This window comes from Serratia sarumanii (assembly GCF_029962605.1).
GTDB classification, from domain to species: Bacteria; Pseudomonadota; Gammaproteobacteria; order Enterobacterales; family Enterobacteriaceae; genus Serratia; species Serratia sarumanii.
Window position 1 is genome coordinate 3,353,849 of the sequence record NZ_CP124750.1, and the last position, 226,654, is coordinate 3,580,502.

A 226,654-nucleotide genomic window follows, 5' to 3' on the forward strand; every position below is an offset into this window, starting at 1 on the left:
TGGCCGACGCGTTGGAAAAATCGCGCGAGGCGTTCATCGACGAGCTGCAGCGCTGCGAACAGCTGGGGCTGACGCTGCTGAACTTCCACCCCGGCAGCCACCTGCTGCAAATCGATGAAGACAAGTGCCTGGCGCGCATCGCCGAATCGATCAACATCGCGCTGGATAAAACCGCCGGCGTGACGGCCGTGATCGAAAACACCGCCGGCCAGGGCAGCAACCTGGGCTTCAAATTCGAGCACCTGGCGGCGATCATCGACGGCGTGGAAGACAAAAGCCGCGTCGGCGTTTGCATCGACACCTGTCACGCCTTCGCCGCCGGGTACGATCTGCGCACCGAAGAAGACTGCGAACACACCTTCAAACAGCTCGGCGACATCGTCGGCTTCAACTACCTGCGCGGCATGCACCTGAACGACGCCAAGAGCGAGTTCAACAGCCGCGTCGACCGCCACCACAGCCTGGGGGAAGGCAACATCGGCAAAACGGTGTTCAGCTACATCATGCGCGATCCGCGCTTCGACAATATCCCGCTGATTCTGGAAACGGTAAACCCGGATATCTGGGCGGAAGAGATCGCCTGGCTGAAAGCGCAGCAGTAATGCGGCGCCAAAACGACAAAACCGGAGCCTGAGCTCCGGTTTTTTTATGGCTGGACGCCGTTACGCCACGCTGGCCGCCGGCACTTCAGCACGTTTCAGCAGAGCGTAAGCCACGCCCGCCAGCAGCGTACCGGCGGCGATCGCCACCAGGTACAGCAACACCGGCGAAATCGCGCCCGGGATCAGCAGCACGAACAGCCCGCCGTGCGGTGCCATCAACTTGGCGCCGAACGCCATCGACAGCGCGCCGGTCAGCGCCCCGCCGGCAATGCAGCACGGCAGCACGCGCATCGGGTCGCGGGCGGCGAACGGAATCGCCCCTTCGGTGATGAAGCACAGCCCCAGCACCAGCGCTGCCTTGCCGCCTTCCTGTTCGGATTTCGGGAACTTGCGGCGCGCCAGCAGCGTCGCCAGCCCCATCGCCAGCGGCGGCACCATGCCCGCCGCCATGATCGCCGCCATCGGCGCATACACCGAGGAACTGAGCAGCGCCACGCCGAAGGCGTAGGCCGCTTTGTTCACCGGGCCGCCCATGTCGGTACACATCATGCCGCCGAGGATCGCCCCCAGCAGCACGGCGTTGGCGGTGCCCAACGATTGCAGCCAATGAGTCAGGCCTTCCATGATTTTCGCCACCGGCGTGCCGACCACGTAAATCATGATAAGACCGGTGATCAGACTGGCCACCAGCGGAATGATCAAGATGGGCTTCAGCGCTTCCATACTCTGCGGCAGGCGCAGCTTGCTGCTGATCGCCTTGGCGACGTAACCCGCCAGGAAACCGGCGATGATGCCGCCGAGGAACCCGGCGCCGGTGCTCACCGCCAGCATGCCGCCGATCAGGCCCGGCGTCAGGCCAGGGCGATCCGCGATGGAGAAGGCGATGAAACCGGCCAATACCGGCACCATCAGCGCAAAGGCGGAGCCGCCGCCGATCTGCATCAGCGCCGCCGCCAACGTGCCTTTGACTTCAAACGCCTTGATGCCGAACACGAACGACAGCGCGATGCACAGGCCGCCGGCCACCACCATCGGCAGCATGTAGGACACGCCGGTCAGCAGGTGGCGATACGGGCCGTTGCCCTCTTTCTTTTTACCCGCCGGCGCCGCGCTACCGCGCTGCTGCGGCTGGAACACCTCGGCCTCGGCCAGCGCCTTGTCCAGCTCCTGGGCGGTTTTCTTCAGCGCCAGGCCGGTGGAGGTGCGGTACATCGGCTTACCGGCGAATTTATCCAGGTCCACCTCGATATCCGCCGCGACGATCACCAGATCCGCCGCCGCCACCTCTTCCGGGGTGATGGCGTTGCCGGCGCCGACGGAGCCGCGCGTTTCCACCTTCACCCACCAGCCGCGTTTCTTCGCTTCGCTTTCAATGGCTTCGGCCGCCATAAAGGTATGCGCCACGCCGGTTGGGCAGGCGGTGATCGCCACGATGCGTTTTTGCCCACCGGCTTTCACCGGCGCCGCAGCCTGCGGCGCCTGATAGGTTTCAGCTTCGGCCTTGGCGCGCGCCAGAAAAGCGTCCGGCTCCCGCACCGCCTGTTCTACGTCGCCCACATACACCAATTTGCCGTTCAGCCCGGCGTCAGCCGGGGCCGACTGCCCCGCCACCGCCACCAGTTCGGCGTCCTGCAGCGACTCGACCAGCGTCAGGCCGGTTTTGGCCGCGGCGGCCTCCAGCATGCGTTTCGCCAGGTGGCCACGGGCCTGCCCCAGCGAACTGTCTACCATCAGCAGCGTTTTCATTCTGCCTCCTGCTATTGATTGAAAGGTTTCAGATCGACGCGCGCCATCATCGCGGCCAACTGGGGACGATCGGTCACGCCGACGTTGCTCTGGCTGACCGCCAGCGCCGCTACCGCCGTGGCCAGACGCAAGGTGTGTTCGCTGGATTCGCGCATCAGCAGGCCGTAAATCAGGCCGCCGACCATCGAATCACCGGCGCCCACGGTGCTGACCACCTCACAGGACGGCGGTTTGGCGATCCAGGCGCCGGAGGCGTTAACCCACAGCGCGCCTTCCGCGCCGAGGGAGATCACCACGTGGGCGATGCCCTGCTCACGCAGCGCATGCGCGGCCTCGACCACGTCCGCCAGCGCCGGCAGCGGGCGGCCGGCCCAGATCTCCAGCTCGCGGCGGTTCGGCTTCACCAGCCACGGCGAGGCCTTCAACCCTGCGACCAGCGCTTCGCGGCTGCTGTCGAAAATGATGCACGGGCATTTGGCGCGCAGCTGGGTCATCCAGTCGGTAAAGGCATCGGGATCGACGCCGGCCGGCAGGCTGCCGCTCACCGCCACCATGTCAAACTGGCCCAGCCAGCTCAGCGAGTCGCTGACGAAGCGATCCCAGTCCTGCGGCGTCACTTCAAAACCGGAGAAATTGAAATCAGTGACTTCGCCGTCTTTTTCCGTCAGCTTGACGTTGATGCGGGTGCGGCCCGGCACTACCTGGAAGCGGTTGGCGATCCCCAGATCGCTGAACAGCAGCTGGAAACCGTCCTGATTGTCTTTGCCCAGGAAGCCGCCGACGGTGACGTCGATGCCCAAATCCTTCAACACCTTGGCGACGTTGATGCCCTTACCGGCGGCGTGCAGGCCGGCGGTTTTTACCCGGTTGACTTCCCCGCGTTCGATCTGCGGGCAAAACCCCACCAGATCGTACGCCGGGTTCAGGGTGATCGTTGCTACTCTTCTGCTCATGCTGCGCCCTCGCCCAGTCCTTCATTAATCGCTTCGCCGATCGCCTTCAGCGCGGCTTCAGCATCTTCTCCATTGGCGGTAAAGCGCAGGTGATGCCCTTTTTTCACGCCCAGCGCCACCACCTTCATCAGGCTGCGCCCGTTGGCCGGCTTGCCGCTGCCGTCCAGGTTGGTGACGGTGATGTCACTGTTGAAACTTTTGATCACGTTGACCAGCGCCGTGCCCGGCCGTGCGTGCAGGCCGTGCTCGTTGCGGATCACGAACTCGGCGCTCAGTACGCTGCTCTCCTCGGCCACTTCGCTGGTCAGCAGCGCCAGCACCCCGGCGGCATCCGCCTTCAGCAGGCGTTCAGCTTTGTTGGCCAGCAGCAGATCGCTGAGGTAGTTGAGCACCGCCAGCGGCTGCGCGTCGGCGACCGACACCGTCAGCAGCAGCGCCACCGGCTCGCCGTCTTCCACGAAAGCCTGCGCCGGGCGGCTGACGGTGGCTGCGCTGGCCAGGTTGCCTTCAACGCTGTCGCTCAGCCAGATGCCCTGCCCCAGGTTCAGCGGCTTGCGGGTAATGGCATCGCTGACGAACTGCGCGTTGACCGCGCCGGCCTTTTGCAGCCGGCCGGCGTTCAGCGCCTGCAGCGTCATCAGGCTGTCGGCCGCGACGTCGAGCGCAATCAGCGAAACGTCGAACTGGAATTCGGCGCTCTGCTGCTCGCCCATCAGCAGGCCGCGCAGCTCTTCCGCGGAGGTGGTTTTCGCCAGCCGCTCCGCCACGCCGTCATCGCTCAGCACGTGAGTAAGCTGGCGCAGCAGCGCCAAATGCTCGTCGGAACGGGCGGCGATGCCGATCGCCACATAGGCGGTCTGGCCTTCGCCCCAGGCGATGCCCTGCGGGAACTGGAACACCTGCACGCCGGTTTTCAGCACCAGATCGCGGGTATCGGTGGTGCCGTGCGGAATGGCGATGCCGTTGCCCAGATAGGTGGACGTCTGCAGTTCGCGCTGCAGCATGCCGTCCACGTAACCGGCGCTGACGCAGCCGGCTTCGGTCAGGGCGGCGGCCACCTGGCGGATGGCCTCCTGCTTATCGGCGGCAGCGGCGCCCAGATGAATGTCTTGCGGTGACAACTGGAACATGATTCTCCTCTCCTGCTGAATTGAATCGTTTCAGCTTCATTGAGAAAAAGGAGCGTTACCCGCTCGCCACAAGCGGCCGGATAACGCTGAAACGTTTCAAGGAGTGTGTGAGCAGCGCAAGGCGAAAGCAAGCTTTCTCCCTTTTGCCATTGCAGATTTTTGAGCTTACGCACACTTTCGCCGGCGCATTGGTCAGCGCCGGGGCAAAATGACATACTGTGCTGAAACTTTGCTGACGGAGAAAAGCATGAACGTAGTGACCGGCGTCGGGGTGATCATCGTCAACCCGCAGGGCGAGATTTTGTTGGGCAAGCGCTGCGGTTCCCACGCGCCCTTTTGGTCGATCCCCGGTGGGCATCTGGAGGCCGGTGAAACCTTCGAGCAGTGCGCCCGGCGCGAAATCGCCGAAGAGACCGGGCTGCTCATCGATCCGCCGCGCTTCGTGGGCGTCAGCAACAATCTGCAAACCTGGCGCGCCGAAGGCAAACACACGGTGTCTGTTTGCCTGCAGGTGGATCACCCCGGCGGCAGCGCCGAGTTGAAAGAACCCGAAAAGTGCGCCGAGTGGCGCTGGTGCGCGCCCGACGCCCTGCCGGAGCCGCATTTCGAAGCCAGCCGCACCGCCATCCGGCTATGGCTGAGCGGCCAGCCCTATTTGCCCACGGCCTGAGCCATCGCGAACGCGTCCTGCGTTCGCTTCCCCTGCCGCTCGACCCCATCGCTATATACACCAGAATATAACGCTATTTTTTGCGATATATGCCCTTTTTTTGACTACGGATAACCCTATGGGGTTAACCCTCTTCTATATTACCCCTGCAATCGACGTGGCATTCTGACCTCCGGTCGGCGGCCTTTTGGCAAGATTTTATTTTAAATTCATAATTATAAGCGGGTTTACCATGAGCAAAAAACTGACTGGCTTTGAAAAAAAGCGCCGGTGGGGATGGCTATGGCTTTTGCTGCTGGGGATTATCCTCGGCGCGGCGCTGTTGGCCGGGACCGCCACCGTATTCCACAAAACCAGCGATACCGCCTTCTGCGTTTCCTGCCACACCATGCAACAGCCGCTGGCCGAATATCAGGGCAGCGTTCACTTCCAGAACACCAAGGGCATCCGCGCCGAGTGCGCCGACTGCCACGTGCCGCACCAGCCGATCGATTACCTGTGGACCAAAATCCGCGCGGTGAAAGACATTTACGGCGAAATGGTCGGCACCATCGATACGCCGGAAAAATACGAAGCGCACAAGCTGGCGATGGCGCAGTCGGTCTGGAAAACGCTGAAAGAGAACGACTCAGCCACCTGCCGCTCCTGCCACAGCTACGACGCCATGGACATCACCGCCCAGCGCCCCGAGGCGCGCCTGCAGCACCCGGTGGCGATCAAACAGGGCGAGACCTGCATCGATTGCCATAAGGGCGTGGCCCACATCCTGCCGGACATGAGCGGCGAAACCCAGGCCGGCGCCGCCGAGCTGGCGAAGGCCGCGGCGCTGACCGCACCGGACGCCACCCCCCTCTACACCATCGCCACTGAACCGTTCTTCCTCAGCGCGGACGACAGCCATAACGCCGGCAACCTGATGCCGTCCACCGAAGTGCAGGTGGTGAAGCAGGATGGCGACAAGGTGCTGGCCACCGTGAGCGGCTGGCAGCAGGACGGGGTCAGCGAAGTGTTCTACGCCGCGCAGGGCAAACGCATCCTCAGCGTGCTGCTGGGTGAAGACGCGCGCCAACAGCTGAAGACCGCCTCCACCCAGACCGATGCGGAAACCGGCCTGGTCTGGCATCAGGTTTCTCTGCAGGTGTGGCTGCCGCGTAAACAGTTGATTGACGATCAGCAAAAAATCTGGCGCTACGCCGCGGACATGATGTCGGCCAACTGCACCGGCTGCCACGGGCTGACCGCGCTCGATCGCTTCAACGCCAACCAATGGATTGGCGTCATCAAAGGCATGGCGCCGCGCACCTCGCTGACGCAGGAACAGCTGCGCGTGCTGACGCAATACGTACAAAAACACGCCAGCGACATGCCACCTGCCGCACCGGCCAAGCTTTAAGGGAGAAGCGCAATGAGCAACCAACAACCGTTAACCATGAGCCGCCGCCGCTTCCTGACCGGAGCCGCCGCTCTGGCCGCCGCCCCTCTGCTGGCGGGCTTATGGCCCAAAGCGGCGCTGGCGCAGGCCATCAGCGAAGCGCTGCCGCAGTTCATCGCCTTGCGTCAGGCGCAGAAAGGCATTCTGACCGGCGCCCACTGGGGCGCGTTCGAGGCCATCGTGCAAGACGGCAAGATGGTGGGCGTGCAGCCGGTGCAGGACGATCCGTATCCGAATGAGCTGATCGCCATGGCGCCTTATCAGGTGCACGCCGAGAACCGCATCAAATACCCGATGGTGCGTAAAAGCTGGCTGGAGGGCGGCCCCGGCAGCCGCACCGAGCTGCGCGGCCGCGACGAGTGGGTGCGCGTCAGCTGGGACAAAGCGACCGAGCTGGTGTGCAATGAAATCACTCGCCTGCAAAAAGATCACGGGCCGCAGTCGATCTACGCCGGTTCCTACGGCTGGAAAAGCGTCGGCATGCTGCACAACAGCCGCACGCTGCTGCAACGCCTGATGAACCTGACCGGCGGTTTCCTCGGCTACGCCGGCGACTACTCCACCGGCGCGGCGCAGGTGATCATGTCGCACGTGGTCGGTTCGATGGAGGTCTACGAACAGCAGACCGCCTGGCCGAACGTGATCGAGAACAGCGAGCTGGTGATCCTGTGGGGCTGCAACCCGATGGTCACGCTGAAAAACAGCTGGAACGTGCCGGATCACGTCGGCCAGACCGGCTTCGAGGCGCTGAAGAAGAAAGGCACCCGGGTGATCAGCATCGATCCGGTGCACAGCGACAGCGCCAAGTTCGTCAATGCGCAGTGGATCGCCCCGCGCCCTTATACCGACGGCGCCATGCTGATCGGCATCGCCCACACGCTGCTGACCGAGAAGCTGCATAACCCGGACTTCCTGAAAACCTACACCGTCGGCTTCGACAAGTTCCAGGCCTACCTGCTGGGCGAGAGCGACGGCGTGGCGAAAACCGCCGAATGGGCGGCCGACATCAGCGGCGTCGATGCCGACACGCTGCGCCAACTGGCGCGCGAGATGGCGAAACACCGCACCATGATCATGGGCGGCTGGGGCATTCAGCGCCAGCACCACGGCGAACAGCAGCACTGGCTGCTGGTGACGGTGGCGGCGATGCTCGGCCAGATCGGCCTGCCGGGCGGCGGCTTCGGCTTCAGCTACCACTATTCCTCCGGCGGCAGCCCGACCGCCAAAGGCGGCATCATCGCCGGCATCTCCGCCGGCAACGCGCCGAAGAACTCGCCGGCGCCGATCCCGGTGGCGCGCATCGCCGAATGCCTGAGCAACCCGGGCAAAACCATCGACTTCAACGGCGCCAAGGTCACCTACCCCGAGGTGAAAATGATATATGTGGCGGGCGGTAACACCTTCCACCAGCATCAGGACACCAATAACCTGGTCAAAGCCTGGCAGCGGCCGGACACCATCGTGGTCAACGAGCCTTACTGGACCGCCACCGCCAAGCATGCCGACATCGTGCTGCCGGCCACCACCAGCTACGAGCGCAACGATCTGGAAATGGGCGGCGACTATTCGCAGCTCTACGTGTTCCCGATGCATCAATGCGTGCCGCCGCAGCACGAGTCGCGCAGCGACTTCGACATCTTCTCGGCGATGGCGGCCAGGCTGGGCGTGCAGGAAGCCTTTACCGAGGGCAAGGATGAAACCCAGTGGCTGAAAGGCATGTACGACGACATGAAGAACCAGGCGCGCGCCGCCCGGGTGGCGCTGCCGCCGTTCGACATGTTCTGGCAATCCAACAACTACGTGCGCTTCCCGGTGCCGGAGGCCAACAAGCAGTGGGTGCGCTTTGCCGATTATCGCGACAACCCGCTGCTGAACCCGCTGGGCACGCCGTCGGGCAAGATCGAGATCTACTCCGACGCCATCGCCAAAATGCATTACGAGGATTGCCCCGGCATCCCGACCTGGATGCCGCCGCACGAGTGGTATCGCGGGCCGGAAGCGGCCAAGTATCCGCTGTCGCTCAATACCGCGCACCCGACCAACCGGCTGCACTCTCAGCTCGACAACACGCCGCTGCGCGAGAAATACGCGGTAGCGGATCGTGAAGCGATCCTGATCCACCCGCAGGACGCGCAGCCGCGCGGCATCAGCGGCGGCGATCTGGTGCGGGCGTTCAACGATCGCGGCCAGATCCTGGTGGGGGCGGTGGTCAGCGAAGACGTGCGACCGGGCGTGGTGCGCATCAGCGAAGGCGCCTGGTTCGATCCGGCCGATCCGGCGCAGCCCGGCTCGCTGTGCAAGAACGGCAACGTCAACTGCCTGACCTTCGACATCGGCTCTTCCAGCCTGGCGCAGGGCAACTGCGGGCAGATGGCGCAGCTGCAGATCGAGAAGTATCGGGGGCCGGTATTGAAAAATACCGCGCACGCGGTGCCGCAAGGCGCCTGATCCCGCGATAACCCGCGATAAACTGGGGCGCGTAACGCGCCCCTTTTTTCCTCGTCGCCGCGCGACATATCCGCTTACCCTTCGTCGCAAGGGAGCGGTTTGCGTTTCATTTCAACGGGCGTATGATGCGCGCGACCTCCCTTTTTCGACGAATTATCAACCGCCATGCCGACTTCATCCGCAGTAACGCGACGCGCGCCCGATCTCACTTCGCTGGCCTTTTTGGCGGTGGCGTTTCTGACCGGCATCGCCGGCGCGTTGCAAACCCCGACGCTGAGCCTGTTTCTGGAAACCGAGGTCAAGGTACGGCCGGCGCTGGTCGGGTTGTTCTTTACCGGCAGCGCGGTGATCGGCATTCTGGTCAGCCAGTTTCTCGCCGGCCGTTCGGATAAACAAGGCGACCGCAAATCACTGATCTTCCTCTGCTGCATGCTGGGTGCGCTGGGGTTCACGCTGTTCGCCTGGAGCCGCAACTATTACCTGCTGCTGCTCGTCGGCGTGCTGCTCACCAGCTTCGGCTCCACCGCCAATCCGCAGATGTTTGCGCTGGCGCGCGAGCATGCCGATCGCACCGGACGCGAGGCGGTGATGTTCACCTCCATCATGCGCGCCCAGGTTTCCCTTGCCTGGGTCATTGGCCCGCCGATCGCCTTCGCGCTGGCGCTGGGCTTCGGCTTTAAGGTCATGTATCTGGCGGGCGCGGTGGCCTTTGTGCTGTGCGGCCTGCTGGTGTGGAAGCGGCTGCCTTCGATGCCGAAAACCGCGGCGACGAACGCGCCCCTGGCCGCACCGCGGCAGCATCGCCGCGATTCGCTGCTGCTGTTCGTCGCCTGCACCCTGATGTGGACCGCCAACAGCATGTACCTGATCAACATGCCGCTGTATGTGGTGCACGAGCTGCGGCTGCCGGAGCGGCTGGCCGGGATATTGATGGGTGCCGCCGCCGGGCTGGAGATCCCAATCATGCTGCTCGCCGGCATGGTGGCGAAACGCTGCGGCAAGCGTTGTTTGATGCGCGGGGCGGTGGTCGCCGGCGTGCTGTTCTATTGCGGCCTGCTGTTTATCACCGGCAGTTGGCCGCTGATTGCCCTGCAGCTGCTGAATGCGGCGTTTATCGGCGTGCTGGCGGGCATCGGCATGCTCTACTTTCAGGATTTGATGCCCGGTCAGGCCGGCACGGCCACCACGCTGTTCACCAACACCATTCGGGTAGGCTGGGTCATCGCCGGCGCCATCGCCGGTGCGGTGGCGGAAATCTGGAATTACCATGCGGTGTTTTACGCCGCGCTGGCGATGGCGGCAGGCGCGACGCTGTGTCTGTGGACGTTGAGGGAAGCTTAAGGCGCAGTGTCCGCTTCCAGCCTGGCGAGATAAATCAGCGCCTGATCGCGGTGATCGTGGCACATGTCGCGGCTCGGCTGCAGGCTGCCGCACACCTTCGGCCGCAGCGGCGAATGAAACAGGCCACAGCGCAGCCGTTCATCCAGATGAATGCAGCGGGTATTGGCGGGCTTGCCGTTCGGCATGCCGGGGATCGGGCTGGATATTGACGGCGCGATACAGCAGGCGCCGCAGTCGCTGCGACAGTCCATCAGCGCTACTCCTGGTGGGCTGGGGAAAAGAAGCGCGACAATAGCAGCCGCGCGCGGCGGCCGCCAGCAGAATCCCTGCGTCCCGGCGATCTTTACACTCATCGCCCTGCGCCGGCCGGCGTCATCGTATGGCGAATAAACGCCCAACACACCTTGATTTAAAGACAAAAACGCGTGAAACGTGCAATTCCCCCGCTTTACATGCACCATACACCCATGTACCATTGAGCTAGTACAAAAGAACCTCTTCCATCAGGAGCACGCATGTCTACGGACACCATCCAGAAGCTGGCCCGCCCTTCCGTCCTCGGCGGCGCGATGATCATTGCCGGAACCGCCGTTGGCGCCGGCATGTTTTCCATTCCGATCGTCACTTCCGGTGTCTGGTTCAGCGGCTCCGTCGCGCTGCTGGTATATACCTGGGCCTGCATGTTACTTTCCGGCCTGATGATCCTCGAAGCCACGCTGCACTACCCGAGCGGCGCCAGCTTCAACACCATGGTCAAGGATCTGCTGGGCAAAGGCTGGAACGCCGTGAACGGCCTGTCGGTGGCGTTCGTGCTGTACATCCTGACCTATGCCTATATCTCCGCCGGCGGCTCGATCATCGCCCACACGCTGGAGGGCATCGTCGGCGTCGGCCAGACCACCGCCGGCCTGGTGTTCGCGCTGGTCGTGGCGTTTATCGTCTGGCTCTCCACCCGCGCGGTCGACCGCCTGAGCACCATTTTGATCGGCGGTATGGTGATCACCTTCGTGATGTCGGTGGGCGACATGTTCACCCACGTACAGCCCGCGGTGCTGTTCAACACCGGCGATGACCAGGCCAGCTATCTGCCTTACGCCCTGGCGGCGCTGCCTTACCTGCTGACCTCGTTCGGCTACCACGGCAACATTCCCGGGCTGGTGAAGTATTACCATAAGGACAGCGGCTCCGTGGTGCGCAGCCTGGTGTACGGCACCCTGCTGGCATTGGCTATCTACATCCTGTGGCAGTACGTGATCCAGGGCAATATCGCGCGCGACGCCTTTAAGCAAGTGATCGCCGAGGGCGGCAACATCGGCAGCCTGCTCAAGCAAATGGGCAACGTCTCCAGCAGCCAGACCGTCAGCCAACTGCTGAACGCCTTCTCCTATATGGCGCTGGCCAGCTCGTTCCTCGGCGTGTCGCTGGGCCTGTTCGACTACCTGGCAGACTTCTGCAAGTTCAAGGACGACGCCGTCGGACGCAGCAAGACCGCGCTGGTGACCTTTGTGCCGCCGACCCTGGCCGCGCTGCTGTTCCCGAACGGTTTCCTGTACGCCATCGGTTTCGCCGGGCTGGCGGCCACCGTCTGGGCGGTGATCGTGCCGGCGCTGATGGCGCGCGCCAGCCGCCGCCACCACCCGCAGGCCGGTTACCGTGCACCGGGCGGCAACGGCGTGATCCTGTTCGTTATCCTGTTCGGCCTGATCAACGCCGCCGCGCATATTCTTTCGCTGTTCGGCCTGCTGCCGGTCTTCCGCTAATCCCCGACGGGAGGGCGATCGCCCTCCCTTTCCCGCACTGTTTTTACGCCGGGCTATTGCCTGAAATCGGCGGCGCGAGTACCTTGTCGCAACTTCTCTAATACTCTTCATTGCGGATGAATTGAAATGGCAAGAGCTAACGAAATTAAGCGCGGCATGGCGATCAGCTACAACGGCAAGCTGCTGCTGGTAAAAGATATCGACGTGCAGAGCCCGAGCGCCCGCGGCGCCAGCACCCTGTACAAAATGCGCTTCTCCGACGTGCGCACCGGCCTGAAAGTGGAAGAACGCTTCAAGGGCGACGATATCCTGGACACCATTTCCCTGTCGCGCCGCAAGGTGAACTTCTCCTATATCGACGGCGAAGAATACGTGTTCATGGATGACGAAGACTACACCCCGTACATCTTCAAGAAAGACCAGATCGAAGACGAGCTGCTGTTCATTCCGGAAGGCGGCCTGCCGGGCATGCAGGTGCTGACGCTGGACGGCCAGGTGCTGGCGCTGGAGCTGCCGCAGACCGTGGATATGGAAATCGTCGAGACCGCGCCGGGCATCAAAGGCGCTTCCGCCAGCGCCCGCAACAAACCGGCCACCATGGCGACCGGCCTGGTGATCCACGTGCCGGAATACCTCAGCGCCGGCGACAAAATTCGCATTCATATCGCCGAACGCCGCTACATGAGCCGCGCCGACTAGTCGCGCCAGCGGGGCCGGAACGCGGCCCCGTTTCATTTTCCGCTACGGCAACTCCGGGAAAAAACGCCGCTTGAGCGCCAGCTCGACGCCGCGCAGCTCCGCCAGCCCTTTCAACCGCCCGATGGCCGAATAGCCCGGATTGGTTTTCTTTTTCAAGTCGTCCAGCATCTGATGCCCATGATCGGGGCGCATCGGGATCGGCCGCCGATCGCCCGCCCGCTGCCGACGCAACTCTTCGGTCAGGATCGCTTCGATCACCGCCACCATGTCCACATCGCCCTGCAGGTGCGCCCCTTCGTGGAAGCTTTTCGGGTTCTCCTCGCGGCAGGTGGCGCGCAGGTGGGTAAAGTGAATGCGATCGCCAAAGGTTTCAATCATCCGCACCAGATCGTTGTCGGCGCGCACGCCGTAGGAACCGGTGCATAGGGTGAAGCCGTTATAGATGCTGTCGACGGTCTGCTTCAGCCACTGCATGTCTTCAATCGTGGAGACGATGCGCGGCAGGCCGAGGATCGGCCGCGGCGGATCGTCGGGGTGCACCGCCAGCCGGATGCCGACCTCTTCCGCCACCGGCACGATGGCGCGCAGAAAGACCGCCATGTTCTCGCGCAGCCGCGCCTTGTCGATGCCATCGTACTCCGCCAACCGGCGGCGGAACTGTTCCAGCGTGTAGCCCTCTTCCGCCCCCGGCAGCCCGGCGATGATGTTGCCGGTCAGCCGGTTTTTTTCCTCCTCGCTCATGGCGGCGAAATAGGCCGCCGCCTGACTGCGCTCTTGCGGCGTATAATCGGCCTCGGCGCCGGCGCGCTGCAGGATATGCAGCTCGAACGCGGCGAAGGCGATCTGATCGAAGCGCAGCGCTTTGGAACCGTCCGGCAGCGGATAGGCCAGATCGGTGCGCGTCCAGTCGAGGATCGGCATGAAGTTGTAGCAGACGGTGTCGATGCCGCAGGCCGCCAGGTTGCGCAGCGACTGTTGATAATTGGCGATGTACCGCCGCCAGTCGCCGCTGTGGGTTTTGATCTCCTCATGCACCGGCACGCTCTCCACCACCGACCACATCAGCCCCTTTTCCGCCAACAGCGCCTGTCGCGCGCGGATCTCATCGATCGGCCAGACGTCGCCGTTCGCGATATGATGCAGCGCCGTCACCACCCCGGTCGCCCCGGCCTGACGCACGTCGTCCAAAGAGACCGGATCGTTCGGGCCATACCAACGCCATGTTTGTTCCATGTTTTGTCCTTATGCCTGTCTCGCACCGCGATGCTGTTATACCAGTTTAATTTAGATGTCAGCTACCTTTAACTTACTCTTTCGCCCTGCGCTGTCAAAACCGAACCCGTCATTGGTTGATCCACTTCACGATTCTGGCTTATTTTGGACTGACCAATTCCTTTAGCTGGCCGACATCCTTACACTGGTCGCAGTTTTTTATCGCCGGCGCCACCCTGCCGATGTGGCAGAAAACTGGTCTGCTAACTTGGCGCAACTGGCCCGCCAGCTGTCTTACATGCTTTGGAGATGAGATGAAAACGATCGCCAACACCCCATTGCCGGGCGCCGTCCGGCAGCCGGGCTATGACCGCCGGGCTCTGCGCAGCCGCATCGTGCACCTTGGCTTCGGCGCGTTCCACCGCGCGCATCAGGCGCTGCTGACCGATCGGGTGCTGAACGCCCACGGCGGCGACTGGGGCATCTGCGAGATCAGCCTGTCCGGCGGCGTGCCGCTGTTTGAGGCGCTGCGGCAACAGGATCATCTGTACAGCGTGCTGGAGAAAGGCGCGGACGGCCATCAGGCCATCGTGATCGGCGCGGTGCATGAGAGCCTGCACCGCAAGCTGGAGGGCATCGCCGCGGTGCTGGAGAAACTGGCCGAGCCGCAGGTGGCGATCGTCTCGATGACCATCACCGAAAAAGGCTACTGCATCGAGCCCGGCAGCGGGCGATTGGATCGGCAGCATCCGGGGATCGTCGCCGATCTGGCGTGGCCGCATCAGCCGCAGACCGTGCCCGGCATTTTGGTGGAGGCGCTGCGGCTGCGGCGCGAACGCGGCCTGCCCGCCTTCTCCCTGCTCTCCTGCGACAATATTCCGGAGAACGGCCACGTGCTGCGCCGGGCGGTGCTCGATCTGGCGCAGGCGCGGGATCCGTCGCTCGCCGATTGGATCGCCACCGCCGCCACCTTCCCCTGCACCATGGTGGATCGCATCGTGCCGGCCGCCACGCCGGCCACGCTGGATGAGATTGCCGCCGCGCTGGGCGGCGTGCGCGACGACTGCGCCATCGCCTGCGAGCCCTTTATTCAATGGGTGGTGGAAGACAACTTCGCCGCCGGACGCCCGGCGTGGGAGCTGGCCGGCGCCCAGCTGGTCAGCGATGTGCTGCCGTTTGAGCACATGAAACTGCGCATGCTGAACGGCAGCCACTCGTTCCTGGCTTACCTCGGCTACCTGGGTGGCTACCGCTATATCAACGAGTGCATGGCGGATGAACACTACCGTCGCGCCGCCCTGCGGTTGATGCTGGACGAACAGGCGCCCACCCTGAGCGTTACCGGCATCAGTCTGACCGACTACGCCGCACAGCTTATCGCGCGCTTCAGCAACCCGGCGCTGCAACACCTCACCTGGCAGATCGCCATGGACGGTTCGCAGAAGCTGCCGCAGCGCCTGCTGGACGCGGTGCGCTGGCATCTGCGGCACGGCGGCGACTATAGCGGGCTGGCGCTGGGCGTGGCGGGCTGGATGCGTTACGTCGGCGGCGTCGATGACGCCGGTCAGCCGATCGACATTCGCGATCCGCTGGCAGACGCGCTGCAACAGACTATTGCCGCTACGCCGGACGATCGGCGGCGCGTAACGGCGCTGCTGGCGCTGAAATCGGTGTTCGGCGAATCGCTGGCAACGCATGCGGCGTTTGCCGACGCGGTGACGCAAGCCTATTTGTCACTGCGCGATCGCGGTGCGCGTGAAACGGTGAAGGAGTGGGTGCTGCGGTGAGAAGCCTGCAGGGCCGAGAATAACCATGCCGGCGTAACGTTACGCCGGCATGGCGGAACGACTTAACGATAAACGACCGTCATAACAGCGAGTTTCTTCTGTTGGTCTACCCACTTCATTTCGGTTGTGCCTAGATTTAGCGGAAGTTCTTTGCGTGTAGTATCAAAACCTGACAACGCTTGCTGGGCCTGATAACGCTGGCCGTTGCGGTAACATTGCGTATTCGCCTTAGAATCTGCAATATTGACCGTGCAAGGACTTTCAACGATAGAACCGACGAAGCGAATTACCCCGCCGGCCACTCCTGCATGACTCACTGCCGTCCATGAAAACAACATTCCTACGATCAAAAATAACCGAAAGGTATTCATGGCAACCTCATTTTTAGTTAAGCCAATTTAACCATAGAGGATCTTGTTAGGAATAATCGCAAGGAAAGGGACGAGATTTGATCGTTAATCGCGTCATTAACAATGTAAAAACAAGCTACTAACAAAAGTTAACCGCATCTAATACAGGGTTTTATCTAAGAACTTTCTTGTTATGAACGGTGGATTTTGTCGGTTGAAAAGCGCATGGTGACGTGCAAAATTTGCGAGATAGAGCACAAATTAAATCGCGGCGGTTTCACCGATAAGGCTGCGTAACTCATTTATTAAGCAGGTTAATTTTTGCTCCAGGAATTATTAATGACCAAAACCAATTTGATTACCGGTTTCCTCGGCAGCGGTAAAACCACCACTATCCGCCATTTGCTGGCTCATAAGCCCGAACATGAGCGCTGGGCGGTATTGGTCAATGAATTCGGCGAGATCGGCATCGACGGCGCGCTGCTGGCAGACAGCGGCGCGGTGCTCAAAGAGATCCCCGGTGGCTGCATGTGCTGCGTCAACGGCCTGCCGATGCAGGTGGGCTTGAATATGCTGTTACAGCAGGCCAAACCGGATCGGCTGCTGATCGAGCCGACCGGGCTCGGGCATCCGAAACAAATTCTGTCGCTGCTGACCCAGGAGAGCTATGCCGGCTGGATTGATCTGCAGGCCACCCTGTGCCTGCTGGATGCCCGCCAGCTCAGCCAGCCCCGCTACCGCGACAACGAAAACTTCCGCGATCAGCTGGCCGCGGCCGACGTTATTTTGGCCAGCAAAAGCGATACCTATCAGCCGGAAGACAGGGGGGCGCTGGAGGCCTGGAGGGCGCAAGATCCGCTGCGGCGGCCCTGTTATGCCATCGCTCAAGGCGAAGCGGATGTCGCGCTGTTGTCACTTCCGCGCACGAATCGTACAGAATTGCCGGACGCGCAGCATCATCATGGTCAGGCGAAAACGCAGGGGCTGGCGGCGCTGCGGCTGCCGGAGCACGCCCGCTGGCGGCGAGCGTTGAACGAGGGGCAAGGCTTCACCAGCTGCGGCTGGATTTTTGACGGCGACACCCAATTCGACACCGTCGGCTTTATGGAATGGGTGCGACTCGCGCCGGTAGAACGCGCCAAAGGCGCGGTGCGCATCCCCGAAGGCACATTGCTGATCAATCGTCAGGGACAGGATCTCAACATCGAAACCCGCCCGGTCGCGCCGCTCGACAGCCGAATTGAGCTTATCCACAGCGAAAATGCCGATTGGAACGCCCTGCAATCCGCCTTGTTTAAGATTCGTTTAAGTTAGACCCCGTACCGTTGCCCCCCGGTTGCCGCAGGGCGGCCGGGTTTTATTTCGTTTTCATTTTGCCAACAGGTTATGTCATGACACGCCGCAATTTACCCCTCATTATCCTCTTCAACTTACTGGGCGTTGCGCTGTTCCTGTCCTGGTTCCTGCCGGCCAATCACGGCGGCTGGTTTACCCTGGACTCGGCGATCTTTTTCTTCTTTAACCGCCATCTGGCCACCGACCCGGCGTTTTTGCACCTGGTCGCCATCACCAACAACCGCGCGTTTGACGTGATTTCGCTGCTCGCCATGGGCCTGCTGTATTTGTACTTCTACCTGAAGCAGGACGCCGCCGGCCGCCGCCGCCTGGTGATCACCGGCGTGGTGATGCTGCTGACCGCCGTGGTGCTGAACCAGCTTGGCCACCTGCTGCCGGTGAAGCATCCGAGCCCCACCCTGACCTTCGACAATATCTATCGCGTCAGCGAGCTGACCGGCATCCCCACCAAGGACGCTTCCAGCGACAGCTTCCCCGGCGACCACGGCATGATGCTGATTATTTTTTCCTGCTTTATGCTGCGCTATTTCGGCCGCCGCGCCTTCGCCGTCGCCCTGCTGATTACGCTGCTCTTCTCATTGCCACGCGTGATGATTGGCGCCCACTGGTTTACCGATATTGCCGTCGGCTCGCTGTCAGTGGTGCTGGTTGGCGCCAGCTGGGTGCTGATGACGCCTTGCAGCGACTGGATCGTCGATCGGTTGAATCGCCTGTTGCCCGGCAAGCATCGCCCCGGCCAACCATAACTTGCGTCTATGACTCATGCCGGGAGGCGCTCGCCTTCCGGCCTTAATCCCTTCGCTGAGCGCAAAATATCGTCACCGCCCGTTAACGCTTTTGCAACCTGATTTCACGCCAGATTCATACATCGGACAATTGGCGTTTTTTATATGAAGATTTACATTATGTTACATCACAAATTCATATAAAAAAGACGGGAAAAAGGCTCGCAATCCCCTATTTGTTCCGGTAATCTCAGATGCGTTTGTGCCTGGTTTAAGTCGAATTAGTATGGAATCCGATAAAAATGTGCGTTCTCGCACGTTTTCAACGGTAACTGGTTGTCGATGCAACAGGTGCGGACTAGGCTCGTTTCGTTTGGCATTTTTCAGGTAGCGACTTTCGTCGTTAAGGACTTCAAGGGAAAACAACAACAATGGTCAAATCTCAACCGTTTCTGAGATATTTTTTGCGGGTAGTCCCTGCAATTGCCGCTGCGGTTATGCTCTCCGCATGCAGCTCGACTCACACTTCGAACTTGAATAACGCACAAACTGAGATGCGTGCAGTTAATGACAAAGACGGTCTTTTACTGCAAGCCTCTCAGGATGAATTCGAAGCGATGGTCCGCAACGTTGACGTCAAGTCAAAGATTATGGATCAGTACGCGGACTGGAAAGGCGTTCGCTACCGTTTAGGCGGTGACAGCAAGCGCGGCATCGATTGCTCGGCGTTTGTTCAACGCACCTTCCGCGAACAGTTCGGCATGGATTTACCGCGTTCTACCTATGAACAGGAAGATCTCGGCAAGAAAATCCAGCGCACCAAGCTGCGCGTCGGCGATTTGGTGCTGTTCCGCGCAGGTTCCACCGGGCGCCATGTCGGCATCTATTTAGGCAACGATCAGTTCGTTCACGCCTCCACCAGCAGTGGGGTCATGATTTCCAAGCTGACCGATAACTATTGGAATAAACGTTATCGAGAAGCGCGCCGGGTGTTGACCAACGGTTAACGGCGCAATGCCTTGAAGATCCTGAATACCAAACGAGCGATAAGCGCCGCCTACGGGCGGCGTTTTTTTTGGTTGTCTAACAGATATCATCAAGATTGCTCCCTGCCTTATCGCCATCTTTCTCCGCTTAACGCTGCCGCACGCCATTATTTTGATAAACTGTTGGCAGGAAATCGCGCCATCGAGGAAAAACTCGCCTATTATCGTCAGATGACGGCAACGGCGCCCCGGCGTTATTTAAAACGTTTCCGCTTAAAATAGGCACATTATATTTCTGTCGGCGACGCCACATATTTAAACAACGCCGCCGGTTGGTACGGGATAAAAAGGCAAAAATGAAAAAAAAGCCGTTGGCACAATCCATTAAATGGCTGCGCGACACCCCTGACGCCCTGTTGCAGAGGACTCGGTTATGGGCTTGAAAAGAGCTTTTGCCCGCAGCGTGTCTCACCGACAGCGCAGCCTGGCTAAAAGCGGCGTCGCCGCCCTGGTATTTTTTACGCTCTTCACCGCGGTCACGCTTTCTTTGATTAACCACCAGCGCACGCAATATCAACATAAGGTCGAAGCGCGCACGCAAAAGTTCACGCTGGGTTATATCTCGCACCTGAAGACGGTGATGCAGCAAATGATGCCGCTGCTGGCCAAGCCTTGCCTCTCAAGCCAGTCGGACATTACCTACCAGGCGGCCTTTACCAGCGGCGTGCGCACCTTCCTGTTGGTGAAAGACGGCTACGCCTATTGCTCTTCCGCCACCGGCGACATGATGTTGCCGATGAAAAATCTCTACCAGGATATCGACTGGAATCTGCCCCTGGATCTCAAGCTGCAGCAGGGCACGCCGATCGTGCCGAACAAACCGGCGGTTGCAGTTTGGCTGCGGCATCCCGACGAAAAGGCCACCGGCATCCTCGCTACGCTGGACATCGATCTGATGCCCTATCTGCTGTTCACCTCGCACGACGAACAGGCGCCGGGCATCGCCATCGTGATGGGCAACCGCGCGCTGACCACCTTCAGCCCGAACCTGATGCCGGTCGATCAGTTGCCGAAGGGCAAGGCGGATAAACTGACGCTGCCCAATCTGCCGCTGACCATCCTGTTCTACAACGAGAAACTGACCCCCAACGACATTCGCCTGACGCTGCTGGGCAGCCTGGTGCTGTCATTGATGATCGGCGTACTCTGCTATTACATGCTGCTGCTGCGGCAAAGCCCGGAACGCGCGCTGCTGCGCGGCATCAAGCGCAACGAGTTCTTTATCGAATACCAGCCGGTGTTCCATACCGACAGCAACAGCATCGGCGGGCTGGAAGCGCTGATCCGCTGGCAGCATCCGATCGAAGGCCGCATCCCGCCCGACGTCTTTATCCCCTACGCCGAAAGCAACGGGCTGATCGTGCCGCTCACCCGCCACCTGTTCAGGCTGATCGCCGAAGATGCGCCGCAGCTCGCCAAAGCGCTGCCGCGGGGAGGCAAGGTCGGGCTCAACATCTCCCCCGCCCACCTGAGCGCGCCGTCGTTCCACCAGGACGTGTATGAACTGTTGACGCAGCTGCCGGGCGATTACTTTACGCTGGTGTTTGAAATCACCGAGCGCGGCATGGTGGAAGAAGAGAGTGCGCTGGCGGAGTTTGACTGGCTGCACAAACAGGGCATCGAGATCGCGGTGGACGATTTTGGCACCGGGCACAGCGCGTTGATCTATCTTGAGCGCTTCACCATGGATTACCTGAAGATCGATCGTGGCTTCGTCAACACCATCGGCCAGGACACGGTCACCGCGCCGGTGCTGGATGCGGTGATCTCGTTGGCGAAAAAGCTGAAAATGCTGACGGTGGCCGAGGGCGTGGAAACCGCCGAGCAGATGCAGTTCCTGCAAGAACACGGCGTCAACTTCATGCAGGGCTACTACTTCAGCAAGCCGCTGAGCATCGACAATTTCGTCGCTTACTGCAATGCTCATCAGGTCTTTGATTATCAGGCAAATAAATAGTTAGTCTTTAAGCATCTTTACCCTGCGCCCGCCCGAAGAATGTTATGCTGGGCGCAGGTTGTACTTTATTCCACAGCAGGAGCTTACCGTCTGATGTCCGTGCGCATTTTCGCTGCTCTGGTGCTCTCGGCACTGAGTTTCGGTCTGCGGGCCGAAGCCCTCAACGAAAGCTACGCTTTCGCCCTTCTCGGTGAACCGAAATACGCCACCGACTTCAGCCATTTCGACTACGTCAACCCGGCGGCACCCAAAGGCGGCGACGTGCGGCTGGCGGCCATCGGCACCTACGACAACTTCAACCGCTTCGCTACCCGCGGCGTGCCCGGCGAACGTACGATGGAGCTGTACGATACGCTGTTCACCAACTCCGACGACGAACCCGGCAGCTATTATCCGCTGATTGCCGAATCGGCCCGTTTCCCGGCCGACATGCGCTGGATGGAGTTGGATATCAACGCCCGCGCCCGCTTCCAGGACGGCAGCCCGATCACCGCCGCCGATGTGGCCTTCACCTTCAATAAATTCATGACCGAAGGCGTACCGCAGTTTCGCTCCTATTACAAAGGCGTCACGGTCAAGGCCATTTCCCGGCTGACGGTGCGCATCGAGCTACCTAAAGCCAACCGTGAGCAAATCCTCAGCCTGCTCAGCCTGCGCGTATTGCCGGAAAGTTTCTGGAAAAACCATAAGCTCAACGAACCGCTCAGCACCCCGCCGCTCGCCAGCGGCCCGTATAAAATCGCCGATTACCGCCTCGGCCAGTACATCACCTACCAGCGAGTGCGCGACTACTGGGCCGCCAACCTGCCGGTGAACCGCGGCCGCTACAACTTCGACAGCATTCGCTACGATTATTACCTGGACGATAAAGTATCGCTGGAAGCCTTCAAGGCCGGCGCTTACGATTTCCGCATCGAGCCGTCACCCAAAAGCTGGGCCACCCAGTATCAGGGCGGCAACTTCGCGCGCAACTACATCATCAAGCAGGACGAGACCAACCAGGCGGCGCAGAATACCCGCTGGCTGGCGTTCAACCTGCAAAAACCGCTGTTCGCCGATCGTCGGGTACGGGAAGCGATCGGCCTGGCTTTCGACTTCAACTGGATGAACAAGGCGCTGTATTACAACGCCTATCAGCGCGCCGACAGCTATTTCCAAAACACCGCCTACGCCGCCCGCGGCTACCCGGACGCCGCCGAACTGGCCTTGCTGGCGCCGCTCAAAGGCCAGATACCGCCGGAGGTGTTTACCAGCATCTACCAGCCGCCCTCCTCCGACGGCAGCGGCAACGATCGGCAAAACCTGCTGAAGGCGACCCAATTGCTGAAAGAAGCCGGTTGGGTGGTCAAAAATCAAAAGCTGGTCAACGCCAAAACCGGCCAGCCGTTCACCTTCGAACTGATGCTGCTGAGCGGCAGCAACTTCCAGTACGTATTACCCTTCCGCCACAACCTGCAGCGGCTGGGCATCGAGATGCAAATTCGCGAAATTGACGCCTCGCAGTACACCCGTCGCATGCGTGAACGCGATTTCGACATGATGTCGACCGTATATATGGCGATGCCGTTCCCCAGCGCCGATCTGCAAATCCTGTGGGATTCGCAGTACATCGATTCCAGCTACAACACGGCCGGCGTTAAAGATCCGGCGGTCGACAGCCTGGTGAGGCAAATCGCCGCCCATCAGGGCGACGAAAAGGCCCTGTTGCCGCTCGGCCGCGCGCTGGATCGGGTGCTGACCTGGAACAACTACATGCTGCCGATGTGGTACTCCAACCACGATCGCTACGCCTATTGGGACAAGTTCTCCACGCCGTCGATCCGCCCGGCCTATGCGATCGGCTTCGATAACTGGTGGTACGACGTCAACAAGGCGGCGCGTTTACCGGCTCAACGGCAATAAGGAGTCGGAATGGCGGCCTATCTGATACGCAGACTGTTACTGGTGATCCCCACGCTGTGGGCGATCATCACCATCAACTTTTTTATCGTGCAAATTGCCCCCGGCGGCCCGGTCGATCAGGCCATCGCCGCCATTGAGCTGGGGCATGGCAGCGGTTTTGGCAGCGGCGGCGTCAGCGAAGGCCTGGGCCATGCCCGGGCAGGCATCGCGGCTGGCGACAGCCAATACCGCGGTTCGCGCGGTCTGGATCCGGAGGTGATCGCCGAGATCACCCAACGTTACGGCTTCGATAAACCGCTGCACGAGCGCTACTTCACCATGCTGTGGAACTATATGCGCTTCGACTTCGGCAACAGCCTGTTTCGCGGCGCTTCGGTGATGCAGCTGATCGGCCAGAGCCTGCCGGTCTCCATCACGCTGGGCCTTTGGAGCACGCTGATCATCTACCTGGTGTCGATCCCGCTCGGCATCCGCAAGGCCGTCCACAACGGCAGCGCGTTCGATACCTGGAGCAGCACGCTGATCATCATCGGCTACGCCATTCCGGCTTTCCTGTTCGCCATCCTGATGATTGTGCTGTTCGCCGGCGGCAGCTACCTGGACTGGTTCCCGCTGCGCGGCCTGGTCTCCAGCAACTTCGACACCCTCTCGTGGCCAGCGAAGATCGCCGACTACCTGTGGCACATCACGTTGCCGGTGTTGGCGACGGTGATCGGCGGCTTCGCCACCCTGACCATGCTGACCAAAAACTCGTTCCTCGACGAGATCCGCAAGCAGTACGTCACCACCGCCCGCGCCAAGGGGCTGGATGAGAAAAAGATCCTGTACCGCCACGTATTCCGCAACGCCATGCTGCTGGTGATCGCCGGTTTTCCGGCCACCTTTATCAGCATGTTCTTCACCGGCTCGCTGCTGATTGAGGTGATGTTCTCGCTCAACGGCCTGGGGCTGCTGGGCTACGACGCCACGCTGCAGCGCGACTACCCGGTGATGTTCGGCACGCTGTATATCTTCACCCTGATCGGCCTGCTGTTGAATATCCTCAGCGATATCACCTACACCCTGGTCGATCCGCGCATTGACTTCGAGGCCCGCCAATGAGCCGCCTTAGCCCGATCAACCAGGCGCGCTGGGCGCGCTTTCGCCGCAACCGCCGCGGCTACTGGTCGCTGTGGATCTTTTTGGTGCTGTTCACCCTGAGCCTGGCCGCCGATCTGATCGCCAATGACAAACCGCTGTTGGTGCGTTATGAAGGCCGGCTGTACCTGCCGTTTATGATTAGCTACAGCGAAACCGCCTTCGGCGGCGAACTGAATACCGAAGCCGACTATCAGGATCCGTTCGTGCAGCGGCAGATCGAACGGCACGGCTGGGCGGTATGGGCGCCGATCCGCTTCAGTTACGACACCATCAACTTCGCCACCGAAGTGCCCTTCCCCTCGCCGCCTTCGCGTCACAACCTGCTGGGCACCGACAGCAACGGCGGCGACGTGCTGGCCCGGGTGCTGTACGGTTTTCGCATCTCGATGCTGTTCGGCCTGGCGCTGACGCTGTTTTCCAGCCTGATCGGCGTGTGCGTCGGCGCGACGCAAGGGTATTACGGCGGGCGTTTCGATCTGTGGGGGCAACGCTTTATCGAAGTGTGGTCGGGCATGCCGACGCTGTTTCTGATCATTCTGCTGTCGAGCATCGTCCAGCCCAATTTCTGGTGGCTGCTCGGCATCACCATCCTGTTCGGCTGGATGAGCCTGGTGGGTGTGGTGCGCGCCGAATTCCTGCGCACCCGCAATTTTGACTACATCCGCGCCGCGCGCGCCATGGGCGTGCCGGATCGCGTTATCATGTCCCGCCATATGCTGCCCAACGCCATGGTGGCGACGCTGACCTTCCTGCCGTTTATCCTGTGCGGCTCGATCACCACCCTGACGTCGCTCGATTTCCTCGGTTTCGGTCTGCCGATCGGTTCGCCGTCGCTCGGTGAGTTGCTGCTGCAAGGCAAAAACAATCTGCAGGCGCCGTGGCTCGGCATCACCGCCTTCCTGGTCTTGGCGGTGCTGCTGTCGTTATTAATCTTTATCGGCGAAGCGGTGCGCGACGCCTTTGACCCCAGCAAGGCGCATTGATATGGCCACTCCTTTGCTCGCTATTCAGGATCTCAGCATCGCCTTCCGCCAGGGCGACACCGTCACGCCGGTGGTCAACGAACTCTCGCTGCAAATCGCGCCGGCGGAAACGCTGGCGCTGGTGGGGGAATCCGGCTCCGGCAAAAGCGTCACCGCCCTGTCGATACTGCGCCTGCTGCCCGCGCCGCCGGTGGTTTACCCTGCCGGCGACATTCTGTTCAACGGCGATTCGTTGCTGCATGCGCCGGAAGCGGCGCTGCGCAAGGTGCGCGGCAATCAGATCGCGATGATCTTTCAGGAACCGATGGTGTCGCTTAACCCGCTGCACACCATCGAGAAACAGCTGGCGGAAGTGCTGATGCTGCACCGCGGCCTGCGGCGCGATGCCGCGCGCGCGGAGATCGTCGAGTGCCTGGAGCGCGTCGGCATCCGCCAGGCCAAAAGCCGGCTGCAGGACTATCCGCATCAGCTGTCCGGCGGCGAACGCCAGCGGGTGATGATCGCCATGGCGGTGTTGACCCGACCGAAACTGCTGATCGCCGACGAACCCACCACCGCGCTCGACGTCACTATCCAGGCGCAGATCCTGACGCTGCTGCAAGAATTGAAACGAGAGATGGACATGGGGCTGCTGTTCATCACCCATAACCTGAATATCGTGCGCCGCCTGGCGGACAACGTGGCGGTGATGCGCCAGGGGCGCTGCGTGGAGCAAAACGCCCGCGCGCGGCTGTTCAGCCGGCCGCAGCATTCTTACACGCAGCAGCTGCTGGCCGCCGAAGACGTCGGTGAACCGCTGCCGTTGCCTGCCGCGGCCAACGGGCGCCCCGGCGACGAGCGGCCGCTGCTCAAGGTGGAGAACCTGCAGGTGCGCTTCCCCATTCGCCGCGGCCTGCTGCGCCGCACGGTGGATTATCACTATGCATTGAAATCATTGAGTTTCGAGCTGCGGGCCGGGGAAAGCGTGGGGCTGGTGGGGGAATCCGGCTCGGGCAAAAGCACCACCGGGCTGGCGCTGCTGCGCCTGTTGGCCTCGCAGGGCGCCATCTGGTTCGACGGCGAACCGCTGCATCCGCTCACAATGAAGCAGATGCTGCCCTACCGCAGCCGGATGCAAATCGTCTTCCAGGATCCCTATTCCGCCCTGAACCCGCGCCTGAACGTGCAGCAGATCATCGCCGAGGGGCTGGAAGTGCACCAGCGGCTTAGCGCCGAGCAGCGGGAACAGCGCGTGATCGAGGTGTTGCAGGAGGTCGGCCTGGATCCGCAGCTGCGCCACCGCTATCCCACCGAGTTTTCCGGCGGGCAGCGCCAGCGTATCGCCATCGCGCGCGCGCTGATCCTGCAGCCGCAGCTGCTGATCCTCGACGAGCCGACCTCTTCGCTGGATAAATCGGTGCAGGCGCAGATCCTGGCGCTGCTGAAATCGCTGCAGCAACGCCACCGGCTGGCTTATCTGTTCATCAGCCATGACCTGCAGGTGGTGCGTTCGCTATGCCACCAGGTCATCGTGCTGCGACAGGGAGAAGTGGTTGAACAGGGAGACTGTCGGGCGATTTTCGCGGCGCCCGCCGCCGACTATACCCGTCAACTGCTGCAGTTAGCGGATTAGCGGCGAATTCAGAAGGGGTACTGCGCGCTGAGCGGTTCGGCGATCGCGGCGCCGACGTTTTTCAGGCGGCACATGGTGGCGCTCTCGTCGCTGCGCTGCACGAACAGGCAAGGCTCTCCTTCCCATTCGACAATCGCGCAGTCGACCTGAATCTCCTGCAGCGACAGATTGAGCTGTTGCATTACCTGCCAGGCCTCGGCCCCTTCATGGCTGAGCAACTTCAGCCCAATCAGGTTGTTATCTTCGTCTATTCCGTTAAACGGAATCGGTTCGACCTTCACGCCGGTGAAACCGGATAGCCAACGATAACTTTGCGGCAAGCGATGCACTACCGAAAGTTGGATACTCTCCACATGAAATCCCTAGTTTGAAAAGGTGAAACACTTTTACCTGACAGGGTTACTAAGTTATAGCCGTTGACTCCCGACTCTGCCGCGCACAAATGTTATTTAAATGTAAATTTTGCCGCAAACCATTAACCTGACCCCGTGCTTGCCGATGCCGCGCCATTTTTTGGCGCGCCGTGCGGTGTTATTTCACGGCATTTTGCGACTCAGCTCGCATTTTTGCGTTATATGTAACCCTTTCCCGCAGCGATCTCAACTCTTTTTTCTTGCAATGCGACTACTTTTCCGTCGCCATATTTTTACATTGAAGAAACATTTCACCCGCCACGTTAGCGCAGCCTCTCCTGCTAATGCCTTGATTTACATCAATCCTAATACAAACCACTCGCGCGGCGCAGCCGACAGAACGCCGCGCCTCCCGGGGAATATCGGGCGGCACGATGGCGGAGTTTTTTAACAAAAAGCACACAGATGGGAAAATGACCGATTAATTAGCAGGCATATATTTAGCAACAAATTATTCATTGCCGGTTGCACCCTGAAATGGCAGGGCGCAACCCCATGACGCTGCGGGGCGAAACGCCCCGAGTCGGGAGAACGTCAGGCTGCGCGATCGCGCGGCCGGCTGGCGTAAACGTAGAACAGCACCGCCACGATGCTGCACAGCGCCATCGAGGTGACCATTGGCCAGGCGCTTTTGCCCGGCGCCATCGACAGCACCGCCCCCACCAGCGCGCCGATGCTGAAGCGCAACGTGCCGGCCAGGGAAGACGCGGTGCCCGCCATATGCGGAAAATCATCCAGGATCACCGCCATGGCGTTGGAGGAAATCATCGCGATGCACCCCAGGTAGACCGCTACGCCGATCACCAGCGCCCAGAAGCCCAGGCCGACGGCGCTTACCGCCAGCAGCCACAGCCCCATCGCCAGCTGCACCAGCAGCCCCAGCTTGAACATCTTGACCGCGCCGAACCGCCGCACGTTGCGGCTGTTGATCAGCGTCGTCAGGAACAGGAAGACGATGTTCAGCGCAAAATAGTAGCCGAAGTGCTGCGGCGAAACGTGGTTCAGTTCGATGTAGACGAACGGCCCGGCGCTGAGGAACGAGAACATGCCCGCAAACGAGAAGGCGCTGGCCAACATGTAGCTCAGCACCCGCTTGTGGCGGAACAGCGAACCGAAGTTGCCCAGCGTGGTGCGCAGGTGGAACCGCTGACGCCGCTCTTTCGGCAGCGTCTCCTTGATGAACAAGGCCACCAGCAGTGAACCGATCAGCGCCGCGGCACCCATGGTCCAGAAGATGGCGTGCCAGCTGAACCACAGCAGCAGCGCACCGCCGATCATTGGCGCCAGCAGCGGCGCGATGGTCATCACTAGAATGACGAACGACATCATGCGCGAGAACTCATCCTTGGTGAACATGTCGCGCATCAGGGCGTTAATCACCACGCTGGCGGCGGCGGCGGCCAGACCGTGCAGGAAACGCAGCCCGATCAGCTGATCGATAGACTGCGCCATGGCGCAGGCGCAGCCGGCGATGGCAAAGATCAGCGTTCCCCACAGGATCACCGGCTTGCGGCCGATGCTGTCCGACATCGGCCCATAGAACAGCTGCCCGAAGGCAAAGCCGAGCATATAGGCGCTGAGCGTCATCTGCACGCTGCCGGACTCGACGCCAAACTGGGCGGCGATCACCGGCATACTGGGCAGGTACATGTCGATCGCCAACGGCATCAACATGGACAACAGGCCCAGAATGAAAATCAAACCGAGATGAGAGGTTCGGTTCTGTTGCACGTTCCACGACTCCTTAATCGGCCGCAATCAATGATCGGTTATCAGTCCTGCAGGTGCGGCGCGCCCACGCTGGCGATCTCTTCTTCGGTCAGTGGGCGGTATTCGCCCGGCGCCAGATCGTCATCCAGCACGATGGCGCCGATGCGCTCACGGTGCAACTCGATCACCCGGTTGCCGACGGCGGCGAACATCCGCTTCACCTGGTGGTAGCGCCCTTCGCTGATGGTCAGGCGCACCACGCGCTCGTCGACCTGCTCCAACGTCGCCGGCCGCGTCAGATCTTTCTCGTTGTGCAGTTGCACCCCTTCGGCGAAACGCTGCGCGGTGTCTTCCGCCAACGGGTGCTCCAGCGTGACCAAATAGGTTTTCTCGCAGTGGTGGCGCGGCGACGTGACGCGGTGCGACCACTGGCCGTCGTCGGTCATCAGCACCAGCCCGGTGGTGTCGATATCCAACCGCCCGGCGGCGTGCAGCTTGTACGCGACCGGCTCATCGAGGAAATACAGCACCGTCGGATGATCGGGATCGTCGGTGGAGCAGACGTAGCCCTGCGGTTTGTTGAGCATGAAATAGCGCGGGCCGTTCTGCTGCTGCAGCGGATTGCCGTCGAACGCCACTTCTTGCTCCGGGGTCAGTTTGATCGCCCCGCTCTTCACCACCTCACCGTCAACGGTGACGCGTTTAGCCCGAAGTTCGCGCGCGACCAGCGCACGGCTGATGCCTAACTGCTGAGATAAAAACTTGTCCAATCGCATGGGATCTGCTTTGCCTGTCGTTGTTATGATCGCATTGATCGTATTGCCAAAATATGACGCCCGCCGTTGCACCGGGTGCAAATGGCAGGTTCAGGGGGGAAATCGCGTGGGGGAACAGCGATTGCTGTCACACGAGTATAGCGGCACAACGCGTTGCCCGACAGGGGTAATTTTCACGCTTCTCGCACCGCGCGCGCGCAGAAGGCATAATAATGGAAATTTTTCGGCCGCCCGGGCGTAAAATGTCACGCTTTCTGTGGGAACAGAGGTGACAAAACCGCTTCCCGGCGGCCCATTCCAACCTACGGCGTTCATTATGGCCTTTACCCTACGCCCCTACCAACTGGAAGCGGTCGAAGCCACCATCAATCATTTCCGGCGGCACCCCGAACCGGCGCTGATCGTGCTGCCGACCGGCGCCGGCAAAAGCCTGGTGATCGCCGAACTGGCGAAGCGCGCCCGCGGGCGGGTGCTGGTGCTGGCGCACGTCAAGGAACTGGTGGCGCAAAACCACGCCAAATACTGCGCCTACGGCCTGGAAGCGGACATCTTCGCCGCCGGCCTGCAACAAAAAGAGAGCGCCGGCAAGGTGGTGTTCGGCAGCGTGCAGTCGGTGGCGCGCAACCTGCCTCTGTTCGACGGCGCCTTCTCGCTGCTGATCGTCGATGAATGCCACCGCATCAGCGACGACGACGACAGCCAGTACCAGCAAATCATCCAGCATTTGCAGAAAACCAACCCGCAGCTGCGGCTGCTGGGGCTGACCGCCACGCCCTATCGCCTGGGCAAGGGCTGGATTTACCAGTATCACTACCACGGCTTCACCCGCGGCGACGGCGCCAGCCTGTTTCGCGACTGCATCTACGAGCTGCCGCTGCGCTACATGATTAAGAACGGCTTCCTGGTGCCGCCTGAGCGGCTGGACATGCCGATCGTGCAGTACGATTTCAGCCGGCTGGAGGCCAGAAGCAACGGCCTGTTCAGCGAAGCGGATCTGAACCGTGAGCTGAAGCGGCAAAACCGCGTCACGCCGCATATCATCAGCCAGATTGTAGAGTACGCCCAAGATCGTAAAGGGGTGATGATCTTCGCCGCCACCGTCGAGCACGCCCGCGAGATCCACGGCCTGCTGCCGAACGGCGAGGCCGCGCTGGTCAGCGCCGAAACGCCGCCCGCCGAGCGCGATGCGCTGATCGAGGCGTTCAAACAGCAGCAGCTGCGCTATCTGGTCAACGTAGCGGTATTGACCACCGGCTTCGACGCGCCGCACGTCGATCTGATCGCTATTCTGCGCCCGACCGAGTCCGTCAGCCTGTATCAGCAGATCGTCGGCCGCGGGCTGCGGCTGGCGCCCGGCAAGGAGGATTGCCTGATCCTCGACTACGCCGGCAACCCGCACGATCTGTTCACGCCGGAGGTCGGCGTCAGCAAGCCGCACGGCGACAGCCAGCCGGTGCAGGTGTTCTGCCCGGCCTGCGGCTTCGCCAACCTGTTCTGGGGCAAGTGCACCGAGAATGGCGACATCATCGAGCACTACGGCCGCCGCTGTCAGGGCTGGCTGGAAGACGACGACGGCCACCGCGAACAGTGCGATTACCGCTTCCGGTTCAAGAGCTGCCCGCACTGCGGCGCGGAGAACGACATCGCCGCGCGCCGCTGCCATCAGTGCCAGGAGGTGCTGGTCGATCCCGATGACATGCTGAAGGCGGCGCTGAAGCTGAAAGACGCGCTGGTGCTGCGCTGCGGCGGCATGGAATTGCAAAGCGGCCGCGACGACAAGGGCGAATGGCTGAAGGCCACCTATTACGACGAGGACGGCACCAGCACCAGCGAGCGTTTCCGCCTGCAGACGCCGGCGCAGCGCAAAGCGTTCGAAATGCTGTTCCTGCGCCCGCACCAGCGCGCGCCGGGCGTGCCGTTCGCCTGGCACACCGCCGCCGACGTGCTGGCGCAACAGCAGGCGCTGCGCCATCCGGATTTCGTGGTGGCGCGCAAACGCGGGCAGTTTTGGCAGGTGCGCGAGAAAGTGTTCGATTATCAAGGCCGTTTCCGCCGCGCCAATCAGTTGGCCTGAGCGAACGGCCCTCAATCTGGGCAGGTTTTCGTTGCCCTGCAGGCGGCTTTCCGTTAAAATGCCGCGCGCTTTACCTGGGCCTGCCCAGCGTTAAAGCGGAATTCCGAACTTGCTACTTGGGTCGCCTGTAGCAGGGTAAATTTTCTTTTAAGAGAAAAAACAATGTTCACTATCAATGCAGAAGTACGTAAAGACCAGGGTAAAGGTGCGAGCCGCCGCCTGCGTGCAGCAAACAAATTCCCAGCTATCGTTTACGGTGGCAAAGAAGCTGCAGTTTCCATCGAATTGGACCATGATTCTGTCAAGAACATGGAAGCTAAACCAGAATTCTACAGCGAAGCAGTAACTCTGGTTATCGACGGTAAAGAAACCAAAGTTAAGGTTCAGGCTGTACAGCGTCACCCGTTCAAGCCAAAACTGGCTCACATCGACTTCGTTCGCGTTTAATCGCTACGTTTTCGAACCTTTCGGGACGCCGAAATAAAGAACGCCGCAATTGCGGCGTTTTTTATTGTCTGCGATTCGGCGCGCTTACTTGCCGCTGCCGGTCCGGCGCTGCAGCTGATCGCGCAGATTCGGCGGCGTGCCTCTGATGGTCAGGGTGTCGGTGGCCGCATCCCAGAAAATGCGCTCGCCCAGCAGCATGGCGTCGAAGTTCAGGCTGATGCCGCCGCCGCTGCCGGCGAATTTGGTTAGTTGGCGCAGCGTGCCGCGATCCGCCGGGAAGCTTTCTTCCAGCTCATACCCTTGCTCGCTTGAGAACTGCATGAAGTCTTTCTCGCCGACCGGCGACAGCTCCTGCGACAGCGCCTGCAGCTCAATCTCTTCGCCCGCCTGCAGCTGTTCGTTGCAGTAGCTGTACACCTGCTGGCGCACTGACTGGCGCTCGTTCTTGTCCAGCTGCGCATCGGCGCAGTAGTCGTCCACCGCCTGCAGCAGCCCACGATTTTGCGCCTTGGCGTCCAACCCTTCGGATGCCGCCAGGAAATCCATGAAGAAGTCGGCGACCTTGCGGCCCACGCGCCCACGCAGGAAGGTCAGGTAGCGGGTCGATTCCGGGTTGGTTTCCCATTCGGTCAGATCGATGCGCGCGACGATATCGGCGTTGTTGATGTCCAGATAGTGCGTGGTGTTGATATCCAGCTCTTCGTTAACGCGCATGCTGTTACGGCTGTTCAGCACCGCGATCAGCAGATACTCCACCGCCAGATAACGGTATTGGCCAAACAGCACCACGCCGCCTTCGGCGAACGGATACTTCGCCAGTTCGTCGCGCAGGCGGCCAGTCGCCGCGCGGCTGAAGGCCAGAAAGTCCTTATCGTCCTTGCGGCAGGTGCGCAGCGCTTCCGCCAGCTCGCTGCCTTCGTTGAACAGGCCCAAGGCCTTGCTCTTGGCGCTATAGACGCGATGCAGTTCCGTCATCATTTCTTCCACCGCCGCGTTGGTGGGAAGCAAGGAATCGCGCAGCACCACGTCCAGCGTTTGCTCGTCGCGTTTCACCAACTGGTGCAGAGCGATCTGGTCGATATCCAGACTCATGGTAAATCCTCCTGTTCTTTAGGCGCGTATTCAAACACTGAAGGCCCCGCCCTGCAATACTAAAAACCGCGGCAAACCGGAAAGGCGCTGCAAGGGGCAGCCCCGGCGCGGGCGAACAATTTCCCGAATGACAGGAAATGATAAAAGAGCGGAAAATCACTGCCCTATACGGTAAGATAGGGCACTTTGCAGATTACTAAGCGCAATTTTATGCCACAATCATCCCGTTACAGTGACGAACACGTTGAACAACTGCTCTCAGAGCTGGTCAATGTTCTGGAAAAACACCATACCCCCACCGATCTTTCCCTGATGGTGCTGGGCAATATGGTCACTAATTTGATCAACACCAGCGTTGCCCCCGCGCAGCGGAAAACCCTGGCGAGATCGTTCGCGGAAGCCCTGCAGGCTTCTGTCCGTGAAGATAAAGCACATTAATATTGACTTATGGTGACAAACCGTCAGCGTTATCGTGAAAAAGTCTCCCAGATGATCAGCTGGGGGCACTGGTTCGCCTTATTCAACATTTTGCTCGCCCTTGGGCTGGGCAGCCGTTACCTGTTTGTCACCGACTGGCCCGCATCCCTGCTGGGCCGGGTTTATGCCTTTGTCAGCCTGCTGGGGCATTTCAGCTTTATCGTGTTCGCCGGCTATTTGCTGGTGATCTTCCCGCTCACCTTCGTGGTGATGTCGCAGCGGCTGCTGCGATTTATTTCCGCCGCGCTGGCCACCATCGGGCTCACGCTGTTGCTGGTCGACAGCGAAGTGTTCTCCCATTTCCACCTGCACCTCAATCCGGTGGTGTGGGATCTGGTGGTCAACCCGGACCAAAGCGAGCTTTCGCGCGACTGGCAACTGATGTTCATCTGCGTGCCGGCGATCTTCCTGGTGGAGATGCTGTTCGCCACCTGGAGCTGGCAGAAGCTGCGCAGCCTGAACCGCCGCCGCTTCGGCAAACCGCTGGCGGCGCTGTTTATCAGCGCCTTTTTCGCGTCGCACCTGATTTACATCTGGGCCGACGCCAACTTCTATCGCCCGATCACCATGCAGCGAGCCAACCTGCCGCTCTCGTACCCGATGACCGCGCGCAAGTTCCTCGAAAAACACGGCCTGCTCGACCAGCAAGAGTATGAGCGCCGCCTGATGCAACAGGGCAACCCGGAAGCGGTGGCGGTAGAGTATCCGCTCAGCGATCTCAGCTACGGCGATAAAGGCAGCGGCTATAACCTGCTGATGATCGTGGTGGACGGCATTCGCGCCAAAGACGTGGCGCAGGATATGCCGGCGCTGACGCGCTTCGCCCAGGAAAACGTGCGTTTCAGCGATCATTACAGTTCGGGCAACCATGCCGATACCGGGCTGTTCGGCCTGTTCTACGGCATTTCCCCGACCTATCTGGACAGCGTGCTCGCCGGCCGCAAGCCGTCGGCGCTGATCGCTGCGCTCGGCGATCGGGGCTACCAGCTGGGGCTGTTCTCCTCCGATGGCTTCAACGCCAGCCTGTACCGTCAGGCGCTGTTGACCGACTTCTCGCTGCCGACGCCGGCGCCGCAAAGCGACGCGCAAACCACGCAGCAATGGCAGCGTTGGCTGGCGGATCAGGGTAGCAAAGAGCCGTGGTTCTCCTATATCAGCTTCAGCGGCGCCGAGGCTGTCGAAGGCGACAAAACCCCGGCGCCGGCCGACTTTATTCGGCGCTATCGCACCGGCGCGCAAGACGTGGACGCCCAGATAGCCCAGGTGCTGGACACCCTGAAACAGCGTGGCCTGCTGGATAAAACCGTGGTGGTGATCACCGCCGAGCACGGCGTCGAGTTCAACGACAGCGGCAAAGGCCAATGGGGCGCCGGCACCGGCTTCAACCAGGCGCAGCTGCAGGTGCCGTTGGTGATCCACTGGCCGGGCACCCCGGCGCAGACCATCAGCAAGCTGACCGGCCATAACGACGTGATGCGCACCCTGATGCAACGATTGCTGCACGTGAAGACCGCGCCGAAAGACTATTCGCAGGGCGAAGATCTGTTCACCGCCCAGCGCCGCAACGACTGGATCGCTACCGGCGATGGCAATCAGCTGGTGATCATCACGCCGACGCAGACGCTGATGCTGGACAACAGCGGCAACTATCGCGTCTACGATCAGAACGGCGATGAAATAAAAGACGAGAAACCGCAGCTTGCTCTGCTGTTGCAGGTGCTGACCGATGTAAAACGCTTTATCGCCAACTAACTGCTTAAAACTAAAGCAATCAAGTGGCGAGGCGCTTGCATTAACATCGGGAATCGGTAGTATGATTTTTCATAGCGTCGGCATGTAGCGCAGCCTGGTAGCGCACCGTCATGGGGTGTCGGGGGTCGGAGGTTCGAATCCTCTCATGCCGACCAAATTTAAGAAAACCTGCTGTTACAGCAGGTTTTTTTTCGTCTGCATATTGAGAGGATTAGGCCGCACCGGTTTGGCCCATGCGCTAGCGGAGGCCCGGGCAAGGCCTCTCTCTCAGCGCGGCTGCAGGCAGTTTTCTTCTTTCCAGCCATACAGCCATTCCATTCCGCGATAAAATTCCGCCTGAGATTTGCCTTTCCATAACAGATTACGCACCTGGCGCTCAACGCCTGCGGCGTGATAAACACGGCCCATCTCACGGGTTGACCAGACGATGCGCGCCGTGCGTGGAATACGTACCGACTCGTACAGAGCAAGCGCTTTTGCCGCATCCCCTCCATGCTCTTCCAGCGCTTTACCCAGCGTTACCGCATCCTCCAGCGCCATGCAGGCTCCCTGCGCCATATACTGTGCCACCGGGTGTGCTGCATCTCCCACCAGCGTGATACGGTCGTTGCCCCATTTCTCCACCGGCTCACGATCGGCGGTTGACCAGCGGCGCCACGAGGTCGGCTTATCCAGCATTTGACGCGGACGCGGGTGAATACCGGAAAAATAGGAGAGCACCTCCTCTTTACTGCCGTCCTTCACCCCCCACTCCTCCTGCTGACGGCTATGGAACGTCACCACCAGGTTATATTGCTTCCCCCCGCGCAGCGGGTAGTGCACCAGATGGCAGTGCGGCCCCGCCCACAGCACCGGCGCGTTAATGCGTAAATCCTCCGGCATCTCATCGCAATCAATCACGGCGCGGTAAACCACATGTCCGGTCACCCGCGGCGCATCCTCCAGTAGGTACTGGCGCACAACCGATCTCACGCCGTCACAGCCGATCAGAATATCCGCCGTCCAGCGATTGCCCTGCTCATCAAATACCGTCACATCATCCGTCGTTTGGCTGATACTCACCACCTGCGTTGAGGTACGGTATTCCACATCCGGATGGGTTAATACCGCTTCCCAGACGGATGCGTGGATATCCACCCGATGGATAACCGCATAGGGACCGCCAAAGTGATCGCGAAATGCCTGCCCGGTCTCAATATGCACTACCTCCTGGGCGTTTACCGCGTCCATCAGGGTTATGTGATCGGTAAAGACGGCGCGCTCGCGTGCAACGTCGCCCACACCCAGGCTATCCAGCGCGGAAAAGGCGTTGGGTCCGAGCTGAATGCCCGCCCCAATCTCACCAATCTCGTGCGCCTTTTCCAGCAACATCACTTTAATCCCCTGGCGAGCCAACGAGAGCGCAGTCGCTGCACCGCCAATGCCTCCACCCACGATAATTGCGCGCATCACTTTAGCCATTGTTTTCCTCCTTTCGGGATCAGGCTGAGATTTTGTCTTGTTGGTTTTCTGGCGCCGCGGCGATGAATGCCGGGAGCCGAGTACAGGCGTCGTAAACCGCTTTACAGCGCGGGTACCCGCTCAGATCGCACCCCATCCGCAGGGCATTCGCCCACTGAGGGATCAGGCAGCAGTCCGCCAACGTCGGGGTATCACCAACGCAGAAGGGGCCTGGCGGCCTCTGGAGCAACAACTGTTCTACGGCGCTCAGTCCTTGGCGGATCCAGTGCGCATACCAGCGTTTTTTCTCTTCGTCACTCACCTTCAATTCTTCACTCAGGTAGCGTAAAACCCGCAGGTTATTTACCGGGTGAATATCGCAGGCGATGACATAGACGATTTCCAGTATCCGGCTGCGCGCCGGATCGGCCGTCGGTAACAACGGCAACTGAGGAAAATGGCGATCCAGCCAGTCGGTAATCGCCAGCGACTGGCTGAGAAACTCACCGTCGTCCGTGAGCAGCGTCGGCACCAGCCCGACCGGGTTCATTCGCCGATAAGCCAGCTCATTCTGTTGCCCAATGCGGATATTGACGCCCACCGTCTGGTAATGGATGCCTTTCAGCGCCAGCGCAATGCGCACGCGGTAGGACGCTGAGCTATTAAAGAAACTGTACAGCTTCATCATTCACCTCTGAATCAGCCTCAGATAATCTTCACGGCGATAGGGGTTAGCCCTTCTACATTGCCGGTAATCACATCGCCTTTCACCACCGCGCCCACCCCTTCCGGCGTTCCGGTAAAAATCAGATCGCCGGGCTGCAGCTCAAAAAAGCCGGACAGATAGCTGATGGTTTCATTCACCGACCAGATCAGATGACGGATGTCGCTGCGCTGGCGATCGCTGCCGTTGACCTGCAGCCAGATAGGTGCGCTACTCACGTCTGCGCTGTCGCCGGCTTTATGCAATGGCGCGATGGGCGCAGAAAGATCGAATGACTTGCCGATTTCCCATGGGCGCCCCATCTGACGCATGTCCATCTGCCGATCGCGGCGGGTCATGTCCAGGCCCGTAGCATATCCCCAGATGTATTCATGCGCCTTGTCCAGTGGAATATCACTCCCCCGTTTACCAATTGCCACCACCAGTTCGATTTCGTAGTGATAGTTGTCGGTTTGCGACGGATACGGCAACGCCAGCGTTTCGTCGGCCGCCACCGGCACCACCGCATCGGCAGGCTTGCAGAAGAAGAACGGTGGCTCACGATCCGGGTCAAAGCCCATTTCGCGGGCATGCGCGGCATAGTTGCGCCCGACGCAGTAAACACGGCGCACGGGAAACTGCTTATCACTCCCCACGACAGGAACAGTCACGGGGGCTTGCGGTGAAAATACGTATTGCGTCATTTTGTCTCTCCCAAATTAATAACGTGCTTCACGGAACAGTCCCAGGGCTTCCTGAACCGGTCGGTCCGAAAAACTGAATAACACGGTGTCTTCGTCCGCCTGAAACGACACATCGAACCAGGTCGGCGCCACAAAGATATCTTTTGCCAAAAAGTGAATGGTTTCGTTGCCGATGCTGACCTGGCCGCGCCCTTCCACCACGTGGTAAATGGTGCTGTCCGTGGTGCGCGCCTTCCGTGAGGAAAAGCCTTTCGGCAGCAGTTGCAGGAAGGCGCCCATCGAGGGCATGGGATAGCCGCCGGTCACCGGGTTGGCGTAGCGCATCTTGTAGCCATCCCACTCGTCGACTTCCCCCAAGCGGGTGAGGTCGTGCAGCGCTTCCCGACTGCGATCGTAGCGGTAGTTGAAAATAGGCGACGAGTTGCCTTTCTGATGGCGCAACGGCAGCATATTGGCCGCATAGCGAGGTAAATAATCCCCCTCCTGGCGCGTCACGGGCTGCTGTTCTTGCGGATAGTCCTCCGCGAAACCGCAACCCAGCAAGTTCACCAGCGGCAGATCCAGCCCATCCAGCCATACCACCGCCTCCTCGCCGGGATTACCGTGATCGTGCCAGCACCACTGCGGCGTCAAAATGAAGTCGCCTTCATGCATTTGCGTACGTTCACCGTCAACGGCGGTAAATGCCCCTTTCCCTTCGACGATAAAACGCAATGCCGACTGATTATGGCGATGGCTCGGCGCGACTTCACCCGGCATGATCAACTGCAATCCGGCATACAACGTCGGGGTGATGGAAGACTGTCCGCGCAGCATCGGGTTTTCCAGCACCAGCACGCGGCGAACCGCCTCTTTGGCGCCAATCAACTCGCCGCTGGCCAGAAGATGTGGGCGAATCTCCTGATAGTTCCAGTAAGCCGGAGCGCAGTTTGCATTCGGCGTTTGCGGCACCAAATGGTGCAGTGACTCCCACAATGGGGTCAGATTCTGCGCGGAAATATGCCGGTAGAACTGCTGACGGCTGGGGTTAACATCCTGATTGCGTTCAGGCATAGGGATTCTCCTTTTCATTCACGACGCTGCGCGAGGCAACGTATCAGGGGCTGGGGCCGGCTGGCGAACAACAGCCGTCAGCAGAATTAACATCACCGTACTGAACGCCGCCGGCACGGCAATAATGAAAAATAGCGTTTCGAATGAGAAATTCATCGCCATCATCACGCCGCCGGCAAGCGAGCCGACAATCGCGCCGCAGCGGCCAATGGCATTGGACCAGCTGACGCCGGTCGCCCGGCTTTGTGTCGGATAGAGCGTGGCGGTCAAGGCATTCAGCCCAACCTGCGAACCGCTGATGCCGATGCCGGTGCCGAAGATGGCCAGCGCCATCAGCCACAGGCCGTTCTCGCTCAGGCCAATCATGACGATACACACGGCGCCCAGGGCGTAGCTCGCCGCCAAAACCCGGAAGGGATTGTATTTGTCCATCAACACCCCCAGCCCCAGCGCCCCCAGCGTTCCGCCCATCTGGAAAGCGGCGGTCACCCAAGAGGCGTGCTGCAGATCTATACCGCGATGGTTAAGCAGCGTCGGCATCCAACTGGAGAGCAGGTAGATAATCAACAGGCTCATAAAAAAAACCACCCAGAGCATGAGAGTAATGCGCAGCTGGCGGCCTGCAAACAGCGGGCTGATGCTCCCTTTGGCCACCGCAGCGGCTTCGTTGAGGTAAAAATGAGTCTCTTCATCGCACTCTCGGGTGATGGCGCTGACCGTTTTGGCAATCACCTTGTGCGGCAGTTGGCGACGGACCTGCCAGCGAGGGGATTCCGGCAGGGCAAACAGCAGCACCACAAAGAGCATCAACGGCAAAACGCCACCGAGCACCAAAATGCCTTGCCACCCCATCACCGGCACCAGTTGGGCGCTGACGATCCCGCCCAGGGCCGAACCGAGCGTGAAACCGCAGAACATCAGCGTGACCAGCGCGCCACGGCGGCGAGCAGGCAGATATTCAGAGGTCATCGTGATGGTGTTCGGCATCGCGCCCCCCAACCCCAGGCCGGTGAGAAAACGCAAAACGACCAGCGTTGGCAGATCGGGGGAGAAGGCCGAAATCAGGCTCAGCGCACCAAACAGCGCCACGCAAAGTTCAATGACGCGCTTGCGGCCAAAGCGGTCAGAGAGCGGGCCGCAAAGCAATGCGCCCGCCGTCAACCCCAACAGCCCCGCGCCAAACAGCGGCGCCAGTTCGCCGGCGGTCAGTTGCCACTGGGTGCGGATGTCAGGTGCGATGAAACCAATGGCGGCGGTGTCAAAACCATCCAGCATCACCACTAAAAAGCAGCAGATGATAACGCGCCACTGCGTCTTACCGATGGGAGCAGCGTCGATCAGTGCTTGTAAATCACGCCGTTGAGTCATAGTGAGCGCCTCGGTGCAGGTAGGTAGATGTCTGTCTTGTTTTATATATGTTATGAATTTGTATTCTTAGCGATAAAATGTACAATGGCTTTTCAGACAGAGACATAACCTGAGAGTTATAACAAATGGCGAACTGGGCGCAGAAAATGAAACTGCACCATCTGCAAATGTTGGTGGCGTTAGGTGAACAGGGAAATCTGACCCACGTTGCCCGGATGATGAACATCTCCCAACCTGCTCTGTCAAAATGGTTATCGCAGCTCGAAGATGAGATTGGGATCACACTGTTTGAGCGGCATAGCAAAGGGCTGCGCCCTTCCGAAGGGGGGAAACTGCTGCTTCAGCATGCGCAGCGTTTGATCAATGACCTGGAACGTTCGCAGTCTGAAATCGCCCGCTTTAAACAAGGCGGGCTAGTGGGAAGCCTGAAAATCGGCTGCTCACCGGTCGCCACCGACTGCGTTTCACAGGCCGTATTGAGCCTACTGCAGGAAATGCCGACGCTTCATCTCAATATTGAGGAAAAAGTAATGACCCCGCTGCTGCACGATCTGATCGCGGGCGCGGTGGACGTCGTCGTGGGCCGCGTTGGCGGGCGGGCGCTGCAACTGCCGCTCAACTATCAAGTGCTCTACACCGAACCGGTGTGTTTTGTTGCCCGCCCTCACCACCCGCTGGCAAAATCCACCACCCTCACCTGGCACGATCTCACCCACTGGCGCTGGATTGTCTGGCCGACCGGCACCCCCATCCGCCTCAGCATTGATAATGCGCTGGCAGATAACGGCGTGATGCTGCCTGAAAACACGGTTGAATCGGCATCAATGAACGTCAGTACCAACCTACTGCAAAGCAGCGATATGATCTCCATTCTTTCTCTACGGCTGGCGCAGCATTATGCCAGTCAGGGGCAGTTGGCGATCCTGAATCTGCCGAAGATTGAGCAAAAAGGCAGTGTGGGCGTCTTCTGGCGCAACAGCGAGCCGCCTTTTGCCGCACTGAGCCGCTTTTTGCAGCTGCTTACGCAGGCTTAAAACCCCCGCGCCGTAAACCTGCTGTTACAGCAGGTTTTTTTTCGTCTGCCGTTTACGCGGAAAGTTTGACGATCGCCGCTGGAATCCCCTGGCGCACCGCCGCACCGGTCACCCAGTCCAGCCAGGTGTTCGGCACTTCGCGCGTCGGATCGGCAAACCCCAGATCGTTGAGGTTGATGCCGGCGGCAATGCGCTTATCCATCGCCAGCGGCTCGCCGTCCAGGTAGTGCTGGCTGGCGCCCATCTCCCGGTGGCCGTAGCCGTGTTCCACCGCGATCACGCCGGGCATCACCCCCGCCAGCAGACTGATCTGCGCCTCACGGCTGCCGCCCGGGGTGCTGATGCTCACCCAATCACCGTGTTGAATGCCGAAACGCGCCCCGTCCGCCGGGTTCAGCGCCACCAGGTTCACCGGCTTCACGTCGTGCAGGCGCCGGATCACCGCGGTGGAGCTGCTCATCACATTGGATTTGAAGGACATCAGCCGCAGCGGCCACTGCCGCTCAGGGTAGAGTTCTTCCACCGCGCGGCCGTCCGACAAACGCGCCGGGTAGCAGGTTGGGCAGCCGCTGAAACGCTCGCCGGTAATCGCATGCCGGTGCTTCGCCACTTCCGCATTCCAGATCTGCAGCGGCTTCTCCCAGCGGTTGCCCACGCTGCCGTCGCGGCGGCCGCTGTCATGACCGGCGAAGCGGCCGCCGCGGCTGTAGATAAACGCCACGCGGCCGATCTCATCGGCGCGCAGCGTCTGCGCAAGCTGCGGCAACAAGCGATCGACGCCGCTCAACGCCAGCTCTTCCTCCCTCACGGCCGGCACCGGCGCCTTGCCGGCAAACGCCACGTTGGCGGCGGCGCGCAGATAATAATCCTCGGCGCGGTTGAGCGGCAGCAGCCCGCCCCGGCCGTCGCCGATAGCGCGATCGCCGAACCCCGGCAGCGCCAGGCGTTTGGCGACGGCGATGCAAAACGCCTCCATGGAGATCGGCTGCCCTTGCGCCGTTTTCGCGGTCGCCGGCGTCACTATCGGCCAGCGCGCAGTGGTGGCCTTGCTGGCGACGCCGCCCCAGGGGGCGCTGAATCCCCAGCTCTCAAAGTTATGGGTGTCCGGGACGATATAGTCGGCCAATGCCGTCGTTTCGTTGATAAACGCATCGATGGCGATAAACAGCGGCAAACGCGCCGGATCTTTCAGCCGCTCTTCCGCCACACCGCGCAACCCGGCGATACCGTACAGGGGGTTGGTCATGTTCGAGATCCAGGCTTTCAGCCCGTACGGATATCCCGCCAGCGCCGACGTCAGCAGCTCGGTCAACTGCCCGGCGACGAACGGATACCAAGGCGCCCTGGCCGGCCAGGGCGAAACGCCCGCCGCCACTTTTTCGCGGTATTCGTCGGAGGTTTCATAGGCGGCCTTGCTGCGCGCGATATTCAACCCCTTCGGTTTTACCAGACCGGGAAACTCGACCAGGTTATAGCGCGGCCCCTCGGCGAAACCGTTGAATTTGCCGCCGCCGACGAACACCCCGCCCGTCAGGCTCAGGTTACCGATCAACACGTTGAGCATCATCACCGACCAGGTATTGTAAAACCCGTTCGCCGCCATCATCCCGCCATGGGCGATCACCGCCGCCTTGCGCCCGTGGGCGGTAAAGGCCTCGGCCAGCGCCGCGATGCGCGCCACCGGTACGCCGCATTCCCGGCTGTAGGCTTCCGGCGACAGCTTGTCGGCCGCCTCTTTCAGACACTGAAAGCCGCTCTTCACCGCCACCTGTGCGCCGTCGTGCAGCGTCACCGTGCGGGTTATCCACAGCTCGGCGCTGTCGCACGTCTCGGCCGCCACCAGTTCCCCCGCACCGTTGACCACCAGCGGCGACGCCGACTCCGCGCCGTTCAGATGGGCCAGCGTCAGATGCTGCCCCGCCAACGGGTGCTCGCTCTCGGCGATCACCAGATGCGTGGCGTTGGTCCAGCTCTTCTCGCCGGCGCGTTGCATGGCAGCCTCCGACGGGATGGCGAGATAACCGGCCTGATAACGCCGATTGTCGAGGATCCAACGGATCATCGCCATCGCCAGCGCCGAGTCGGTGCCCGGCAGTATCGGGATCCAATGGCCATGATCGTCCGCCAGCGTGGTGGTCAACGGCAGCGCCGGTGCCACTACCGCGTAGCGGAATTCGCTGCGCAATCTGGCGCTGGCCAACTGCCGGGCCTGACGCTTGAACGGGTTGCCGGACTGCGCCGGCGAGGTGCCCATAAACAGCGCGAATTCGACCTGTTCCCAGTCCGGTTTCACGTGCGGATTCTTGTCCAGATCGTTCATCAACGCGCCGGAACCGGCGCGGTAGGCCAGCCCGCAGTAAGCGCCGTGCGCGCCGAAATTTTTGCTGCCGAAGCTGTTCTGGGCGAAGCGCCGCAGGAAGCTGTCGCGCCCGTCATCACCGGCGTTGGTCACCAGCAGCTGGTTGGCTTTCGGCCCCAGCCCCGGCTGTCGGGCATCGATCGGCGTTTCCAGATCGCGGATCGCCCGCAGGCCGTCCACATGCCCCTCGCCGAACAGATCGCCGCCCTCCACCACTTCGGCGATCAACTGCTCGAAGCTGATGCGCTGCCACTTGCCCTCGCCGCGTTTGCCGACGCGTTTCATTGGCTCCAGCACGCGCAGCGGGCTGTAAAGCCCCTCCAGCAGCGTAGCGCCCCGCGCGCAGGCGGTGGAACGCGCGTCGAGGCCGCTCTCCCCGCCCAGCTGCGCCAACGCGTCCTGCAGCGGCAACGCAGAATCGAGGTGCCGCTCCTGAGACAACGGATGATACGGGTTACCGGCGATACGCAATACCCGATCGGTCTGCCTGTCCACCCGCACCCGCACGCCGCATTGCGTCCAGCAACCGAAGCACTGGGTCATCGAGATGGCCTGCTGCGGATTGCCTTGCCATTCCGGCACTGCCCGCCCTTCGGGCTGCAGAGAGTTGCCGTTGATGCGATCCAGAGTCACGCGCCCTGAGGTGCCGTGAATCAAGCCGTCGATCGCCCGTTTGGCGACCTCGCGATAGCTCAGGCCGAAAGCGGACAGCCCGCCGAAGGCCAGGCCCACTTTCAACCACTGACGCCGGGTGAGTTTAGCCATGTTGTTTTCTCCGCAGTAAAAACGCCTGTGCTTCACGCACCATGATCATTAACGCCAGCCACAGCCCGAAGGTGCCGACGATCGCCAGCAAGCCATCGGTACCAAGCGGCAGGCTATAGGGGGAATAAGACGCGTTGTATTTCGGGATGGTCTGCACCTCAATCAACAGCGTCCAGCGCATCAGCCAGCTCAGCCCCAGCGCGCAGGCCACCAGCAGCGGCGCGCCGCCGCGCGGCAAACGTCGATAGGCCGCCCAGGCGGCCCACGCCAGCGCCAGCCCCCACAGCGCGATCCAGCCGGCAGCATACTGGCGCGCCGTCGCCTGCGTCTGCAGCCAGTGGCGTACCGCCGCGCCGGATAGCGTATCGCCGCACACCCACAGCAGGATCGCCCCGCCGAGCGGCAGCAGCGTCAGCAGCATCCCGCGCGCCAGCGGCGCCTGCAGGCCGGGCCGTTTGCGCATCGCCAACAGCAACAGAGCCAAGAGCGCCTGCAGCGCGCTGAGGAACATCACGATCGGAAATGCGTAGCTGAACCAGATTGGGCGGGCGCGCACGACGGAAACCTCGCGCCCGGTGTACAACAGCAGGCCGATAGCCACCAGCGCGCAGGCGGGCGCGATCCCACGCAACAGCGCAACCGGTCTGCCCGTCAGCCGTGTAAATTCAATCGCGATAAACCACAGGCCGATCAGCAAGGTAAACAACGGCAAGAACAGCGCGCCCCACGGCATCCACGACCAGGGCGTCGGGTAGGCGTAAAAATGCCAGAAACGGGCGGTTTGATGCAGATCGGCGGTCAACGCCAGCGGCGCGGTGATGGCGCACGTCAGCCCGATAAACAGCGCCGCGCGCTCCAAATGTGCGGCGTTGTCTCCACCGCGCCAGCGCCACACGCAGGCCAGCAGCGCGGCGCAGGCGGCAATGCCGATAAAGAAGAAATATTGCACGGCCCACGGCAGCCAGCTCACCGCCTGCGGCTGGCTCAAAACCTCTGCGATCATCAGTTGGCGGCTCATCGTCCCTCTCCCCATAAGGCGACCTGCGCCCGCCCCGGCAGCGGCGTGACGAAGGCATCATCCAGCCCCAGATAAAACACGTGGGGCGCGGTTTGGTTCTCCGGCTTGAGGACTTTGATCTCGGCCTCGTGACGCCGCAGCAGCTTGCTCAGCGTGCTGTGCGGATCGCGCATATCGCCGATGATCCGCGCCCCGCCCACGCACGACTCCACGCATGCCGGCAGCAATCCCGCCTCCAGCCGGTGTACGCAGAAGGTGCATTTGTCCGCCGTTTGGGTGGCGTGATTGATAAAACGGGCATCGTACGGGCAGGCCTGCACGCAATAGGCGCAACCCACGCAGCGTTTGTTGTCGACCACCACGATCCCGTCCTCGCGCTGGAAGGTGGCCTGCACCGGGCACACCGGTACGCAGGGCGGGTTGTCGCAGTGGTTGCACAGCCTGGGCAGCAGCACGTTGGTCGCCACCGCTTCGCCTTCGAGACTGACCTGGTACTGGTTTACCGTGGTGCGGAACTCGCCGTGCGGCGTCTGGTTTTCAATGGCACAACTGACGGTACAGGCCTGGCACCCAACGCAGCGCCGCAGATCGATCAGCATCGCGTAGCGGCGGCTGGCATCCCCCTCGCGCCGCGTCGGCGCTAACGTCAGCCCGGCCTCCGCCACGGGGATCAGCGAAGCCCCCGCCGTCAACACGCCCAGCCGCTGCAAAAACTGCCGTTTACCGAAATCCATGCGCCTCTCCCACGCCCTGGGCATCACCCCGATCACGCTATTGATGCCCGTTAGATGAATAAACAATGTCGATGATTTACAGTGTAAAAATGACATTGGGCTCAGCTCTATTGTGGTTAACCACATACCGAACCCAACGTTGATCTAAAACAAGTGGCGGCAGGCAAATTGCCCATCAGGAGGGGCCGTGAGGGTCGTGTTATTACTGCTGTTCAGTCTCGGCTGGGGGATGGCGGCACAGGCGGGCGAGTGGTCGGTCGGCGTGCTGGCGATGCGCGGCGATGCGGCGACCGAGCGTGACTGGCAGCCGCTGATCGACAGGCTCAACGGCAGCGTCGGCGGAGAACGCTTCCGCCTGCGGCCGCTCGATCTGGCGCAGATGCGCGAAGCGGTCAATCGGGGCAGCGTGCAGTTCGTGGTCACTAATCCGGCGCAGTTTGTGCAGCTGAACAGCCACTATCATCTGCGCTGGCTGGCGTCGTTGCGCGCCGCCAACGGCGATCGGGCAACGGGCAACATCATCGGCAGCGTGATTCTGGTGCGGCGCGACAGCGGCATTACGACGCCGCAGGCGCTGATGGGCAAAACGGTGGGCGCCATCGATCCGCAGGCCTTCGGCGGCTATCTGACCGGCTATAAGGCGCTCAGCGACGCCGGCATACGGCCCGAGCGCGATTTTCACCTGCGCTTTACCGGTTTCCCTGCCGACGCCCTGCTCTATCTGTTGCGCGAGCGCGCCATTCAGGCCGCCATCGTCCCGGTCTGCCTGCTGGAGAAAATGGGCAAGGAAGGCCTGATCAACCCGGCGGATTTTCGCCCGCTGCTGCAACAGGCCACGTCGGCTCCCTGCGTCACCAGCACGCCGCTTTATCCCAACTGGTCGTTCGCCGCCCTGCCCGGCCTGGATAACTCACTGGTGGATGCGGTGGCGAGAGCCTTGCTGACCGCACCGCCCCAGTCTCCCTTCCTGTGGGGCGCACCGGCCTCGACCAGCGAGGTGGAAGCGCTGCTGCGCGCCGTCAATCAGCACCCGGAACAGCGGCGGCTATGGCTGGATATCAAGAGCTGGCTGATCCAGCATCAGACGGCCGTCGGCCTGTCGCTGGCGCTGCTGGCGCTGTTGATCGTCAACCATATCTGGATCGCGCTGCTGGTGCGCCGACGCGGGCGACAACTGCTCCACGCCGACGAGCAACTGCGGCGGCAGGAACGGGCGCTGGAAAACGCCAGGCAGCTGAACGTGCTGGGGGAGATGGCCTCCGGCTTCGCGCACGAGCTCAACCAGCCGCTGGCGGCCATTCGCCACTATGCGCAGGGGTGCCTGATCCAACTGCGCAACACGGACGCCGGGCATCCGCTGCTGGGGCCGCTGGAAAATATCGACCGGCAGGCGCAGCGCGGCGGCGAGACGATTCATAACCTGCGCCAGTGGGTGCAGCCCACCGCGGAGGCGATAGACCAAACGCGCTGGCGCCCCACCGCGGTAAGCGAAACCGCCGAGCGGGTGTGGACGCTGTTGCGCCTGACGCAGCGCTATCCCGACCTGACGTTGTTCAATAACGTGGCACCTTCGCTGACGCTAACCCTGCCGCCGGCGCTGCTGGAACAGTTGCTGGCGAACCTGCTGCTGAATGCGGCGCAGGCCGGGGCCAATGCCGTCTGGCTTTCCGCCGCCAAGAGCGAACGGGCGATGGAGTTGCATCTGCAGGACAACGCGGGCGGCATGACAACGGCCGGGCTGGAACAGGCTTTTCGCCCCTTCAACACCACCAAGGCCGGCGGCATGGGGCTGGGGTTAGCCATTTGCCGGCGCCTTGCCCGCTATGGCGGCGGCGAAATCCGCCTGGCTAACCGCCCGGCTCCCGACCGCCGCAACGGGCTGTGCGTAACGCTGCATTTCATATTGGATAACGAGGAAAACCATGTCGCTAATTTATCTGGTGGATGATGACGTCGCCGTCACCGACGCCTGCCATTTTTTGCTGACCAGCCTCGGCCACGGCGTGCAATGCTGGAATGACAGCGCCGATTTTCTGGCGCAGGCGGACCTATTTCAGACCGGGATCGTCTTGCTGGACATGCGGATGCCGAAGCTCGATGGTCACCAGGTTTACGGGGAGCTGCGCCGCCGCGGCAGCACGCTGGCGGTGGTGTTCCTGTCCGGCCATGGCGACGTGCCGATGGCGGTTGAGCAGATGAAGTACGGCGCGGTGGACTTCCTGCAAAAACCGATCGCCGCTGAACCGCTGATCGCCGCCCTCGAACGGGCGCAGCAGGTCTCCGCCGAGGCCTGGCAACGCCATGAAACTTGCGGCCGCTACCGCACGCTCACGCCGAAAGAACGCGACATTGCGCAGCTGGTGGTGCGGGGCATGATGAACAGGGAAATGGCTGAGCGGTTGAATATCGCCCTGCGCACCGTGGAGGTTCACCGGGCAAAAGTGATGGAGAAAATGCAGGCCGCCAGCCTGGCGGAATTGGTGATTCAGCTGCAGGATTTACCGCACGCCGCGCAAGAATGAACGCATCATGCAAAATTCCGCGCCCCCTCTTGCCAACCGGCCTTCCTCAGGCCAGAATACTGTACATTAAATCAGTGCTTACAGGTGAGTCATGTTTGTAGAATTGGTGTACGACAAACGCAACGTCGCTGGGTTACCCAACGCCGCCGAGATTATTCGCAACGAGCTGGAAAAACGCGTGCATGCACTGTTCCCGGAAGCTGACGTGCGCGTGAAGCCGATGCAGGCCAACGGCCTGAACTCCGACGCCAGCAAAAGCGATCGTGAGAAGCTGAACCGAATGTTGGAAGAGATGTTCGAAGAAGCGGATCAGTGGCTGGTCACGGATATTTGAACCCTATCTGATAGCCGGCTCGTCCACCGGCTATATTTCTGCCAGAATAAGCCACATCCCCCCCCCAATCCCTCAGTGATAAATGCCCTAGGTTCCAAGCTCCGCGCGGCTGATAAAACCCCGGCTATAGGTTAATACCTATACTGTTTGTTCCTGCGGAAGTGTAAAGCTCATAACAAAAAGCCCCAGCATCGCTGCTGGGGCCTCTGTCATGGTGCCGGCTACCGGAATCGAACTGGTGACCTACTGATTACAAGTCAGTTGCTCTACCTACTGAGCTAAGCCGGCTGAATTTGGCGGAAGGACAGAGATTCGAACTCTGGGAGCTGTTACACTCGACGGTTTTCAAGACCGTTGCCTTAAACCACTCGGCCATCCTTCCAATGGGCGCTGATATTAGCGATACCGTTATGAAATGTCTATCGTTTTGATGCAAAAAAATGGCATGGGCGGCGCAGTTGCCTAAACTTCAGGCCTTAAACGCTTAAAAAATGAAAAGCCCCGCGCAAGCGAGGCTTTTTTGGTCGGCCGAAACGCAATTATTTCGGCTGAGAATCGTAGTCTGAACAGGTTTGATAGCCCTTGTTCATGACATGGCCCGTGTCGTTGTAGCTGACAAAATAGGTTTGCACCTTGCCGTCGCGCGGCGCCACCGCATAAGTGTCGCAGGTGCCCTGCGCATGGATCAGCGTGGCGGACGTCGACGGCGGACCGGCGATAGCCCGCACCTGCTGCTTGGTCATCCCTACTTTGACATCGCTGACCACCGGCTCATTGACATAACTGGCTGCGCGATCATAGGTGGTGCAACCGGCAAGAATGGAAAATACCGCCGCGGTGCCGACGGCCAAAACCAACTTCTTCGTCATAGCTTGTCCTCTTGGAGTGCATTTGTTGTTCCCTAAGTCTAGAAGCGGGAAGGCTTTTCTACAAATTCCCCTTTGTCGATCGGTGCGCTTTTGCACTCAAGAGGCCATCGCCGGCGTGCCAGCAGATTCAAAAACCGAAATCGCTCAGCGCTGGAACATCGTCCGGGCGCCGGCCGAGCGGCCAATGAAAACGCCGATCCTGTTCGCGAATCGGCATGTCGTTGATGCAGGCATGGCGGTTGATCATCAGCCCCTCCTGATTGAACTCCCAGTTTTCATTGCCGAAGCTGCGATACCAGTTGCCGGAATCGTCGCGCCATTCATAGGCGAAACGCACCGCGATGCGCGCGCCGTCAAACGCCCACAGCTCCTTAATCAGCCGATACTCCAGTTCTTTCGCCCATTTGCGTTGCAAAAAGCCGACCACCGCCGCGCGCCCGTCGACAAACTCCGCGCGGTTACGCCAGTGGGTATCGAGGGAATACACCTGCGATACGCGTTCGGGATCGCGACTGTTCCAGGCATCCTCCGCCAGCCGCACCTTCTCGATGGCGGATTCGCGGGTAAAAGGCGGCAATGGGGGTTTAATGCTCATGTTCATCTCCTGAGTGAAGGCATGTAGACAACTCTGTCTACATCTTTACGCTAGCGCAAGTAGACAGAGTTGTCTACAATCACTCGAAAATAGCCCCGGAGAAAATGATGACCGCCGATCTCAACGCCTTGCCCGCCCGCCAGCGCATCCTGCTGACGGCGCACGATCTGTTTTATCAAGAAGGGATCCGCGCCACCGGTATCGATCGCATCATCAAGGAATCGGGCGTGACCAAAGTGACCTTCTACCGCCACTTTCCCAGCAAGAACGATTTGATTACGGCGTTTTTGACCTATCGCCATCAGCAGTGGCTCAGTTGGTTCAGCACATCACTGGCCCGCCATGTGGCGCAGACCGGCGGGTTGCTGCCGGCGCTGGTACCCTGCCTGGCGGAATGGTTCGACGATCCGCGCTTTCGCGGCTGCGCGTTTATCAATACTGCGGTGGAGATAGCCGATCTGCTGCCGGAAAGCCTGCACATCGCCGGCCGGCATAAGCGGCAGATGGCGGATGAACTGGCGCGCCACCTGCCCGCCGGGCCGCAGCAGGAACAGCGGGCGGCAATGCTGGCGATGCTGATCGACGGCGCCATCGTCAGAGTGCAGATAGAGCAGCAACCGCAGGCCGCGCTGCAGGTGCTGAATGCCGCGTTGGACATGTTGGCGCAAGGCGGGTTCGATCAGTAATTGGCCCAGATGCCCGGCGTCACCAGCTCCAGCAGGTGGGCGTCGGGATCGCGAAAATAAATGCTCTCCCCGCCGTGTTCCCAACGCATTCGCCCCTCAATCTCCACGCCGTTGGCCACCAGATGCCGTTCCCAGTGCGGCAGTTGCTCTTTCGCCACCGCCAGCCCGATATGCGCCGGCCCCACGCCATCGTGCGCGGGAATAAACCCGGTCGGATACTGCGCCCCGCGCAGCGAATCGCCCTCGATAAACAGCAACAGTACGCTCCGATCGCCGACGTTATAGGCGCGAAACCGTTCATTGGCGACCATTGCCGGCAGCTTCAGCACCTGCCGGTAAAAAGCGTCCGCGCGTTCAATGTCGCTGACGTACAGCACCGTTTCGATCACCTTATCGATCTTGAGTTCCATATCACCTCCGTTCTGTTTGCTGTACTCACAGCGTAGGCCGAGCGGAGGCGATCCGAAGCGCTTCCCATGCCGACAACGGATCAATCCGTGCTTTTTACCGGCAAAAAAAACGCGGCCCGAAGGCCGCGCTGTGTCATTCACACGCTGGTGCTTAGAACTGGTAAACCAGGCCCACGGCAACCACGTTGTCGGTGTTGATGCCGGCAGCGTCGGTGAAATCGTTGTTGTCCACCAGGTTGATTTTGTAATCAACATAGGTAGACATGTTTTTGTTGAAGAAGTAGGTCGCACCCAGGTCGACGAATTTGACCAGATCTTGATCGCCGTAGTCCTTGCCGTTGCCGGCGCGGCCCAGGTCTTTACCTTTGGTCTGGTTATAGCCCACGAACGGACGCAGACCGAAGTCGAACTGGTAGTGCGCGTAGGCTTCGAAGCTCTGCGCCTTGTTGGCGTAGCCATAAACGCTGCTGTCGGAACTGCCGAAACGCGCCGCGTTGTAGGACTGGGTGAACATCACCGCCAGGTAAACGTCGTTGGCGTCATATTTCAGACCGCCGGAGTAACCTTCCGCCTTGTCGCCGCGGCCCATAATATTGCGGTACGCGCCGGCGCCGTTCTGCTCGCTGGTGCGGCGAGAGTTGAAGAAGGCGCCCGCGGCGCTGATGCCGTAGCCCATGTCATAGCTCATGGACATACCGTAGCCTTCGCCGTTTTGGCCCAGGACGTCACGACCGTTGTTGGTCTCTTCGCCGTTGCCGTTTTTACCCTGGTACTGCAGGGCGAAGTTCAGGCCGTCAACCAGACCGAAGAAGTCATTGTTACGGTAGGTCGCCAGGCCGCTGGAACGCTGGAACATGAACTGGTCGGCGCCGTAGGTCATACCGTCGAACTCAGGCTGCAAGTCGGTATACGCCGCGACGTCGTACAGCACGCCGGTGTTACGGCCGTAGTCGAAGGAGCCATAGTCGCCGAATTTCAGACCGGCGAAGCCGTAACGGGTGAAGTTCTTGTTGTCCTGGTTTTCAGCGTGGTTCAGGTTCGCCTGATATTCCCACTGGCCGTACCCGGTCAGCTGATCGCTGATTTGCGTTTCGCCGCGCAGGCCAAAACGCATATAAGACTGATCGCCGTCCACGCCGTTGTTGCTGGAGAAATAGTGAAGACCGTCGACTTTACCGTACAAATCCAGTTTATTACCGTCTTTGTTGTAGATTTCCGCCGCGCCTGCTGTGCCTGCAACCAGCAGTGCGGGTACCATCAGAGAGAGTACTCGAAGTTTCATCGTTATTATCCTCGTTAATTATGTCGAGCTACGGCCACTGCCCTTTTCGAGCATTATTAGCACGACTGTGCATTACCATTCTGGTAACAAGGGTTATATTAATCCAGAAAGAAAATGATACCAAGTATCCGATAGTGTTTCAGTGTAATTAATAAAGGTTTCAAAATGTAAATACGCGCGAACTTTCACAAAACCTTACAGACAAACAAAATAAAGCACTTAAAGACAAAGAATAGATTAATTGATAAAAAATCATGTAGTTATACATATCTTTAAGAAAAAAAAGCCAACCATACAATTGAGACGGGCAATAAGCACATTGTGCCAAAACGCTCCCCACACGCAGCCGCTATAATCACTTCGCTATCATCATTATTTTCATTATTACCTTCATTATCGGAAGATAATTTCTGCATTCCTTTTAACCGGCTTCTGGCCGGTTTTTTTATTTCCCTCCATACTCCCCTCACAATTTCTACTCACACAAATAGCAAGCAAATAAATAACCCAATGATATAGTTTCATTAATTTACTGCCGCACTAATTGCTAATCTTTTTCCTTATTTTAGCCTACAAATTGAGCTTGCTTTTCATTTCGTGCTTTATCTTGCCGATTATTTCCCGCCGCAGGCACAATTAGCCGCAGAGTTTCAGTTCTGGTAATCTGAAAAAAGCGCACCTTCAGCGAGTAAAATTCATGATGCCCTTTCAACCCGACGTGCTGTGGCGGCGGCTGCAAAGTTCCCCCTTCCGCGCTCGCTTTCGTTTAAATGCCAAAGACCAGGCTTATCTGGAGGGCAAAGGATTGCCCCTTATCCTCAGCCATGCCCGCGATTTTATCGATCGCCGCCTGGCCGCCGCCTACCCTAAAAACGACGGCAAGCAAACGCCGATGCGTGGCCACCCGGTATTCGTCGCCCAGCACGCCACCGCCACCTGCTGCCGCGGCTGCCTGGAAAAGTGGCACGGCATACCGCAGGGCGTCGCACTGGACGAGCGGCAAAAGGACTATATTGTCCAGGCTATCGCGCTGTGGCTGGTGCGCAGAGGCGGCGCCAGGGATGTGTCAGGCACGAATATTTTCGACCCGGATCGCGGATTGTGATAAAAACTGTCAGTAACTTTCACCATTCTTTTGACCCAAGATCCTGACGCTTACATGACAGCCACCTTGTGCAATGAACAGCAAACGCCCGGCGTTCCTCAACAGATCGCCACCCGTCTGGCCTTTTTCGTCGCCGGTCTCGGCATGGCCGCCTGGGCGCCGTTGGTCCCCTTCGCCAAAGCGCGCATCGGCATCGACGACGGCTCGCTCGGCCTGTTGCTGCTCTGTATCGGCGCCGGCTCCATGCTGGCGATGCCGCTGACCGGTTTCCTGACCGGCAAATTGGGCTGCCGCTCGGTGATCTTGATGGCGGGGCTGGGATTGTGCATCGATCTGCCGCTGCTGGCGCTGATGGACTCTCTCGGCGGCATGGCCGTGGCGCTGCTGCTGTTCGGTGCGGCGATCGGCATGATCGACGTAGCGATGAACGTTCAGGCGGTGATCGTCGAACGCGCCAGCGGCAAGGCGATGATGTCCGGCTTTCACGGTTTCTTCAGCATCGGCGGCATTGCCGGTGCCGGCGGCGTCAGCGCGCTGTTGTGGCTGGGACTGACGCCGCTGCAATCCACCCTGCTTACCGTATTGGCGGTGATAGTGCTGCTGGCGCTCGCCAGCCGCCATCTGCTGCGTGAGAGCGGCGCCGACGACGGCGGGCCGATGTTCGTCTTGCCGCGCGGCTGGGTGATGTTCATCGGCATTCTTTGCTTCATCATGTTCCTGGCGGAAGGATCGATGCTCGACTGGAGCGCGCTGTTCCTCACCACATTGCGCGGCGTCGAACACAGCCAGGCCGGTCTGGGCTATGCGCTGTTTTCCATCACCATGACGCTCGGTCGCCTCAATGGCGATCGGGTGGTGAATTCGCTGGGCCGCTACCGGGTGTTGCTGCTGGGCAGCCTGTGCGCCGCTCTCGGCCTGAGTCTGGCCATCGCCTTCAATCACGCCACCGTGTCGCTGGTCGGTTTCATGCTGGTCGGCCTGGGCGCCTCGAACGTGGTGCCGATCCTGTTCAGCGCTGCAGGCAACCAGCGCGACATGCCGGCCAATTTGGCGATCGCCTCCGTCACCACCGTCGGCTATGCCGGTATTCTGGCCGGCCCGGCGCTGATCGGCTTCATCGCTCAGTTTTCCAGCCTGACGGTGGCTTTCGCCTGCGTAGCCGCTCTGCTGTTGGCGGTGACCGCCAGCGCCAGGGCCGTCACTCGCTGATTCAGGAATGCGCAGCCACTATGCAAAATAAACAATTGACCATCAGCTCCAGCAACATTACCCGCTGCTTCCTGCTGTTTATCGTGCTGCTGACGATCGGCATCGGCCTGTATGGCTACAACTACACCAACGCCTGGCTGGCGGAAAAGAAGTACGCGCTGAACAGCATTGCCGGTTCGCTGCAAAAGCGCATCGATACCTACCGCTATATGACCTATCAGGTCTATGACAAATTCGGCAATGCGCCGGCGCAGAATGTCGATCCCGGTTTGCAGGAAACCCGCCTGCGGCCCGACGTCTATTATATCGAGAAACCGCACAAGAAAACCGACGCGGTGATCTTCGGCAGCCATGACGAGAGCACGCTGGCGATGATAGCCAACATCTCGGACTACCTGGACACCCGCTGGGGCGCCAAGACCGAAAACTACGCCATGTATTACCTCAATGGTCAGGACAACAGCCTCAGCCTGATCACCACCCAGCCGCTCAAAGAGCTGGCTTCGCGCTTTCGGGAAAGCTACCTGACCACCTCGGCGGACGAACGCCGCGCCGAGATGCTGCAGCAGGCCAATATGCTCGACGAGCGCGAGAGCTTTTCCGATCTGCGCAAGCAGCGCTTCCAGAACGCCTATTCGTTCTCGATTCGCACCACTTTCAATCAGCCAGGGCATCTGGCGACGGTGATCGCCTTCGACTTGCCGATCAACGACATCATTCCGGCCAATCTGGCCCGCGCCAATTTCCTGCTGCAGCCGGACGATGTCGATCTCGACGACAGCACCATCCCGGCGGAAACCGTCCTCGGCACCCATGCGACGATGAGCGGCGGCTGGGTGGAGTTCAGCGCCGCCCTGCCCAATGCGCCGCTGAAGGTGGTGTATCGCGTTTCGGCCATCAATCTGGCCATCGACCTGCTGCGCAACAACATCTGGCTGATCGCGGTCAACTTGCTGCTGCTGGCGCTGTCGATGCTGAGCATCTACTTTATCCGCCGCCAGTACATTCGCCCGAGCGAAAACATGGCGGTGGAACTGGAGGCCGAGCGCGCGCTGAATCAGGAAATCGTCTCCAGCCTGCCTTCCGGCCTGCTGGTCTACAGCTTCGCCAACAATGCGGTGATCGCCAGCAATAAAATCGCCGAGCACCTGTTGCCGCACCTCAGTCTGCAAAAGATCGCCCATATGGCCGAACAGCATCACGGGGTGATCCAGGCGACGGTCAACAACGAGGTGTATGAAATCCGCATCTTCCGCAGCCAGCTGTCGCCGGACACCTACTTGTTCCTGATGCACGATCAGGATAAAGAGGTGATGGTGAACAAGCGGCTGCAGCAGGCACGGCGCGAATACGACAAAAACGTTCAGGCGCGCAAGCTGATGCTGCACAACCTGGGCATTGAGCTGAATCAGCCGGTACGCCAGATGCACGATCTGGTCGATCGTCTGCACGGCCGGCCGGATGAGGAACAGCAGCAGGCGCTGCTGGGCCAGCTGACGGCGGCGTCGGCTTCGGTGCTGGAATTGATCGATAACATCACCCTGCTGACCCGGCTGGAAACCCAGGACTGGCAACCCTCGCGCGAGCCGTTTAGCCCGACGGCGATGATCGACGAGTTGCTGTTGGAGGCCCTGCCCGCCCTTAATCAGAAGGGGCTGGCGCTGTTCAAGCATTTCCAGCTGGACGTCGAGCAGAACTATATCGGCGACGCCAACGCGCTGCGCAAGGTGATCTCGCTGCTGGTGCATTACGCCATTATCACCACCGCCTGCGGCAAGATTTCCCTGGTTGTCGACCATGAGCCAGAGCACCCGGATCGCCTGATTTTCCAAATCAACGACACCGGCTCCGGCATCTCCAACGAAGAGATCAGCAACCTCAACTATCCGTTCCTCAGCCAGACGCTGGTGGATCGCTTCAACCACGGTTCCGGCCTCACCTTCTTCCTGTGCAATCAGCTGTGCAAGAAGCTTAACGGCCAGTTGGACATTCGCAGCAAGGTGGATATCGGCACTCGCTACACCATTCGCGTCGCCATGGAGATGGAGAAAAAAGAGCCGCAGGAGCAGGAAAAACTGCTCGACGGCGTCACCGCCCTGCTGGACGTCACGTCGGATGAAGTGCGCGGCATCGTGACCCGTCTGCTGCAGGCCTACGGCGCCGACTGCCTCGTCGCCGACGATCGCGCGGTCAATCGCGATTATGACGTGCTGCTGACCGATAACCCGCAGCGAGCCGATGATTACACCCTGCTGCTGGCGACCGATGAGCCGGGTTGGCAAGCGCTGGATAAACGCTACATTCGGGTGAACTACAACCTGAACGGCGCATTAATCGACGCCGTGCTGATACTGATCGAACAGCAAATGGCCGCGCTGGAACAGGAAGAAAGCCCGCTTTCATTGAGTTCAGAAGATATCCAACTCTATGAAAAACAATTGAAATCAAGTGATTACTATGGGCTGTTTGTCGATACAGTACCCGACGATGTCAAAAAACTGTATACTGAGGCGGGCAGCAGTGATTTCAATGCGCTGTCACAAACCGCACATCGCCTGAAAGGCGTGTTTGCCATGTTAAATCTGCTTCCCGGCAAGCAGCTGTGCGAATCGTTAGAACAGCGCATCGCAGAAGGTGATGCGCCCGAGATCGAGAATAACATCAGTCAGATTGATTTTTTCGTCAGCAGACTGCTGAAGCAAGGTAGCCAACAACATGAATAACCTGAACGTAATTATTGCTGATGACCATCCTATCGTACTGTTTGGCATCCGGAAGTCACTTGAGCAAATTGAATGGGTGAATGTCGTTGGGGAGTTCGAAGACTCAACCGCACTGATCAACAATCTGTCCAAGCTGGACGCCAACGTGCTGATCACCGATCTGTCGATGCCGGGTGACAAGTATGGCGACGGCATCACGCTGATTAAGTACATCAAGCGTCACTATCCGCAGTTGTCGATCATCGTGCTGACCATGAACAACAACCCGGCGATCCTGAGCGCGGTATTGGATCTGGATATCGAAGGCATCGTGCTGAAACAAGGCGCGCCTACCGATCTGCCGAAGGCGCTGGCCGCCCTGCAGAAAGGCAAGAAGTTCACGCCGGAAAGCGTCTCTAAACTGCTGGAGAAGATCAGCGCCAGCGGCTATGGCGACAAACGCCTGTCGCCGAAAGAGAGCGAAGTGCTGCGCCTGTTCGCCGAAGGTTTCCTGGTGACCGAGATCGCCAAGAAGCTCAACCGCAGCATCAAAACCATCAGCAGCCAGAAGAAATCGGCGATGATGAAGCTGGGCGTCGAGAACGACATCGCCCTGCTCAACTACCTCTCCTCCGTCAGCATGACGCCGTTGGACAAAGACTAACGCCTGACTCACGGCAGGTTAACGCCAAACAGGCACGGCATTCGCCGTGCCTGTTTGCTTTTCAAGCCTCGCTGCGGCTGTAGCGCACCTGCTGGCTGTAGTAAGCCAACGTCTGTTCCAGCGTCTCCAGCGTGACCGGTTTCGACAGGCAATTATCCATACCCGCCTCGAGGCAACGCTGCCTCTCTTCCGCCAGCGCGTTCGCCGTCACGCCGATCACCGGCGCGCTGAACTGCATCTGCCGCAGCGCCTGCGTCAGACGATAACCGTCCATATTCGGCATATTGACGTCGGTCAGCACAATATCGACGCGATGCTGTTTCAGCACGCCGAGCGCGTCGACGCCGTCGTTGGCGGTCACCACCTGATATCCCAGCGATCCCAGCTGATCGGACAACAGGCGACGGTTGATCGGATGATCGTCGACCACCAGCAGATGAATATCGCCGTTGTCCGCCGCGCTGGCCTTGGCGGGCACCGGCAGCTGCACCAGCGCCTCTGCCGCGCCGCTGCCGACGCCGAACAACCGGTTGAGCAAGGTCAGCGTTTCACGCGGCGTGGAGGTGCTGTGCATCCAATAGCCCGGCCGGGTTTCCTGTGATGGGCCAATATGCTCGGTGGAGAATTGGATCTGAGCCAGCAGCGGCGCATCCAGCATCAGCGGATGATCGCTGAGCAGCACCTCTCCCGCGGCGGTCTCCTGCCCGTCATAGCGCTGGATATCGGCGCCGTAGCCGCCCAGGATCGCCATCAGGTAGCTTTCCAGCCGCTGATTGCGGATATCCAGCCACAGCCGACGCCCCTGCCAGGTATCGCTGGCCTGCGGGATCGGGAACTGGGCGTTAAACAATGGAATGCGAATGCTGAACAAGCTGCCCAGGCCCGGCTCGGACTCGACGGAGACGTCGCCGTCCATCAGGTTGACCAATTTCTCGCAGATCGCCAATCCCAGGCCGGTGCCCTGGAAATGACGCTGCACGCCGGTCCCCACCTGGAAGAACGGATCGAACAGGCGCGAAATCTCCTTCTCCGGGATGCCGACGCCGGTATCGCGCACGCTGAACTCCAGGTAGCTGCCGCGGCTGCAGACCTGCAGCACGATACAGCCGGTATCGGTGAACTTGATGGCGTTGTTCACCAGGTTGGAGAGCACCTGCTGCAGCCGCACCGGATCGCCGAAGATGCGCTCCGGCACGTTCTGTTCGATAAAGCAGTACAGCCCCAGACGTTTCTTGACCACCAGCGGCAAATAGTTGCCGGCGATATGGGTGATCACCTCCAGACAGGAGAACTCGCGCGGTTCAATCTTCAACTGCTCGGACTCGATTTTGGAGAAATCGAGAATGTCGCTGATGATTTTCAGCAGCAGGCCGGAAGAGTTGTTCATCGCATTGACCAGCCGATCGACCCCTTGCGGCAACGCCTTGGTTTGCAGCAGATCAAGGTTGCCGATAATGCCGTACAGCGGCGTGCGCAGCTCATGGCTGACGGTGGCCAGGAACATCGATTTCGACTGGCTGGCCTGCTCCGCCGCCGCCGCCATCTCCTGCAGCGACTCTTCCATCTTCACGCGCGCGCTGACGTCCACCAACACGCAAATCGCCACCTCTTCGTTACGGTAGCGCGAATGGACAAAGCTGATCTGCAGGTTGTTGTTGTTGCTGGTCATCACATCGACGAAATTCGCCTGCTGTTCGCAAATGATGCGCGTTATGCGATCGCGATCTTCGTGGGTCAACAGGTTGATGTAGTTGTGCGCCAGTTCGTTACTCAGGATATTGGTGCCGTCGCTGATGCGCAGGATACAGATGCCCACCGGCGCCGAAGCGACGATCTTGCGGTTGAACTGCTCGTGCTCTTCCAGGCGAAACGCGTTGTCCTCCGCCGGCAGGAACATCTTGCGCTCAAACAGCCACGCCAGCGTGAACAGCACGATGGCCGACAGCAGGTTCAGCAACAGCGCGTTGAGGATCAGCATTTTGAAGCGTTCCACCACGCTTTTCACCGGCAGCGCATAGACGATGCTCAGCGAAGAAGGCGGCAGCGCTTTCTTCAGGATCAGGTCGCGGTAATTGTCGACATAACCGAAGTAGGCATGCTCTTCGGGGTAGCTGTTGAGCGCAGCGGCATAGCGTTCGCCATCCGCCAGGCGCAGCACCGGCTCGTTGTTCTCATCCAGCAGCGTGACGCCGATCGGCAGGTTGCCGGCGGTAACGAAATCTTCCAGCCGAACGGTTTGCTCGATGCCCAGCAACGCCTCCAGCTTGTTGCCGATATAGAGAGGCGTCAGCACGTACAGATAACCGACGTCCGGCCGCTGCGCGCTAGGGCTGATCCAATACAGGTTGTTGTCTTTGTCCAGATTCTTGGCGTTGCGGTATTTCAGAATGCGCTCGTGCAGCGACTTCAGCACGTTTTCCCGATTGGCGCTCGCGTTGCCGCCGCCGAACTCCGCCATACACAGGCTGTCGCCGCCGATGAAGAACACCCGGTTGAGATCGTAGGCCGCCACGAAGTTCTCTTTCCAATACTGGATCAGGCCGCTCAGCGAATCGAGCGAACTGCGGTAGGTGGTGCTCAGCGTGCAGTTGGACTCCGGGTACAGCGGAAAGAATTGCGGCGGGCTGCCCTTGCCGGGAAACACGCCGCTGAACATGTCCAGGCTGCTGACCGAACCGTTGAGACGGTTCTCCGCCATATACTTGATGTCGCGGATGATGTCGGCGGAATGGCGGATGTAGCCCTGCGCCTGATCGAAGTTAAGGTTGTAATCCTGCCGGATATCCGACTCTTTCTGATGCAGGATATTCAGAATATAAAAGGTGGTGAGCAGCGCTCCCAACGACCACAGCAAAATCGCCAGCACCCGGAACAGATAGCGGGATATCTTCAGCGTAGTTCGAAAAGAGGCTAAGTATTTCAATCGGATACCATACGAAAGTCAGTGGCGGTGCACGCATTCGCCGGCGCGGCAGCCGGCGGCTCGGTGCGCCAATTAAACCATATAACTGAAAAAGGGCCTAGCATCGCTGCCAGGCCCTTCTGTCTCAGTGCATTAGGGTGTCGGCATGCCGACGCCCTCACCCTGCTTTAAACGTTGTCGTCGTCCATCGGCTCAGCCGCGTCGTCGCCATCGTCCAGCGGCGTGGTGTCTTCTTCCACCGCTTCCGCGCCCGGTTCCAGGCTGTCCAGCTCTTCGTCTTCCACCGGCTCGGCCACGCGCTGCAGGCCGACGACGTTTTCGTCTTCCGCCGTGCGAATCAGCGTCACGCCCTGGGTGTTACGGCCCACCACGCTGACTTCCGAAACGCGGGTACGCACCAGCGTGCCGGCATCGGTGATCATCATGATCTGGTCGCTGGTTTCCACCTGTACGGCGCCGACCACCTGGCCGTTACGCTCGCTCACCTTGATGGAGATAACCCCCTGGGTGGCGCGTGACTTGGTCGGATATTCGGTCACGGCGGTGCGTTTACCGAAGCCGTTTTGCGTCACGGTCAGGATGTCGCCTTCGCCGCGCGGCACGATCAGGGAGATCACGCTGTCGCCTTCGCCGAGGTTGATGCCGCGCACGCCGGTTGCGGTGCGGCCCATCGAACGCACCTGCGTTTCCGGGAAGCGTACCACTTTACCGTTGGCGGAGAACAACATCACTTCGTTGCTGCCGTCGGTCAGATCGACACCGATCAGCTCGTCGCCCTCGTTGAGGTTGACGGCGATGATGCCGGCGCTGCGTGGGCGGCTGAACTCGGTCAGCGCGGTTTTCTTCACGGTACCGCTGGCGGTGGCCATGAACACGTGGCGCCCTTCTTCATACTCGCGCACCGGCAGGATGGCGGTGATACGCTCATCGGCTTCCAGCGGCAGCAGGTTGACGATTGGGCGACCGCGCGCGCCACGGCTGGCTTCAGGCAGTTGGTACACCTTCATCCAGTACAGGCGGCCACGGCTGGAGAAGCACAGGATCGTATCGTGGGTGTTGGCCACCAGCAGGCGATCGATAAAGTCTTCTTCTTTAATACGCGCCGCAGATTTGCCTTTGCCGCCGCGGCGTTGAGCTTCATAGTCGGACAGCGGCTGATACTTCACGTAGCCCTGATGAGACAGGGTCACCACCACGTCTTCCTGGTTGATCAGGTCTTCGATGTTGATGTCGGAAGTATTGGCGGTGATCTCGGTGCGGCGGCCGTCGTTGTACAGCTCTTTGACTGCCACCAGCTCTTCGCGGATCACTTCCATCAGGCGCTCTGGGCTTTCCAGAATAAAGATCAGCTCGGCGATAAAGTTGAGCAGTTCTTTATATTCGTCCAGCAGCTTCTCGTGCTCCAGGCCGGTCAGTTTCTGCAGGCGCAGATCCAGAATCGCCTGAGCCTGTTGCTCGGTCAGGTAGTATTTGCCGTCGCGGATGCCGAACTCCGGCTCCAGCCACTCAGGGCGGGCGGCGTCGTCACCGGCGCGCTCCAGCATGGCGCTGACGTTGCCCAGATCCCACGGCTGCGCCACCAGCGCAACTTTCGCTTCGGCCGGGGTCGGCGCACGGCGAATCAGCTCGATGATCGGATCGATGTTGGCCAGCGCGATGGCCAGCGCTTCCAGGATATGGGCGCGGTCGCGGGCCTTGCGCAGTTCGAAGATGGTGCGGCGGGTAACCACTTCGCGGCGGTGACGCACGAAGGCTTCGAGGATGTCTTTCAGGTTCAGCAGCTTAGGCTGGCCCTGATGCAGCGCGACCATGTTGATGCCGAAGGTGACCTGCAGTTGCGTCAGCGCATACAGGTTGTTCAGCACCACTTCGCCGACCGCGTCGCGTTTGACTTCGATCACGATGCGCATGCCGTCTTTATCGGACTCGTCGCGCAGCGCGCTGATGCCTTCCACGCGTTTTTCTTTCACCAGCTCGGCGATCTTCTCGATCAGACGCGCCTTGTTCACCTGATACGGGATCTCGTGAACGATGATAGTTTCGCGCCCCGTCTTGGCGTCGGCTTCCACTTCCGCGCGCGCGCGCAGGTAGACTTTGCCGCGCCCGGTGCGGTAGGCCTCTTCAATGCCGCGGCGGCCATTGATGATCGCCGCCGTCGGGAAGTCCGGCCCCGGGATGTGTTCCATCAGCCCTTCGATGCTGATGTTTTCATCGTCGATATAGGCCAGGCAGCCGTTGACGACTTCCGCCAGGTTGTGCGGTGGAATATTGGTGGCCATGCCCACGGCGATACCCGACGAGCCGTTGACCAGCAGGTTCGGGATCTTGGTTGGCATGACGGCCGGGATCTGCTCGGTGCCATCATAGTTAGGCACGAAGTCGACGGTTTCTTTTTCCAGGTCCGCCAACAGTTCGTGAGCAATCTTGGACATGCGCACTTCGGTATAACGCATCGCCGCGGCGGAGTCGCCGTCGACGGAACCGAAGTTACCCTGGCCGTCCACCAGCATGTAGCGCAGTGAAAACGGCTGGGCCATACGCACGATAGTGTCGTAAACCGCGCTGTCACCGTGTGGGTGATATTTACCGATCACGTCCCCGACGACACGGGCCGATTTCTTGTATGGTTTATTCCAGTCGTTACCCAGTACGCTCATCGCGTACAGAACGCGGCGGTGAACCGGCTTCAGTCCATCACGAACATCTGGCAGCGCACGTCCGACAATAACGGACATCGCATAGTCCAGATACGAGTTTTTCAACTCGTCTTCGATGTTTACCGGTGTGATTTCTCTGGCAAGGTCGCTCATGGAGCTGCTATCCCTCTACTAATGATTCATCTGCCCGCTGCCATAGTGGCAAAGGTGTAAAACTATATCACAAAGCACGCTTTACGGGAAAATAACCGCCGCTGTTTCACGGAAATTGTGCAGATAAGTGCGCTAAAAACGCATCGGCGCAGACGATGCCGCGCCGGAACATGTATAATCCGCGCAACGAGAACAAGGAGCCAGACAAGCCCATGAACGCAGAATCATCCAGCCGAGTGCAAAACGTTGACCACCAGGAAATCGCCAAGTTCGAGGCCGTCGCCTCCCGCTGGTGGGATCTGGAAGGCGAGTTCAAACCGCTGCACCGCATCAACCCGCTGCGCCTGAACTACATCATGCAGCGCGCCGGCGGCATTTTTGACAAGCAGGTGCTCGACGTGGGCTGCGGCGGCGGCATTCTGGCGGAAAGCATGGCGCGCGAAGGCGCCAAGGTGACCGGGCTGGACATGGGCGCGGAGCCGCTGCAGGTCGCGCGGCTGCACGCGCTGGAAAGCGGCATGGACGTCACCTATGTGCAGGAGACGGTGGAAAGCCACGCTCAGGCCAACCCGCAACGCTACGACGTGGTCACCTGCATGGAGATGCTGGAGCACGTGCCGGATCCGGCCTCGGTGGTGCGCGCCTGCGCCCAGCTGGTGAAACCGGGCGGCCACGTGTTCTTCTCCACCATCAACCGCAACACCAAAGCCTGGCTGATGGCGGTGATCGGCGCGGAGTACGTGCTGAAGATGGTGCCGCAGGGCACCCACGATCATAAGAAGTTCATTCGCCCTTCCGAACTGATCGGCTGGGTCGACGGCACGCCGCTGCGCGAAAAGCACATGATCGGCCTGCATTACAACCCGATCACCGATCATTTCAAGCTTGGGCGCAACGTTGACGTGAATTACATGGTGCACACCCAGCACGAAGGTTAAGCGCTGTAAACCGCGCCGGCCCTGCATTACCGGGGGGCGGCGCCGTTGGCGTATTCGGAAAAATACCTAATTTCCGCGATTTCGCTCAAAATACCCGTTGTAAACAGTTTTTTAGAATATTAAATCAGATCAATATGCCGTTTTTTTCTAACGTTTAATAAAGCGCCAAACGATCGATTTTTTCAGTTTTTCAGTAAAATCTGATCGCGCTTATTGACAAGCTTGTCGCGCCAGTCACGGCGCGCACTGCGAACGGCAAGTTACATTTCACCCCCAAGTTATCCACAAATTAGGCCGGTTTTGTTCACTTGCAAACGCCGTTTTTTCTCACTATCTTGTTACCTCACCGACATACAACCCCTATATATAGTGTTTACATACTGAGCAGAGCGACTACACTTCTGCTTAGGGGCACCATACGGACAGGTAAAACACCACATGAACCAAAGTCTGCTTGTAACTAAACGCGATGGCCGTAAAGAGCGCATCAATCTCGACAAAATCCACCGGGTCATCGATTGGGCCGCAGAGGGATTACACAACGTCTCGGTTTCTCAAGTAGAGTTGCGTTCACACATTCAGTTTTATGACGGCATCAAAACCGCCGACATTCACGAAACCATCATCAAAGCCGCAGCCGATCTGATCTCCCGCGATGCGCCGGACTATCAGTACCTGGCCGCTCGCCTGGCGATCTTCCACCTGCGTAAAAAGGCTTATGGCCAGTTCGAGCCGCCGAAGCTGCACGCTCACGTGACGCGCATGGTCGAGATGGGCAAATACGATAAGCATCTGCTGGAAGACTACAGCGCTGAAGAGTTCGAGCAGATGGATTCCTTTATCGATCACTGGCGCGACATGAACTTCTCTTATGCCGCCGTCAAGCAGCTGGAAGGCAAGTATCTGGTGCAGAACCGCGTCAGCGGCGAGATCTACGAAAGCGCCCAGTTCCTGTACATGCTGGTGTCCGCCTGCCTGTTCTCCAACTACCCGCGTGAAACCCGTCTGGACTACGTCAAACGTTTCTACGACGCGATTTCCACCTTCAAGATTTCGCTGCCTACGCCGATCATGTCCGGCGTGCGCACCCCAACCCGCCAGTTCAGCTCCTGCGTGCTGATCGAGTGCGGCGACAGCCTGGATTCCATCAACGCCACCTCCAGCGCCATTGTGAAATACGTTTCGCAGCGCGCCGGCATCGGCATCAACGCCGGCCGCATCCGCGCGCTGGGCAGCCCGATCCGCGGCGGTGAAGCCTTCCATACCGGCTGTATTCCGTTCTACAAACACTTCCAGACCGCCGTCAAATCCTGCTCGCAGGGCGGCGTGCGCGGTGGCGCGGCAACGCTGTTCTACCCGATGTGGCACCTGGAAGTGGAAAGCCTGCTGGTGTTGAAAAACAACCGTGGCGTTGAAGGCAACCGCGTGCGTCACATGGACTACGGCGTGCAGCTGAACCGCCTGATGTACCAGCGTCTGATCAAGGGCGAAGACATCACCCTGTTCAGCCCGTCCGACGTGCCGGGGCTGTATGACGCGTTCTTCGCCGATCAGGACGAATTCGAACGCCTGTATACCCAGTACGAGAAAGACGACAGCATTCGCCAGAAGCGCGTGAAAGCGGTTGAGCTGTTCTCGCTGATGATGCAAGAGCGCGCCTCTACCGGCCGCATCTACATCCAGAACGTCGACCATTGCAACACCCACAGCCCGTTCGATCCGCAGATCGCGCCGGTGCGTCAGTCCAACCTGTGCCTGGAAATCGCCCTGCCGACCAAGCCGCTGGAAGACGTTAACGACGAAAACGGCGAGATTGCGCTGTGCACCCTGTCCGCCTTCAACCTGGGCGCGATCGACAGCCTGGACGATCTGGAAGAGCTGGCGACCCTGGCGGTGCGCTCGCTCGACGCCCTGCTGGATTACCAGGATTATCCGATCAAGGCCGCGCACCGTGGCGCGATGGGCCGCCGCACCCTGGGCATCGGCGTTATCAACTTCGCCTATTACCTGGCGAAGAACGGCGTGCGCTACTCCGACGGCAGCGCCAACAACCTGACGCACAAAACGTTCGAAGCCATTCAGTACTACCTGCTGAAAGCCTCCAACCGCCTGGCTCAGGAACAAGGCGCTTGCCCGTGGTTCAAAGAGACCACTTATTCGCAGGGTATCCTGCCGATCGACACTTACAAGAAAGACCTGGATGCGGTCTGCAGCGAGCCGCTGCACTACGACTGGGAAACCCTGCGTAAAGAGATCCAGGAAACCGGCCTGCGCAACTCGACCCTGTCTGCGCTGATGCCATCGGAAACCTCTTCGCAGATTTCCAACGCCACCAACGGCATCGAGCCGCCGCGCGGCCACATCAGCATCAAGGCGTCGAAAGACGGCATCCTGCGCCAGGTGGTGCCGGAGTATGAGCGTCTGAAAGACAACTACGAGCTGCTGTGGGAAATGCCAAGCAACGACGGCTATCTGCAGTTGGTGGGGCTGATGCAGAAATTCATCGACCAGTCGATTTCGGCCAACACCAATTACGATCCGACCCGCTTCCCGGGCGGCAAGGTGCCGATGAAGCAGCTGTTGAAAGACCTGCTCACCACCTACAAGTTCGGCGTGAAAACGCTGTACTACCAAAACACCCGCGACGGTGCGGAAGACGCCCAGGAAGATTTGCAGCCTGCCAAGGCCGGCGATGACGACTGCGAAAGCGGCGCCTGCAAGATCTAAAGTTTGACCTAGCGGGCCGGAATTTTCCGGCCCCTTCATTTAGCCACGTTACGATGGATTCAGGCTTATGGCTTACACCACTTTTTCTCAGACCAAAAACGACCAGCTGCAAGAGCCGATGTTCTTCGGCCAGTCGGTAAACGTTGCGCGTTTCGACCAGCAAAAGCATGAAATCTTCGAAAAGCTGATCGAAAAACAGCTCTCCTTCTTCTGGCGCCCGGAAGAAGTTGACGTCTCCCGCGATCGCATCGATTACCAGGCGCTGCCGGAGCACGAGAAGCATATCTTCATCAGCAACCTGAAGTATCAGACGCTGCTGGATTCCATCCAGGGCCGCAGCCCGAACGTCGCTCTGCTGCCGCTGATCTCGATCCCTGAGCTGGAAACCTGGGTGGAAACCTGGTCGTTCTCCGAGACCATCCACTCCCGTTCCTACACTCACATTATCCGCAACATCGTCAACGATCCGGCGCTGGTGTTCGACGACATCGTCACCAACGAAGAGATCAAGAAGCGCGCGAAAGACATCTCCGGCTACTACGACGATCTGATCGAGATGACCAGCTACTATCACCTGCTGGGTGAAGGCACCCACCAGGTGAACGGTAAAACCGTCACCGTCAATCTGCGCGCGCTGAAGAAACAGCTGTACCTGTGCCTGATGAGCGTGAACGCGCTGGAAGCGATCCGCTTCTACGTCAGCTTCGCCTGCTCCTTCGCGTTCGCCGAGCGCGAACTGATGGAAGGCAACGCCAAAATCATCAAGCTGATCGCCCGCGACGAAGCGCTGCACCTGACCGGCACCCAGCACATGCTGAACCTGATGCGTTCCGGCGCCGACGATCCGGAAATGGCGGAGATCGCCGAGGAATGCCAACAGCAGTGCTACGATCTGTTCGTGCTGGCTGCCCAGCAGGAAAAAGAGTGGGCGGAATACCTGTTCCGCGACGGCTCGATGATCGGCCTGAACAAAGACATCCTGTGCCAGTATGTGGAGTACATCACCAATATCCGCATGCAGGCGGTCGGCCTCGGTCTGCCGTTCGAAACCCGCTCCAACCCGATCCCGTGGATCAACGCCTGGCTGGTGTCCGACAACGTGCAGGTGGCGCCGCAGGAAGTGGAAGTGAGCTCCTACCTGGTTGGCCAGATCGACTCGGAGATCAACGCCGACGACCTGAGCGACTTCGAACTGTAAGCGATGGCGACGCCAATCGTAACGCTGCGCGCCGCTGGCACACAGCTCTCCTGCCCCAACAGTGAAAGCTGCCTGCTCGACGTGCTGGAACTGCACGACGTGCAGGTGGAGTACCAATGCCGCTCCGGCTATTGCGGCGCCTGCCGCCTGAAGCTGGTGAAAGGCGAAGTGGCCTACCGCCAACAGCCGCTGGCGTTTATCAACGCCGGCGAGATCCTGCCCTGCTGCTGTATGCCGCTGACGGATATCGAGCTGGAAATGTAAAGTCGGGTGCCGGAAACCGCACCTGGAGACCAGAAGGCGGGGTTGCCCCCGCCCTATGATTACCGCTTCACCTCACACGCCAACCTGATCAGGATAGTGATATTTTCCTGGTAGATTTTCAGCTCGCACAGCGAGTCTCTTATCATCCAGATAAATAACAAAACCGTAATACATACAACGGTTAGCGAGTGAAACACATGCCTTAAGCGCATGCTTGCCTCCTTGCTGTGAAGGGGCTACCATACCGGTGTCTAGGCGGTATGTGCAGCCCCATTCTGATTGAGAGTCAGTCTGGGGCTTTCATCTATCCGCCTTGTCACACAATGCCCAAGACGAACAGTCTCAAGCACCCGCCAAAAGAGTAACAGCATTCCCTCGCCGCGAATATCCCCTATAACATTATGATTAATCAGGGATATATAACTATCCTCAAAGTATTCCGCTTAGCGCCCCTTTCCTGCCGATGCGGAAAAATAACGCGCCGGAGAATCGCCAAAGGCTTTGCGAAACATGGCGATAAAATTACTCGGCGAGGCATATCCCAGCGTTTCCGCGATCTGCAGCACGGTTTCGCCGCGCAGGCACTCAGGAACTACGGTACAGAACTGCAAACGCGGGGCGCGGCGGCGATACGCCTTTCACGCCTGGCGTCCGAACGGCTGCAGCAAAACCGTGACGCCGGCAACTCGGCGCCATGACCGTCACTCGATAATTTCCACCACCTCCAGCCAGGCGTTTTTACCGCACGCCTGGCCCCCATTCAGCCAGCGGCGCAGCATATCCAGCGCCAGCATCGCCACCGACTCCTGACGCAGCCGCAGGCCGTGGCGCGACGCACGATAACGCACGGTCTGGCCAATGCCGCCGCGCGGTGTGTGCAGCGCAATGCTCACCTGCTCGTCGCACATGGCGCTGACCGCCAACGCCAACGGCGCGCCGGTCAATTCCGCCAGCGAGCGGGCGCGCGCCAGCGTCGTTTCCAGCGTTTCGATACAGTGCGCCGGCAGCAGCTCTCCCCCTGCCAGCGGCGCCCCTTCGCTCTGCAGCTGCAGATTGATCAACCCGCCGCTGAACTGTTCGCTCAACGCCAGCTTCAGCCCTTGCTGATTCAGACGCTGCGTCAGCGTCGCCGGCAACCCGATAGTGCCTTCAAAAATGCAGTTGTCCCCCGCCACCTCGCGCACGCGCCGCCAGGCCTGATCCATTTCCACACGCCGGCTTTCCGGCCCGGTCAGCTTCAGCTCGATGATCGGGCTGGAGGAACGGTAACCCAGCACCACATCCGGCGGCAGCGGCATACCGTCCAGCTCGGCGGCCAAATCGCTCTCGGAGGTGCCGAAGGTGGTCAGGCGCAGGCACAGCGGCGGCGCCGGCAAGGTGAAGCGCCCACGCAAACGCGGCATGATCTGCTGTTCGACCATCACTTTGAATTCCGACGGCACGCCGGGGGTGAAGAACATCTGACATCGGTTCAGCTGCAGCGCGAACCCGCAGGCGGTGCCCACCGGGTTATCCAGCATTTCCGCATTGGCCGGGATCTGCGCCTGCTTGCGGTTGGAAGGGGCCATCGGCCGCCCGCGCTCGGCGAAATAGGCTTCCATGCGCGCCAGCCAGTCGGCCCGTTCAACCAGCTCTACGCCGCAGGCTTTGGCGGCGGCCAGCGCGCTGAGATCGTCGCTGGTCGGCCCCAGGCCACCGTTGACGATCAGCACATCGGCGATATGGCTTCGTTCCTGCAGGATCTCGATCAACGCAGAGAGGCTGTCCCCGACCGTTTCCCGCCCGCTCATCGGCACCCCCTGCTGGAACAGGTAGTCCGCCAGCCAGGCGGCGTTGGTATCAATAATTTGCCCGTGCAGCACCTCATCGCCGGTGCTGAGCATCTCCACCCTTAACATTGATCTCTCCCACATTTTTTGGTCATTCCACTATAGAAGCCCGTAAATAACTTTTCACTAGCCGCCTGCGGATAATTTCAGCCATGGGCCCGTTCCTCATGTGCCATGCAGCTCGCCGCAATGTAAACATTAATGTACATCGTGCGTAACGTCGGTTTGACACAAATTAGGGCTTCCACTATCCTGCCATCCTCATAAATCGTTACCTATAATTTTCAAAATCTTTCGGCTGGTAGAGAAAAAACGTGAAGAATCGCACTCTTGGCAGTGTTTTTATCGTGGCGGGTACCACCATTGGCGCCGGGATGCTGGCGATGCCGCTGGCGGCGGCCGGCGTCGGCTTCGGCGTCACGCTGGCCTTACTGGTCGGGCTGTGGCTGTTGATGTGTTACACCGCGCTGCTGCTGGTAGAGGTTTACCAGCATGAGCAGGCGGATACCGGTCTGGGCACCCTCGCCAAACGTTATCTCGGCGGCGGCGGCCAGTGGCTGACCAGCTTTAGCATGATGTTCCTGATGTACGCCCTCACCGCCGCCTACATCAGCGGCGCCGGCGAACTGCTCGCCACCAGCATCAGCCAGTGGACGTCGCAGGACTTCCCGGTGTCGCTCGGCGTTCTGCTGTTCACCCTGGTGGCCGGCGGCGTGGTATGCATCGGCACCCACTCGGTCGATTTGTTCAACCGCATCCTGTTCAGCGCCAAAGTGGTATTTCTGGTGGTGATGCTAGGCCTGATGTTGCCGAATATCCACCAAACCAACCTGATGACGCTGCCGCTGGAGCAAGGCCTGGCGCTGTCGGCTATTCCGGTGATCTTCACCTCTTTCGGCTTCCACGGCAGCGTGCCGAGCATCGTCAACTATATGGGCGGCAACATTCGCAAACTGCGCTGGGTGTTTATCATCGGCAGCGCTATCCCGCTGATGGCCTACATCTTCTGGCAGCTGGCAACGCTGGGCAGCATCAGCTCCGACACCTTCGTCGGCATTCTGGCGCAGCAGGCCGGGCTGAACGGTTTGTTGCAGGCGGTGCGCGACGCGGTGGCTTCGCCGCACGTTGAACTGGCGGTGCACCTGTTCGCCGATCTGGCGCTGGCGACCTCGTTCCTCGGCGTCGCGCTCGGGCTGTTCGATTTCCTGGCCGACCTGTTCAAGCGGCAAGACAACGTGCGTGGCCGCCTGCAAACCGGCGCCATCACCTTCTTGCCGCCGCTGGCCTTTGCGCTGTTCTATCCGCGCGGCTTCGTGCTGGCGCTAGGATTCGCCGCCATTGCCTTGTCGGTGCTGGCCCTGCTGTTGCCTTCACTGCTGGTGTGGAAAACGCGCCAAAAACATCAGGCACAGTATCGCGTCTGGGGCGGTACGCCGGCGCTGGCGTTGGTGTTTGTCTGCGGGGTGACGGTGATCGCCATTCAACTGGGCATCGCCAGCGGCATGCTGCCGCCGGTAGGGTAAGCGGAACAGAAAGAACAAAGGGGCCTGAAGGCCCCTTTTTCACAGCGTCAGAAGCTCAGACCCACGCCGACGTAAGGGCCATCGGCCAGCGTGTTGTCGCGACGCCCGTCTTTGCCTTCCATTTGCATGTAACGGTAGCCCACGTCCACGCTCAGCGGACGGAACTTCCAGCGCAGGCCGCCGCTGGCTTCGTTATAGGCTTTCACGCCGCTGGTGAAGGATTCAGGGGCAAAGTACCCTTCGCCGTGCAGGCTGAAGTAACGGTTGATCTCCCACTCCAGGCCGCCGCCCAGCGCCACCGCCCCGCCGCTCTTCCCGTCTTTCGGGCTGAGGTACAGCGCTTTGGCACCCACGGTCGCCGTCAACGGCCCCAGCGGCACGCCGAAGTTCAGCCCCACGCTGCCGACGTTACCGTCGTGGTCGCTGCGCGCCCAGTTGCCGGTCAGGCCCAGACCAGAAGAGCCGGTGCTCATGCCAACGCCCAGGTTGGTGTAGTGCTGCCCGGCTTCGCCCGACACGCTGATGGCGTTCGCCGCGCCGGTCACCAACAGCAATCCTGCCGCGCACGCGACCCAAGTCTTTTTCATCATCTTTCCCTCTGGTTTGTCATCCGTACCGAATGATCGAATCAACGCATAATAATAACGTCACGAGTCTATACCAAAGCGCAATGAGTATTTAAGGGATAAAAGCGAAAAAATTCTTCAATAATCAAATAAATGTAAATATTTGCAAACAAGATTCTATATTCGTCAAGGCAATGCCAACGATAACCGAGACCTATTTGCCGTCGCTCGGCAATAGGGCTACAACTAGTAGTGGCTTTGACCAAGGTCAGGGGAAGAAGCCCCGCCAAAGGACTATGCTGATGAACGCTTAAACCGCCCGAGTCTTTACTTAACTGCACTACGATAAGGAGCAAGTGATGAGCAAGAAAGGACTGACCACCGCAGCCGGCGCCCCGGTTGTCGATAACAATAACGTGATCACCGCAGGCAAACGCGGCCCGATGCTGTTGCAGGACGTGTGGTTCCTGGAAAAATTGGCCCACTTCGACCGTGAAGTCATCCCCGAGCGCCGCATGCACGCCAAGGGATCCGGCGCTTACGGCACCTTTACCGTCACCCACGACATCACCCGCTACACCCGCGCCAAGATCTTCTCCGAGGTCGGCAAACAGACCGACATGTTCATCCGCTTCTCCACCGTCGCCGGTGAACGCGGCGCCGCCGACGCCGAACGCGACATTCGCGGCTTCGCCATGAAGTTCTATACCGAAGAAGGCAACTGGGATTTGGTGGGTAACGATACGCCGGTGTTCTACCTGCGCGATCCGCTGAAATTCCCCGATCTCAACCACGTGGTGAAACGCGATCCGCATACCAACCTGCGCAACCCCGTCTACAAGTGGGACTTCTTCTCCCACCTGCCGGAGTCGCTGCACCAGCTGACCATTGACTTCAGCGATCGCGGCATTCCGAAATCCTATCGCCACATGCACGGCTTCGGCAGCCACACCTTCAGCTTTATCAATGCCGCCAACGAGCGTTTCTGGGTGAAATTCCACTTCCGCTGCCAGCAAGGCATTGAAAACCTGATGGATGACGAAGCGGAAGCGATCATCGCCAAGGATCGCGAAAGCTCACAGCGCGATCTGTTCGACGCGATCAAACGCGGCGACTTCCCGCGCTGGAAGCTGCAAATTCAGATCATGCCGGAACACGAAGCCTCGCAGACGCCATACAACCCGTTCGATCTGACCAAGGTGTGGCCGCACGGCGACTATCCGCTGATCGACGTCGGCTATTTCGAGCTGAACCGCAACCCCGACAACTACTTCTCCGAGGTTGAGCAGGTGGCGATGAACCCCGCCAACGTGGTGCCGGGCATCAGTTTCTCGCCGGATAAAATGCTGCAAGGCCGTCTGTTCTCCTATGGCGATGCGCACCGCTATCGCCTGGGCGTCAACCACCACCAGATCCCGGTGAACGGCGCCAAATGCCCGTTCCACAACTACCATCGCGACGGCGCGATGCGCGTGGACGGCAACAGCGGCAACGGCGCCACCTACGAACCAAACAGCTTCGGCCTGTTCCAGGAGCAGCCGGACTTCAGCGAGCCGCCGCTGAGCATTGAGGGCGCGGCCGACCACTGGAACCATCGTGAAGACGACGATTACTACAGCCAGCCTCGCGCGCTGTTCAACCTGCTGAGCGCCGAAGAGCACCAGCGCATGTTCACCCGCATCGCCGGCGAACTGTCGCAGGTGCCGGAGCAAATCCAGCGCCGTCAGGTCGAGCTGTTCACCAAGGTGCACCCGGACTACGGCGCCGGCGTCGCCAGGGCGTTGGGGCTGAAATAATCCCCTGCCGTCATCCACTCAGCCGCCCTGTCGGGCGGCTTTTTTATGCCTGAGAGAGACGCCGCGCCACCCATTGCTGCAACTGGCGGCGCGAAATCTTGATGCCGCCGTTTTTCAGCTCGTCAGGCAGCGGGAGCAGCGCCGCCGGGCGTTGGAAATTGGCCAGCTTGTCCTGCGACCAGGCGAGCAACGCCGCCAGCGACAGCGACGGATCGCCGTCGATTACCGCCACCGGCCGCTGGCCGAACTCGGCGTCCGCCGCCGGCACCACAAACGCCTGCGAGATCTGCGGGTGCGCCGCCAACACGCGTTCGATATCCTCCGGCTGCACCCCTTCGCCGCCGCTGAAAAACAGGTTGTCCAGCCGGCCCAAAATGCGCAGTTCCCCCTCGGCCATCGCGCCGCGATCGCGGGTCGCGAACCAACCCTGTTCATCCGCCAGCGGCTGCAGCTGGCCATGATGCCAGTAGCCGAGCGCCAGGCTGTCGGCGCGGATCCAGACCTCTTCGTCCACCAGTTTTACCTCGCGGCCGCTTAGCGGCAGGCCGACGCCCGGCCGCGCATCGGCGCGCTTGGCGCACACCGTGGAAGCCAGTTCGGTCAGCCCGTAGCCGCACCAGCAGCGGATCCCCGCCGCTTCCGCCCGTTCGGTCAGCGCCACCGGGATCATCGCACCGCCGAGCAGCACCTCTTTCAGCGTCGTGCCCGTCAGCGGTTGCGCCAGCAGCCGCCAGAGCTGTGTCGGCACCAGCGAGGCGTGCGTGCATCCCGCCAACGCCTCGGCCAGCGGATGCATCTCGCGCACCGCCAGCCGCGCGCCCGCCGCCAGCCAGCGCCAGACGATGCCCTGGCCGGAGACGTGAAACAGCGGCAATGACAGCAGCCAGCAATCCTCGTGCTGAAAATCCATCAGCCGCAACACCCCGGCGGCGCTGGCCAGATGATTGGCGTAGCTGTGCGCCGCCGCCTTCGGCAGGCCGCTGGAGCCCGAGGTCAGCGTCAGCGTCGCCAGACGTTGCGCATCCCACATCGGCAGGTTCGGCCAGCGCGGCTCGGTCGAGGGCGGCGTCAATCGAATCACCTCTTCCGGCAGCGCCGGCAACGGATCCGGGCCGAAGGCAAAGGTGATGTCCAATTCGGGTAACAGCTGTGCCAGCAGCGGCGTCGGCAAGGCAGGATTGAGCGGCAACAGGCGCGCGCCGCATTGCAGCAGCGCCAGATAGGCCAACAGCAGCGGGTAGCTGTTTTTACCGCACAGCGCCACGCCACAGCCCGGCTCCACGCCCTGGTGCTGGAAGTCCGCCGCCAGCTCATCCACCTGGCCTTGCAACGCCAGCCAACTCAGCGGCCGCTCGCCAAGCAGCAGCGCCGTCGCCTGCGGTTGAAGGCTCGCCCAGTGCCGCCATGGCCAATCGCTTAACGGCGCCATAGGCACTCCAGCGCCGAGGCATCCAGCAGCGGCAATGCGCTACCCGGCCAAGGCCGCAGCACCTGCGCCTGCATCAACCCCAGGGTATCCAGCCCCGGCACGGTGTCCGGCGTCAGCCAGCGGGCGATGCGCGCCAGCTGGGTTAACCCCAGGCTGGACTCGATGCTGGAGCTGATCACCGCCGTCAGCCCCGCCGCGTGCGCCTGCGCCACCAACGCCTGGCAGCGCGCCAGGCTGCCGACCAGCGTCGGCTTGATCACGATGGCCGCCACGCCCGGCTCGGCCTGCACCACAAAGTCCGCCTCGCGCACGCTCTCATCCCAGGCGATGGCGATGCCGGTCGCCCGGGCGAAATCGCGCGATTCATCACGGGTCTTGCAGGGCTCTTCCAAAAAGGCGATGCGATCGCGCCACGCCGGGTTGACGTATTTGGCGAAGCCGTCGGCTTTGGCGCGGGTCCAGCTGCGGTTGGCGTCCAGCCGCAACCGCAGATCCGGCAGCGCCTCCAGCAGCACGTTGACGATCATGCCGTCGCGCACCGCCTCATACAGCCCCACCTTCACCTTGGCGACTTTCTCGCCCGGCAAGGCGTTCAATGTCTCGAACAGCTCATCCGGATCGCCGGTACACAGCGGCGCCTTGCGAAAATCCGCCTGCGTCGGCAAGCGCTGCTCCAGCTCGGCCTGCGCGCAGCTAATCCCAAAAGCCACCGAGGGCAGCGCGCTGTCATCCGGTTCGTTGCCCGCCAACCAGGCCTGCAGCCAGTCCAACGCGGCCTGTTCGGCCTGCGCCAGCGTTTCCCTGCTGAATTCCGGCAGCGGCGCGATCTCGCCCCAGCCTTCACGCTCGCCCTGACGCAGCTGCACCACCCATCCGTCACGCGTTTTCAACCGCTGATTGCGCAGCACCACGCCCGCCTCCATCGGCAGGCTGTAACGGTAAAGCGCCGCGCTGCGGTTTACCCCGTTCATTACGGGTTACGCTTGAATTTGCTGAAGTCCGGCTGACGCTTCTCGTTGAACGCGTTGCGCCCTTCCTGCCCTTCGTCGGTCATGTAGAACAGCATGGTGGCGTTGCCCGCCAGCTCCTGCAAACCGGCCTGGCCGTCGCAGTCAGCGTTCAGCGCCGCCTTCAGGCAGCGCAGCGCCATCGGGCTGTTCTGCAGCATTTCGCGGCACCAGCGCACCGTCTCTTTTTCCAGATCGGCCAGCGGCACCACGGTATTAACCAGCCCCATGTCCAGCGCGGCGGCGGCATCGTACTGGCGGCACAGGAACCAGATTTCGCGCGCCTTCTTCTGGCCGACGATGCGCGCCATGTAAGACGCGCCCCAACCGCCGTCGAACGAGCCCACTTTCGGGCCGGTCTGGCCGAAGATGGCGTTATCCGCCGCGATGGTCAGATCGCACATCATGTGCAGCACGTGGCCGCCGCCGATCGAATAACCGGCCACCATCGCCACCACCGGTTTCGGGCAGGTGCGGATCTGGCGCTGGAAGTCCAGCACGTTGAGGTGATGCACGCCGCTGTCGTCGCGATAGCCGCCGTAGTCGCCGCGCACTTTCTGATCGCCGCCGGAGCAGAAGGCCTTATCGCCGGCGCCGGTCAGAATAATGACGCCGATGCCGTCGTCGTAACGGGCGTTGGCCAGCGCGTCGATCATCTCTTTAACCGTTTGCGGGCGAAACGCATTGCGCACCTGCGGCCGGTTAATGGTGATTTTGGCGATGCCGTCGGCGGACTTGTGATACAGAATGTCTTCGAAATCGCCGGTGCAATCCTGCCAGGCGATGGCGGCATACAGCTGTTCTTCATTCGGATAAAGCATGTTCGGTTCCTTTAACCAGGGTTAACGAGAAAGGTCTGCAGCTCGGCGACGAAATCCTGCGGATTGGCCAGATGCGCGTTGTGGCCGGCCTGCGGCACGATGCGCAACGGCAACCCGGCGTCGCGCGCCAGCCGTTGAAATTTGGGGTCGTTCTCACCGCACAACACCTGCAGCGGCACGCTCAGTTGGCGCAGCTGCGGCGCCAGATAGGGCTGCCGCCCGAGCGACGTGGCTTCGAGCATGTCGGCGATCGCCGGGCCGCTGTTGACCGAGCGCGCGGCGATCAGCGCCTGGCGGTGCACATGGCTAAGCTCTTTGAACACCGGCTGCTGATACCAGTCCGCCAGGACCTCGGCGATCGGCTCACTGCGAAAACGCGCCGCCCACAGCGCATCCTGTTCGCAGCGCCGACGGCGCTGCTCTTCGTCCTCCAGCCCCGGATTACCGCCCTCGACGATCACCCCCTGCAGGCCGGCATGGCGGCCGTGGCAGGCGTGATACATGGCGATGCGCCCGCCGAGCGAGTAGCCCACCAGCCAATAGCGTTCGATATTGCGCAGCTGCAGCGTGGCGGCAATCTGCGCGCTGATGTCGTCGAAGCCGCGGCAGCTCACCGCCACGGAATCACCGTGGCCGGGCAGATCGATGGCCAGCGATGGCCATTCCGGGCAGCGTGCGGCGATCACCCGCCATTCATTGTTGTTGCCGAGCAGGCCATGCAGCCACACCAGCCACGGGCGGCCCGCTTCGCCCTGTTGCAAAATTCGCGTCGCCAGCATCATTGCACCGCCATCTGTTGCACCAGGTATTGCAGGCTTTCGGCCCCCGCGCTCGGCGGCACCTGCAGTTCGATAAGCGTGGCGCCGCCGCGCCGCCAGCCTTGTTCAACCGCCTGTTGCAGCTGGCTCCAGTTCTCCGGCCGCGCGTAACCCAGCTGGAACATCGCCGCCGCGTGGCTGAACTCGACGTTCTGCGGCATGCAGTAAAAGCGCTGACGATCCTCTTCCGGCGTCGGCAGCAGCGAGAAAATTTGGCCGCCGTTATTATTGACGACGATCAGCACCGTCGGCGCCGAGCTCTGGCGCAGCAGCGCCAGCGCATTGAGGTCATACAGAGCGGAAAGATCGCCCACCACCGCCAACGTCGGTCTGGCGGTGGCGCGCTGCACGCCGGCAGCGGTGGAGATCAGGCCGTCGATGCCGCTGGCACCGCGGTTGCTGAATACCGGGTAGGCGACGGGCAATGGCGTTAACGCGTCGATGAGCCGCACTACCAGGCTGTTGCCGAGAAACAGCTGCCCGTTCTCCGGCAGCAGTTCCGGCAGGCGGTGCGCCAGCTGCGCTTCGCCAAAGTTATCGTGCAGATGCGTGGATGCCGCCGTCAGCGCTTTATCCGCCAGCACGGCCAGCCCGGCGGCCCAAGGCTGGCGCGGCTGCGCCGGGTGCTGCGCCAACCACTGAGCCACGCCGGCGCGCAGGCGCCGCCCCCGGTGCTGGGCCGGATCGAGCCGCCCCGGCAGCTCGTCGATGATCCAATACTCTTCCGGCCGGCACTGCGCCTGCCACTGCAGCAGGCGTTTGCCGGTCAGGCTGCCGCCGAACTGCACCACCAGCTGCGCATCTTGCAGTACGCGCTGCGCCTGCGGGTGAGCGAGCCACAAATCGGCGCAGGGCAGCGGTTGCCCGGTCTGCGACAGCACGTCGCCGATCAGCGGCCAGCCCAGCGTTGCGGCCCATTCGGCCACCTGCGCGCCCTCTTGCGCGCTCATGCGCCCGGCCAACACCACGCCGCGCTTTTGCCGCCAGAAGAACCAGTCCGGCTGCGGCAATGGCGCCGCATGCGTCTCGCTTTCCTGCAGCCACGGGCGATCGCTCTGCCACCAGTCGCCCAGCGCGGCGGACCAGTCGGCATAGTGACGTTCGTCGCCGCCGTACAGCGGCTCGGCGAACGGGCAGTTGATGTGCAAAGCGCCGTGCTGCAGGCGCGCCATCGCGCTGTCGACGCTGGAGGCCAGCCACGCGGCCGGAATATCCGGCGTAGGACGCGGCAGATCGATCGCCAGCGTCGGGTGGCTGCTGTAGAGGCCGTTTTGACGGATCGCCTGATTGGCGCCGCAGTCGATCAACTCCGGCGGCCGATCGGCGGTGAGAAACACCAGCCGCTCACCGGTCAGGCCGGCTTCGATCAGCGCGGGATAAAGGTTGGCCGCCGCGGTGCCGGACGTGACGATCACCGCCACCGGCTCACGCGCCGCCTTCGCCAGCCCAAGCGCCAGATGGCCGAGCCCGCGCTCGTCAAAATGGGTATGACAGATAAACGATCGGTTAGCCGCGGCGGCCAGCGTCAGCGGCGTGGAGCGCGATCCCGGAGCGATACAAACATGCCGCACCCCATGGCGGGCCAGCGCCTCGAGCAGCACAGCCGCCCACCGGCGATTAAAAACACTTGTCGACATAGTTCGCTCACAAGTCAGTTAACAGAGATCGTCTCCGGCGCAGCCGACGGACGCCGCGCCTGTAGTTACGCTCTGTATTATATGAGGTGTTATTTTCACGGCTTTTGCGCCAGCGCAAGAACGCCGTATATCCCTGGGCGTTTACACCAGATAATTGTTTGATTTAGAACAAAAAATAAACAATAAAAACACAAATACTTTACACTTGCGGCGGCGCCGGCTCAATCCGTCCATACAAAAATAAGGGGAATAGAGGCGCTCCGACGGCGGCTAGCGGGAAGTATAGGCGGGATAAGGGAAAGCCAGCGGGGAAACGGCGGGATGAACGTACCGCCTGCGGAAAAACATGGGGCGGCCTGCGCCACCCCGATGGGTGATTTATTTGCGGGCCAGCAGCAGTCCCAGCACCAGCCCGACGGTGGCGCCGATGCCTACGCTGTGCCAGGGTTTATCCCGCACGTAGTCGTCGGTGCGGTGTACCGCTTCTTTGGCGCGCGCATAGTAGGATTCGCCGGTGTTCGCCCAGCGCGCCTTAACCTCACTCAGCGCCTGCTCGGCGTGCGACTTGATGTCGATGTAGGCCTGATCCGCGCGGTCGCCGGTATATTGCAGCACTTCTTCCAGCGTCTCGGTCAGCATTCTCAGATCGTCATCCAGCGTAGTTTGCTCAGCATCCGTATGTCTTGCCATAGTGAGATCTCCGTGGTTGAAAAATTAAGCGTTCCTACACTATAGACAAGGATCGCCGCCTGCGGCCATCGGACTTTTACCCTAAAACACCAATTGCACCTTGGCGGCCTGGCGCTTATCGCCGGCAAACTCCAGCGCCTGCGCCAGTTGCCCGCTGGCGAATTCCGCCGACAGCAACGGCAGCGGATCGACCACGTCGTCGGCCAGCCACGCCACCGCCAGCGCAAACTCCGCCACGAAGCGGAAGGATCCGAGCAGGTTCAACTCCTTGGCGATCAACAACATCAGCGGAAAATCGGGGAAGCTGGCGCCCATGCCCACCTGCACCACGGTGCCTTTGGCGCGGGTGATCTCCAGGCAGCGCTGCAGCGACTGCGGATGCCCCGCCACTTCGAAGGCGACGTCGAAATATCCTTTGTCCTGCTGATAACCGCTAACATCGTCGTCCGCGGCATGCAGGCACCGATCGGCCCCCATTTGCCTGGCGATCGCCAGGCAGCGCGGGCTGAGATCGGCACAGACAATTTCGGCGGCGCCCAGCGCTTTCAGCGCCGCCACCAGCAGGCAGCCGATCGGGCCGACGCCGGACACGAAGATCTTTTTCCCCGTCACGTCGCCGGGCTGCTTCGCCGCGTGGATCGCCACCGCCAGCGGTTCAGCGAACACCATCACCCTGTCGTCGCGATCGGCGCCGTAAGGAATGCACTGCGCGCTGTCCACCACTTTGTATTGGGTAAAAGCACCGTCGACGTGCGGAAAATACATCGCGCTGCCGAAAAAACGCATCTCGACGCATTGATTGCTTTGCTGCGCCAGACAGTATTTGCACTGCCCGCAGGGTTTGCTGGGATTGAGCGCCACCTTCTGCCCGACCGGCAGCTGCGGCGAATCGCTGGCGACCACCTCGCCGATCACCTCATGGCCCAGCACCATCGGCTGGCGCACCTGAAAATTGCCGACCCTGCCTTCCTGAAAGTAATGCAGATCCGAGCCGCAGATGCCGCCGCGGCTGATTTTCACCAGCGTTCCCTGCCCCCGGTAATCCACTTCTTGCGCAATCACCGCCACGTCGCGTTTGCCATTGACCACGCAGGACTGGGTTTGAATTTTCATCTCAACACTCCACGAAAAAAGGTTACACCGCCGCCGACATGCCGCCATCGACAAACAGCAGTTGCCCGTTGACGAAGGCGGAGGCGTCGGCGGCCAGGAACACCGCCGCGCCGATCAACTCCTGCGGATCGCCCCAGCGTGCGGCGGGCGTGCGTTGGGTCAGCCAGGCGGTGAAGGCCGGATCGTCGGCCAGCGCCTGTGTCATCTCGGTTTTGAAGTAGCCGGGGGCGATGCCGTTGACCTGAATGTTGTAGCGCGCCAACTCCACGCACATGCCGCGCGTCAGCATTTTCACCGCACCCTTGGAGGCCGCATAAGGGGTGATGGTGTCCCGCCCCAGCTCGCTTTGCATCGAGCCGATGTTGACTATCTTGCCGCGCCGGCGCGGCACCATATAACGCGCCACGGTTTGCGACACGATGAAAACCGCCTTCTGGTTGACGGCGATGATGTCGTCCCAGTCTTGCTCCGGAAACTCGGTGAACGGGTGGCGGCGCTGGATGCCGGCGTTGTTGATCAAGACGTCTATCGCGCCGATATCCGCTTCGATACGATCGATGGCAGCATGCACCGCCTGGGAATCGGTGACGTCGAACGCCGCCGCATCGGCGCGCAAGCCCTCTTCGCGCAGGCGATCGGCGGCGTGTCGGGCATGTTCGTCGGTGGTGGCGTTGACCAGAATATGCGCGCCTTGCTGCGCCAGGCCGCGCGCCAGCAGAAAACCGATGCCGCGCGAGGCGCCGGTGATCAAGACAATTTTGTTATCCAGTGAAAACAGGTTGTTCATGGTGATTCCCGGCCATCAGGCCTCCAATCAGACAGGCCTCTATCTCAGCCGATTGTTACCGGTAAAAACGTGATGGAAATCACTGAACATCATGTTACGAAACCCTGTTACCCTTAACGTGATCTCACGCAGGCAGCAAGCGGGCAAAAAGCAGTTATCCAATTGAAAAATAGCTATTTTTAATAGGAGCGCATTCATTGTTATCGCCAAATCGATTTGTTAACATACCGCTATCTGCCCTTGCCGCGCCGCCCGTGAAGGCCACCGAATGAAACACCCCCGCGTTACGCTACAGGACATTGCGCAATTGGCCGGCGTGACCAAAATGACCGTCAGCCGCTTCCTGCGCACGCCGGAAAAAGTGGCGGCCGACACCGCCGAACGCATTGTGCAGGTCATGCGGGAGCTGAACGTCACAGATGCCGATACCGCACAGGCCGGCAGAAAACCGCGCATCGGCGTACTGATCCCCTCCTTCAACAACCAGATCTTCGCCGACCTGCTGGCCGGCATCGAATCCGTTACCCAAGCGCGGGGTTACCAAACGCTGGTGGTGAACTACGATTACAGCCCGCAGCGGGAAGAAGAGCAGATCGCACAGCTGTTGAGCTACCCGATCGCCGGGCTGATCCTCACCGACTCTGCGCATACCTTGCGCGCAGAGACCTACCTCGGCGCCGCCAAAATCCCCCTCGCGCAGGTAATGGATCTCGACGCGCCGCCGGGGCGGATTGCGGTGGGGTTTGATAATGAACAGGCGGGGTATGACATGACCAAAGCGCTGCTCGCCAGCGGCAAACGGCATATCGTTTACTTTGGCGCCATGTCGGACGCCCGCGACAATAAACGCTATCGGGGGTACTGCCGCGCCATGGCGGCTCAGGAGCAAACGCCGCGCCAGATCACGCCGCATCGGGTCTCTTCGGTTTCGATCGGCGCCGACATGCTGGCGATGGCGCGCGAACGCTACCCGCAGTTGGACGGTATCCTGTGCACCAACGACGATCTGGCGGTGGGCGTGTTGCAGGCCTGCCTGCGTCTCGGCGTGCGCGTGCCGCAGGAGATTGCGCTATCGGGTTTTCACGGCCTGGATATTGGCCAGGCGACCACGCCGGGCATCGCCAGCGTGATCACGCCGCGCTTTGACATGGGGAAAACCGCCGCTGAAATGCTGCTGCTGCGGATCGCGGGCGAACCCTGCGCCGAGCGCCACGATCTGCACTACCGCCTCTCACTCGGCGGCACCGTTTGAGCCGGCATTCGGGCTGACCGGCTGTGCGGCACGGCTTTTTCGCTGCGCGCCGCCCACCACAGACCGCTGTTTTTCATCGCATAGCCAAACAGCAAGCCCACCAACAGAGAAAGCGTCACCAGCGGCCAATCTCCGCCGCCGGCGAAGGTCGCACAGGCGCCGATAAAGGTGCCGGGCACAAACCCCAGCCACTGCTGTTTGGCCTGAATGCACATCAGGAACGCAACGACGCCGGTCAGCAGATACCCCAGCAGTTCCCACTGCGGCGCCAGTTCGCTGCCGTGGATGATCGCCATTGCCCAGAAGACGCCGCTGCAGCAGGTTAACGCGCCGATCAACAGCCCTTTCAGCCCACCCTGCGGGCAGGCGAAATACGCCGTGCAGCCGAGAAAACCGGCCCAACCGATCAGCCCCAGGCTGACGGCAACCCAGCCCCACACGCCGGAGAGGATCCCGGTAGTAACGGCAATGGCGAAAAGAACGTTCATAAAGTGACCCGCGACAAAAAGAAAGCGCGCAGTTTACCCGAAAGCCGGTCATTTCATGTGATTAAAATCACAATATAAATGCAATTAAAGAATGATTAATTAAATAAAAGAGACTTAAATCACAAAATTATTAACGTGGGAACCCTACACGTACCGTCATCCATGCCAACAACAGGCATACCGTGGTGCTGCTCAGGAACAGCAGATGGGTTGCCTGCTGCAGATCGACACGGTCGACCACGATCCCCAGCAAGATCGGCACCCAGTTGGCGATATAAGCGATAACGTAAAACAGTGAAAGCAAACGCGCATGGCTGGCCGGCGGCGAAATCAGGTTTACCAGGGTCGCGCTGCCGACGAAAATGGCGCCGTAAGCATAGCCGGCCACCACCAGGCCCGCAGCCGCCAGCCACAGTGAATGCCATTGGATCGCCGCAGCGAATACCACCGCCGCCAGCACCTGCGCCAGGCAACCGAACAACAGCGAATGACGGGCGTTAAGGCGGCGGCTCAGGATCTGGCTAATACCGGCGATCAACAGATACACCGCAATCGCATAGCCAAAGACGCCCCGCTGGTGCATGCCTAACAGCGTTTCCGCCACGCTGGGGCCAATAGCCAAAATGCTGGCGGCCAGGGCCCAACAGATAAACAGCGCCCCGGCACAGACAAAGAATTTACCGCCGGTGATACGCAGGCCATCGAGCAGCGTGCTTTTTTCTGTCGCCGTCGGCGCAGCGCGGGTCGATGCCGTAACCACGCCACGCGGCCACGAGAACATCACGCCCAACGCCGCCACGGCGGCAATGATCATGATGAAAATGAACGGCAGCATCGTGGGATGAAAACCGGTCTGCAAAGCGATGCCGCTGAAGATCGGGCCCAGCGCCAACCCTGTGGTAAAGGACAACGTGGCGATCAGCGCGGCGTTTTTACCGCCGTCCTGTGGCCCAAAACGCACCAGGGCGATGTTTGCCGCCCCGGTCAATGCCCCGGTGCCCACCCCGGCCAGCAGTCGCGCCATGAGCATCATGACAAAGGTATCCGCCAGCGCAAACAGCAGCGCACCGCTCAACACCACCAGCAATGCCGGCACGATCATGCTGCGCAAATCCTTCACTTTGCCGGCCAGATTGCCGACGCCGAACAAAGAGATCAGTACGCCGGCAGCGTAGGCACCGTAAACGACGGTCAGGCTGACGGAACTCAGCGCAAACTGCTGCTGATACAGCGGATAAAGCGGCGTCGGCGCACTGCTGTTCAGCAATGCCGACATCAAAGCCAGCGCCAGGAACAATAAAATGGTCCTGCGCGACGCCTGAGCATTTTGCGGCGCCGCGATCTGGCTGGCGGTATTTTCTGACATGTTTCAACTCCCAAAGTCGGCAGACGGTGGCCTGCCATCGACATCTTTCTCACCCGGCGGGCCGGGAACGGGGCTTATCATAGCGTTACGGCGGCGGGCGAAGTATCGTCAAGAATGAATCACCCTGATGCATTCTTGCATCACCGGAGAAATAACCGCCGATGTGCAGGCCGCTAGCCGTCTTTCTCTCCCCCAGGGCAGAGCAACGCTTTATGATATAACCCGTTATCATTCGTCCGGCCCGGCCTGTTTCCTACGGCGCCGACAAATCTGCAGAGAGGAAATGGCATGATAAATTGGGACGACGCGCGCTTCTTTTTGGCCATCGCGCGCTGCGGCACGCTACGCAAAGCCGCCAGCCAGCTGCATGTCGATCAGGCGACCGTCGGTCGACGGCTGTCCGCTTTCGAGGACGCGCTCGGTTCCAAGCTGTTTATCCGCACGCCGAAATCCTTCGCCCTCAGCCCGTTGGGGGAAGAAATGCTGGCGGACGTGATGAAGATGGAAAATGCGGTGCAGGCGATCAACCGCAAAGCCGCCAGCGGTGACGAAAGCCTGAGCGGCAACGTGCGCATCGCCACCACCGATACCCTGGCCGAAGCCTTCGTGATGCCGGCGCTGCAAGATCTGCGGGAACGCTACCCCGCCATCACCGTCACGCTGTTAACGGCGCTGAACATCGCCGATATCTCTTACCACAGCGCAGATCTGGCGATCCGTGGCGCCCGCCCCGATGACGATGAGCTGATCATCAAACGCTTAGCCACCATCGAAATGGGTCTGTACGCCAGCCCACACTACCTGGCGCGGCGCGGCATGCCGCTCAGGGGCGAGCAGCTGCGCGGCCACGATCTGCTGATGTTCCCGCGCGAGCTGGTGCCGCGCCACTGGAACAATTTCTGCGGCGAGGCCCTGCACGAGCCCAACGTGGTGCTGCAATGCAATTCGCAGCTGCTGCTGCGTTCCGCTACCCGCAGCGGGCTGGGCATCGGCCTGCTCTCCGCGTTTTTGGCGGACAAAGACCCGGAGCTGGTGCGCCTGTTGCCGGAGAACAAAGACTGGGTGGATATCTGGCTGGTGTTGCATCCCGATTTGCAACGCGCCGCCCGCGTGCGCGCGGTAGTGCAGGCGCTGGAAACCTCGTTTAGCGCCCATTACGGCTGAGTGCCGTTTCCCCATAAAAAAAGGCCGCCGAAGCGACCTTTTTATCGTTTCAAGCGTTATCAGAACGTCGGCTGCGCCATCTGCACCAGCGAAATCAGCGGCTGCGGATAGACGCCCAGCAGCAGCACCAGCGCGGCGGAGATCAGCACCACGACGCCACCGGCGGTCAACGCCCAGTTGTTCGGGGTATCGCGCTGCAGCGATTCCGGCGCGCTGAGGAACAGGCTGACGGTCACGCGCAGGTAGTAGTACAGGCCGATGGCGCTGCCTACCACAACCGCGCCGGTCAGCCACCACAGGTGTGCGCTGACGCCCATCGCGATCACGAAGAACTTGCCGATAAAGCCCAGCGTCATCGGGATACCGGCCAGCGACAGCATCATCACCGTCATCACCGCGGACAAGATTGGCTTATGCCAGAACAGACCGCGATAAGAGAACAGTGAATCCGCATCCGGGCCGCGGTACGGGCTGGACATCAGGCTGACCACGCCGAAGGCGCCCAGGCTGCTGAACAGGTAACCGGCCAGGTAAACGCCGGCGGTTTCCAGCGACAGCTGATGGGTTTGCACCGCAATCAGCGCCACCAGCAGGTAGCCCAGGTGAGCGATCGAAGAGTAACCCAGCAGACGCTTGATGTTGGTCTGGCTGATGGCCATCAGGTTACCGAACAAGATAGAGCAGAACGCGATGATCGACAGCACCATGCGCAGCGCTTCGTTGTCGGCGGCCGGGGCATACAGGAACAGACGCATCACAACCGCGAAGATCGCGATCTTGCTGGCGGTCGCCAGGAAGGTCGAGACCGGCGCAGGCGCGCCCTGATACACGTCCGGCGTCCACAGTTGGAACGGCACCAGCGACAGCTTGAAGCCCAGACCGACGATCATCATGCCCATACCGGCCAGGATCAGCGGCTGGTGCATCATGTTTTCCTGCAGGCTCTTGCCGAGGCCGGCCAGCGACAGATCGCCGGATTCGGCATACAGCAGCGCCATGCCGAACAGCAGGAACGACGACGCGGCGGCGGACAGCAGCATGTACTTGATGGCGGCTTCCAGCGGGCGCTTCTGGCGGTAGGCGTAGCCCACCAGGCCGAACAGCGGCAGCGAGATCAGCTCGATACCGATGAACAGCGAAGCCAGATGGTTGGCGCTCGCCAGCAGGATGCCGCCCATGGCGGCGATCAGCACCAGCAGGTAGAACTCTTCGCGGTTATCCGGATAGCCGACCAGCCACGGATAGGCGAAGGTGCAGGTCGCCAGACTCGCCAGCAGCACCAGCCCGGTGTAGAACATCGAGTAACCGTCAACCCGCAGCAGCGGGGTGACGTCCATTGGGCCTGCCTGGCCGACAAAGTACAGCGAAAGCAGCGCCAGGTTGAGACCGATCACGGTCAGGGTGGCGTTGATAAAGTGGTCGCGTCGCCACGCAATGCCTAGCATCACAACCACCACCGTCAATCCGACGATCAACAGCGGCAGCAGTGCGATCAGTTGTTGAGGAGTTATTGTCATGGCGAATTACGGCCTTGTTGTTGAAATTGCTGAAACTGACGAACCAAACCAGTGTTGCACGTTGCTCATCGCCGCGTTGGAAGTATCCAGAATCGGCTGCGGGTAAACCCCCAGCAGAACCAGCAACACCACCAGCAGCAGAATGATGAACAGTTCGCGCGCGGTCATGCCCTGCAGCGGCTGGTCGGATTTAGGCGCACCGTAGTAAGCGCGCTGCATCATGATCAGCGAGTAAACCGAAGCGAACACCAGACCGAAGGTGGAGATCACGGTGATCACCGGCACCACCTGGTAGCTGCCGAACAGAATCATGAATTCGCCGACAAAGTTACCGGTACCCGGCATCCCCAGCGTAGCCACGGCGAAGAACAGCGACAGCGCAGGGATGAACTTGATACGCCCCCACAGGCCGCCCATCTGACGCATGTCGCGGGTATGCAGGCGCTCATACAGCTGGCCGCAGATGATAAACATACCGGCGGCGGACAGGCCGTGCGCGATCATCTGGATCACCGCGCCCTGATAAGCCAACTGGCTGCCGGTGTAGATGGCGATCAGCACGAAGCCCATGTGCGAGACCGAGGTGTAGGCGATCAGACGCTTGATGTCGGTCTGCGCGAACGCCATCCAGGCGCCGTAGAAGATGCCGATCACGCCCAGCCACATGGCGATTGGCGCAAACTCGTGCGAAGCCTCAGGGAACAGCGGCAGGCTGAAACGCAGCAGGCCGTAGGCCGCGGTTTTCAGCAAGATGCCCGCCAGATCGACGGAACCTGCGGTCGGCGCCTGGCTGTGCGCGTCCGGCAACCAGCCGTGCAGCGGCACCACCGGCATTTTCACCGCGAAAGCGATGAAGAAGCCTAGCATCAACAGATATTGCACGTTGTGGGACATCGGCGTTTGCAGCAGGTCTTCGTAATCGAAGGTCCACACGCCGGTGGCGTTGTAGTGCACGAACACCAGGCCCAGGATCGCAATCAGCATCACCAGACCGCTGGCCTGGGTGTAGATGAAGAACTTGGTCGCCGCGGTGATGCGGGTTTTACCGTCCGACGCCTTGTGGCCCCACAGCGCGATCAGGAAGTACATCGGCACCAACATCATTTCCCAGAAGAAGAAGAACAGGAACATGTCGATGGCGAGGAACACGCCGATAACGCCGCCCAGGATCCACAGCAGGTTGAGGTGGAAGAAGCCCTGATACTTCTGGATTTCACGCCAGGAACAGAGGATCGCCAGCACGCCCAGCAGACCGGTCAACACCACCATCAGCAGCGACAGGCCGTCCAGCGCCAGGTGGATGGAGATGCCGAAGCGCGGGATCCACGGCAGCAGGAATTCGCTCTGCCACTGCGGAATGCCTTTCGGCGTGGTCAAGGTATAGCCGCCCTGCAGCCACAGCTGCAGAGAGAGCGCCAACGTCAGCCCCATTGCGATCAGCGCTATCCAGCGCGGCACCTTAGTACCGAAGCGCTCAAGCTGCCAGCACAGCAGACCGCCGATAAAGGGGATAAGAATTAGCCAAGGTAATAGCATGGCGTTTTGTGTCCCTTATACGAATAATTTCAAACTTTGTACGTAGCGCCTGCCCGGCGCTACGCCCGAAAAATGCGTCTGTTTAAATTATTCAATTAAACCAAAATCAACAGAGCCAATACGACCACTGCACCCACACCCATAGACGCTATATACCAACGCACCTGACCGTTCTCGCTCACCGTCAGACCGCGGTTCCCCCAGCGGGAGAAGACGGCCGGCAGGTTCATCAGCGAGTTCAGCGGATCGCGCTGCAGCAGCTTCGCAATGCCCAGGTACGGCTTGACGAACACTTTGTCATACAGCCAGTCGAAGCCCCAGGCATGGAACCACCAGGTCGAGAAGAAACGCCCCGGCGCGCTGTTGGCGATGCTGTTGACCAGGCTGCGTTTGCCCAGCCACAGCGCGGCCGCCAGCAGAATGCCGACGATAGCCACCACGCCGGAGGTGATTTCCAGCGTCAGCACGCTGCCGTGCGCCAGCTCGGTCGTCTCCGGCAGCACGCCCTGCAACGGCGGCACGATCATCGCGCCGACGAAGGTGGACAGCACCAGCAGAACCAGCAGCGGCAGGTGGTGAGTGATGCCTTTACCGGCATGCGCTTTGATTTTCTCTTCGCCGTGGAACACGATGAAAATCATACGGAAGGTGTACAGCGAGGTCATGAATGCGCCGACCAGGCCGGCCACCATCAGGTTGATGTGGCCGTTGGCCATCGCGCCCGCCAGGATCTCGTCCTTACTGAAGAAGCCGGCCGTGACCAGCGGCAACGCAGACAGCGCCGCGCCACCCACCAGGAAGCAGACGTACACCAGCGGGATGCTCTTGCGCAGGCCGCCCATCTTGAAGATGTTTTGCTCGTGGTGGCAAGCCAGGATCACCGAACCGGACGACAGGAACAGCAGCGCCTTGAAGAACGCGTGGGTCATCAGGTGGAAGATCGCCGCGTCCCATGCCTGCACGCCCAGCGCCAGGAACATGTAACCGATCTGGCTCATGGTGGAGTAAGCGAGCACGCGCTTGATGTCGGTCTGCACCAGCGCGGCGAAGCCGGCCAGCAGCAGGGTGACCGCACCGACGATGCCCACCAGGTGCAGCACTTCCGGCGCCATCAGGAACAGGCCGTGCGTACGGGCGATCAGATAGACGCCCGCGGTCACCATGGTCGCCGCGTGGATCAGTGCGGAAACCGGGGTTGGGCCCGCCATCGCGTCCGCCAACCAGGTTTGCAACGGCAGCTGCGCCGATTTACCGACCGCGCCGCCCAGCAGCATCAGGGTCGCCCAGGTGATGGCCGTATCGCCCACCGCCAGTTTCTGCGGTGCCAGGATCATCAGCTCGCGGATGTTCAGCGTGCCCAGCTCGTTGTAGAGGATGAACAGCGCGAACGCCAGGAACACGTCGCCCACGCGGGTCACGATGAAGGCTTTCATCGCCGCCGCGCCGTTGGCCGGATCTTTGTAGTAGAAGCCGATCAACAGGTAGCTGCACAGGCCCACGCCTTCCCAACCCAGATACATCAGCAGCAGGTTGTCCGCCAGCACCAAGACCACCATGCTGGCGATAAACAGGTTGGTGTAAGCGAAGAAGCGCGAATAGCCCTCTTCACCGCGCATGTACCAGGAGGCGAACATGTGGATGAAGAAGCCGACGCCGGTGACCACCGACAGCATGGTCAGCGACAGGCCGTCCAGCACCAGGGTCACACCGATATTGAAGTTGCCGACGGCCATCCAGGTCCACAGGCTTTGCTCGAACAGCTGCACGCCGGCGGCTTTCTGGGCGAAGAAATCCATCGCCACATACACCGTGACCAGCGCAGCCAGGCCGATAGAGCCCACGCCGACGGTGGCCGCCGTGTTCTCAGACCAACGACCGCGGGAAAATGCCAACAGCAGGAACCCGATCAGCGGTAGCAGAATTGTTAAATATAATAGGTTCATCCGCGCATCTCACTGACAGTATCAATATTCAGGGTATGACGACGACGGTAGAGCTGCAGCAGCAGCGCCAGGCCGATACTGGCCTCGGCTGCCGCCAGGCTGATCGCCAGGATGTACATCACCTGCCCGTCCGCCTGGCCCCAGTAGCTTCCCGCCACGATAAACGCCAACGCCGCGGCGTTGATCATCACTTCCAGGCTGATCAGCATAAACAGCAGGTTGCGGCGCACCAGCAGCCCGGTCAGCCCGAGCACAAACAGGATAGCCGCCAGGATCAGGCCGTGTTGAAGAGGGATCATGCTTGCTCCTCCGATTTTCTTCTCGCCATTTCGCCACTCGCCGGCGCGTTGCTCAGCACCTCGCCAGGCTTGTGCTCGCGGCCGATATGGAAGGCGACAACCAGACCCGCCAACAGCAGCATTGAAGCCAGCTCAACCGCCAATACGTAAGGCCCGAACAGGCTGATGCCCACCGCCTTCGCGTCGACCATCTCGCCGCTGATACCCTGGTCGGATACGCTGCGGATCGCGACGATCAATACCACCAGCAGCGCCAGCGACAACAGGCCAGGCCCGATCCACACCGTCGGCTTCATCCAGTCGCGCTCTTGCTGCTGCACGTTGCCGAGGTTCAGCATCATCACCACGAACACGAACAGCACCATGATGGCGCCCGCATAGACGATGATTTCCAACGCGGCGGCAAAGTAGGCGCCGAGCGAGAAGAAGACTGCCGAGATCGCCAATAACGAGACGATCAGATACAGCAGCGCATGCACAGGGTTGGTATGGGTGATCACGCGAATCGTCGCGGCCACCGCAATCAAACCTGCCAGGTAAAATGCAATTTCCATGCTTGCTGGCTCCTTAGGGCAACAGACCTTTGACGTCGATCGGTTTGGCTTCGTTTTCGGCTTCGCCTTTGGCTTTGCCGTCAATCGCCATACCGGCCATCCGGTAGAAGTTATATTCCGGATATTTACCCGGCCCCGAGATCAACAGATCTTCTTTTTCGTACACCAGATCCTGACGCTTGTACTCACCCAGTTCGAAATCCGGCGTCAGCTGGATAGCGGTAGTCGGGCAAGCCTCTTCGCACAGGCCACAGAAAATGCAGCGCGAGAAGTTGATGCGGAAGAACTCCGGATACCAACGGCCGTCTTTCTGCTCCGCTTTTTGCAGCGAGATACAGCCGACCGGGCAGGCAACCGCACACAGGTTACAGGCGACGCAGCGCTCTTCGCCGTCCGGATCGCGCGTCAGCACGATGCGGCCGCGGTAGCGCGGCGGCAGGTAAACCGGTTCTTCCGGATACATCTGGGTTTCGCGCTTGGCGAAGGCATGCATGCCAATCATCCAAATGCTGCGCACCTGGGTGCCGAAACCAACCACTAACTCTTTCAATGTCATGGTTTATTCACCCCTTATTGAGCGTTGTACAAAATGACCGCGGCGGTTGCCAGCAGGTTCAGCAGCGTCAGCGGCAGGCACACTTTCCAGCCGAAGGACATCACCTGGTCATAACGCGGACGCGGCAGCGCGGCACGGATCAGGATGAACATCATCATGAAGAAGGCCGTTTTCAACGCGAACCAGATGAATGGCGGCAGGAACGGACCCTGCCAGCCGCCGAAGAACAACGTCACAATCAGGGCGGACACGGTGACGATACCGATGTATTCCCCCACGAAGAACAGACCGAACTTCATGCCGGAATATTCGATGTGGTAACCGTCGGCCAGTTCCTGCTCGGCTTCCGGCTGGTCAAACGGGTGACGGTGACACACCGCCACGCCGGCGATCGCGAAGGTCACGAAGCCGAAGAACTGCGGAATGACGTTCCAGACGTGCGCCTGGGATTCAACGATGGCCTGCATGTTGAACGAATCCGCCTGCATCACCACGCCCATCAGCGACAGACCGATGAACACTTCGTAGCTCAGAGTTTGCGCGGAGGCGCGCATCGCGCCCAACAGCGAGTATTTGTTGTTGCTCGACCATCCGGCGAACAGCACGGCGTACACCGCCAGGCCGGCCATCATCAGGAAGAACAGAATACCGATGTTGAGATCGGACACCGCCCAGGTCGGGCTGACCGGCACGATGGCAAATGCCAGCAACAGGGAAGTAAAGGCGATCATCGGCGCCAGGGTGAAGATCACCCGGTCGGAGAATCTCGGCACCCAGTCTTCCTTGAAGAACATTTTGATCATGTCGGCGACCAGCTGCAGCGAGCCGCCCCAGCCTACGCGGTTCGGTCCGTAGCGGTTCTGGAACAGGCCGAGCAGGCGGCGTTCGCCAAAGCTCATGAATGCCCCGCACGCCACGACCACCAACAGGATCACGACCGCTTTAAGAATGGCGATCAGAATGTCGATCACCTCAGGGGTAAACCAGCTCATCGTGCCGCCTCCCGCAGATTGTCTACCTTAGCACCCACCAAGATCGGCGGGATCCCTGGCAAGCCGAGCGGCAAACCAACCTGGCCCTGGGTCAGGGTTTCACTCAGACGCACCGGCAGACGCAGGGTCTGGCCCGCACAGCTGAACTCCACCAGGCTGCCCGCGTTGACGCCAAGCGTCGCCGCGTCGGCCGGGTTGACCATCACGTAGGCTTCCGGCATGCGCTGCTGGATCACGTGAGAGCGCTGCGACATTTCGTCACTGCCGAACAGGTGGTAGTACGGCGCGACACGCCAGCCGTCGTTCGGATTGAACGCGGCAGGCACGCGGTGGAAGTAACCGAGGCTGCCCTCCCCCGCTTCGATCAGGCGCACGCCCGGATCGCCGTGGCGCAGTTTGCCGCCCACTTCGGCCTGGAACTTGTTCCATGCCTGCGGTGAGTTCCAGCCTGGCGCCCAGGCGAACGGGATCTGCTGACGATCAGCCAGCGGGCTGTTGTTCCCTTCCATCGAGAAGGCGAACATGGTGTCTTTATCCTGCGGCTGACGCGGCTCGTGCACGCTGATGTTGGCGCGCATGGCGGTACGGCCGCTGGAGCGGTGCGGCGAACGCGCCAGCTTCTGACCGCGAATGCGGAAAGTCGCGTCCGGCGCGGCGTCGACGATGCCCTGCAGCTGCGGCAACGCGGCGACGCAAGCGGCGATCACGTCATCGAGCTGGGTCCAGTCCACGTGGCGGCTGGTGTAGGTGGAGTGCAGCGAGTGCATCCAGCGCCAGCTTTCCAGCATCACGGTGAACTGATTCTTCTTGGCGTCGTCGTAGTAGGCCGGATCGTATACCTGGAAGAAGCGCTGCGCGCGGCCTTCCTGGTTGATCAGCGTACCGTCGCTCTCGGCGAAGCTGGCCGAGGAGAGGATCAGGTTGGCTTTGTCCATGATCGCGGTGCGCTGGTGGTCGGCGACGATCAGGTTATTAACCTTGGCCAGCGCCGCGTCCACCTGCGCCGCCGGCGCATGACGATAGAGATCGTTTTCCATCACGATGGCGGTATCGGCTGCGCCGCTCGCCAGCTGTTCCAGCGCCTGATCGAGCGAACCGCCGCCGATCATCGCCAGGCCCATGCTGTTGGCTGCGCCCGCCACGAAGGTGATGCCGACGTCGGAACCGCGGCCCTTCAACGCTTTGGCAATGTTGGCCGCCGCTTCGATGATGGCTTCGCTGCCGGCGTTGCTGCCGGTAATAATCAGCGGTTTGCGTGCGCCGGTCAGCGCCTGCACGATGATATCGACTTTCTTGTTCAGGCCTTCAGCCAGATCGTTCACCGCCGGCGCCGCGCTGTCCAGCGCGTGAGCGATGGCGAAACCGAAGCGCGCCTGCTCGTCTACCGGCGCGCGGTAGTTCCAGGCGGCGATGTCGTCCAGGCGGGTGTTGTCGACGTTGGTGGTGAACAGCGGGTACTTGGCGTGCTGGCCGATGTTCTGCACCGCCGCGATCTGCCAGTCGGCCACGCGTTGCGCCGCCGCCATCGCGCGGGCTTTGCCCTTGACGGCCTGGCGCACGGACAGCGCGATGCGCGCGCCGGTTTGCGTCAGGTCTTCGCCCAGCACCAGCACCGCGTCGTAATCTTCGATCTCACGCAGCGCCGGCGTATGGACACCGCCGTTTTTCAGCACGTTCAGCATCAGCGCCAGGCGTGATTGCTCCGCCTGAGCGATACCGGTGTAGTAGTTCTCGGCGCCGACCAGCTCGCGCAGTGCGAAGTTGCTTTCCAGGCTGGCGCGCGGGGAGCCGATGCCGATGGTTTTCTTCGCCTGACGCAGGATGTCCGCCGCGCCCTGCATCGCCTGCTCGGCGTTCAGGGTGATCCAGTCATCGCCGCGCAGCTGCTGCGGTTGACGCGGACGATCTTTCTGGTTGACGTAGCCGTAACCGAAGCGGCCGCGGTCGCACAGGAAGTAGTGGTTCACGCTGCCGTTGTAACGGTTTTCGATACGGCGCAGCTCGCCATAGCGCTCGCCCGGGCTGGTGTTACAGCCGATGCTGCACTGCTGGCAAATGCTCGGCGCGAACTGCATGTCCCATTTACGGTTGTAGCGCTCGGAGTGCGTTTTGTCGGTGAATACGCCGGTCGGGCACACTTCCACCAGGTTGCCGGAGAACTCGCTTTCCAGCGTGCCGCTTTCCGGGCGACCGAAGTAGACGTTGTCGTGCGCGCCGTACACGCCGAAGTCGGTGCCGTCCGCATAGTCTTTGTAGTAACGCACGCAGCGGTAGCAGGCGATGCAGCGGTTCATCTCGTGCGAGATAAACGGCCCCAGCTCCTGGTTGTTGTGGGTGCGCTTGGTGAAGCGGTAGCGGCGGAAGCTGTGGCCGGTCATTACCGTCATATCCTGCAGGTGACAGTTACCGCCTTCTTCACAGACCGGGCAATCGTGCGGGTGGTTGGTCATCAACCACTCGACCACGCTTTCACGGAACTGCTTCGCTTCGCCGTCATCGATGGAGATGAAGGTGCCATCGGATGCCGGGGTCATACAGGACATCACCAAACGGCCGCGCGTATCTTCCGCGTTTTGGTATTGCTTTACCGCACATTGGCGGCAAGCGCCGACGCTTCCCAGCGCCGGATGCCAGCAAAAGTAAGGAATATCAAGGCCGAGGGAGAGACAAGCCTGCAGCAGGTTGTCCGCTCCGTCTACCTCATACTCTTTGCCGTCTACATGAATCGTAGCCATAGTCAGCATGCTTCCAAGTGGCCTGCCTTGCGGCAGGCGTTAATCAAAAATTCTGGCCGTGTTCGGGCGAGTCGGCTTACCAGCGCTGCTTCAGCAGATTGTTCGGCTGAATGCCGCCAATCGCATGGGCGTTGCTGAAGTGCTGCACGGCGATGCCCGCCTCGAACTCTTCACGGAAATATTTAATCGCGCTTTGCAGTGGCTCTACGGCACCTGGCGCGTGGGCGCAGAAGGTTTTGCCCGGGCCGAGGGAACGGCACAGCTGTTCGAGGGTTTCGATATCCCCCGGCTGCCCTTCGCCGTTTTCCAACGCACGCAGGATCTTCACGCTCCACGGCAGGCCGTCGCGGCATGGCGTACACCAGCCGCAGGACTCGCGGGCGAAGAACTCTTCCAGGTTACGCACCAGCGGCACCATGCCGATCTCGTGGTCTACCGCCATCGCCAGCGCGGTGCCGAGGCGGCTGCCGGCTTTGCCGATTGCGCCGTATTCCATCGGCAGATCGAGATGATCGGCGGTCAGGAAGTCGGTCCCCGCGCCGCCTGGCTGCCAGGCTTTGAAGCGCAGACCGTCGCGCATGCCGCCGGCGTAGTCTTCCAGGATCTCGCGCGCGGTGGTGCCGAACGGCAGCTCCCAAACGCCCGGATTTTTCACCCGGCCGGAGAAGCCCATCAGCTTGGTGCCTTTGTCCTCACTGCCGGAGATGCCGGTGTACCACTCCACGCCGTTCGCCAAAATGGCCGGTACGTTGCACAGCGTTTCGACGTTGTTGACGCAGGTCGGCTTGCCCCACACGCCGGCGCTGGCCGGGAATGGCGGCTTGGAGCGCGGGTTGGCGCGGCGGCCTTCCAGCGAGTTGATCAGCGCGGTTTCTTCGCCGCAGATGTAACGGCCGGCGCCGGTGTGCACGATCAGCTCGAAATCAAATCCGGTGCCGAGAATGTTCTTGCCCAGATAGCCGGCTTCGGTGGCTTCCGCGATGGCGCGACGCAGATGCGCCGCCGCTTCGATGTACTCACCGCGCAGGAAGATGTACCCACGGTAGGCTTTCAGCGCGAACGCGGAGATCAGCATGCCTTCCACCAGCAGGTGCGGCAGCTGCTCCATCAGCAGGCGGTCTTTATAGGTGCCCGGCTCCATTTCATCGGCGTTACACAGCAGGTAACGGATGTTCATGGATTCGTCCTTCGGCATCAGGCTCCACTTCAAACCGGTGGAGAAGCCCGCGCCGCCGCGGCCCTTCAGCCCGGAGTCTTTCACCAGGCCGACGATCTCGTCCGGGGCCAGGCCTTTGAGGGCCTTTTCCGCGCCGGCATAGCCGTTTTTGCTGCGGTATTCGTCCAGCCACAGCGGCTGCTTGTCATCACGCAGCCGCCAGGTCAGCGGATGCGTTTCGGGAGTGCGTACAATGTGCTTGGTCATTGATACTGCTCCAGTAGCGTCTCGATATCTTCAGGCTTCAGCTGACTGTGAGTGTCGTCATCAATCATCATGGTCGGCCCTTTATCGCAGTTGCCCAGACAGCAGGTCGGCAGCAGCGTGAAGCGGCCATCAAAGGTGGTTTGACCCGGCTTGATGTTCAGCTTCTTCTCGATAGCGGCCTGAATGCCCTGGTAACCGGTGATGTGACAAACAACGCTGTCACAATAACGGATCACGTGACGTCCTACCGGCTGACGGAAAATCTGGCTGTAGAACGTGGCCACGCCTTCTACGTCGCTGGCGGGGATGCCCAGCACTTCCGCGATGGCGTAAATCGCACCGTCCGGAACCCAGCCGCGCTGCTTCTGCACAATTTTCAGTGCTTCGATGGAAGCGGCGCGCGGATCCTCGTAATGATGCTTTTCGTGCTCGATCGCATCACGTTCTTCCGCACTCAGTACAAATGCATCAACGCCGCTCTGAGGAGCGGCTGCGTTGATGGGCTCGAGCGCATCATTGACTGCGTGATTGTCTTTTTGAGAGTGCATAATTAGCGGTCCACATCTGACATAACAAAATCGATACTACCCAGATAGACGATCAGGTCGGAAACCAGGCTGCCACGGATGACCGATGGGATCTGCTGCAGGTGCGCAAAGCTCGGCGTACGTACCCGGGTGCGGTAGCTCATGGTGCTGCCGTCGCTGGTCAGGTAGTAGCTGTTGATCCCTTTGGTGGCTTCAATCATCTGGAATGATTCGTTGGCTGGCATCACCGGGCCCCAGGAAACCTGCAGGAAGTGGGTGATCAGCGTTTCAATGTGCTGCAGCGTGCGCTCTTTCGGCGGCGGCGTGGTCAGCGGGTGATCGGCCTTGAACGGGCCTTCCGGCATGTTGTTCAGGCACTGTTCGAGGATGCGCAGGCTCTGGCGCAGCTCTTCCACCTTCAGCATCACGCGGGTGTAGCAGTCGCTGGTGCCGTCGCCGACCGGCACTTCGAAGTCGAAGTTCTCGTAGCCGGAGTACGGACGCCATTTACGCACGTCGAACTCGACGCCAGTGGCGCGCAGGCCGGCGCCGGTCACGCCCCACTCCAGCGCTTCTTTGGCGTTGTAAGACGCTACGCCGATGGAACGGCCTTTCAGGATGCTGTTCTTCAGCGCCGCTTTCACGTAGGAGTCCAGACGCTTCGGCATCCAGTCGAGGAATTCACGCAGCAGGCGATCCCAGCCGCGCGGCAGATCGTGCGCGACGCCGCCGATGCGGAACCAGGCCGGGTGCATACGGAAACCGGTGATCGCTTCCACCAGATCGTAGATTTTCTGACGATCGGTAAAGGCGAAGAACACCGGGGTCATCGCGCCGACGTCCTGAATGAAGGTGGAGATGTACAGCAGGTGGCTGTTGATGCGGAACAGCTCGGACAGCATCACGCGGATGGTGTCGACGCGCTCCGGCACCTTGATGCCGGCCAGCTTCTCGACCGCCAGCACGTAAGGCATTTCGTTCACGCAGCCGCCGAGGTACTCGATACGGTCGGTGTACGGAATGTAGCTGTGCCAGGATTGGCGCTCGCCCATCTTCTCGGCGCCGCGGTGGTGATAGCCGATATCCGGCACGCAGTCGACGATCTCTTCGCCGTCCAGCTGCAGAATGATGCGGAACGCACCGTGCGCGGACGGGTGGTTCGGGCCGAGGTTGAGGAACATGAAATCTTCGTTCTCGGTGCCGCGCTTCATGCCCCAGTCTTCCGGCTTGAAGGTCAGCGCTTCCATCTCCAGATCTTCTTTCTGCTTGGTCAGCACGAAAGGATCGAATTCGGTGGCGCGCGCCGGGTAGTCCTTGCGCAGCGGGTGCCCTTCCCAGGTCTGCGGCATCATGATGCGCGACAGGTGCGGGTGGCCGTCGAAGGTGATACCGAACATTTCCCAGGTTTCGCGCTCATACCAGTTGGCGTTCGGAAACACCTTGGTCGCCGTCGGCACGTGCAGGTCTTTTTCAGACAGCGCCACCTTCAGCATGATGTCGCGGTTGCGTTCGATGGAAATCAGATGGTAGAAAACGGAGAAATCCGCAGCGGGCAGGCCATCGCGGTGGGTGCGAAGACGTTCGTCCACGCCATGCAGATCGAACAGCATGACATACGGCTTCGGCTGTTTTCTCAGGAACGTCATTACTTCCAGCAACTGGTCAGGTTTAACCCATACCACGGGCATGCCGGTACGGGTGGCCTGAACAGTAAAGGCTTCCGGCCCAAAACGGTTGCGCAGTTCGCCGATCACCGGGTCGTCAAGGTGATCTCGGGTCTGCCAGGCAGGCAAGGCGTCGTGCGTCGTCAAATCTGTCATAATTTTTTTCACCACACTAAAGGGTTATTCGCCGCAAGTTTCACTTTTCGCTGTGTTAACCAATAGCGCACTAAGATGGACGTTAAATGAACGTCTTAAATCTCGTCAGGCGTCCGGAGGTTGGTCACCGCGATGCGCTCGCCGTGTTTACGCTCTCTTTCAGACTGCATATTGGCGCGGTAAACGCCCTGATCGCCGACAACCCACGACAGCGGGCGACGTTCTTTGCCGATGGATTCCTGCAGCAGCATCAGCGCTTGCATGTAGGCTTCCGGACGCGGCGGGCAGCCGGGAATGTACACGTCGACCGGCAGGAACTTGTCCACGCCCTGCACCACGGAATAGATGTCGTACATGCCGCCGGAGTTGGCGCAGGCGCCCATCGAGATCACCCATTTAGGTTCCAGCATCTGCTCGTACAGGCGTTGGATGACCGGGGCCATCTTGGTGAAACAGGTACCGGCCACCACCATCAGGTCAGCCTGACGCGGGGAGGCGCGCAGTACTTCCGCACCGAAACGCGCCACGTCGTGAACGGCGGTAAACGACGTCACCATCTCCACGTAACAGCACGAAAGGCCGAAGTTATACGGCCAAATAGAGTTTTTACGCCCCCAGTTCACCATGTCATGCAGCGCATGTTCGAGTTTACCCATGTAAACCGTGCGGTGGACCTGTTGTTCCAGGGGATCGGCGACGATCTCCTGTTTTTGCAGGGGATAACGGTCGTTCTCACCGTTCGGGTCTATGCGGGTGAGCGTATAGTCCATCTTAATGCCTCGCTGTTACTGCGGATGACTGTTGGTGTTAGTGATCGTGCTCGGTTTGCTGCGGCGTTGGGAACGCGCCGGAGTCCAATCCAACGCGCCGATGCGCACCAGATAAACCAGACCGGCCAATAGCACCAAAATGAAAATGGCGGCTTCGATAAAGCCTACCCAACCGCTCTCGCGAACCGAGACCGACCAGGCATACAGGTATAAGGCTTCAACGTCGAAAATAACGAAGAACATGGCCACCAGGTAGAACTTGGCGGACAAGCGCATGCGCGCCGTGCCGACCGAGTCGATGCCTGATTCAAACGGGGTGTGTTTGGCGCGCGCCCGGGCTCTCCCGCCCAAGAAGAACGCACCCAGCAGCATTAAGCCGCAGAGCCCGATAGCCACGACGAGAAATACGGCGAGCGCCCAGTGATGAGCGATAACTTCAGTGGTTGTTGACATACTCTATGCTTACTCATCAAAAGTGGCGTCGATCGCGCTGCTCTTGTCACCGGCAGTTAGTGCGCCACATCGATTTAAGGGAAGGATAAATAACCACACAAACAAACTGCTTTTACAGCGAGTTAGGCAGCGTTTTTCTGTGGGCTTTTTACTCCTTTCTATAACCTTTTGTCAACTTTGACAAAAGTATCTACACACTAGTTTACATACGTATCATTTGATTAACATTTGATGCGCCAGGGGCTGGCTAAATCGTGTCAGTTAATTTTTGTGTAGAAACAGATAGATATAAACCAACGTGCACATTTCAGTTTTACTATACCATTGTCTCAGGAATTCCCTGTTCTTCCACTCACTACCTAGGGGTATTTTTTTGATCCAGGACACGTTTTCAGCATAAATCCTCAAAAAAAGTGTGGCCCTTTAACAATTTTCCTCAAATTAAGCCGCAAAAACGGCCGCTATAAGCTAACAAAATAACCCTTCTATTACCATGCCTTTAACCCATTCAATCTTATTGCTCAAAAAACACACTCAACGTCTTAAACCCGGCCAAACTCTCTTTTCAGCAACGCTTAAAAGTTAGTAAAACAGCCAACTCATAACAAAATCGTTATTAAACCCCTATAACAGTAAAAACCCCAAAAAAAAGGGTAAAAAAAACCTCCGCCGAAGCGGAGGTTTTCATCAGATATCACGCCACGGCGTTATTCTTCCTCGTCCACCAGGCTGGCGTCATCCTGATCGCCCTGGAGACCGGCCTCTGCGCCGTTGAAGCCATAGCTGTCATTGCCGCCCTGCATGGCGCTGAAGATGGCCATCGCCAGCTCATTGCTGCACTGCGCGTTTTTGCACAGCGCATACTGGGTATCCGGCAGCGGCGGCAAACCTTCCACCGCCCCCAGCACCCGCAGGTCGGGGCTCATCATCTCGATCGGCCGCGCGGTCACGCCCAGGCCGGCCTTACAGGCTGCCCGCACCGCGGACAGCGTGGAGGCAACGTAGGCGATGCGCCACGGGATACCGGCTTCGTCCAGCTGCTTGATCGCCAGCGCACGGAACGGGCTTGGCTCATCCATCACCACCAGCGGGATCGGTTCGCCGGCCTGATAGTGATAATCGGCGGCGCAGTACCACAGCGTCGGCGATGTGCGCAGCACGATGTGCGGGTGCCCGGCCGGATCGGCCGTGGTCACCGCCAGATCGATCTCGCCCTCTTCCAGCAGATCGACCATCGTCGTGCTGCGCTTTACGCGCACGTCAATGGACAGCTTCGGATAGATGGCGGTCACGCGGTTCAGCAGGAAAGGCAGAATGGTATCGGCGGTGTCGTCTGAAGCGCCGATGGTCAGAACACCTTTAATATTGTTGTACATCAGCGAGGTACAGGCTTCGTCGTTAAAGCGCAGGATCTTCCTGGCATAACCGAGAAGCTGAATACCATGCTCAGTCAGGAGTTTGTTGCGCCCATGGCGGGCAAACAGTTCTTTGCCGACCAGTTGCTCTAATCGCTGCATTTGTTGACTGACGGCTGATTGAGTACGGCATACGGCGACGGCCGCCGCTGCGAAGGTATTCAAATCAGCAACCGCAACAAAGGTTCTTAGCAGATCGAGGTCGAGATTAAGTATCGGACGATTTGCAGTTGTCATAGTGTATTCTTCACTTTTTTAAATTCTAATTTACGAACTACTACCCTGGTGTGTTTCTCAGACGCCGTTGAAAAGGACGGAGCCTGTTATGACAGTACCCCACTCATAAGTGGAGGGCAAAAAAATTACTTATGATTCGTTACCTCTATCGCTTTTTAAAATGCGATCTATCGATGGTGCTTATAGAACGCGGGGGGTTGAATATCGGTGGAAAGGGAAAACCCCCACCGAACCTGAGATTTTACTCATTCATACTGCCTAATTTCCACTCCATTCGTGCTACTGAGAACCCTTATCAACCGGCGTTAAGACTGCATTACAGAGCAAAAAAGATAAATAATTAACGCTACCGACTTCATGTTACTACTCAATGAATTTAATAAATTCAATCAGTAAGATTTTTACTTTAAATAATAATCCTATAACCACATAAACAATGCTTAAGATAAAATATAAAGTAAAGCTAATGTAAATATGCCATTTTCTTAGTGTGGTGCGCTAACCGACAACCCGCTATCAGACAACTCCGGTATTATCGTTCCTTTACAGTTTATTGAAGCCCATTCTCACTTTCGGCTTATCAGTTCACTGCTGCCGGCCGCGATCGCCGGCACGTCGCGTTTATCGATGCGGGATTTTACAGAACAAAACACTAGTAAAATTATAGTTCATGAAATTATGAACCACAAAATAACTTTACCTTTGCTTATCATAACTAAAATCTCCCGTTACGACATGCATTTGCACCAAAGGCGTGCAAAACCCTTCAAAAGCAACTACGCCAGGAGTACATTGGGCGGGTTGCGGCGTCCCACGGTAGGAGCGCCCCTATCCCAGCAAAAGGCTCAACTTTTTATGTCCCCCATTGAGAAATCCAGCAAACTGGACAACGTCTGCTATGACATTCGCGGCCCGGTGCTTAAAGAAGCTAAACGTCTTGAAGAAGAAGGCAACAAAGTCCTGAAACTGAACATCGGCAACCCTGCCCCGTTCGGTTTCGACGCCCCTGACGAAATCCTGGTCGACGTGATCCGCAATCTGCCCACGGCGCAAGGCTATTCCGACTCCAAGGGCCTCTTCTCGGCGCGTAAAGCGATCATGCAGCACTATCAGGCGCGCAACATGCGTGACGTGACCGTTGAGGATATCTACATTGGCAACGGCGTCTCGGAACTGATCGTCCAATCCATGCAGGCGCTGCTCAACAGCGGCGACGAAATGCTGGTGCCGGCGCCGGACTACCCGCTGTGGACCGCCGCGGTATCGCTGTCCGGCGGCAAGGCCGTGCACTACCTATGCGATGAGCAGGCCGGCTGGTTCCCGGATCTGGACGATATCATCAGCAAGATCACCCCGCGCACCCGCGGCATCGTGATCATCAACCCGAACAACCCGACCGGTGCGGTTTACAGCAAAGCGCTGCTGGAACAGATCGTCGAGATCGCCCGTCAACACAACCTGATCATCTTCGCCGACGAGATCTACGACAAGATCCTGTATGACGACGCCGAGCACCATTCGATCGCCGCGCTGGCGCCGGATTTGCTGACCGTCACCTTCAACGGCCTGTCGAAAACCTACCGCGTGGCGGGCTTCCGCCAGGGCTGGATGGTGCTGAACGGGCCGAAGAAGCACGCCAAAGGCTATATCGAAGGGCTGGAGATGCTGGCTTCGATGCGCCTGTGCGCCAACGTGCCGATGCAGCACGCCATTCAGACCGCGCTGGGCGGTTATCAGAGCATCAGCGAATTCATTCAGCCCGGCGGCCGCCTGTACGAACAGCGCAACCGCACCTGGGAGCTGCTCAACGACATCCCGGGCGTCTCTTGCGTGAAGCCGCAGGGCGCGCTGTACATGTTCCCGCGCATCGACGCCAAGCGCTTCAACATCCACGACGACCAGAAGCTGGTGCTGGATCTGCTGCTGCAGGAAAAAGTGCTGCTGGTGCAGGGCACCGCGTTCAACTGGCCTTATCCGGATCACGTGCGCATCGTCACCCTGCCGCGCGTAGACGAGCTGGAAATGGCGGTCGGCAAGCTGGGCCGCTTCCTCGAAGGCTACCACCAGTAATCGCCTGGGGCGCAGCGCCTTGTTGCGCCCTTCTCTCACTGCCCGGTTGCAAAATTCGCCGTCACTGCTTCACAATGGGGCCCTCACTTGCCGTTAAAGAGAGCACCATGAGCCAGAGCCATTTCTTCGCCCATCTGTCCCGCCTGAAACTGATCAACCGCTGGCCGCTGATGCGCAACGTGCGTACCGAGAACGTTTCCGAACACAGTCTGCAGGTGGCTTTTGTCGCCCACGCGTTGGCGGTGATCAAAAACCGCAAATTCAACGGCAACCTCAACGCCGACCGCGTTGCGCTGCTGGCGATGTACCACGACGCCAGCGAAGTGATCACCGGCGACATGCCGACGCCGATCAAGTACTACAATCCGCAGATCGCCCACGAATACAAGAAGATCGAAAAGATCGCCCAGCAAAAGCTGCTGGACATGATCCCCGCGGAGCTGCGCAACGATTTTCGCACCATTCTCGATGAGCACTACTACAGCGAAGATGAAAAGCAGGTGGTGAAGCAGGCGGACGCGCTCTGCGCCTACCTGAAATGCCTGGAGGAACTCTCTGCCGGCAACAACGAATTCACCCTGGCCAAGGCGCGGCTGGATAAAACTCTGGAACAGCGCCGCAGCCCGGAAATGGACTACTTCATGGACGTGTTCATTCCCAGCTTCAGCCTGTCATTGGACGAAATCAGCCTCGACAGCTCGCTGTAACCCCGCCGGCGCAGCCTCGCTACGCCGTTAAAAGCCGTAGAGCCACGGCACCACAATCACGCTGACCGCCATCACCAGCAGGGTGAACGGCACGCCGAGACGCACGAAATCGCCGAACTTGTAATTGCCCGGCCCCAGCACCAGCGTATTGACCGGTGAAGAAACCGGCGTCATAAAGGCGGCGGACGCGGCGATGGCGATAATCATCGCGAACGGGTATGGCGAAACGCCCATTTCGCGCGCGGCGGCGATGGCGATCGGCGCCATCAGCACCGCCGTCGCGGTGTTGGAAATAAACAAGCCGATGGTGGCGCACAAGACGAACAAGCACAGCAGCATCACGCGCGGCCCCGCGCCGCCGGCGACGTCCATCAGCCCGCTGACGATCAGATCCACCCCGCCGGTCTTTTGCAGCGCCTGCGCGAACGGCATCATGCCGACGATCAAAATGATGCTCGGCCAATGGATCGATTTATAGGCGCTCTCCATATCGATACAGCGGAACTTGCCCATCAGCAGACAGGCGATCAGCGCCGCGATCGGGTTGGGGATTTCGTCGGTCAGCATCATCGCCACCATCAGCGCCAGGCAAAACAGCGCGTGTGGCGCCTGAGTGATCGCCGGCGCCACTTCGTCCACTTCGGCCGGCAGATTGAGCACGATAAAGTCGTGGGTTTTGGCCTGCAGCTGACGGATCGCCTTCCAGTCGCCGATCACCAGCAAGATGTCGCCCAGCTCCAGCGGCTCGTCCACCAGCTTGCCGCCCAGCGTCTCGCCGTGGCGGCGGATGCCCACCACGTTGAGATCGTAGCGGCTGCGGAACGCCGCTTCGCGCAGGCTTTTGCCCAGCAGCGCCGAGTCCGGGATCAGCGACACCTCCGCCATGCCGACGTTGCGCGACTGTTCAGAGAAGTAATCGCCGCGCAGCACCATCGGCTCCAGCCGCTGCTCGCCGCAGAATTCGCGCAGATCGACCTGGCTGTCCGACATGTCGATTAAAAGAACGTCTCCCTCGCGCAGCTCGGTGCTGCCGGAAGCGCTGACCATCACCCGCCGGAAGCGTTTCCAGCGCTCAATGCCCACCACGTTGGCGCCATAGCGCGCGCGCAGGTGCAGCTCATCCAGCGAACGCCCGATCAGCGGCGAAGCGCTGCGGACAGCCAGCCGCCGCGCGCGGCCGGTCAGCTTGTAGTCGCGGATCAAATCGCGGAAGGTTCGGCGCTGCCAGTCATCGCCGGCTTTGCCCGTGTCACCGCTGCCCAGCCAACGCCGGGCGATCAGCATGTAACCGACGCCCAGCGCCAGCACCGCCAGACCGATGGGCGTCACGCTGAAGAAGCCGAAACCATGGATGCCTTCACGCACCAGTTCGCTGTTGACCACCATGTTGGGCGGCGTGGCCACCAGCGTCATCATGCCGCTGATGAGCCCGGCGAAGCTGAGCGGCATCATCAGCCGCCCCGGCGCAATCTTCATTCTCGCCGTCACGCTGAGCACCACCGGGATAAAGATCGCCACCACGCCGGTCGAGCTCATGAACGCGCCCAGCCCGGCGACCGTCACCATCAGCAGCATCAACATTTTGGTTTCGCTGCTGCCGGCCACTTTCACCAGCCAGTCGCCGACCTGATAGGCCACGCCGGTGCGCACCAGCCCTTCGCCGATCACGAACAGCGCGGCGATCAAAATCACGTTGGGATCGCTGAAACCGACCGTCGCCTCCTGCAGGCTGAGCGTGCCGCTCAGCACGAAGGCGATGATCACCAACAGCGCCACCACGTCCATACGCAGCTTGTTGGTGGTAAACAGCACGATGGCAATCAGCAGTAAACTCAGCACCCACAGTAATTCGCTGTTCAAAACGGCCTCATCCGGCAAATATCCAAAGGCCTAAAAAATAGCATAAAAAAACCCCGCCGAAGCGGGGTCTAATCAATTAGGGTGAAGATAATGCCGCTCAGGCCAGCCGGCGAACGATCGCGCCCTGCGCCGTTTTATCGACGGCGATCTGCGCCAGCGAATCCAGCCGCAGGTCGACCTGCTCCAGCTTCGGCGTATCCGCCGGCGCGTTGACCGCGATCACCTGGCAGCCCGCGGCCAGGCCGGAGAGAATACCGGCCGGCGCGTCTTCAACCACCACGCACTCGTGCGGCGCCAGCCCCAGGCGCTCGGCGCCCAACAGATAGGCGTCGGGCTGCGGCTTGCCGTGTTTAACCTGCTCGGCGGTGATGAACACCTCCGGCTGCGGCAAACCGCCGGCCTGGCGGCGAGCGCCGGCCACCGGCACCGAACCGGAGGTGACGATCGCCCAAGGGATGCCGAGCGCGTTCAGGCGCTCCAGCAGCGCGATGGCGCCCGGCAGCGCGCGAACGCCGTCGGTATCCTGCGCTTCGGCCTGCTCCAGCAACTCGAACTCGCGCTGAATTTCCGCTTCGCTTTCGCCCGGCATAAAGTGGCGCAGAGAAGTAATGGCCTGTTTACCGTGAATGAAGTCCAGCACCGCTTGCGGGTTGACGCCGCGGCGTTCGGCCCAGTGCGTCCAGGCGCGCTCTACCGCCGGCAGCGAATCCACCAGGGTGCCATCAAGATCGAACAGAAAACCCTTACACTCCACAGAAAACCTCTTCTTAATCAAGCATTGATGATTTGCGCTATCTCAACGGCGCTCAAGTGATACTGGCGCGGACAGGCCAGCCAGATCGCCAGCATGCGCTGGTATTTTTCCCACATTTTGGTCTGGGCGTTGAAACCGTGGCTGCCGGAATCGAAGTGAGTATAGCGCCCCTCGGTGCTGACCAGGAAACGCACGTAGCTCAGATAGCGCGCCTCGGTGGCGGCGTCGAAGCCGAGAAACGCCAGGCGGCGCTCGTCCAGATCCTGCTTCTCTTTCAGGTTGCCCCAGGAAACCTGCAGCGCATGGTGCATCTCCATCACGTTGATGATGGTGCGGCACACCTCTTCGCTCAGTTCGCCGAAGTCGCGATCCAGTTCGCGCATTTGCAAACCGAAGCCGCGTTCGACGATGGTTTGCAACCGGCGATAACGGTCGCCGTTGTCCGGATCGAGCAGGGTCATCATCTTGTACTGGTTCGACAGGATCAGCCGCTGGGCGTTGGTCATTTCCATCAGGATTTCCTCATTTCTGTGTGATGGCGGGAGCATCGCACAGCGCAAGAACGCAGGAAATCACAACTCGACCGTTCTTTGATTTAAACCGGGGTTATTGGCGCTTTGACGAGAAAGGCCGCACAACGCGGCCTTTTTCATTTACAGATCGTCGAGGAAAGTTTTGTCCAGCTGCTTGAAAGCGCGCTTGAGCAGATCGGCCAACGTCTGATAGGTCGGCGTGCCTTCGAGCGGCGCCACCGCCTGCCCGGCTTCCGTCAGCTTGTTGCGCACCTCATGGAACCATTGCAGCAGCGTCGGCGGCAGCGGCGTGACCGAACGGCGCCCCAGCCACCACAGCCCCTGCATCGGCAGGCTGCAGGCGAACAGCGCGGTGGCGATCGCCGGGCCGAGCTGGCCGCCGAGCGCGATCTGCCAGGTCAGCGTGAAAATCGCCAACGGCGGCATGAAACGGATAGCGAAACGGGTGGCACGCGCAACGCGGTTCTCCGGAAAGACCGGTGCCAGACGTTTGTCCGACGGCCAGGTTTTCATATAATGCTGCCCGCGCTGGAAGACCTGAAACCAGCTTACGGAACCGGACGGTTTGCTCGTCATTGCGTACCTCAACGTCACGTAAAGAAACTAAAAGCGTGCTGCCAGAGACCATACTAAAAAATTTGAAGCTTTAAATTTATTTTGTGTTTACACCGGGCTATCGGTATCCTAAGCCGGCCTTGTGGCCGGTAGAAGATGACGCAAACTTTGTCAACTTTTAGCCCTATAAAAATCAAGATTATTTAAACCGCAGAGAAATCATCGGTTTTTCCATCATCCTGTGATTTGTGCACGTCACATGATGTTAATCATAAATGTCATCGGCACTATGCGCTACGCTTGTTGTCTGATTGACGATTAATTCACCACGTGTTTTCGATTTTCTTTTAACAACACGACTATTTAAGTAGGTACTTCCATGTCGAGTAAGCTAGTACTGGTTCTTAACTGCGGCAGTTCTTCTCTGAAATTCGCCATCATCGATGCCGTTAACGGCGACGAATTCCTCTCCGGTTTGGCCGAGTGTTTCCACCTGCCTGAAGCTCGCATCAAGTGGAAAATGGACGGCGCCAAACACGAAGCTGCCCTGGGGGCCGGCGCTGCACACAGCGAAGCGCTGAACTTCATCGTTAATACTATTCTGGCACAAAAACCAGAGCTTTCTGCGCAGCTGACCGCTATCGGCCACCGCATCGTGCACGGCGGCGAGAAGTTTACCGCTTCCGCCGTGATCAACGACGAAGTTCTGCAGGGTATCAAAGATTCCGTGCCGTTTGCACCACTGCACAACCCGGCTCACCTGATCGGCATCGCGGAAGCGCTGAAATCCTTCCCTCACCTGGCCGACAAGAACGTTGCCGTGTTCGACACCGCGTTCCACCAGACCATGCCGGAAGAATCTTACCTGTACGCCCTGCCGTACAGCCTGTACCGCGACCACGGCGTTCGCCGCTACGGCGCACACGGCACCAGCCACTTCTACGTGACTCAGGAAGCCGCGAAGATGCTGAACAAGCCGGTAGAAGAAGTGAACGTGATCACTTGCCACCTGGGCAACGGCGGTTCCGTTACCGCAGTGCGCAACGGCCAGTGCGTTGACACCTCCATGGGCCTGACCCCGCTGGAAGGCCTGGTGATGGGCACCCGCAGCGGTGACATCGATCCGGCTATCATCTTCCACCTGCACGATTCTCTGGGCATGAGCGTTGACCTGATCAACAAGATGCTGACCAAAGAATCCGGCCTGCTGGGCCTGACCGAAGTCACCAGCGACTGCCGTTACGTTGAAGACAACTACGACAGCAAAGCCGACGCCAAACGCGCCATGGACGTGTTCTGCCACCGTCTGGCCAAATACGTCGGCGCATACAGCGCGCTGATGGAAGGCCGTCTGGACGCGGTGATCTTCACCGGCGGCATCGGCGAGAACGCCGGCATGGTGCGTGAGCTGACCCTGAACAAACTGGGCCTGCTGGGCTTCGAAATCGACCACGACCGCAACATGGCCGCTCGCTTCGGCAAATCCGGCGCCATCACCAAAGACGGCAGCCGCCTGGCGCTGGTGATCCCGACCAACGAAGAGTTGGTCATCGCGCAGGACGCATCCCGCCTGACCGCGTAATGCTCTCAAAACACCGTCAGCCCAGGCTGACGGTGTTGTTTTAGCCTCATGTTAATCGTGAAGAGGACTATTCTGTGTCACGTACTATTATGTTGATCCCCACCGGCACCAGCGTCGGCCTGACCAGCGTCAGCCTGGGTGTCATCCGCTCCATGGAGCAAAAAGGCGTTCGTCTGAGCGTGTTCAAACCTATCGCTCAACCGCGCACCGGCGACAACGCGCTCGACCAGACCACCACCATCATCCGCAGCAACTCCACCATCCCGGCGGCCGAACCGCTGCGCATGGACTACGTTGAGGGCCTGCTGAGCTCCAACCAGCAAGACGTGCTGATGGAAGAGATCGTGGCGCGTTACCACGAGAACACCAAAGACGCGGAAGTGGTGCTGATCGAAGGCCTGGTGCCGACCCGCAAGCATCAGTTCGCCAACGCGCTGAACTACGAGATCGCCAAAACCCTGAACGCCGAGATCGTCTTCGTGCTGGCGCTGGGCAACGACTCCCCGGCGCAGCTGAAAGAGCGCATCGAACTGGCGCGCACCAGCTTCGGCGGCAGCAAGAACAAAAACATCACCGGCGTGATCATCAACAAGCTGAACGCGCCGGTCGACGATCAGGGCCGTACCCGTCCTGACCTGTCCGAAATCTTCGACGACTCCACCAAAGCCAGCATCGCCCACGTCGATCCTGCGCAGCTGTTCGCCAACAGCCCGCTGCCGGTTCTGGGCTGCGTGCCGTGGAGCTTTGATCTGATCGCCACCCGCGCCATCGACATGGCTCGCCACCTGAAGGCCCGCGTGGTCAACGAAGGTGACATCATGACCCGCCGCGTGAAGTCCGTGACCTTCTGTGCGCGCAGCATCCCGCACATGCTGGAACACTTCCGCCCAGGCTCTCTGCTGGTGACCTCCGCAGACCGTCCTGACGTGCTGGTCTCCGCCTGCCTGGCGGCGATGAACGGCGTGGAAATCGGCGCCATCCTGCTGACCGGCGGCTACGCCATCGACGAGCCGATCAAGAAGCTGTGCGAACGCGCCTTCCAGACCGGCCTGCCGGTGTTCATGGTCGATACCAACACCTGGCAGACCTCGCTGAGCCTGCAGAGCTTCAACCTCGAAGTGCCGGCGGACGACCACCAGCGCATCGAGAAAGTGCAGAACTACGTGGCCAGCCACATCAACACCGAATGGATCGACTCGCTGACCGCCACCTCCGAGCGTTCACGCCGTCTGTCTCCACCGGCGTTCCGTTACGAGCTGACCGAGCTGGCGCGTAAAGCCGGCAAGCGCATCGTGCTGCCGGAAGGCGACGAGCCGCGCACCGTGAAAGCGGCGGCCATCTGCGCCGAACGCGGCATCGCGGAATGCGTGCTGCTCGGCAACCCGGAAGAGATCCAGCGCGTCGCGGCAGCGCAAGGCGTTGAGCTGGGCAAAGGCATCGAAATCGTCGATCCGGTCGCCGTGCGTGAAAACTACGTGCCGCGTCTGGTTGAGCTGCGCAAGAGCAAGGGCATGACCGAAGTGGTCGCGCGCGAGCAGCTGGAAGACAACGTGGTGCTCGGCACCCTGATGCTGGAACAAGGCGAAGTCGACGGTCTGGTCTCCGGCGCGGTTCACACCACCGCCAACACCATCCGTCCGCCGTTGCAGCTGATCAAAACCGCGCCGGGCAGCTCGCTGGTGTCCTCCGTGTTCTTCATGCTGCTGCCTGACCAGGTACTGGTCTACGGCGACTGCGCGATCAACCCGGATCCGACCGCCGAGCAGCTGTCTGAAATCGCCATCCAGTCTGCGGATTCCGCCGCGGCCTTCGGCATCGAGCCGCGCGTAGCGATGATCTCCTACTCCACCGGCAACTCCGGCGCGGGCAGCGACGTCGAGAAAGTGCGCGAAGCGACCCGTCTGGCACAGGAAAAACGCCCGGACCTGATCATCGACGGCCCGCTGCAGTACGACGCCGCCATCATGGCCGACGTGGCCAAGTCCAAGGCGCCGAACTCACCGGTAGCCGGCCAGGCGACCGTGTTCATCTTCCCGGATCTGAACACCGGCAACACCACCTACAAAGCGGTACAGCGTTCCGCTGACCTGGTCTCCATCGGGCCGATGCTGCAAGGCATGCGCAAGCCGGTGAACGACCTGTCGCGCGGCGCACTGGTTGACGATATCGTCTACACCGTTGCGCTGACGGCGATCCAGTCTTCCCAGGCTGACGCTGCCGCCAAGGCGTAATAAACCGTTAAAAAAAGCCAGTCAGGTAATCCTGACTGGCTTTTTTATGCCTGATATTCTTGGTGATTATGCTGTTTTAGACAATATCTGCCAAATCCGCTGCACCCACCATCATCGCCAGGCGCTGACGCCCCGTGCAGAAAAATCAATGGTGGGCATGATGGGTGTTTGGCTGTTCGTGGCATAGAAAAATGCCGAATTCGTAAAAGAATACACCTTCCCGGAAAAATTGATGGTGACGCGGTTACCCTCGCCGCGGATAGTTGCATCAGCCCGATCCGCCGTCAAGATTGGCGCGCTTTGCCCCAGCACTTTGATAGGATCCCCATCCAGGCTTCGGTTCAAATAGTAACGATACACATCCGTGTCGGTGGCCCCCGCATTCTGGTACTCGGTGATGTAGAGCCAAATATCGTCGGTCAACTGCTTTTTGCTATAGAGCTTATCGTCATAAATATCGCGGGTGGCATACCAGTACCCCGCCAATCCGACGACAATAACCAACAAAATTGCCGTCAGCAGCCGATGAGCCCATCTAGTAACCATGCCGATTTGCATAATCAATTCCTTGCTTGATCCAATATTGATCCTGAGGGTCATCACCATACGGCGGGCGTTGATACCAATGACTCCATTCTGACCGAGATGTTCCTGCCCGTGACTGAGCAAATCCGGCGCCCATCAACAAAATTTCTGCGGGAATTCCAGCCGCAGTACCGGTTGCCCCATAATTGAAATTACCAAAGTTAGCCAATGCGCGATTTTGCTGTTTGTAATCCCAAGGGCCCCGATTTTTTACCTGCTGGTAGAACCAATAATAAGTACCTGGCAGCGCCATGTTGCGAGGTTGCCCCTGCCTGCGCGCCTCGCGCAAATTTCTGGCAAGAACAGTAAAACCGCCTGGCGGCAGTAATGGAACCACGGCCATAATCTCCTCCTTGAGAGCCGAATGCAATTCAATCATAGGGTTAATGGAAAAATTACCCCCTCCCTTATTCACTCCATGTATGAATAAGAGAGGGTGATGTATATTATTCACAAAATGAATATAACCAATTGTTTTTATTGACTTATTTACAAATAATAAATTTTTATTCCTGCATTGGCCAGTTATTATCAATAAAAAAAGAAAAAGTCCCCTAGGGGACTTTACAATGGGTAGCATGTTGATAAACGTCTCTGGGCAGAACAACACGCGGGGAATAACCGATTTGATTACCGAAGAGAATGCCGGTAATTCCTATTCTGCTTTACAATAGCTGCCCGGCGGCCTCCAGAATATGCTCGGCGGTCAGGCCATACTCCTGTTGCAAGAACGCTTGGGTGCCCACCTGGCCGTAACGCTCCTTCACCCCCACGCGCCGCATCGGCGTCGGGCACTCTTCCGCCAGCACCTCCGCCACCGCCGATCCCAGCCCGTTATGAATGCTGTGGTTTTCACAGGTGACGATGCGCCCGGTCTTGGCCGCGTAAGTTTTGATCAGTTCACGGTCGATAGGCTTGAGGGTGAACATATCGATCACCGCCGCGCTGACGCCCTGCTGCGCCAGCCTCTGCGCCGCCTTCAGCGCCTCCGCCACCATGATGCCGTTGGCGATCAGCGTAATGTCGTCGCCGTCGCGCAGCAGGTTGCCCTTGCCGATGGTAAAGCGCGAGCCCTCCTGATAGATGCGCGTCGCCTGCTTGCGAATGGTGCGCACCCAGTAGAAGCCGCGCAGATCCATCAGCTGGCGCAGAATGTCGGCGAACATGGTGGCGTCGGTCACCTCCAGCACCACCGAATGCGCCAGCCCGCGCACGATGCCCATGTCCTCGAACGACATGTGGGTGCCGCCGTTGTGGCAGGCGCTCACCCCGGCGTCGGAGGCGATCACCTTGACGTTGTTGCGCTGATAATCCAGCGACATGAACAGCTGATCGAAACAGCGGCGGCTGGCGAAGGCGGTAAAGGTATGCACGAACGGCACCCGGCCGGTGAGCGACAGCCCGGCGGCGACGCCGATCACGTTGGCCTCCATGATGCCGCAGTTGATCACGTGCTGCGGGTGATCCTTGTGTACGCCGTCCATCGCCATCGAGCTCATCAGATCCGCCTCCAGCGCGATGATCGGCGCGCCCGCCTCAATCTGCCGACGCACCGCGCCGGCGTAGACTTTGCGCATTTCGACGGCGTCGTTTTCCAACTGCGTCACTACGTTAAACATGGGCGGCCTCCAGTTCGGCGATGGCTTTTTCGATTTCCTGCTGCACGTCCGGCGTCAGGCGCAGGTGGTGAGAGTTCGACAGGTTTTCCAGATAGGCCACGCCCTGCCCTTTGATGCTGTCGAGCACGATCGCCAGCGGCCGCTGTTCGCCGCCGCGCGCCGGCGCCACCGCCGCCAGCAGCGCCGCGATGTCGTCACCCTTGATGGTCTGCACCTCAAAGCCGAAGGCGCGGAACTTGGCGGCCAGATCGAACGGTTGGATCACCTCGTCCAGAGCGCCGTCCAGCTGTTGCTTGTTGTAATCGATGAACAGCGTCAGGTTGTTCAGATTGTGGTGGGCGATAAACTGAAACGCCTCCCAGCACTGCCCTTCGTTCAGTTCCCCGTCACCGAGGATGCTGAACACCCGATTGCGGCGCCCCGCCAGCCGATGGGACAACGCCATGCCGGCGGCGATCGACACGCCCTGCCCCAGCGAACCGGTGGTGGCGTCCACGCCGCGCGTGCGCAGCCGGTCCGGGTGGCTCGGCAGACGCGTGCCGTTCTGGTTGAGGGTCTTCAGCTCCGCCAGCGGGAAGTAGCCCTTGATCGCCAGCGTGCTGTACAGCGCCGGGCCGGCGTGTCCTTTCGACAGCACGAAGTCATCGCGCTCCGGCCAGTCAGGATCCGCCGGATCGATGCGCATCACGCTGCCGTACAGCACCGCCAGCGTCTCCACCACCGACATGCAGCCGCCGTAGTGGCCGAAGCCCAGCCCGGTCAGCGCTTTCAGCGTTTCCAGGCGGATCGCCCGCGCCAGGGCATGCAGCTCTTCAATTTCCGTTTCGCTCGTTGTGTAGTTCATCAGTCTGCCCTCGTTATTTCTCGACGCGGTCAGCGGCCGGCGCGCCTTTGCGTTTTCCCAGGAAGTTATGCGCCACCAGCAGCGCGAACACGGCGACGATCACCAGCATGATCATCTCTTTCGACATAAAGCGCGCCATATTGCCCAGCAGGATGCCGATCGCGCCGAAGTCGGCGTCGGAGAAGGTGGTGTTGGCAAAGCCCAACGCCCCCAGCACCGGCAGCAGCAATACCGGCAGGAAGGTGATCAGCAGCCCGTTGGCGAAGGCGCCCAGCATCGCGCCGCGCCGCCCGCCGGTGGCGTTGCCGAACACCCCGGCGGTAGCGCCGGTGAAGAAGTGCGGCACCACGCCGGGCAGGATCAGCACCATCTTCAGCTGCCCCAGCAGGAACAGCCCGGCCAATCCGCCAAGGAAGCTGAACAGGAAGCCGATCAGCACCGCGTTAGGGGCATAGGGATAGACCACCGGGCAATCCAGCGCCGGCCGCGCATTAGGCACCAGCTTTTCCGAGAAGCCGGTGAACGCCGGCACGATTTCCGCCAGAATCAGTCGCACGCCCTGCAGAATGATGAACACCCCGGCGGCGAAGGTGATGGCCTGAATGATCGAATACACCAGGTAGTTCTGGCCGCCGCTGAGCTCGCTTTCCACATAGGCCCGCCCGGCGGAGATCGCCAGGATCAGGTAGATGACGATCATGGTCATCGAGATCGAAATGGAGCTGTCGCGCAGGAAGCTGAGGTTTTTCGGCAGGTTCATCTCCTCGGTCGAGCGCGAGTTTTTACCCACCTTCGAGCCGATCCAGCCGGACAGCACGTAGCCCAGGGTGCCGAAGTGGCCGAAGGCGATATCATCGTTGCCGGTGATGCGGCGCATATAGCGCTGGGCGATTGCCGGGAAGAACGCCATCACCAACCCCAGGGTCAGCGCGCCGGTAAACACCAGCTGCACGCCCTCGAAGCCCGCCACCGTCAGGATGATGCCGATCATGCAGGCCATGTAGAAAGTGTGGTGGCCGGTCAGGAAGATGTATTTCAGCCGGGTGAAGCGCGCCACCACGATATTCGCCACCATGCCGAACGCCATGATCAGCGCGGTGGAGGCGCCGTATTTCTCCAGCGCGATGGAGACAATGGCTTCGTTATTCGGAATGATGCCCTGAATATTGAACGCATGTTCGAACATGCCGCCCAGCGGATTGAGCGACCCGACCAATACCGTGGCGCCGCCGCCTAGAACGATAAAGCCGAGAATGGTTTTTATCGTGCCTTTCACCACGTCGGAAAACGATTTCTTTTGCGCCAGCAAACCGATCAGCGCAATAAGCCCGACCAGCACCGAAGGCACCTTTAATATATCCACCACAAACTTAAGCGTTTCCTGGATAAACATATCCACCTCGCCAATCGTTTTATTCAGATGATTGAGTGGGCTTCGAAGTAAGCGCGCAGCTTGGCTTCCAGCTCATTAATGTCGATAATGTTACTGATCACCACCAGCTGCTCGGCCGGTACGCTGGCGCTGTCGGCGATGTCTTTCGCCATCACGAACACGTCGGCGGCGCCGGGAGTGGCGGACGACAGATCGGAGTGTTCGACCTCGGCCTCCACCCCCATCTTTTTCAGCACCTTTTTAATGTTCATTTCCACCATAAAACTGCTGCCGAGACCGGAACCGCAGATCGCCATGATTTTCATAATATCCACCTGTTGAATTTAGCGTGTAGGGTAGCGCCGCCGGTCATATTCCCGGCGTTGTTAGCATTGATGGTATTCCTGGTGATTAAACGTTAATAGCGGGCGATAATATCCTCGATTTGCCGTTTATCTTTGGCGTGAAATAACGCCGCCATGGCCTGATTGTCTGAAAATAATTCCGCCAGTTGCGAAATCAATTCGATGTGGCTGTCGCCGTCGGGCGCCGAAAGCATCACCACCACCTGAACCGGATCGTTATCTGCGGAATGAAAGTTCACCCCCTGATGGATCTTCAACAGTGATAATCCCAACGCGTTGGCGCCCTCTTCGGGCCGGGCGTGCGGCATGGCAATGCCCGGCGCCAGGACGAAGTAAGGGCCGAGCTTCTCCTGCTGATGAAAGATGGCCGTCAGGTAATTCGGCGTGATCACGCCGTCTTGCAGCAGCGGCTGCGCGCTCAGCGTGACCGCCTGTCGCCAGTCCTCCACCCGTTCGCACAGCTGTATATGATCGGCGGTCAGCCACTCTTTCAGCACGTTACCCTCCTAAAGGTTGATGGTTTCGGCCGGTGATTAATTCACCGACGACGGTAAAACTTTAATCAACCCCTCCCGGCCACACAGTGATGGATATCACAAAGATAGCGCTACCAAAGCGCTATCATGCAGATCTGTGATAGCGCTATCAAAACGCCGCGCCGCGGCATGGCGTTAACCACAATTTTTTCTCGCTCTTTCGGGTAACGGGGTAGAATGTGCCGCATACGGGGATCGTCGAAGCCGCGCCGTCGGCTTCCCGCCCTCACCATTTTTATGCGCCGCGCGCGCATTTCAGTCGGGATTAGGCATGTCGATCGGTAAAAAACGACGCAGCACGGGCAGGGTGACGTTGGCTGACGTAGCGCAGCTGGCGGGCGTCGGCACCATGACGGTGTCGCGCGCGCTGCGCACGCCGGAGCAGGTTTCAGACAAACTGCGCGAGAAGATTGAAGCCGCGGTAAGCGAACTGGGGTATCTGCCCAACCTGGCCGCCAGCTCGCTGGCGTCGGCCTCGTCCTACACCATCGCCATGGTGGTGCCCAGCCTGTCCGAATCCGGCTGCGCCGAGATGTTCGCCGGCCTGCAGAAAGTGCTGCAGCCGGCCGGCTATCACATCATGCTGGCGGAATCGCAGCACCATCTGGAGCGCGAAGAGAAGCTGCTGGAGACCCTGCTCTCTTACAACCTGGCGGCGGCGGTACTGCTCAGCGTCGAGCATTCGCAAAACGCCCGCAACGCGCTGATCGCCGCCAACATTCCGGTGGTGGAGATCGGCGCCGTGCGCGCCGATCCGATCGACATGAGCATCGGCATCGACTACGTGGCGGCCATGTATCAACTGACGCAAACGGTGATCGCCAGTGGCTACCAGAACATCGGGCTGCTGTGCGCCAACCAGGAACAGTGGATTTTCCAGCAGCACCTGCAGGGCTGGCACAAGGCGCTGCTGCGCAACCATATGTCGCCGCATCGGGTGATCAACGCCGCGCAGCCCGCCAGCTTCAGCACCGGCGCGCAGCAGCTGCCGGAATTCTTGCTGGCCTGGCCGGAGCTGGACGCGCTGGTGTGCGCCTCGGACGAACTGGCCGGCGGCGCGCTGTATGAATGCCAGCGGCGGCGCATCAAGGTGCCGGACAATCTGGCGGTGGTGGGCTTCGGCAACAGCGAATTCAGCCGGGTATGCCAGCCGCCGCTGACCACCATGACCATTCCGCATCGCGACATCGGCATTCAGGCCGGCCAGGCGCTGCTGGCGCGGCTAAACGAGCAGCCCTGGCAGCCGGCAGGCTCCCTGCCCGCCACGCTGTGCCGCCGCGACAGCTGCTGAATCCGCACCATAAAAAAAGCCGGTCGATGACCGGCTTTCTTACGCGTTGGCGTCTCAGTGGTTGTCGAGCGGCTTGCCGTAATCCTGTTCGTTGTTGCGCGTCAGCCACAGCGACAGCGCCTTCAGCGAATCCGGAGTAAACTCGTCGCAGCGCGCGGTGATCTCTTCCGGCGTCAGCCAGCACACCTCGGCCACTTCTTCTTCCTGCAGCGCGAACGGGCCGTGCGATACGCAGCTGAACAGCGCGCCCCACACCCGGCACTGCTCTTCTTCGAAGTAGAACAGACCGTGTTCGGCGAAAGGCACGCCGGCGATGCCCAGCTCTTCTTCCGCCTCGCGGCGCGCCGAGTCCAGCACGTTTTCACCGCTTTGCACCACGCCCCCCGCCGTCGCGTCCAGCCAGCCCGGGTAGAAGTCTTTGATCTCGGTGCGACGCTGCACCAGAATTTTTCCCATTCCATCATGCACCACAATATAGGTAGCACGATGACGCAGCCGCTCCGCCCGCATCTGTTGACGACTGGATTGCGCAATCACCTCGTTTTGCTCGTCGACGATATCAACCCATTCGGTATCTGCAGCCTGACCCTGTTCCGCCATCCTCTAAAACCTTCTATTTTGGCGCGATGCATCCCGCGCGCTGGTTAATCAATGAGTGCTTGTCAAAGATTTTTATTGTGTGTGTATAAATTAGTGCGTTTAGCGTGTTAACGCCACCTCCGCGACGACCTTGCCGTCGTCGAGCGTCAGCACGCGCAAAGTGCCCCGATCCAACATGCCGTAGCTGGCCGGAAAGCCCCCTTTGGGGATGCTGACCGAGCCCGGATTGAAGCAATAGATCTCACCCTGCCGCTCCGCCTGCGGCAGATGCGTATGGCCGTAGGCCAGGACGTCACCGCGGGATAACGGCGGCAGTGCCGAGGGATGATAAAGGTGACTGTGGGTCAAAAACAATCGTCTTTTTTGCAGTAAAACCTGTTGCCAGGGCGCCTCGATGGGAAACGTCAGCAGCATCTGGTCGACCTCGCTGTCGCAATTGCCGCGAACGGCGATGATCTTGTCGCTATAGCGATTCAATCGTTCGGCAACCTGAGCAGGCTGATACCCGGCCGGCAGCGCGTTGCGCGGGCCGTGATTCAGCAAATCACCCAGAAGAATCAACCAGTCGGCGCCGTTTTGTGCGAACAATTCCAGCACGCGTTCGGTAGCAGGCAGCGATCCGTGGATATCCGAGGCGAACATCAGCTTCATAACCTTGTCCTATAGAGGGAAATAAGCGCCATTTTACCGCGCCGGCGCCGTGCGGCAAACCGCCGCCCACCCCGGTGGAGAATTGTGATCCAACCGCGCAGATAGCATCGGACGAATCCCACATAGCCTGCTATCCTTAGCTGCTATTGTTGGATCTCTGATATACCTTTGTGCGCGGCGAAGACCGCAGCAACGTGTAATGAATTACAGATCACCTTACCGCAGGAGGCAACATGATTGACCTGTATTACGCGCCTACTCCCAATGGTCACAAGATCACCTTGTTTTTGGAAGAGGTCGGCTTACCCTACCGTATCCATCGCGTAAACATCAGCGCCGGCGAGCAGTTTAAACCGGACTTTCTGAGCATTTCTCCCAACAACAAAATCCCGGCGATCGTCGATCAGCAACCGGTGGATGGCGGCGAGCCGATCAGCCTGTTCGAATCCGGTGAAATCCTGCTGTATCTGGCGGAGAAGACCGGCAAACTGCTGAGCAAGGGCCTGCGCGAACGTGCCGCCACCCTGCAGTGGCTGTTCTGGCAGGTGGCCGGGTTCGGGCCGATGCTCGGGCAGAATCACCACTTCAACCACTACGCGCCGCAGCCGGTGCCCTACGCCATCGAGCGTTATCATCTGGAGACCAAGCGGCTGTATGGCGTGCTGGAAGCCGAACTGCAAAAGCACCCGTACCTGGGCGGCGACAACTACAGCATCGCCGATATCGCCACCTACCCGTGGGTGGTGTCGCATCCGCGCCAGCGCATCGATCTGGCGGATTACCCGGCGGTGCGCAACTGGTTCGAACGCATCAGCAACCGCCCGGCGACCGAGCGCGCCTACAAACTGGCCGAACAAAGCTAAGTGCCTCCCCGACTCCCCTTTGACCGGGGAGTCACATCGTCGCTGCGTTATCATTTCCCTACTTTCCGTGTATTCTGAACGCCAATAATCAGACCTATGGAGAATCTCTGATGTCTTTCAGTCAACCCGACGCCGTTATCCGCATTAAAAATCTGCGGCTGCGCACGTTCATCGGTATCAAGGAAGAGGAAATCAACAACCGACAGGACATCCTGATCAACGTGGTGATCCACTACCCGGCGGACAAGGCGCGCAACAGCGAAGACATCGCCGATGCGCTCAACTACCGCACCATCACCAAAGCGATCATCCGCCATGTGGAAGATAACCGTTTCGCGTTGCTGGAAAAATTAACGCAGGATGTGCTCGATATCGTAAAAGAACACGCCTGGGTGACCTATGCTGAAGTGGAGATAGATAAACTTCTGGCTCTGCGCTACGCCGATTCTGTCTCCATGACCATGAGCTATCGCAGGGACTAACTCAGGGAGGTCGACCATGCGGATCCTGATCACCGGCGCAACGGGTTTGATCGGCAGCAGCCTGACGGCCAGGCTGCTGGCGCTTTCTCACCATATTACGGTACTAACGCGAGACGAACGGCGGGCTCGGGCCCGGCTCGGCGACCAGCCGAGCTATTGGCGCACGCTGGACGACCGGCAGTCGCTGGATGACTTCGATGCGGTGATCAATCTGGCCGGCGAACCTATCGCCGACAAGCGCTGGAGCGCACAGCAGAAGCAGCGGTTGTGTCATAGCCGCTGGGATCTGACCGAACGCTTGGCGCAGCTGATCAAGGCCGGCAGCACGCCGCCCGGCGTGCTGATTTCCGGTTCCGCCGTCGGCTACTACGGCGATCAGGGGCAGGCGGTGGTCACCGAAGAGGAGCCGCCGCACGACGAATTCACCCACCAGCTGTGCCAACGCTGGGAAGCGCTGGCGCTGCAGGCGCAGAGCGACGCCACCCGCGTCTGCCTGCTGCGCACCGGCGTGGTGCTGGCGCCGCAGGGCGGCGCGCTGGCCAAAATGCTGCCGCCGTTCCGCTTCGGGCTGGGCGGCCCGATCGGCGACGGCCGCCAATACCTGCCGTGGATCCATCTCGACGACATGGTCAACGGCATTATTTATCTGCTGGATCACGCCACGCTCACCGGTCCGTTCAACATGGTCGCTCCCTACCCGGTGCATAACGAGCAGTTCGCCGCCCAATTGGCCAACGTGCTCGATCGCCCGGCGTTTCTGCGGGTGCCGGCGTTCGTCATGCGTTTGTTGATGGGGGAAGCGGCGGTGCTGGTGCTCGGCGGCCAGCGGGCGGTGCCGAAGCGGCTGGAGGAGGCCGGCTTCCACTTCCGCTATCTGGAGCTGGAGCAGGCGCTGGATGACGTGATTAATCAGCGGGCCGAAGCCCGCTGATCTGAAGTTACTTCAACGCGCCGGACAGGAACTGCTGCAGGCGCGGGCTTTTGGGGTTGCCGAACAGCTCGGCCGGCGGCCCCTGTTCTTCAATCAACCCTTTATGCAGGAAGATCACGTGGTTGGAAACGTGGCGCGCAAACTCCATTTCGTGCGTCACCACCACCATGGTTTTCCCCTCCTCCGCCAGCTTCTGCATGATGCGCAGCACCTCGCCCACCAGCTCGGGATCCAGCGCCGACGTCGGTTCGTCAAACAGCAGCACTTCCGGCTCCATCGCCAACGCGCGGGCGATAGAAACGCGCTGCTGCTGGCCGCCCGACAGGTGCACCGGGTATTTGCCGCGCGCCCGCTCATCGATGCCCACCTTATCCAGATAACGCACCGCGCGCTCGTGCGCGTCGGCCTTGCTCAGCCCCAGCACCTGCACCGGCGCCTCCATCACGTTCTCCAGCACCGTCATGTGGCTCCACAGGTTGAAATGCTGGAACACCATGGTCAGGCGGGTGCGCAGCAGCTGCAGCTGCTTCTTGTCGAACACCTTCAGCTGGCCGTCTTTGTCGCGCACCATGCGGATGTCTTCGTTGTTCAGGCTGATCGAGCCCTCGCTCGGCTTCTCGAGGAAGTTGATGCAGCGCAGAAAGGTGCTTTTGCCGGAGCCGGAGGAGCCGATGATGCTGATCACATCCCCGGCGTTGGCCGCCAGCGAGACGCCCTTCAGCACTTCGTGGTCGCCATAGCGTTTGTGCAGTTCCGTGACGGCTAATTTATTCTCAGACATGGTTTTTCTTCCCGTCATTTATCAGTGACTAACGTGTGCCATCCAGCGTTTTTCAGCCTTGCGGAACAGGCTGATTAACACGTAGGAGATGATCAGGTACAGCACCGCCGCGATGCCGAAAGCGTAAAACGGCTGATAGGTCGCGGCGTTGATGTCGCGCGCAATCTTCAGCAGATCCGGCACGGTGGCGGTAAACGCCAGCGCGGTGGAGTGCAGCATCAGGATCACTTCGTTGCTGTAGGCCGGCAGCGCGGTGCGCAGCGCCGATGGCAAAATGATGCAGCGATACATCTTGAAGCGCGAGAAACCGTAGGCGTTGGCGGCCTCGATTTCACCGTGCGGCACCGAGCGGATCGCCCCGGCGAAGATCTCGGTGGTATAGGCGCAGGTGTTGAGCGTCAGCGCCAGGATGGTGCAGTTGAGCCCGCTGCGGAAAAACGCATTGAGAAACTCGCTGCCGCGCACGATCTCAAGGCTGTACATGCCGGAGTAGAACACCAGCAGCTGCACGTACAGCGGTGTGCCGCGAAACACGTAGGTATAGAGCCACACCGGGAAACGCACCCAGCGGATGGAAGAGACGCGCGCCACCGCCATCGGGATCGCCAGCAGCCCGCCCATCACCACCGAAGCGATCAGCAGCCACAGCGTTACCGCCACGCCGGTGAAACGGTAGCCGTCGCTCCACAGCAGCGACTGCCAATACTGTTGAAAAATCTCGATCATAGCTCGGCCCTCTTGACGCCCAGTGAGTAACGCCGTTCAAGCCACAGCAGCACGCCGTTGGAAACGGTCGTGAAGATCAGGTACACCACGCCGGCCACGATGGCGAAGAAGAACGGCTGATAGGTGCCTTTCCCCGCCAGCTGAGTGGCTTTCACCACGTCGTTCAGGCCGAGGATCGACACCAGCGCCGTCGCCTTCAGGATCACCTGCCAGTTGTTGCCGATGCCCGGCAAGGCGAAACGCATCATCGCCGGGAACAGAATGCGCCGGAAGATCTGCGCGCCGCTGAAGCCGTAGGCCGTCGCCGCTTCGATCTGCCCTTTCGGCACCGCCAGATAGGCGCCGCGGAAGGTCTCGGTAAAATAAGCGCCGTAGATAAAACCGAGGGTAATGATGCCGGCGCCGAGCGGATCGATATCGATCTGCGAGAAGCCCAGCAGCGTAGTGATATTGTTCAGCGCGATTTGCAGACCGTAAAAGATCAGCAGCATCAGCACCAGATCGGGCACGCCGCGGATCAGCGTGGTGTAAGCGCCGAACAGGCCGGAAATAAGGGGGTTGTGGGAGAGTTTGCCGCCGGCGCCGATCAATCCGATCACCACCGCCAACAATACGGAACTGAGGGCCAACTCCAGCGTCACCAGAGCCCCCTCGAAAATCAGTTGGGAATAGCCTTGCAGCATCTACTTCACCCTGTGGTCTAGGATCCGAACCATCGGGGCCGGCACACCGGCCCCGCAGTCACAGCATGGAACGGTTAGCGGATTACCCGCCGTAGACGTCAAAGTCGAAGTACTTTTTCGCGTATTTATCGTAGGTGCCATCTTTGCGCATTTCGGCGAAGGCTTTGTCCAGCGCGGCTTTCAGCTCGGTATCGGCTTTGCGCAGCCCCATGCCGGTGCCGACGCCGAAGAATTTGTCATCCTTCACCGATTCGCCGGCGAACGCGTAGTCTTTGCCCGGCGGCTGTTTCAGGAAGCCGTCGCTGCCCGCCACTTCATCCTGGAAGGCGGCGTCGATGCGCCCGGACGCCAGATCGGCGTAGACCAGATCCTGGTTCTGGTAAGGCACCACGGTGACGCCCTTCGGCTGCCACATGGCGTTGGCGTAGGCTTCCTGGGTGGTGCCCTGCAGCACGCCCACGCTCTTGCCTTTCAGGGCGTCCACGGTAGGCAACAGCTTGGAGCCCTTCGGCGCGATCAGACGCGCGTTGGCGGCATACAGCTTGTCGGTAAAGGCGATTTCCTGCTGGCGTTTTTCAGTGATGGACAGCGAAGAGATGATGGCGTCGATTTTCTTCGCCTTGAGGGATGGGATCAGCGCGTCAAAGTCGCTCTCCACGAAGGTGCATTGGGTATTTATGCGTTTGCACAGCTCTTTGGCCAAATCGATATCGAAGCCGACCAGCTCGCCTTTGGCGTTTTTGGATTCAAACGGCGCATAAGTCGGATCGGTGCCGATCTTCAATGTCGATGGGATAGCGGCGAATGCGCTGTTTGCGGCCGCCAAAGCCAAGACTAAAGGAAGAACCTTAACCAGCTTTTTCATAAATTACCCTCAAATTGATTTTTTTGATGCCACTACGGGCATTACTTTTCCCCACCAAATCAATTTGCAGTAATCGTGCCACATTAGGTGCTACGGGCGGAGGGAACGGCTCCGGCCTTCACAATACTGTTTCCTGGGACGATAACCGCAAAATTAAATCGGCCGCTCGGGGCCGCGCCACTGGCAGCCGCGACAAGGCGGCGCCATGAAACAGTGAACGTGATGAAGTAGGATCATTATGGTGCATGCGCCGCCCTAATTCAGTGCGGTGTTGCACAAATGTGCCAATTTGGGGATTAAAATGTTAACTAACGCCCTGCCAACGGGTGAACAGATCGGCCGGCAGTTCGATATCAAACTGATCGATCACCCGATTGACGGTCTGATCGATGATGTCTTCCACGCTTTTCGGCTGGTGATAAAACGCCGGCACCGGCGGCATGATCACCGCCCCCATCTCCGCCGCCTGGGTCATCAACCGCAGGTGACCCAAATGCAGCGGCGTTTCCCGCACGCACAGCACCAAACGGCGGCGCTCTTTGAGCACCACGTCGGCGGCGCGAGTCAGCAGCCCGTCGCTGTAACTGTTGACGATGCCGGACAGGGTTTTGACTGAGCAAGGTAAAATCGCCATGCCCAGGGTTTTGAAGGAGCCGGAGGAAATGCCGGCGGCGATGTCGCGCGCATCGTGCACCACGTCGGCCAGCGCCTGCACTTCCCGCAGGCTGTACGGCGTTTCCAGCGCCAGCGTCTGTCTTGCCGCGTTGCTCATCACCAGATGGGTTTCCACCTCTGCGACGTCGCGCAAAACCTGTAACAGGCGCACGCCGTAGATGGCGCCGCTGGCGCCGGAAATGCCGATGATGAGTCGTTTCATGGAAAATGGCCTCTGCCGTAAAAAGTAAGATCAGGCAGACTTTGCCGCAATGGCGAGGGATAAGCAAGTCAGAGGAGCAAGGCGCACCGCCGCAGACGCGGCGATGCACCCTGATGGATCAACGCAGGCGGTTAGCCTTCGTTATGCAGTTCCAGATTTTCCGCTTCGGTTTGCACCCGCAGCGCCTTGGCGTCGTCGCTGCGCAGCGACTCCAGGTATTCCAGATAGCTTTGATCGACGTCTTTGGTCACGTAGATGCCGTTGAACACCGAGCATTCGAACTGGGTGATGTCCGGGTTCTCTTCGCGCACCGCTTCGATCAGATCGTCCAGATCCTGGAAGATCAGCCCGTCGGCGCCGATAATCTGGCGGATTTCATCCACTTCGCGCCCGTGGGCGATCAGTTCGTTGGCGCTCGGCATGTCGATGCCGTAAACGTTCGGGAAACGCACTTCCGGCGCGGCGGAAGCCAGGTACACCCGCTTGGCGCCCGCTTCGCGCGCCATCTCGACGATCTGTTCCGACGTGGTGCCGCGCACGATGGAGTCATCCACCAGCAGCACGTTCTTGTCGCGGAACTCGGCGCGATTGGCGTTCAGCTTGCGGCGCACCGACTGACGACGCGCCTGCTGGCCCGGCATGATGAAGGTGCGGCCGACGTAGCGGTTCTTCACAAAGCCCTGGCGGTAGGGCTTCTCGAGAATGCGCGCGATCTCCAGCGCGATGTCGCAGGAGGTTTCCGGAATCGGGATCACCACGTCGATATCCAGATCTTCCCACTCACGGGCAATCTTCTCGCCCAGCTTCTGGCCCATGCGCACGCGGGCGCTGTAGACCGAGATCTTGTCCATAAAGGAGTCCGGGCGCGCGAAATAAACGTATTCGAACAGGCACGGGTTGGTTTTCGGGTTCTCTGCGCACTGGCGGGTGAACAGCTGGCCCTTGGTGGTGATATACACCGCTTCGCCCGGCGCCACGTCGCGCAGGAACTCAAAGCCCAGGGTATCCAGCGCCACGCTTTCGGAAGCCACCATGTACTCGCTGCGGCCATCCTCCAGCGTGCGCTTGCCGATCACCAGTGGGCGAATGCCGTTCGGATCGCGGAACGCCAGCAGACCGTGGCCGATGATCATCGCCACGCAGGCGTAAGCGCCGCGCAGTTGCTGATGCATGGCGGCGACCGCGGTAAAGATGTTGTCGGCCTCCAGCGGGTAGTGCGGGAAACGGTCCAGCTCGCTGGCCAGCACGTTCAGCAGGATTTCCGAGTCGGAGGTGGTGTTGACATGGCGGCGGCCGCTTTCGAACAGCTTTTGGCGCAGCTCATGGGCGTTGGTCAAGTTGCCATTGTGGGCCAGCGTAATGCCGAACGGCGAGTTGACGTAGAAAGGCTGGGCCTCAGAGGCGCTCGAGCTGCCGGCCGTCGGGTAACGCACATGGCCAATGCCCATGTTGCCCTGCAAGCGTTGCATATGGCGCGCCTCAAACACATCCTTCACCAGGCCGTTGGCTTTACGCAAACGGAACCCGTTGTGGGCGTCAATGGTGACGATGCCTGCGGCATCCTGGCCACGGTGCTGAAGCACCGTCAGCGCATCATAAATCGACTGGTTTACCGGCATGAAACCGGCGATACCGACAATACCGCACATGTTGTCTTTTCCTCATCAGCGCTACCGCCCCGGCAATTGGGTCGGCAAGAAACTCGACGTGCTCTGCAGGTAGTCAAAGAACCACCTGATGACGTAACTGAACTGGGGAATGAGCTGCGACTGTTTCCAGTCGGCACTCTGTGAAAAGCCGGTAAAGGTATCCAGGAAGAACAGGATCGCCGCGACGATCAATACTCCGCGCAGCGCGCCGAAGCAGATGCCCAGCACCCGATCGGTGCCCGACAACCCGGTTTTCTCTACCAGTGAGCTAATCACATAGTTAACAATAGCCCCTACGATCAAGGTCGCGATGAACAAAATCGCGATCGCGATGCCGTTTCGCACCAGTTCATCTTCAAAACGAGTGAAATAGACCGCAAGGTAAGAGTAGAAATGGCTGGCAACAAAAAACGCACATCCCCATGTCACAAGTGACAATGCTTCGCGAACAAACCCTCGGATCAGGCTCACCAGAGCCGAAAATCCAATTACCGCTATAATGACGTAATCAATCCAGACCATGAACTATTCCAATGATGAATCGCCCCTGCATCCAATTCGCGGCGAATTCTAACAGAAAAAGAAAACGTTTGCGTAGGGGATTTCCTACCACGTTACAAATAAAAAGCGGCGATCAAAAAATTCTCAATCGCCGCGCCTACATAGGTGATTTCGCCTGTAAAAGGCGCGGTTTTTCTCGCTTTCTCTCCACCACTCCTTCATTCAGGGGCGCATCGTGCTGCGCCCCTGCGGGGTTTAACGGCCGTACGGCTTCACCTGCCCGCTCAGCCCGCTGATCGAGTTCAGCGACGGCAACGCCGCCTGCAGCTTCTGCCTGGAGGCGTCCGGGCCGACGTAGATGCGGGTTATCTGCCCCTGCACCGGCGTTGACGGCACGGTGAAGGCGCGGTAGCCCGAGAGGCGCAGCGAGGCGACAATCTCGTTCGCCTTGGCGGCGTTCTTCAGCGCCCCGAGCTGCACGACATAGGCTTGCCCTGCCGGCGCTTTTTCTTCCGCCGGTTTCGGCTGCGGCGCTGGCTCAGGTTTCGGCGTCGGCTCCGGCTTCGGCACCGGCTTCACTTCCACCGGCTTCGGTTGCGGTGCCGGTTTCGGTTTCACTTCCACCGGTTTGGTTTCCACCGGTTTCGGCTTGGGCTGCGGCACCGGCTGAGGACGCGTCTCGACCGGCGGCGGCGCCACCTGCGTCGGCTGCTGAGCGCTCTGCCGCACCGCCTGTTGCGCCGCCGCTTCATTGGCCGCCTGCTGCTCGACCAGCGCGCCCGCCCCTTCCGGCGGCTGCGCCGGCAGCGGTTGCGTCACCGGCGGCAGCACGTCGTTCTCTTCGACATCGCCCGGTTTCGGCACCAACGGAATGGCCGCAAATTCATCCTCGTAATGCTTCTTTTTGCCGTCCAGCAGCCCTGGCAGGATGATCACCCCCAGCGCCACCAGAATCACGGTTCCGACCAGTCGGTTCTGAAATTTACTCGCCACTCACACTCCCCGCATCTCGTCTAACGCCGCCATCACCTGCGCCACGGTGTGGAACGATCCACAGACGATCACAATATCCTGTTTATCAGCATCCTGCATAGCCTGCCGCCAGGCAGTTTCGACATCATTAAAGCGGCGCGGTTCCTTCAGATGTTGCGCCAGCTGTTCGACGCTGGCGCCGCGCGGCCCGTCGAGCGGCGCGCAGTACCATTCATCCACCTGCTCGCTCAGGCAGGCCAGCGTGCCGGCGATATCCTTGTCCGACAGCATGCCCACCACCGCGCGCACCTTGCCGCCTTCGCGCGGCAGTTTGGCCAGACGCCCGGCCAGATAGCCGGCGGCGTGCGGGTTGTGCGCCACGTCGAGGATCAGCGTCGGCTCCCGCCGCACGATCTGGAAACGCCCCGGCAGCGTCGCCTGCTGCAGCCCGGTGAAGATCGCGCGTTCGTCGATTTCCAGCGGGGAGCAGTTCAGCGCCGCCAGCGCGGTAGCGGCGTTGGCCAGCGGCACATTCGGCGTCGGCAGATCGGTCAGCAGCGTGTCGCCGCCCTGCCACTGCCAGCGATCGCCCTGCTCGCTGAAGCTCCAGGCTTCGCCGCGGCGATACAGCGGCGCGCCCAGCGTTTCGGCAACCTGACGAATGCTCTCCGGCATGTCGGGTTCGCCCACCACCGCCGGCTTGCCGCTGCGGAAAATGCCGGCCTTCTCGCGGCCGATGCTTTCGCGATCGTTGCCCAGCCAGTCGGTGTGATCGAGCGCGATGCTGGTAATCACCGCCACGCTCGGATCGACGATGTTGGTGGCGTCGAGTCGCCCGCCCAGGCCCACTTCCAGGATCACCACGTCGAGCCGCGCCTGTTTGAACAGCTGCAGCGCCGACAGGGTGCCGAATTCGAAATAGGTCAGCGACGTTTCGCCGCGGCCGGCCTCAATGGCGGCGAACGAGCGGCTGTGCTCCGCTTCGCTCAGCTCTTCCCCCTGAATGCGCACGCGTTCGGTATAGCGCACCAGATGCGGCGAACTGTAGACGCCGACGCGCAGGCCGGCGGCCAGCAGAATGGCTTCGAGGGTGCGACAGGTGGTGCCTTTGCCGTTGGTGCCGGCAACGGTGAACACCGTGGGGGCGGGGGTCAGTAAATCCAGATGCGCCGCGACGCGCTGTACGCGCTCAAGGCCGAGTTCGATCGCCTGGCTGTGCAGACGTTCCAGATAATAAAGCCACGAGCTCAATGGCGACGTGGCTTGGGGAATTTGGTGGTTTTGCATGAGTCCCATCACTGAACTTGGGTTCATTAATCCATCAGGGCACCACCCTCACCGCGGTAAAGGCGATGCGCTTCGTGACTGCCGCCAGCCTGCAAACCGCAGCGAGATAGGCCACGGCTGGCAGGGAACGGGCATCAGCCGTCACTTAGCCACAAAGTGGCGGCTGAACCCGGGCGGGATCTGTCTTTGCCTCAGGCGTCAGCCTGCGGCTCCGGCTCAATGACCGGCGCGGCCTCATCGAAATGCGGCTGCGGCTGGTTGGTCAGCTTGGACAGAATGCTCGCCAACGTTTGGCGCATTTCCGGACGGCGAACGATCATGTCGATCGCGCCTTTTTCGATCAGGAACTCGCTGCGCTGGAAGCCCGGTGGCAGTTTCTCGCGCACGGTCTGCTCGATGACGCGCGGGCCGGCAAAGCCGATCAGCGCTTTCGGCTCGGCGATGTTGATGTCGCCCAGCATCGCCAGGCTGGCGGAAACGCCGCCCATGGTCGGGTCGGTCAGCACGGAGATGTACGGCAAGCCGCGCTCCTGCATCTTGGCCAACGCCGCGCTGGTTTTCGCCATCTGCATCAGCGACATCAGCGCTTCCTGCATGCGCGCGCCGCCGCTGGCGGAGAAGCACACCAGCGGACAGTTGTCCTCCAGCGCCTGCTCAACCGCACGCACGAAACGCGCGCCGACCACGGAAGACATCGAGCCGCCGATGAAGGCGAACTCGAAGGACGCAGCGACGATCGGCATGCCGTACAGCGTGCCCTTCATCACCACCAGCGCGTCTTTCTCGCCGGTCGCTTTCTGTGCGGCAACCAGACGATCTTTATAGCGCTTGGAATCCTTGAATTTCAGAACGTCCTTCGGCTCCAGATCGCTGCCCAGCTCCACTTCGCTGCCTTCGTCCAGCAGGGTATGCAGACGCGCGCGCGCGCCCATACGCATGTGGTGGTCGCACTTCGGACACACTTCCAGATTACGCTCCAGCTCGGCGCGGTAGAGGACCTGGCCGCAGCTGTCGCATTTGGTCCAAACCCCTTCAGGAATGCTCGCCTTACGGGTTTGTGTGATATTGCTCTTGTTAAGAATTCGTTCAATCCAGCTCATCGATGACCTTTCTGTTTGAACCTGGCACACGCCAGTCCGCTGTTCATGCTTTAACAATCCCCCTGAAAACACCCCAATGAAAAAATGCCCGTTCGCGGCGCGGCAAGCGCGGCGACTGAGGCATCGGCTTCAGGGTTGTTCGCAGGAACAGACCATAATGTCGCTCATTAAACCATATCGGCCCGACGCTGTGGACAAAAAACTGGTCGAACCGACAGGTTAAGCGATGTTTTTACTGTTTTTGCTGGCGGGCGGCCGCGCGCTTGTGGCGCCAAATTTCAATCACGCCCGGCAGAATCGAAACGATGATGATCCCGACGATCAACAGTTTCAGGTTCTCCTGCACCACCGGCAGATCGCCGAACAGGTAGCCAGCATAAGTGAAGAGCAGCACCCAAACCAGTGCGCCAATCACGTTGTAGGCGGCGAAGTGGCGATAGGACATATGCCCCATACCGGCGACGAACGGCGCAAAAGTACGCACGATCGGCACAAATCGCGCCAGAATAATCGTTTTTCCACCGTGCTTCTCATAAAACTGGTGCGTCTTGTCCAGGTAGCTGCGGCGGAAAATTTTCGAATTCGGGTTGCTGAACAGCTTCTCGCCGAACAACCGCCCGATAGTGTAGTTCACCGCATCGCCGAGGATCGCCGCCACCACCATCAACGCCACCATGGTGTGCACGTTCAGATCGTTGGTCGGCAACGCCGCCAGCGCGCCGGCGACAAACAGCAAAGAATCCCCCGGCAGGAACGGCGTCACCACCAGACCGGTTTCGCAAAACAGGATCAGGAACAGAATAGCGTAGACCCACATGCCGTATTGTGCGACCAGTTCGGCCAGGTGCACATCAATATGCAGAATGAAATCAATAATAAACTTGATGATGTCCATAAATTCTCTCATTGATACCGGGTGTTTCAATCACCCGGCAGAAGCACAAGGGAGCGACGCGTTCAGGCGTGCCGGCGTTTAATCGTCGGGCAAAAACAGCGGCCCCATCGGCGTCCGCGGTAGACCAAAGTGGTCGGGATAATCCACGGCAACCAGATACAGCCCCTCGGCTCGCGCCGTCGCCGCCGCCAGATTGCGATCCTTCAGCGCCAGCAGCTCGGCCATCCAGTTCTCATCCTGATTGCCGCAGCCGATCTCCATCAGGCTGCCGACGATGTTGCGAACCATGTGATGCACAAAGGCATTCGCCTTGATATCTACCACAATATATTCGCCGTAGCGCGTAACCTTAACGTGTTTTACGCAGCGCCACGGGGTGCGTGACTGGCACTGCACCGCGCGAAACGAAGTGAAGTCGTTTTCGCCCAGCAGCGCCTGCGCCGCCCGATGCATGCGATCGGCGTCCAGCGGGTGATAAAAATGCGTCACCCCCTGTTGCAGCACCGCCGGCCGGTAGCGATGGTTGAAAATAATATAGCGGTAGCGGCGCGCGGTGGCGCTGAAGCGCGCGTGAAAATCGTCGGCGACGGGGCTCACCCAGCGCACCGCGATGTCCGGCGGCAGATGGGTGTTCACCCCCATCGTCCAGGCGGCGTCCTTGCGGCGCGCGGTGGTTTCGAAATGCACCACCTGCCCGGTGGCGTGCACTCCGGCGTCGGTGCGCCCGGCGCACAGCACGCTAATCGGCGCATCCGCCACCTTGCTCAACGCCTGCTCCAGGCGTTGCTGCACGCTGGCCACTTCTTGCTGCCGCTGCCAGCCGTAGTACCGGCTGCCGTCATATTCGATGCCCAGCGCAATTTTCAGCGTCGGCTGAGCGGGCGAGACCACCTCAGACATCAGTACATCTGCTCCTGCACCAGACGCTCGGCGGTTTCGACAGCCATCAACGCGCCGCCGAAGCGCACGTTGTCCGCCACCGTCCAGAACTGCAGCAGCTCGGGGATGCCGTAATCGTTACGCAGACAACCGATGCTGAGCGCATCGCTGCCGGAGGCGTCGGTGACCTGAGTCGGGTAATCGTCCTCTTCGCTCAGCTGAATGTCCTCGACCTCTTCCAGCTCGCTGCGCGCCTCTTCGGCGGACAGCGGGCGCAGCGCTTCCAGGTGCACCACCTGCGCGTGGCCGTAAAACACCGGCGACTGAACGCAGCTCACCGAAATCGGCAGCCCTTCATCCTGCAGCACCTTGCGCACCTGATCGACGATCAGGCGTTCTTCGCGCACGCTGCCCTGCTCGTCGGCAATCAGCGGCAACAGGTTGAACGCCAGCTGCTTGCCGAAAACGCCTTCCTCCGCCGGGATGCCGTTCAGCAGGCGTGCGCTCTGGCCGGCCAAGTCGTCCACCGCCGCCTTGCCGCGCGACGATACCGACATCAGCGTGGTGACGTGCAGACGCGACAGCCCCGCCTGTTCGGTCAGCGGCTTGATCGCCGTCAGCAGCTGGCTGACCATGCTATCGGCCACCGCTACGATATTGCGGTTGCGGTAATCCGCCAGCACCTGCGGGTTAACGCCCGGCACCACCAGCGGCACATCCGGCTCCATGGCGAACAGGCCGCTGGTGTCGATCACCAGGCAGCCCATGTTGCCGGCTTCTTCGGCATAGCGCGCGGAAGCTTCGCTGCCGGCGACGAAGAAGGCCAGCTGCGCCTGCGACCAGTCGAACTCTTCGGCGTTTTGCACCAAAAGAGACTTGCCGTTGAAGCGCACATTGGCGCCCGCGCTGCGTTCGCTTGCCAGAGGATAGAGCTCACCCACCGGGAACTGGCGATCCTGCAACAATTCCAGCAACGCTTCACCTACCGCGCCAGTGGCGCCGAGCAGCGCGATATTCCAGCCGTCAGACATCGGGTTTTCTCCAGAGTATTTCATTCATAAAAGCAGACGGGCAGTGCAGCCACCGCCCGATAATCTTTGCCGCTCACTGTAGCGGCGTTGGCTTAAGACAACCTTACGTGCTATGCCACGCTGAAGCCCAGCTTGCCGAGCAGCTCGGCGCTGGCGCTGTCATCGCATTGCACGGCCAGCGAAGACCACTCGCGGCGCTCCTGGTAGTGCTTGCGCAGGCGATCGAATTCGCCCGGTTGCCCGGCGACTTTGCGCAGCGGCGCATCATCGCGGCGCACATCATACACCAAGTGCATCAATCGTTTTAACCGCGCTTCATCCAGCGGCCCGTTGAGGCGGATCTGGCTGAACTCCGGCACCGGCAGCAGCGAGGCCAGCGCCACCTGCTGCGGCTGCCCCAAATGGCGGCTGAACGCCTCGAACACCTGGGTGGTGCCGCGCGCCTTGCCTTCCAGCGTATACCCGGCGATGTGCGCGGTGCCGATATCCACCCGCGCCAGCAGCGGCAAGGAGAGATCCGGCTCCGGTTCCCACACGTCCAGCACCGTGCTCAGCTTTTTGCCTTTTTCCAGCGCCTGCAGCAGCGCGGCGTTGTCCACCACCGGCCCGCGGCAGGCGTTGATCAGAATGCGGTTGTCAGGCAGCGCCGCCAACAGCTCGGCGTCCGCCAGATGCAGCGAATGGTATGGGCCGGATTTATTCAGCGGCGTATGGAAGGTCAGCACGTCGGCCTCGGCCACCAGCTTCTCCAACGGCCAGAATTCCCCGGCATCGCCGCGATCGGCACGCGGCGGATCGCACAGCAGCGTGCGCACGCCCAGCGCCTTTAGGCGCGCGTCCAGGCGCGAACCGACGTTGCCCACGCCGACGATGCCGACGGTTTTATCCCGCAGCTGGAAGCCGTCGCGCTCGGCCAGCAGCATCAAGGCTGAGAACACATACTCGACCACCGCGATGGCGTTGCAGCCCGGCGCGGCGGAAAAGCCGATGCCCTGCCGTTGCAGCCAGGCGTCATCGACGTGATCGGTGCCGGCGGTGGCGGTGCCGACAAAGCCAATGCGGCTGCCGGCCAGCAAGGCTTCATTGACCTTGGTGACCGAACGCACCATCAGCGCATCGGCATCCGCCAGCGCCTCGCGCGGGATCGGGCGGCCCGGCACCGCCTGCACGTCGCCCAGGCGGCTGAACAGCTCGGCCGCGTACGGCATATTTTCATCAACCAGAATTTTCACTGCGTTCTCCGACGGTTTACGGCTATTTGTCTGCGAAATAGTGTGCCACTGAATCATGCACGGCGAAAGCGCTCAGGGGTGGTGCCGGCGATCTGCTGGAACATGACGATAAAGGCCGACGCGGAGCTGTAGCCGACGTCCAGCGCCACGTCCTGCACCGTCTTGCCCTGCTCGAGCAGCGACACGGCGTGCAGGAAACGCAGACGCTGGCGCCATTCGCTGAACGACATGCCCAGATCCTGCTGGCAGCGGCGCGACAGCGTACGCTCGGTGGTGTAGACCCGAGCCGCCCACGCCGCCAGCGAGGTGTTGTCCGCCGGGCAATGTTCCAACGCTTCCAGCACCGGCGCCAAAAACTTGTCGTCCGACGACGGCAGATAGGTTTGCTGGCGCGGCGACAGACGCAGCTGGTCGATCAGCACCTGACACAGGCGCAAATCCTCCTCCGCCTGCGGAATGTACTGTTTGCGCGCATAGAAATCCTCGGCGATGGCACGGAAGATTGGCGTCACGCTCACCAGGCAGGGATCGGCGGGCATGCCGGCGCACAGTGCCGGCGTGATGTCCACCATGCGGCACTGCGCCAGCCGTTGGTTGTAACAGGAGTGTTCGATGCCCGCCGGCGCCCACAGCACGAACTCCGGCGGCGCCAGAAAGCGCTGCCCGCCGATGCGCAGCACCATCACCCCGGCTTTAACCCACATCAACTGGCCCCAGGTGTGGCTGTGCGGCTGGAATTCGGTGCGCGCATTGAACTCCTCGCAGCGGAACTGCACCGGGTTGGGTGCCGGGATCAGCGACTCGGGGAAATGGCGGATTTCTGGCATGGTTTCGTCCCGTGATTTGTCTTGTTTACGCCAATTTTTGTCTGGATATCGCTATATATGATAAACCGGACACGCGTAGACTAGCCAGCATGTTGGACGTTATTGAGAATAATTATCATGAATATGCTCTTCCCGCTGTTGGCCGTGCTGATTTGGTCGATTAACGCCGTCGTCAGCAAACTCTCCGCCACCGCCATCGATCCGGCGGCCATTTCGCTCTACCGTTGGCTGCTGGCGCTGATTGCCCTGACGCCGTTCGTGCTGCCGGGCGTGCTGCGCAACTGGGCGCAGGTGCGCGCCAACTGGTGGAAGCTGATGATCCTCGGCCTGCTGGGCATGGTGCTGTATCAAAGCCTGGCCTATTACGCGGCGCACAGCGTCAGCGCGCTGTTTATGGGCATCATCGTGTCGCTGATCCCGCTGCTGACCATCCTGATCAGCATCGTGCTGCTGCGCATTGCGCCGACCGTCGGCGTACTGCTCGGCAGCATACTCTCCTTCGGTGGTTTGATCTGGCTGGTCAGCGGCGGCCAGCCCGGCGTGCTGCTGCAGCACGGTATCGGCAAGGGGGAATTGATGATGCTGCTCGCCACCGCCTCTTACGCGCTGTATGGCGTGTTGACCAAACGCTGGGCCATCGCGCTGCCGAACTGGCAATCGCTGTACGTGCAGATCCTGTTCGGCGTGCTGCTGCTGCTGCCTAATTTCCTGATGGCGCAGGATGTCGGCTTGAACGGCCATAACCTGCCGCTGGTGCTGTTCGCCGGCATTCCGGCTTCGATCATCGCCCCGTTCCTGTGGATCCAGGGCGTGATGCGCCTGGGCGCCAACACCGCCTCGATCTTCATGAACCTGGCGCCGGTGTTTACCGCCGCTATCGCCGTGCTGTTCCTGCATGAGCAGTTGCACGGTTACCACCTGATCGGCGGCGGCATCACCCTGCTGGGCGTTATCCTGTCGCAGCGGCTGCGCACGCCGCTGACGCGTAAAGCCAAAGCCCCGGCGGCCAACGTCGAGTCCTGCAAAGAACAGGCTTAAGGCAGCAGCCTGAAGCGCACCCGCACCAACAGGCCGCCCAGCGCGGCGGAGCTCAGCAGCTCCGGGCGGGTGCCGTGATAGGCGGTGATGTCCTTCACCAGCGCCAATCCCAGGCCGGCGCCCGGCTGATCGCCCACGTTGTCCAGCCGGTGAAACGGCTGCAGCGCCAGCGCCTTATCCTGCAAGGCGATGCCGGGGCCGCTGTCTTCAATCTCCAGCACGCCTTCCCCCGCCGCCTTATCCTGAGTGAGGCGGGCGGTCACTATCCCCTGACGCGGCGTGTATTTCAGCGCATTGTCCAGCAGATTGGCGCACAGTTCGGCCAACAGCAGCGGCTCCCCCGCCACCTGACACGCCGCCTCGCCTTCGAAACCCAGATCGATCTGTTTGCTGCGCGCCTGCGGCAAGCGGGAAAAGCAGGCGTCGCGCAGCACCTGCGCCAGATTGACCGGCTGCAGCTGGCGCTCGGCCTGGTGCTCGCTGGCCTTCAGGCGTGAGAGGTGCAGCAGGCGATCGGTCAGCGCCACGGTATTATCCAGCGTCGCGCTCATCGCCTGCAGGCTTTCACGCCACTGCTGCGGCCGATCGCTGGCCAGCGCCACCCCGACCTGAGTCTTCAACACCGCCAGCGGCGTGCGCAGCTGGTGGGAGGCGTCGGCGCTGAAACGTTCCTGACGCGCCACCATCAGCCGCAGCCGTTCGATGTAACGATTGAACGCCACCAGCAGCGGCTGCATCTCCGACCACGGCAACACCCGCGGCAAGGGCGTCAGCTCGCCCGGATCGCGCCGCAGCATGATGCCGGAGAGTTTACGCATCGGTTTCAACACCCGCTTGAGCAGCGCGAACGCCAGGATCAGGGTCAACACCACCACCGTGCCCTGGCTCAACAGCGCCGCGATCATCATCTGCCGCGCCAGGTAACGGCGCGACTCCAGGGTTTCCGCCACCAAAATGGTCGCCATGCCGCTCACCCCCGACTCGTTGACCGGTTGAAACAGCGCCGCCACGCGGATCGGCCGGCCGAGGTATTCCGCATCGTAAAAATGCACCAGCGCCGGGTAGAGCGTGGAGCGCGGGATATGGGGCGGCAGCGACGGCAAATCGTCATAGCCCGAAATGCTTTTCCCCTGCGGCGAAATCACCTCGTAATACAGCTGATCGTTCATGTTGCGCTCGAAGCTGTCGAGCACCACATAGGGCACATCGACCGCCAGCTTGCCTTCGCGCACCACCAGTCGCTCCGCCACGGTGCGCGCCGACGCCAGCAGCGTGCGATCGTAAGCCAGGGTGGCGGCGCTCATGGCGCTGAAATAGTGGGTGTAGATAGAGATGCCGCCCAACGCCAGCAACGGCAGGCCAAAAAACAGCAGCAGTTGATAGAACAGCGAACGCGGCGCGTTAAACCACCGCATTGCACAGCTCCAGGCTGTAGCCCAGGCCGCGCAGCGTGACGATCGCCACGTCGCTGCCCTGCAGCTTTTTCCGCAGGCGATGTACGTAAAGCTCGATGCTCTCCGGGTTGGCTTCGTCGGACAGCGTGAACACCTGTTCGAACAGCTGTTGCTTGGCCACCGGACGGCCGCGCCGGTGCATCAGCGCGGTCAGCACCGCCAGTTCGCGCGGCGTCAGCGCCAGCGGCTTGCCCTCCAGCAGAAAATAGCCTTCGTCGTGATAGGTCAACGCGCCGTACTGCAACGCCGGCTGCGGGGCGCCGACGCTGCGGCGCAGCAGCGCCCGGATGCGCGCTTCCAGCTCGTCCAGTTCGAACGGCTTGGTGAGGTAATCGTCCGCCCCCAGATTCAGGCCTTTCACCCGGTCGGCCACGTCGGTGCGTGCCGTCAGCAGCAGCACCGGCAGATCCTGCCCGCGCTTGCGCAGGCGCGCCAACAAATCCAGGCCGTTCATACGCGGCAGCGCCACATCCAGCACCGCGAGCGCATAGCGTTCGTTGAGCAGCAGGTGATCCGCCGCCACGCCGTCCGGGGCGACGTCAACGGCAAAGCCGGCGCCGGTCAGCGCCTTTTGCAACCAGTGAGACAGCTCGGGGTGATCTTCAACCAATAACAGTCGCATGTTCCCATTCCATTGATTTACCTGAACAACCTGGCGCCGACACGGCACCTGTTAACAGGCCGATAACAGAGAATGGCATGGAAAATAAGGGGATAAAAGAGCGCCGCGCCGCCAGTTTTGGGAGCTGGCACACAATTATGCGTATGGGGCGCGATCGCAAGGCGGTGTCAGATCAGCGGAATGGGGCTATCGGCAACGGCAATGTCCAGCACCGGGCGCAGTTTGTCGGCGGTAAACGGTGAAGAAACCAGCACGGAGCGGTTGTTGACGGCAAACACCAGATCGATGCCGGTCACGCAGGCGGTCATCTGGCAAGCATATTTTTCACCGTCGTCGTTGACGAAATGCAGCTCAAAAACGCCAATGTCGGCACGCAGTCGCTTTAAACGGCACTGCCCGGCTTTTCCCGTCATTTCAGCGTAAACCTCAGGCAACCGTTTAATCGCACCTACTTTGGCGCTGTCCCTGCCACCAAACAATTTCCCTAACGAAAACATATCACTGCGTCTCTATTCATTTCACCGATCGTGATTTTATCGCGAAAGCAGAACGGCAAACCTGATATTACGCAGGATTTTGCCCGGTTTTGCGTCCTGTTCTTGCCTGCTTTTCTATGGTAGCGCATCCGTTATTCGCCGGCGACAAGAGACCCTAATCACAGACTGGAAACTTTTCCGGCCACTGAAAGGTAAATGAAAGGTTGTTGTTTTAACAATCCTGCAACCGCACCCGGCGGGATTTCACAATCAGAACAATACCGAGGGCAAGTCACAATGAAAAAAATAATGACCCGTACCTTTACCGCCGCCGCCCTGCTGCTGGCAGCCAATCAGGCCTTTGCCGTGGAAGCGCCCAAACGCACCGAATGCATCGCGCCGGCCAAGCCCGGCGGCGGCTTCGATCTGACCTGCAAGCTGATTCAGGTGTCGCTGCAGGACACCAAGGCCATCGATAAACCGATGCGCGTCACCTATATGCCCGGCGGCGTCGGCGCGGTGGCCTACAACGCCATCGTCGCGCAGCGCCCGGCGGAGTTCGGCACCGTGGTGGCCTTCTCCGGCGGTTCGCTGCTCAATCTGGCCCAGGGCAAGTTCGGCCGCTACAACGTGGACGACGTGAAATGGCTGGCGGCGGTCGGTACCGACTACGGCATGATCGCGGTGCGCGCCGACTCGCCTTACAAAACCCTGAAAGACCTGATGGACGCCTTCCAAAAAGATCCCAACAGCGTGGTATTCGGCGCCGGCGCCTCCATCGGCAGCCAGGACTGGATGAAAACCGCGCTGCTGGCGCGCGAAGTCGGCGTGGATCCGCGCAAAATGCGCTACGTGGCGTTCGAAGGCGGCGGCGAGCCGGTCACCGCGCTGCTCGGCAACCATATCCAGGCGGTCTCCGGTGATCTGAGCGAGATGGTGCCTTACCTGCAGGGCGACAAGATCCGCGTCCTGGCGGTGTATGCCGAGCAACGTTTGCCGGGCCAGCTGGCCGACATTCCGACCGCCAAAGAACAGGGATACAGCCTGGTGTGGCCGATTATTCGCGGCTTCTACGTCGGGCCGAAAGTCAGCGATGAAGAGTATCAGTGGTGGATCGACACCTTCCAGAAAATGATGGCGACCGACGAATTCAAGCAGCAGCGCGATCTGCGCGGCCTGTTCGAATTCAACATGACCGGCAAAGAGCTGGACGCCTACGTGAAGAATCAGGTTGCCCAATACCGTGAGCAGGCAAAAGTGTTCGGCCTGGCCAAATAACCGCAGGGGAAAACCATGAGCGATCGTATTTTTGCCGGCTTTTGGCTGCTGCTGTGTATCGGCGGGCTGTTCATCGGCTGGGGCATCCAAAGCGAATACAGCTATGAACCGCTGGGGCCGCGTCCGTTCCCGCTGGCGATCCTCAGCCTGATGGCGCTGTGCGCGGCCCTGCTGTTGCTGCGCCGCCCGCAGGCGGTGGAGTGGCCGCACAACAAGGTGCTGCAGCGGCTGCTGGTGCTGGTGATCACCCTGGTGCTGTATGCCTGGGGCTTTGAATGGCTGGGCTTCCCGCTGGCGACCGCGCTGCTGACGTTCAGCATCGGCCTGCTGTTTCAGGCCAGCCTGCCGGCGGCGGCGATCTCCGGCGTCGTCATGGGCGCAGTGCTGTATTACGCCTTTGACCGCCTTCTTGATGTCACACTGCCGCTCGGCGCCTGGCTGAGCTAACGGGAGCGATGATGGATACCTGGATGTATTTGACCCAAGGGTTCGAAGTGGCGCTGGTGCCGCAGAACCTGATTATCGCCCTGATCGGCTGCTTCGTCGGCACCATCGTCGGCCTGCTGCCGGGCCTCGGGCCGATCAACGGCGTGGCGATCCTGCTGCCGCTGGCGTTTGCCCTCAAGCTGCCGGCCGAATCGGCGCTGATCCTGCTGGCGACGGTGTATATCGGCTGCGAATACGGCGGGCGCATCTCGTCGATTCTGCTCAACGTGCCGGGCGACGCGGCGGCGATCATGACCGCGCTGGACGGCTACCCGATGGCGCAGCAGGGGCGCGCCGGCGTGGCGCTGTCCATCTCGGCGGTCAGCTCGTTCGTTGGCTCGATGATCGCCATCGGCGGCATCATCCTGTTCGCGCCGCTGCTGGCCCGCTGGTCGCTGGCCTTCGGCCCGGCGGAGTATTTCGCCCTGATGGTGTTCGCCATCGCCTGCCTCGGCAGCATGATGAGCCAGAACCCGCTGAAATCGCTGCTGGCGGCGCTGATCGGCCTGGGGCTGGCGACGGTGGGCGTCGACGCCAATACCGGCGTTTACCGCTTTACCTTCGACAGCGTGCACCTCTCCGACGGCGTGCAGTTTATCGTGGTGGTGATCGGCCTGTTCTCGGTCAGCGAAATCCTGCTGATGCTGGAAAGCACCAGCGCCGGACAAAAGCTGGTGCGTAAAACCGGCCGGTTGCTGTTCAACCGCAAAGAGGCGGCGCAGTGCGCAGGCCCTACCCTGCGCTCGTCGGTGATCGGCTTCTTCGTCGGCATTCTGCCGGGCGCCGGCGCCACTATCGCCAGCGCGCTGACCTACATGACCGAGAAGAAAATCAGCGGCAACAGCGACACCTTCGGCAAGGGCGACATCCGCGGCGTAGCGGCGCCGGAAGCGGCCAACAACGCCTCTGCCTGCGGTTCGTTCATTCCGATGCTGACGCTGGGGGTGCCGGGTTCCGGCACCACGGCGGTGATGATGGGCGCGCTGACGCTGTACAACATCACCCCCGGCCCGGCGATGTTCACCGAACAGCCGGATATCGTCTGGGGGCTGATCGCGGCGCTGCTGATCGCCAACGTCATCCTGCTGATCATGAACCTGCCGCTGGTCGGCCTGTTCACCCGCATGCTGACCATCCCGCTGTGGTTCCTGGTGCCGGCGATCGCCGCGGTTTCGGCGGTGGGGGTTTATGCGGTGCACAGCACCACCTTCGACCTGCTGCTGATGGTCGGGTTGGGCGTGTTCGGCTACATCCTGCGGAAAATGCACTTCCCGATGTCGCCGCTGATTCTGGGCTTCGTGCTGGGTGAGATGCTGGAGCAGAATCTGCGTCGCGCGCTGTCGATCAGCAACGGCGAGTTCGGCATCCTGTGGAGCAGCAGCATCGCGCAAACGCTGCTGGTGCTGGCGGTCGCGGTACTGGCGCTGCCGCCGCTGCTGCGCCTGATGCGCAAACGCCGCCAATCGGCGATCGAGGCCAAGGCCGAGTAACGCGAAACGGGCGGGGAATCCCCGCCCGTTGCGTTTAACGGCGCAAGGCCGCAATTCCCCTTTCCAACGCATCGATATCGCCATCGGCGAGCAGGGGCTGAATCACCGTAAAGTCCGCCTCGGACAAATCATAGAGGCGCAAGGCAAGCAACCGCGCGATGACTTCCGGCGCGAACCGCCAACGGATAAACCTCGCCGGATTACCGCCGACGATGGCATAAGGCTCAACATCGCCGGCCACCACGCTGCCTGCGGCGACGATCGCCCCCTCACCTATCGAGATTCCCGGCATCAGCATCGCCCGCATGCCGATCCAGCAACCGTCGCCCAGCCGGGTATCGCCTTTGGGGCGGTACGCCTGCTTGATGGTTGCCATAAACGGATACAGGCTCAGCCAGTCGATGCGATGGGTATGGTTGCCGCCCATCAGGATCACCGCTTCGGCCGCGATGCACACGTAATCGCCGATCAGCAGGCGGTCTATGTCGCCCAGCGGCTGCCATTGCCGGCTGACCGCGTCGCCGTGCAGATAGCGCACTACCGAGCGTTCGAAGCCGTTATCCCAACAGTCGCTGTAGTAGCTGTGGGTGCCTTTGACGATAATGTTCGGGTTGGTCACCGTCTGATGCAGCAGCTCGGTGTTGGACCAGTGTTTTTCGGACATGGCGTATTCTCTGGTTACGGGAATAAAAGCCACGGAACGGAATGTCTGTGGCCGTGTTGTCGTTCACTCAACACGGCCATTCAAGCGATAAGCGCTCGTTTCAATCTCGGGTTATTCATCATTACGGCCTCTCTTGCGAGGCGTAATGGTAGCCGATCACGCCTCGGCGGTCTTGCTTTTCAACAGCAGCACCCCGCCCATCACCAGCGCGCTGCCCAGCAGCTGCAGCTGATTCATGCTCTCCCCCAGCAGGAAATAGGCGATCACCGCGGTGAACACCAGCTCCAGCGACAGGATCAGGTTGGCCACCGCCAGCGGCAGCGTTTTCAGGCTGATATTGTACAGCCCGAAGCCTAGCAGCGTCGGCCCGGCGGCCAACGCCAGCAGCAACAGCCAGCCGCTCCATTGAATGCCCTGCGCACCGTGCGACAGGAACCACAGAGAGCCGGCCATGCCGTGGAACGCCGCCAGCGGGAACGCCGTCAGCGCCGCGTTGAACACCAGCTGGTACAGCGCCGAAAAACCGAACACGTACAGGATGGTGTTCCACACCGGATAGCCGCGTTCGCTGGCCACCCGCCCGCCGAGGGTATACAGGGTATAGCCGATGCCCGACAACATCCCCACCAGCAGCCCCAGCAGATCGAAGTGGCTGTCCCCCATACTGTCGCCGTTGCTGACCAGGAAGCAGCCGCCCAGGCTGATGGCGATCACCAGCAATTGGCGCAGCGTCAGGCGTTCGCTGTACATCACCCAGCCGAGGAACACGGTAAAACCCACCGAACAGTAGGTCAGAATGGTCGCCACCGATGCGCCGTTCAGCGCCACCGACAGCGTCCACAGGCTGTTGAACAGCGCCAGCAACAGCCCGTAAAGCGCGTAGAAAGCCACCTGTTTACGGCGTAGGCGCGCCCACTGCGGTTTCACCAGCAACAGCAGCGGCAACAGCACCAGCGCCACCAGCGCCGCGCGCCAGAACGCCAGCACGAAGGTCGGCAGGTGATAGTACTCGGTCAGCGCGCGGATGATGATGGCGGTAAAGGCCAGCAGCATCGCGCTGATAATGGCGATGGCGTAACCCTGGCTGCTGCCCTGAAAAAGACGCGCGCCGGGCAGCGCCGGCCGGGCGGAAACGCCTGACGGTAATGACATGAGATCCTCGGAAAAATGGCGACATAAATGCTCAGGCGCACAGTGTAACGCGGCCATTTTTTCTCACTATAGCCACTTTGCGGCGTTGTCATGCAGGCCACTTTTCTGCGCTTGAAGCCCTGTTGACATGGGGTATAGTAAAAATCTCTCTCCATAACCGGGCCAATTTCCCATGCATATCCCGTTGGATCGCGAGCAGGACGTTCCGCTCTATTTACAGATCGAAGAAGCGCTGCGGCGCGCCATCCTCACCGGCGTGTTTGTCGATGGCGACAAACTGCCCTCGACGCGCACGCTGGCGGCCGAACTGGCGGTCAGCCGTTTAACGGTGGATAACGCCTACGCCGAACTGACGGCCAAGGGCTTTTTGCATCAGCGGCGCGGCAGCGGCGCCTATGTCGCGCATCCGCAGATGCAGGCACGCCCGGCCCGGCCGAGCAGCGATGCACCTTTCCCGCTGGAAAGCTTCACCACCCTCACCTCGCGGCTGGACGGCTACGCCGACGCCCCGCTGCCGGAGGGGCTGATCAACTTCGCCGCCGGCGTCGGCAGCCCTAAGGTGTTTCCGCTGGAGGCGTTTCGCAAAGTGCTGCTGTCGGTGCTCAGCCGCCACGCGGAAGAGGCCTTCAGCTACGGCGAATACTGCGGCTACTACCCGCTGCGCGATACGCTGAGCCGCATTCTCAGCGCGCAGGGCATCCCCACGCAGGCGGAACAGGTGCTGATCACCAACGGCTCGCAGCACGCCATCAGCCTGGTGGTGCAAAGCCTGCTGGCGCCGGGCGATACGGCGATCGTCGAAGAGCCGACCTACGCCGAAGCGCTGGGCCTGCTGCGCCAGCACCGCGTCAATATCGTCACCGTACCGGGCGACCGACACGGCATGCGGGTGGATTTGCTGCCGGAATTGTTAGAACGCCACCGTCCCAAACTGATCTACACCATCCCCAACTTCCACAACCCGACCGGCCGCTGCCTGAGCGAGGCGCGTCGGCGACGCCTGCTGGCGATCGCTCAACAGGCCGGCGTGGTGATCCTGGAAGACGACTTCGTCGGCGATCTGCGTTATCAGGGCAAACAGCTGCCGTCGCTGCGCGCGCTGGCGCAGCCGGGCGCGGTGATCTACGTCAGCACCTTCTCCAAAATGCTGCTGCCCAGCATGCGCATCGGCTATCTGGTGGCGGACAGCGAACACTATCAGCGCTTCGCAAGGCTGAAGCACGTCGACAGCTTCACCAGTTCCAGCCTGATCCAGCGGGCGCTGGACGCTTTCGTCACCGTCGGCCGTTACGACAAGCAGCTGCGGCGCGCCGGGCGCGTCTACCGCCGCCATCTGGAGGTGATGATTGACGCCTTGCAACGGCGGCTGCCGTCGGGATGCCGCTTTGAAACGCCGCAGGGAGGCTTGTTTATCTGGCTGACGCTGCCGGCATCGGTGACCACCGCCGAGCTGATGCCGGTCGCCTGGCGATACGGCGTGACCTTCGCGCGCGGCGAATGCTTTTATGCGCAGGAACATTTGGGCGCGCACGGCCTGCGGCTGAATTTCGCCGCCAACTCGCCGCCGCAGATTGAAGAAGGTATCGCCCGGCTATGCCGGGCGATTGAGGAGGTGATAACGGAGAAAAACGCCGGTTAGACGGCGGCCCACCACAGCCGCAGCTTCATCCCCCAGTAGCTGGTCCAGCCGGTGGTGGTCTGCACCACCTTGCCCTGCGAGACCACCACGAAGGTCGGCGTCACGCCAATCTGCCACTGCGCCGAGAGCGTACCGGCCGGATCGTTGACCACCGGCAGCGCCAGCCGTTTGCGCGCCAGCCATTGTTTCACCTGGGCATCGTCGCCCGAGCGCAGCGCGACGGTCAGCACGTTGCCGCCCGCCGCCTGCAAACGGGCGACGTCCGGCGTGGTGAAACGGCAGACGCCGCACCAGCTGGCCCAGAAGTAAACCAGCAGCGGCCGCTCATGGCTGAGCTGCGCCAACGACAAACTCTCGCCATCCAGCGTGGTCAGGGTCTGGGCATCGAAGGCCGGCGGCGCCTGCGGCGCGTTCAGCCAATCCATCACCGTCACCACCGCCAGCGCGATCAGCGCCAGCAGCAGCAACTCGCGCCCCCAGCGCTTGAGCTTAGCCATTGTTGGCCTTCGCCAGCTGCTGTTTCACCATCGCTTCCAGCTCTTCATAGGATACCGCCCCCGGCAGCATCCGATCGCCGATCAGCGTCGCTGGCGTCCCCTGCACGCCCAGTTGCTCCGCCAATTCCATGTTGGTGCGCAGCGTGGTCATGCTCTGCTCGCTGGGCGCCACCGCCTTGACGCCGGTTTTCTCTTGCGCGGCGGCGATGCTGGCGTTGTCGTGGAAGCCCTTTTTCGCCATCAGCCGCTGGTGCAGGGCCCAGAATTGATCCGGATGTTGCTGCCAGGTGGTGAGCGCCACGCGCGCCGAACTGACCGAGCTTTCGCCCTTGAACGGCAACAGTTTCACCACCAGCGCCACGTCCGGGTATTGCTTGACGATCTTCTCCAGCATAGGATCGAAACGCTTGCAGTACGGGCAGTTATAGTCGGTAAAGGTCACCAGCGTCAGTTTGGGGTTGGCGGCGCCGAGGCGCGGGCTGGCCGGATCCTGATACAGCGTTTTGGCGTTCTGCTTGATAGCCTGGCTGATTTGCTGGCCGGCGGTTTGCTGCTGCCAGGCGTCCACCGCCTGCGCCAGAATGTCCGGGTTAGACACCAACGTTTCGCGGATCATCTCTTTGATACGCGTCTCTTGTGCCGGAGTGAAAGGCTCGGCGGCCCACACCGGGGCGGCGATGATCATCAGTAAAATCAGTAGCTTTTTCATTGTTCGGTTCCTTTGGCATGGGAAAGGGATTGCAGCACGGCGTCACGGGTCAACAGCGGGGATAACACCTCGCCCTCCGGGCTGCCGGGGCCATAGATTTGGTTGAAAGGCACGGCGACGCTGCCGCGCTTTTGCAGGAAGGCGCTGATGTCGGCCGACGGGCGGCTCCAGTCGCCGCGCAGCGCGACCACGTCGTCGGCGCTCAGCGCGCGCTGCACGTCATCGCGCAACAGCACATTGAATTTGTTGGCTTTACAGGTAACACACCAGTCGGCGGTCACGTCGACGAACACCCGCTTATGCTGAGCCAGCGCTTCGGTAATCGCCTGTTCGCTCAGCGGTTGCCACTGCACCCGATCCTGCAACGGCTGGCGCCACAGGCCGGCGGTCAGCGATCCGGCCAGCAAGGCCACGCCCGCCAGCACCAACGTGCCCGCCGCCAGCTTGGCCGCCAACCGTGCGCCCTGTTGACGCCACACCGCCAGCAGCAACGCCAGCAGCGCCAACGCCCCCAGCCACAGCGTGGCCTGCACGCCGATATGGTTGCTCAACAGGCTCAGCAGCCACAGCGACGACGCCAGCATCAGCAGCCCCATCGCCAGCTTGACGGTATTCATCCAGCGGCCGGGGCGCGGCAAGCGCAGCGCCAGCGACGGCCAGGCGGCGATCAGCAGCCACGGCAGGCTCATGCCGATGCCGAGCGCGATGAACATGCCCCACAGCACCGGCAGCGACGCCGCCAGCGCGAAGGCCACCGCCGTGCCGAGAAACGGCGCCGAGCACGGCGTCGCCAACAGCGTGGCGAACGCGCCCTGCCAGAAATGGCCGCTCAGCCCCTGCCCGTTATGGGTGGCCAGCGACGTGTTTAGATCGGACGAGAGGCGCAGGTGGAACAGGCCAAACAGGTTGGCGCTGAACAGCAGCGTCACCAGCACCATAAAACCGATAAACCACGGATTCTGGAACTGAATGCCCCAGCCGAGCGCATGGTTGCCGAGCCGCAGCAGCGTCATCAACAGGGCCAGCGCCATAAACGAGGCGACGATACCCAGCGACGACGCCAGGAACTGCAAACGCACGCTGCGCCGATCGCGATGCTCCACCTGCAGGATGGAGCCGAGCTTGATGCCCAGCACCGGCAGCACGCACGGCATCAGGTTGAGGATTAACCCGCCCGCCAGCGCCATCAATACCGCCTGCCACAGCGGGAACGCCGCACCGGCGGGCGCGGCCAACGGATCGCCAATCGGCAGCGTTATCTGCTGCGCCATGCCGCCGTCGTCGATCACCAGCGTCAGCGTTTTGCCGCGCAGATCCGGCGCCGCATCGCCCCAACCGTCGCTGACCGGCACCCGCGCCAACAGTTGAGCGCCGTCAGTCTCGACTTGAGGTTTACCGAGATCGGCATCCGCCAGCGTATCGAAGAACAGCGCGGGCTGCTGCCAGCCGGCGGCGCGTTCGGCGGCAATCTGCAACTCGCCGTTGCGGTAACCGGCCTTGACGCTCTCCGCCACCCCGGCGGCGATCGGCACCTGCCCCATCGCCTGCGCGAAGTCGTGGTTAAACTGCGGATCGTTCGGCGTCGTCAGATCCAGACTGAACGGGTAGTCGGTCAGAATGCAGACGTTGCTGCAGGTGGACAGCGTCAGGGTGCCCGCCAGCGGGCCGGATACCGGGCCTGACATCACGATCGGCAGCGTGACCCGATCGTGATAGCCCTGGGTGGAAATGCCGGCCACTTCGAAACGCTGCGGCGTCGGCCAGTGCCAGGTCGCCGGCGGCGGGTTGCCCTGCCAGACGATAGCCGGCGCGATGCCGCCTTCGCCAGGGGAACGCCAGTAGGTTTTCCAGCCCTTTTGCAACTCGACCGACAGCAGCAGGCGGGTCTCCCCCGGCTGTGACGTGTCGGCGCGCAGCCGCACCTTGGCATGGTCGTTGGCCGGATTTTGCAGCCAGCCGCTGTCCGCCGCCTGCAAGGCAGGTAGCCACAGCATAAACAGGCAAGCGCAGGCCAGCCTGATAATTTTCAACATGTTAATTCTCCATAAATGATTAAATCACCGCGAAAAACGGGCGATTAACTCATTCACGGAAGACGCATAATCGAAGGTGCACCCTGAGGGTGGGGGGGGAAATGGCGCGGGGAGGAGGAATGCGCAGGCGCGCGGCGATGGTCGGCGCCAACAGCGCCAGCAGCAGACCCAGTCCGAACAGCACGGTTTCGAACATCACCGGCGGCGCGGCCAGCAATGACTTGGCGCTCAGCTCACAGGGCGTCGGCTGCGCTTCGGCGGCGGTATCACCGGACTGAACGGCAGTGGCCGCCGGGATCCCCAGCGTTTGCTGCAGCGCATGCAGGCCCGCCATGCGCTGGGTCATGCACGTCAGCACCACCAGGCAAGCCAGGCATAAAAACCATTTTGCAATCCGCTGCCGTTTAACCATGCCATCCTCACGTTCGGGTCTGGGGCTATCTTAGCGGCGCGGGCGCGATTAGCAACGTTTTGTCGGTAAAGAAATGTCTGAGCGGCGGTATTGATGGCGGCGATTTACAGGTATCATAGTGGGTAAGCCTGCGCTTTTCGCCGGGTACGATGATGATTCTCTCCTCCAGGCATTCTGCGGGGATACACAGCGAAGGACTGGTGATATGCAACCTTTGAGTGGGCCGGGCACCCCAATCGCCGGCGAACGCCCTCCCTCCCCGGGCAAAACGGCGGCCACTGACGATCAACCCCTCTCTCCGGCGCAGCGCACGACGCTGGAAAAGCTGATCGTGAAAATCATGACGCTCAGCCCGGCAAAGTCGGCGGAGATCTGGGCAACTCTGCGCCACGATCTCGGCGCCGACAACGGCGGTGAACTGCTGGCGCGCCATTTTCAACCGGCGGAACAGCTGCTGCAAACGCGCCTGACGCAGGCGCAGCAAAACCACGCCGGACGCCAGCTGTTGCAACAGCTGGCCGAATTGCTGCCGCAGGGCAACAACCGCCAGGCGGTCAGCGACTTTATTCGCCAGCAGTTCGGCCACACGGTACTGAGCCAGCTGAGCCCACCACAGCTGCAGCAGGTGCTGAATCTGTTGCAGACCGGCGGCCTGGCCATTCCCCAGCCGCAGCAAACCGCCACCAGCGATCGCCCGCTGCTGCCCGCAGAGCATCAAAGCCTGCAGCAGCAGGTCACCAAACTCAGCGCCGCCACCGGCGAAGCGCCGGCTAAAATCTGGCAAACGCTGTTTGATCTGGCGGGCGTGAAAACCAACGATCCGCTGCCGGCGCGCCACTTCCAGCTGCTGAACCAGTTTTTGCAGGTGAAGGTGGCCCTCAGCCCGCAGAGCGCGCCGACGCTGAACAATCTGCTGGCGGCGCTCAAGCAGCCGGCGGACGAGCAAGAGCTGCAGCAGATGAACGACTATTGCCAGACGCGCTTCAACTGCGGCGCCAATGCGCCTCTGACGCATCCGCAAATGAGCGACGCCATTCATCAGCTGTTTGCCCGCCGCCTGGAGAAGGCCGGCCAGGCGCAGCCGATCGTCAGCCAGCCCGTCGAGCCGCAGCCGCTGCTCAACCCGCTGATCGCCGCCCTGCCGCTGCCGCTGCAAAAAGCGCTCAGCAAGCCTGCCGCGGCGCTGATCCTGCTGCTGGTGGCGCTGGCGATCGTACTGGCGCTGGTGTTTTAACACCTCAGGCGCAGCCGCAGTCCTCAGCCGCCGCCCGATCGCGCAGCGATCCCGGCTGTTCGCCGATGGCCAACGGATGGCCGTCGCGCAGCCAGAAATCCAGCCCGCCGATCAGCTCCTTCACCCTGAATCCCAGCTTCGCCAGCTTATAGGCGCCTTTGGTGGAACCGTTGCAGCCGATGCCGTCGCAGTAGGTCACATACACCTTTTGGCGATCCAGCTGCGCCGTGCCGGCTTCATCCATCAGGCGATGCGGCAAGCTGATCGCCCCGGGGATATGCCCGGCGGCGTACAGCGCCTCTGCGCGGGTGTCGATCACCACTATCCCGTCCACGCCGTTGCGCAGATCTTCCGCCACGTCCCAGGCATCCGCATAACGGCTCAGCTTGGCCGCCAGGTAAGCCAGGCTCTCTTCCGGCGCCGCCGGTGGAAAAGCCAGCACCAATGATTCTTTCGACATACCACTCACTCCCGTGCATCAAGACAGATGACAATAGTGCCTCATTTTGGTCTTATGATTGATACCCATTTCACATAAATCATAAGGCCAATTATGCGAAACTCGCTGGTCACGCTGTTTCAGCAATCGCCCCACACCGCCGGCACGCTGCGCGATCGCCTGTGCGGCGCACTGCGGCAGGCCATCCATCAAGGGGCATTGAACGTTGGGCAACGCCTGCCTTCCAGCCGGGTGCTGGCCAGCGATCTGGGCCTCTCGCGAGTGACAGTCGAAGCGGCCTACGGTCAGTTGGAGGCGGAGGGATATCTGCAGCGCCGCGTCGGCCAGGGCACCTTTGTGGCGATTACCATCGCCAAATCGCCGCCGCCGGCAGCCGGCTCCGGCATGCCGCGCCTTTCGCAGCGCGGCCAACAGATCGTGCAAACCGGCGGCTGCCGCGATCCGCAGCAGCCACAGGCGTTCGCCGCCGGTTCGCCGGACCTGCGCGCGTTTCCGCTGGCCTTGTGGAAGCAGCTGACCGCACAGCGCCTGCGGCTACAGGGAGAAAGCCTGCTGCGCTACGGCGACCCGCAGGGCTATTTACCGCTGCGTGAGGCGATTGCCGCCCACGTCAACCAAACGCGCGGCGTGATCTGCGATGCACGGCAGGTTATCGTGCTGACCAGTTCGCAGCAGGCGCTGCAGCTGATCGCCACGTTGCTGCTGGACCGCGGCGACAGCGTCTGGATGGAAGAGCCGGGTTACACCGGGGCAAGAAACGCCTTTATCAGCGCCGGCGCCGCCCTGACGCCGGTCGCAGTGGACGGCGACGGCCTGCGTGCTGAATCCTCCTTGCCGGACCCACGTTTGATTTATCTGACCCCCTCACACCAATACCCGACCGGCGCCGCGCTCAGCCTGGCGCGCCGATTGGCGTTGCTGGCGCTGGCAGAGCGGCAACAGGCCTGGATCATCGAGGACGATTACGACAGCGAGTTTCATTACGACGGCCTGCCGATACCGGCGATGCAGGGCCTGGATCGCCGTGGCCGAGTGCTGTACCTCGGCACCTTCTCCAAGTCGCTGTTCCCTTCACTGCGGTTGGCGTATCTGATCGCCCCGCCCGCGCTGGTTGAAGCGTTCGTCATCGCGCGTACGGTGTATGACGGCCACAGCGCGCAGCTGATGCAGGCGGTCACCGCCGAATTCATCCACCAGGGGCACTTCGCCGCGCATATCCGCTACATGCGCCAGCTCTACCGCAGCCGGCGCGATGTGTTGCTGGCGGAAGTACGCGAAAAACTCGGCCACTTCGCCACGCCCGCTCCCGCCACCGGCGGCCTGCAGCTCAGCGTCTGGCTGCCGCCCGGCCAGGAGGCGGCGCTCAGCCGACAGGCGCGGCGGCTCGGCATCCTCACGCCCGGGCTGAAGGCGCAATACCAGACGGCGCAGGCGCAGCGCGACGGCTGGCTGCTGGGCTTTTCGGCCCTGACACCGGGCGAGATCCGCAGCGCCGTCGAGCGGCTGGCGCAGATCGCCGTGGCTTAGCGCGGCTCCAATGGAACGCCCACCCGCTTATTGCTCGGTCAATCGCATCTCCGCCACCAGCGGCAGGTGGTCGCTCACCGCCGGCCAATGCACGCCGTTCCAGTCGCCGCTGGCGTTCGGCACCGTCAGGCTGTCCAGATGCCAGCGCTGCGCGTTACCGGTGAAGATGTAATCCACCTTGATCTCGGCGTTTTCCGCCGGCCAACTGCGGCCGTCCTGCCCGTCAGGCATGATGTCGTTCCAATAGCGGCTCAACTCCAGCCAGGTCACGCTGCCCGGCACATCGTTCATATCGCCGAACAGCAGCTTGATACCGCGTACTTCGATGGCGCGATCGTTCAGCTCCCGCACCTGATCCAGGCGCATCGTCGGATCTTCCTTGGTATCGAGGTGGGCGTTGAACAGCGTGATCGGCGCCGGGAACTCCGGCACGTCAACCTTGGCGCTGAAGGCGATGCGCTGTTCGCGCTGGCCGGACGGCAGCGGATAGATCACGGCATCGTGCAGCGGATACTTCGAGAGAAACGCCAGGCCATATTCGCCGCCGTCGTAATCGATCGCCCGGCCAAACACCGACTGCATGCCGGTCAGCTTCGCCAGCTCCGCCGCCTGATCGACCCGGCCGCTGCGGGCGGTGAGTTTATCCACCTCTTGCAGCGCCACCACGTCGACGTTCATCGCGCGAATTGCCTTGGCGATGGCGGTCATGTCGCTGACCTTGCCGGCGGCGATATTGAAGCTGGCGACGCGGATCTTCGGCGCCTGCTCCAGTTCATAGGTTTTATTTTTCAGGCCACCCAACGCGCTGGCCACTTCGCGGCTGTTGGCGTTGCTGTTGGCATGGCCGGCATCGGCAGAGGCCCAGGCGCTGTGAGAGAGGCCCAGGGACAGTAAGGTGATAAGCAGAGCGTGACCGGTGTGCATGAATTCTCCTTGAGGGACAGATAAGTGTTATGTAGGCGCTTCCCGGCCCACAGCTAACACCGATTTTGCCGCAGAAACCTGCGACTATTTCCTAGTTGCACCGCTATTTTTCGTTTCTGCGCGATGCTTCGCATTCTGGCGGTTTACGCATTGCACCGTTGGACAAACGGCTGATTTCGTTTTAAAACCGGTAGATTGCCAACCGCGAGGAGTTCCGATGACCAGCCCGATTGCCGAACAGCTTACCGAACGTTTCTTCCGCTACCTGGCGGTCACCAGCCAGAGCAACGCCGCCGCAACCGCCCTGCCCAGCACGCCGGGGCAGCATGAAATGGCGCAGCTGCTGGCGGAAGAGCTGCGCCGGCTCGGCCTGGCCGACGTGCAGATAGACGACCACGCCACCGTCACCGCCCGCAAGCCCGGCACCCAGCCCGGCGCGCCGCGCATCGGCTTCATCACCCATATCGACACCGTGGACGTCGGCCTGTCGCCCGAAATTCGCCCGCAGCGCCTGCGCTTCACCGGCGAAGATGTATGCCTGAACGCCGAGCAAGACATCTGGCTGCGGGTCGCCGAACACCCGGAGATCCTGCCCTACCGCAACGAAGAGATCCTGTTCAGCGACGGCACCAGCGTGCTGGGCGCCGACAACAAGGCGGCGGTCACCGTGGTGATGACGCTGCTGGCCAACCTGGCCGCCGCCGATCGCCACGGCGATATCGTGGTGGCGTTCGTGCCGGATGAAGAGATCGGCCTGCGCGGCGCCAAGGCGCTGGATCTGCAGCGTTTCCCCGTCGATTTCGCCTACACCATCGACTGCTGCGAACTGGGTGAAGTGGTTTACGAGAATTTCAACGCGGCGGCGGCGGAAATCCGCATCGAGGGGGTGACCGCGCACCCGATGTCGGCGAAAAACGTGTTAATCAACCCGATACGCATCGCCAACGACATCATCAACCGCTTCGACGTGCAGGATACCCCGGAACACACCGACGGGCGCGAGGGCTATTTCTGGTTCACCGATCTGGCCGCCAATGCCAATCAGGCGACGCTGAAGGTGTCGATTCGCGACTTCGATAGCGCGGCGTTCGAGGCGCGCAAAGCCCGCCTTGAGGAGACGGTGCGTCAGGTGGCGGCCGGCTATCCGCGCGCCAACGTCAGCTGCAGCATCAGCGACATCTACAGCAACATCAGCAACGCCATCGGCGAAGATCGGCGCGCCATCGATCTGATCTTCGGCGCCCTTGCCGCCCACGGCATCCCGCCGAAGGTGATCCCGATGCGCGGCGGCACCGACGGCGCGGCGCTCTCGAGCCGCGGCATCCTGACGCCCAATTACTTCACCGGCGCGCATAACTTCCACTCGCGCTTCGAGTTTTTACCCGTCAGCGCCTTCGCGAAATCCTACCAGGTGACCCGCAGCATTTGCCTGCTGGCCGCCCGGCAGAGCGGTAATCAGAGTTAGCTCAATAGCCAGCCGACCAGCGCGGCCCACGCCAGCAGCGGCAGCGAGTAATAGTGGAAGCGCAACCAGATCTTGCGCTCCCCCGCCATGCGCAGCGCAATCAGGTTGGCGAGCGATCCGATCGCCAACCCGAAGCCGCCGGCATTGACCGCATAGGCCAGTTGCGTGCTGGAGGGCGCATAGTTGAGCAGCAAAATGGTGGCCGGCACGTTGCTGACGATCTGCGACAGCCCAACGCCCAACGCATACACCCCACCGTCGCTCAGCCCGGCGATGGCGGCAAACGCCGGCTGAAGCGGCGGCAGGCGGGTAAACAGGCCAACATCGATAAACATGGCGGCGAACACGAAAATCAGACTCCAGTCGATCTGCAACAGCACCCGGCGCGCCAGCAACAAAAAGCCGGCGAACACCGCCAGCAGCCCATACAGCGGCAGGCCGATATCCAGGCACAGCAGGAAGATCGCATACAGCCCCACGCAGCTCAGCAACAGCGGCCGTTGATAGGGGTAACCCTCGGTATTCGGCGTTTTCACGATGTCGCGCGCCGGGAAGCTGAACCAGGTCAACGCCAGCAGGCTCAGCATCATCGCGGCGCCAAACGGCGCCATCTGGCCGATGAAGCCGAGGAAAGAAAGGCCGGAGCGGCTCCACAGCAGGATATTTTGCGGGTTGCCGATCGGCGTCAGCAGCGAACCGGCGTTCACCGCTAGCGCCTGAAAGATGATCAAACGGCCAACCGGCAGCGCCGACAGCTTTTTCAGCGTGATGGTGAGCGGAATGACGATAAACAGCGCCACGTCGTTGGTCAGAAACGACGACAGCAGCGCGGCGGAAAACACCAGGAACAGCGCCAGCCGCCGTTCGCTGTGCAACCGGTTGATAATCTTGCGACCAACGAAGTCGAAGTAGCCGCTGACCTCGACGCCTTTGGTCAGCAGCATCAGCCCCAGCAGAGTAATGAGGGTGCGGACGTCGATGAAACCGCCCAGCGCCGCCAGCGGCTGCGGATCAAAGGCGAACATCGCTGCGCCGGCCAGCAACAGCACGTGCAGGAAACGGTCTTTGACAAAGGGGTGGATAAGCTGGGAAATGGCGGTTGAACTCATGATGGCAGCTTGAAACCTCAGCGAAAAGCATGAGCGAGACGTTAGCTCAGGCGCGGCATCTACGCCAGCAAAATGCTATTTTACCTTTATCCGCTTTCCATTTGCCGCGCTTTACTTTATTTGTAGCGGCTTTCTCGTTTTCAAAGGACATGTTATGGCTTCCCTGTTCGCCAAAGGGGCGTTGCTCAGCGCCTTATGCGCCCTGCTCGCCGCCTGCGACGATGCCGCCTCCCGCCCGCAAATCGATATCGACGGCAAGACCATGGGCACCTTCTACAGCGTTAAAGTCAGCGGTGACGTCGCGATCGGCAAGCAAGAACTGCAGCGGCAGATCGACGCGGTGCTCGAACGGGCCAACGACGATATCTCCACCTACCGCGCCGACTCGGTGCTGTCGCAATTTAACCGCAGCGCCGGCCTCGAACCGCAGCCGATCCCGCGCGGCATGGCAGACATCGTGCTGATGGCCCAGCGCATCGGCCGCGATACCGGCGGCGCCATGGACATCACCGTCGGCCCACTGGTGAACCTGTGGGGGTTCGGCCCCGACAAGCACCCGGTCAAAGTGCCGGAACAGGCGCAGATCGACGCGGCGAAGCAGCGCACCGGCCTGCAGCACCTGAAGCTGATCAGCGACAATCGCGGGGAGTGGCTGCAAAAAGATCTGCCGGACATGTATGTCGATCTCTCGACTCTGGGCGAAGGCTACGGCGCCGATGAACTGGTGCGCCTGATGAACCGCAACGGCATTACCAACTACCTGGTATCGGTCGGCGGCGCGGTCTCTTCACGCGGCGTCAACGGCCAGGGCAAACCCTGGCGGGTGGCGATCCAAAAGCCGACCGACCGTGAAAATGCGGTGCAGGCGCTGGTGGATCTACACGGTTACGGCATCAGCACCGCCGGCAGCTACCGCAACTACTTCGAACAAAACGGCCAGCGCTACTCCCATGTCATCGATCCGACCACCGGCAGGCCGATCAACCACCGCCTGGTTTCCGCCACGGTGATCGCCCCCACCGCGCTCGAGGCCGACGGCTGGGATACCGGCCTGATGGTGCTGGGCACGGAGAAAGCGTTGAAACTTGCCGAAGAGAAAGGGCTGGCGGTCTACCTGATCAGCAAAACCGACGACGGTTTCAGCGCCGTGATGACGCCGCAGTTCAAGGCGTTTTTGGTGCAGTGAAATAAAAAAGCCCGGCGCGCGATGGCCGGGCTGGTTGCATGCGCCCGCAGGCGCTGCGCCGATCACTTGGTCAGCGCGATGATGCCGAGAGTCAGACCGGCAACCGCCGCCGCGCCGCCGGCGATCGCACCCGCGGTTTCCCAGTTATCCTGAGTGGTGCCCTTCATGCAGGTGTTGGTGTGCACCAGGCGCCCCTGGTCATCGTAGACCGGCACGCAGGGAGAATCGGTGGCGCATCCGGCCAACACGGCCGACAGTAACCCAACCGCAATTAACTTTTTCATACTTCGTGCCTCAATGTTCGATCACTTTGGAAAACTACGCCGAGCGATAATCACGCTACCCGGCTATTGTATGCCCAACGCGTGTAATGGCGAGGTAATGATGTGTCAGGGGATGTGATTTGGGAAAACTCCGAGCGCCCGGCCGGCGGGCTTCGGCCAGTAAAAAGCCCGCGAAAACGCGGGCTTGATAGCGAGGTGAGACTCAGGCGGGATTATTTCGCCAGTTTGCGCATCACCAGGGTGGCGTTGGTGCCGCCGAAGCCGAAGCTGTTGGACATCACGGTGGTCAGCTCGCGCTGAGTCGGCTGAGTCACGATGTTCATGCCGGCCGCCTGCTCATCCAGGGTTTCGATGTTGATGCTCGGCGCGATAAAGCCGTGCTCCAGCATCAGCAGGCTGTAGATCGCTTCCTGCACGCCTGCGGCGCCCAGCGAGTGACCGGTCATCGCCTTGGTGGAGGAGATAGCCGGGGTATTGTCGCCGAACACTTCGCGAATCGCGCCCAGCTCTTTCACGTCGCCCACCGGCGTGGAGGTGCCGTGCACGTTGATGTAGTCGATCGGCGCATCCAGATCCTGCATCGCCATCTTCATGCAGCGCACCGCGCCTTCGCCCGATGGCGCTACCATGTCTGCGCCGTCAGACGTTGCGCCGTAGCCAACGATTTCCGCGTAGATGTGCGCACCGCGCGCCAGCGCGTGTTCCAGTTCTTCAACCACCACCATACCGCCGCCGCCGGCGATGACGAAACCGTCACGATCGGCGTCGTAAGTACGGGAGGCTTTTTCCGGCGTGTCGTTGTACTTGGTGGACAGCGCGCCCATCGCGTCGAACTCGCAGGCCATTTCCCAGCACAGCTCTTCGCCGCCGCCGGCGAACACGATGTCCTGTTTGCCCAGCTGGATTTGCTCAACCGCGTTACCGATGCAGTGTGCGGAGGTCGCGCAAGCGGAGCTGATGGAGTAGTTCACGCCGTGGATTTTGAACGGCGTCGCCAGGCAGGCGGAAACGCCGGAAGCCATGGCTTTGGTGACCACGTATGGGCCAACCGCTTTCAGGCCGCGCGGGCTGCGCATCGCATCGGCGCCGAATACCTGGAAGCGCGGAGAACCGCCGCCGGAACCGGCGATCAGGCCCACGCGCGGGTTGTTTTGATACTCTTCTTCCTTCAGGCCGGAAGAAGCGATCGCTTCTTGCATCGCCAGGAAGGCATAAATGGAAGCGTCGCTCATGAAACGCACCGCCTTGCGGTCGATCAGGCCGGTCGTGTCGAGCTTAACTTGCCCCCATACGTGACTACGCATGCCGGAATCTTTCAGCTCCTGGGAGAAAGTGATCCCAGAACGTCCTTCCTGCAGGCTCGCCAGGACCTCCTGCTGGTTATTACCAATGCTGGAGACAACTCCCAGGCCAGTAATCACTGCACGTTTCATTCAATACCTCTTCCACTATTAACCTACGGGATTTTGCATCGCACTTTAGCGTACAGATGTAAGCCGAACAAGTCCGATCAGCGTTTTTCAGCTTTATTGTTGTCCAGTTTGCGCCGGGGCGCCAGCGCAGTTAGAATTCGCGGCATCCCTTGAATTTCGAGCCATTGACCGTGAACCACGCCCCCATCCAAACCGCAACGCTAACCTGGAACGAACAGGGTACACCTGTTTCGAAACAGTTTGATGACGTCTATTTTTCCAATCAGGATGGGCTGGAAGAAACCCGTTATGTCTTCCTGCACGGCAATCGGCTGCCGCAGCGTTTCGCCGTCCACCCGCGCTCGCTGTTTGTCGTGGCGGAAACCGGGTTTGGCACCGGGCTCAATTTCCTCACGCTGTGGCAGGCCTTCGCCGGCTTCCGTCAGGCAGAGCCGGACGCGACGCTGCAGCGCCTGCACTTTATCAGCTTCGAAAAATTCCCCCTGCAGCAGGCTGACCTGGCGGCGGCGCATGCGCGCTGGCCGGAGCTGGCGCCTTACGCCGACGAACTGCGCGCCCAATGGCCGCTGCCGTTGCCGGGTTGCCATCGCCTGCTGTTAGCCGAAGGCCGCATTACGCTCGATCTGTGGTTCGGCGACGTCAACGATCTGCTGCCGCAGTTTGACGCCAGCATGAATAACCAGGTGGATGCCTGGTTCCTCGACGGCTTCGCGCCGGCAAAGAATCCCGACATGTGGACCGATCAACTGTTCGCCGCCATGGCGCGTTTCGCCCGGCCGGGAGGCAGCTTCGCCACCTTTACCGCCGCCGGCTTCGTGCGCCGCGGCTTGCAACAGGCCGGTTTTCAGGTCAACCGCTGCAAAGGCTTCGGCCAAAAGCGTGAGATGCTCGCTGGCTGTCTGCCGGCCGATGCGCAGCCCACGCCCCACCCGGCGCCCTGGTATCGGCGTCCGGCGGCAGACAACACCGCCGACATCGCTCTGATCGGCGGCGGCGTCGCCAGCGCGCTCACCGCGTTGGCCCTATTGCGGCGCGGCGCCACCGTCACGCTGTACTGCGCCGACGAGCAGCCGGCCGCAGGCGCATCCGGTAACCGTCAGGGGGCGATTTACCCCCTGCTGAACGGCAGCGGCGACGCGCTGGAGAGTTTCTTCAGCGCCGCGTTTCCTTTCGCCCGCCGCCAATACGACGCCCTGTTGCAACAAGGCGTCGCCTTTGATCACCGGTGGTGCGGCGTCAGCCAGCTGGCCTACGACGAAAAGAGCGGCGCCAAGATCGCCAATATGCTGAAAACCGACTGGCCGCCGGCGCTGGCGGCGGCAGCCGACCGCGAAACGCTCAGCGAACTGTGCGGCGTCGATACCGGCTTTGGCGGCATCACCTACCCGCTAGGCGGCTGGCTCTGCCCGGCCGAACTGACGCGCGGCGCTATCGCGCTGGCGCAGCGACAGGGTCTGGTCTGCCGCTACCGGCACGATGCGCTGGCGCTGGCGCGTGAAGAAAACGGCTGGCGCATCGATTTCGCCCACGGCGAAAGCCGCCGCCATGCGACGGTGATCCTGGCCAACGGCCACCGGTTGGCCGAGCTGGCGCCGACGCAAGCCCTGCCGCTGTATGCGGTGCGCGGGCAGGTGTCGCACATCCCAACCTCGCCGGCCCTCGGTCAACTGAAACAGGTGTTGTGCTACGACGGCTACCTGACGCCGGTCAACGCCAACAACGGCCAACACTGCATCGGCGCCAGCTACCAGCGCGGCGACACCGCCACCGACTACCGCGAGCAGGAGCAACAGGAAAACCGCGAGCGCCTGCTGCGCTGCCTGCCGGAGCAGGCCTGGCCGCAGCAGGTGGACGTCAGCGCTCATCAGGCGCGCTGCGGCGTGCGCAGCGCCACCCGCGATCATCTGCCGATGGTCGGCGCGCTGCCGGACTATCAGGCCACGGTGACGCAGTATCAGGATTTGCAGCGGCGAAACCAGAGCGGCGAAACCGTCGCCGATGCGCCGGTCTATCCCGGCCTGTTCGCTATCGGCGGGTTGGGATCGCGCGGGCTGTGCTCGGCGCCGCTGGCGGCGGAAATTCTGGCGGCGCAGCTGTTCGGCGAACCGTTGCCGGGCGACGCGCGCCTGCTGGCGGCGTTGAATCCAAATCGGATGTGGGTGCGGAAGCTGCTGAAAGGGCGTGCGGTTTAATTCATGAATGAGGGGCGCGGCGGCGCGCCCCGGCATGGCGGTCAGGCGGCAGGGGTAGCGGCCTGATAAAGGTTTTCCCACATGCCGCGCACCAGGATCTGATCCGGCGGCGAGAGTTCCCCGGCGGCGATCGCTTTGTGCAGGCTCTCTTCCACCCGCGCTTTCAGCGCTTCGGCAGTGTGCTCGCCCTGCTCTTCCGCTTCGGCCACCGCCAGCGTCAAATGACCGCGCAGGTAGCCACCGGCAAACAGTTCATCATCGCTGGCGTGCTCTACCATGTCATCAATCAGCGCCAAAATGCGCGCTTCGAATTCTGCGATCATCAAATTTCCTCATTAAATAACGGGCTGTGGCGTCAGTTGAGATCTTCCGGATACGGAAAATGCTCGGCCGCCAACGGTGGCGTATTGTAGAACGATTGCAACGCCTGAATAAAGCGCGCAGGCCGTGTGGGTATTCCCTGCTCCAGCAGCGCCAATACCCGGTCGCGCACCTTGCGCTGGAACGCGATGCGATCCGGCTCGCAGTCGCCGTTCAGGTTGTCGCAGCTGACGTTAAACGGGAAACCGGCCGCCACGCAGAACATCCACTCCAGCGCCTGCGGTTTGATCTCCACCGCTTCGAATTCACTCTGGGTTTGCGCGTCGCGCCCGTCCGGGCAATACCAGTAACCGAAGTCCACCAGCTGGCGGCGCGCTTCGCCGGCGATGCACCAGTGCGAGATTTCGTGCAGGCCGCTGGCGTAGAAGCCGTGGGCAAATACAATGCGGTGATAGGGCAATTCGTCGTCGGCCGGCAGGTAGATCGGCTCGTCGTCGCCCTTCACCAGGCGGGTGTTGTAGTCATCGCTGAAACATTGATTAAAGATCTCGATCAGTTGCTCATAGTGATGACGGGTCTGTGTGTCTGACATAAAAACTCTATAACCACAAAAATAAAGAGGCCATTATACCCGATAAGACAGGGCGCGTAAGCAACGCCCTCTCTTCATCTTTAACCGTGCACCAGGGCGCTCAACCACTGCTGAATTTCCGCGCCGTGATTGTCGTACAGCAGCTTGAGGCTCATCACCAGCGAGACGATCACGATCATCGGCCGAATCAGCTTCTGCCCGCGGGTCAGCACCATATGGGCGCCCAAACGCGCCCCCAGCACCTGCCCCACCAGCATCACCAGACCGATGCTCCACACCACCTTGCCGCCGATGATGAACAGCGCCAACCCGCCGACGTTGGAGGTGAAGTTAAGCACCTTGGCGTGCGCCGTGGACTTGGCAAGGTTGAAACCGCACAGCGTCACATAGGCCAGCGCGTAAAACGATCCGGCGCCGGGGCCGAAGAAGCCGTCGTAAAACCCGACGCAGCCGCCGGCCACCAGCCCGAACGGCAAGGCGCCGAGACGGCGTTGACGATCTTCCTCACCCAGCCTCGGCATTAGCAGGAAGTAGAGGCCGATGCCGATCACCAGCAGCGGCAACATCTGCCGCAGCAAATCGGCGCGCATATGCTGCACCAGAATGGCGCCGGCGATCGAACCGATCAGCGTCAGAAAGATCGTCAGCTTCTGGTCGTTGAGGTTCACCGCCCGCCGACGAATAAAGTACAGGCTGGCGGAGAAGGAACCGCCGACCGACTGCAGTTTGTTAGTCGCCAGCGCCTGCGCCGGGGGAACCCCCACCGCCAGCAGGGCCGGCACCGTCAGCAGCCCGCCGCCGCCGGCGATGGAGTCGATAAACCCCGCCAGCAGCGCTACCGCAAACAACACCCCGAGCATCTCGGGGCCGATGACAAACCAGTCCATGTGTTATTCCGCTGAGAAATGGTGATCCAGCAATGCCTGACAGGTCGGCGGTAACGGCGGCGGCACCGGTTTACCCGGTTTGGCGTTCGGTTGATGCGGCACGAACCAGCTCGCCAGTTCGGCGCCGCAGCCGTCGCCCGGCGGCGGCGTATCCTGCTCTTTACATTCAAGGCTGCCCGCCGGGCAACGCAGGCGCACGTGCATGTGCGCGCGGTGACCGAACCACGGCCGCACCTTGTGCAACCAGGCGCGATCGGCGCCGGCATCCAGACACAGACGCTGTTTGATGGCCGGATTGACGAAGATGCGCGTCACGTCCGCATCCTGCGCCGCCAGCTTGATCAGCGACTCGATCTGCGGCTGCCATTGGCGCGCCACTACCTGCTTGCCGTCACTTGACACCAGATCGATAGGCTGCGGCTTCAGCAATTGCTGCGCGCTCCAGCGTTGGCGCGGCAGCTGCAGCCAGATGTCGACGTCGAGCCCCGACTGGTGGCTGGCGTGGCCGCTGCTGAAGCGCCCGCCGGCCGGCATCGCCATATCGCCGATCAGCACCGTGCCCAGCGCTTTCTGATTCGCCTGGCTGCTGAGGCGCTGAATGAACGCCAACAGATCCGGGTGGCCGAAATAACGGCGCTGGTCGGTACGCATCACCTGGTAGTTCGGTGAGTTCAGCGGCAACGGCTGGGCGCCGATAACGCAGCCGTTGGCGAAACCGCCCACCGCCTGCGGCGCGCCGGCCACCGGATGATCGATTTTCTGCCACGGCGTCAGCGCCATGGCGGAGGCGGAGGCCGTCAGGGCCACCAGGCCCAACATCCAGTTTTTCATGGCGATTACCAGCGCGGCACGTCGGAAACCACATCACCGTTTTGCGCACGCTGGCGCAGCAGGTGATCCATCAGCACGATCGCCATCATCGCTTCGGCGATCGGCACGGCGCGGATGCCCACGCACGGATCGTGGCGGCCGCGGGTGACCATTTCCACCGCTTCGCCCTGGCGATTGATGGTGCGGCCCGGCACCATGATGCTGGAGGTCGGCTTCAGCGCCAGATGCGCCACCACCGGTTGGCCGCTGCTGATACCGCCGAGAATGCCGCCGGCATGGTTGCTCTGGAAGCCTTCCGGGGTGATTTCATCGCGGTTTTCGCTGCCGCGCTTGGTCACCACGGCAAACCCGTCGCCGATCTCCACGCCTTTCACTGCGTTGATGCTCATCAGCGCGTGCGCCAGATCGGCGTCGAGGCGATCAAACACCGGCTCGCCCAGGCCAACCGGCACGTTTTCAGCAATCACGCTGACCTTGGCGCCGATGGAGTCGCCCTCTTTTTTCAGCGCGCGCATCAGTTCGTCCAGCGCTTCCAGCTTGTCCGGATCCGGGCAGAAGAACGGGTTCTGCTCAACCTGATCCCAATCTTTCAGCTCGCAGGTCACGTCGCCGATCTGCGCCAGATAGCCGCGCACCTGCACGCCGAACTTCTGCTGCAGGTATTTCTTGGCGATAGCGCCCGCCGCAACGCGCATGGCGGTTTCACGCGCCGAAGAGCGGCCGCCGCCGCGGTAATCGCGCAGGCCGTATTTCTGTTCGTAGGTGTAGTCGGCATGCCCCGGACGGAACACGTCTTTGATGGCGCTGTAGTCTTGCGAGCGCTGATCGGTGTTCTCAATGATCAAACCGATGCTGGTGCCGGTAGTCACGCCTTCGAATACGCCGGAGAGAATGCGCACCTGATCCGGTTCGCGACGCTGGGTGGTGTAACGCGAGGTGCCCGGACGACGGCGGTCCAGATCGTGTTGCAAATCGGCTTCGGTGAGCGGAATGCCGGGCGGCACGCCGTCGACGATACAACCCAGCGCCACCCCGTGAGATTCACCGAAGGTGGTGACGCGGAAAATCTGCCCAATACTGTTTCCTGCCATCACGGCTCCTTACCGTTAGTCTTTTATCGTTATGAGGCCCGCCGTGCGGGCCTTGAAAATGCGGCTTAGCTGCGATAGAGGCTGAAGTGTTCCTTGCAATCCACCAGTTGCTGCTTGGTCAGCATGAACACGCCGTCACCGCCGTTTTCGAACTCCAGCCAGGTGAACGGAATATCCGGATATTGTTCCATCAGGTGTACCATGCTGTTGCCCACTTCACAAATCAGCACGCCGTCGTCGGTCAGGTAGTCCGGCGCGCAGGCCAGGATGCGGCGCACCAGCTTCAGGCCGTCGCTGCCCGCCGCCAGGCCCAGCTCCGGCTCAAAGCGGAACTCCTGCGGCAGATCGGACATGTCTTCCGCGTCGACGTACGGCGGGTTGGTGACGATCAGATCGTACTGGATCGCGGGAACGTCGCGGAACAGATCGGAACGGATCGGGATCACCTGGTGTTCGACGCCGTGCGCCTGAATGTTGCGCTCGGTCACCGCCAGCACCTCGCTGGAGATGTCCACCGCGTCCACTTCCGCTTCCGGGAAAGCGTAGCCGCAGGCGATGGCGATACAGCCGCTGCCGGTGCACATGTCGAGGATATGGCGCGGCGGGTGCGGGATCAGCGCGCTGAAGCGATCGTTGATCAGCTCGCCGATCGGCGAACGCGGCACCAGCACGCGCTCGTCGACGTAGAATTCCATGCCGCAGAACCAGGCCTTGTTGGTCAGGTAGGCGACCGGGATGCGCTCGTTGACGCGGCGGATCACGCGCTCAACGATGCGATGGCGCTCGCTGGAGGTCAGACGGGCGGTGTGCATGTCCTCCGGAATGTCCAACGGCAGGAACAGGCTTGGCAGCACCAATTGCACCGCTTCGTCCCACGGATTATCGGTTCCGTGACCATAATAGATATTGGCGGCGTTGAAGCGGCTTACCGTCCAGCGCAGCATATCTTGAATGGTGTGCAGTTCGTTCACTGCTTCGTCGACGAAAATTTTGTCCAATTTGCCCTCCGGCAGGCGCTGTGTTTCATGATTTAGCCGCATAGTTTGCCATGAAGCCCGCGACAAATCACGCTTGCCCCTCGCGCTTTTCACTCTGGCCCGAGTTTTGCGTCGACAGCGCTCATTCACAAGGTAAACTAGCGAAATAAACGATTTCCGGTGAATGAAGCATGAAGAACAAGCCCCCTCTGAGCCAAGACGAACAACAGCTATTCAGAGAGTCGGTGGCGGGCGCGAAAAAGCTGCGCCAGGACACCATCGTCCACCGCCCGCCGAAGCCCAAGGTCAAACAGATTGCCCCGCAGCGGCTGCTGCAGGAGCAGGTCGATGCCAGCTATTATTTTTCAGATGAATACCAGCCGCAGCTGGAAGAAGAAGGCCCGACGCGCTACGTGCGCCCCGGCAGCAGCCCGTATGAGCTGAAGAAGCTGCGACGCGGCGATTACTCGCCGGAGCTGTTTCTCGATTTGCACGGCCTGACCCAGCTGCAGGCCAAGCAGGAACTGGGGGCGCTGATCGCCGCCTGCAAACGCGAACACGTGCACTGCGCCTGCGTGATGCACGGGCACGGCAAGCACATTCTCAAACAGCAAACGCCCCTGTGGCTGGCGCAGCATCCCGACGTGCTGGCGTTTCATCAGGCGCCGAAGGAATGGGGCGGCAACGCCGCCATCCTGCTGTTGGTGGAGCTGGCCGAGTAGCCCCCGCCGCAGAAACGACTCAGGGCGATGTCAGACATCGCCCTGAGTTTATTCCGCACCGCATCCGCGGTTCACACTTTGGCCATCACCTGCGACGGGCTGACCTGCCATTCAAACTTGCCGTAGCTGCCGTCCGCCGGCAGATCGACGTTGGCAATCGCCGAGGTCGCGAACATCGGCGGGCACTCGCCCGGGCACAGTTCGGCCACCAGATAGCCCACCAGCGGCAGGTGCGACACGATCAGCACCGAGCTCACCCCTTGCATCGCCAGCGCCTGCAGATAGCTGCCGACCTGTTCGGCGTTGCCGCCCGGCGTCAGCTCGGGCAACACTTCTTCGCCCTCCGGTAGCGTCAAGGCTTCACGCACCGTCGCCAGCGTCTGTTCGGCCCGCAGATAGGGGCTGACCAGCACGCGTTCAATATCCACAGACTTGGTGTTCAACCAGGCCGCCATCTGACGGGACTCGTCGCGGCCGCACAGGGTAAGGGGCCTTACCGCATCGCTGGCTGCCTCGAGCGCCGCCTCTCCGTGACGCATAATCAAAACTTGCATATTGCACCGCTGTTGTTGACAAAGTAACGCTATACAGAAACGCCGTGCGTGCTGTACCGCCGAGTTTTACAACCCAAAGCCAAAGCTTTAAAACGATAACGCGCCGTCTCTTTATGGCGGCCGGGCATTTTGCCTGAAAGTTTGCCTAAAGAAAACGCTGTTTTTTACAGCAATCCTCCCCGGGCAAACCTCGATTGCTCACAGAACAATCAATTCAACGGGTTAAATTTTAACCTTTCCGCCATGAAATTTATTGATGGCGGTCAAGCTAACTTACCGCTGCCGCAGCCTCGCTGTACAGCCTCACCGGCTGACGCTGTTGCAAGGAGTGATGGCGATCACAACGCGGCCCTGTTGCAACTATAGTGCAAATCGGGCCGCCCTGCGTTCAGCTCCCCAGCGGGTAAAAGCGCTCGCCCTGCTGCGCCATGCGCTGCAGGCGTTCGCACGGGGCGAAATGCTCGCCGTGCTGCTGACGCAGGTAGTCCAGCGTCTTCACCACTTTCTCGGCGCCAAGCTCGTCCATATAGCGGAACGGGCCGCCGAGGAACGGCGGGAAGCCGATGCCGAACACCGCGCCGATGTCGCCGTCGCGCGCGCTGCGGATCACGCCTTCGTCCAGGCAGCGTGCCGCTTCGTTCAGCATCATCATCACGCAGCGCTGAGCGACGCTCGCCGGCAGCATGTGCGCCTTCGGCGTGACGCCGAGCAGCGTATACAATGAGGTATCCGCACGTTTGCGCCGCTGCCGCTGCTGCCCTTCGCTCGGGTAGAGATAGAAGCCGCGGCCGTTCTTGCGCCCTTTGCGCCCGTCTTTCAGCACCGCATCGAACGCGGCAGGCGCGGCGAAGCGCGGCCCCAGCGCCTCGACCAGCACGGGAATGATCTTGGTGCCGACGTCGATGCCCACTTCATCCAGCAGGGTGATCGGGCCGACCGGGAAACCGAAGTCCACCAGCGCCTTGTCCAGCGACTCAATCGGCTCGCCTTCCAGCAGGCAGCGCGCCGCTTCGTTGATGTACGGCGCCAGGATGCGGTTGACATAAAAACCGGCGCTGTCACCCACCACGATGGCGGTTTTACCCTGCTTGTGCGCCAGCGCCACGGTGGTGGCGATGGTCTCTTCGCTGGTGCCGGCATGCGGGATCACTTCCACCAGCGGCATCTTGTCCACCGGGCTGAAGTAGTGCAGGCCGATCACCTGCTGCGGCCGCTGGGCCTGTTCGGCGATGCGGCCGATAGGCAGCGAGGAAGTATTGGAGGCGAACACGGTATGCGGCGCGCAGTTGGCTTCTACCTCGGCCACCATCTGCTGCTTCAGCGCCAGATCTTCGAACACCGCCTCGACCACGATATCCACCTGTTCAAAGCCGGTGTAATCGGTAGAGCCGGAGATCAGCATCATCTGCTTTTGCCGTTCCGCCGGGCGCATGCGCTTGCGGCGCACCCGCTTGCCGAGCACGTCCCAGCTGTATTTCAGCGCATGGTTGATACCGGTTTCATTGATGTCTTTGATGCGAACCGGCAATCCGCCGCGGGTGGCGGTGACGCAGGCGATGCCGCCGCCCATCAGGCCGCCGCCGAGAATGCCGACGCGATGCAGGGCGTGCGGCTGGGCATTGCCGCCCCGCTCCTTTTTCAGCGCGGTGGAAGCGAAGAACAGGCTGCGCAGCGCCGCCGACTGCGGCGTCATCGCCAGCTCGCCAAAGGCGCGCGCTTCAGCCTCATAGCCGCTGGCGCTGCCGTGATCTAGCCCGGTGCGCACCACCTGAATGATGCGCTCCGCCGCCGGGTAGTTGCCGTGGGTTTTCGCCAACGTTTTCTTGCGCACGATGCTGAACAGCAGACTTCTGCCCAGCGGGCCGTTGAGCAGGCGATCCTGCCACGGCAGCTCGCGCTGATGCTTCCAGCCCTGCTTCACTCGCTCGATGGCAGTCTGCAACAGAATCGACTGCGGCACGGCGTCGTCCACCAACCCCATGCGCAGCGCCTGGCGGGCGCGAATGTGCTTGCCGGTCAGGATCATGTCCAGCGCCTTGGCGGCGCCGACCAGGCGCGGCAGGCGCTGCGTGCCGCCGGAGCCCGGCAGCAGGCCCAGCTGCACTTCCGGCAGCCCGAGCGCGGTTTTGTCATCCAATGAACAGACGCGGCCGTGGCAGGCCAGCGCCAGCTCCAGGCCGCCGCCCAGGCAGGCGCCGTGAATGGCCGCCACTACCGGCACCGGGAACGCGGCGATCTGCGCCAGCGTGCTCTGCCCTTTCCTGGCCAGCGTTTCCGCCTCTTTGGCGCTGGTGCAGGCGGCAATCATAGTGATGTCGGCGCCGGCGATAAACGAGTCCGGCTTGCCGGAAACGATCACCAGCCCTTCCAGCGCGGTATGCTGCTGCGCCCGAATCAGCACGTCGTTGACCTGTTCGACGAACTCGGCCTTGAGCGTGTTCACCTTGTCGCCCGGCACGTCGATGGTGATCACGCCGATGTTGTCGGGGCGAATCGTCAGCTGAAAGGCCGACGGTTTGGCGCGCTGTTCATGCAATGCGTTTTCGAAGCTCATCATTCCACCTCCACGATCATCGCGGCCCCTAACCCGCCGGCGGCGCAGGCGGTGGTCAGGCCCAGCCCGCCGCCGCGGCGTTTCAGCTCATGCAGCGTCTGGGTGATCATGCGTGCGCCGGTGGCGGCGAACGGGTGGCCATAGGCGATGGAACCGCCCAAGACGTTGAATTTGTCCATGTCCACCTCGCCGATCGCCTGGCTGCGGCCAAGCTTCTCACGGGCGAACTCTTCGCTGGCGAACATCTTCAGGTTGGCCAGCGTTTGCGCAGCGAAGGCTTCATGCATGTCGATGAGCGTCAGATCGGCCAGACCGATGCCGGCGCGATCCAGCGCCAGCGGCGTAGCGTAGGAAGGCCCCAGCAGCATGTCTTCCCACACGTCGATGGCGGCGAAGGCGAAGCTGCGCAAATAGCCCAGCGGCTGCAGCCCCAGCTCTTTGGCGCGCGATTCGCTCATCATCAGCACCGCCGCCGCGCCGTCGGTCAGCGGCGTGCTGTTGGCCGCGGTGACGCTGCCATGCTTGCGATCGAACGCCGGCTTCAGCTTGGCGTAGGAAGCCAGGCTGGAATCTTTACGGATGTTGTTGTCTTCAGAAAGCTGCGCGCGGTAAGGCGGCACATAGGCGGTCATCACCTCGTCGCGCAGCCACCCTTCCCGCCAGGCCTTGGCCGCCAGCTCGTGGGAACGGTGCGCCAGCGCATCCTGCGCTTCACGGGTGATGCCGTGGCTCTTCGCCATCTGCTCGGCGGTATCGCCCATGCGCAGGCCGGTGGAATACTCCGCCACCGCCGGCGGCACCGGCATCAGATCGCGGAATTTCAGCCGGCTGAACAGTTTGAGGCGCTGCGACAGCGTGCGCGCCTTGTTGACGTCCACCAGCGTGCGCGCCAGCGCCTTGCTGACGCCGATCGGCAAGACGGAAGAAGAATCCGCCCCGCCGGCGATGCCGATGCTGATGCTGCCGGCCATGATGCTCTCCGCCACGTTGGCGATCGCCTGGAAGCTGGTGGCGCAGGCGCGCGACACGCTGTAGGCGTCGGTATGGACGCTCATGCCGGTGCCGAGCACGATTTCACGCGCGATGTTCGGCGCCTCGGGCATTTGCACCACCTGGCCGAACACCAGTTGTTCGATAAGCGCCGGATCGATGCCGCTGCGCGCCAACAGCTCGCTCACCGCCGTTTTCCCTAAATCCACCGCCGGAATGCCGTGATAGGCAGTCGCCTGTTTGGCAAAGGGGGTACGCAGTCCATTCACAATCGCAATGCGGTCACCATGACGGGTCACCAACGGCAGTGCCTTACTCATAAATGCTCCTGAAGAAAATAACGTCAGCGCAATGGGCAGAAAGAGGTCTGACCTGATGAGGTCATTGTTAACCAAACGGTTACATTTGGCAAACCGGCAGAGATCAAAACTGCGAGCAGGCGCACTTTCTATCGGGGGCGATGTGGGGAGAGCAATCCCCGGCGCGCGGCAGGCGGCTCCGGGGGTAAAGCGGGGATTAACGCAGGCCGAGCTGGAAGATCAGGGTTTCCGCCTGGCAGGCGAAGGTGAAATCGGCCTCCAACTGTACGCCGCCGTCAACCGGTTTAATGCTACTGCTGATGTCACAAGGGTCGGATTCTACCGCGCGCGCCTTTTCGCTCAGGGCGGCCAGCATCGCCTCCGCATCTTGTTGATTGCTGAACACCTGGCTGTAGGACGCGGTGCAATCGGTGTTATCCATCACGGTGCCGACATCCACACAGCAACACGCGGCGGTTTCCTGGGCGCTGCATTTATTAATTGCATCTGACATGATTGGTTCTCCTCAAAGGCCTCGGTTATCAGCCCAAATTGCCGTTTTACTCACCGGCACAAAGCCACAAAATTCTGCAGGTATTTTACGCTTCCACGCAGGCAATCACTAGCACTTACTTTTAATGGGTGTTTTAAGTGATGGAAATCACAAATAAAAATGAGCGCCTGCTAAGAAATGGTAAGAATTTTGTTATTTACCGCTGACGTTTTGTTAAGCAGATCTCTTTTTTGATATCAGGTTGGAAATATTTCAAAAACAAACTTGCAACATTTTCACAGGTCAGACCTATACTTCAGCCACTGGTCTGATTTGTCTGAACGATAACGGACCCTACAATCCCGCGCTCCTTGTTACCTCGTGTAACAATAGTTTAAATAATAAACACATAATGAGGTTTTGGTCATGAGCCAGAAAAACCTATTGACTAAATCAGCTCTCGCAGCTGCAGTGGCAATTATCTCTTCAAACGTGTCTGCCGCAGGATTCCAGCTGAATGAGTTCTCATCAGCTGGTTTAGGACGTTCGTATTCTGGCGAAGGCGCCATGGCGGATACGGCGGCCTCCGCAAGCCGCAACCCGGCGTTGCTGATGATGTATACCCGCCCGGAACTTTCTTTCGGCGCGGTCTTCATCGACCCGGACGTTGACATTACCGGTCAATCCCCTTCCGGCGCCAGTTTGGATTCGAAAAACATCGCGCCGACCGCCTGGGTGCCGAACCTGCATTATGTTCACCCGATTAACGATCAGTTCGCCGTAGGCGGCTCGGTCACCAGCAACTACGGTCTGGCGACAGAATTCAACGACGGCTATACCGCCGGCGCTTACGGCGGCAAGACCGATCTGACCACCCTCAACCTGAACCTCAGCGGCGCATATCGTCTGAATCAACACTTCAGCTTCGGTCTGGGCTTCGATGCGGTGTACGCCAAAGCCAAACTGGAACGTTACGCCGGTGAACTGCCGAAGCTCATCGCCGGTTCAGGCCAATTACCGCCGCAGCTAGCCGGCCCTGTTTCGCAGATCCCGGCAGATACCCAGATTTCGCACCTGAAAGGCGACGAATGGGGCTTCGGTTGGAACGCCGGTATTCTGTACGAAGTGGATGAAAACAACCGTTACGGCCTCACCTACCGCTCTGAAGTGAAAATCGACTTCGACGGCGACTACAAGAGCAGCCTGCCTTCAGCCTTCAACCCGCTGCTGGCCTCTCAAGGTCTTCCGTGGGGCACCAACGGCAACACCATTCCGGGTTCTCTGAGCCTGCACCTGCCGGAAATGTGGGAGCTGTCCGGTTACAACAAAGTGGCGCCGCAGTGGGCCATCCACTACAGCCTGGCCTACACCAGTTGGAGCCAGTTCCAGGAGCTGAGAGCCACCGGCAACAACGGCCAAACGCTGTTCGAGAAGCATGAAGGCTTCAAAGACGCTTACCGCATCGCGCTGGGTACCACCTACTTCTACGACGACAACTGGACCTTCCGTACCGGTATCGCCTTCGATGACAGCCCAGTGCCGGCACAGAACCGTTCGATTTCCATTCCGGATCAGGACCGTTTCTGGCTGAGTGCCGGTACTACCTATGCGTTCAACAAAGACGCGTCGGTCGACGTCGGCGTTTCCTACATGCACGGCCAGAAAGTCACCATCAAAGAAGGCCCTTACACCTTCAACTCTGAAGGTAAAGCCTGGCTGTACGGCGCCAACTTCAACTACCGCTTCTAATCTCGCCTGAGATGGATGCCAAAGCGCCCCGCGGGGCGCTTTTTCTTTGCCTGCCGCGTGCTGCCGGCATAAAAAACCCGCCTGCCGGCGGGTTTTTCATTGGCGTGACGCCCGTGATTACTGCGAGTCGATCTCGTCCAGTTCGCCCTGAATCGCCTTGGCGTTCGGGTTCTCTTCCGGCTTGAGCGAGCCGCCGTTGGCGATGAAATCGTGGCGCTGGAAGTAAGCTTCGCGCACCATGATGTAAGGATCGGAGGAGTTGCGCAGCAGGCCGTCGGAATCCAGCAGCTGGGCGCGGGTTTCGATCCCCTCGACCACCCATTTGCCCGCCGACATCCAGAAGGTGAGGTAGCTCAGCATCGGATACAGCGTATCCGCAAAGTCGCCGCCGTCTTCACGCAGGGTGAAGCTGCCGTAGCCCGGCAGCATCACGTACGGGCCGTAACCCACATCGTAATGCCCCAACGTGCTGCCGAAGCGGTTCGGCTCTTCGCGCGCCAGTTTCGGGTTGGCCATGCCGGCCACGTCGATCAGGCCGCCCATCCCGAGCAGGGTGTTCAGGAAGAAGCGGTTGAAGTGAATCATCCCGCGGTAAGGGTCGCCCTTGAGGAAGGCGTTGACCATGCTGGCCGGCTCTTCCAGGTTGGAGGTGAAGTTGCTGATGCCGTTACGCGCCGGCATCGGCACGTAGTCACGCCAGGCCACCGCGACCGGACGCAGGATATAGGGATCCAGGACGTTGTAGTTGAAGTCGAACATCGTCCGGTTGAATCCTTCCAGAGGATCGGAACGCCCTTGCGGATCGTTGTCTGGCGCGCTGGCACAGCCCACCAGTAATACCGTTGCGAATGCCACCCCAGTCAGGCGAAAGTTCATATTTTTCTCCATAAAAACACGTTCGGTCTTATTTTTCAGTGACCTGCTTGTTTATCTGAACGCTAACCTGCTCTTTACCGCTGAATGTCTGCAGCGAGCTTTCGCCGAACCAGTCCCCCGGCTGCGGCGTGGCCAATCCGTCCTGTGAGAGGCGCACACGCACCTGCACCTGATGCTGCGCCGAGAGCAGACGCTCGGGCATCATGGCGTTGCCGTCATCCAGTGAGAAAGACAGCGGAAAACGGCTCAGCGGCAATTGTTTTACCGCCACCGGCACCGGGCTAACGCCGTCAGTGACCGAAATGACCAGCGTCCCCTGCGGCGGCAAGGCTTTCGCCGCCTGCGGTGACAGCGAAACGGTCACATTCAGTTTAACATTTTCTCCGCCTGCCTGGGCTTTTGCTTGTGCAATGCTGCGCTTTATCACTTCCGCGCGCGGATCGTTGGCCGGCAGCAGCTGCAGCATCACCTGCCAGGCGCCGATCGCCTGCTTGAAATCGCCCTGTTCGAAGGCATTGAACGCCAACAGGCTCAGCACCCGCGGATCGCCGTGGTTTTCCGCGATCATGCGCCGCAGCAGCTGCGTCGCCTGCTTGTTATCCTCCGGATCGTTGGAGCGCGTCAAGACCTCGGCATAGCCGAGCCGCACTTCCAGACTATTCGGATCCAATTGATAAGCATGGGCAAACGCCTGCGTGGCGGTGGTGGCGTTGTTCAACGCCATGCCGACGCGCCCCAGCATCATCCAGTCGTTGATGTTGCGATCGTCCTGCTGCAGCGCGGTGCGCAGCCCCAGCCCGAGGCGGGCGATCTCTTCCATGCTCAGCGGTTTGGCGCGCTCATTGGCAACGCGCTCGCGCAATTCCGGCATTTGCGCCTGCACCAGACGCCAGTCCAGCACCTGCGCCAATCCGCCGGTTTTCAGATAAAAGCCAACGGTCACCGCCAGCAATAACAGCACGCCCGGCACCAGCGCCCAACGATTGATCGGTTTCGCCTGCGCCGCTTGCTCGGCCGGGATGTCGTTCAACAGGTTCTGTTGCAGCTCTTTCACCAGCTCCGGGCGCTCGGCCACCACGCCCTGCTGCTCGTCCTGCTCCAGCTCGCTGAGACGATCCTGATAAAAAGCCTTGTTCAACGCATCGCGCGTGGCGGCGCTCTGCTTGCCGTGGCGCATTGCCGGCACCACCAGCAACGCGGCGGCGCCGGCCAGCAACACGCAAATAATCAGCCAAAAAGCCATTAGGGTTTCTTCCTGTCAGTCTCTTGCAACAGCGCCGCCAGGCGCTGCCGTTCCCGTTCGGAGAATGCATCGTCCACCGCCGCGCCAGGCCGGCGCCGGGCGCGCAGGATCACCACCGCCCCGCCGATCAGCACGAACAGCAGCGGGCCGATCCACAAGATCAGCGTCGCCGGCGTTACCGGCGGTTCATAGGTGACGAAATTGCCGTAGCGCGCCACCATGTAATCGATGATCTGCTGCTTGCTTTGCCCCTGCATCATCAGCTCGTACACCTTGGTGCGCATGTCGGCGGCGATGATGGCGTTGGAATCGGCAATGCTGTTGTTTTGGCATTTCGGGCAGCGCAGCTGTTCGGTCAACTCGCGATACTGCTGCTCCTGCTCGACGGAGTTGAAGCGATAGGTATCGATCGCCGCGGCGGCGCTCCAGCTCAGCAGCGCGGCGCACAGCAGGACAACCAGCCTCATGCCTCACCTCCGTACTTTTTATACAGCGGCAGCACTTCCTGCTGCCAGACGCGCTCATTCATGTCACCGGCGTGGCGATAGCGAATAATCCCCTGGCCGTCGATGAGAAAGGTCTCCGGCGCGCCGTAGACCCCGAGATCCAACCCCAACATGCCATCGCCGTCGTACAGGCTGAGGGCATAGGGATTGCCGAGGGAATTCAGCCAGGTCACCGCCTTGGCGCGATCGTCTTTATAGTTCAGGCCGACCACCCGCACGCCGCGCGCCGCCAGCGTGTTGAGATACTGGTGTTCCGCGCGGCAGGTCGGGCACCAGGTGGCCCAGACGTTGAGCAATATCGGCTTGCCGTCGCGCAGCACCGCCTGATCGTAGGTTTTGCCGGGCTGATCCAGCGATTCCAGCCTGAAGGTCGGCACCGGTTTGCCGATCAGCGCCGATTCCAGCATGGTCGGATCTTCGCCGCCGGCGTTGCGCGTCAGTTGCACCATCAGCGCCGCCACCAGCAGCAGGAAGAGGACCAACGGGATAAACAGCAGCTTACGATTCATGGTTGCGCCTCCAGCTTGCCTTCGCGCTTGAGTTTTTTGCTCATGCGGTAACGCGGGTCGAGGATGCACAGCAGGCCGCCGATCGCCATAAAGACGCCGCCGAACCAAATCCAGCGCACGAAGGGTTTGTAATACAGGCGTACCGCCCAGGAGCCGTCATCCAGCTCCTCGCCCAACGCCGCGTACAGATCGCGGCTGAAACCGCCGTCGATCGCCGCTTCGGTCATCATGCTGCGCGCCACGCTGTAGTAGCGTTTCTCCGCGTGCAGCGTCGCCTCCGGCTTGCCGTTGCGCGTGACGTCGATGATGCCGACGCCGCCGCTGTAGTTCGGGCCGCGAATGTCGTGCACGTCGCGGAACACGAAGTGATAGTTGTGAATATCCACGCTGTCGCCGGCCTTCATCCGCACGTCGCGCTCCACGCTGTAGTTCTGGCTGAAGGCGATGCCGATCACCGTCACCGCCACGCCGAGGTGGCCGAGCACCATGCCCCAGTGGCTGCGGGACAGCTGCCGCAGGCCGCGCCAGAAACCGTGACGGTGGGTGGCGCGCTCATGCAGCTCCATCAGCGTCAGGATGATCACCCACAGCGCCATGATCAAACCCACCACCGTCATGCCGGCGATACTGTCCTGCAGCAGCCACGGCAGCAGAATCGACAGCGCCAGCGTCGCCAACAGCGCCACGCCAAGGCGGCGCCACAGCTTGCTCGGCTCATCGCGGCGCCAGCGCACCAAAGGCCCGATGCCCAACAGCAGCGCCAACGGCGCCATCAGCCAGGTGAACATGGTGTTGAAGAACGGCTCGCCGATCGAGATGCTGCCCAGCCCCAGCTGTTTGTGCACCAGCGGCAGCAGCGTGCCCAACAGCACCACCAGCATGGCGGCGATCAGCAGCACGTTGTTGCCCAGAAGGAAGGTCTCGCGCGAGAAGGTCTCGTGCTGCACCCGGCTGCGCACCTGGCCGCCCTTGACCGCGTACAGCAGCAGCGAACCGCCGATCACGATCACCAGATAGGCGAGGATAAACATGCCGCGCGCCGGATCGGAGGCGAAGGAGTGCACCGAGACCAGCACGCCGGAACGCACCAGGAAGGTGCCCAGCAGGCACAGCGAGAAGGCGGTGATCGCCAGCAACACCGTCCAGGCTTTGAACGTGCCGCGTTTCTCGGTCACCGCCAGCGAGTGCATCAGCGCGGTGCCGGCCAACCACGGCATAAAGGAGGCATTCTCCACCGGATCCCAGAACCACCAGCCGCCCCAGCCCAGCTCATAGTAGGCCCAGGCCGATCCGAGCACGATGCCCAGCGTGAGGAACACCCAGGCCGCGGTGGTCCACGGGCGTGACCAGCGTGCCCAGGCGGTGTCGAGCCGGCCGGCCATCAGCGAGGCGATGGCGAACGCGAAGGCGACCGAGAAGCCGACATAGCCCATATACAGCAGCGGCGGGTGGAAGATCAGGCCGATATCCTGCAGCAGCGGGTTGAGATCGCTGCCGTCGATCGGGAAATTCGGCAGCGTGCGGGTGAACGGATTGGAGGTCATGATGATGAACAGCAGGAAACCGGCGGTGATCATCCCCATCACCGACAGCACCCGCGCCACCGCATCCTGCGGCATCGCCCGGCTGCACAACGCCACCGCCAGCGACCAGCAGCTCAGCAGCAGCACCCACAGTAGCAGCGAACCTTCATGCGCCCCCCAGGTGGCGGCGATGCGGTAATACACCGGCAGCCGGGTATTGGAGTTGGTGGCCACATAGGCGACGGTAAAATCGTTGACCACGAAGGCGTGCACCAGGCACAGAAACGCCAGCGCTATCGCGGCGAACATGCCGTAGGTCAGCGGCCGGGCCACCTCCATCATGCGGCTGTCCTGCCGCGCCGCGCCCCACTGCGGGTAAATGCTCAGCAGCAGCGCGATCGCCAGCGCCAGGCACAGCAGAAAACTGCCCAGTTCCGGCATCATGACTTGGCGCCCTCCGCCTGCGGCGCGTTATACGCTTCCGCCGGGCCTTTGTGGTTCTCTTTCATCGCGTCGGCCACTTCCGGCGGGGTGTATTTCTCGTCGTGTTTGGCCAGCACTTCGCGCGCGTTGACCACGTTGCCCTCACCCAGCACGCCCTGCGCCACCACGCCCTGCCCTTCGCGGAACAGGTCCGGCAGAATGCCGGTGTAGGTCACGCCGATCGCGCCGCGCGCGTCGTAAATCTTGAAGCTGACCTGCAGCGTATTGGGATCGCGTTTCACCGAGCCCGGCATCACCATGCCGCCGATGCGCAGCCGCTGGCCGACCTCGGGCTTCTCATGATTCTCGCCCTTGCCCTGCAAAATTTCACCCGGGGTATAGAACAGATCGATGTTGGAGCGCAGCGCGTACAGCATCAGGGTCGAGGTCAGCGCGATGCCGATCAGCACAACGATCGCCAGATAAAGGCGGCTTTTACGACGTGGATTCACAATGATTTCTCCCGCGGTGCGGCGGATTTTTGTTTTGATTGTTGCGCATGGCGAATGCGCCGCTCGCGCGCCTGACGGCGGCCGATCTCGGCGAGCAGCTGGCGCCGTTGCCAGACGGTGTGCGCCACCAGCCCCAACAGCGAAATCAGCGTGGCGGCGACCGCCAGCCAGACATAGAAGGCGTAACCGCCCATGGCGAAAAACGCCGACCAGGAATCGAATGCGGCATTCATGACTGACGCTCCTTATTCACCAGCCCGGCGACCCACGGGCGCTGGCGTTCCTGGAACAGGATCAGATTGCGCAGGCGCATCAGCGTCAGCGTGACGAACAGCAGCAGGTAGCCGAGGATCGCCCAGCGCAGCGGGGTGCGCATGCTGGGCGCGATGGACTGCTGCATGTTGGTCGAGCCCTGATGCAGCGTATTCCACCATTCGACCGAGAAATGGATGATCGGGATATTCACCACACCCACCAGCACCAGAATCCCGGCGGCGCGGCCCGCCAGGCGGCGGTCTTCGAAGGCGTTGTACAGCGCGATGACGCCCATATAGAGGAACAGCAGCACCAGCTCGGAGGTCAGACGCGCATCCCACACCCACCAGGTGCCCCACATCGGCTTGCCCCAGGCGGAGCCGGTCACCAGCGCGATAAAGGTGAACACCGCGCCGATCGGCGCCATCGCCGCCACCACGGTATCGGACATTTTCATCTGCCACACCAGGCCGATAAACGCCGCCACCGCCATCGAGGCGTAGATGCCCATCGACCACATGGCCGCCGGCACGTGAATATAAATGATGCGGAAGCTGTCGCCCTGCTGATAATCCTTCGGCGCGAAACCAAAGCCCCATGCCCAGCCAAGCAGCAGGCAGGCCGCCGCCGCCAGCCCCAGCCAGGGGATAAAGCGGCCGCAGACGTGATACAGCCGTTCAGGCCGCGCCAGTTGATGTAACCATTTCCACATTGTCGTCAGTGCTCACGGTAATTTTTATGCGTCGGCCGCCCCGAGGGTTCGAAACGGCGAAAATCTTCTGCGGGGTACGCTCTTGTCGGCCTTGCCCGTCTGTTCATTCAATACGTTAGCTAGTGCACGCTCACTCGCAGCGCCGCCGCGGTGGCAAATGGCGCCAATGTCACGCTGCCCGCCAGCATCGCGCCGAGTATCGCCAGGTAACCGTCGATCGGCATGCCCATCGAAGCGGCGTCGATCGCCCCGGTGGCGAAGATCAGCACCGGAATATACAGCGGCAGCACCAGCAGGCTGAGCAGCACGCCCCCTTTGCGCAGGCCGACGGTCAACCCCACGCCGATAGCGCCGATCAGGCTCAGCGTCGGCGTGCCGAGCAGCAGCGTCCCCGCCACCGCCAGCCAGGTCTGCATATCGAGCGACAGCAGCAGCGCCACCAGCGGCGACAGGATCAGCAGCGGCAGACCCGTCACGACCCAGTGAGCACACACTTTGCCCAGCACCGTCATCGGCAGCGGCGTCGGCAGCAGCAACAGCTGCTCCAGCGAGCCGTCGAGGAAATCATCGCGAAACAGCCGCTCCAGCGACAGCAGCGAAGCCAGCAGCGCCGCCACCCACACGATGCCCGGCGCGATGCGCGCCAGCAGCTGCGGCTCCGGGCCAATCCCCAACGGGAATAGCGTGATCACTATCAGGAAAAACCACAGCGGGTTGACGATCTCCGAGCCTTTACGGCAGGCGATCTTCAGTTCGCGGCGCACCAGAGTCAAAAACATCACAAACTCCCCGCGTCGTGTTCCGCCAAACGAACTTTGCCCACCGTTTGGCCGACGCCGGCCAAATCCTGATGGGTGGTCAACAATACCATGCCGCCCCGCTGCGCATGTTGTTCAAAAAGGCTAATCAACTCGGCCACGCCCTGTTTGTCGATCGCCGTCAGCGGTTCATCGAGGATCCACAGCGGCGCCGCGCTGAGCCACAGCCGCGCCAGCGCCACGCGCCGCTGCTGCCCGGCGGAAAGCTGCGCCACCGGCAGATCTTCGTAACCCACCAGCCCCACCTGCTCCAGCGCGCGCCAGATGGCCTGATGCTCGGCCGCGCCGCGCACCGCCTGATAAAACTGCAGATTTTCGAAGGGCGTCAATACGGCTTTGATGCCGGGCTGATGGCCGATAAACAGCAAATCTTGCTGGTAACCCGCACGATCGCGCAGCGTGTTGCGCCCGCGCCAGCACACCTCGCCGCCGTCCGGCCGCGCCAGGCCGGCGAGAATGCGCAGTAAACTGGTCTTGCCCGCGCCGTTCGGCCCTTCAACCTGAATGATATCGCCCGGCTGAATTGAAAAGCTTAGCTCGCTAAACAGGATGCGCTCATCGCGCACGCAACTCAGACTTTTGGCTTCCAGCATCGGGGAACTCATATTTTTCTTTGGGATAGCGAATCATAGCATAAGCCTTTCCCCGCACGCAGCCCGCGGCGGGCGCGCCGACGAGCCAATATGGCGAGCAGAATCAAGAATGCGTGGAAAAAATCGGCGGATTTTAACTCTTGTTACCTTTTTCTGTATTTCGCCGCATTTAGGTCGGGCAACTACGCTTAATAACGTGAACTCACCCTTATGAAGCAGGAGCGACAGCATGAACGAACAGCGACGCCAGGAGCACGAGCCGGATGAGACGATGCAGGTAGAGAGCGAAGAACAGGAACAGGGCAAGCGCGAAATCGAAGTCAGGGAAGAAAATCTGCCGTCGCGCGCGGCGGCGGTGCATGAACAGATCCGGATGGAAGGCGAAAAAGAGCTGGAGCGCGACTGGCTGGCATTGCTGTGGTCGGCGATCGCCGCCGGGCTGTCGATGGGTGCCTCGCTGGCGGCAAAAGGCATTTTCCACGCCCGCCTGCCGGACGATCCCAGCCGCTTTTTCATCGAGAACCTCGGCTACACCTTCGGTTTCATCATTGTCATCATGGCGCGCCAGCAGCTGTTTACCGAAAATACCGTCACGGCAGTATTGCCAATCATGCATAAACCCACGCCGCGCAACCTGCTGATCCTGCTGCGCCTGTGGGGCGTGGTGCTGCTCGGCAACCTGATAGGCACCGGGCTGGCGGCGCTGGCGTTTACCCATATGCCGCTGTTCGACGCCGAGACGCGCGGCGCCTTCATCAGCCTGGGCGAAGAGGTGATGCGCCATACGCCGGGAGAAATGTTCGCCAACGGCATCCTGGCCGGCTGGATCATCGCCACCATGGTGTGGATGTTCCCGGCCGCCGGCGCGGCGAAAATCTGGGTGATCGTACTGATGACCTACCTGGTGGCGATTTGCGATCTGACCCATATCGTGGTCGGTTCGGTCGAGATCCTCTATCTGGCGTTCAACGGCGCGATTGAATGGCAAGAATTCATTTACCCGTTCGCCCTGCCGACGCTGGCGGGCAACATCATCGGCGGCACCTTTATCTTTGCGCTGATAAGCCACGCGCAGATCCGCAACGATTTGAGCGCCAAAAACCGGGCGGCGCGCCTGCAAGAGGAAAAACGGCGCCACGGCGGGGAAAAACCGTGATCGCCGTCGGTTAGCCGAGGAAATTTCGGCATGAACTGGCGAGGTATTGAGCAAACGCGCCGCTAAGCGCTTATTCTGCGGGTAAAAAAAGGTATAATGCCCCGGCAGCTTCGGTTGCCGGCCCGCAGCGTCCCCGTAGTTAAACGGATATAACAAGCCCCTCCTAAGGGCTAGTTACTGGTTCGATTCCAGTCGGGGACGCCATTCTTTCTTATCCAGCCATTCCCCATCATCTGCACCCGCAATTCCCCTTTTCCCCCGTTCAGAGCCGGTTTCCCCCGAGCGTTATGATTGGCATTAATTAAAAAACTTAATATCCGTCGGAGTAGAAACCGTCGTCGCCTGCCCTCTGGCCTGCAACTCGCCCTTCTCATCATCGAAATCGAACAACATAACGGTATTGGTAAACACATTCGTCACATAGAGATGGTTACCGCCGGCATCGAAAGCGAGCGCACGCGGCTCAATACCGCCGGCCTCATAGCGCGTTGGCACATCTGGCAGCCCATCCTCGCCAATTTTTAATACCAGCAGGTGGTTATCGGCACCGCGATTGGTGGCAATAAGATATCTGCCGCTCGGGCTGAGGATTATTGCCCCACCGCTTTTCGCCTCCGCTGAATCCTGCCCGCCGTTCAGTTTCACCTTCCCTTGCCGCGTCAATCGATGGTCGCTGACGGCAAACACCTCGATTTCACTCGCCATTTCAGTGATGACGTAGGCGTATTCCCCTTCTGGCGAGAACGCCATGTGCCGTGGGCCGGCGCCGGGTGCGAAGGCGACATCGCGCGAAGCATCCGCTTGCAACGGCTGCGCGTTGCCCGAGCGATAGCGGTAGGCGCGCAGCTTGTCCCCGCCGAGATCCGCCGCGTACAGGTATTGGCCATCGAGGCTGAAGGTGGTGGAGTGCGCATGGCCCCCTTCCTGGCGCCCCTGCACGGCGCCGGAGCCGGGCGTGAACGGAAAATGCTGCACCCGTTCCCCCAGTTTGCCGTCGCCGCCAATCGGTAATACCGTCACCCCCGCGCCGCCTTTGGCGACGGAGTAGTTGGCGACAAACAGAAACTTGCCATCCGGGCTGAGGGTGGCATGCGTCGGCTGCCGGCCCGCGCTGCTCACCGTATTCTGCACCCGCACGGCGCCGTCTTTGTCTATCGCCAAGGCAGTGACCGTTCCCGCGTTCTCCTCATTGGTGACATAGGCGAAACGGCCATCGCGGGATGTTACGATCCATGACGGGCTTTTCATTTTAATCACGTCGAGCAGCGTTAATGTGCCGTCGCCATTAACCGCCAGACGATAGAGGCCTTCACTGGGGTGCGCCGGTTTCTGCACCGCAGGCGCATCCGGAATATGGGTCCAGGTGCCGACTAACGCTATTTGCTGATGCTCCCGATTATTTGCCATCGCATTTCCTGAAAACATGAAAAGAGTTAATGCCAACGCGAATTGAATGGCCTGTCTGGCTAAACCGGCCACGCTCGCTCCGCCAGACACAGACAATGTCAAAGGTAGCATACGGCGCGCATAATGACGCTTATTCATCGAATCGGGGGGTTTCTCTATACTCATGATGTTTCCTTTTCTCAACGCTACGCTACAGGAATAAGTATATCGACATTGACGACGCGACTGTGTAAATGCTCATGTCTATATAGTTCGATAAAAAAACTTTCTCTCACCTTGACATTGATAGCCGGCAGATAGGCGTCATAGATATCTGCAAAAAAATCAATGTACTCAGACAACTCACCCATAAAGGGGATGACAATATATTTCCCTCTGGGTATGTAGAAATTGAAGATAGAATGAAAAACCTCTTGCTCCTTACCGTTTGAATGCCATTTTCCCGCTCTGTTGTTTTCCGCACGATAAGCCTTCCCATGCTTGCTTAACCATTTCTCATTAGTCTGCGTAATGTCACCGGCATCTCTGTATTTCCTTATGGAGTGGAAGATCAATGCCTTGTACTGCTTTAACAGCTCGATATCATCCGGCATGACCGTGTGATAAAAATAGGGTTTCTTGTCAATGCCATACGGTGGGATCTGGGTGGAAAAATCCCATCCCCGGCTGTTCCTAAAGCTGTTGGGCGTTTCGCCAAAGAAACGTTTAAACGCCCGCGTGTAACATTGCTGAGAGGCAAAGCCCGATGCCAAGGCGACATCCAATATGTTCCCTTGATGTTGTTTAAGCAAGATTGCGGATCGGCTCAGCTTTCTGTGCCTGATATAAGTCCCTAGCGTAATGCCAAAATAATGTTTAAACAGCCGCTGTAAATGCCATTTAGAGTAACCCGAGATAATAGATACTTTCTCAACAGAAAGTCCCTCTATAATATTCTTCTCCATATACTCTAACACCTGTAAAAGAATATCTTTTCGATAGTCCATGCGCGCTCCTTGCTTTTATAAAAATCGTGTCCTTTTCATTAAAATCGTTAACCAACCAAATCAAGTCATTAAGATTAATCCTAAAAAAAATCACCCTGACAACGCCATTTTTACGGCATGGGAAAAGTCATCATATAAATAACTGAAAATGATCATGTTATATAAATACGCTTGCGAAAAACACGTGAATAAAAAATGCGCCACGCAAAGTGCATCCATTAAAGATGCATTTGCCACACCAGGGCAAATCACACTTTATGTTAATTGTTTTATCTTAAAGTGTTTTTTTGCGTCCCAATTGCATGACCAAATAGGAATTTCATCATTGCAAATTAAAATGCATTTTATAATCAGGCTGACTGATAAAACTTATTGAGACTAATAAATAAAATCATGAGCAGCGTTTGAAAAGAAGATAGGGACAGGCTCATTTTCTGAACATCGGGCCAGAAAATCACAGATCGTAATAGGGAGCTTCTTTTATCTTTTTCCTGCGCTGAGAAGAACCGATGTTTTAACACATCTTGCTCGATGCCCTATTTTACCCTCCACGCCAATTGGGGCGCGACTTTGCCCACCGTGAACCGCCGGCCCTCCAACGTAAAAGCCTCATGCCGACTCGCACCGTGCGTTGTTGCCAGAATAGCCTGATTGCCCAGTAAAAAGCCCAGCCTATAAGGCCGGGCCTTTCATTAACGGCCTGATTAATCAGCCAGGTTGTCGATCTCTGCGGATCTGTGCTTGCGCAACAGATACAGCAGCAAAGATACCCGCCGCTCGGTGCGTTCCGGGGTATCCGGCGGCAGGTTGTAGCGCAGGGTGTAGCGCTCGTTATTCTCGTTGCAAAAATCGATGACGAGCACGGGAGCAGAGGCCCCCGCTACTTTTCGATAATTCAGCGAGATGCACGACAGGTTTTTTTTCATCTCAACTTACCGCGACAGTGCGGCGGGTTGATTCGGCAATCCGCCCCACGCCGGCGCTCAGCGCGGCGCCCAACAGCAGCATCAACAGCGAACCCCAAGCGGCGCGCGACAGCTGTTTGGCCGCTTCGTCGGCCGCTTCACGCGCTTTCTGCTCTGCCTCGGCCTTGAGTTTTTCCACTTTCTGCACCGCCTGCTGGTAAGCCTGAGCATAGTTATCGACGATTTGGCTCGCTTCATCGCGGCTTTTGCCGGTGCGCGCCGCAACGATATTCACCAGCGCATCCTTGTCGGCGGCGCTCAACGTCGGCTCACCGGACTGCTTGACGCGGTCGAACCACTGCTTGAGCTCGGAGGCGGCCTGCGCCGGATCGGCAGCCGCGTCCATGGCCGATTGCTTGCCGTCGGCGGTCGCCCTGTCGGCCTTCTGTTCCAACCGAGCCGGATCCAGTTCCGGCTTGCCGGTCTGCTTGAGCGTGGCGTTCAACTGGTTTTCCAGGCTTCCCCAGTCAAGGCTGATGCCCTTTTTATCCAGCTGTTGCTTGAGGCCTTCGCCCACGTTTGGCGCCGCCGCCGCCAGGCCGCTGCCCGCCAGCGAAAGCCCTTTGCCCACCGCGCTGCCCGCCAGCCCCACCACGCCACTCGCCAATGAAACCATCAGCCAGGTGGTCAGCAAGGTGGTGATCGCCCAGCTCAGCAGACCATGCAAGCCGCCGCGGTTCGGCGCGGTGCGGCCGGCGACGAACGCGCCCGCGGCCAGCGACGCCAGCGTTGAAACCAGCAGCCAGATCCCGGTGCCGGTGCCAAAGCCGCTCAGCGGGTTACCCTTTTGCATCATATCCACGGCCTGGGCGCCGATAGCCGTGCCCAGCACGCTGAAGATCAGATAAGTCACCAGCGCCACGGCACTCCCGGCCAATATCGAGCCCCATGACACCTGAAACGCAAAGCGATTTGATTCATAGACAGTGGTCATCGTTGTTCCTTATATTTTCTGGACAAGTGATTGCACGCACGGCGGATAACCGCGCAGACGAATCCAGTCTGCCGCGCGGCGTCGTCGGCCGTCCCGGTTCATTTGCGCCAGAATGACTAGTGCATTCACACCCTGCGAATACGCACGTTATGCACTAAGCTGCTCAGCGAGTAGCGTAACCCGCGGCCCCGGTCAGAGGCCGCTCCCTTCTGTCTAGCGGAGAACACATGAGCCAATCCGTCCTGGCCAGCGAAACCCACCGCGGCCACCTGCAGCAAATCATCTCCGGCTTGTCCGACGGCGTGATCCTGACGGATACCGATCGAACGCTGCTCTGGGCCAACGAGGCCGCGTTGGCCATGCATGGCGTGAGTCATCAGAAAGCTCTGGGGGCCAATGCCGGCGAGTACGCGGCGCGTTTTGCCCTGCGCTATCGCAACAATCATCCGCTGGCTTTGGAACAGTATCCGCTGAACCGGGTTGCCGATGGCGAGACCTTCACCGATGTGGTGGTGGAGGTTCGGCAAGCCGACGATCCGGACAGCTTCTGGGTGCACCGCCTGCGGAGCCTGATTATCACCGATGCGCAGGGGCAACCGGAGCTGCTGGCGCTAATCCTGAGCGACGCGACGGAGTGGGCCAGCGCCGAACAGCGCTTTGAAAAAACCTTCAACGCCAATCCGGCGCCGGCGGTCATTTGTCGGCTAAGCGACCTGCGCTACGTCAAGGTCAACCAGGGGTTCCTCGATATGACCGGTTACCAACGTGAACAGGTCATGGGTCGTTCGGTTTATGAACTCGACGTTTTGGAACAGGCGGAGCACAAAGATCTGGCGATACAGCGCCTGGGGGAAGGCGCCACCATTCCACAAATGGAGGCCGAGCTGAAACTGCCCGGTGGCGGAAGCAAGCTGGTGGTGGTTGCCGGCCAACCGCTGGACATCAATGAAGACGACTGCATGCTGTTCACTTTTACCGATCTCGAACCCCGGCGCCAGGCGGAATCGGCGCTGCGGGAAAGTGAAGAGCGGTTCGCCAAGGCATTTCGCCTGAGCCCGGTGCCGACGTTGTTGTGTACGGCGCAGGAGCGGCGCGTGCTGGACGTCAACGAAGCCTTCACCCGCACCACCGAGTACGACGCCGAAGCCTTGATCGGCAAGACGGTCGATGAGATCCAATTTATTGACGATCCCGAGGCGAACCGCCGTTTGTTTGCCGCGCTGGAAAAAAGCGGTAACGCCGAGGGGCTGGACATCCGGGTACGCAAGAAAGGGAGCGAGTCGATCGACTGCGTGGCCTCGGCGGATGCCGTCAGCATCCACAATGCGCCCTGCTACCTGCTGGTGCTCATGGACATTACCGAACGCAAACGCTCGGAGCTGGAGCTGGTCAGCGCCATCGAAGAAGTGATGCAGGACGCCTCCTGGTTCAGCCAAACCCTGATTGAAAAACTGGCCAACGTGAAAAGCATCAACCGGCCCGACCAGGCCGGATTGACCGCCAGCGATCTCACGCCGCGCGAGCGCGATGTGCTGGAGTTGATTTGCGAGGGGCTGCCGGACAAGAAAATCGCGGCGCGTCTCAATCTGGCGCTCAACACCATTCGCAACCATGTCGCGACGGTCTATTCCAAACTTGGCGTGCACAGCCGCAGCGAAGCCATCGTCTGGGCCAGGGAGCGCGGTCTGTTTACCGGCGGGCCGGCCACCAGGAACGGCAAGTAGCCTGCAAATGCACTATCCGCACCGATGCAAACGCCCCTTATAGGCACAACGTGAAGTGCATAACATGGAGGTGCAAATGCAGGCTTTCGCCCTGTGCGGAAGCCAAACGGATCGAACCTTAGGAGCGCATCATAATGAACAGCGAAAAAGCCAATGGCATGATGGAAAAAGTGGCGGGCAAGGCGCAGGAAATGGCGGGCGACGTCACCGGAAACCCACGTTTGCAGGCCGAAGGCGTTACGCGCTATGCAGCGGGCGCGCTGCAAGAAAAATACGGCGACGCCCTGAGCTGCGCCGGCAGCATGATGAAGAAAAACCCCCTCGCCGCATTAGCCCTCATTGCCGGCGCTGGTCTGTTGGCCGGCCTGCTGCTGCGCCGCCGTTGATACGCACCGGCGAGCAAACCGCTTTTCCCTGAACGCCGCGCCCGGTTAACGACAACCGGGCGCGGTGCTATCGGCCAACGGGCAATGCCGTGCGGGCATATGGCCTTATCGATTTATTCATCCGTTACGCCGACAATGATGATTAACGGCTATTCAGCGGCATCGGGTTATTATGGCGAAACGGCGATATCCCTCATGGAATAGGCGGCATTCTTTTTCATACCGTCGCTCGCCGCCTTTACTCACTGCTTAACGACAGCCATTTTATTTTCCTCGCGTATTCCTGATTTTTATCGTCTTCTCAACCCAAGCCCATCGGCGGTTATTTACGGTCTTGATGCAATAAATCGGCTTACCCTCAACATCATTAAAACCATCAGGTTAAAATTCGACTCCATTCGTCAAACTGGGTTTATCCTCCTCTCCATTAAATGTTAATATTGCTGTATTGCGCGCACGGAGAAATAGCATGTTCCCCAGTAAAAAACATTCACAGCGGGCCACCCCGCTGACCAGCTATCAATTTTCCCGGCTGCATACTTTCGAATGCGTCGCCCGTCATTTATCTTTTGCGCTGGCGGCGCAAGAATTGTCGATCACCCCCAGCGCCGTAAGCCACCGCATTAATTTGCTCGAAAAGGAGTTGGGTTTTCTGCTATTCCAGCGCTTTCATCGCAGAATTACCCTGACGCCGGAGGGCGAGCGCATGCAATGGGCGCTGGACAGCTCCTTCAACACGCTGAATCAGGAGATTCTGGACATCAAGAATCGCGAGCTGACGGGCACCCTGACCCTCTACTCGCACCCGTCTCTGGTGCAATGCCTGCTGCTGCCGCGCATCGGCGACTTTATCGCCCAGCACCCCACCATTCACCTCAACATTCTGACCGGGCAAGAGATCATCAACCTGGCCAACCGCGGCGTGGACTTGGCGATGTACTTCGGCAAACTGCCCTCGGGGCGGCATCTGGACGAGGCCTTTATGCAGGAATCGATGGTGCCGATCTGTACGCCGCAGTACGCCGCCGCACATAGCCTGTACGATGCGCCGGAAAACCTGGCCCACTGCACGCTGCTGCACGATCGCTACAACTCCGGCGAAGACGAGTGGCAAACCTGGTCGCAACACTTTGCGCTGGGGCTGGATACCGACAGCAAAAGCATGGAGTTCGACCGTTCCGATCTCGCGGTGCTGGCCGCCACGCGGCACCTTGGCGTCGCCATGGGGCGGCTCAATCTGGTGCAGGACTGGATCAAAAGCGGCGAGCTGATCATTCCGTTCACCGACATGACCGTGCCCTGCGAGCACTGCTATTTTACCTCGACCATCTCCGAGCGGCAGTGGCCGAAAATCCTCGCGTTTAAGCAGTGGATCATGAAAATCGCCCCTCTGGTCTGATGGCCAGAGGGTTAGCGCTCTATTTTGGGGGAATAAGAAAAATTCAGCGCGCAGGCGTAGAGCCGGCCGGCCTTTGAATAAGAGATATATTTGCGGTTTTTATCCCAGGCCAACAGGGCATTATTGGCAAAATAATAAACCTCCAATTGCCTCCCATTAGCCAACCTCGACCAGCCTCGGCTTCTTATCACGGTAAAATCACCGTTGTCACTGAGCGTAATCAGCGGCACGCCCCAGGCATAGCGGGATATTTGCAGCTGGATAATGAATTGGCTTTCGCAGCTTATTTGGTAGTTCTGTACATCAACATCCATAATTTATATTTTGGGTGCCACCCTTCGGTCAAAATAAATAAGATAAGAACAACTCACCACGATTAATCCCAGCACGATCAGCACGGCACCCAATACAAACTCAATTTGCAACGGCTCGCCGAGAATGACGACCCCCGCCAGGATGCCGAATACCGGCGTCATAAAGGTGAGAATGCCCAGCGAGGAAGCCTGATAACGGCGCAGCAGCGAAAACCAGATCAGGTAGCTGAAAAATGACACCACCACGGTCTGGAACAGCAGGCTGTACCAGGCCACCGGGCTCAGGGTGAAATGCAGGTTTCCCGTCGCCAGCGCCGGCAACAACAACAGCACACAGGCGCCCGTCAACTGAAACAACAGCGTCTGTTTGGCCGGGCACTCCGCCAGGCGCGTGGTGCGGATCACCAGGGTAGAAGCTCCCCAGGCGATCCCCGCCAGCAGGCCGTAGAGATCGCCTTTCAGCCGTTCGGCTCCGCCGCTTCCCTCAGCCATGCCCGATATGGCCAGCACCACGCCGCCAAAGGCGATGAGCATGCCCAGCCACTGCACCGGCGACAGGCGCTCCTGAGGAAGGAGAAAATGCAGGCCAAGGGCGGAAAACAGCGGCGCGGTGTACAAAAACACCGCCATATGCGAGGCGCTGGTGTAACGCAGCCCTGCGGAGACAAAAAAGAACTCCAGCGCGAACAATGCCCCCACGCTCAAACCGGCGCACAGCGTGGCGCGATCCCAGGTGAAGCGCTCGCCGCAGCCGCGCGCCAGCAGGTAAACAGCCAGCGCGGCAAGACCCGAGCGAATGGCGATTTGCAGCACCGCCGACACATCCGGCTCGGCGGCCTTGATTGCCACCTGTTGCATTCCCCAGATGGCGCATAGCATCACCATCGTGGCGGCAGCCCTGCCGTCGATTCCGATTCTCGCATTCATAATAGGGTTCTCGCCACCGTGAGAATAATAACGGGTAACCGTCGTATTATTCTTTATACACCACGATTTCCTGATAAAGCTTAATAACCTCACCATCGCTATCGACAGAGTCGGTATATTCGGTTTGCTGCGCCAAATGAATCACCTTCCATCCTTTTCGCGCTAATTCAGGGATCGTCAGGCGCCCCACGTCGCGGCAGGTGAACAGGGTATCATCCGACAACCTAAGCTTGCTAACCTCTGCATAATCATAGGCTTGAGAATGACAAACGTGCGACTCCGCCGCCATCGCCGGCAGTGAAAACAGCCCCACTAATAACATTAACAGGTTTCTCATGGCGACCTCCCAATCGCTTATTCATGCCGGCCGATTACGCAGACAAAGGCTGACGTTAATACGCCGGCGAAAGACTCAAATTTATTATCTCTTGCACGGATGAAATTACAGGCTGGCGCCGGTGACTGACAAATGAAAAATATAAACCTTGGCGTTAGATGAATTCATCCGAATCGAGAAACATGAACAGCGGCCCTTTGCACCGCACGGAATGGTCAAAAACCGGCCAATAATTAGCAAGAAAAGTAATTCTTTATGTCACTGTTTATGTTAAAAATGCCGCCCGCCGCTAACACACCAAAAAAACCGTCAAAATGCGTGAAAACGCAGCGTTCTGCGCAAAACATCGGCATGGCGGCGCTGATGGGGCGGTCATACATAAAACAGGGATAACACATGGCAATCAAATTGCGCGTATTGACTCAAGCGGTGGCGCTGGGTCTGGCGATCGGCAGCGCGTCGTTCGCCGCTCAGGCGGAAATCACCCTGCTGAAGCAGGATCCGCAGGCCGGCGATCCGCTCAGCCGCCTGAACTTCACCGTTGGCGGCAGCATCCGTCCACAGTTTAACAACATGACGGGCGACGGCGACAAGGGTTCCTACAAGCGTAACGGCTTCGACGGCGGCACCCGCTTCCGTTTCGCGGCGGACTACTACCTGTTCGACGATATCAGCTGGATCAGCTACTACGAGCTGGGCGTGAACATTCCGGCGCTGTTCGACTGGGATCACCACTATGCCGACGGCGCGAGAAACACCAGCCGCCGCATGCTGTACACCGGCCTGAAAAGCAACACCTGGGGCCAGATGACCTTCGGCCAGCAGAACAGCGTTTACTATGACGTGGTGGGCGCCAAGACCGATATCTGGGACTACGACATGTTGGCCCAGGCGCCGGGCAACGGCATCAACGGCGACTACGACGGCTCTTACCGTTCACGCAAGATGCTGAAGTACAAGAACCGCTTCGGCGATGCGGACGTTTATGCCTCGTACCTGTTCAGCGACAGCGACTACCTGCCGGGCAACGGCCTGCGCTATAAGCGCAAAGGCGGCGGCTCACTGGGCGTGGACTACCACATCACGCAGGATCTGACCTGGGGCACCGCCTGGAACTACACCCGCGCCGAAATGCGCAATCCGTCCACCAGCGGCAGCAAGAGCTACGATCAACACATCGTCGGCACCGCCCTCAGCTGGAAACCGGACAACTGGACGCTGACTTTCGGCGGCGGTTACTACCACGACTTCCTGACCACCAAGAAAACCGACATCAACAATTACTTCGCCGGCGATGCCTGGGGTATCGAATACCTGGCCGGTTATACCGTGCCGGTGGGCCAGTACGCGGTGAAATCGGTGATGCCGTACTTTATGGGCGATCGCCTGGAATACGTCACCGGCCGCAACTACCAGCGCATCGACAACGGCCTTGGGGTTACCGTGCAGTTTGACTACGGCTTCCGCGTTGACGTAGAGCACGTGCTGACATCGAGCACCGACAACCTCGGCGATATGACCGTGGTGCGTCTACGCTACGATTTCTGATTGTTCCGCACGTAAAAAAGGCCGCGCAAGCGGCCTTTTTCGTTATTGAAGCAGCGTCAGAAGCCGCCGCGCGCCGAGCGCCCTACCGCTTCGCCCAGCTGCCATACCGCCATGGCGTAGTGGGTGCTGTGGTTATAGCGAGTGATGACGTAGAAGTTCGGCAGGCCGTACCAATATTGGTAGCCGGTGCCGACGTCCAGCCGCAGCAGGCTGGCTTCCTGATTGTCGCCGAGCGAACCCTGCGGGCTCAGGCCGGCTTCCGCCAGCGCAGCGACCGAGTAGCGGGTCTTGAAGCCGTTTTCCAATCCCGGCGCCTGGCCGTTGGCCTGAATCGCGACCGGCTCGCCTTTGGACCAACCGTGCGCCTTGAAGTAATTGGCCACGCTGCCGATGGCATCGACCGGATCCCACAGGTTGATATGACCATCGCCGTTGAAGTCGACCGCATAGCTCTTGAAGGAAGACGGCATGAACTGCCCATAGCCCATCGCGCCGGCGAAGGAGCCGCGCAGTTCGAGCGGATCGTCGCCCTCGGTGCGCGACATCAGCAGGAAGGTTTCCAGCTCGCCGGCGAAGTAATCGGCGCGGCGCGGGTAGTTGAAGGCCAGCGTCGCCAGTGCATCGATAATGCGGGTTTTACCCATTACGCGGCCCCAGCGGGTCTCCACGCCGATAATCCCGACGATGATCTCCGGCGGCACGCCGTACACCTGCCAGGCCCGCTGCAGCGCATCCTGATATTGATTCCAGAACACCACGCCATTTTGCACGTTATCCGGCGTGATGAACTTGTTGCGGTAGCGCAGCCAGGAACCGTTCGGGCCGGTAGGCCCCTGGGTAGACGGTTTCGGCGCCTGCCTGTCCATCAGCCGCAGCACCGAATCCAGGCGCCGTGCCTGCGCCAGCACGTCGTGCAGCTGCTGCCGATCAAAGCCGTGTTCCTGCACCATCTTATCGATAAAGCGCGCGGTATTCGGGTTATTGGCGAAATCACCACCCAGCGGCGCGCCGCTGTGCGCCGGGCTCAGCAAAAAGCCGCCCTTTACCGGGGTGCCCTGCGGCGTAGCGGTGGTACTGGGTTTCGGCGTGCTGCTACAGGCAGCAAGCAAGGTAATCAGCGGTAAAAGCGCAACCAGGTGACGCATCGGATATCCATATAACCATGCAAGAGATAAGTGGGAGTTATGTTAATGCATTGTTCAACGCGAACAAACAGGATTATGCCGCCAATTACCGCGCCAGGTAGCCAAACGTGCCAAATTGTGACGTTTTGCACGGTGAGAGAACGCCCGGCGCGGCCGCGCGGAATCTCAACCGCGACTAAATGAGAAAAATTATCACCTTGACGCCCCCTTTTACCCCGATAAAATGCCCGGCTGCTTGCCACCCGGCTATCGCCGCAATGATCACGACAATGGAATGTGATGGAATCTCTCGGACAACTCGCCAAAGACCTGTACCGTGGGCGCATCTCGCGCAAACCCTTTATTTTCTCGCTGGCGATCTTCGCCGTTGGCATCGTGCTGCTGTCGTTTATGTCGACCTATCTGGACAAAAACCATTTTCGCGCCCATGCGCACGGCGATACCGAGGAATTCGTCTCGGTGCTGCTGTATCTGCTGTGCATCATGGTCTGGGCGCTGTTCTGTTTCGGCCTGGTGGCGTGGTTCATGGCCAAAACCGCGTTTCGGCTCAACGATATCGGCCTGCCCGGCTGGGCGCTGGCCGTGGCGTGCTATGTTTGCTCGGTGCTCAACAACTACTCCCCCGGCCCGGTGGCGCGCTGGCTGCCGCTTTTCAGCCTGGCCGTCATGATCTGCGCCCTGCTGTTGCCGCCGGGCGGGCTGCGCCGCAGGCCGGGCGGCGACGCTGACGATTAACGCAGCTGCACCACCTTGTTCGCGGCCGGTTCGGCCGCCGTCAGCCTGCCGCTGACCTGGCTGATGCCGCCGCCGCTGTTATGGGACACCACGGCGATCGGCAAACGCCGCAGCTGCCGGGTCAGCTCGGGCGTGATATAGCCGATGTGGGTGTTCTGTTGCTGTTTCCGCCAGCGGCCGGCCGCCCTGCGACGGGAGAAATACTGGTTGTATTTAGCCCAGGCGATCAGCGTGACGGCATTGAACAACGCCACAATGATGTACAGCGAGATCACTTCCAGCAGCGACAGGGCGGAGCCCACCCCGTGCTGATCCATCACCGACATCAGGCCGCGGCTGAACAGATAAAGGAAGCCGCACCAGGCGAAAAGCGTCAGCAGGCTGTCTACCACGCGCGGCAGCAGGCCGCGTTCGGAATAAATCAGGACGTCCGTCATTCTTTGATCCTCCCAATGCCCCGATCGGGGCTGATCCAGCGCGCACGCCCGCGCCGAGCTTTCAACATCACTTTGGAAAACGCCACCAGCGTGGTCAGCAGGCTGAGCAGCCAATACACCAGCGGATACCAGATGATCCAGAACAGCGAGCGGCCGAAGCCCTTCTCATAGCGCTTCTCCAGCAGCAGGCTGACGGTGAACTGCAGCAGGCACACCACGCCCAGCACCAGCCCGGTAAACGCCGGCGTCAGCAACGAGTGAATGCGGATGCCCTCCGGCAGCGGCACCGCCAGCCCAACCAGGAAAATCAGCACGCTGACCAGGTAAGTGAACGCCCACAACGTGGAGAGGCAATACTCGGCGAACAGCAGCCACATATGCCGGTGCTCCCAGGCCCACAGGTTGCGCAGGTTCTTTAAAAACACCTCGGCGCCGCCCTGCGCCCAGCGCAGGCGCTGCTTCCACAGCCCGCGCAGGGTCTCCGGCATCAGGATCCAGCACAGCGCCCGCGGTTCGAAGAAGATAGCCCAGTGCTTGAGCTGCAGTTTCCAGCTGATGTCGATGTCTTCGGTGATCATGTCCTGGCTCCAGTAACCGACATCGGTAAGCGCTTGCTTACGAAACGCGGCCACCACGCCGGAGATGGTGAACAGGCGGCCATAAACGCGCTGCGTGCGCTTGATAAGGCCGATGATCGACGAAAACTCACCGACCTGGATGCGGCCGATCAGGGTGGAGCGCGTGCGGATGCGCGGGTTGCCGGTCACCGCGCCGACGTGCGGATTGGCCAACAGCGGCGCCACCAAATAGGCCGCCGCATCGCGATCCAGCAGCGCATCGCCGTCGATGCACACCAGATACTCGCTGCGCGCCGCCGCCGCGCCCGCCTGCAGCGCGATCGCTTTGCCCTGATTTTGCGCCAGATGGATCACCCGCAGCCGGGGGAACTCCAGCGTCAACTGGTCCAGCACCTCGGCGGTGTCATCGCTGGAGCCGTCGTTGATGGCGATCACTTCGATATTTTCATAGCGCTGCGCCATCGCCGCCGAAATGGTTTCACGCGCGTTCAACCCTTCGTTGAAACAGGGGATCAGCACGCTGATCGACGGGTTGCCCGGCAGCACCGGCGCGGGCATGTCCGGGCTCCAGCGCCAGTGGCGCTCGCGGTGCAGCCAGAAATAGATGCCGCCGGCGATCCAGATGCCGGACATGAACAGCGGCCAGAAGAACACAAAGTTGAGCAGCACTTCGCCGGTAAACAGCAGGACGATGCCGAAGGGCACGCTCAACACCAGACACAGGATGAATAAGGCAATTAAACGATCGGTCATGGCAGTGGGAACCAGGCTGAGGACAACACCGGGCGAACGGCATCCAGCTTAGGCCGATCGTCGAGGAAGTTGTCGGGGTAATAACCAAAGCTCTGAGCGCCATTGCGCTGCAGGCGACGCATCCATTCGGCCAGCAGTTGACCGTCATCCAGGCTTATCCGGCGCTCCTTGCGCCAGTCGACGGCCTGCAACTCAAACACCGTTTTATCGAGCGCGCCGGGGTAAGCGGCCACTTTGCCCACCAGTTGATCCAGCCAGCGGCCGCTGTCGGCGCGCGGCACGTTTTCCATCAGCGGCATCGCCATCGGCGCCACCCAGTCGTAGGCCTGCAGGAAATCCGCCAGATTCTGGCCGAACCAGGCTTCGCTGGCGGGATCGAGCACCGGCATCGCATAGATGTTGCGCGCGGTTTGCACCTGCGGGCCGCGGATCGCCCGCACCCGCTCGGTCAGCGACTGGGTAAATTCGATCAGCGCCCGGCTCTTGAAGCGCGTCCAGCGCGCCATCGCCTGCGGATCCTGGCGTATCGCCGCCACCGAATCGGCGAAGCCGGCCTGGCGGTAGGCCGCAACGGCGTCGGGGCCGGCGTCCTCGATGTCCGACAGCAGGGCATCGTCGTGGAACAGGATCCCTTTGAAGGTGGCGTGGGCCGCCAGATCCTCGTAGATCTCACCGATGCGCTGGCGCGCCACCGGGCTGAACGGCGACAGGCGGCGGTACTGCTTGTCGTCTACCGACAGCTGCCCGCTTTGCGGATCGAGGCGCTGTACGCGCGGCACGTCAGATCCCAGCTCGAACGCCAACACCGGCATCCAGGCATACACGGCCACGCCGGTGCGCGAAGAGAGCTGCCAGGAGACCCGGTTGAACAGGTCGGCCTTCATCGGCAGCCAGCGGTTGGGGAAATAGAGCTCGCGCACGTTGCCGTCGCCTTTTGGATCGGCGAACGCCTGCAGGAAAACGGTATTGATGCGCAGGTCGTAGATGCGCTGGATCAGCTTGTCGAGGTTTTTGGCCTGCTGCTGCGGATCGGGATCGTAAAGGTAGTCGAGATCGACGTGCGCCACCCGCATGATCTGTCGGTTCTGTATCTGCGTCAGCTGCTGGGCGAAGCTCGTCAGCGACGGGTTGCCGGCCACCAGCATGCGCGGCACGTTCTCAGGCGCGTTGACGTCTGCCAGCCCGTTCTCCAGCGTCAGCGCCATGCGGTAACCGTGCTTGCGCGCGATGTCCAGCGCCACGCCGCCGGCCGCGCCGTACGGCCAGACCCAGACGCGCGGCGCCTTGCCGGTGGCGGCGGTGATGCGCTGGGTGATCAACGCCACGTCTTTCTCGATGCGTTGGCGATATTCCGCCTCGCTTTCGTAGCGGCCCTGTTTGGCGTCGTACAACCGATTGGCGACCGCCGGTTCGGTATTGCCCTGCGGGTTAGCGATACCGCCGTAATGCGAAGCGTAGGTGTGCGCGCCGATCTCCACCAAGCCGGAGTCCGACACTTCCCGCACCTGCTGCCAGGTGAGGAAGCGATCGCGCGGCGTCATCAGGCCGCCGAAATCGACCGGCTTGTCGGCTGGCGCATCCAGCCAGACGCCGACCGGCGCCAACACCGCCGGCCAGTTGTAGGCCTTCAGCAGCGGAAAAACCCGGCTGTAGAAGCTGCGGTAGCCATCGTCGAAGGTCAGCAGCACCGCCTTGTTCGGCAACGCCGGGCCGCCGTTTTGCGCCTGCAGGATCTGCTCGACCGACACCGGCTGGTAGCCGTTTTGCTTCAGCCAGGCGAACTGTTCATTGAGCGCGCTGGTGCGCACCGACATGTAGCGCTGGTCCGCCGCGCCGTCTTCCACGTCGTGATACGCCAGCACCGCGTAACGGTTGGCCGGCCACGGGCGTTCCATCGGCCCCACGGGCCGCTCCGCCGGCGGCGTGAAGCGCGGCACGTCCGCCTGGCTGCAGGTGGTGGTCAGCAACGCGGCCAACACGAAAAGCGAGGATCGAATAAGCATGATTATTCCTTTAAAAACGATAATTCAGATCAAACGTCACGCCGATGTTCCGCTCGCGCTTGCCGTCGTAAGGATGTTTCTCAAACTGCAGCATCGCGCCGGCGTCCAACACCCCGTTCCAACTGATGCGCTGGCCGTAACCCAGCTGGGTGATCGGCTTGCGCGCATAGTCCCGCTGCCAATAGCTGCCGGCGCCGGCCTGGAACTGCTGGCTCCACTCGGTCTGATAATGGCGATACAGGGTGTGATCGAGCGTTAACGACGGCAGCAGCGTGAAGTCGCGCTTCGGGTTGTAATACGGCACGTTCTCCTGGCTGTTGCGGCTGCCGGACAGCGTCAGGTTCATGTCCAGCCGATAACGGGCGCCGGCGAGCAGCCGTTGCCGCCCTTCCAGGCCGTATTCCAGCCGGTTGTTGCCGTCCGAGAAGTGCGAAGGCGCCACGCTGGCGCGCAGCTCGCGGCTTTCGTTCTGCTGCCAACGCAGCCACAGGTTGCCGCCGTTGGCGCTGATGCCGTTGGTCAACGCGCGCAGCGGCGTCTCGGCCGACAGGCGCGCCACCGAACCGCCGAGGCGCCATTGATCATTCAGGTCATACCAGGATGAAAGGCGCAGGCCGAGCTCATTGCCGTGGCCGTAGTTGCGGTTGGCCACCTCGGCTTCCAGCCACAAATCGCGCGAGCGCCACTCGGCGCCGGCGCTGAGATCGCGGTTGATGCCCTTGCCCTCGTCGAACTGGCCGGTGTTGAATCCCCAGCCGGTGAACAGCCGCCAGTTGTCGTCGATCGGCGGTGAATAGAGCGCAGCGTGAATGCCGAAATCGTGGCTGCCGCTGACCGGCCCGTCGGAATCGATGCCCTGATTGCCGCTGATGCGCAGTTCAGACATGTGGTGAATGCGGCGCGAACGCTCGAGCTGCTGAGCGGCGACGCTTTCCGGCGCGCGTTGGATGACGTCGTCGGCCAGCAAATCCAGCTGCCGCCACTCCTGCAATTCCTGCGCGACATAGCCCTGCTGGATCTCCAACGGCAGGCTGCGCGGCTCCAGCCCTTCCACCTGCTTCAACTCGTCCTCGGCGCGGCGCGGCCAGCCGCGCGCCAAATAAACGCTGGCCAATGAGATGCGCAGCCCCTGATTGCCCGGCGCCGTGCGCGCCAGATGGGTCAACTGCCGTTCGGCCTCGGCCAGATCGCGTTGATAAACCCGTGACTGCGCCAGCAGCGATTGGCCGACCAGCCAGTCATCGTTGTAGGCCAGCGTCGGCAACTGGTACAGGCGGGTCGCGTAGGGATAGCGCTGGCTGACGCGCTGCGCCAGCAACGCCGCCCGATCGATGCGTTCGTCCTCCGCCTGCGCGTAAAACAGATCGGTTTCGTCTTCGGCGGTCACCGCCTGCGGCGCGGCGGCGTTCAAGCGGCTGAAAATGGCCTGCGCCTTATCCGGCTGCTGCAGGTAGAGGTAGGCGGACGCCGCCCAGCGCTGGGCATAATCCGGCACCGTGCGCCCTTCCGCCTGCAAGGTTTGATACTCGCTCACCACATCGGCCATGCGATAACGCGCCAGCAGCGCGCCCAGGCGATCGATACGCGCCTGCTGGTAGCTGTCCTGCGCCTCCGGCAGCGGCCGCCACTGCGTCAGCAGTTGGTCATAGCGCGCCAGCGCGCGGTCGGCGATGACGAAGCGTTCCTGTTCGCCACGAGCATCGATAAACGACAGCCGCACCAGTTCGGCGGCTTCATCCGCCTGCAGGCGCCGCTGCTGCGCGGGCGGCAATGCCAGCCCCTGGCTTGCACGCAGCGCCGGATCCGCGACCCGGTTCGCCGCCAGCAGCGTCACGTAATAAGCCTGAATGCCGGCGTCGGACGGCGCCAGCGCACGGGCGCGGGTCACGTTTTCCAACGCCGCCCAGCTGCGGCCGGCGGCCTGATCCACATAGGCGCGCGTCAGATACCACGTCGCCGGTTCCAGTAACTTCTCCGCTTTGGCCGCTTCCGTTTGCGCCTGCGCATCCCGCCCGGCATCCGCCAGCGTCATCACGTAGCCACGCTGCAGGCCGCCGTCGGCGGGAGCGAGCTGCAACGCCGCCCGCCACAGGCGCAGCGATGGTTGCCACTGCTTAAGATTGCGGTAGGCGCGGGCCGCCGTCGCCAGGCTGGCGCTATCCCGCTGCAGCGCGGCGCCGTCGGCACGCCAGAGTGCGACCACCTCTTCGTCATGGCCGGCCCAACCGGCCACCTGGATATAATCGGCTCGCTGCTGCAGGCTCAACCCCTCCCGAGCGCGCCGCTGCGATAAATACGCCAACACCGGCGCGGTATCGCCCGATCTGGCCTGACGGATCAGCGCGTCATAGCGCTCATCCGCCAGCGCGGCGGCCGGCAGGGATAAACCGATAAACAGCAATGACGCCGCATATTTGGTGACGTGGCGTTCGGTAAAGCGTAATGAACGCGAGTTAACTTTAGGCACGAGGTATTCCTTTAATCCGTGAGCTGCTGTCCTGGCAGAGTGCAAATGCGAGCAGGCACCCGAAAAGTCGGCTAGAGCCGTCGAGTAATAAGCATGGAGTAATGAATATTTCTGTCTGGCGCAGACATAAAGAGAATCGAATGCGCCTTTGCCTAAAAAGAGTATTTTATAAAGCTGCCGGTGAATACCGCAGCCAGGTGATATCTGCCTGAAACTGGAATTTCACAATTGTTAATAAGTGAAATAATAAAAATTAAACCACCACAAATCAAACACATGAACTTTTATCATGATCAATATTCTTATTTTCACCCTTCCGTGTGAAATTGTATAAAAACCGGCGTGATATTTGATTTTAATTCTCATTATCACCCATCAACAGGGATATTAATCCAAACACCTAATTAAATAATCTTTCTTCCCGGAAAAAATAATAAGAATATTGCTCACAAGGAAATTAAATTTGCCTGCTAATAATTATTACTTTCAATTTAAATTCCCCCACGGCTGCGTTCATGCTGGCTATCTTCCGGGCATGCCGTCACAATAGCGCCTCATTCAGGCTTCAATCAGGGATTGCCATGTACAGCCACTACCCCGCCCATTACACCTTCGATCGCGACAGCGACGCCTGGCAGATCGGTTTTCACGACTTCCCCGAGTGGCAATCTGCCTGCTATAAACGCGAAGACATCGAGCTGGAAGCGCAGGAAAGCCTGCTGGCCGCCATCGCCGCCGCGATGGACGAAGGGCTGCCCCTGCCCGCCCCTTCCCCTGTGCAAACCGATGATCTGAGAGTACATCTGCCGGCGCTGGTGGCGCTGAAGATCGAGCTGCACAACGCCATGCTGCGCAAAAACACCGGCAAAGCGGCGCTGGCGCGCAAGCTGGGGTTCAACGGCGGGCAAATGGAGCGGTTGCTGGATATCGGCTACGCCTCGAAGGTTGAGGCGTTGGAGCAGGCGCTGTATCTGCTGGGCTACGAAGTGCGCGTGACAATAAGCGAAGTTTGCCAATAGGTTAGCGGCAGGTAAGCGAAATATTATCCAACGGGGCTAAATTTTCCCCGTTTTGCGCCGATATGATCGCTACCTAATCACTTGTCGCAACAACGAAGGCTAAAAATGGAGTGGAGTCGCCGTCATATTTGGGCCGTTATTCTGCTGTCTTGTCTCGTTTTTTGGGTCATTTTGGCGACCGGCATCAACGCCGTCGCCTGAGCGCCTGCCGCCGCATTGCAATACCTCGATTTTATAGCCCGCTGCGGCGGGCTACTTCCTGGCGCTTGCCCATAAAAAGCGTTATAAAACAGCCCTCACTGTGCAAAAAACAGCCAAAAATTGTGATCAAAAACACAGTATTGAAATCAGACCAGTATTGAGAGTACATTAGCGCCGATCCTGTCGCGGTTCGGATTTTACCTCACGGAGCATGAGGCGCGACAACCGGACAACCCGCGCTCGAGGACGTTGTTCTTTCGCTTGGAAGAATCCGCCCGACAAGCAGGTTGCCCATAAAATACTCAGCACAACAATCGGGATCATTGCTGGCGAGGACTCCAGACAGGAGTTGTTCAGTGAAATATTTTTTGATGGGCGTGTCATTCATGCTGGTTGCCTGGGTTGGCACCTTCATGTTGATGGTTGCCTGACAGCAGCCTGACCGGGAACACAGACAAAGGGACGCGCAAGCGTCCCTTTGGCGTTTCGGCTAGCGATCATTTGCCCGGCATCATGCGGCGCAGGGTGTCGTCCTTGCGCAGATAGTGATGATACAGCGCCGCCAGCGCATGCGCGCCAATGATAAAGTAGCCAACGTTTGCCAGCGTCTCATGCACCGTTTTGACCAGCCGGCGCATCACCGGATCCGGCGTCATCCACTGCGGCACCGGCCAGCCCAGCAAAGACCACGATTTTCCGCCGTAGGCCAGGGTTAACATGCCCAGCAGCGGCAACATCAGGAAGACCACGTACAGCAGCCAATGGAAGATCTTGGCGCCCACTTCCTGCCATTCCTCCAGCGGCGGCGTGGTCGGCGGCGCAGCGCGGAAAGCGCGCACCGCCAACCGAATCAGCATCAGGGCAAAGACCGATACCCCGAAATTAAAGTGCAGATTTTTGACCACCGGCCCCCACGCCTCCGGCATCGAATCCTTCAGCAACATCGCCGAATAGGTGAGGATCACCAGCAGCAGCGTCAGCCAATGTAAAACGATTTGCGATCGCGCGTAGCGGTTGCTCATACACTCAGTCCAAAAAATAAAACTCAGCGTAGTCGAGCATAATGGGGAAATGATGAAGAAAACCTTGGGACGGAAAAAAATAAGGCCGGGCGAACGCCCGGCCTGACAGGATTATTTGGCGCTGCCGCCTTTCCCCGGCTTCAGCAGCCCGTCCGCGCGGAACATCGCCTTGATGCCGCGCACCGCCTGGCGGATACGGTCCTGGTTCTCGATCAGCGCGAAGCGCACGTGGGTATCGCCGTAGTCGCCGAAGCCGATGCCCGGCGAGACGCAGACCTTGGCTTCCGCCAGCAGGCGCTTGGCGAACTCCAGCGAACCGAGGTGGGCATAAGGCTCGGGAATTTTCGCCCACACGTACATCGACGCCTTCGGATTTTCCACCATCCAGCCGGCCTCGTGCAGCCCCTTCACCAACACGTTGCGGCGCTGCCGATACTGCTCGGCGATATCGCGCACGCACTGCTGATCGCCTTCCAGCGCGGCGATGGCCGCCACCTGCAGCGGTGTAAAGGTGCCGTAGTCGTGATAGCTCTTGATGCGCGCCAGCGCGCTGACCAGCTCGGGGTTACCGACCATGAAACCGATGCGCCAGCCGGCCATGTTGTAGCTTTTCGACAGGGTGAAGAACTCCACCGCAATGTCTTTCGCCCCCGGCACCTGCATGATCGACGGCGCTTGCCAGCCGTCATAGACGATATCGGCATAGGCCAGATCGTGGATCACCAGCACGTTGTACTGCTTGGCCAGCGCCACCACCCGCTCGAAGAAATCCAGCTCCACGCACTGCGCGGTCGGGTTGGACGGGAAGCCGAGGATCATCATTTTCGGACGCGGGATGGTTTCCCGAATGGCGCGCTCCAGCTCACCGAAGAAATCCACGCCGTCCACCAGCGGCACCGAACGCACCTGGGCGCCGGCGATCACCGCGCCGTAAATGTGGATCGGGTAGCTGGGGTTCGGCACCAGCACGGTATCGCCGTGATCGAGGGTCGCCAGCATCAGATGCGCCAGCCCCTCTTTCGAACCGATAGTGACGATGGCTTCGCTTTCCGGATCGATATCCACCTGATAACGATCGGCATACCAGCGCGAAATGGCGCGGCGCAGGCGCGGAATGCCGCGCGAGGTGGAATAACCGTGGGTGTCGTCGCGCTGGGCGACGGCGCACAGTTTTTCCACGATGTGCGGCGGCGTCGGGCCGTCGGGGTTACCCATGCTGAAGTCGATAATATCCTCGCCGCGACGGCGTGCGGCCATCTTTAGTTCGGCGGTGATGTTGAATACGTAAGGGGGAAGACGTTCAATGCGCGTAAAACGGCGCTGTGGACTGTTATCAGCCATAGGGGATTCCTCGATAGACGTTAGCGCCCGGACCGTCCGAGCGACGCTGGCCAGCGAACTGACCGAATATCGAACATAGCGCAGCGCCGACGAGCTTGTCGATACCCGGCGCGATATTTTTATTTGCCGCCCTGAAACTCCGCCGCCAACAGCCCGAACAGCCAGTCGTCGCACCACTGCCCAGCCAGACGGTAGTTGTCGCGCAGCGTGCCTTCCAGCTGAAAGCCGCACGATTCCAGCAGGCCGCGCGAAGCGAGGTTGCCCGCGGTCACGGTGGCGGTCAGCTTGTGAAAGCCGCAGGCGTTCACCGCAAAATCCAGCACCGCCCGCAGCGACTCCTTGCCATAGCCCTTGCCCTGCCCGGCAGGCAAACTCCCGTATCCCACTTCCGCCTGCCGATACGGCAACCACTGCGGGCGAAAGCCGGTAATGCCCACCGCCTCCCCGCTATGCTTCTCACGCATCACCAGGCACAGCCACTGCTCACCGTGTTTGTCCCAGGCCGGCAGCCGCTCCTCGAACCGGGCGCGGATCTCCGCTTCGCTGCGCGGATCGGAGATGTAACGAATCACCTCGGGATCTTGGTACAGGCGCAAAAACAGCGGCCAATCCTCGGCGGTTATCGACTGTAAGTGCAGACGTTCAGTGACCAGCTTCATAAAATCTCCGAAAAACGAAAAAGAGGAACTTACGAATGAAAGATATCTCTTTATTTTCCCCGATTGGTTGCCGATAATCATTCACGTCAAAACCACAAAACCATAACGTCTTGCCCGATTCCCTACAACCGCTCGCCGCAGTCACTCACGCGGCACGAGGAGAACACCATGGCCTCTTTAGTCATCGACGATATTCCGCAGACGATCGTTAACGTCAAGCGCCAGCTGCGCCAGGCATTGCCGAACTACCGCGACGTATTTCTGGCGCTGGAAGAGAACATCCGCGGCCAGGTCGAACAGATCCGGCGCGAGCTGGCCGCCGGCCACAATCCGGTGCCGCAGATCGACGCGGAAGATATCCTGCAGCAGCGCGTCAGCGAGCAGCAGATAGCGCTGATCAAACAGCGCGGCGCCTGCGCCATTCGCGGCGTATTTCCCCGCGCCAAGGCCGAGGGCTGGAACCGGGAAATCGGCGACTACCTTGAGCGCAACAACTTCGTCGAGCGGTTGAAAAACGCCGCTGAAGACAACTATTTCGGCAAGCTGGCCGCCAGCAAACCGCAGATCTACGGCATCTATTGGTCGAAACCGCAGGTCGAGGCGCGGCAGGATGCGCGCATGCATGCGGTGCAGGTGTTCCTCAACAGCCTATGGGCCACCGAGAGCAACGGCAAACAGCATTTCGATCCGACCCGCGTCGCCACCTATGCCGATCGTACCCGCCGCCGCCCGCCGAACTCCTCGTCGCTGGGTCTGTCGCCGCACGTCGACAGCGGCACCATCGAGCGCTGGCTGGACGAAAACTTCCGCTATGTGTATCGCCACGTTTTCTCCGGCGACTGGCAGCAGTACGATCCCTTCGCCGCCGACGGCCGCACCGAGGTGCGCGAGATAGCCTCGCCGGCGGTCTGTTCGATGTTCCGCACCTTCCAGGGTTGGACGGCGCTGACGCCGCAGCGCACCAATGCCGGCACGCTGAACCTGGTGCCGATCGCCAATGCCATGGCCTATGTGCTGTTGCGCGCACTGCAGGACGACGTCGCCGACGACGATCTGTGCGATGCGGCGCCGGGCCGCGCGCTGTCGATCTCGGAAAAATGGCATCCCCTTTTATTAAGTGGGATTTCCCCTATTCCCGATCTGGAGCCGGGCGACACGGTATTTTGGCACTGCGACGTGATCCACGCGGTGGAGAACGAGCATAACGGCGAGTTCGACAGCAACGTGATGTACATCGCCGCCGCGCCGGGCTGCGAGAAAAACGACGCCTATCTGCAGCGCCAGCTGCCGAGCTTTATCGACGGCAGAACGCCGCCGGACTTCGCCCCCGACGACTTCGAGGTGGATTTCGACGGCCGCGCCACCGCCGACCTGCTGACGCCGCTGGGCAAAGCGCAGCTCGGCATGGGCTGATCCCCCGCCCGTGGCGCGCGCCACGGGCCCCTTTCGCTGTGGTATACTGCCGCCATCCGTAGGCCGCAGCGAGAACCCGTCGTGCACCCTTTTTTTGAAATGCTGTTGGCGGTGTTTGATCGCGCCGCGCTGATGTTGATCTGTCTGTTTTTCCTGACCCGCACCCGGCTGTTCCGCCAACTGCTGCAAAAAGAAGACCATACGCCGCTCGAGCTCGGCATCGTCACGGCGATCTTCTCGCTGTTCGCGCTGTTCAGCACCTACTCCGGCATCAACGTCGAAGGATCGCTGGTCAACGTGCGCGTCATCGCCATCATGGCCGGCGGCATCCTGTTCGGCCCCTGGGTGGGCATCGTCACCGGCATCGTCGCCGGGGTGCACCGCTATCTGATCGACATCGGCGGCATCACCTCGGTGCCTTGTCTTATCACCAGCATCATCGCCGGCATCAGCGCCGGCTACATCAACCTCAAGGTGAAAAAAGAGCAGCGCTGGCGCGCCGGCATCGTCGGCGGCATGCTGTGCGAATCCCTCACCATGCTGCTGATCGTGCTGTGGGCCAAGCCGACCGAGCTTGGGTTGGACATCGTGTCGCAGATTGCCCTGCCGATGATCCTCGGCACGGTGTGCATCGGCCTGATCGTGCTGCTGGTGCAGAGCGTCGAGGATGAAAAAGAGGTGATCGCCGCGCGCCAGGCCAAGCTGGCGCTGGATATCGCCCACAAGACGCTGCCCTATTTTCGCAACATCAACAGCGAATCGCTGGCCACCATCTGCGATATCATCCGCCAGGACATCCGCGCCGACGCGGTGGCGATCACCGATACCCATCAGGTGCTGGCCTACGTCGGCGTAGGGCGCGAAGCCTACCCGATCGGCCGCGAAGGGCTGAGCCGCGTCACCCGCGAAAGCATTCGCCACGGCAAAATCATCATCAAGAACAACCTGGAAAACCCGGCCGCGCCGCAGATCCATTCGCAGCTGGTGGTGCCGCTGTGGGAAAAAGGCGAAGTGACCGGCGCGCTGAAAATTTACTACTGCCACGCCCACCAGATCACCAACACGCTGAAGGTAATGGCGGTCGGGCTGTCGCAGATCATCTCCACGCAGATCGAGGTTTCCCGCATCGAGCATCTGCGCCAGATGGCGGACAAAGCCGAAATGCGCGCGCTGCAGAGCAAGATCAACCCGCACTTCCTGTTCAACGCGCTGAACGCCATCTCTTCCTCTATTCGCCTGAATCCGGACACCGCGCGCCAGCTGATCATCAATCTGTCGCGCTACCTGCGCTACAACCTGGAGCTGAACGACGAACTGATCGATATCCGCAAGGAGCTGCATCAGATTCAGGACTATATCGCCATCGAACAGGCGCGCTTCGGCGCCAAGCTGACGGTGATTTACGACATCGACGACGACGTCTCGGTGCGCATTCCCAGCCTGCTGATCCAGCCGCTGGTGGAGAACGCCATCGTGCACGGCATCCAGCCCTGCAAGGGTAAAGGGGTGGTGGTGATCGCGGTGAAAGATCAGGGCGATCGGGTGAAGATTTCGGTGAAGGATACCGGCCACGGCATCAATCAGGAAACCATCGACCGGGTGGCGCGCAACGAGATGCCGGGCCACAATATCGGCCTGCTCAACGTGCACCACCGCGTGTCGCTGCTGTACGGTGAAGGGCTGCATATCCGCCGCCTTGAGCCGGGCACCGAAATCGCGTTCTACATCAGCAAAAACGGCGGCAAGCTGCATCAGGAACCGAGCGCGCCGCCGGTCGGGGAGGCCTCATGAAAGCCATCATCGTGGAAGACGAATTCCTCGCGCAGGAAGAACTCAGCTACCTGATCAAGAAACACAGCAATATCGATATCGTCGCCAGCTTCGAGGACGGCCTCGACGTCCTGAAATACCTGCAAACCCACCAGGTCGACGCCATTTTCCTCGATATCAATATCCCGTCGCTGGACGGCGTGCTGCTGGCGCAAAACATCAGCAAGTTCGCGCATCGCCCGTCGATCGTGTTCATCACCGCCTATAAAGAGCACGCGGTGGAAGCGTTCGAGATCGAGGCGTTCGACTATATCCTCAAGCCCTATCACGAGGCGCGCATCGTCACCATGCTGCAAAAGCTGGAGGCGCTGCATCAGCGCCCCGCCGGCGCAGCGGAACCCGCCAGCGCGCCGAGCCGCGGCAGCCACAGCATCAACCTGATCAAAGACGAGCGGATCATCGTTACCGACATCAACGACATCTACTACGCCGCCGCCGATGAAAAGGTGACGCGGGTCTATACCCGCCGGGAAGAGTTCGTGATGCCGATGAACATCACCGAGTTTTACGGCCGGCTGCCGGAAGCGCATTTCTTCCGCTGCCACCGCTCTTACTGCGTTAACCTGGCGAAGATCCGCGAGATCGTGCCCTGGTTCAACAATACCTACATTCTGCGGCTGAGCGATCTTGAGTTTGAAGTGCCGGTCAGCCGCAGCAAGGTGAAAGAGTTTCGCCAGCTGATGCACCTGTAAGCGCTTACCAGCGCGGGCCCGGACGGTAGTAATAGCCGGGTGGCGGCGGTGGCGGCATGCGGTAATGCGGCCGGTCTCGCCAGTCGCGCCGCGGCGGCCCGTAGTAAATCACCCGTGGCGGCGGGCCATAATAGTACCCGCGCGGGCGTTCATACCGGTGGTGATCGGCCCACCAGCGCGGGTCGCGCCAGCGATAGCCGTCCCAGTAGTGGCCGCGATTATCGCGATCGCCGATATGCAACGACAGGCCCGGCACGTTCACGCCGATGGACACGTCGGCCTGGCTCGCCAGCGGCAGCGCCAACAGCGCGGCCAGTAACAACAGCGTTTTTTTCATTTCATGGACTCCTGCAGAGCGGACCTCGTCCGATCGCAGATAACATAGTCCCGCGCTCATCGCCGCTCTATAGGCGCAATGCCGATTTACGCCTTTCAGACGCATCCTTCACAATTTCACCACAATCGTTCACCGGCAGTTAACAATAAATCGTTGATATCTTTGATGTAGATCACGTGCCACCCACGGCATTTCACGCGCTTTTCGGCGCAAAAACGGCAACTCACGCCGCATAACATGCATTTCATTCCTTCCGCCGTGCAACTCATTCCCGATCCGCCGCCCGCCGGGGGGGCCGGCCATATAATAAGCCCATACCGCGGGAACACAGCTTCACCCCGCAAATTTCAGCCAGCGGCTCACGCCCGGCAACGCACACACAGGAAGGAGACCGGCCATGAACACCAAACCGGCAAATCGCAGCTTAATCGTTCTCGGCACCATCATCTGTCAGATGGGCCTGGGCACCATCTACACCTGGAGCCTGTTCAACCAGCCGCTGGTCGACAAGTTCCACTGGGGGCTGGCGGACGTCGCCACCACCTTCTCCATCACCAGCTTCTTCCTGGCCTTCGCCACGCTGTTCGCCGGCAAGCTGCAAGAGCGCTTCGGCATCCGCAACCTGACGCTGTGTTCCGGCATTCTGGTCGGCCTGGGCCTGATCGCCAGCGCCCACGTCAGCTCGCTCGACATGATCTACCTGCTGGCCGGCGTGGTGGTGGGCTTTGCGGTCGGTATCGCCTACATCTCCACCCTGTCCAACCTGATTAAGTGGTTCCCGGCCAATAAAGGCCTGATTTCCGGCATCTCCGTCGGCGCCTTCGGCAGCGGCAGCCTGCTGTTCAAATACGTCAATGCCGCCCTGATCGCCGACGTCGGCGTTTCCGGCGCCTTCTTCTACTGGGGCGCCATCGTGATGGGCCTGATCGTCGTCGGTTCCCTGCTGCTGAAAGAGCCGGTGCTGGCGACCAACGCCGCGCAGCAAGGCGCCAACGGTCTGGGCAACGACTTCAGCGTGCGCCAGATGCTGGCCACCAAAGAAGCCTACCTGCTGTTCACCATCTTCTTCGCGGCCTGCATGAGCGGTCTGTACCTGATTGGCATCGTGAAAGACATGGGCGTTCAACTGGCCGGGATGGATTTGGCCACCGCCGCCAACACCGTGTCCGCCGTCGCCATCTTCAACACCGCCGGCCGCATCATCCTGGGTACGCTGTCCGATAAAGTAGGCCGCATGCGCGTCATCAGCTTCACCATGTTGGTTACCGTGCTGGCGATTGTCGCGCTGAGCTTCATGACCCTGAACCACACGCTGTTCTTTATCTGCGTCGGCGCGGTGGCCTTCTGCTTCGGCGGCAACATCACCGTGTTCCCGGCGATTGTCGGCGACTTCTTCGGCCTGAAAAACCACAGCAAAAACTACGGCATCATCTACCAGGGCTTCGGCCTGGGCGCGCTGGCCGGTTCGTTCGTCGCCAAATACTTCGGCGGCTTCCACGCCACCTTCATGGTGATTGGCGTCCTGTCCGCCGCCTCCCTGCTGATTACGCTGTTCATCAAAGCGCCGAAAGCGGTAGAAGCGGAAACGGCAGAAACCGCCCAGACGGCGGAATTGGCCAAAGCCTGATCCCCCGCGAAAACGACAAGGGGCGCAACCTGCGGGTTGCGCCCCCTTTTTTTATTACTTCATCTCTGGGCTTACAGCTGCATGCCCAGCGTTTGGCGCAGATGCGCGCCGGCACCCAGCAGGCCCGGCTGGCCGTGCGTTATCATGAACACCGGAATGTCTCGCACATAGTCACGGAAACGCCCTTTGTCTTCGAAGGCGGCGCGGAAGCCCGAGGCCTTGAAGAATTCCATAAAGCGCGGCACGATGCCGCCGGCGATGTACACGCCGCCAAAGGTGCCCAGATTCAGCGCCAGGTTGCCGCCGAAGCGCCCCATAATCACGCAAAACAGCGACAGCGCGCGGCGGCAATCGATACAGCTGTCTGCCAGCGCCCGCTCGGTGATGTCCTTCGGTTCCCATTTCTCCGGCAGGCGGTTGTCCGCCTTGACGATGGCGCGATACAGGTTGACCAGGCCCGGCCCGGACAGCACGCGCTCGGCGGAAACGTGCCCCACTTCCGCGCGCAGCACCTCCAGAATGATGTCCTCTTCTTCGCTGTTCGGCGCGAAATCGACATGGCCGCCCTCGCCCGGCAGGCTGACCCAGCGGCGATCGACGTGCACCAGGTGGGCAACGCCCAGCCCGGTGCCGGCGCCGTACACCGCGATCGGTTTGCCCGGCTGCGCATCGCCGCCGCCAAACTGCAGCACGTCGTCCGGCGAAAGCATCGGGATCGCCATCGAGACGGCGGTGAAATCGTTGATCACTTCCAGGTGGCTCAGCCCCAGGCTGGCCTTCATTTCTTTGATCGAGAACGCCCAGCTGTGGTTGGTCATCGCCACCCAGTCTTCGGTCACCGGGCAGGCGATCGCGATACAGGCGTCCTGCACCTCGATATCGCACGCTTTCAGGTATTGGCGGATCACCGCCTCCAGGCTGTCGAACTCCAGGCCGGAATAGGTTTTCGCCTGGGTAATTTCACCCGTCGCAACAGTGCACAACGCCAGGCGGGCATTGGTGCCGCCAACATCACCCACGAGGGCATAGGTCATTGATTTCGTCTCCGCAAAATGAAAAATAAAAAGCTGCCCACACTGTAAAATCCTGCTGCAAAAACAACAATCACCCGCCCCGGATCTGCACCCCAATAGCGATCCGGATCACAAAAAACGTTTCAGCTTGCCCGCGACGCCGCGCCTTGAAACAAATTGCGGCAAAAAACGCCTCCCGGCGACTGTTAACCGTCATCGCCGCCGGGCAATATCAATGCGTGCCTGCGCGCCGATAGTCTGGCAAGCTGTGGCCACAGCCCAACCACCCGCTCTCCCTGCCCTGTAGGGAGGCATCGACAAGGGATTACCCATGCTGCATCCGCGCGCCAATGCCATGTTGGCCTTTGCTTTGCCTGCGCTGATTATCGGTTCCGCTTCCAGTCTGGTGCTGCTGCTGGTGATGAAAGTCGCCGCCGCGCTGCAGCAATTACTGTGGGTAACGCTGCCCGATGCGCTGAGCCTGGACGCCCAGTCCCCCTGGTGGCCGGTCGCGATGCTGACGCTGACCGGCGTGGCGGTGGGCCTTATCGTGCGCTATATGCCGGGCCACGCCGGGCCGGATCCGGCGACGGAATCGCTGATCGGCATGCCGCTGCCGCTCTCCGCCCTGCCGGGGCTGGGGTTGGCGCTGATCGTCGGCCTGGCCGGCGGCGTCAGCCTGGGGCCGGAGAACCCGATCACCGCCATCAATATCGCGCTGGTAGCGGCCGCCGGTGCGCGCCTGCTGCCGAAGGTGCCGCGCATGGACTGGATCATCCTGGCGGCTGCGGGCACCATCGGCGCGATGTTCGGCACGCCGGTCGCCGCCGCGCTGATCTTCTCGCAAACTCTGGCGGGCAATAACGAAACGCCGCTGTGGGATCGCCTGTTCGCCCCGCTGGTGGCCGCCGCCGCCGGCGCGGTCACCACCCAGATGTTCTTCGTGCCCAATTTCGCCCTGCAGCTCGACGCCTACGACGTGACGCGGCTACCGGACATCTTCAGCGGCGCCATCGTGGCGCTGATCGCCATCGCGCTCGGCATGGTGGCGCTGTGGTGCTTCCCGCACGTTCACCGCCTGTTCCATTCGATGAAGAATCCGGTGTTGATGTTAGGGCTGGGCGGTTTTGTGCTGGGCCTGCTGGCGCTGGTGGGCGGAGAGATTACCCTGTTCAAAGGGCTGGATGAAATGAAGCGCCTCGCGCAAGACGACGGCTATTCGGTGCCGGCGCTGTTGGCCATTACCCTGACCAAGCTGGCGGCGCTGGTGATCGCCGCCGCCAGCGGCTTTCGCGGCGGGCGCATCTTCCCGGCGGTGTTCGTCGGCGTGGCGCTGGGGCTGATGCTGCACCAGCACGTTCCGGCGGTGCCGGCGGCGATCACCGTCTCCTGCGCCATCATGGGGCTGGTGCTGGTGGTGACGCGCGACGGCTGGCTCAGCCTGTTCATGGCGGTGGCGGTGGTGCCGGATCTGCACCTGCTGCCGGTCTTGTGCATCGTGATGCTGCCCGCCTGGCTGGCGCTGGCGGGCAAACCGCTGATGCTGGTGAACCGCCGGCAACCGCCGCACGACGATTAGGCCAGCGCGAACGCCGCGGCGGCGCGGGCGTGGATCGCGGTGGTGTCGAACACCGGCACCGAGGCATCCCGCTCGCTCACCAACAAGCCTATTTCGGTGCAGCCGAAAATAATCCCCTGCGCGCCCTGCTGCTCCAGATCGCTGATGATCCGGCGATACTCGTCGCGCGAGGCGTCGCGAATTTTACCGAGGCACAGTTCGTCATAGATGATGCGGTGTACAATGTCGCGATCGGCGCTGACCGGCGTCACCACCTCAATGCCGTGCAATTCCTGCAGGCGGCCACGGTAGAAGGTCTGCTCCATGGTAAAGCGCGTGCCCAGCAGCCCGACGCGCCGAATGTTTTTTTCCCGCACCTGCAGCGCCGTGGCGTCGGCGATGTGGATCAGCGGCAGGCCGCTGGCCTGCTCGACCGCCTCCGCCACCTTGTGCATGGTGTTGGTGCAGATCACGACAGCTTCGGCGCCGGCGGCGCGCAAAGCCACCGCGGCGGCGGCCAGCAATCGGCCGGCGCCGTCCCAATCGCCCTGATGCTGCAATCGCTCGATCTCCTGAAAATCGACGCTGTAGAGCACGATTTTGGCCGAATGCAGCCCGCCGAGGCGCGCCTTTACCTGCTCGTTGATGGTGCGGTAATACGGAATGGTGGATTCCCAGCTCATGCCACCCAGCAAGCCCAACACTTTCATTTTTCTTTCCTCAGCCTGTTGCGACAATCCTCTGACCTTACCTGAGAATTGCCGGGCTGACGACGCCTTATTCAGCGCCGGAATTGATCGGCTGGCGCGCTTCGAACCAGCGCTGGCGCAGCGTGTCGTACAGCCAGTTATAGGCCATGGTGTACGGCAGGAAGAACAGGAAGAAACCGATCTCCAGCATAAAGGCCTGCAATACGGAAATATTCAGCATCCAGGCGGCGATCGGCACGCCGATCAGGATAAAACCGGCTTCAAAACCGACGGCATGCAGCACACGCACCTTCAGGTTGCGGACGACCCGGCTGACCGGCCACAGGCGGTCGAACACCGTGTTATAAACCATATTCCAGACCATGGCGATGGTCGCCAAGGCCACCGCCAATGCGCCGATTTGCACCATCGAACGATTAAGCAGCCATGCCCCCAGCGGAGAAACGATCATTACGGCAATCACCTCGAAACCGACGGCGTGGACGATACGTTCAATGAGAGACTTGTTTTGCAGTTGCATACATCACCTTTTTTCCGACAGTTGTTGCGAAAGTCAGGTGATTATCATCGCTTTTTTGGGTAGATTAAAAATAGATACCATCGATAAAGTAGATAGTTTATGCACTATTCCCCGGAAGCGCTGCACGCGTTTGTCGAAGCCGCCGCCCTCGGCTCGTTTTCCGCCGCCGCGCGCAAGCTGCGCAAAAGCCAATCCACCATCAGCACCGCCATCGCCAATCTGGAGGCCGACCTGGCATTGACGCTGTTCGATCGCAGCGCGCGCCAGCCGGTGCTCACCGCCGCCGGCCGCAAAGTGCTGGGGCATGTGCAGGCGATCCTCGCCGCCAGCGAGCGGCTCGACGCCCTGAGCATTCAACTGGCGGGCGAGGTCGAACCGCGCCTGAGCATGGTGTTCTCCGATACCTATCAACCCAAGCATCACGATCAATTGATGCAACAATTCGAACTGCGTTACCCGGAGATTGAGCTGGAGTGGATGATCGCCGAAGATGGCGACGTTATCGATCTGCTGCAAAGCGGCCGCGCGCATTTGGGCATGGTGGAAGTGCAAAAAAGCTACCCGCCGGATATCGCCTTCTCTCGTTTGCCGGAACAAACCGACATGGGGCTGTTCGTCGCCCACCAGCATCCGCTGGCGCAGGCCGCCGCGCCGACGCCGGAGCAGTTGTCCAGCACCCGACAGCTGATCCTGAACACCTACACCGGCGCCGAAGCGGCCAGACAAGGCGGCCTGGTTTGGTCGGCGCCCAGCTATCTGCTGCTGCTGGAGATGGCGGAACAGGGGTTCGGCTGGGCGGTATTGCCGCACTGGCTGGTGCAACAATACGGCCACAATATGCTGACCGAGCTGCGGCCGCGCGGCTGGCCGAAAATGATCTCGGTGGATGCGGTATGGTCAAAACTGACCCCGCCGGGCCCGGCGGGGTTCTGGGTGCTGAAGCGCCTGCTGGGCGATTCCCTGCCTTAAGCGGCGGCGTTGCGCGCCTGGATGGCGCGCGAAACGGTGTCGAGCAGCTCGGGAATGTCCATCTTCGGCAGCATCACTTCAATGAAGGCCAGCCGATCGCCGTCGGCTACCTCGCGCAGCGCCTGGCGCAAGCCGTCCGAATCGCTGACCCGCAGCGCCTTCACCGGCCGCTCGCCGGCCAGCGCAGGCGGCAACTGCGTCCAGTTCCAGCGCGCGATGTCGTTATAACGTTGCTCCGGCCCGTGGATGGCGCGCTCGACGGTATATCCCTGATTATTCAGCACGAAGATCACCGGTTTAAGCCCGTCGCGCAACATCGAACCCAGCTCCTGCACGGTCAGCTGCGCGGCGCCGTCGCCAATCAGCAGCACTGCCCGGCGCTGCGGTTCGGCGGTCTGCACGCCGAACGTCGCCGGCAGGGTATAGCCGATCGATCCCCAGAGCGACTGCACGATCAACCGGCAGCCGCGCGGCAACGTCAGCGCCGCCGCACCAAAACAGGCGGTGCCCTGATCGGCCAGCACGATATCCCCGGGCCGCAGGAAATCCTGTATCTGCCGCCAGAAGGCGTGCTGATCCAGCCCTTCCCCATCGCCTTCCGGCAGCGCCGGGCGGACGATCGGCGGCAACGGCCAACGCGACGCCAGCGACAGGCTCAGGCGATGCAGCGCCTGCACCGCGTCGCGCATCGGAATGCGGCTAAAGCGCTGCCGCCCGACCCAGGCTTCGAACGGCTGAATGTCGATGCATTTTTCCACCGGCAGATGATGCGTGAAACCGGCGGTAATGGTGTCGGTTAAACGCACGCCGACGTTGATCACCACATCGGCGTTTTCGATAAGCTGTTTCACCGCCGGATCGCTGGCACCGCCGCAGTAGGTACCGACAAAACCGGCGCGGTTCTCATCCAGCACGCCTTTGCCGAGCAGCAGCGTAGCGTGCGGAATGTCGACCTCCTGCAGCCACTCGTCCAGCGCCGCTTCGGCGCCGAAGCGATCGGCCAGGAAGTCCGCCAGCAGCGATACCCGCCGCGCCGACAGCAGCTTTTCGCGCGCCGCGGCGATAAACGCCTGCAATGCGCTGCGCGACAGTTTGGCCTGGCGCAGCATCAGCGGCGCCGGTTTACTCGGCAGCGGCGCCTGTGCGACGTCGCTGGGCAACATCAGGTAAACCGGGCGATGTTCCAGCAAGGCGACGCCGATCAGGCGGTCGATCTCCTCTGCGGCGTTGTCGGCGGTCAGGTCGGCCTGCGCGACGGTCACCTCTTTGGCTATGCGGGCGAAGTGGGTGAAGTCGCCATCCCCCAGCGAATGGTGCAGCAAATCACCGGCGCGCTGAGCGCGCTGCGCCGGCGTGCCGACCACGTGGATCACCGGCAGGTACTCGGCGTAGCTGCCGGCCACCCCGTTCAACGCACTCAGCTCGCCGACGCCAAAGGTGGTGAGCAGCGCGGCCGCCGGTTTGCAGCGCGCATAGCCGTCGGCGGCGTAGGCGGCGTTCAATTCGTTGGCGCAGCCTACCCAGGTGATTTGCGGATGGGCGAGGACGTGATCGAGGAATTGCAGGTTGTAATCCCCCGGCACGCCGAAGAAATGACGGATGCCGATTTGGGCCAGACGATCGAGCAGATAATCGGCCACCGTATAGGTCTGAGTCATGATCATCACCTGTCTGCAGCTGGAGCGATTACCTTTAAGTATCGAAGATGCTGTTCAAATTTCGAACAAGGATTCCTGCGTCGATCGGCAACCTGGCGTTACATGCCGGCGCTGTGATCGCTCCCCCGGCAACGCGGTGTGAAAGCGTATACACTCAAAGCACTTCACCTCTCGCCGACAAGGATAACTATGTCCTACCCCGCCTCCCCCTCACGTTATCAAGACATGGAATACCGGCGCTGCGGCCGCAGCGGGCTGAAGCTGCCCGCCGTCTCGCTCGGACTGTGGCACAATTTCGGCGACGCCACGCTGTACGACAACGCCCGCGGCCTGATCCGCTGCGCCTTCGATCGCGGCATTACCCATTTCGATCTGGCCAATAACTACGGCCCGCCGCCCGGCGCCGCCGAGGAGAACTTTGGCCGCATACTCAACGCCGATCTGCGGGCCTGGCGCGATGAGCTGATCGTTTCGTCCAAAGCCGGTTACACCATGTGGCCCGGCCCCTACGGTGATTGGGGCTCGAAAAAGTACCTGGTCGCCAGCCTCGATCAGAGCCTGAAGCGCATGGGGCTGGAGTATGTGGATATCTTTTATCATCATCGGCCGGATCCGGAGACGCCGCTGGAAGAAACCATGGCGGCGCTGGATTTGTTGGTGCGCCAGGGCAAAGCGCTGTATGTCGGCCTGTCCAACTACCCGGCCGAGCGCGCGCGGCAGGCATTCGACATTCTGCAGCGGCTCGGCACGCCGTGCGTGATCCACCAACCGAAGTATTCGATGTTGGAACGCGGGCCGGAGACGGCGCTGCTGGATACGCTGGCGGAGCATGGCGTCGGCTCGATCGCCTTCTCGCCGCTGGCGGGCGGCCTGCTGACCGACCGCTACCTGCACGGCGTTCCGCAAGATTCCCGCGCCGCCAGCGGCAGCCGCTTCCTGCAGCCGGAGCAGTTGACCGCCGAGCGGCTGGACAAGGTGCGCCGCCTCGATGCGCTGGCGCGGCAACGCGGGCAGAAGCTGTCGCAAATGGCGCTGGCCTGGGTGCTGCGCGGCGATCGCGTTACCTCGGTGCTGATCGGCGCCAGCAAGAATGCGCAGATAGAAGACGCGGTGGGCATGCTGGCCAATCGCCACTTCAGTGAAGAAGAACTCGCGCAGATCGAGAAAATCTTATTGTAATCGCTTACAAATTCCGCCGCTCAATCGAGCGGCGATACCCCAGAAAAATCTCAAATCTTGGCCTTCGTCGCCGTTTTCAGAGTGGCTCTCAGATTCAACCCTATGCGCCGGCGCTATGATGCCGATATTGCAGCAAAAATAACGATAAGGCCGCTTTTTTAAACTGATGAACGCGCTTCATAAAGTGACAAACGGCCAGGCCGCGCAAGCGGAAAGGAGAAGTCATGTTTAAACCTCTGCTCTTGGCCGCCATCTTGGCGACGACGGTACTGCCCGCCGCACAGCAGGCGCACGCCGAAGGGATCAGCATCGATCTGATGCCGGGCGTTTCACTGCGCATCGGCGATCGGGACAATCGCGGCCGTTACTGGGACGGTTACGACTGGCGCGATCGCGACTGGTGGCAAGGCCATCAGGGGCGCTATCTCGGCGACCGCAGCCGCCGCGGTTACTACTGGGACGGCTATCGCTGGCGCGACCGCGACTACTGGCGCAAACACTATTACTATCATGAAGGACGCTATCGTAAATACGACAGGCATTACGATAAGCACCACTGGAAGAAAGAGAAAAAGCACCACCACGATCATGACCGCGATCGTTGGCGCCGCCACGGCGATGACGACCGCGATTAACGACGACGGGCCGGCGCAATGCCGGCCCGCGCTATTTTCGCCTACAGTACGCTGCCGATCAGCAGGTAGCCGTTCAATCCCACCACCACCAGCACGATCAGCTTGCCCAGGTTTTGCACCACAGGGCCGTTGACCATCTCCCCCATCAGCGCCCGATTGCCGGTGAAAGCCAGCAGCGGCACCAGTGCCAGCGCAATGCCGAAGCTGAGCAGCACCTGGCTTAGCACCAGAATGCGCGTGGCGTCCATCCCCAGCATGATGACGATAAACGACGGCAGCATGGTCACCGCTCGCCGCAGCCACAGCGGAATATGGAAATGCACGAACCCCTGCATCACCACCTGCCCCGCCAGCGTGCCCACCACGGTAGAGGAGAGGCCGGCGGCCACCAGGCTCAGGCCAAACACGGTGGCGGCGGCTTGCCCGAGCAGCGGTTGCAGCGTCAGGTAGGCCACGTCGAGATCGGCGATGCCGCTGTGGCCGCTGAAATGAAACGCGGCGGCGGCGGTGGCCATCATCGCCAGGTTGACAAAACCGGCAATGGTCATGGCCACGGCGACGTCGACTTTGGTGGCGGCATAGCGCTCCGCCTTGTCGTGCTCGCCGCCGATTTGGGTGAGCGACGAATGCAGGTAGATTACGTGCGGCATGATGGTGGCACCCAATACCCCGGCGGCCAGAAATACCGCATCGCCGTTGGGCAGATCGGGCAGCGCCATGCCCTTCAGCAGCGGCGCAAGCTGCGGCTGGGAGAACGCCAGCTCGACGATATAAGCGGCGGCGACGAACAGCAGCAGGCCGCCAATCACCAGCTCCAGCGGCTTTTGCCCGCGCTTTTGCAGCATCAAGATTAAAAAGGTGGCGATACCGGTCAGCACCGCGCCCTGCAGCAGGGAAACGCCGAGCAGCAGCTTGAAGCCGATCGCCGCGCCGATAAACTCGGCCAGATCGGTCGCCATGGCGATGATCTCCGCCTGCACCCAATAGGCCCACACCGCCGGCCGCGGAAAGCGATCGCGAATATGCTCGGCCAGGTTTTTCCCGGTGGCGATGCCCAGCTTGGCGGACAACAGCTGGATCAGCATCGCCATCACGTTGGCCCAAACCACCACCCACAGCAGGCTGTAGCCGAACGAGGCGCCGGCCTGGATGTTGGTGGCGAAGTTACCGGGATCGATATAGCCGATAGCGGCGATGAAGGCGGGCCCCATCAGCGAGAGTTTGATTTTTCTGGCGGAGCGACCGGAGGTGGTTTCAACCACGCGACTGTTCAGCATATGTTGAACCCTTACTGAAATTACGTTTATCTCCACTCTATATAAATGATAATAATTATCAAGCGCATTTAGAGCGGTAAAACTTATCTCTGTAATAGCCAACATTAACGGTTTTATCGAAGGGTTCAGCGCGGAGCTTGCCGATTTCCGTGCTTTTCTGATGGGATTTTGGCTGCAATACCCCTGAAAGACAGGTTAGCACAAGAATACGAATTTCCTATTGCCGATTTAACGTCTTGATTTTTTATGCTTTTGCGCAACACTTTAGGAGAACTCCCGCTATGATTTTCCATATTTGCAATAGAAGTCTCGTTTTTAAACGTAGCGTTACATAAAATGACAGCCGAAATTCAGCCTGCCTCAAATTTGGAGCAAACATGTCCCATATTGCGCACTTTGCGTTGGCGATAGTGGTGGTGGCGATCCTGGCCCTGTTGGTGTGCCGCGATCGCAAAAGCATCCGCATTCGCTATGTTATTCAATTACTGGTTATCGAAGTACTGCTGGCCTACTTTTTCCTGCATTCGGAAGCGGGTTTGGGCTTCGTAAAAGGATTCGCCGCGCTGTTTGACAAACTGCTCGGGTTTGCGGGACAAGGGACTGATTTCGTGTTCGGCGGCATGGGCGACAAAGGCCTGGCATTCTTCTTCCTGAAGGTGCTGTGCCCGATCGTCTTCATTTCGGCGCTGATCGGTATTCTGCAGTACATCAAGGTGCTGCCATTCATCATCCGCATTATCGGTACCGTGCTGTCGAAAGTGAACGGCATGGGCAAACTGGAGTCATTCAACGCCGTCAGTTCGCTGATTCTCGGCCAATCCGAAAACTTCATCGCCTACAAGGATATCCTGGGCAAGATGTCGGAAAAGCGCATGTACACCATGGCGGCGACCGCGATGTCTACGGTGTCCATGTCCATCGTCGGCGCCTACATGACCATGCTGGACGCCAAGTTCGTGGTGGCGGCGCTGGTATTGAACATGTTCAGCACCTTTATCGTGCTGTCGCTGGTCAACCCGTACGACACCAATAAAGAAGAAGAGCTGCACCTCGGCAACCTGCACGAAGGCCAGAGCTTCTTCGAAATGCTGGGTGAATATATCCTGGCCGGCTTCAAAGTAGCGATTATCGTTGCCGCGATGCTGATCGGCTTCATCGCCCTGATCGCCGCGCTCAACGGAGTGTTCAGCGC

The 226,654-nt window shown here is 60.7% G+C and carries 210 protein-coding genes and 4 tRNA genes (2 of these 214 cut by a window edge); 77 read left to right on the plus strand and 137 right to left on the minus strand.

What is annotated here, in order from left to right:
* Positions 1 to 602, plus strand: the 3' portion of a protein-coding gene (gene nfo / locus SSARUM_RS15955) for a deoxyribonuclease IV (protein ID WP_033635262.1). 238 nt of this gene lie to the left of the window's left edge; only the last 602 of its 840 coding nucleotides appear in the window; its start codon lies beyond the left edge, outside the window; it ends in the stop codon at positions 600 to 602.
* A 60-nt stretch (positions 603 to 662) separates the two neighbouring features.
* Here the strand turns inward: nfo and fruA are convergent, their stop codons facing one another.
* The 3 genes from fruA to fruB are packed head-to-tail and all read right to left on the minus strand — an operon-like array spanning position 663 to position 4,431.
* Positions 663 to 2,348: a PTS fructose transporter subunit IIBC gene (gene fruA, locus SSARUM_RS15960; protein WP_033635263.1), complete on the minus strand. Its 1,686-nt coding sequence runs from the start codon at positions 2,346 to 2,348 to the stop codon at positions 663 to 665.
* Between the two features lie 11 nt (positions 2,349 to 2,359).
* Positions 2,360 to 3,301, minus strand: coding sequence for a 1-phosphofructokinase (fruK, locus tag SSARUM_RS15965; protein ID WP_004935702.1), 942 nt, complete (start codon positions 3,299 to 3,301; stop codon positions 2,360 to 2,362).
* Positions 3,298 to 4,431 carry a fused PTS fructose transporter subunit IIA/HPr protein gene (fruB, locus tag SSARUM_RS15970; RefSeq protein ID WP_033635264.1) on the minus strand — a complete coding sequence of 378 codons (1,134 nt, stop codon included), beginning with the start codon at positions 4,429 to 4,431 and terminating at the stop codon, positions 3,298 to 3,300. The genes fruK and fruB overlap by 4 nt, the downstream gene beginning before the upstream one ends.
* A 247-nt stretch (positions 4,432 to 4,678) precedes the next feature.
* Here fruB and SSARUM_RS15975 point away from each other — a divergent pair, with 247 nt between their 5' ends.
* The 4 genes from SSARUM_RS15975 (at position 4,679) to SSARUM_RS15990 (ending at position 10,322) form a co-directional block, all read left to right on the plus strand.
* Positions 4,679 to 5,101, plus strand: coding sequence for a nucleotide triphosphate diphosphatase NUDT15 (locus tag SSARUM_RS15975; RefSeq protein WP_033635266.1), 423 nt, complete (start codon positions 4,679 to 4,681; stop codon positions 5,099 to 5,101).
* A gap of 232 nt (positions 5,102 to 5,333) precedes the next feature.
* Positions 5,334 to 6,494, plus strand: a complete 1,161-nt coding sequence (locus tag SSARUM_RS15980; RefSeq protein WP_060430340.1) for a NapC/NirT family cytochrome c — start codon at positions 5,334 to 5,336, stop codon at positions 6,492 to 6,494.
* Positions 6,495 to 6,506: 12 nt separating this feature from the next.
* Positions 6,507 to 8,981, plus strand: a complete 2,475-nt coding sequence (gene torA / locus SSARUM_RS15985) for a trimethylamine-N-oxide reductase TorA (RefSeq protein ID WP_060430342.1) — start codon at positions 6,507 to 6,509, stop codon at positions 8,979 to 8,981.
* Positions 8,982 to 9,146: 165 nt separating this feature from the next.
* Positions 9,147 to 10,322 carry a sugar efflux transporter gene (locus SSARUM_RS15990; protein ID WP_060430344.1) on the plus strand — a complete coding sequence of 392 codons (1,176 nt, stop codon included), beginning with the start codon at positions 9,147 to 9,149 and terminating at the stop codon, positions 10,320 to 10,322.
* Here the strand turns inward: SSARUM_RS15990 and SSARUM_RS15995 are convergent.
* The gene (locus SSARUM_RS15995) at positions 10,319 to 10,573 is read right to left on the minus strand and encodes a YkgJ family cysteine cluster protein (RefSeq protein ID WP_015378527.1); all 255 of its coding nucleotides are present in this window, start codon (positions 10,571 to 10,573) and stop codon (positions 10,319 to 10,321) included. The genes SSARUM_RS15990 and SSARUM_RS15995 overlap by 4 nt on opposite strands.
* Before the next feature lie 264 nt (positions 10,574 to 10,837).
* Between SSARUM_RS15995 and mtr the strand changes: the two genes are divergently transcribed.
* Positions 10,838 to 12,082, plus strand: coding sequence for a tryptophan permease (gene mtr, locus SSARUM_RS16000; protein WP_039565074.1), 1,245 nt, complete (start codon positions 10,838 to 10,840; stop codon positions 12,080 to 12,082).
* Between the two features lie 126 nt (positions 12,083 to 12,208).
* Positions 12,209 to 12,781, plus strand: coding sequence for an elongation factor P-like protein YeiP (gene yeiP, locus SSARUM_RS16005; protein ID WP_004935725.1), 573 nt, complete (start codon positions 12,209 to 12,211; stop codon positions 12,779 to 12,781).
* Positions 12,782 to 12,823: 42 nt separating this feature from the next.
* Here yeiP and uxuA read toward each other — a convergent pair whose 3' ends face one another.
* Positions 12,824 to 14,014: a mannonate dehydratase gene (gene uxuA, locus SSARUM_RS16010; RefSeq protein ID WP_048321815.1), complete on the minus strand. Its 1,191-nt coding sequence runs from the start codon at positions 14,012 to 14,014 to the stop codon at positions 12,824 to 12,826.
* Between the two features lie 293 nt (positions 14,015 to 14,307).
* Here uxuA and SSARUM_RS16015 point away from each other — a divergent pair, with 293 nt between their 5' ends.
* Positions 14,308 to 15,780 (plus strand): mannitol dehydrogenase family protein, encoded by a 1,473-nt coding sequence (locus SSARUM_RS16015; protein ID WP_048321817.1) that lies wholly within the window; start codon positions 14,308 to 14,310, stop codon positions 15,778 to 15,780.
* Positions 15,781 to 15,842: 62 nt separating this feature from the next.
* On the opposite strand, the gene SSARUM_RS16020 is transcribed toward SSARUM_RS16015, so the two are convergent.
* A complete protein-coding gene (locus SSARUM_RS16020; protein ID WP_033635274.1) occupies positions 15,843 to 16,151 on the minus strand; it encodes a type 1 fimbrial protein in 309 nt (102 codons plus the stop codon).
* A gap of 318 nt (positions 16,152 to 16,469) precedes the next feature.
* On the opposite strand from SSARUM_RS16020, the gene SSARUM_RS16025 reads away from it, so the two are divergent.
* The 9 genes from SSARUM_RS16025 to yejF all read left to right on the plus strand — a co-directional run bounded on the left by SSARUM_RS16025 (position 16,470) and on the right by yejF (position 26,851).
* Positions 16,470 to 17,444 carry a CobW family GTP-binding protein gene (locus SSARUM_RS16025; RefSeq protein WP_043147724.1) on the plus strand — a complete coding sequence of 325 codons (975 nt, stop codon included), beginning with the start codon at positions 16,470 to 16,472 and terminating at the stop codon, positions 17,442 to 17,444.
* A gap of 77 nt (positions 17,445 to 17,521) precedes the next feature.
* Positions 17,522 to 18,232, plus strand: a complete 711-nt coding sequence (locus SSARUM_RS16030; RefSeq protein ID WP_043147725.1) for a phosphatase PAP2 family protein — start codon at positions 17,522 to 17,524, stop codon at positions 18,230 to 18,232.
* A 410-nt stretch (positions 18,233 to 18,642) separates the two neighbouring features.
* Positions 18,643 to 19,218, plus strand: a complete 576-nt coding sequence (mepS, locus tag SSARUM_RS16035; protein ID WP_033635277.1) for a bifunctional murein DD-endopeptidase/murein LD-carboxypeptidase — start codon at positions 18,643 to 18,645, stop codon at positions 19,216 to 19,218.
* A 12-nt stretch (positions 19,219 to 19,230) separates the two neighbouring features.
* Positions 19,231 to 19,479, plus strand: a complete 249-nt coding sequence (locus tag SSARUM_RS16040; RefSeq protein ID WP_125460721.1) for a hypothetical protein — start codon at positions 19,231 to 19,233, stop codon at positions 19,477 to 19,479.
* A gap of 151 nt (positions 19,480 to 19,630) precedes the next feature.
* A complete protein-coding gene (locus SSARUM_RS16045; protein ID WP_039565063.1) occupies positions 19,631 to 21,214 on the plus strand; it encodes a cyclic di-GMP phosphodiesterase in 1,584 nt (527 codons plus the stop codon).
* Between the two features lie 93 nt (positions 21,215 to 21,307).
* The gene (locus SSARUM_RS16050) at positions 21,308 to 23,116 is read left to right on the plus strand and encodes an extracellular solute-binding protein (RefSeq protein ID WP_039565061.1); all 1,809 of its coding nucleotides are present in this window, start codon (positions 21,308 to 21,310) and stop codon (positions 23,114 to 23,116) included.
* 9 nt (positions 23,117 to 23,125) lie between these two features.
* Positions 23,126 to 24,217: a microcin C ABC transporter permease YejB gene (locus SSARUM_RS16055; protein ID WP_039565059.1), complete on the plus strand. Its 1,092-nt coding sequence runs from the start codon at positions 23,126 to 23,128 to the stop codon at positions 24,215 to 24,217.
* A complete protein-coding gene (locus SSARUM_RS16060) occupies positions 24,214 to 25,239 on the plus strand; it encodes an ABC transporter permease (protein WP_015378535.1) in 1,026 nt (341 codons plus the stop codon). Before SSARUM_RS16055 ends, SSARUM_RS16060 begins: the two co-directional genes overlap by 4 nt.
* Position 25,240: 1 nt before the next feature.
* Complete coding sequence (gene yejF / locus SSARUM_RS16065) at positions 25,241 to 26,851, plus strand: microcin C ABC transporter ATP-binding protein YejF (protein WP_060430346.1); 1,611 nt, start codon at positions 25,241 to 25,243, stop codon at positions 26,849 to 26,851.
* 8 nt (positions 26,852 to 26,859) lie between these two features.
* On the opposite strand, the gene SSARUM_RS16070 is transcribed toward yejF, so the two are convergent.
* From SSARUM_RS16070 to rsuA, 3 genes are all read right to left on the minus strand, one after another.
* A complete protein-coding gene (locus SSARUM_RS16070) occupies positions 26,860 to 27,204 on the minus strand; it encodes a YejG family protein (RefSeq protein ID WP_004935763.1) in 345 nt (114 codons plus the stop codon).
* A 594-nt stretch (positions 27,205 to 27,798) separates the two neighbouring features.
* Positions 27,799 to 28,995, minus strand: coding sequence for a Bcr/CflA family multidrug efflux MFS transporter (locus SSARUM_RS16075; protein WP_025303559.1), 1,197 nt, complete (start codon positions 28,993 to 28,995; stop codon positions 27,799 to 27,801).
* Positions 28,996 to 29,036: 41 nt separating this feature from the next.
* Positions 29,037 to 29,750 (minus strand): 16S rRNA pseudouridine(516) synthase RsuA, encoded by a 714-nt coding sequence (gene rsuA, locus SSARUM_RS16080; protein ID WP_033648013.1) that lies wholly within the window; start codon positions 29,748 to 29,750, stop codon positions 29,037 to 29,039.
* Between the two features lie 316 nt (positions 29,751 to 30,066).
* Here rsuA and SSARUM_RS16085 point away from each other — a divergent pair, with 316 nt between their 5' ends.
* Positions 30,067 to 31,824: a DEAD/DEAH box helicase gene (locus SSARUM_RS16085; RefSeq protein WP_033635283.1), complete on the plus strand. Its 1,758-nt coding sequence runs from the start codon at positions 30,067 to 30,069 to the stop codon at positions 31,822 to 31,824.
* Positions 31,825 to 31,986: 162 nt separating this feature from the next.
* Positions 31,987 to 32,271 carry a 50S ribosomal protein L25 gene (rplY, locus tag SSARUM_RS16090; RefSeq protein WP_004935776.1) on the plus strand — a complete coding sequence of 95 codons (285 nt, stop codon included), beginning with the start codon at positions 31,987 to 31,989 and terminating at the stop codon, positions 32,269 to 32,271.
* Positions 32,272 to 32,355: 84 nt separating this feature from the next.
* Here the strand turns inward: rplY and yejK are convergent, their stop codons facing one another.
* Positions 32,356 to 33,363 (minus strand): nucleoid-associated protein YejK, encoded by a 1,008-nt coding sequence (gene yejK / locus SSARUM_RS16095; RefSeq protein WP_033635284.1) that lies wholly within the window; start codon positions 33,361 to 33,363, stop codon positions 32,356 to 32,358.
* Between the two features lie 210 nt (positions 33,364 to 33,573).
* On the opposite strand from yejK, the gene SSARUM_RS16100 reads away from it, so the two are divergent.
* The 3 genes from SSARUM_RS16100 to SSARUM_RS16110 all read left to right on the plus strand — a co-directional run bounded on the left by SSARUM_RS16100 (position 33,574) and on the right by SSARUM_RS16110 (position 35,747).
* On the plus strand, positions 33,574 to 33,801 hold the full coding sequence (locus tag SSARUM_RS16100; protein WP_004935782.1) for a YejL family protein: 228 nt from the start codon (positions 33,574 to 33,576) through the stop codon (positions 33,799 to 33,801).
* A 9-nt stretch (positions 33,802 to 33,810) separates the two neighbouring features.
* Positions 33,811 to 35,592, plus strand: a complete 1,782-nt coding sequence (gene yejM / locus SSARUM_RS16105) for an LPS biosynthesis-modulating metalloenzyme YejM (protein ID WP_033635286.1) — start codon at positions 33,811 to 33,813, stop codon at positions 35,590 to 35,592.
* 78 nt (positions 35,593 to 35,670) lie between these two features.
* Positions 35,671 to 35,747 (plus strand) — tRNA-Pro (locus SSARUM_RS16110).
* A gap of 112 nt (positions 35,748 to 35,859) precedes the next feature.
* Here the strand turns inward: SSARUM_RS16110 and SSARUM_RS16115 are convergent.
* Genes SSARUM_RS16115 through mhbT form a run of 5 tightly spaced genes read right to left on the minus strand, consistent with a single transcriptional unit; the run spans position 35,860 to position 40,860 of the window.
* On the minus strand, positions 35,860 to 37,053 hold the full coding sequence (locus tag SSARUM_RS16115) for a 3-hydroxybenzoate 6-monooxygenase (RefSeq protein ID WP_033648014.1): 1,194 nt from the start codon (positions 37,051 to 37,053) through the stop codon (positions 35,860 to 35,862).
* Between the two features lie 19 nt (positions 37,054 to 37,072).
* The gene (gene maiA / locus SSARUM_RS16120; RefSeq protein ID WP_033648151.1) at positions 37,073 to 37,717 is read right to left on the minus strand and encodes a maleylacetoacetate isomerase; all 645 of its coding nucleotides are present in this window, start codon (positions 37,715 to 37,717) and stop codon (positions 37,073 to 37,075) included.
* A gap of 20 nt (positions 37,718 to 37,737) precedes the next feature.
* A complete protein-coding gene (locus SSARUM_RS16125; protein WP_033648015.1) occupies positions 37,738 to 38,439 on the minus strand; it encodes a fumarylacetoacetate hydrolase family protein in 702 nt (233 codons plus the stop codon).
* Between the two features lie 15 nt (positions 38,440 to 38,454).
* The gene (gtdA, locus tag SSARUM_RS16130; protein ID WP_033648016.1) at positions 38,455 to 39,492 is read right to left on the minus strand and encodes a gentisate 1,2-dioxygenase; all 1,038 of its coding nucleotides are present in this window, start codon (positions 39,490 to 39,492) and stop codon (positions 38,455 to 38,457) included.
* Between the two features lie 18 nt (positions 39,493 to 39,510).
* Entirely contained in the window at positions 39,511 to 40,860 is a 1,350-nt protein-coding gene (gene mhbT / locus SSARUM_RS16135) for a 3-hydroxybenzoate transporter MhbT (protein ID WP_039565046.1), read from the minus strand.
* Between the two features lie 125 nt (positions 40,861 to 40,985).
* On the opposite strand from mhbT, the gene SSARUM_RS16140 reads away from it, so the two are divergent.
* Positions 40,986 to 41,894 (plus strand): LysR family transcriptional regulator, encoded by a 909-nt coding sequence (locus tag SSARUM_RS16140; RefSeq protein ID WP_039565043.1) that lies wholly within the window; start codon positions 40,986 to 40,988, stop codon positions 41,892 to 41,894.
* Between the two features lie 52 nt (positions 41,895 to 41,946).
* On the opposite strand, the gene ttrA is transcribed toward SSARUM_RS16140, so the two are convergent.
* The 3 genes from ttrA to ttrB are packed head-to-tail and all read right to left on the minus strand — an operon-like array spanning position 41,947 to position 46,770.
* Entirely contained in the window at positions 41,947 to 45,018 is a 3,072-nt protein-coding gene (gene ttrA, locus SSARUM_RS16145; RefSeq protein ID WP_060419144.1) for a tetrathionate reductase subunit TtrA, read from the minus strand.
* Complete coding sequence (ttrC, locus tag SSARUM_RS16150) at positions 45,011 to 46,036, minus strand: tetrathionate reductase subunit TtrC (RefSeq protein WP_033648020.1); 1,026 nt, start codon at positions 46,034 to 46,036, stop codon at positions 45,011 to 45,013. Before ttrC ends, ttrA begins: the two co-directional genes overlap by 8 nt.
* The gene (gene ttrB, locus SSARUM_RS16155; protein WP_033635289.1) at positions 46,033 to 46,770 is read right to left on the minus strand and encodes a tetrathionate reductase subunit TtrB; all 738 of its coding nucleotides are present in this window, start codon (positions 46,768 to 46,770) and stop codon (positions 46,033 to 46,035) included. The genes ttrC and ttrB overlap by 4 nt, the downstream gene beginning before the upstream one ends.
* Before the next feature lie 229 nt (positions 46,771 to 46,999).
* Between ttrB and ttrS the strand changes: the two genes are divergently transcribed.
* From ttrS to SSARUM_RS16170, 3 genes are all read left to right on the plus strand, one after another.
* On the plus strand, positions 47,000 to 48,718 hold the full coding sequence (gene ttrS / locus SSARUM_RS16160) for a tetrathionate respiration histidine kinase TtrS (RefSeq protein ID WP_209008128.1): 1,719 nt from the start codon (positions 47,000 to 47,002) through the stop codon (positions 48,716 to 48,718).
* Positions 48,693 to 49,292: a tetrathionate respiration response regulator TtrR gene (gene ttrR / locus SSARUM_RS16165; RefSeq protein WP_033648021.1), complete on the plus strand. Its 600-nt coding sequence runs from the start codon at positions 48,693 to 48,695 to the stop codon at positions 49,290 to 49,292. The genes ttrS and ttrR overlap by 26 nt, the downstream gene beginning before the upstream one ends.
* Before the next feature lie 91 nt (positions 49,293 to 49,383).
* A complete protein-coding gene (locus SSARUM_RS16170) occupies positions 49,384 to 49,626 on the plus strand; it encodes a DinI family protein (protein WP_004935803.1) in 243 nt (80 codons plus the stop codon).
* A gap of 212 nt (positions 49,627 to 49,838) precedes the next feature.
* Here SSARUM_RS16170 and SSARUM_RS16175 read toward each other — a convergent pair.
* The 4 genes from SSARUM_RS16175 to SSARUM_RS16190 all read right to left on the minus strand — a co-directional run bounded on the left by SSARUM_RS16175 (position 49,839) and on the right by SSARUM_RS16190 (position 51,090).
* Positions 49,839 to 49,914, minus strand: a tRNA-Thr gene (locus SSARUM_RS16175).
* A gap of 6 nt (positions 49,915 to 49,920) precedes the next feature.
* Positions 49,921 to 50,008 (minus strand) — tRNA-Ser (locus SSARUM_RS16180).
* A 157-nt stretch (positions 50,009 to 50,165) separates the two neighbouring features.
* Positions 50,166 to 50,495 carry an osmotically-inducible lipoprotein OsmE gene (osmE, locus tag SSARUM_RS16185; RefSeq protein WP_033635291.1) on the minus strand — a complete coding sequence of 110 codons (330 nt, stop codon included), beginning with the start codon at positions 50,493 to 50,495 and terminating at the stop codon, positions 50,166 to 50,168.
* Positions 50,496 to 50,622: 127 nt separating this feature from the next.
* The gene (locus SSARUM_RS16190; RefSeq protein WP_025303631.1) at positions 50,623 to 51,090 is read right to left on the minus strand and encodes a nuclear transport factor 2 family protein; all 468 of its coding nucleotides are present in this window, start codon (positions 51,088 to 51,090) and stop codon (positions 50,623 to 50,625) included.
* Positions 51,091 to 51,197: 107 nt separating this feature from the next.
* Here SSARUM_RS16190 and SSARUM_RS16195 point away from each other — a divergent pair, with 107 nt between their 5' ends.
* Positions 51,198 to 51,776 carry a TetR/AcrR family transcriptional regulator gene (locus SSARUM_RS16195; protein ID WP_039565032.1) on the plus strand — a complete coding sequence of 193 codons (579 nt, stop codon included), beginning with the start codon at positions 51,198 to 51,200 and terminating at the stop codon, positions 51,774 to 51,776.
* Here the strand turns inward: SSARUM_RS16195 and SSARUM_RS16200 are convergent.
* Both SSARUM_RS16200 and ompC read right to left on the minus strand, forming a co-directional pair.
* Positions 51,770 to 52,186, minus strand: coding sequence for a VOC family protein (locus SSARUM_RS16200; protein WP_033635296.1), 417 nt, complete (start codon positions 52,184 to 52,186; stop codon positions 51,770 to 51,772). The genes SSARUM_RS16195 and SSARUM_RS16200 overlap by 7 nt on opposite strands.
* A 151-nt stretch (positions 52,187 to 52,337) precedes the next feature.
* The gene (ompC, locus tag SSARUM_RS16205; RefSeq protein WP_033635297.1) at positions 52,338 to 53,468 is read right to left on the minus strand and encodes a porin OmpC; all 1,131 of its coding nucleotides are present in this window, start codon (positions 53,466 to 53,468) and stop codon (positions 52,338 to 52,340) included.
* Positions 53,469 to 54,165: 697 nt separating this feature from the next.
* On the opposite strand from ompC, the gene SSARUM_RS16210 reads away from it, so the two are divergent.
* From SSARUM_RS16210 to rcsB, 4 genes are read left to right on the plus strand one after another with little or no spacing between them, the layout of a single operon-like run.
* Complete coding sequence (locus SSARUM_RS16210; RefSeq protein WP_089185413.1) at positions 54,166 to 54,573, plus strand: DUF4186 domain-containing protein; 408 nt, start codon at positions 54,166 to 54,168, stop codon at positions 54,571 to 54,573.
* 54 nt (positions 54,574 to 54,627) lie between these two features.
* Positions 54,628 to 55,782, plus strand: a complete 1,155-nt coding sequence (locus SSARUM_RS16215) for an MFS transporter (protein WP_033648025.1) — start codon at positions 54,628 to 54,630, stop codon at positions 55,780 to 55,782.
* A gap of 20 nt (positions 55,783 to 55,802) precedes the next feature.
* Positions 55,803 to 58,505: a phosphotransferase RcsD gene (rcsD, locus tag SSARUM_RS16220; protein ID WP_033653782.1), complete on the plus strand. Its 2,703-nt coding sequence runs from the start codon at positions 55,803 to 55,805 to the stop codon at positions 58,503 to 58,505.
* On the plus strand, positions 58,498 to 59,148 hold the full coding sequence (rcsB, locus tag SSARUM_RS16225; RefSeq protein ID WP_004935900.1) for a response regulator transcription factor RcsB: 651 nt from the start codon (positions 58,498 to 58,500) through the stop codon (positions 59,146 to 59,148). The genes rcsD and rcsB overlap by 8 nt, the downstream gene beginning before the upstream one ends.
* A gap of 61 nt (positions 59,149 to 59,209) precedes the next feature.
* On the opposite strand, the gene rcsC is transcribed toward rcsB, so the two are convergent.
* Positions 59,210 to 62,071: a two-component system sensor histidine kinase RcsC gene (gene rcsC / locus SSARUM_RS16230; protein ID WP_060430350.1), complete on the minus strand. Its 2,862-nt coding sequence runs from the start codon at positions 62,069 to 62,071 to the stop codon at positions 59,210 to 59,212.
* A gap of 167 nt (positions 62,072 to 62,238) precedes the next feature.
* The gene (gene gyrA, locus SSARUM_RS16235) at positions 62,239 to 64,881 is read right to left on the minus strand and encodes a DNA topoisomerase (ATP-hydrolyzing) subunit A (RefSeq protein WP_004935906.1); all 2,643 of its coding nucleotides are present in this window, start codon (positions 64,879 to 64,881) and stop codon (positions 62,239 to 62,241) included.
* Between the two features lie 212 nt (positions 64,882 to 65,093).
* Between gyrA and ubiG the strand changes: the two genes are divergently transcribed.
* The 4 genes from ubiG (at position 65,094) to yfaE (ending at position 70,008) form a co-directional block, all read left to right on the plus strand.
* The gene (gene ubiG, locus SSARUM_RS16240) at positions 65,094 to 65,819 is read left to right on the plus strand and encodes a bifunctional 2-polyprenyl-6-hydroxyphenol methylase/3-demethylubiquinol 3-O-methyltransferase UbiG (protein ID WP_004935909.1); all 726 of its coding nucleotides are present in this window, start codon (positions 65,094 to 65,096) and stop codon (positions 65,817 to 65,819) included.
* Positions 65,820 to 66,257: 438 nt separating this feature from the next.
* Positions 66,258 to 68,546 carry a class 1a ribonucleoside-diphosphate reductase subunit alpha gene (gene nrdA / locus SSARUM_RS16245; RefSeq protein ID WP_033635301.1) on the plus strand — a complete coding sequence of 763 codons (2,289 nt, stop codon included), beginning with the start codon at positions 66,258 to 66,260 and terminating at the stop codon, positions 68,544 to 68,546.
* 67 nt (positions 68,547 to 68,613) lie between these two features.
* The gene (gene nrdB, locus SSARUM_RS16250; protein WP_019453694.1) at positions 68,614 to 69,744 is read left to right on the plus strand and encodes a class Ia ribonucleoside-diphosphate reductase subunit beta; all 1,131 of its coding nucleotides are present in this window, start codon (positions 68,614 to 68,616) and stop codon (positions 69,742 to 69,744) included.
* A 3-nt stretch (positions 69,745 to 69,747) separates the two neighbouring features.
* Positions 69,748 to 70,008, plus strand: a complete 261-nt coding sequence (gene yfaE / locus SSARUM_RS16255) for a class I ribonucleotide reductase maintenance protein YfaE (RefSeq protein ID WP_033635302.1) — start codon at positions 69,748 to 69,750, stop codon at positions 70,006 to 70,008.
* A 59-nt stretch (positions 70,009 to 70,067) separates the two neighbouring features.
* Here yfaE and SSARUM_RS24595 read toward each other — a convergent pair whose 3' ends face one another.
* The 3 genes from SSARUM_RS24595 to SSARUM_RS16270 all read right to left on the minus strand — a co-directional run bounded on the left by SSARUM_RS24595 (position 70,068) and on the right by SSARUM_RS16270 (position 71,906).
* The gene (locus tag SSARUM_RS24595; protein WP_004935921.1) at positions 70,068 to 70,220 is read right to left on the minus strand and encodes a Hok/Gef family protein; all 153 of its coding nucleotides are present in this window, start codon (positions 70,218 to 70,220) and stop codon (positions 70,068 to 70,070) included.
* Between the two features lie 231 nt (positions 70,221 to 70,451).
* Complete coding sequence (locus SSARUM_RS16265; RefSeq protein WP_228657843.1) at positions 70,452 to 70,574, minus strand: helix-turn-helix domain-containing protein; 123 nt, start codon at positions 70,572 to 70,574, stop codon at positions 70,452 to 70,454.
* Between the two features lie 135 nt (positions 70,575 to 70,709).
* Entirely contained in the window at positions 70,710 to 71,906 is a 1,197-nt protein-coding gene (locus SSARUM_RS16270) for a nicotinamide mononucleotide deamidase-related protein YfaY (RefSeq protein WP_043147738.1), read from the minus strand.
* 245 nt (positions 71,907 to 72,151) lie between these two features.
* On the opposite strand from SSARUM_RS16270, the gene tyrP reads away from it, so the two are divergent.
* Positions 72,152 to 73,360, plus strand: coding sequence for a tyrosine transporter TyrP (gene tyrP, locus SSARUM_RS16275; RefSeq protein ID WP_060430352.1), 1,209 nt, complete (start codon positions 72,152 to 72,154; stop codon positions 73,358 to 73,360).
* Positions 73,361 to 73,407: 47 nt separating this feature from the next.
* On the opposite strand, the gene SSARUM_RS16280 is transcribed toward tyrP, so the two are convergent.
* Positions 73,408 to 73,947, minus strand: coding sequence for a YfaZ family outer membrane protein (locus SSARUM_RS16280; RefSeq protein ID WP_004935943.1), 540 nt, complete (start codon positions 73,945 to 73,947; stop codon positions 73,408 to 73,410).
* A 338-nt stretch (positions 73,948 to 74,285) separates the two neighbouring features.
* On the opposite strand from SSARUM_RS16280, the gene katA reads away from it, so the two are divergent.
* On the plus strand, positions 74,286 to 75,722 hold the full coding sequence (katA, locus tag SSARUM_RS16285) for a catalase KatA (protein ID WP_049233894.1): 1,437 nt from the start codon (positions 74,286 to 74,288) through the stop codon (positions 75,720 to 75,722).
* Positions 75,723 to 75,765: 43 nt separating this feature from the next.
* On the opposite strand, the gene menE is transcribed toward katA, so the two are convergent.
* The 8 genes from menE to idnO form a co-directional block, all read right to left on the minus strand.
* Positions 75,766 to 77,151, minus strand: a complete 1,386-nt coding sequence (menE, locus tag SSARUM_RS16290) for an o-succinylbenzoate--CoA ligase (protein WP_060430354.1) — start codon at positions 77,149 to 77,151, stop codon at positions 75,766 to 75,768.
* Entirely contained in the window at positions 77,139 to 78,122 is a 984-nt protein-coding gene (gene menC / locus SSARUM_RS16295) for an o-succinylbenzoate synthase (protein WP_049233898.1), read from the minus strand. The genes menE and menC overlap by 13 nt, the downstream gene beginning before the upstream one ends.
* The gene (gene menB, locus SSARUM_RS16300; protein ID WP_033635308.1) at positions 78,122 to 78,979 is read right to left on the minus strand and encodes a 1,4-dihydroxy-2-naphthoyl-CoA synthase; all 858 of its coding nucleotides are present in this window, start codon (positions 78,977 to 78,979) and stop codon (positions 78,122 to 78,124) included. Before menB ends, menC begins: the two co-directional genes overlap by 1 nt.
* 11 nt (positions 78,980 to 78,990) lie before the next feature.
* Entirely contained in the window at positions 78,991 to 79,761 is a 771-nt protein-coding gene (menH, locus tag SSARUM_RS16305; RefSeq protein WP_038876383.1) for a 2-succinyl-6-hydroxy-2,4-cyclohexadiene-1-carboxylate synthase, read from the minus strand.
* Positions 79,758 to 81,434, minus strand: a complete 1,677-nt coding sequence (gene menD / locus SSARUM_RS16310) for a 2-succinyl-5-enolpyruvyl-6-hydroxy-3-cyclohexene-1-carboxylic-acid synthase (RefSeq protein ID WP_060425869.1) — start codon at positions 81,432 to 81,434, stop codon at positions 79,758 to 79,760. Before menD ends, menH begins: the two co-directional genes overlap by 4 nt.
* Before the next feature lie 378 nt (positions 81,435 to 81,812).
* Positions 81,813 to 82,124: a stress response protein ElaB gene (elaB, locus tag SSARUM_RS16315; protein WP_025303653.1), complete on the minus strand. Its 312-nt coding sequence runs from the start codon at positions 82,122 to 82,124 to the stop codon at positions 81,813 to 81,815.
* Positions 82,125 to 82,205: 81 nt separating this feature from the next.
* Positions 82,206 to 83,237, minus strand: coding sequence for an L-idonate 5-dehydrogenase (idnD, locus tag SSARUM_RS16320; protein ID WP_033653769.1), 1,032 nt, complete (start codon positions 83,235 to 83,237; stop codon positions 82,206 to 82,208).
* A 22-nt stretch (positions 83,238 to 83,259) separates the two neighbouring features.
* Complete coding sequence (idnO, locus tag SSARUM_RS16325; RefSeq protein WP_033648038.1) at positions 83,260 to 84,024, minus strand: gluconate 5-dehydrogenase; 765 nt, start codon at positions 84,022 to 84,024, stop codon at positions 83,260 to 83,262.
* A gap of 268 nt (positions 84,025 to 84,292) precedes the next feature.
* Between idnO and SSARUM_RS16330 the strand changes: the two genes are divergently transcribed.
* Positions 84,293 to 85,276 carry a LacI family DNA-binding transcriptional regulator gene (locus SSARUM_RS16330; RefSeq protein ID WP_060430356.1) on the plus strand — a complete coding sequence of 328 codons (984 nt, stop codon included), beginning with the start codon at positions 84,293 to 84,295 and terminating at the stop codon, positions 85,274 to 85,276.
* Here the strand turns inward: SSARUM_RS16330 and SSARUM_RS16335 are convergent.
* Together SSARUM_RS16335 and SSARUM_RS16340 are read right to left on the minus strand one after the other, a co-directional pair.
* Positions 85,246 to 85,764 carry a DUF1097 domain-containing protein gene (locus SSARUM_RS16335; RefSeq protein ID WP_103772906.1) on the minus strand — a complete coding sequence of 173 codons (519 nt, stop codon included), beginning with the start codon at positions 85,762 to 85,764 and terminating at the stop codon, positions 85,246 to 85,248. The genes SSARUM_RS16330 and SSARUM_RS16335 overlap by 31 nt on opposite strands.
* Before the next feature lie 130 nt (positions 85,765 to 85,894).
* Positions 85,895 to 87,130, minus strand: a complete 1,236-nt coding sequence (locus SSARUM_RS16340; RefSeq protein WP_060430358.1) for an MFS transporter — start codon at positions 87,128 to 87,130, stop codon at positions 85,895 to 85,897.
* 288 nt (positions 87,131 to 87,418) lie between these two features.
* Between SSARUM_RS16340 and SSARUM_RS16345 the strand changes: the two genes are divergently transcribed.
* A complete protein-coding gene (locus SSARUM_RS16345; RefSeq protein ID WP_060430360.1) occupies positions 87,419 to 88,294 on the plus strand; it encodes a LysR family transcriptional regulator in 876 nt (291 codons plus the stop codon).
* 59 nt (positions 88,295 to 88,353) lie between these two features.
* Here SSARUM_RS16345 and nuoN read toward each other — a convergent pair whose 3' ends face one another.
* The 14 genes from nuoN to lrhA all read right to left on the minus strand — a co-directional run bounded on the left by nuoN (position 88,354) and on the right by lrhA (position 105,071).
* The gene (gene nuoN, locus SSARUM_RS16350; RefSeq protein WP_033635324.1) at positions 88,354 to 89,811 is read right to left on the minus strand and encodes an NADH-quinone oxidoreductase subunit NuoN; all 1,458 of its coding nucleotides are present in this window, start codon (positions 89,809 to 89,811) and stop codon (positions 88,354 to 88,356) included.
* A 6-nt stretch (positions 89,812 to 89,817) separates the two neighbouring features.
* Positions 89,818 to 91,347 (minus strand): NADH-quinone oxidoreductase subunit M, encoded by a 1,530-nt coding sequence (nuoM, locus tag SSARUM_RS16355; protein ID WP_033648043.1) that lies wholly within the window; start codon positions 91,345 to 91,347, stop codon positions 89,818 to 89,820.
* A 95-nt stretch (positions 91,348 to 91,442) separates the two neighbouring features.
* Positions 91,443 to 93,290, minus strand: a complete 1,848-nt coding sequence (gene nuoL, locus SSARUM_RS16360) for an NADH-quinone oxidoreductase subunit L (RefSeq protein WP_015378577.1) — start codon at positions 93,288 to 93,290, stop codon at positions 91,443 to 91,445.
* Positions 93,287 to 93,589: an NADH-quinone oxidoreductase subunit NuoK gene (nuoK, locus tag SSARUM_RS16365; protein ID WP_004936014.1), complete on the minus strand. Its 303-nt coding sequence runs from the start codon at positions 93,587 to 93,589 to the stop codon at positions 93,287 to 93,289. The genes nuoL and nuoK overlap by 4 nt, the downstream gene beginning before the upstream one ends.
* Entirely contained in the window at positions 93,586 to 94,143 is a 558-nt protein-coding gene (nuoJ, locus tag SSARUM_RS16370; protein WP_019453717.1) for an NADH-quinone oxidoreductase subunit J, read from the minus strand. Before nuoJ ends, nuoK begins: the two co-directional genes overlap by 4 nt.
* A gap of 13 nt (positions 94,144 to 94,156) precedes the next feature.
* Positions 94,157 to 94,699 (minus strand): NADH-quinone oxidoreductase subunit NuoI, encoded by a 543-nt coding sequence (nuoI, locus tag SSARUM_RS16375; protein ID WP_025160170.1) that lies wholly within the window; start codon positions 94,697 to 94,699, stop codon positions 94,157 to 94,159.
* Positions 94,700 to 94,713: 14 nt separating this feature from the next.
* On the minus strand, positions 94,714 to 95,691 hold the full coding sequence (gene nuoH, locus SSARUM_RS16380) for an NADH-quinone oxidoreductase subunit NuoH (protein WP_004936022.1): 978 nt from the start codon (positions 95,689 to 95,691) through the stop codon (positions 94,714 to 94,716).
* On the minus strand, positions 95,688 to 98,426 hold the full coding sequence (gene nuoG, locus SSARUM_RS16385) for an NADH-quinone oxidoreductase subunit NuoG (protein WP_039567075.1): 2,739 nt from the start codon (positions 98,424 to 98,426) through the stop codon (positions 95,688 to 95,690). The genes nuoH and nuoG overlap by 4 nt, the downstream gene beginning before the upstream one ends.
* Positions 98,427 to 98,502: 76 nt before the next feature.
* Positions 98,503 to 99,849, minus strand: a complete 1,347-nt coding sequence (gene nuoF, locus SSARUM_RS16390; RefSeq protein ID WP_033648045.1) for an NADH-quinone oxidoreductase subunit NuoF — start codon at positions 99,847 to 99,849, stop codon at positions 98,503 to 98,505.
* Entirely contained in the window at positions 99,846 to 100,397 is a 552-nt protein-coding gene (nuoE, locus tag SSARUM_RS16395) for an NADH-quinone oxidoreductase subunit NuoE (protein ID WP_033635327.1), read from the minus strand. Before nuoE ends, nuoF begins: the two co-directional genes overlap by 4 nt.
* Positions 100,398 to 100,399: 2 nt before the next feature.
* Positions 100,400 to 102,196, minus strand: a complete 1,797-nt coding sequence (nuoC, locus tag SSARUM_RS16400; protein WP_004936036.1) for an NADH-quinone oxidoreductase subunit C/D — start codon at positions 102,194 to 102,196, stop codon at positions 100,400 to 100,402.
* A 95-nt stretch (positions 102,197 to 102,291) separates the two neighbouring features.
* Positions 102,292 to 102,966, minus strand: a complete 675-nt coding sequence (locus SSARUM_RS16405; RefSeq protein WP_004936039.1) for a NuoB/complex I 20 kDa subunit family protein — start codon at positions 102,964 to 102,966, stop codon at positions 102,292 to 102,294.
* Between the two features lie 15 nt (positions 102,967 to 102,981).
* Positions 102,982 to 103,419 (minus strand): NADH-quinone oxidoreductase subunit NuoA, encoded by a 438-nt coding sequence (gene nuoA / locus SSARUM_RS16410; protein WP_025303663.1) that lies wholly within the window; start codon positions 103,417 to 103,419, stop codon positions 102,982 to 102,984.
* A 707-nt stretch (positions 103,420 to 104,126) separates the two neighbouring features.
* Complete coding sequence (lrhA, locus tag SSARUM_RS16415; RefSeq protein WP_033648047.1) at positions 104,127 to 105,071, minus strand: transcriptional regulator LrhA; 945 nt, start codon at positions 105,069 to 105,071, stop codon at positions 104,127 to 104,129.
* 855 nt (positions 105,072 to 105,926) lie between these two features.
* Between lrhA and SSARUM_RS16420 the strand changes: the two genes are divergently transcribed.
* Both SSARUM_RS16420 and yfbR read left to right on the plus strand, forming a co-directional pair.
* Positions 105,927 to 107,141, plus strand: coding sequence for a pyridoxal phosphate-dependent aminotransferase (locus SSARUM_RS16420; protein ID WP_033635329.1), 1,215 nt, complete (start codon positions 105,927 to 105,929; stop codon positions 107,139 to 107,141).
* Between the two features lie 107 nt (positions 107,142 to 107,248).
* Positions 107,249 to 107,848, plus strand: a complete 600-nt coding sequence (gene yfbR / locus SSARUM_RS16425) for a 5'-deoxynucleotidase (protein ID WP_025303666.1) — start codon at positions 107,249 to 107,251, stop codon at positions 107,846 to 107,848.
* A gap of 27 nt (positions 107,849 to 107,875) precedes the next feature.
* On the opposite strand, the gene SSARUM_RS16430 is transcribed toward yfbR, so the two are convergent.
* The 4 genes from SSARUM_RS16430 to yfbV form a co-directional block, all read right to left on the minus strand.
* Complete coding sequence (locus tag SSARUM_RS16430) at positions 107,876 to 109,708, minus strand: SLC13 family permease (protein WP_033635330.1); 1,833 nt, start codon at positions 109,706 to 109,708, stop codon at positions 107,876 to 107,878.
* 97 nt (positions 109,709 to 109,805) lie between these two features.
* Positions 109,806 to 110,462, minus strand: a complete 657-nt coding sequence (locus SSARUM_RS16435; protein ID WP_060425863.1) for a sugar phosphatase — start codon at positions 110,460 to 110,462, stop codon at positions 109,806 to 109,808.
* Between the two features lie 17 nt (positions 110,463 to 110,479).
* Positions 110,480 to 110,974 (minus strand): YfbU family protein, encoded by a 495-nt coding sequence (locus SSARUM_RS16440; protein ID WP_016926898.1) that lies wholly within the window; start codon positions 110,972 to 110,974, stop codon positions 110,480 to 110,482.
* 141 nt (positions 110,975 to 111,115) lie between these two features.
* Complete coding sequence (yfbV, locus tag SSARUM_RS16445; protein WP_004936061.1) at positions 111,116 to 111,571, minus strand: terminus macrodomain insulation protein YfbV; 456 nt, start codon at positions 111,569 to 111,571, stop codon at positions 111,116 to 111,118.
* Between the two features lie 358 nt (positions 111,572 to 111,929).
* On the opposite strand from yfbV, the gene ackA reads away from it, so the two are divergent.
* Positions 111,930 to 113,132 carry an acetate kinase gene (gene ackA / locus SSARUM_RS16450; RefSeq protein ID WP_060430363.1) on the plus strand — a complete coding sequence of 401 codons (1,203 nt, stop codon included), beginning with the start codon at positions 111,930 to 111,932 and terminating at the stop codon, positions 113,130 to 113,132.
* A 74-nt stretch (positions 113,133 to 113,206) separates the two neighbouring features.
* Positions 113,207 to 115,363: a phosphate acetyltransferase gene (pta, locus tag SSARUM_RS16455; protein WP_033635332.1), complete on the plus strand. Its 2,157-nt coding sequence runs from the start codon at positions 113,207 to 113,209 to the stop codon at positions 115,361 to 115,363.
* 111 nt (positions 115,364 to 115,474) lie between these two features.
* On the opposite strand, the gene SSARUM_RS16460 is transcribed toward pta, so the two are convergent.
* From SSARUM_RS16460 to SSARUM_RS16490, 7 genes are all read right to left on the minus strand, one after another.
* Complete coding sequence (locus tag SSARUM_RS16460) at positions 115,475 to 115,921, minus strand: hypothetical protein (RefSeq protein WP_072264891.1); 447 nt, start codon at positions 115,919 to 115,921, stop codon at positions 115,475 to 115,477.
* The gene (locus SSARUM_RS16465; protein ID WP_072008404.1) at positions 115,899 to 116,291 is read right to left on the minus strand and encodes a polymorphic toxin type 44 domain-containing protein; all 393 of its coding nucleotides are present in this window, start codon (positions 116,289 to 116,291) and stop codon (positions 115,899 to 115,901) included. Before SSARUM_RS16465 ends, SSARUM_RS16460 begins: the two co-directional genes overlap by 23 nt.
* A gap of 322 nt (positions 116,292 to 116,613) precedes the next feature.
* A complete protein-coding gene (locus SSARUM_RS16470; protein ID WP_048321834.1) occupies positions 116,614 to 117,567 on the minus strand; it encodes a transketolase family protein in 954 nt (317 codons plus the stop codon).
* Positions 117,560 to 118,411, minus strand: a complete 852-nt coding sequence (locus SSARUM_RS16475; protein WP_033635336.1) for a transketolase — start codon at positions 118,409 to 118,411, stop codon at positions 117,560 to 117,562. Before SSARUM_RS16475 ends, SSARUM_RS16470 begins: the two co-directional genes overlap by 8 nt.
* Positions 118,412 to 118,424: 13 nt before the next feature.
* Entirely contained in the window at positions 118,425 to 119,804 is a 1,380-nt protein-coding gene (locus tag SSARUM_RS16480) for a PTS ascorbate transporter subunit IIC (protein ID WP_039564978.1), read from the minus strand.
* Between the two features lie 23 nt (positions 119,805 to 119,827).
* The gene (locus SSARUM_RS16485; RefSeq protein ID WP_025303676.1) at positions 119,828 to 120,109 is read right to left on the minus strand and encodes a PTS sugar transporter subunit IIB; all 282 of its coding nucleotides are present in this window, start codon (positions 120,107 to 120,109) and stop codon (positions 119,828 to 119,830) included.
* A gap of 92 nt (positions 120,110 to 120,201) precedes the next feature.
* Entirely contained in the window at positions 120,202 to 120,645 is a 444-nt protein-coding gene (locus SSARUM_RS16490; RefSeq protein WP_033653756.1) for a PTS sugar transporter subunit IIA, read from the minus strand.
* Positions 120,646 to 120,955: 310 nt separating this feature from the next.
* Here SSARUM_RS16490 and SSARUM_RS16495 point away from each other — a divergent pair, with 310 nt between their 5' ends.
* Complete coding sequence (locus SSARUM_RS16495; RefSeq protein WP_004936083.1) at positions 120,956 to 121,975, plus strand: LacI family DNA-binding transcriptional regulator; 1,020 nt, start codon at positions 120,956 to 120,958, stop codon at positions 121,973 to 121,975.
* A 54-nt stretch (positions 121,976 to 122,029) separates the two neighbouring features.
* Here the strand turns inward: SSARUM_RS16495 and yfcD are convergent, their stop codons facing one another.
* Together yfcD and yfcE are read right to left on the minus strand one after the other, a co-directional pair.
* A complete protein-coding gene (gene yfcD, locus SSARUM_RS16500) occupies positions 122,030 to 122,575 on the minus strand; it encodes an NUDIX hydrolase YfcD (RefSeq protein WP_004936086.1) in 546 nt (181 codons plus the stop codon).
* Between the two features lie 99 nt (positions 122,576 to 122,674).
* The gene (gene yfcE, locus SSARUM_RS16505; protein WP_060430364.1) at positions 122,675 to 123,226 is read right to left on the minus strand and encodes a phosphodiesterase; all 552 of its coding nucleotides are present in this window, start codon (positions 123,224 to 123,226) and stop codon (positions 122,675 to 122,677) included.
* A 233-nt stretch (positions 123,227 to 123,459) separates the two neighbouring features.
* Between yfcE and yfcG the strand changes: the two genes are divergently transcribed.
* The 3 genes from yfcG to SSARUM_RS16520 all read left to right on the plus strand — a co-directional run bounded on the left by yfcG (position 123,460) and on the right by SSARUM_RS16520 (position 125,502).
* Positions 123,460 to 124,089 carry a GSH-dependent disulfide bond oxidoreductase gene (yfcG, locus tag SSARUM_RS16510; protein WP_033648056.1) on the plus strand — a complete coding sequence of 210 codons (630 nt, stop codon included), beginning with the start codon at positions 123,460 to 123,462 and terminating at the stop codon, positions 124,087 to 124,089.
* A 110-nt stretch (positions 124,090 to 124,199) separates the two neighbouring features.
* Positions 124,200 to 124,571: a dihydroneopterin triphosphate 2'-epimerase gene (gene folX, locus SSARUM_RS16515; protein ID WP_033635340.1), complete on the plus strand. Its 372-nt coding sequence runs from the start codon at positions 124,200 to 124,202 to the stop codon at positions 124,569 to 124,571.
* A gap of 16 nt (positions 124,572 to 124,587) precedes the next feature.
* Complete coding sequence (locus SSARUM_RS16520) at positions 124,588 to 125,502, plus strand: TIGR01777 family oxidoreductase (protein ID WP_033648057.1); 915 nt, start codon at positions 124,588 to 124,590, stop codon at positions 125,500 to 125,502.
* A 7-nt stretch (positions 125,503 to 125,509) separates the two neighbouring features.
* On the opposite strand, the gene hisP is transcribed toward SSARUM_RS16520, so the two are convergent.
* From hisP to SSARUM_RS16595, 15 genes are all read right to left on the minus strand, one after another.
* A complete protein-coding gene (hisP, locus tag SSARUM_RS16525) occupies positions 125,510 to 126,283 on the minus strand; it encodes a histidine ABC transporter ATP-binding protein HisP (protein ID WP_004936098.1) in 774 nt (257 codons plus the stop codon).
* 21 nt (positions 126,284 to 126,304) lie between these two features.
* Positions 126,305 to 127,009, minus strand: coding sequence for an ABC transporter permease (locus SSARUM_RS16530; protein ID WP_060430367.1), 705 nt, complete (start codon positions 127,007 to 127,009; stop codon positions 126,305 to 126,307).
* Positions 127,006 to 127,692, minus strand: a complete 687-nt coding sequence (locus SSARUM_RS16535) for a histidine ABC transporter permease HisQ (protein ID WP_033635345.1) — start codon at positions 127,690 to 127,692, stop codon at positions 127,006 to 127,008. Before SSARUM_RS16535 ends, SSARUM_RS16530 begins: the two co-directional genes overlap by 4 nt.
* 82 nt (positions 127,693 to 127,774) lie before the next feature.
* Positions 127,775 to 128,557: a histidine ABC transporter substrate-binding protein HisJ gene (gene hisJ / locus SSARUM_RS16540; protein ID WP_033635346.1), complete on the minus strand. Its 783-nt coding sequence runs from the start codon at positions 128,555 to 128,557 to the stop codon at positions 127,775 to 127,777.
* A gap of 304 nt (positions 128,558 to 128,861) precedes the next feature.
* A complete protein-coding gene (locus SSARUM_RS16545; RefSeq protein ID WP_033635347.1) occupies positions 128,862 to 129,434 on the minus strand; it encodes a UbiX family flavin prenyltransferase in 573 nt (190 codons plus the stop codon).
* 131 nt (positions 129,435 to 129,565) lie between these two features.
* Complete coding sequence (gene purF, locus SSARUM_RS16550; RefSeq protein ID WP_019453742.1) at positions 129,566 to 131,083, minus strand: amidophosphoribosyltransferase; 1,518 nt, start codon at positions 131,081 to 131,083, stop codon at positions 129,566 to 129,568.
* Between the two features lie 21 nt (positions 131,084 to 131,104).
* Entirely contained in the window at positions 131,105 to 131,605 is a 501-nt protein-coding gene (cvpA, locus tag SSARUM_RS16555; protein WP_004936119.1) for a colicin V production protein, read from the minus strand.
* Positions 131,606 to 131,839: 234 nt separating this feature from the next.
* On the minus strand, positions 131,840 to 132,577 hold the full coding sequence (gene dedD, locus SSARUM_RS16560; protein ID WP_033648058.1) for a cell division protein DedD: 738 nt from the start codon (positions 132,575 to 132,577) through the stop codon (positions 131,840 to 131,842).
* Positions 132,578 to 133,843, minus strand: coding sequence for a bifunctional tetrahydrofolate synthase/dihydrofolate synthase (gene folC, locus SSARUM_RS16565; protein ID WP_033653750.1), 1,266 nt, complete (start codon positions 133,841 to 133,843; stop codon positions 132,578 to 132,580).
* Positions 133,844 to 134,034: 191 nt separating this feature from the next.
* Positions 134,035 to 134,943, minus strand: coding sequence for an acetyl-CoA carboxylase, carboxyltransferase subunit beta (gene accD, locus SSARUM_RS16570; RefSeq protein ID WP_025303691.1), 909 nt, complete (start codon positions 134,941 to 134,943; stop codon positions 134,035 to 134,037).
* Positions 134,944 to 135,175: 232 nt separating this feature from the next.
* The gene (locus SSARUM_RS16575; protein WP_019453745.1) at positions 135,176 to 135,838 is read right to left on the minus strand and encodes a DedA family protein; all 663 of its coding nucleotides are present in this window, start codon (positions 135,836 to 135,838) and stop codon (positions 135,176 to 135,178) included.
* A 78-nt stretch (positions 135,839 to 135,916) separates the two neighbouring features.
* Positions 135,917 to 136,738: a tRNA pseudouridine(38-40) synthase TruA gene (gene truA / locus SSARUM_RS16580; protein ID WP_039564972.1), complete on the minus strand. Its 822-nt coding sequence runs from the start codon at positions 136,736 to 136,738 to the stop codon at positions 135,917 to 135,919.
* Positions 136,738 to 137,748, minus strand: a complete 1,011-nt coding sequence (locus tag SSARUM_RS16585; RefSeq protein ID WP_033648060.1) for an aspartate-semialdehyde dehydrogenase — start codon at positions 137,746 to 137,748, stop codon at positions 136,738 to 136,740. The genes truA and SSARUM_RS16585 overlap by 1 nt, the downstream gene beginning before the upstream one ends.
* A 110-nt stretch (positions 137,749 to 137,858) precedes the next feature.
* Complete coding sequence (gene pdxB / locus SSARUM_RS16590) at positions 137,859 to 138,980, minus strand: 4-phosphoerythronate dehydrogenase PdxB (RefSeq protein ID WP_033648061.1); 1,122 nt, start codon at positions 138,978 to 138,980, stop codon at positions 137,859 to 137,861.
* A 53-nt stretch (positions 138,981 to 139,033) separates the two neighbouring features.
* Entirely contained in the window at positions 139,034 to 139,807 is a 774-nt protein-coding gene (locus tag SSARUM_RS16595) for an AraC family transcriptional regulator (RefSeq protein WP_033635354.1), read from the minus strand.
* 117 nt (positions 139,808 to 139,924) lie between these two features.
* Between SSARUM_RS16595 and SSARUM_RS16600 the strand changes: the two genes are divergently transcribed.
* Positions 139,925 to 140,845: a DMT family transporter gene (locus tag SSARUM_RS16600; protein WP_033648062.1), complete on the plus strand. Its 921-nt coding sequence runs from the start codon at positions 139,925 to 139,927 to the stop codon at positions 140,843 to 140,845.
* Here the strand turns inward: SSARUM_RS16600 and SSARUM_RS16605 are convergent.
* From SSARUM_RS16605 to SSARUM_RS16615, 3 genes are all read right to left on the minus strand, one after another.
* Positions 140,842 to 142,260: a sensor histidine kinase gene (locus SSARUM_RS16605; protein ID WP_033648063.1), complete on the minus strand. Its 1,419-nt coding sequence runs from the start codon at positions 142,258 to 142,260 to the stop codon at positions 140,842 to 140,844. The genes SSARUM_RS16600 and SSARUM_RS16605 overlap by 4 nt on opposite strands.
* A complete protein-coding gene (gene tctD / locus SSARUM_RS16610; protein WP_033648064.1) occupies positions 142,247 to 142,921 on the minus strand; it encodes a transcriptional regulator TctD in 675 nt (224 codons plus the stop codon). The genes SSARUM_RS16605 and tctD overlap by 14 nt, the downstream gene beginning before the upstream one ends.
* Positions 142,922 to 143,088: 167 nt before the next feature.
* Entirely contained in the window at positions 143,089 to 143,418 is a 330-nt protein-coding gene (locus SSARUM_RS16615; protein ID WP_043147767.1) for a hypothetical protein, read from the minus strand.
* A 276-nt stretch (positions 143,419 to 143,694) separates the two neighbouring features.
* Here SSARUM_RS16615 and SSARUM_RS16620 point away from each other — a divergent pair, with 276 nt between their 5' ends.
* The 3 genes from SSARUM_RS16620 to SSARUM_RS16630 are packed head-to-tail and all read left to right on the plus strand — an operon-like array spanning position 143,695 to position 146,651.
* A complete protein-coding gene (locus SSARUM_RS16620; RefSeq protein ID WP_033635359.1) occupies positions 143,695 to 144,675 on the plus strand; it encodes a Bug family tripartite tricarboxylate transporter substrate binding protein in 981 nt (326 codons plus the stop codon).
* A 15-nt stretch (positions 144,676 to 144,690) separates the two neighbouring features.
* Positions 144,691 to 145,122 carry a tripartite tricarboxylate transporter TctB family protein gene (locus SSARUM_RS16625; RefSeq protein WP_060388072.1) on the plus strand — a complete coding sequence of 144 codons (432 nt, stop codon included), beginning with the start codon at positions 144,691 to 144,693 and terminating at the stop codon, positions 145,120 to 145,122.
* Positions 145,123 to 145,133: 11 nt separating this feature from the next.
* Positions 145,134 to 146,651: a tripartite tricarboxylate transporter permease gene (locus SSARUM_RS16630; RefSeq protein WP_033648067.1), complete on the plus strand. Its 1,518-nt coding sequence runs from the start codon at positions 145,134 to 145,136 to the stop codon at positions 146,649 to 146,651.
* A 34-nt stretch (positions 146,652 to 146,685) separates the two neighbouring features.
* Here the strand turns inward: SSARUM_RS16630 and SSARUM_RS16635 are convergent, their stop codons facing one another.
* Together SSARUM_RS16635 and SSARUM_RS16640 are read right to left on the minus strand one after the other, a co-directional pair.
* The gene (locus SSARUM_RS16635; RefSeq protein ID WP_033653746.1) at positions 146,686 to 147,315 is read right to left on the minus strand and encodes a CatB-related O-acetyltransferase; all 630 of its coding nucleotides are present in this window, start codon (positions 147,313 to 147,315) and stop codon (positions 146,686 to 146,688) included.
* A gap of 156 nt (positions 147,316 to 147,471) precedes the next feature.
* Positions 147,472 to 148,467: a DMT family transporter gene (locus tag SSARUM_RS16640; RefSeq protein ID WP_060419172.1), complete on the minus strand. Its 996-nt coding sequence runs from the start codon at positions 148,465 to 148,467 to the stop codon at positions 147,472 to 147,474.
* A 172-nt stretch (positions 148,468 to 148,639) separates the two neighbouring features.
* Here SSARUM_RS16640 and pdxR (SSARUM_RS16645) point away from each other — a divergent pair, with 172 nt between their 5' ends.
* The gene (gene pdxR, locus SSARUM_RS16645) at positions 148,640 to 150,106 is read left to right on the plus strand and encodes a MocR-like pyridoxine biosynthesis transcription factor PdxR (protein WP_060419174.1); all 1,467 of its coding nucleotides are present in this window, start codon (positions 148,640 to 148,642) and stop codon (positions 150,104 to 150,106) included.
* On the opposite strand, the gene SSARUM_RS16650 is transcribed toward pdxR (SSARUM_RS16645), so the two are convergent.
* From SSARUM_RS16650 to SSARUM_RS16665, 4 genes are read right to left on the minus strand one after another with little or no spacing between them, the layout of a single operon-like run.
* Positions 150,103 to 150,603, minus strand: coding sequence for a protein disulfide oxidoreductase (locus tag SSARUM_RS16650; protein ID WP_060430370.1), 501 nt, complete (start codon positions 150,601 to 150,603; stop codon positions 150,103 to 150,105). The two genes, pdxR (SSARUM_RS16645) and SSARUM_RS16650, sit on opposite strands and share 4 nt — an antisense overlap.
* Positions 150,596 to 151,312 carry a DsbA family protein gene (locus SSARUM_RS16655; protein ID WP_060430372.1) on the minus strand — a complete coding sequence of 239 codons (717 nt, stop codon included), beginning with the start codon at positions 151,310 to 151,312 and terminating at the stop codon, positions 150,596 to 150,598. The genes SSARUM_RS16650 and SSARUM_RS16655 overlap by 8 nt, the downstream gene beginning before the upstream one ends.
* On the minus strand, positions 151,309 to 153,345 hold the full coding sequence (locus SSARUM_RS16660) for a protein-disulfide reductase DsbD family protein (RefSeq protein WP_060419180.1): 2,037 nt from the start codon (positions 153,343 to 153,345) through the stop codon (positions 151,309 to 151,311). The genes SSARUM_RS16655 and SSARUM_RS16660 overlap by 4 nt, the downstream gene beginning before the upstream one ends.
* Positions 153,346 to 153,394: 49 nt before the next feature.
* The gene (locus SSARUM_RS16665; protein WP_033635372.1) at positions 153,395 to 153,757 is read right to left on the minus strand and encodes a hypothetical protein; all 363 of its coding nucleotides are present in this window, start codon (positions 153,755 to 153,757) and stop codon (positions 153,395 to 153,397) included.
* A gap of 205 nt (positions 153,758 to 153,962) precedes the next feature.
* Here SSARUM_RS16665 and flk point away from each other — a divergent pair, with 205 nt between their 5' ends.
* Entirely contained in the window at positions 153,963 to 154,991 is a 1,029-nt protein-coding gene (flk, locus tag SSARUM_RS16670; RefSeq protein ID WP_060430373.1) for a flagella biosynthesis regulator Flk, read from the plus strand.
* A 4-nt stretch (positions 154,992 to 154,995) separates the two neighbouring features.
* On the opposite strand, the gene SSARUM_RS16675 is transcribed toward flk, so the two are convergent.
* Complete coding sequence (locus tag SSARUM_RS16675; RefSeq protein WP_033635375.1) at positions 154,996 to 155,451, minus strand: rhodanese-like domain-containing protein; 456 nt, start codon at positions 155,449 to 155,451, stop codon at positions 154,996 to 154,998.
* Between the two features lie 93 nt (positions 155,452 to 155,544).
* Between SSARUM_RS16675 and pdxR (SSARUM_RS16680) the strand changes: the two genes are divergently transcribed.
* The gene (pdxR, locus tag SSARUM_RS16680) at positions 155,545 to 156,978 is read left to right on the plus strand and encodes a MocR-like pyridoxine biosynthesis transcription factor PdxR (protein WP_060419185.1); all 1,434 of its coding nucleotides are present in this window, start codon (positions 155,545 to 155,547) and stop codon (positions 156,976 to 156,978) included.
* 27 nt (positions 156,979 to 157,005) lie between these two features.
* Here the strand turns inward: pdxR (SSARUM_RS16680) and SSARUM_RS16685 are convergent, their stop codons facing one another.
* A complete protein-coding gene (locus tag SSARUM_RS16685) occupies positions 157,006 to 157,902 on the minus strand; it encodes an endonuclease/exonuclease/phosphatase family protein (protein WP_060419187.1) in 897 nt (298 codons plus the stop codon).
* Positions 157,903 to 158,119: 217 nt separating this feature from the next.
* Between SSARUM_RS16685 and pepT the strand changes: the two genes are divergently transcribed.
* Positions 158,120 to 159,367, plus strand: a complete 1,248-nt coding sequence (gene pepT, locus SSARUM_RS16690) for a peptidase T (protein ID WP_060430375.1) — start codon at positions 158,120 to 158,122, stop codon at positions 159,365 to 159,367.
* Here the strand turns inward: pepT and SSARUM_RS16695 are convergent.
* Entirely contained in the window at positions 159,364 to 160,476 is a 1,113-nt protein-coding gene (locus SSARUM_RS16695) for an SLC13 family permease (RefSeq protein WP_060419191.1), read from the minus strand. The genes pepT and SSARUM_RS16695 overlap by 4 nt on opposite strands.
* A 154-nt stretch (positions 160,477 to 160,630) precedes the next feature.
* Between SSARUM_RS16695 and apbE the strand changes: the two genes are divergently transcribed.
* Entirely contained in the window at positions 160,631 to 161,662 is a 1,032-nt protein-coding gene (gene apbE / locus SSARUM_RS16700) for an FAD:protein FMN transferase ApbE (protein ID WP_039564940.1), read from the plus strand.
* A gap of 62 nt (positions 161,663 to 161,724) precedes the next feature.
* On the opposite strand, the gene SSARUM_RS16705 is transcribed toward apbE, so the two are convergent.
* Positions 161,725 to 161,946: a putative periplasmic lipoprotein gene (locus SSARUM_RS16705; RefSeq protein ID WP_004936201.1), complete on the minus strand. Its 222-nt coding sequence runs from the start codon at positions 161,944 to 161,946 to the stop codon at positions 161,725 to 161,727.
* Positions 161,947 to 162,158: 212 nt separating this feature from the next.
* Positions 162,159 to 163,379: a beta-ketoacyl-ACP synthase I gene (gene fabB, locus SSARUM_RS16710; RefSeq protein ID WP_016926857.1), complete on the minus strand. Its 1,221-nt coding sequence runs from the start codon at positions 163,377 to 163,379 to the stop codon at positions 162,159 to 162,161.
* 170 nt (positions 163,380 to 163,549) lie between these two features.
* On the opposite strand from fabB, the gene mnmC reads away from it, so the two are divergent.
* Positions 163,550 to 165,571, plus strand: a complete 2,022-nt coding sequence (gene mnmC / locus SSARUM_RS16715) for a bifunctional tRNA (5-methylaminomethyl-2-thiouridine)(34)-methyltransferase MnmC2/FAD-dependent 5-carboxymethylaminomethyl-2-thiouridine(34) oxidoreductase MnmC1 (protein WP_060430626.1) — start codon at positions 163,550 to 163,552, stop codon at positions 165,569 to 165,571.
* Between the two features lie 41 nt (positions 165,572 to 165,612).
* Here the strand turns inward: mnmC and SSARUM_RS16720 are convergent, their stop codons facing one another.
* The 6 genes from SSARUM_RS16720 to prmB form a co-directional block, all read right to left on the minus strand.
* Positions 165,613 to 165,894: a YfcL family protein gene (locus SSARUM_RS16720; protein ID WP_016926855.1), complete on the minus strand. Its 282-nt coding sequence runs from the start codon at positions 165,892 to 165,894 to the stop codon at positions 165,613 to 165,615.
* 32 nt (positions 165,895 to 165,926) lie between these two features.
* Positions 165,927 to 166,484 (minus strand): elongation factor P hydroxylase, encoded by a 558-nt coding sequence (locus SSARUM_RS16725; RefSeq protein ID WP_033653734.1) that lies wholly within the window; start codon positions 166,482 to 166,484, stop codon positions 165,927 to 165,929.
* Positions 166,485 to 166,564: 80 nt separating this feature from the next.
* Complete coding sequence (locus SSARUM_RS16730; protein ID WP_033635385.1) at positions 166,565 to 167,371, minus strand: sulfite exporter TauE/SafE family protein; 807 nt, start codon at positions 167,369 to 167,371, stop codon at positions 166,565 to 166,567.
* Positions 167,372 to 167,374: 3 nt separating this feature from the next.
* Positions 167,375 to 168,202, minus strand: coding sequence for a penicillin-insensitive murein endopeptidase (gene mepA / locus SSARUM_RS16735; RefSeq protein WP_039564926.1), 828 nt, complete (start codon positions 168,200 to 168,202; stop codon positions 167,375 to 167,377).
* A 5-nt stretch (positions 168,203 to 168,207) separates the two neighbouring features.
* Positions 168,208 to 169,293 carry a chorismate synthase gene (aroC, locus tag SSARUM_RS16740; protein WP_033635387.1) on the minus strand — a complete coding sequence of 362 codons (1,086 nt, stop codon included), beginning with the start codon at positions 169,291 to 169,293 and terminating at the stop codon, positions 168,208 to 168,210.
* A gap of 65 nt (positions 169,294 to 169,358) precedes the next feature.
* Positions 169,359 to 170,291: a 50S ribosomal protein L3 N(5)-glutamine methyltransferase gene (gene prmB / locus SSARUM_RS16745; RefSeq protein WP_028127753.1), complete on the minus strand. Its 933-nt coding sequence runs from the start codon at positions 170,289 to 170,291 to the stop codon at positions 169,359 to 169,361.
* A 170-nt stretch (positions 170,292 to 170,461) separates the two neighbouring features.
* Here prmB and smrB point away from each other — a divergent pair, with 170 nt between their 5' ends.
* Complete coding sequence (gene smrB / locus SSARUM_RS16750; protein WP_033635388.1) at positions 170,462 to 170,992, plus strand: endonuclease SmrB; 531 nt, start codon at positions 170,462 to 170,464, stop codon at positions 170,990 to 170,992.
* Positions 170,993 to 171,063: 71 nt separating this feature from the next.
* On the opposite strand, the gene sixA is transcribed toward smrB, so the two are convergent.
* The 4 genes from sixA to SSARUM_RS16770 all read right to left on the minus strand — a co-directional run bounded on the left by sixA (position 171,064) and on the right by SSARUM_RS16770 (position 175,903).
* Complete coding sequence (gene sixA / locus SSARUM_RS16755; RefSeq protein WP_004936230.1) at positions 171,064 to 171,546, minus strand: phosphohistidine phosphatase SixA; 483 nt, start codon at positions 171,544 to 171,546, stop codon at positions 171,064 to 171,066.
* A 388-nt stretch (positions 171,547 to 171,934) separates the two neighbouring features.
* On the minus strand, positions 171,935 to 174,100 hold the full coding sequence (gene fadJ / locus SSARUM_RS16760; RefSeq protein ID WP_060426282.1) for a fatty acid oxidation complex subunit alpha FadJ: 2,166 nt from the start codon (positions 174,098 to 174,100) through the stop codon (positions 171,935 to 171,937).
* Positions 174,100 to 175,410 carry an acetyl-CoA C-acyltransferase FadI gene (fadI, locus tag SSARUM_RS16765; RefSeq protein WP_060426102.1) on the minus strand — a complete coding sequence of 437 codons (1,311 nt, stop codon included), beginning with the start codon at positions 175,408 to 175,410 and terminating at the stop codon, positions 174,100 to 174,102. Before fadI ends, fadJ begins: the two co-directional genes overlap by 1 nt.
* Before the next feature lie 196 nt (positions 175,411 to 175,606).
* Complete coding sequence (locus SSARUM_RS16770) at positions 175,607 to 175,903, minus strand: YfcZ/YiiS family protein (RefSeq protein ID WP_072145088.1); 297 nt, start codon at positions 175,901 to 175,903, stop codon at positions 175,607 to 175,609.
* A gap of 405 nt (positions 175,904 to 176,308) precedes the next feature.
* On the opposite strand from SSARUM_RS16770, the gene fadL reads away from it, so the two are divergent.
* Entirely contained in the window at positions 176,309 to 177,631 is a 1,323-nt protein-coding gene (gene fadL, locus SSARUM_RS16775) for a long-chain fatty acid transporter FadL (RefSeq protein ID WP_033648086.1), read from the plus strand.
* 117 nt (positions 177,632 to 177,748) lie between these two features.
* Here fadL and mlaA read toward each other — a convergent pair whose 3' ends face one another.
* The 10 genes from mlaA to ccmA all read right to left on the minus strand — a co-directional run bounded on the left by mlaA (position 177,749) and on the right by ccmA (position 185,601).
* Positions 177,749 to 178,507, minus strand: a complete 759-nt coding sequence (gene mlaA, locus SSARUM_RS16780) for a phospholipid-binding lipoprotein MlaA (protein ID WP_033635394.1) — start codon at positions 178,505 to 178,507, stop codon at positions 177,749 to 177,751.
* 28 nt (positions 178,508 to 178,535) lie between these two features.
* Positions 178,536 to 179,750 (minus strand): c-type cytochrome biogenesis protein CcmI, encoded by a 1,215-nt coding sequence (gene ccmI, locus SSARUM_RS16785; RefSeq protein WP_033653727.1) that lies wholly within the window; start codon positions 179,748 to 179,750, stop codon positions 178,536 to 178,538.
* Complete coding sequence (locus SSARUM_RS16790) at positions 179,750 to 180,217, minus strand: cytochrome c-type biogenesis protein (protein WP_060430379.1); 468 nt, start codon at positions 180,215 to 180,217, stop codon at positions 179,750 to 179,752. Before SSARUM_RS16790 ends, ccmI begins: the two co-directional genes overlap by 1 nt.
* The gene (locus SSARUM_RS16795) at positions 180,214 to 180,765 is read right to left on the minus strand and encodes a DsbE family thiol:disulfide interchange protein (protein WP_033653726.1); all 552 of its coding nucleotides are present in this window, start codon (positions 180,763 to 180,765) and stop codon (positions 180,214 to 180,216) included. Before SSARUM_RS16795 ends, SSARUM_RS16790 begins: the two co-directional genes overlap by 4 nt.
* Entirely contained in the window at positions 180,762 to 182,732 is a 1,971-nt protein-coding gene (locus tag SSARUM_RS16800; protein ID WP_060430381.1) for a heme lyase CcmF/NrfE family subunit, read from the minus strand. The genes SSARUM_RS16795 and SSARUM_RS16800 overlap by 4 nt, the downstream gene beginning before the upstream one ends.
* Positions 182,729 to 183,223: a cytochrome c maturation protein CcmE gene (ccmE, locus tag SSARUM_RS16805; protein ID WP_060430383.1), complete on the minus strand. Its 495-nt coding sequence runs from the start codon at positions 183,221 to 183,223 to the stop codon at positions 182,729 to 182,731. The genes SSARUM_RS16800 and ccmE overlap by 4 nt, the downstream gene beginning before the upstream one ends.
* Positions 183,220 to 183,456, minus strand: a complete 237-nt coding sequence (gene ccmD / locus SSARUM_RS16810) for a heme exporter protein CcmD (protein ID WP_004936267.1) — start codon at positions 183,454 to 183,456, stop codon at positions 183,220 to 183,222. Before ccmD ends, ccmE begins: the two co-directional genes overlap by 4 nt.
* The gene (locus tag SSARUM_RS16815) at positions 183,453 to 184,190 is read right to left on the minus strand and encodes a heme ABC transporter permease (protein WP_004936270.1); all 738 of its coding nucleotides are present in this window, start codon (positions 184,188 to 184,190) and stop codon (positions 183,453 to 183,455) included. The genes ccmD and SSARUM_RS16815 overlap by 4 nt, the downstream gene beginning before the upstream one ends.
* Positions 184,191 to 184,309: 119 nt before the next feature.
* On the minus strand, positions 184,310 to 184,969 hold the full coding sequence (gene ccmB / locus SSARUM_RS16820; protein WP_025303731.1) for a heme exporter protein CcmB: 660 nt from the start codon (positions 184,967 to 184,969) through the stop codon (positions 184,310 to 184,312).
* On the minus strand, positions 184,969 to 185,601 hold the full coding sequence (gene ccmA / locus SSARUM_RS16825; RefSeq protein WP_039564908.1) for a cytochrome c biogenesis heme-transporting ATPase CcmA: 633 nt from the start codon (positions 185,599 to 185,601) through the stop codon (positions 184,969 to 184,971). The genes ccmB and ccmA overlap by 1 nt, the downstream gene beginning before the upstream one ends.
* Positions 185,602 to 185,830: 229 nt before the next feature.
* On the opposite strand from ccmA, the gene SSARUM_RS16830 reads away from it, so the two are divergent.
* Positions 185,831 to 186,757, plus strand: coding sequence for a formate/nitrite transporter family protein (locus tag SSARUM_RS16830; RefSeq protein WP_033653720.1), 927 nt, complete (start codon positions 185,831 to 185,833; stop codon positions 186,755 to 186,757).
* Between the two features lie 129 nt (positions 186,758 to 186,886).
* Positions 186,887 to 186,961 (plus strand) — tRNA-Arg (locus SSARUM_RS16835).
* 93 nt (positions 186,962 to 187,054) lie between these two features.
* On the opposite strand, the gene SSARUM_RS16840 is transcribed toward SSARUM_RS16835, so the two are convergent.
* The 4 genes from SSARUM_RS16840 to SSARUM_RS16855 all read right to left on the minus strand — a co-directional run bounded on the left by SSARUM_RS16840 (position 187,055) and on the right by SSARUM_RS16855 (position 191,049).
* Positions 187,055 to 188,329 carry a lactonase family protein gene (locus SSARUM_RS16840; protein ID WP_223182034.1) on the minus strand — a complete coding sequence of 425 codons (1,275 nt, stop codon included), beginning with the start codon at positions 188,327 to 188,329 and terminating at the stop codon, positions 187,055 to 187,057.
* Between the two features lie 20 nt (positions 188,330 to 188,349).
* Complete coding sequence (locus tag SSARUM_RS16845) at positions 188,350 to 189,150, minus strand: helix-turn-helix domain-containing protein (protein ID WP_060388085.1); 801 nt, start codon at positions 189,148 to 189,150, stop codon at positions 188,350 to 188,352.
* 704 nt (positions 189,151 to 189,854) lie between these two features.
* A complete protein-coding gene (locus tag SSARUM_RS16850) occupies positions 189,855 to 190,076 on the minus strand; it encodes a hypothetical protein (RefSeq protein WP_004936288.1) in 222 nt (73 codons plus the stop codon).
* Between the two features lies 1 nt (position 190,077).
* On the minus strand, positions 190,078 to 191,049 hold the full coding sequence (locus SSARUM_RS16855; RefSeq protein WP_033635402.1) for a TIGR04086 family membrane protein: 972 nt from the start codon (positions 191,047 to 191,049) through the stop codon (positions 190,078 to 190,080).
* Positions 191,050 to 191,276: 227 nt separating this feature from the next.
* On the opposite strand from SSARUM_RS16855, the gene SSARUM_RS16860 reads away from it, so the two are divergent.
* From SSARUM_RS16860 to dsdC, 3 genes are all read left to right on the plus strand, one after another.
* Positions 191,277 to 192,773, plus strand: a complete 1,497-nt coding sequence (locus tag SSARUM_RS16860) for a helix-turn-helix transcriptional regulator (RefSeq protein ID WP_060388086.1) — start codon at positions 191,277 to 191,279, stop codon at positions 192,771 to 192,773.
* 134 nt (positions 192,774 to 192,907) lie between these two features.
* Positions 192,908 to 193,159, plus strand: a complete 252-nt coding sequence (locus SSARUM_RS16865; protein ID WP_033635404.1) for a CsbD family protein — start codon at positions 192,908 to 192,910, stop codon at positions 193,157 to 193,159.
* A gap of 469 nt (positions 193,160 to 193,628) precedes the next feature.
* On the plus strand, positions 193,629 to 194,558 hold the full coding sequence (gene dsdC, locus SSARUM_RS16870; protein WP_033648097.1) for a DNA-binding transcriptional regulator DsdC: 930 nt from the start codon (positions 193,629 to 193,631) through the stop codon (positions 194,556 to 194,558).
* A gap of 11 nt (positions 194,559 to 194,569) precedes the next feature.
* Here dsdC and SSARUM_RS16875 read toward each other — a convergent pair whose 3' ends face one another.
* From SSARUM_RS16875 to SSARUM_RS16885, 3 genes are read right to left on the minus strand one after another with little or no spacing between them, the layout of a single operon-like run.
* Positions 194,570 to 194,872 (minus strand): hypothetical protein, encoded by a 303-nt coding sequence (locus tag SSARUM_RS16875; RefSeq protein ID WP_060430387.1) that lies wholly within the window; start codon positions 194,870 to 194,872, stop codon positions 194,570 to 194,572.
* A 3-nt stretch (positions 194,873 to 194,875) separates the two neighbouring features.
* Positions 194,876 to 195,799 carry a DMT family transporter gene (locus tag SSARUM_RS16880; RefSeq protein WP_033648099.1) on the minus strand — a complete coding sequence of 308 codons (924 nt, stop codon included), beginning with the start codon at positions 195,797 to 195,799 and terminating at the stop codon, positions 194,876 to 194,878.
* Positions 195,800 to 195,845: 46 nt separating this feature from the next.
* Positions 195,846 to 196,136 (minus strand): hypothetical protein, encoded by a 291-nt coding sequence (locus SSARUM_RS16885; RefSeq protein ID WP_033635408.1) that lies wholly within the window; start codon positions 196,134 to 196,136, stop codon positions 195,846 to 195,848.
* Between the two features lie 396 nt (positions 196,137 to 196,532).
* Between SSARUM_RS16885 and SSARUM_RS16890 the strand changes: the two genes are divergently transcribed.
* Positions 196,533 to 197,684 carry a porin gene (locus SSARUM_RS16890; protein ID WP_033648100.1) on the plus strand — a complete coding sequence of 384 codons (1,152 nt, stop codon included), beginning with the start codon at positions 196,533 to 196,535 and terminating at the stop codon, positions 197,682 to 197,684.
* Positions 197,685 to 197,740: 56 nt separating this feature from the next.
* On the opposite strand, the gene mltB is transcribed toward SSARUM_RS16890, so the two are convergent.
* Positions 197,741 to 198,829 (minus strand): lytic murein transglycosylase B, encoded by a 1,089-nt coding sequence (gene mltB / locus SSARUM_RS16895; protein ID WP_060430389.1) that lies wholly within the window; start codon positions 198,827 to 198,829, stop codon positions 197,741 to 197,743.
* Between the two features lie 279 nt (positions 198,830 to 199,108).
* Here mltB and SSARUM_RS16900 point away from each other — a divergent pair, with 279 nt between their 5' ends.
* A complete protein-coding gene (locus tag SSARUM_RS16900; RefSeq protein WP_060430391.1) occupies positions 199,109 to 199,564 on the plus strand; it encodes a DUF805 domain-containing protein in 456 nt (151 codons plus the stop codon).
* Here SSARUM_RS16900 and pgaD read toward each other — a convergent pair.
* From pgaD to pgaA, 4 genes are read right to left on the minus strand one after another with little or no spacing between them, the layout of a single operon-like run.
* The gene (pgaD, locus tag SSARUM_RS16905; protein WP_019453806.1) at positions 199,561 to 200,001 is read right to left on the minus strand and encodes a poly-beta-1,6-N-acetyl-D-glucosamine biosynthesis protein PgaD; all 441 of its coding nucleotides are present in this window, start codon (positions 199,999 to 200,001) and stop codon (positions 199,561 to 199,563) included. The two genes, SSARUM_RS16900 and pgaD, sit on opposite strands and share 4 nt — an antisense overlap.
* Positions 199,998 to 201,332, minus strand: a complete 1,335-nt coding sequence (gene pgaC / locus SSARUM_RS16910; RefSeq protein WP_033653713.1) for a poly-beta-1,6-N-acetyl-D-glucosamine synthase — start codon at positions 201,330 to 201,332, stop codon at positions 199,998 to 200,000. The genes pgaD and pgaC overlap by 4 nt, the downstream gene beginning before the upstream one ends.
* Complete coding sequence (pgaB, locus tag SSARUM_RS16915) at positions 201,329 to 203,335, minus strand: poly-beta-1,6-N-acetyl-D-glucosamine N-deacetylase PgaB (protein ID WP_060430393.1); 2,007 nt, start codon at positions 203,333 to 203,335, stop codon at positions 201,329 to 201,331. The genes pgaC and pgaB overlap by 4 nt, the downstream gene beginning before the upstream one ends.
* 10 nt (positions 203,336 to 203,345) lie before the next feature.
* Complete coding sequence (pgaA, locus tag SSARUM_RS16920) at positions 203,346 to 205,802, minus strand: poly-beta-1,6 N-acetyl-D-glucosamine export porin PgaA (protein ID WP_072265298.1); 2,457 nt, start codon at positions 205,800 to 205,802, stop codon at positions 203,346 to 203,348.
* Positions 205,803 to 206,383: 581 nt separating this feature from the next.
* Between pgaA and SSARUM_RS16925 the strand changes: the two genes are divergently transcribed.
* Positions 206,384 to 206,821: a type II toxin-antitoxin system HicB family antitoxin gene (locus tag SSARUM_RS16925; protein ID WP_033648105.1), complete on the plus strand. Its 438-nt coding sequence runs from the start codon at positions 206,384 to 206,386 to the stop codon at positions 206,819 to 206,821.
* A gap of 557 nt (positions 206,822 to 207,378) precedes the next feature.
* Positions 207,379 to 207,453, plus strand: a complete 75-nt coding sequence (ypdK, locus tag SSARUM_RS16930; RefSeq protein WP_099782600.1) for a membrane protein YpdK — start codon at positions 207,379 to 207,381, stop codon at positions 207,451 to 207,453.
* 66 nt (positions 207,454 to 207,519) lie between these two features.
* On the opposite strand, the gene SSARUM_RS16935 is transcribed toward ypdK, so the two are convergent.
* From SSARUM_RS16935 to SSARUM_RS16945, 3 genes are all read right to left on the minus strand, one after another.
* Entirely contained in the window at positions 207,520 to 208,044 is a 525-nt protein-coding gene (locus SSARUM_RS16935; RefSeq protein WP_048321854.1) for a cytochrome b, read from the minus strand.
* A gap of 111 nt (positions 208,045 to 208,155) precedes the next feature.
* The gene (gene alaC, locus SSARUM_RS16940; protein ID WP_039564884.1) at positions 208,156 to 209,385 is read right to left on the minus strand and encodes an alanine transaminase; all 1,230 of its coding nucleotides are present in this window, start codon (positions 209,383 to 209,385) and stop codon (positions 208,156 to 208,158) included.
* A gap of 119 nt (positions 209,386 to 209,504) precedes the next feature.
* Positions 209,505 to 210,044 carry a GNAT family N-acetyltransferase gene (locus SSARUM_RS16945; RefSeq protein ID WP_060430395.1) on the minus strand — a complete coding sequence of 180 codons (540 nt, stop codon included), beginning with the start codon at positions 210,042 to 210,044 and terminating at the stop codon, positions 209,505 to 209,507.
* A 168-nt stretch (positions 210,045 to 210,212) separates the two neighbouring features.
* Here SSARUM_RS16945 and SSARUM_RS16950 point away from each other — a divergent pair, with 168 nt between their 5' ends.
* From SSARUM_RS16950 to SSARUM_RS16960, 3 genes are all read left to right on the plus strand, one after another.
* Positions 210,213 to 211,457: a DUF1479 domain-containing protein gene (locus SSARUM_RS16950; protein ID WP_033648109.1), complete on the plus strand. Its 1,245-nt coding sequence runs from the start codon at positions 210,213 to 210,215 to the stop codon at positions 211,455 to 211,457.
* A 99-nt stretch (positions 211,458 to 211,556) separates the two neighbouring features.
* The gene (locus SSARUM_RS16955) at positions 211,557 to 213,248 is read left to right on the plus strand and encodes a sensor histidine kinase (RefSeq protein WP_033635418.1); all 1,692 of its coding nucleotides are present in this window, start codon (positions 211,557 to 211,559) and stop codon (positions 213,246 to 213,248) included.
* Complete coding sequence (locus tag SSARUM_RS16960; protein WP_060430397.1) at positions 213,245 to 213,979, plus strand: LytR/AlgR family response regulator transcription factor; 735 nt, start codon at positions 213,245 to 213,247, stop codon at positions 213,977 to 213,979. Before SSARUM_RS16955 ends, SSARUM_RS16960 begins: the two co-directional genes overlap by 4 nt.
* A gap of 4 nt (positions 213,980 to 213,983) precedes the next feature.
* On the opposite strand, the gene SSARUM_RS16965 is transcribed toward SSARUM_RS16960, so the two are convergent.
* Positions 213,984 to 214,316, minus strand: a complete 333-nt coding sequence (locus SSARUM_RS16965) for a DUF2502 domain-containing protein (protein WP_025303752.1) — start codon at positions 214,314 to 214,316, stop codon at positions 213,984 to 213,986.
* Between the two features lie 397 nt (positions 214,317 to 214,713).
* Between SSARUM_RS16965 and SSARUM_RS16970 the strand changes: the two genes are divergently transcribed.
* Positions 214,714 to 215,943, plus strand: a complete 1,230-nt coding sequence (locus SSARUM_RS16970; RefSeq protein ID WP_033653703.1) for an L-lactate MFS transporter — start codon at positions 214,714 to 214,716, stop codon at positions 215,941 to 215,943.
* Positions 215,944 to 216,014: 71 nt separating this feature from the next.
* Here SSARUM_RS16970 and glk read toward each other — a convergent pair whose 3' ends face one another.
* Complete coding sequence (gene glk / locus SSARUM_RS16975; RefSeq protein ID WP_060430399.1) at positions 216,015 to 216,977, minus strand: glucokinase; 963 nt, start codon at positions 216,975 to 216,977, stop codon at positions 216,015 to 216,017.
* Positions 216,978 to 217,287: 310 nt separating this feature from the next.
* On the opposite strand from glk, the gene SSARUM_RS16980 reads away from it, so the two are divergent.
* A complete protein-coding gene (locus tag SSARUM_RS16980; RefSeq protein WP_033648113.1) occupies positions 217,288 to 218,535 on the plus strand; it encodes an ion channel protein in 1,248 nt (415 codons plus the stop codon).
* On the opposite strand, the gene SSARUM_RS16985 is transcribed toward SSARUM_RS16980, so the two are convergent.
* On the minus strand, positions 218,532 to 219,224 hold the full coding sequence (locus tag SSARUM_RS16985) for an aspartate/glutamate racemase family protein (RefSeq protein WP_060430401.1): 693 nt from the start codon (positions 219,222 to 219,224) through the stop codon (positions 218,532 to 218,534). The genes SSARUM_RS16980 and SSARUM_RS16985 overlap by 4 nt on opposite strands.
* Before the next feature lie 67 nt (positions 219,225 to 219,291).
* Entirely contained in the window at positions 219,292 to 219,744 is a 453-nt protein-coding gene (locus SSARUM_RS16990; protein WP_033635424.1) for a multidrug/biocide efflux PACE transporter, read from the minus strand.
* Positions 219,745 to 219,843: 99 nt separating this feature from the next.
* Here SSARUM_RS16990 and SSARUM_RS16995 point away from each other — a divergent pair, with 99 nt between their 5' ends.
* Complete coding sequence (locus SSARUM_RS16995; protein WP_033653700.1) at positions 219,844 to 220,713, plus strand: LysR family transcriptional regulator; 870 nt, start codon at positions 219,844 to 219,846, stop codon at positions 220,711 to 220,713.
* On the opposite strand, the gene SSARUM_RS17000 is transcribed toward SSARUM_RS16995, so the two are convergent.
* A complete protein-coding gene (locus SSARUM_RS17000; protein WP_060430629.1) occupies positions 220,710 to 222,371 on the minus strand; it encodes an alpha-keto acid decarboxylase family protein in 1,662 nt (553 codons plus the stop codon). The genes SSARUM_RS16995 and SSARUM_RS17000 overlap by 4 nt on opposite strands.
* 189 nt (positions 222,372 to 222,560) lie before the next feature.
* Between SSARUM_RS17000 and mgrA the strand changes: the two genes are divergently transcribed.
* A complete protein-coding gene (mgrA, locus tag SSARUM_RS17005; RefSeq protein WP_060388090.1) occupies positions 222,561 to 223,550 on the plus strand; it encodes an L-glyceraldehyde 3-phosphate reductase in 990 nt (329 codons plus the stop codon).
* A gap of 224 nt (positions 223,551 to 223,774) precedes the next feature.
* Positions 223,775 to 224,185 (plus strand): DUF2502 domain-containing protein, encoded by a 411-nt coding sequence (locus SSARUM_RS17010; protein ID WP_048321858.1) that lies wholly within the window; start codon positions 223,775 to 223,777, stop codon positions 224,183 to 224,185.
* Positions 224,186 to 224,226: 41 nt separating this feature from the next.
* Here SSARUM_RS17010 and SSARUM_RS17015 read toward each other — a convergent pair whose 3' ends face one another.
* Positions 224,227 to 225,462 carry an Nramp family divalent metal transporter gene (locus SSARUM_RS17015; protein ID WP_033635427.1) on the minus strand — a complete coding sequence of 412 codons (1,236 nt, stop codon included), beginning with the start codon at positions 225,460 to 225,462 and terminating at the stop codon, positions 224,227 to 224,229.
* A gap of 377 nt (positions 225,463 to 225,839) precedes the next feature.
* Here SSARUM_RS17015 and SSARUM_RS17020 point away from each other — a divergent pair, with 377 nt between their 5' ends.
* A protein-coding gene (locus SSARUM_RS17020; protein ID WP_004936373.1) for a NupC/NupG family nucleoside CNT transporter crosses the window boundary here: on the plus strand, positions 225,840 to 226,654 show its 5' portion. Its footprint extends 373 nt past the window's final position; 815 of the gene's 1,188 nt are visible here — the first part of the coding sequence; the start codon lies at positions 225,840 to 225,842; the stop codon falls past the right edge of the window.

Excerpts from the sequence above, each read along its gene's own strand:
- SSARUM_RS16335 (WP_103772906.1), bottom strand. The coding sequence starts at position 85,764 with ATGAACGTTCTTTTCGCCATTGCCGTTACTACCGGGATCCTCTCCGGC.
- SSARUM_RS16060 (WP_015378535.1), top strand. The coding sequence starts at position 24,214 with ATGAGCCGCCTTAGCCCGATCAACCAGGCGCGCTGGGCGCGCTTTCGC.
- SSARUM_RS16100 (WP_004935782.1), top strand. The coding sequence starts at position 33,574 with ATGCCACAATCATCCCGTTACAGTGACGAACACGTTGAACAACTGCTC.
- SSARUM_RS16405 (WP_004936039.1), bottom strand. The coding sequence starts at position 102,966 with ATGGACTATACGCTCACCCGCATAGACCCGAACGGTGAGAACGACCGT.
- pgaD (WP_019453806.1), bottom strand. The coding sequence starts at position 200,001 with ATGACGGACGTCCTGATTTATTCCGAACGCGGCCTGCTGCCGCGCGTG.
- uxuA (WP_048321815.1), bottom strand. The coding sequence starts at position 14,014 with ATGGAACAAACATGGCGTTGGTATGGCCCGAACGATCCGGTCTCTTTG.
- yfaE (WP_033635302.1), top strand. The coding sequence starts at position 69,748 with ATGGCGACGCCAATCGTAACGCTGCGCGCCGCTGGCACACAGCTCTCC.
- SSARUM_RS16655 (WP_060430372.1), bottom strand. The coding sequence starts at position 151,312 with ATGAAAAAGCTACTGATTTTACTGATGATCATCGCCGCCCCGGTGTGG.
- SSARUM_RS16085 (WP_033635283.1), top strand. The coding sequence starts at position 30,067 with ATGGCCTTTACCCTACGCCCCTACCAACTGGAAGCGGTCGAAGCCACC.
- yfcD (WP_004936086.1), bottom strand. The coding sequence starts at position 122,575 with ATGGCGGAACAGGGTCAGGCTGCAGATACCGAATGGGTTGATATCGTC.
- SSARUM_RS16625 (WP_060388072.1), top strand. The coding sequence starts at position 144,691 with ATGAGCGATCGTATTTTTGCCGGCTTTTGGCTGCTGCTGTGTATCGGC.
- SSARUM_RS16475 (WP_033635336.1), bottom strand. The coding sequence starts at position 118,411 with ATGAACTACACAACGAGCGAAACGGAAATTGAAGAGCTGCATGCCCTG.
- SSARUM_RS16530 (WP_060430367.1), bottom strand. The coding sequence starts at position 127,009 with ATGATCGAGATTTTTCAACAGTATTGGCAGTCGCTGCTGTGGAGCGAC.
- SSARUM_RS16575 (WP_019453745.1), bottom strand. The coding sequence starts at position 135,838 with ATGGACATCATCAAGTTTATTATTGATTTCATTCTGCATATTGATGTG.
- SSARUM_RS16330 (WP_060430356.1), top strand. The coding sequence starts at position 84,293 with ATGAAACACCCCCGCGTTACGCTACAGGACATTGCGCAATTGGCCGGC.
- ccmI (WP_033653727.1), bottom strand. The coding sequence starts at position 179,750 with ATGGCTTTTTGGCTGATTATTTGCGTGTTGCTGGCCGGCGCCGCCGCG.
- katA (WP_049233894.1), top strand. The coding sequence starts at position 74,286 with ATGAGCAAGAAAGGACTGACCACCGCAGCCGGCGCCCCGGTTGTCGAT.
- SSARUM_RS16215 (WP_033648025.1), top strand. The coding sequence starts at position 54,628 with ATGACAGCCACCTTGTGCAATGAACAGCAAACGCCCGGCGTTCCTCAA.
- yejF (WP_060430346.1), top strand. The coding sequence starts at position 25,241 with ATGGCCACTCCTTTGCTCGCTATTCAGGATCTCAGCATCGCCTTCCGC.
- SSARUM_RS17010 (WP_048321858.1), top strand. The coding sequence starts at position 223,775 with ATGTTTAAACCTCTGCTCTTGGCCGCCATCTTGGCGACGACGGTACTG.
- SSARUM_RS16965 (WP_025303752.1), bottom strand. The coding sequence starts at position 214,316 with ATGAAAAAAACGCTGTTGTTACTGGCCGCGCTGTTGGCGCTGCCGCTG.
- SSARUM_RS16675 (WP_033635375.1), bottom strand. The coding sequence starts at position 155,451 with ATGTCGAAAGAATCATTGGTGCTGGCTTTTCCACCGGCGGCGCCGGAA.
- pdxR (WP_060419174.1), top strand. The coding sequence starts at position 148,640 with ATGCATATCCCGTTGGATCGCGAGCAGGACGTTCCGCTCTATTTACAG.
- mgrA (WP_060388090.1), top strand. The coding sequence starts at position 222,561 with ATGTCCTACCCCGCCTCCCCCTCACGTTATCAAGACATGGAATACCGG.
- SSARUM_RS16845 (WP_060388085.1), bottom strand. The coding sequence starts at position 189,150 with ATGGACTATCGAAAAGATATTCTTTTACAGGTGTTAGAGTATATGGAG.
- mepA (WP_039564926.1), bottom strand. The coding sequence starts at position 168,202 with ATGAAAAACTGGATGTTGGGCCTGGTGGCCCTGACGGCCTCCGCCTCC.
- SSARUM_RS16795 (WP_033653726.1), bottom strand. The coding sequence starts at position 180,765 with ATGAATCGTAAGCTGCTGTTTATCCCGTTGGTCCTCTTCCTGCTGCTG.
- SSARUM_RS16025 (WP_043147724.1), top strand. The coding sequence starts at position 16,470 with ATGACCAAAACCAATTTGATTACCGGTTTCCTCGGCAGCGGTAAAACC.
- nrdB (WP_019453694.1), top strand. The coding sequence starts at position 68,614 with ATGGCTTACACCACTTTTTCTCAGACCAAAAACGACCAGCTGCAAGAG.
- cvpA (WP_004936119.1), bottom strand. The coding sequence starts at position 131,605 with ATGGTCTGGATTGATTACGTCATTATAGCGGTAATTGGATTTTCGGCT.
- yfbV (WP_004936061.1), bottom strand. The coding sequence starts at position 111,571 with ATGACGAGCAAACCGTCCGGTTCCGTAAGCTGGTTTCAGGTCTTCCAG.
- dsdC (WP_033648097.1), top strand. The coding sequence starts at position 193,629 with ATGTTCCCCAGTAAAAAACATTCACAGCGGGCCACCCCGCTGACCAGC.
- hisJ (WP_033635346.1), bottom strand. The coding sequence starts at position 128,557 with ATGAAAAAGCTGGTTAAGGTTCTTCCTTTAGTCTTGGCTTTGGCGGCC.
- SSARUM_RS16440 (WP_016926898.1), bottom strand. The coding sequence starts at position 110,974 with ATGGAAATGACCAACGCCCAGCGGCTGATCCTGTCGAACCAGTACAAG.
- SSARUM_RS16665 (WP_033635372.1), bottom strand. The coding sequence starts at position 153,757 with ATGGTTAAACGGCAGCGGATTGCAAAATGGTTTTTATGCCTGGCTTGC.
- menH (WP_038876383.1), bottom strand. The coding sequence starts at position 79,761 with ATGATGCTGGCGACGCGAATTTTGCAACAGGGCGAAGCGGGCCGCCCG.
- SSARUM_RS16045 (WP_039565063.1), top strand. The coding sequence starts at position 19,631 with ATGGGCTTGAAAAGAGCTTTTGCCCGCAGCGTGTCTCACCGACAGCGC.
- SSARUM_RS16950 (WP_033648109.1), top strand. The coding sequence starts at position 210,213 with ATGGCCTCTTTAGTCATCGACGATATTCCGCAGACGATCGTTAACGTC.
- yfcG (WP_033648056.1), top strand. The coding sequence starts at position 123,460 with ATGATTGACCTGTATTACGCGCCTACTCCCAATGGTCACAAGATCACC.
- SSARUM_RS16640 (WP_060419172.1), bottom strand. The coding sequence starts at position 148,467 with ATGTCATTACCGTCAGGCGTTTCCGCCCGGCCGGCGCTGCCCGGCGCG.
- SSARUM_RS16535 (WP_033635345.1), bottom strand. The coding sequence starts at position 127,692 with ATGCTGCAAGGCTATTCCCAACTGATTTTCGAGGGGGCTCTGGTGACG.
- SSARUM_RS16015 (WP_048321817.1), top strand. The coding sequence starts at position 14,308 with ATGAAAACGATCGCCAACACCCCATTGCCGGGCGCCGTCCGGCAGCCG.
- rcsD (WP_033653782.1), top strand. The coding sequence starts at position 55,803 with ATGCAAAATAAACAATTGACCATCAGCTCCAGCAACATTACCCGCTGC.
- ccmD (WP_004936267.1), bottom strand. The coding sequence starts at position 183,456 with ATGAATGCCGCATTCGATTCCTGGTCGGCGTTTTTCGCCATGGGCGGT.
- SSARUM_RS16725 (WP_033653734.1), bottom strand. The coding sequence starts at position 166,484 with ATGTCAGACACACAGACCCGTCATCACTATGAGCAACTGATCGAGATC.
- SSARUM_RS16885 (WP_033635408.1), bottom strand. The coding sequence starts at position 196,136 with ATGAGAAACCTGTTAATGTTATTAGTGGGGCTGTTTTCACTGCCGGCG.
- SSARUM_RS16790 (WP_060430379.1), bottom strand. The coding sequence starts at position 180,217 with ATGAGGCTGGTTGTCCTGCTGTGCGCCGCGCTGCTGAGCTGGAGCGCC.
- fadL (WP_033648086.1), top strand. The coding sequence starts at position 176,309 with ATGAGCCAGAAAAACCTATTGACTAAATCAGCTCTCGCAGCTGCAGTG.
- nuoL (WP_015378577.1), bottom strand. The coding sequence starts at position 93,290 with ATGAACCTATTATATTTAACAATTCTGCTACCGCTGATCGGGTTCCTG.
- yfcE (WP_060430364.1), bottom strand. The coding sequence starts at position 123,226 with ATGAAGCTGATGTTCGCCTCGGATATCCACGGATCGCTGCCTGCTACC.
- SSARUM_RS16865 (WP_033635404.1), top strand. The coding sequence starts at position 192,908 with ATGAACAGCGAAAAAGCCAATGGCATGATGGAAAAAGTGGCGGGCAAG.
- mtr (WP_039565074.1), top strand. The coding sequence starts at position 10,838 with ATGTCTACGGACACCATCCAGAAGCTGGCCCGCCCTTCCGTCCTCGGC.
- yejK (WP_033635284.1), bottom strand. The coding sequence starts at position 33,363 with ATGAGTCTGGATATCGACCAGATCGCTCTGCACCAGTTGGTGAAACGC.
- nuoE (WP_033635327.1), bottom strand. The coding sequence starts at position 100,397 with ATGCACTCTCAAAAAGACAATCACGCAGTCAATGATGCGCTCGAGCCC.
- nuoA (WP_025303663.1), bottom strand. The coding sequence starts at position 103,419 with ATGTCAACAACCACTGAAGTTATCGCTCATCACTGGGCGCTCGCCGTA.
- SSARUM_RS16050 (WP_039565061.1), top strand. The coding sequence starts at position 21,308 with ATGTCCGTGCGCATTTTCGCTGCTCTGGTGCTCTCGGCACTGAGTTTC.
- ackA (WP_060430363.1), top strand. The coding sequence starts at position 111,930 with ATGTCGAGTAAGCTAGTACTGGTTCTTAACTGCGGCAGTTCTTCTCTG.
- SSARUM_RS16125 (WP_033648015.1), bottom strand. The coding sequence starts at position 38,439 with ATGACGCAATACGTATTTTCACCGCAAGCCCCCGTGACTGTTCCTGTC.
- gtdA (WP_033648016.1), bottom strand. The coding sequence starts at position 39,492 with ATGCCTGAACGCAATCAGGATGTTAACCCCAGCCGTCAGCAGTTCTAC.
- SSARUM_RS16985 (WP_060430401.1), bottom strand. The coding sequence starts at position 219,224 with ATGAAAGTGTTGGGCTTGCTGGGTGGCATGAGCTGGGAATCCACCATT.
- SSARUM_RS16030 (WP_043147725.1), top strand. The coding sequence starts at position 17,522 with ATGACACGCCGCAATTTACCCCTCATTATCCTCTTCAACTTACTGGGC.
- SSARUM_RS17000 (WP_060430629.1), bottom strand. The coding sequence starts at position 222,371 with ATGACTCAGACCTATACGGTGGCCGATTATCTGCTCGATCGTCTGGCC.
- SSARUM_RS16635 (WP_033653746.1), bottom strand. The coding sequence starts at position 147,315 with ATGTCCGAAAAACACTGGTCCAACACCGAGCTGCTGCATCAGACGGTG.
- SSARUM_RS16545 (WP_033635347.1), bottom strand. The coding sequence starts at position 129,434 with ATGAAACGACTCATCATCGGCATTTCCGGCGCCAGCGGCGCCATCTAC.
- ubiG (WP_004935909.1), top strand. The coding sequence starts at position 65,094 with ATGAACGCAGAATCATCCAGCCGAGTGCAAAACGTTGACCACCAGGAA.
- tctD (WP_033648064.1), bottom strand. The coding sequence starts at position 142,921 with ATGCGACTGTTATTGGTTGAAGATCACCCCGAGCTGTCTCACTGGTTG.
- SSARUM_RS16850 (WP_004936288.1), bottom strand. The coding sequence starts at position 190,076 with ATGAAAAAAAACCTGTCGTGCATCTCGCTGAATTATCGAAAAGTAGCG.
- SSARUM_RS15980 (WP_060430340.1), top strand. The coding sequence starts at position 5,334 with ATGAGCAAAAAACTGACTGGCTTTGAAAAAAAGCGCCGGTGGGGATGG.
- ttrB (WP_033635289.1), bottom strand. The coding sequence starts at position 46,770 with ATGGATTTCGGTAAACGGCAGTTTTTGCAGCGGCTGGGCGTGTTGACG.
- SSARUM_RS16470 (WP_048321834.1), bottom strand. The coding sequence starts at position 117,567 with ATGTTTAACGTAGTGACGCAGTTGGAAAACGACGCCGTCGAAATGCGC.
- SSARUM_RS16480 (WP_039564978.1), bottom strand. The coding sequence starts at position 119,804 with ATGTTTATCCAGGAAACGCTTAAGTTTGTGGTGGATATATTAAAGGTG.
- SSARUM_RS16980 (WP_033648113.1), top strand. The coding sequence starts at position 217,288 with ATGCTGCATCCGCGCGCCAATGCCATGTTGGCCTTTGCTTTGCCTGCG.
- apbE (WP_039564940.1), top strand. The coding sequence starts at position 160,631 with ATGGCTTCCCTGTTCGCCAAAGGGGCGTTGCTCAGCGCCTTATGCGCC.
- lrhA (WP_033648047.1), bottom strand. The coding sequence starts at position 105,071 with ATGACAACTGCAAATCGTCCGATACTTAATCTCGACCTCGATCTGCTA.
- SSARUM_RS16270 (WP_043147738.1), bottom strand. The coding sequence starts at position 71,906 with ATGTTAAGGGTGGAGATGCTCAGCACCGGCGATGAGGTGCTGCACGGG.
- rcsB (WP_004935900.1), top strand. The coding sequence starts at position 58,498 with ATGAATAACCTGAACGTAATTATTGCTGATGACCATCCTATCGTACTG.
- SSARUM_RS16020 (WP_033635274.1), bottom strand. The coding sequence starts at position 16,151 with ATGAATACCTTTCGGTTATTTTTGATCGTAGGAATGTTGTTTTCATGG.
- nrdA (WP_033635301.1), top strand. The coding sequence starts at position 66,258 with ATGAACCAAAGTCTGCTTGTAACTAAACGCGATGGCCGTAAAGAGCGC.
- SSARUM_RS16860 (WP_060388086.1), top strand. The coding sequence starts at position 191,277 with ATGAGCCAATCCGTCCTGGCCAGCGAAACCCACCGCGGCCACCTGCAG.
- idnO (WP_033648038.1), bottom strand. The coding sequence starts at position 84,024 with ATGAACAACCTGTTTTCACTGGATAACAAAATTGTCTTGATCACCGGC.
- ttrC (WP_033648020.1), bottom strand. The coding sequence starts at position 46,036 with ATGAGCCGCCAACTGATGATCGCAGAGGTTTTGAGCCAGCCGCAGGCG.
- SSARUM_RS16650 (WP_060430370.1), bottom strand. The coding sequence starts at position 150,603 with ATGGCTAAGCTCAAGCGCTGGGGGCGCGAGTTGCTGCTGCTGGCGCTG.
- SSARUM_RS15975 (WP_033635266.1), top strand. The coding sequence starts at position 4,679 with ATGAACGTAGTGACCGGCGTCGGGGTGATCATCGTCAACCCGCAGGGC.
- menE (WP_060430354.1), bottom strand. The coding sequence starts at position 77,151 with ATGGCGCCGTTAAGCGATTGGCCATGGCGGCACTGGGCGAGCCTTCAA.
- pgaB (WP_060430393.1), bottom strand. The coding sequence starts at position 203,335 with ATGCTTATTCGATCCTCGCTTTTCGTGTTGGCCGCGTTGCTGACCACC.
- ccmB (WP_025303731.1), bottom strand. The coding sequence starts at position 184,969 with ATGTTTTTGACTCTGGTGCGCCGCGAACTGAAGATCGCCTGCCGTAAA.
- SSARUM_RS16995 (WP_033653700.1), top strand. The coding sequence starts at position 219,844 with ATGCACTATTCCCCGGAAGCGCTGCACGCGTTTGTCGAAGCCGCCGCC.
- mlaA (WP_033635394.1), bottom strand. The coding sequence starts at position 178,507 with ATGAACTTTCGCCTGACTGGGGTGGCATTCGCAACGGTATTACTGGTG.
- menC (WP_049233898.1), bottom strand. The coding sequence starts at position 78,122 with ATGAACGGGGTAAACCGCAGCGCGGCGCTTTACCGTTACAGCCTGCCG.
- SSARUM_RS16210 (WP_089185413.1), top strand. The coding sequence starts at position 54,166 with ATGATGCCCTTTCAACCCGACGTGCTGTGGCGGCGGCTGCAAAGTTCC.
- nuoK (WP_004936014.1), bottom strand. The coding sequence starts at position 93,589 with ATGATCCCTCTTCAACACGGCCTGATCCTGGCGGCTATCCTGTTTGTG.
- pepT (WP_060430375.1), top strand. The coding sequence starts at position 158,120 with ATGACCAGCCCGATTGCCGAACAGCTTACCGAACGTTTCTTCCGCTAC.
- SSARUM_RS16685 (WP_060419187.1), bottom strand. The coding sequence starts at position 157,902 with ATGCACACCGGTCACGCTCTGCTTATCACCTTACTGTCCCTGGGCCTC.
- SSARUM_RS16520 (WP_033648057.1), top strand. The coding sequence starts at position 124,588 with ATGCGGATCCTGATCACCGGCGCAACGGGTTTGATCGGCAGCAGCCTG.
- ttrA (WP_060419144.1), bottom strand. The coding sequence starts at position 45,018 with ATGGCTAAACTCACCCGGCGTCAGTGGTTGAAAGTGGGCCTGGCCTTC.
- SSARUM_RS16605 (WP_033648063.1), bottom strand. The coding sequence starts at position 142,260 with ATGCGGTGGTTTAACGCGCCGCGTTCGCTGTTCTATCAACTGCTGCTG.
- purF (WP_019453742.1), bottom strand. The coding sequence starts at position 131,083 with ATGTGCGGTATTGTCGGTATCGCCGGTTTCATGCCGGTAAACCAGTCG.
- SSARUM_RS16770 (WP_072145088.1), bottom strand. The coding sequence starts at position 175,903 with ATGTCAGATGCAATTAATAAATGCAGCGCCCAGGAAACCGCCGCGTGT.
- SSARUM_RS16890 (WP_033648100.1), top strand. The coding sequence starts at position 196,533 with ATGGCAATCAAATTGCGCGTATTGACTCAAGCGGTGGCGCTGGGTCTG.
- menD (WP_060425869.1), bottom strand. The coding sequence starts at position 81,434 with ATGTCGACAAGTGTTTTTAATCGCCGGTGGGCGGCTGTGCTGCTCGAG.
- SSARUM_RS15995 (WP_015378527.1), bottom strand. The coding sequence starts at position 10,573 with ATGGACTGTCGCAGCGACTGCGGCGCCTGCTGTATCGCGCCGTCAATA.
- nuoM (WP_033648043.1), bottom strand. The coding sequence starts at position 91,347 with ATGCTATTACCTTGGCTAATTCTTATCCCCTTTATCGGCGGTCTGCTG.
- nuoH (WP_004936022.1), bottom strand. The coding sequence starts at position 95,691 with ATGAGCTGGTTTACCCCTGAGGTGATCGACATTCTGATCGCCATTCTT.
- SSARUM_RS16170 (WP_004935803.1), top strand. The coding sequence starts at position 49,384 with ATGTTTGTAGAATTGGTGTACGACAAACGCAACGTCGCTGGGTTACCC.
- maiA (WP_033648151.1), bottom strand. The coding sequence starts at position 37,717 with ATGAAGCTGTACAGTTTCTTTAATAGCTCAGCGTCCTACCGCGTGCGC.
- SSARUM_RS16585 (WP_033648060.1), bottom strand. The coding sequence starts at position 137,748 with ATGTCTGACGGCTGGAATATCGCGCTGCTCGGCGCCACTGGCGCGGTA.
- fadJ (WP_060426282.1), bottom strand. The coding sequence starts at position 174,100 with ATGAGCTTCGAAAACGCATTGCATGAACAGCGCGCCAAACCGTCGGCC.
- SSARUM_RS16925 (WP_033648105.1), top strand. The coding sequence starts at position 206,384 with ATGTACAGCCACTACCCCGCCCATTACACCTTCGATCGCGACAGCGAC.
- aroC (WP_033635387.1), bottom strand. The coding sequence starts at position 169,293 with ATGGCAGGAAACAGTATTGGGCAGATTTTCCGCGTCACCACCTTCGGT.
- SSARUM_RS16485 (WP_025303676.1), bottom strand. The coding sequence starts at position 120,109 with ATGAAAATCATGGCGATCTGCGGTTCCGGTCTCGGCAGCAGTTTTATG.
- idnD (WP_033653769.1), bottom strand. The coding sequence starts at position 83,237 with ATGAAAATTCAAACCCAGTCCTGCGTGGTCAATGGCAAACGCGACGTG.
- yeiP (WP_004935725.1), top strand. The coding sequence starts at position 12,209 with ATGGCAAGAGCTAACGAAATTAAGCGCGGCATGGCGATCAGCTACAAC.
- SSARUM_RS16695 (WP_060419191.1), bottom strand. The coding sequence starts at position 160,476 with ATGAGTTCAACCGCCATTTCCCAGCTTATCCACCCCTTTGTCAAAGAC.
- SSARUM_RS16055 (WP_039565059.1), top strand. The coding sequence starts at position 23,126 with ATGGCGGCCTATCTGATACGCAGACTGTTACTGGTGATCCCCACGCTG.
- sixA (WP_004936230.1), bottom strand. The coding sequence starts at position 171,546 with ATGCAAGTTTTGATTATGCGTCACGGAGAGGCGGCGCTCGAGGCAGCC.
- SSARUM_RS16840 (WP_223182034.1), bottom strand. The coding sequence starts at position 188,329 with ATGAGTATAGAGAAACCCCCCGATTCGATGAATAAGCGTCATTATGCG.
- mepS (WP_033635277.1), top strand. The coding sequence starts at position 18,643 with ATGGTCAAATCTCAACCGTTTCTGAGATATTTTTTGCGGGTAGTCCCT.
- SSARUM_RS16630 (WP_033648067.1), top strand. The coding sequence starts at position 145,134 with ATGGATACCTGGATGTATTTGACCCAAGGGTTCGAAGTGGCGCTGGTG.
- glk (WP_060430399.1), bottom strand. The coding sequence starts at position 216,977 with ATGACCTATGCCCTCGTGGGTGATGTTGGCGGCACCAATGCCCGCCTG.
- mltB (WP_060430389.1), bottom strand. The coding sequence starts at position 198,829 with ATGCGTCACCTGGTTGCGCTTTTACCGCTGATTACCTTGCTTGCTGCC.
- menB (WP_033635308.1), bottom strand. The coding sequence starts at position 78,979 with ATGCTTTATCCGAATGAAGAACAGCTGTATGCCGCCATCGCCTGGCAG.
- fabB (WP_016926857.1), bottom strand. The coding sequence starts at position 163,379 with ATGAAACGTGCAGTGATTACTGGCCTGGGAGTTGTCTCCAGCATTGGT.
- SSARUM_RS16600 (WP_033648062.1), top strand. The coding sequence starts at position 139,925 with ATGAATATGCTCTTCCCGCTGTTGGCCGTGCTGATTTGGTCGATTAAC.
- folC (WP_033653750.1), bottom strand. The coding sequence starts at position 133,843 with ATGCAAAACCACCAAATTCCCCAAGCCACGTCGCCATTGAGCTCGTGG.
- SSARUM_RS16815 (WP_004936270.1), bottom strand. The coding sequence starts at position 184,190 with ATGTGGAAATGGTTACATCAACTGGCGCGGCCTGAACGGCTGTATCAC.
- SSARUM_RS16875 (WP_060430387.1), bottom strand. The coding sequence starts at position 194,872 with ATGGATGTTGATGTACAGAACTACCAAATAAGCTGCGAAAGCCAATTC.
- SSARUM_RS16730 (WP_033635385.1), bottom strand. The coding sequence starts at position 167,371 with ATGGACTGGTTTGTCATCGGCCCCGAGATGCTCGGGGTGTTGTTTGCG.
- ccmA (WP_039564908.1), bottom strand. The coding sequence starts at position 185,601 with ATGCTGGAAGCCAAAAGTCTGAGTTGCGTGCGCGATGAGCGCATCCTG.
- SSARUM_RS16595 (WP_033635354.1), bottom strand. The coding sequence starts at position 139,807 with ATGCCAGAAATCCGCCATTTCCCCGAGTCGCTGATCCCGGCACCCAAC.
- torA (WP_060430342.1), top strand. The coding sequence starts at position 6,507 with ATGAGCAACCAACAACCGTTAACCATGAGCCGCCGCCGCTTCCTGACC.
- ttrR (WP_033648021.1), top strand. The coding sequence starts at position 48,693 with ATGTCGCTAATTTATCTGGTGGATGATGACGTCGCCGTCACCGACGCC.
- SSARUM_RS16900 (WP_060430391.1), top strand. The coding sequence starts at position 199,109 with ATGGAATCTCTCGGACAACTCGCCAAAGACCTGTACCGTGGGCGCATC.
- pdxR (WP_060419185.1), top strand. The coding sequence starts at position 155,545 with ATGCGAAACTCGCTGGTCACGCTGTTTCAGCAATCGCCCCACACCGCC.
- nuoC (WP_004936036.1), bottom strand. The coding sequence starts at position 102,196 with ATGACAGATTTGACGACGCACGACGCCTTGCCTGCCTGGCAGACCCGA.
- gyrA (WP_004935906.1), bottom strand. The coding sequence starts at position 64,881 with ATGAGCGACCTTGCCAGAGAAATCACACCGGTAAACATCGAAGACGAG.
- fadI (WP_060426102.1), bottom strand. The coding sequence starts at position 175,410 with ATGAGTAAGGCACTGCCGTTGGTGACCCGTCATGGTGACCGCATTGCG.
- SSARUM_RS24595 (WP_004935921.1), bottom strand. The coding sequence starts at position 70,220 with ATGCGCTTAAGGCATGTGTTTCACTCGCTAACCGTTGTATGTATTACG.
- SSARUM_RS16345 (WP_060430360.1), top strand. The coding sequence starts at position 87,419 with ATGATAAATTGGGACGACGCGCGCTTCTTTTTGGCCATCGCGCGCTGC.
- nuoI (WP_025160170.1), bottom strand. The coding sequence starts at position 94,699 with ATGACATTGAAAGAGTTAGTGGTTGGTTTCGGCACCCAGGTGCGCAGC.
- SSARUM_RS16465 (WP_072008404.1), bottom strand. The coding sequence starts at position 116,291 with ATGGCCGTGGTTCCATTACTGCCGCCAGGCGGTTTTACTGTTCTTGCC.
- fruB (WP_033635264.1), bottom strand. The coding sequence starts at position 4,431 with ATGTTCCAGTTGTCACCGCAAGACATTCATCTGGGCGCCGCTGCCGCC.
- nuoG (WP_039567075.1), bottom strand. The coding sequence starts at position 98,426 with ATGGCTACGATTCATGTAGACGGCAAAGAGTATGAGGTAGACGGAGCG.
- SSARUM_RS16970 (WP_033653703.1), top strand. The coding sequence starts at position 214,714 with ATGAACACCAAACCGGCAAATCGCAGCTTAATCGTTCTCGGCACCATC.
- rplY (WP_004935776.1), top strand. The coding sequence starts at position 31,987 with ATGTTCACTATCAATGCAGAAGTACGTAAAGACCAGGGTAAAGGTGCG.
- alaC (WP_039564884.1), bottom strand. The coding sequence starts at position 209,385 with ATGGCTGATAACAGTCCACAGCGCCGTTTTACGCGCATTGAACGTCTT.
- fruK (WP_004935702.1), bottom strand. The coding sequence starts at position 3,301 with ATGAGCAGAAGAGTAGCAACGATCACCCTGAACCCGGCGTACGATCTG.
- nuoN (WP_033635324.1), bottom strand. The coding sequence starts at position 89,811 with ATGACAATAACTCCTCAACAACTGATCGCACTGCTGCCGCTGTTGATC.
- hisP (WP_004936098.1), bottom strand. The coding sequence starts at position 126,283 with ATGTCTGAGAATAAATTAGCCGTCACGGAACTGCACAAACGCTATGGC.
- nuoF (WP_033648045.1), bottom strand. The coding sequence starts at position 99,849 with ATGACCAAGCACATTGTACGCACTCCCGAAACGCATCCGCTGACCTGG.
- SSARUM_RS16990 (WP_033635424.1), bottom strand. The coding sequence starts at position 219,744 with ATGCAACTGCAAAACAAGTCTCTCATTGAACGTATCGTCCACGCCGTC.
- truA (WP_039564972.1), bottom strand. The coding sequence starts at position 136,738 with ATGTCTGAGGTGGTCTCGCCCGCTCAGCCGACGCTGAAAATTGCGCTG.
- SSARUM_RS16340 (WP_060430358.1), bottom strand. The coding sequence starts at position 87,130 with ATGTCAGAAAATACCGCCAGCCAGATCGCGGCGCCGCAAAATGCTCAG.
- SSARUM_RS16800 (WP_060430381.1), bottom strand. The coding sequence starts at position 182,732 with ATGATGCCGGAACTGGGCAGTTTTCTGCTGTGCCTGGCGCTGGCGATC.
- ompC (WP_033635297.1), bottom strand. The coding sequence starts at position 53,468 with ATGAAACTTCGAGTACTCTCTCTGATGGTACCCGCACTGCTGGTTGCA.
- SSARUM_RS16190 (WP_025303631.1), bottom strand. The coding sequence starts at position 51,090 with ATGAGCATTAAACCCCCATTGCCGCCTTTTACCCGCGAATCCGCCATC.
- flk (WP_060430373.1), top strand. The coding sequence starts at position 153,963 with ATGCAACCTTTGAGTGGGCCGGGCACCCCAATCGCCGGCGAACGCCCT.
- rsuA (WP_033648013.1), bottom strand. The coding sequence starts at position 29,750 with ATGCGATTGGACAAGTTTTTATCTCAGCAGTTAGGCATCAGCCGTGCG.
- SSARUM_RS16955 (WP_033635418.1), top strand. The coding sequence starts at position 211,557 with ATGCTGTTGGCGGTGTTTGATCGCGCCGCGCTGATGTTGATCTGTCTG.
- SSARUM_RS16195 (WP_039565032.1), top strand. The coding sequence starts at position 51,198 with ATGACCGCCGATCTCAACGCCTTGCCCGCCCGCCAGCGCATCCTGCTG.
- SSARUM_RS17015 (WP_033635427.1), bottom strand. The coding sequence starts at position 225,462 with ATGCTGAACAGTCGCGTGGTTGAAACCACCTCCGGTCGCTCCGCCAGA.
- SSARUM_RS16495 (WP_004936083.1), top strand. The coding sequence starts at position 120,956 with ATGTCGATCGGTAAAAAACGACGCAGCACGGGCAGGGTGACGTTGGCT.
- fruA (WP_033635263.1), bottom strand. The coding sequence starts at position 2,348 with ATGAAAACGCTGCTGATGGTAGACAGTTCGCTGGGGCAGGCCCGTGGC.
- SSARUM_RS16880 (WP_033648099.1), bottom strand. The coding sequence starts at position 195,799 with ATGAATGCGAGAATCGGAATCGACGGCAGGGCTGCCGCCACGATGGTG.
- elaB (WP_025303653.1), bottom strand. The coding sequence starts at position 82,124 with ATGGCAAGACATACGGATGCTGAGCAAACTACGCTGGATGACGATCTG.
- yejM (WP_033635286.1), top strand. The coding sequence starts at position 33,811 with ATGGTGACAAACCGTCAGCGTTATCGTGAAAAAGTCTCCCAGATGATC.
- SSARUM_RS16855 (WP_033635402.1), bottom strand. The coding sequence starts at position 191,049 with ATGACCACTGTCTATGAATCAAATCGCTTTGCGTTTCAGGTGTCATGG.
- mhbT (WP_039565046.1), bottom strand. The coding sequence starts at position 40,860 with ATGACTCAACGGCGTGATTTACAAGCACTGATCGACGCTGCTCCCATC.
- SSARUM_RS16660 (WP_060419180.1), bottom strand. The coding sequence starts at position 153,345 with ATGTTGAAAATTATCAGGCTGGCCTGCGCTTGCCTGTTTATGCTGTGG.
- yfbR (WP_025303666.1), top strand. The coding sequence starts at position 107,249 with ATGAGCCAGAGCCATTTCTTCGCCCATCTGTCCCGCCTGAAACTGATC.
- SSARUM_RS16460 (WP_072264891.1), bottom strand. The coding sequence starts at position 115,921 with ATGCAAATCGGCATGGTTACTAGATGGGCTCATCGGCTGCTGACGGCA.
- pgaC (WP_033653713.1), bottom strand. The coding sequence starts at position 201,332 with ATGACCGATCGTTTAATTGCCTTATTCATCCTGTGTCTGGTGTTGAGC.
- SSARUM_RS16140 (WP_039565043.1), top strand. The coding sequence starts at position 40,986 with ATGGCGAACTGGGCGCAGAAAATGAAACTGCACCATCTGCAAATGTTG.
- SSARUM_RS16280 (WP_004935943.1), bottom strand. The coding sequence starts at position 73,947 with ATGAAAAAGACTTGGGTCGCGTGCGCGGCAGGATTGCTGTTGGTGACC.
- ttrS (WP_209008128.1), top strand. The coding sequence starts at position 47,000 with ATGGCGGCACAGGCGGGCGAGTGGTCGGTCGGCGTGCTGGCGATGCGC.
- SSARUM_RS15990 (WP_060430344.1), top strand. The coding sequence starts at position 9,147 with ATGCCGACTTCATCCGCAGTAACGCGACGCGCGCCCGATCTCACTTCG.
- folX (WP_033635340.1), top strand. The coding sequence starts at position 124,200 with ATGTCTTTCAGTCAACCCGACGCCGTTATCCGCATTAAAAATCTGCGG.
- SSARUM_RS16615 (WP_043147767.1), bottom strand. The coding sequence starts at position 143,418 with ATGTTTTCGTTAGGGAAATTGTTTGGTGGCAGGGACAGCGCCAAAGTA.
- smrB (WP_033635388.1), top strand. The coding sequence starts at position 170,462 with ATGAAGAACAAGCCCCCTCTGAGCCAAGACGAACAACAGCTATTCAGA.
- osmE (WP_033635291.1), bottom strand. The coding sequence starts at position 50,495 with ATGACGAAGAAGTTGGTTTTGGCCGTCGGCACCGCGGCGGTATTTTCC.
- nuoJ (WP_019453717.1), bottom strand. The coding sequence starts at position 94,143 with ATGGAAATTGCATTTTACCTGGCAGGTTTGATTGCGGTGGCCGCGACG.
- SSARUM_RS16620 (WP_033635359.1), top strand. The coding sequence starts at position 143,695 with ATGAAAAAAATAATGACCCGTACCTTTACCGCCGCCGCCCTGCTGCTG.
- SSARUM_RS16935 (WP_048321854.1), bottom strand. The coding sequence starts at position 208,044 with ATGAGCAACCGCTACGCGCGATCGCAAATCGTTTTACATTGGCTGACG.
- SSARUM_RS16945 (WP_060430395.1), bottom strand. The coding sequence starts at position 210,044 with ATGAAGCTGGTCACTGAACGTCTGCACTTACAGTCGATAACCGCCGAG.
- SSARUM_RS16420 (WP_033635329.1), top strand. The coding sequence starts at position 105,927 with ATGTCCCCCATTGAGAAATCCAGCAAACTGGACAACGTCTGCTATGAC.
- SSARUM_RS16200 (WP_033635296.1), bottom strand. The coding sequence starts at position 52,186 with ATGGAACTCAAGATCGATAAGGTGATCGAAACGGTGCTGTACGTCAGC.
- SSARUM_RS16960 (WP_060430397.1), top strand. The coding sequence starts at position 213,245 with ATGAAAGCCATCATCGTGGAAGACGAATTCCTCGCGCAGGAAGAACTC.
- SSARUM_RS16705 (WP_004936201.1), bottom strand. The coding sequence starts at position 161,946 with ATGAAAAAGTTAATTGCGGTTGGGTTACTGTCGGCCGTGTTGGCCGGA.
- SSARUM_RS16115 (WP_033648014.1), bottom strand. The coding sequence starts at position 37,053 with ATGGCTAAAGTGATGCGCGCAATTATCGTGGGTGGAGGCATTGGCGGT.
- SSARUM_RS16830 (WP_033653720.1), top strand. The coding sequence starts at position 185,831 with ATGAACGAACAGCGACGCCAGGAGCACGAGCCGGATGAGACGATGCAG.
- SSARUM_RS16720 (WP_016926855.1), bottom strand. The coding sequence starts at position 165,894 with ATGATCGCAGAATTCGAAGCGCGCATTTTGGCGCTGATTGATGACATG.
- accD (WP_025303691.1), bottom strand. The coding sequence starts at position 134,943 with ATGAGCTGGATTGAACGAATTCTTAACAAGAGCAATATCACACAAACC.